The organism is Streptomyces sp. AM 2-1-1, from assembly GCF_029167645.1.
Classification (GTDB): domain Bacteria; phylum Actinomycetota; class Actinomycetes; order Streptomycetales; family Streptomycetaceae; genus Streptomyces.
Window position 1 is genome coordinate 5,176,756 of the sequence record NZ_CP119147.1, and the last position, 230,686, is coordinate 5,407,441.

192 protein-coding genes, 1 other RNA gene, 6 pseudogenes and 1 riboswitch (2 of these 200 running past the window's edge) are annotated in these 230,686 nt (G+C 72.6%); of the genes and pseudogenes, 92 read left to right on the forward strand and 107 right to left on the reverse strand.

The genetic code is table 11. The annotated features are described in order from the left end of the window. On the reverse strand, positions 1-198 hold the 5' portion of the coding sequence (locus PZB77_RS22620; RefSeq protein WP_275494446.1) for a hypothetical protein. The gene continues 3 nt to the left of window position 1, outside the view; the window shows 198 of its 201 coding nt (coding positions 1-198); its start codon is at positions 196-198; the stop codon falls past the left edge of the window. 101 nt (positions 199-299) lie between these two features. Between PZB77_RS22620 and PZB77_RS22625 the strand changes: the two genes are divergently transcribed. After that, entirely contained in the window at positions 300-1,466 is a 1,167-nt protein-coding gene (locus PZB77_RS22625) for a helix-turn-helix transcriptional regulator (RefSeq protein WP_275494447.1), read from the forward strand. Positions 1,467-1,475: 9 nt separating this feature from the next. Next, positions 1,476-1,922: a GNAT family N-acetyltransferase gene (locus PZB77_RS22630; RefSeq protein WP_275494448.1), complete on the forward strand. Its 447-nt coding sequence runs from the start codon at positions 1,476-1,478 to the stop codon at positions 1,920-1,922. Positions 1,923-2,653: 731 nt separating this feature from the next. Here PZB77_RS22630 and PZB77_RS22635 read toward each other — a convergent pair. Both PZB77_RS22635 and PZB77_RS22640 read right to left on the reverse strand, forming a co-directional pair. After that, entirely contained in the window at positions 2,654-3,310 is a 657-nt protein-coding gene (locus tag PZB77_RS22635; protein ID WP_275494449.1) for a very short patch repair endonuclease, read from the reverse strand. A 127-nt stretch (positions 3,311-3,437) separates the two neighbouring features. Then, positions 3,438-4,790, reverse strand: coding sequence for a DNA cytosine methyltransferase (locus PZB77_RS22640; RefSeq protein WP_275494450.1), 1,353 nt, complete (start codon positions 4,788-4,790; stop codon positions 3,438-3,440). Positions 4,791-4,911: 121 nt separating this feature from the next. Between PZB77_RS22640 and PZB77_RS22645 the strand changes: the two genes are divergently transcribed. Further along, complete coding sequence (locus PZB77_RS22645) at positions 4,912-5,763, forward strand: GIY-YIG nuclease family protein (protein WP_275494451.1); 852 nt, start codon at positions 4,912-4,914, stop codon at positions 5,761-5,763. Positions 5,764-6,499: 736 nt separating this feature from the next. On the opposite strand, the gene PZB77_RS22650 is transcribed toward PZB77_RS22645, so the two are convergent. Both PZB77_RS22650 and PZB77_RS22655 read right to left on the reverse strand, forming a co-directional pair. Beyond that, a complete protein-coding gene (locus PZB77_RS22650; RefSeq protein ID WP_275494452.1) occupies positions 6,500-6,721 on the reverse strand; it encodes a hypothetical protein in 222 nt (73 codons plus the stop codon). 129 nt (positions 6,722-6,850) lie between these two features. Beyond that, positions 6,851-8,035: a helix-turn-helix transcriptional regulator gene (locus PZB77_RS22655; protein ID WP_275494453.1), complete on the reverse strand. Its 1,185-nt coding sequence runs from the start codon at positions 8,033-8,035 to the stop codon at positions 6,851-6,853. Between the two features lie 132 nt (positions 8,036-8,167). Between PZB77_RS22655 and PZB77_RS22660 the strand changes: the two genes are divergently transcribed. Beyond that, positions 8,168-8,710: a flavoprotein gene (locus tag PZB77_RS22660; protein ID WP_275494454.1), complete on the forward strand. Its 543-nt coding sequence runs from the start codon at positions 8,168-8,170 to the stop codon at positions 8,708-8,710. Between the two features lie 9 nt (positions 8,711-8,719). Next, positions 8,720-8,899 carry a hypothetical protein gene (locus PZB77_RS22665; protein ID WP_275494455.1) on the forward strand — a complete coding sequence of 60 codons (180 nt, stop codon included), beginning with the start codon at positions 8,720-8,722 and terminating at the stop codon, positions 8,897-8,899. Between the two features lie 111 nt (positions 8,900-9,010). Here PZB77_RS22665 and PZB77_RS22670 read toward each other — a convergent pair. Then, a pseudogene (locus PZB77_RS22670) lies at positions 9,011-9,160 on the reverse strand (excalibur calcium-binding domain-containing protein); the annotation flags it as partial. A 297-nt stretch (positions 9,161-9,457) separates the two neighbouring features. Between PZB77_RS22670 and PZB77_RS22675 the strand changes: the two are divergent. Together PZB77_RS22675 and PZB77_RS22680 are read left to right on the forward strand one after the other, a co-directional pair. Continuing rightward, positions 9,458-9,673 (forward strand): hypothetical protein, encoded by a 216-nt coding sequence (locus PZB77_RS22675; protein ID WP_275494456.1) that lies wholly within the window; start codon positions 9,458-9,460, stop codon positions 9,671-9,673. A gap of 72 nt (positions 9,674-9,745) precedes the next feature. Next, positions 9,746-9,976, forward strand: coding sequence for a DUF2277 domain-containing protein (locus PZB77_RS22680; RefSeq protein WP_275494457.1), 231 nt, complete (start codon positions 9,746-9,748; stop codon positions 9,974-9,976). A gap of 55 nt (positions 9,977-10,031) precedes the next feature. Here PZB77_RS22680 and PZB77_RS22685 read toward each other — a convergent pair whose 3' ends face one another. From PZB77_RS22685 to PZB77_RS22705, 5 genes are all read right to left on the reverse strand, one after another. Beyond that, positions 10,032-10,724 carry a VTT domain-containing protein gene (locus PZB77_RS22685; protein WP_275494458.1) on the reverse strand — a complete coding sequence of 231 codons (693 nt, stop codon included), beginning with the start codon at positions 10,722-10,724 and terminating at the stop codon, positions 10,032-10,034. Positions 10,725-11,095: 371 nt separating this feature from the next. After that, positions 11,096-12,814 carry an alkaline phosphatase D family protein gene (locus PZB77_RS22690; protein WP_275494459.1) on the reverse strand — a complete coding sequence of 573 codons (1,719 nt, stop codon included), beginning with the start codon at positions 12,812-12,814 and terminating at the stop codon, positions 11,096-11,098. A 150-nt stretch (positions 12,815-12,964) separates the two neighbouring features. Beyond that, positions 12,965-13,609, reverse strand: a complete 645-nt coding sequence (locus PZB77_RS22695; RefSeq protein ID WP_275494460.1) for an HNH endonuclease family protein — start codon at positions 13,607-13,609, stop codon at positions 12,965-12,967. 318 nt (positions 13,610-13,927) lie between these two features. Beyond that, positions 13,928-14,593, reverse strand: a complete 666-nt coding sequence (locus PZB77_RS22700) for an HAD-IA family hydrolase (protein ID WP_275494461.1) — start codon at positions 14,591-14,593, stop codon at positions 13,928-13,930. Between the two features lie 266 nt (positions 14,594-14,859). Beyond that, positions 14,860-15,618, reverse strand: a complete 759-nt coding sequence (locus tag PZB77_RS22705; protein WP_275494462.1) for a peptidoglycan-binding domain-containing protein — start codon at positions 15,616-15,618, stop codon at positions 14,860-14,862. Between the two features lie 724 nt (positions 15,619-16,342). Between PZB77_RS22705 and PZB77_RS22710 the strand changes: the two genes are divergently transcribed. Continuing rightward, positions 16,343-18,418 carry an MFS transporter gene (locus PZB77_RS22710; protein WP_275494463.1) on the forward strand — a complete coding sequence of 692 codons (2,076 nt, stop codon included), beginning with the start codon at positions 16,343-16,345 and terminating at the stop codon, positions 18,416-18,418. Positions 18,419-18,439: 21 nt separating this feature from the next. Here the strand turns inward: PZB77_RS22710 and PZB77_RS22715 are convergent, their stop codons facing one another. Further along, positions 18,440-18,919 (reverse strand): GNAT family N-acetyltransferase, encoded by a 480-nt coding sequence (locus tag PZB77_RS22715; protein WP_275494464.1) that lies wholly within the window; start codon positions 18,917-18,919, stop codon positions 18,440-18,442. A 213-nt stretch (positions 18,920-19,132) separates the two neighbouring features. On the opposite strand from PZB77_RS22715, the gene PZB77_RS22720 reads away from it, so the two are divergent. Further along, positions 19,133-21,274, forward strand: a complete 2,142-nt coding sequence (locus PZB77_RS22720) for a bifunctional glycosyltransferase 87/phosphatase PAP2 family protein (RefSeq protein ID WP_275494465.1) — start codon at positions 19,133-19,135, stop codon at positions 21,272-21,274. Between the two features lie 116 nt (positions 21,275-21,390). Here PZB77_RS22720 and PZB77_RS22725 read toward each other — a convergent pair whose 3' ends face one another. The 7 genes from PZB77_RS22725 to PZB77_RS22755 all read right to left on the reverse strand — a co-directional run bounded on the left by PZB77_RS22725 (position 21,391) and on the right by PZB77_RS22755 (position 28,833). Next, on the reverse strand, positions 21,391-21,828 hold the full coding sequence (locus PZB77_RS22725; RefSeq protein ID WP_275494466.1) for a transglycosylase SLT domain-containing protein: 438 nt from the start codon (positions 21,826-21,828) through the stop codon (positions 21,391-21,393). A 270-nt stretch (positions 21,829-22,098) separates the two neighbouring features. After that, positions 22,099-23,010, reverse strand: coding sequence for an ECF transporter S component (locus PZB77_RS22730; protein WP_275494467.1), 912 nt, complete (start codon positions 23,008-23,010; stop codon positions 22,099-22,101). Beyond that, on the reverse strand, positions 23,007-24,779 hold the full coding sequence (locus tag PZB77_RS22735; protein WP_275494468.1) for an ABC transporter ATP-binding protein: 1,773 nt from the start codon (positions 24,777-24,779) through the stop codon (positions 23,007-23,009). Before PZB77_RS22735 ends, PZB77_RS22730 begins: the two co-directional genes overlap by 4 nt. Then, a complete protein-coding gene (locus PZB77_RS22740; RefSeq protein ID WP_275494469.1) occupies positions 24,776-25,912 on the reverse strand; it encodes a CbiQ family ECF transporter T component in 1,137 nt (378 codons plus the stop codon). The genes PZB77_RS22735 and PZB77_RS22740 overlap by 4 nt, the downstream gene beginning before the upstream one ends. After that, complete coding sequence (locus tag PZB77_RS22745; protein ID WP_275496171.1) at positions 25,909-26,577, reverse strand: SCO2322 family protein; 669 nt, start codon at positions 26,575-26,577, stop codon at positions 25,909-25,911. Before PZB77_RS22745 ends, PZB77_RS22740 begins: the two co-directional genes overlap by 4 nt. A gap of 65 nt (positions 26,578-26,642) precedes the next feature. Then, the gene (locus PZB77_RS22750) at positions 26,643-27,917 is read right to left on the reverse strand and encodes a prenyltransferase/squalene oxidase repeat-containing protein (RefSeq protein ID WP_275494470.1); all 1,275 of its coding nucleotides are present in this window, start codon (positions 27,915-27,917) and stop codon (positions 26,643-26,645) included. A gap of 310 nt (positions 27,918-28,227) precedes the next feature. Then, positions 28,228-28,833: a TetR family transcriptional regulator gene (locus PZB77_RS22755; RefSeq protein ID WP_275494471.1), complete on the reverse strand. Its 606-nt coding sequence runs from the start codon at positions 28,831-28,833 to the stop codon at positions 28,228-28,230. Positions 28,834-28,995: 162 nt separating this feature from the next. Between PZB77_RS22755 and PZB77_RS22760 the strand changes: the two genes are divergently transcribed. From PZB77_RS22760 to PZB77_RS22770, 3 genes are all read left to right on the forward strand, one after another. Then, positions 28,996-30,309: a glycosyltransferase family 4 protein gene (locus tag PZB77_RS22760; RefSeq protein WP_275494472.1), complete on the forward strand. Its 1,314-nt coding sequence runs from the start codon at positions 28,996-28,998 to the stop codon at positions 30,307-30,309. Between the two features lie 64 nt (positions 30,310-30,373). Continuing rightward, positions 30,374-31,105, forward strand: coding sequence for a class I SAM-dependent methyltransferase (locus PZB77_RS22765; RefSeq protein WP_275494473.1), 732 nt, complete (start codon positions 30,374-30,376; stop codon positions 31,103-31,105). After that, positions 31,102-32,175 carry a prenyltransferase gene (locus tag PZB77_RS22770; RefSeq protein WP_275494474.1) on the forward strand — a complete coding sequence of 358 codons (1,074 nt, stop codon included), beginning with the start codon at positions 31,102-31,104 and terminating at the stop codon, positions 32,173-32,175. Before PZB77_RS22765 ends, PZB77_RS22770 begins: the two co-directional genes overlap by 4 nt. Positions 32,176-32,249: 74 nt before the next feature. Here the strand turns inward: PZB77_RS22770 and PZB77_RS22775 are convergent, their stop codons facing one another. The 5 genes from PZB77_RS22775 to PZB77_RS22795 form a co-directional block, all read right to left on the reverse strand. After that, positions 32,250-32,543 (reverse strand): hypothetical protein, encoded by a 294-nt coding sequence (locus tag PZB77_RS22775; RefSeq protein WP_275494475.1) that lies wholly within the window; start codon positions 32,541-32,543, stop codon positions 32,250-32,252. A 241-nt stretch (positions 32,544-32,784) separates the two neighbouring features. Further along, complete coding sequence (locus PZB77_RS22780; RefSeq protein WP_275494476.1) at positions 32,785-33,645, reverse strand: DUF5336 domain-containing protein; 861 nt, start codon at positions 33,643-33,645, stop codon at positions 32,785-32,787. A 201-nt stretch (positions 33,646-33,846) separates the two neighbouring features. Next, a complete protein-coding gene (locus PZB77_RS22785; RefSeq protein WP_275494477.1) occupies positions 33,847-34,713 on the reverse strand; it encodes an N-acetylmuramoyl-L-alanine amidase in 867 nt (288 codons plus the stop codon). Positions 34,714-34,736: 23 nt separating this feature from the next. Further along, positions 34,737-35,324, reverse strand: coding sequence for a class I SAM-dependent methyltransferase (locus PZB77_RS22790; protein ID WP_275496172.1), 588 nt, complete (start codon positions 35,322-35,324; stop codon positions 34,737-34,739). Between the two features lie 200 nt (positions 35,325-35,524). Continuing rightward, positions 35,525-37,438 carry an MFS transporter gene (locus PZB77_RS22795; RefSeq protein WP_275494478.1) on the reverse strand — a complete coding sequence of 638 codons (1,914 nt, stop codon included), beginning with the start codon at positions 37,436-37,438 and terminating at the stop codon, positions 35,525-35,527. Between the two features lie 418 nt (positions 37,439-37,856). On the opposite strand from PZB77_RS22795, the gene PZB77_RS22800 reads away from it, so the two are divergent. Then, positions 37,857-39,308, forward strand: a complete 1,452-nt coding sequence (locus tag PZB77_RS22800; protein WP_275494479.1) for a DHA2 family efflux MFS transporter permease subunit — start codon at positions 37,857-37,859, stop codon at positions 39,306-39,308. Between the two features lie 21 nt (positions 39,309-39,329). On the opposite strand, the gene PZB77_RS22805 is transcribed toward PZB77_RS22800, so the two are convergent. The 6 genes from PZB77_RS22805 to PZB77_RS22830 form a co-directional block, all read right to left on the reverse strand. Then, positions 39,330-39,962, reverse strand: a complete 633-nt coding sequence (locus PZB77_RS22805; RefSeq protein WP_275496173.1) for a response regulator transcription factor — start codon at positions 39,960-39,962, stop codon at positions 39,330-39,332. A 94-nt stretch (positions 39,963-40,056) separates the two neighbouring features. Then, the gene (locus PZB77_RS22810) at positions 40,057-40,824 is read right to left on the reverse strand and encodes a DUF2071 domain-containing protein (RefSeq protein WP_275494480.1); all 768 of its coding nucleotides are present in this window, start codon (positions 40,822-40,824) and stop codon (positions 40,057-40,059) included. A 4-nt stretch (positions 40,825-40,828) separates the two neighbouring features. Then, on the reverse strand, positions 40,829-41,974 hold the full coding sequence (locus PZB77_RS22815; RefSeq protein ID WP_275494481.1) for a sensor histidine kinase: 1,146 nt from the start codon (positions 41,972-41,974) through the stop codon (positions 40,829-40,831). Positions 41,975-42,081: 107 nt separating this feature from the next. Next, complete coding sequence (locus tag PZB77_RS22820; RefSeq protein ID WP_275494482.1) at positions 42,082-42,816, reverse strand: ABC transporter permease; 735 nt, start codon at positions 42,814-42,816, stop codon at positions 42,082-42,084. Next, the gene (locus tag PZB77_RS22825) at positions 42,816-43,859 is read right to left on the reverse strand and encodes an ABC transporter ATP-binding protein (RefSeq protein WP_275494483.1); all 1,044 of its coding nucleotides are present in this window, start codon (positions 43,857-43,859) and stop codon (positions 42,816-42,818) included. The genes PZB77_RS22820 and PZB77_RS22825 overlap by 1 nt, the downstream gene beginning before the upstream one ends. 341 nt (positions 43,860-44,200) lie before the next feature. Continuing rightward, positions 44,201-45,382, reverse strand: a complete 1,182-nt coding sequence (locus PZB77_RS22830; RefSeq protein ID WP_275496174.1) for a hypothetical protein — start codon at positions 45,380-45,382, stop codon at positions 44,201-44,203. Positions 45,383-46,445: 1,063 nt separating this feature from the next. Here PZB77_RS22830 and PZB77_RS22835 point away from each other — a divergent pair. From PZB77_RS22835 to PZB77_RS22845, 3 genes are read left to right on the forward strand one after another with little or no spacing between them, the layout of a single operon-like run. Next, on the forward strand, positions 46,446-47,282 hold the full coding sequence (locus tag PZB77_RS22835; RefSeq protein ID WP_275494484.1) for a Nif3-like dinuclear metal center hexameric protein: 837 nt from the start codon (positions 46,446-46,448) through the stop codon (positions 47,280-47,282). Further along, positions 47,279-48,022, forward strand: coding sequence for a C4-type zinc ribbon domain-containing protein (locus PZB77_RS22840; RefSeq protein ID WP_275496175.1), 744 nt, complete (start codon positions 47,279-47,281; stop codon positions 48,020-48,022). Before PZB77_RS22835 ends, PZB77_RS22840 begins: the two co-directional genes overlap by 4 nt. Then, positions 48,022-49,332, forward strand: a complete 1,311-nt coding sequence (locus PZB77_RS22845; RefSeq protein ID WP_275494485.1) for a bifunctional RNase H/acid phosphatase — start codon at positions 48,022-48,024, stop codon at positions 49,330-49,332. The genes PZB77_RS22840 and PZB77_RS22845 overlap by 1 nt, the downstream gene beginning before the upstream one ends. 22 nt (positions 49,333-49,354) lie before the next feature. Here the strand turns inward: PZB77_RS22845 and eda are convergent, their stop codons facing one another. Both eda and yaaA read right to left on the reverse strand, forming a co-directional pair. Further along, positions 49,355-50,020: a bifunctional 4-hydroxy-2-oxoglutarate aldolase/2-dehydro-3-deoxy-phosphogluconate aldolase gene (gene eda, locus PZB77_RS22850; protein ID WP_275494486.1), complete on the reverse strand. Its 666-nt coding sequence runs from the start codon at positions 50,018-50,020 to the stop codon at positions 49,355-49,357. 129 nt (positions 50,021-50,149) lie between these two features. Continuing rightward, positions 50,150-50,950: a peroxide stress protein YaaA gene (gene yaaA, locus PZB77_RS22855; protein WP_275494487.1), complete on the reverse strand. Its 801-nt coding sequence runs from the start codon at positions 50,948-50,950 to the stop codon at positions 50,150-50,152. 198 nt (positions 50,951-51,148) lie between these two features. On the opposite strand from yaaA, the gene PZB77_RS22860 reads away from it, so the two are divergent. Together PZB77_RS22860 and rnpB are read left to right on the forward strand one after the other, a co-directional pair. Beyond that, entirely contained in the window at positions 51,149-51,676 is a 528-nt protein-coding gene (locus tag PZB77_RS22860; protein WP_275494488.1) for a TetR/AcrR family transcriptional regulator, read from the forward strand. A 114-nt stretch (positions 51,677-51,790) separates the two neighbouring features. Further along, positions 51,791-52,194: RNase P RNA component class A (gene rnpB / locus PZB77_RS22865), an RNA gene on the forward strand. Between the two features lie 448 nt (positions 52,195-52,642). On the opposite strand, the gene PZB77_RS22870 is transcribed toward rnpB, so the two are convergent. Continuing rightward, a complete protein-coding gene (locus tag PZB77_RS22870; RefSeq protein ID WP_275494489.1) occupies positions 52,643-55,000 on the reverse strand; it encodes a chitinase C-terminal domain-containing protein in 2,358 nt (785 codons plus the stop codon). Between the two features lie 717 nt (positions 55,001-55,717). Here PZB77_RS22870 and PZB77_RS22875 point away from each other — a divergent pair. Beyond that, entirely contained in the window at positions 55,718-56,722 is a 1,005-nt protein-coding gene (locus PZB77_RS22875; RefSeq protein WP_275494490.1) for a glycosyl hydrolase, read from the forward strand. A 46-nt stretch (positions 56,723-56,768) separates the two neighbouring features. On the opposite strand, the gene PZB77_RS22880 is transcribed toward PZB77_RS22875, so the two are convergent. The 6 genes from PZB77_RS22880 to PZB77_RS22905 all read right to left on the reverse strand — a co-directional run bounded on the left by PZB77_RS22880 (position 56,769) and on the right by PZB77_RS22905 (position 64,515). Continuing rightward, positions 56,769-57,446, reverse strand: a complete 678-nt coding sequence (locus PZB77_RS22880; protein WP_275494491.1) for an alpha/beta fold hydrolase — start codon at positions 57,444-57,446, stop codon at positions 56,769-56,771. Positions 57,447-57,652: 206 nt separating this feature from the next. Beyond that, the gene (locus PZB77_RS22885) at positions 57,653-58,711 is read right to left on the reverse strand and encodes a LacI family DNA-binding transcriptional regulator (RefSeq protein ID WP_275494492.1); all 1,059 of its coding nucleotides are present in this window, start codon (positions 58,709-58,711) and stop codon (positions 57,653-57,655) included. After that, positions 58,704-61,181, reverse strand: a complete 2,478-nt coding sequence (locus PZB77_RS22890) for a glycoside hydrolase family 2 protein (RefSeq protein WP_275494493.1) — start codon at positions 61,179-61,181, stop codon at positions 58,704-58,706. The genes PZB77_RS22885 and PZB77_RS22890 overlap by 8 nt, the downstream gene beginning before the upstream one ends. A 47-nt stretch (positions 61,182-61,228) precedes the next feature. Next, entirely contained in the window at positions 61,229-62,050 is an 822-nt protein-coding gene (locus PZB77_RS22895) for a carbohydrate ABC transporter permease (protein WP_275496176.1), read from the reverse strand. Between the two features lie 53 nt (positions 62,051-62,103). Continuing rightward, a complete protein-coding gene (locus PZB77_RS22900; RefSeq protein ID WP_275494494.1) occupies positions 62,104-63,069 on the reverse strand; it encodes a sugar ABC transporter permease in 966 nt (321 codons plus the stop codon). 132 nt (positions 63,070-63,201) lie between these two features. Beyond that, a complete protein-coding gene (locus PZB77_RS22905) occupies positions 63,202-64,515 on the reverse strand; it encodes an extracellular solute-binding protein (RefSeq protein ID WP_275494495.1) in 1,314 nt (437 codons plus the stop codon). Between the two features lie 313 nt (positions 64,516-64,828). On the opposite strand from PZB77_RS22905, the gene PZB77_RS22910 reads away from it, so the two are divergent. Then, positions 64,829-65,872 carry an ROK family protein gene (locus tag PZB77_RS22910; RefSeq protein WP_275494496.1) on the forward strand — a complete coding sequence of 348 codons (1,044 nt, stop codon included), beginning with the start codon at positions 64,829-64,831 and terminating at the stop codon, positions 65,870-65,872. Between the two features lie 155 nt (positions 65,873-66,027). On the opposite strand, the gene PZB77_RS22915 is transcribed toward PZB77_RS22910, so the two are convergent. After that, positions 66,028-66,981 carry a helix-turn-helix transcriptional regulator gene (locus PZB77_RS22915; protein ID WP_275494497.1) on the reverse strand — a complete coding sequence of 318 codons (954 nt, stop codon included), beginning with the start codon at positions 66,979-66,981 and terminating at the stop codon, positions 66,028-66,030. 308 nt (positions 66,982-67,289) lie between these two features. Between PZB77_RS22915 and PZB77_RS22920 the strand changes: the two genes are divergently transcribed. Beyond that, a complete protein-coding gene (locus PZB77_RS22920) occupies positions 67,290-67,676 on the forward strand; it encodes an STAS domain-containing protein (protein ID WP_275494498.1) in 387 nt (128 codons plus the stop codon). A 188-nt stretch (positions 67,677-67,864) separates the two neighbouring features. Here PZB77_RS22920 and PZB77_RS22925 read toward each other — a convergent pair whose 3' ends face one another. Together PZB77_RS22925 and PZB77_RS22930 are read right to left on the reverse strand one after the other, a co-directional pair. Further along, positions 67,865-68,272, reverse strand: coding sequence for an ATP-binding protein (locus PZB77_RS22925; protein ID WP_275494499.1), 408 nt, complete (start codon positions 68,270-68,272; stop codon positions 67,865-67,867). A 116-nt stretch (positions 68,273-68,388) separates the two neighbouring features. Next, positions 68,389-69,614: pseudogene (locus tag PZB77_RS22930) on the reverse strand (dihydrofolate reductase family protein). A gap of 489 nt (positions 69,615-70,103) precedes the next feature. Between PZB77_RS22930 and PZB77_RS22935 the strand changes: the two are divergent. Then, positions 70,104-70,463: a hypothetical protein gene (locus PZB77_RS22935; protein ID WP_275494500.1), complete on the forward strand. Its 360-nt coding sequence runs from the start codon at positions 70,104-70,106 to the stop codon at positions 70,461-70,463. A 54-nt stretch (positions 70,464-70,517) separates the two neighbouring features. On the opposite strand, the gene PZB77_RS22940 is transcribed toward PZB77_RS22935, so the two are convergent. After that, complete coding sequence (locus tag PZB77_RS22940; RefSeq protein WP_275496177.1) at positions 70,518-72,779, reverse strand: UvrD-helicase domain-containing protein; 2,262 nt, start codon at positions 72,777-72,779, stop codon at positions 70,518-70,520. A gap of 255 nt (positions 72,780-73,034) precedes the next feature. Between PZB77_RS22940 and PZB77_RS22945 the strand changes: the two genes are divergently transcribed. After that, positions 73,035-73,355 (forward strand): hypothetical protein, encoded by a 321-nt coding sequence (locus PZB77_RS22945; RefSeq protein WP_275494501.1) that lies wholly within the window; start codon positions 73,035-73,037, stop codon positions 73,353-73,355. Between the two features lie 9 nt (positions 73,356-73,364). Here the strand turns inward: PZB77_RS22945 and PZB77_RS22950 are convergent, their stop codons facing one another. Continuing rightward, the gene (locus tag PZB77_RS22950; protein ID WP_275494502.1) at positions 73,365-74,501 is read right to left on the reverse strand and encodes a TetR/AcrR family transcriptional regulator C-terminal domain-containing protein; all 1,137 of its coding nucleotides are present in this window, start codon (positions 74,499-74,501) and stop codon (positions 73,365-73,367) included. A 222-nt stretch (positions 74,502-74,723) separates the two neighbouring features. On the opposite strand from PZB77_RS22950, the gene PZB77_RS22955 reads away from it, so the two are divergent. Continuing rightward, a complete protein-coding gene (locus tag PZB77_RS22955; RefSeq protein WP_275494503.1) occupies positions 74,724-76,004 on the forward strand; it encodes an FAD-dependent monooxygenase in 1,281 nt (426 codons plus the stop codon). Here the strand turns inward: PZB77_RS22955 and PZB77_RS22960 are convergent. From PZB77_RS22960 to PZB77_RS22985, 6 genes are all read right to left on the reverse strand, one after another. Beyond that, on the reverse strand, positions 75,964-76,353 hold the full coding sequence (locus PZB77_RS22960) for a GntR family transcriptional regulator (protein WP_275494504.1): 390 nt from the start codon (positions 76,351-76,353) through the stop codon (positions 75,964-75,966). The genes PZB77_RS22955 and PZB77_RS22960 overlap by 41 nt on opposite strands. A 55-nt stretch (positions 76,354-76,408) precedes the next feature. Then, on the reverse strand, positions 76,409-77,383 hold the full coding sequence (locus PZB77_RS22965) for an ABC transporter permease (protein ID WP_275494505.1): 975 nt from the start codon (positions 77,381-77,383) through the stop codon (positions 76,409-76,411). Next, positions 77,380-78,324: an ABC transporter ATP-binding protein gene (locus tag PZB77_RS22970; RefSeq protein WP_275494506.1), complete on the reverse strand. Its 945-nt coding sequence runs from the start codon at positions 78,322-78,324 to the stop codon at positions 77,380-77,382. The genes PZB77_RS22965 and PZB77_RS22970 overlap by 4 nt, the downstream gene beginning before the upstream one ends. 245 nt (positions 78,325-78,569) lie before the next feature. After that, positions 78,570-79,487, reverse strand: coding sequence for a glycosyltransferase (locus tag PZB77_RS22975; RefSeq protein ID WP_327269722.1), 918 nt, complete (start codon positions 79,485-79,487; stop codon positions 78,570-78,572). A gap of 425 nt (positions 79,488-79,912) precedes the next feature. Then, positions 79,913-80,767, reverse strand: a complete 855-nt coding sequence (locus PZB77_RS22980; RefSeq protein ID WP_275494507.1) for a PhzF family phenazine biosynthesis isomerase — start codon at positions 80,765-80,767, stop codon at positions 79,913-79,915. A 64-nt stretch (positions 80,768-80,831) separates the two neighbouring features. Then, positions 80,832-82,031: a macrolide family glycosyltransferase gene (locus tag PZB77_RS22985; RefSeq protein WP_275494508.1), complete on the reverse strand. Its 1,200-nt coding sequence runs from the start codon at positions 82,029-82,031 to the stop codon at positions 80,832-80,834. A 250-nt stretch (positions 82,032-82,281) separates the two neighbouring features. Here PZB77_RS22985 and PZB77_RS22990 point away from each other — a divergent pair, with 250 nt between their 5' ends. Further along, the gene (locus PZB77_RS22990; RefSeq protein WP_275494509.1) at positions 82,282-83,949 is read left to right on the forward strand and encodes an alkaline phosphatase D family protein; all 1,668 of its coding nucleotides are present in this window, start codon (positions 82,282-82,284) and stop codon (positions 83,947-83,949) included. A gap of 21 nt (positions 83,950-83,970) precedes the next feature. Here PZB77_RS22990 and PZB77_RS22995 read toward each other — a convergent pair whose 3' ends face one another. Continuing rightward, positions 83,971-84,993: a Gfo/Idh/MocA family oxidoreductase gene (locus PZB77_RS22995; protein ID WP_275494510.1), complete on the reverse strand. Its 1,023-nt coding sequence runs from the start codon at positions 84,991-84,993 to the stop codon at positions 83,971-83,973. A gap of 81 nt (positions 84,994-85,074) precedes the next feature. Here PZB77_RS22995 and PZB77_RS23000 point away from each other — a divergent pair, with 81 nt between their 5' ends. Continuing rightward, complete coding sequence (locus PZB77_RS23000; protein WP_275494511.1) at positions 85,075-86,460, forward strand: multidrug effflux MFS transporter; 1,386 nt, start codon at positions 85,075-85,077, stop codon at positions 86,458-86,460. 72 nt (positions 86,461-86,532) lie between these two features. Here the strand turns inward: PZB77_RS23000 and PZB77_RS23005 are convergent, their stop codons facing one another. Next, the gene (locus PZB77_RS23005) at positions 86,533-87,888 is read right to left on the reverse strand and encodes a hypothetical protein (RefSeq protein WP_275494512.1); all 1,356 of its coding nucleotides are present in this window, start codon (positions 87,886-87,888) and stop codon (positions 86,533-86,535) included. A 196-nt stretch (positions 87,889-88,084) separates the two neighbouring features. Between PZB77_RS23005 and PZB77_RS23010 the strand changes: the two genes are divergently transcribed. After that, a complete protein-coding gene (locus PZB77_RS23010) occupies positions 88,085-89,080 on the forward strand; it encodes a small ribosomal subunit Rsm22 family protein (RefSeq protein WP_275494513.1) in 996 nt (331 codons plus the stop codon). A gap of 48 nt (positions 89,081-89,128) precedes the next feature. Here PZB77_RS23010 and ddaH read toward each other — a convergent pair whose 3' ends face one another. Further along, on the reverse strand, positions 89,129-89,947 hold the full coding sequence (gene ddaH / locus PZB77_RS23015) for a dimethylargininase (RefSeq protein ID WP_275494514.1): 819 nt from the start codon (positions 89,945-89,947) through the stop codon (positions 89,129-89,131). Between the two features lie 352 nt (positions 89,948-90,299). Here ddaH and PZB77_RS23020 point away from each other — a divergent pair, with 352 nt between their 5' ends. Next, the gene (locus PZB77_RS23020) at positions 90,300-91,046 is read left to right on the forward strand and encodes a bifunctional DNA primase/polymerase (protein WP_275494515.1); all 747 of its coding nucleotides are present in this window, start codon (positions 90,300-90,302) and stop codon (positions 91,044-91,046) included. A 78-nt stretch (positions 91,047-91,124) separates the two neighbouring features. On the opposite strand, the gene PZB77_RS23025 is transcribed toward PZB77_RS23020, so the two are convergent. Further along, on the reverse strand, positions 91,125-92,111 hold the full coding sequence (locus PZB77_RS23025) for a hypothetical protein (protein WP_275494516.1): 987 nt from the start codon (positions 92,109-92,111) through the stop codon (positions 91,125-91,127). A gap of 195 nt (positions 92,112-92,306) precedes the next feature. Here PZB77_RS23025 and PZB77_RS23030 point away from each other — a divergent pair, with 195 nt between their 5' ends. Continuing rightward, positions 92,307-92,978 (forward strand): PhzF family phenazine biosynthesis protein, encoded by a 672-nt coding sequence (locus PZB77_RS23030; RefSeq protein ID WP_275494517.1) that lies wholly within the window; start codon positions 92,307-92,309, stop codon positions 92,976-92,978. Between the two features lie 84 nt (positions 92,979-93,062). On the opposite strand, the gene PZB77_RS23035 is transcribed toward PZB77_RS23030, so the two are convergent. Together PZB77_RS23035 and map are read right to left on the reverse strand one after the other, a co-directional pair. Continuing rightward, on the reverse strand, positions 93,063-93,734 hold the full coding sequence (locus PZB77_RS23035; RefSeq protein ID WP_275494518.1) for a biliverdin-producing heme oxygenase: 672 nt from the start codon (positions 93,732-93,734) through the stop codon (positions 93,063-93,065). A 262-nt stretch (positions 93,735-93,996) separates the two neighbouring features. Further along, positions 93,997-94,854, reverse strand: a complete 858-nt coding sequence (gene map / locus PZB77_RS23040) for a type I methionyl aminopeptidase (protein ID WP_275494519.1) — start codon at positions 94,852-94,854, stop codon at positions 93,997-93,999. Between the two features lie 57 nt (positions 94,855-94,911). Between map and PZB77_RS23045 the strand changes: the two genes are divergently transcribed. Then, complete coding sequence (locus PZB77_RS23045; protein WP_266703680.1) at positions 94,912-95,136, forward strand: hypothetical protein; 225 nt, start codon at positions 94,912-94,914, stop codon at positions 95,134-95,136. An 80-nt stretch (positions 95,137-95,216) separates the two neighbouring features. On the opposite strand, the pseudogene PZB77_RS23050 reads toward PZB77_RS23045, so the two are convergent. Further along, positions 95,217-95,927: pseudogene (locus PZB77_RS23050) on the reverse strand (MFS transporter); the annotation flags it as partial. A 150-nt stretch (positions 95,928-96,077) separates the two neighbouring features. Further along, entirely contained in the window at positions 96,078-96,680 is a 603-nt protein-coding gene (locus PZB77_RS23055) for a hypothetical protein (protein WP_275494520.1), read from the reverse strand. Positions 96,681-96,816: 136 nt separating this feature from the next. Here PZB77_RS23055 and npdG point away from each other — a divergent pair, with 136 nt between their 5' ends. Next, complete coding sequence (npdG, locus tag PZB77_RS23060; RefSeq protein ID WP_275494521.1) at positions 96,817-97,527, forward strand: NADPH-dependent F420 reductase; 711 nt, start codon at positions 96,817-96,819, stop codon at positions 97,525-97,527. Between the two features lie 107 nt (positions 97,528-97,634). After that, positions 97,635-97,808 carry a hypothetical protein gene (locus tag PZB77_RS23065; protein WP_275494522.1) on the forward strand — a complete coding sequence of 58 codons (174 nt, stop codon included), beginning with the start codon at positions 97,635-97,637 and terminating at the stop codon, positions 97,806-97,808. A 79-nt stretch (positions 97,809-97,887) separates the two neighbouring features. Here the strand turns inward: PZB77_RS23065 and PZB77_RS23070 are convergent, their stop codons facing one another. After that, entirely contained in the window at positions 97,888-98,697 is an 810-nt protein-coding gene (locus PZB77_RS23070; protein WP_275494523.1) for a site-2 protease family protein, read from the reverse strand. A gap of 241 nt (positions 98,698-98,938) precedes the next feature. Here PZB77_RS23070 and PZB77_RS23075 point away from each other — a divergent pair, with 241 nt between their 5' ends. Then, a complete protein-coding gene (locus tag PZB77_RS23075) occupies positions 98,939-102,430 on the forward strand; it encodes a BTAD domain-containing putative transcriptional regulator (RefSeq protein ID WP_275494524.1) in 3,492 nt (1,163 codons plus the stop codon). A gap of 41 nt (positions 102,431-102,471) precedes the next feature. Here the strand turns inward: PZB77_RS23075 and PZB77_RS23080 are convergent, their stop codons facing one another. From PZB77_RS23080 to panB, 3 genes are all read right to left on the reverse strand, one after another. Continuing rightward, complete coding sequence (locus tag PZB77_RS23080) at positions 102,472-103,320, reverse strand: ABC transporter permease (RefSeq protein ID WP_275494525.1); 849 nt, start codon at positions 103,318-103,320, stop codon at positions 102,472-102,474. Beyond that, positions 103,317-104,327: an ATP-binding cassette domain-containing protein gene (locus PZB77_RS23085; protein WP_275494526.1), complete on the reverse strand. Its 1,011-nt coding sequence runs from the start codon at positions 104,325-104,327 to the stop codon at positions 103,317-103,319. Before PZB77_RS23085 ends, PZB77_RS23080 begins: the two co-directional genes overlap by 4 nt. A 177-nt stretch (positions 104,328-104,504) precedes the next feature. Then, entirely contained in the window at positions 104,505-105,395 is an 891-nt protein-coding gene (gene panB / locus PZB77_RS23090; RefSeq protein WP_275494527.1) for a 3-methyl-2-oxobutanoate hydroxymethyltransferase, read from the reverse strand. Positions 105,396-105,625: 230 nt separating this feature from the next. On the opposite strand from panB, the gene PZB77_RS23095 reads away from it, so the two are divergent. The 4 genes from PZB77_RS23095 (at position 105,626) to PZB77_RS23110 (ending at position 111,069) form a co-directional block, all read left to right on the forward strand. After that, the gene (locus PZB77_RS23095) at positions 105,626-107,248 is read left to right on the forward strand and encodes an MFS transporter (protein WP_275494528.1); all 1,623 of its coding nucleotides are present in this window, start codon (positions 105,626-105,628) and stop codon (positions 107,246-107,248) included. Between the two features lie 206 nt (positions 107,249-107,454). Continuing rightward, positions 107,455-108,177: a TetR/AcrR family transcriptional regulator gene (locus tag PZB77_RS23100; RefSeq protein ID WP_275494529.1), complete on the forward strand. Its 723-nt coding sequence runs from the start codon at positions 107,455-107,457 to the stop codon at positions 108,175-108,177. 279 nt (positions 108,178-108,456) lie between these two features. After that, the gene (locus PZB77_RS23105) at positions 108,457-109,482 is read left to right on the forward strand and encodes an endonuclease/exonuclease/phosphatase family protein (protein WP_275494530.1); all 1,026 of its coding nucleotides are present in this window, start codon (positions 108,457-108,459) and stop codon (positions 109,480-109,482) included. A 360-nt stretch (positions 109,483-109,842) separates the two neighbouring features. Beyond that, positions 109,843-111,069, forward strand: coding sequence for an MFS transporter (locus PZB77_RS23110; protein ID WP_275494531.1), 1,227 nt, complete (start codon positions 109,843-109,845; stop codon positions 111,067-111,069). Positions 111,070-111,228: 159 nt separating this feature from the next. On the opposite strand, the gene PZB77_RS23115 is transcribed toward PZB77_RS23110, so the two are convergent. The 4 genes from PZB77_RS23115 to PZB77_RS23130 form a co-directional block, all read right to left on the reverse strand. After that, on the reverse strand, positions 111,229-112,995 hold the full coding sequence (locus PZB77_RS23115) for an NAD+ synthase (RefSeq protein ID WP_275494532.1): 1,767 nt from the start codon (positions 112,993-112,995) through the stop codon (positions 111,229-111,231). A gap of 113 nt (positions 112,996-113,108) precedes the next feature. Then, positions 113,109-113,534, reverse strand: a complete 426-nt coding sequence (locus PZB77_RS23120) for a CBS domain-containing protein (RefSeq protein WP_275494533.1) — start codon at positions 113,532-113,534, stop codon at positions 113,109-113,111. 252 nt (positions 113,535-113,786) lie between these two features. Next, complete coding sequence (locus tag PZB77_RS23125) at positions 113,787-114,581, reverse strand: DUF305 domain-containing protein (protein ID WP_275494534.1); 795 nt, start codon at positions 114,579-114,581, stop codon at positions 113,787-113,789. Beyond that, complete coding sequence (locus PZB77_RS23130) at positions 114,578-115,279, reverse strand: DUF3105 domain-containing protein (protein ID WP_275494535.1); 702 nt, start codon at positions 115,277-115,279, stop codon at positions 114,578-114,580. Before PZB77_RS23130 ends, PZB77_RS23125 begins: the two co-directional genes overlap by 4 nt. Before the next feature lie 244 nt (positions 115,280-115,523). Between PZB77_RS23130 and glnA (PZB77_RS23135) the strand changes: the two genes are divergently transcribed. The 3 genes and pseudogenes from glnA (PZB77_RS23135) to PZB77_RS23145 all read left to right on the forward strand — a co-directional run bounded on the left by glnA (PZB77_RS23135) (position 115,524) and on the right by PZB77_RS23145 (position 118,268). Then, positions 115,524-116,885: a type I glutamate--ammonia ligase gene (glnA, locus tag PZB77_RS23135; protein WP_275494536.1), complete on the forward strand. Its 1,362-nt coding sequence runs from the start codon at positions 115,524-115,526 to the stop codon at positions 116,883-116,885. 199 nt (positions 116,886-117,084) lie between these two features. Next, a pseudogene (locus tag PZB77_RS23140) lies at positions 117,085-117,177 on the forward strand (IS5/IS1182 family transposase); the annotation flags it as partial. Positions 117,178-117,884: 707 nt separating this feature from the next. Further along, positions 117,885-118,268 carry a hypothetical protein gene (locus PZB77_RS23145; RefSeq protein WP_275494537.1) on the forward strand — a complete coding sequence of 128 codons (384 nt, stop codon included), beginning with the start codon at positions 117,885-117,887 and terminating at the stop codon, positions 118,266-118,268. A gap of 534 nt (positions 118,269-118,802) precedes the next feature. Here the strand turns inward: PZB77_RS23145 and PZB77_RS23150 are convergent. After that, the gene (locus PZB77_RS23150) at positions 118,803-119,447 is read right to left on the reverse strand and encodes a hypothetical protein (protein ID WP_275494538.1); all 645 of its coding nucleotides are present in this window, start codon (positions 119,445-119,447) and stop codon (positions 118,803-118,805) included. 272 nt (positions 119,448-119,719) lie between these two features. Here PZB77_RS23150 and PZB77_RS23155 point away from each other — a divergent pair, with 272 nt between their 5' ends. Further along, complete coding sequence (locus tag PZB77_RS23155) at positions 119,720-120,088, forward strand: YrdB family protein (protein ID WP_275494539.1); 369 nt, start codon at positions 119,720-119,722, stop codon at positions 120,086-120,088. A gap of 52 nt (positions 120,089-120,140) precedes the next feature. Here PZB77_RS23155 and PZB77_RS23160 read toward each other — a convergent pair whose 3' ends face one another. Further along, complete coding sequence (locus tag PZB77_RS23160) at positions 120,141-120,731, reverse strand: TetR family transcriptional regulator (protein ID WP_275494540.1); 591 nt, start codon at positions 120,729-120,731, stop codon at positions 120,141-120,143. 317 nt (positions 120,732-121,048) lie between these two features. On the opposite strand from PZB77_RS23160, the gene PZB77_RS23165 reads away from it, so the two are divergent. The 3 genes from PZB77_RS23165 to PZB77_RS23175 all read left to right on the forward strand — a co-directional run bounded on the left by PZB77_RS23165 (position 121,049) and on the right by PZB77_RS23175 (position 126,776). Continuing rightward, entirely contained in the window at positions 121,049-122,545 is a 1,497-nt protein-coding gene (locus PZB77_RS23165) for an MDR family MFS transporter (protein WP_275496179.1), read from the forward strand. A 256-nt stretch (positions 122,546-122,801) separates the two neighbouring features. Further along, complete coding sequence (locus PZB77_RS23170) at positions 122,802-123,632, forward strand: putative protein N(5)-glutamine methyltransferase (RefSeq protein WP_275494541.1); 831 nt, start codon at positions 122,802-122,804, stop codon at positions 123,630-123,632. 141 nt (positions 123,633-123,773) lie between these two features. Then, positions 123,774-126,776, forward strand: coding sequence for a bifunctional [glutamine synthetase] adenylyltransferase/[glutamine synthetase]-adenylyl-L-tyrosine phosphorylase (locus PZB77_RS23175; RefSeq protein WP_275494542.1), 3,003 nt, complete (start codon positions 123,774-123,776; stop codon positions 126,774-126,776). Positions 126,777-126,839: 63 nt separating this feature from the next. Here PZB77_RS23175 and PZB77_RS23180 read toward each other — a convergent pair whose 3' ends face one another. Further along, positions 126,840-127,853 carry a phosphatase PAP2 family protein gene (locus PZB77_RS23180; protein ID WP_275494543.1) on the reverse strand — a complete coding sequence of 338 codons (1,014 nt, stop codon included), beginning with the start codon at positions 127,851-127,853 and terminating at the stop codon, positions 126,840-126,842. 109 nt (positions 127,854-127,962) lie between these two features. After that, positions 127,963-128,985: a LacI family DNA-binding transcriptional regulator gene (locus tag PZB77_RS23185; RefSeq protein WP_275494544.1), complete on the reverse strand. Its 1,023-nt coding sequence runs from the start codon at positions 128,983-128,985 to the stop codon at positions 127,963-127,965. A 372-nt stretch (positions 128,986-129,357) separates the two neighbouring features. On the opposite strand from PZB77_RS23185, the gene PZB77_RS23190 reads away from it, so the two are divergent. From PZB77_RS23190 to PZB77_RS23230, 9 genes are all read left to right on the forward strand, one after another. Beyond that, positions 129,358-130,632: an extracellular solute-binding protein gene (locus tag PZB77_RS23190; protein ID WP_275494545.1), complete on the forward strand. Its 1,275-nt coding sequence runs from the start codon at positions 129,358-129,360 to the stop codon at positions 130,630-130,632. A gap of 19 nt (positions 130,633-130,651) precedes the next feature. Next, entirely contained in the window at positions 130,652-131,665 is a 1,014-nt protein-coding gene (locus PZB77_RS23195) for a sugar ABC transporter permease (protein WP_275494546.1), read from the forward strand. Further along, complete coding sequence (locus PZB77_RS23200; RefSeq protein ID WP_275496180.1) at positions 131,659-132,540, forward strand: carbohydrate ABC transporter permease; 882 nt, start codon at positions 131,659-131,661, stop codon at positions 132,538-132,540. Before PZB77_RS23195 ends, PZB77_RS23200 begins: the two co-directional genes overlap by 7 nt. A 122-nt stretch (positions 132,541-132,662) precedes the next feature. After that, a complete protein-coding gene (locus PZB77_RS23205; protein WP_275494547.1) occupies positions 132,663-134,339 on the forward strand; it encodes a glycoside hydrolase family 13 protein in 1,677 nt (558 codons plus the stop codon). Then, positions 134,324-135,391 (forward strand): LacI family DNA-binding transcriptional regulator, encoded by a 1,068-nt coding sequence (locus tag PZB77_RS23210; RefSeq protein ID WP_275494548.1) that lies wholly within the window; start codon positions 134,324-134,326, stop codon positions 135,389-135,391. Before PZB77_RS23205 ends, PZB77_RS23210 begins: the two co-directional genes overlap by 16 nt. Positions 135,392-135,883: 492 nt before the next feature. Further along, positions 135,884-137,623, forward strand: coding sequence for a carbohydrate-binding module family 20 domain-containing protein (locus tag PZB77_RS23215; protein ID WP_275494549.1), 1,740 nt, complete (start codon positions 135,884-135,886; stop codon positions 137,621-137,623). Between the two features lie 113 nt (positions 137,624-137,736). Further along, on the forward strand, positions 137,737-143,049 hold the full coding sequence (gene pulA, locus PZB77_RS23220; RefSeq protein ID WP_275494550.1) for a pullulanase-type alpha-1,6-glucosidase: 5,313 nt from the start codon (positions 137,737-137,739) through the stop codon (positions 143,047-143,049). Positions 143,050-143,249: 200 nt separating this feature from the next. Continuing rightward, positions 143,250-145,325 (forward strand): NB-ARC domain-containing protein, encoded by a 2,076-nt coding sequence (locus tag PZB77_RS23225; RefSeq protein WP_275494551.1) that lies wholly within the window; start codon positions 143,250-143,252, stop codon positions 145,323-145,325. A gap of 187 nt (positions 145,326-145,512) precedes the next feature. Beyond that, positions 145,513-145,863 (forward strand): 5-carboxymethyl-2-hydroxymuconate Delta-isomerase, encoded by a 351-nt coding sequence (locus PZB77_RS23230; RefSeq protein WP_275494552.1) that lies wholly within the window; start codon positions 145,513-145,515, stop codon positions 145,861-145,863. A gap of 27 nt (positions 145,864-145,890) precedes the next feature. Here the strand turns inward: PZB77_RS23230 and PZB77_RS23235 are convergent, their stop codons facing one another. From PZB77_RS23235 to PZB77_RS23245, 3 genes are read right to left on the reverse strand one after another with little or no spacing between them, the layout of a single operon-like run. Further along, positions 145,891-146,613 carry a TetR/AcrR family transcriptional regulator gene (locus PZB77_RS23235; RefSeq protein WP_275494553.1) on the reverse strand — a complete coding sequence of 241 codons (723 nt, stop codon included), beginning with the start codon at positions 146,611-146,613 and terminating at the stop codon, positions 145,891-145,893. 46 nt (positions 146,614-146,659) lie between these two features. Next, positions 146,660-147,754, reverse strand: a complete 1,095-nt coding sequence (locus tag PZB77_RS23240; RefSeq protein WP_275494554.1) for a PDR/VanB family oxidoreductase — start codon at positions 147,752-147,754, stop codon at positions 146,660-146,662. Positions 147,755-147,756: 2 nt separating this feature from the next. Next, on the reverse strand, positions 147,757-148,662 hold the full coding sequence (locus tag PZB77_RS23245; protein WP_275494555.1) for a metal-dependent hydrolase: 906 nt from the start codon (positions 148,660-148,662) through the stop codon (positions 147,757-147,759). A gap of 130 nt (positions 148,663-148,792) precedes the next feature. On the opposite strand from PZB77_RS23245, the gene PZB77_RS23250 reads away from it, so the two are divergent. Next, positions 148,793-149,161, forward strand: coding sequence for a DUF4180 domain-containing protein (locus PZB77_RS23250; RefSeq protein ID WP_275494556.1), 369 nt, complete (start codon positions 148,793-148,795; stop codon positions 149,159-149,161). A 32-nt stretch (positions 149,162-149,193) separates the two neighbouring features. On the opposite strand, the gene PZB77_RS23255 is transcribed toward PZB77_RS23250, so the two are convergent. The 4 genes from PZB77_RS23255 to glnII all read right to left on the reverse strand — a co-directional run bounded on the left by PZB77_RS23255 (position 149,194) and on the right by glnII (position 153,606). Then, the gene (locus PZB77_RS23255; RefSeq protein WP_275494557.1) at positions 149,194-149,856 is read right to left on the reverse strand and encodes a response regulator transcription factor; all 663 of its coding nucleotides are present in this window, start codon (positions 149,854-149,856) and stop codon (positions 149,194-149,196) included. Further along, positions 149,841-151,106, reverse strand: a complete 1,266-nt coding sequence (locus tag PZB77_RS23260; protein ID WP_275494558.1) for a sensor histidine kinase — start codon at positions 151,104-151,106, stop codon at positions 149,841-149,843. The genes PZB77_RS23255 and PZB77_RS23260 overlap by 16 nt, the downstream gene beginning before the upstream one ends. Before the next feature lie 226 nt (positions 151,107-151,332). Further along, a complete protein-coding gene (locus PZB77_RS23265; RefSeq protein WP_275494559.1) occupies positions 151,333-151,992 on the reverse strand; it encodes a winged helix-turn-helix domain-containing protein in 660 nt (219 codons plus the stop codon). Positions 151,993-152,586: 594 nt separating this feature from the next. Continuing rightward, the gene (gene glnII, locus PZB77_RS23270) at positions 152,587-153,606 is read right to left on the reverse strand and encodes a glutamine synthetase (RefSeq protein WP_275494560.1); all 1,020 of its coding nucleotides are present in this window, start codon (positions 153,604-153,606) and stop codon (positions 152,587-152,589) included. A 277-nt stretch (positions 153,607-153,883) separates the two neighbouring features. Between glnII and PZB77_RS23275 the strand changes: the two genes are divergently transcribed. Together PZB77_RS23275 and PZB77_RS23280 are read left to right on the forward strand one after the other, a co-directional pair. Further along, entirely contained in the window at positions 153,884-154,819 is a 936-nt protein-coding gene (locus PZB77_RS23275) for a Gfo/Idh/MocA family oxidoreductase (protein ID WP_275494561.1), read from the forward strand. A gap of 124 nt (positions 154,820-154,943) precedes the next feature. Beyond that, on the forward strand, positions 154,944-156,257 hold the full coding sequence (locus tag PZB77_RS23280; protein ID WP_275494562.1) for a hypothetical protein: 1,314 nt from the start codon (positions 154,944-154,946) through the stop codon (positions 156,255-156,257). 145 nt (positions 156,258-156,402) lie between these two features. Here PZB77_RS23280 and PZB77_RS23285 read toward each other — a convergent pair whose 3' ends face one another. Beyond that, positions 156,403-156,765 (reverse strand): ArsC/Spx/MgsR family protein, encoded by a 363-nt coding sequence (locus PZB77_RS23285; RefSeq protein WP_275494563.1) that lies wholly within the window; start codon positions 156,763-156,765, stop codon positions 156,403-156,405. A 132-nt stretch (positions 156,766-156,897) separates the two neighbouring features. Between PZB77_RS23285 and PZB77_RS23290 the strand changes: the two genes are divergently transcribed. Further along, the gene (locus PZB77_RS23290; protein ID WP_275494564.1) at positions 156,898-157,212 is read left to right on the forward strand and encodes a hypothetical protein; all 315 of its coding nucleotides are present in this window, start codon (positions 156,898-156,900) and stop codon (positions 157,210-157,212) included. A gap of 531 nt (positions 157,213-157,743) precedes the next feature. Here PZB77_RS23290 and glnA (PZB77_RS23295) read toward each other — a convergent pair. After that, positions 157,744-159,153, reverse strand: a complete 1,410-nt coding sequence (gene glnA, locus PZB77_RS23295) for a type I glutamate--ammonia ligase (protein ID WP_275494565.1) — start codon at positions 159,151-159,153, stop codon at positions 157,744-157,746. Positions 159,154-159,374: 221 nt separating this feature from the next. On the opposite strand from glnA (PZB77_RS23295), the gene PZB77_RS23300 reads away from it, so the two are divergent. Next, positions 159,375-159,842 (forward strand): RDD family protein, encoded by a 468-nt coding sequence (locus tag PZB77_RS23300; protein ID WP_275494566.1) that lies wholly within the window; start codon positions 159,375-159,377, stop codon positions 159,840-159,842. Between the two features lie 381 nt (positions 159,843-160,223). Here the strand turns inward: PZB77_RS23300 and PZB77_RS23305 are convergent, their stop codons facing one another. From PZB77_RS23305 to lipB, 4 genes are all read right to left on the reverse strand, one after another. Beyond that, on the reverse strand, positions 160,224-160,931 hold the full coding sequence (locus PZB77_RS23305) for a DUF4191 domain-containing protein (RefSeq protein WP_275494567.1): 708 nt from the start codon (positions 160,929-160,931) through the stop codon (positions 160,224-160,226). A 10-nt stretch (positions 160,932-160,941) separates the two neighbouring features. Beyond that, the gene (locus PZB77_RS23310) at positions 160,942-161,151 is read right to left on the reverse strand and encodes a hypothetical protein (RefSeq protein ID WP_275496181.1); all 210 of its coding nucleotides are present in this window, start codon (positions 161,149-161,151) and stop codon (positions 160,942-160,944) included. A gap of 265 nt (positions 161,152-161,416) precedes the next feature. After that, positions 161,417-162,397 (reverse strand): lipoyl synthase, encoded by a 981-nt coding sequence (lipA, locus tag PZB77_RS23315; RefSeq protein ID WP_275494568.1) that lies wholly within the window; start codon positions 162,395-162,397, stop codon positions 161,417-161,419. A 184-nt stretch (positions 162,398-162,581) separates the two neighbouring features. Next, positions 162,582-163,385 carry a lipoyl(octanoyl) transferase LipB gene (gene lipB, locus PZB77_RS23320; RefSeq protein WP_275494569.1) on the reverse strand — a complete coding sequence of 268 codons (804 nt, stop codon included), beginning with the start codon at positions 163,383-163,385 and terminating at the stop codon, positions 162,582-162,584. 268 nt (positions 163,386-163,653) lie between these two features. Between lipB and PZB77_RS23325 the strand changes: the two genes are divergently transcribed. Then, complete coding sequence (locus PZB77_RS23325; protein ID WP_275494570.1) at positions 163,654-165,372, forward strand: regulator; 1,719 nt, start codon at positions 163,654-163,656, stop codon at positions 165,370-165,372. A gap of 39 nt (positions 165,373-165,411) precedes the next feature. Here the strand turns inward: PZB77_RS23325 and PZB77_RS23330 are convergent, their stop codons facing one another. Both PZB77_RS23330 and PZB77_RS23335 read right to left on the reverse strand, forming a co-directional pair. Further along, positions 165,412-166,758 carry an NAD(P)/FAD-dependent oxidoreductase gene (locus PZB77_RS23330; protein ID WP_275494571.1) on the reverse strand — a complete coding sequence of 449 codons (1,347 nt, stop codon included), beginning with the start codon at positions 166,756-166,758 and terminating at the stop codon, positions 165,412-165,414. A 158-nt stretch (positions 166,759-166,916) separates the two neighbouring features. Further along, on the reverse strand, positions 166,917-167,816 hold the full coding sequence (locus PZB77_RS23335) for a TIGR01777 family oxidoreductase (protein ID WP_275494572.1): 900 nt from the start codon (positions 167,814-167,816) through the stop codon (positions 166,917-166,919). Positions 167,817-167,878: 62 nt separating this feature from the next. Between PZB77_RS23335 and PZB77_RS23340 the strand changes: the two genes are divergently transcribed. Then, positions 167,879-168,421, forward strand: coding sequence for a GNAT family N-acetyltransferase (locus PZB77_RS23340; protein ID WP_275494573.1), 543 nt, complete (start codon positions 167,879-167,881; stop codon positions 168,419-168,421). A gap of 27 nt (positions 168,422-168,448) precedes the next feature. Here the strand turns inward: PZB77_RS23340 and PZB77_RS23345 are convergent, their stop codons facing one another. The 7 genes and pseudogenes from PZB77_RS23345 to PZB77_RS23375 form a co-directional block, all read right to left on the reverse strand. Further along, the gene (locus PZB77_RS23345) at positions 168,449-169,039 is read right to left on the reverse strand and encodes a DUF4240 domain-containing protein (protein ID WP_343299908.1); all 591 of its coding nucleotides are present in this window, start codon (positions 169,037-169,039) and stop codon (positions 168,449-168,451) included. After that, positions 169,022-170,023: pseudogene (locus PZB77_RS23350) on the reverse strand (WYL domain-containing protein); the annotation flags it as partial. The pseudogene PZB77_RS23350 and the gene PZB77_RS23345, both read right to left, overlap by 18 nt. Positions 170,024-170,155: 132 nt before the next feature. Continuing rightward, complete coding sequence (gene aceE, locus PZB77_RS23355; RefSeq protein WP_275494574.1) at positions 170,156-172,837, reverse strand: pyruvate dehydrogenase (acetyl-transferring), homodimeric type; 2,682 nt, start codon at positions 172,835-172,837, stop codon at positions 170,156-170,158. Positions 172,838-173,169: 332 nt separating this feature from the next. After that, a complete protein-coding gene (locus tag PZB77_RS23360; protein WP_275494575.1) occupies positions 173,170-173,793 on the reverse strand; it encodes a GntR family transcriptional regulator in 624 nt (207 codons plus the stop codon). 146 nt (positions 173,794-173,939) lie between these two features. Next, complete coding sequence (sucB, locus tag PZB77_RS23365; protein ID WP_275494576.1) at positions 173,940-175,784, reverse strand: 2-oxoglutarate dehydrogenase, E2 component, dihydrolipoamide succinyltransferase; 1,845 nt, start codon at positions 175,782-175,784, stop codon at positions 173,940-173,942. A 56-nt stretch (positions 175,785-175,840) separates the two neighbouring features. Continuing rightward, a complete protein-coding gene (lpdA, locus tag PZB77_RS23370) occupies positions 175,841-177,229 on the reverse strand; it encodes a dihydrolipoyl dehydrogenase (RefSeq protein WP_275494577.1) in 1,389 nt (462 codons plus the stop codon). Positions 177,230-177,603: 374 nt separating this feature from the next. Next, a complete protein-coding gene (locus PZB77_RS23375; protein WP_275494578.1) occupies positions 177,604-179,145 on the reverse strand; it encodes a leucyl aminopeptidase in 1,542 nt (513 codons plus the stop codon). A gap of 345 nt (positions 179,146-179,490) precedes the next feature. On the opposite strand from PZB77_RS23375, the gene PZB77_RS23380 reads away from it, so the two are divergent. Further along, the gene (locus tag PZB77_RS23380; protein ID WP_275494579.1) at positions 179,491-180,354 is read left to right on the forward strand and encodes an endo alpha-1,4 polygalactosaminidase; all 864 of its coding nucleotides are present in this window, start codon (positions 179,491-179,493) and stop codon (positions 180,352-180,354) included. Positions 180,355-180,367: 13 nt separating this feature from the next. On the opposite strand, the gene PZB77_RS23385 is transcribed toward PZB77_RS23380, so the two are convergent. Further along, entirely contained in the window at positions 180,368-181,162 is a 795-nt protein-coding gene (locus PZB77_RS23385; protein WP_275494580.1) for an adenosylcobinamide-GDP ribazoletransferase, read from the reverse strand. An 89-nt stretch (positions 181,163-181,251) separates the two neighbouring features. Between PZB77_RS23385 and PZB77_RS23390 the strand changes: the two genes are divergently transcribed. Continuing rightward, the gene (locus PZB77_RS23390) at positions 181,252-182,013 is read left to right on the forward strand and encodes a hypothetical protein (RefSeq protein ID WP_275494581.1); all 762 of its coding nucleotides are present in this window, start codon (positions 181,252-181,254) and stop codon (positions 182,011-182,013) included. A gap of 7 nt (positions 182,014-182,020) precedes the next feature. Here PZB77_RS23390 and cobT read toward each other — a convergent pair whose 3' ends face one another. Then, positions 182,021-183,166, reverse strand: a complete 1,146-nt coding sequence (gene cobT / locus PZB77_RS23395; protein WP_275494582.1) for a nicotinate-nucleotide--dimethylbenzimidazole phosphoribosyltransferase — start codon at positions 183,164-183,166, stop codon at positions 182,021-182,023. 299 nt (positions 183,167-183,465) lie between these two features. On the opposite strand from cobT, the gene PZB77_RS23400 reads away from it, so the two are divergent. Further along, entirely contained in the window at positions 183,466-184,440 is a 975-nt protein-coding gene (locus PZB77_RS23400; RefSeq protein ID WP_275494583.1) for an SGNH/GDSL hydrolase family protein, read from the forward strand. A gap of 117 nt (positions 184,441-184,557) precedes the next feature. On the opposite strand, the gene PZB77_RS23405 is transcribed toward PZB77_RS23400, so the two are convergent. Beyond that, positions 184,558-185,760: a bifunctional adenosylcobinamide kinase/adenosylcobinamide-phosphate guanylyltransferase gene (locus PZB77_RS23405; protein ID WP_275494584.1), complete on the reverse strand. Its 1,203-nt coding sequence runs from the start codon at positions 185,758-185,760 to the stop codon at positions 184,558-184,560. A 210-nt stretch (positions 185,761-185,970) separates the two neighbouring features. Here PZB77_RS23405 and PZB77_RS23410 point away from each other — a divergent pair. Next, positions 185,971-186,171: pseudogene (locus PZB77_RS23410) on the forward strand (hypothetical protein); the annotation flags it as partial. A 212-nt stretch (positions 186,172-186,383) separates the two neighbouring features. Here PZB77_RS23410 and PZB77_RS23415 read toward each other — a convergent pair. The 3 genes from PZB77_RS23415 to PZB77_RS23425 form a co-directional block, all read right to left on the reverse strand. Continuing rightward, positions 186,384-187,472: a trypsin-like peptidase domain-containing protein gene (locus tag PZB77_RS23415; RefSeq protein ID WP_275494585.1), complete on the reverse strand. Its 1,089-nt coding sequence runs from the start codon at positions 187,470-187,472 to the stop codon at positions 186,384-186,386. Between the two features lie 99 nt (positions 187,473-187,571). Then, the gene (locus tag PZB77_RS23420) at positions 187,572-188,315 is read right to left on the reverse strand and encodes a methyltransferase domain-containing protein (protein ID WP_275496183.1); all 744 of its coding nucleotides are present in this window, start codon (positions 188,313-188,315) and stop codon (positions 187,572-187,574) included. Positions 188,316-188,374: 59 nt separating this feature from the next. Continuing rightward, complete coding sequence (locus PZB77_RS23425; protein ID WP_275494586.1) at positions 188,375-188,971, reverse strand: DUF3043 domain-containing protein; 597 nt, start codon at positions 188,969-188,971, stop codon at positions 188,375-188,377. 298 nt (positions 188,972-189,269) lie between these two features. Here PZB77_RS23425 and PZB77_RS23430 point away from each other — a divergent pair, with 298 nt between their 5' ends. The 5 genes from PZB77_RS23430 (at position 189,270) to PZB77_RS23450 (ending at position 195,814) form a co-directional block, all read left to right on the forward strand. Next, positions 189,270-190,055 (forward strand): PspA/IM30 family protein, encoded by a 786-nt coding sequence (locus tag PZB77_RS23430; RefSeq protein WP_275494587.1) that lies wholly within the window; start codon positions 189,270-189,272, stop codon positions 190,053-190,055. Positions 190,056-190,064: 9 nt separating this feature from the next. After that, complete coding sequence (locus tag PZB77_RS23435; RefSeq protein ID WP_275494588.1) at positions 190,065-190,343, forward strand: hypothetical protein; 279 nt, start codon at positions 190,065-190,067, stop codon at positions 190,341-190,343. A 153-nt stretch (positions 190,344-190,496) separates the two neighbouring features. Next, positions 190,497-191,750, forward strand: a complete 1,254-nt coding sequence (locus PZB77_RS23440) for a sensor histidine kinase (RefSeq protein WP_275494589.1) — start codon at positions 190,497-190,499, stop codon at positions 191,748-191,750. Further along, positions 191,747-192,433, forward strand: a complete 687-nt coding sequence (locus PZB77_RS23445; protein WP_275494590.1) for a response regulator transcription factor — start codon at positions 191,747-191,749, stop codon at positions 192,431-192,433. Before PZB77_RS23440 ends, PZB77_RS23445 begins: the two co-directional genes overlap by 4 nt. 207 nt (positions 192,434-192,640) lie before the next feature. Then, positions 192,641-195,814 (forward strand): efflux RND transporter permease subunit, encoded by a 3,174-nt coding sequence (locus PZB77_RS23450; protein WP_275494591.1) that lies wholly within the window; start codon positions 192,641-192,643, stop codon positions 195,812-195,814. Between the two features lie 75 nt (positions 195,815-195,889). Here the strand turns inward: PZB77_RS23450 and nadA are convergent, their stop codons facing one another. After that, positions 195,890-197,086, reverse strand: a complete 1,197-nt coding sequence (gene nadA, locus PZB77_RS23455; protein WP_275494592.1) for a quinolinate synthase NadA — start codon at positions 197,084-197,086, stop codon at positions 195,890-195,892. Between the two features lie 263 nt (positions 197,087-197,349). On the opposite strand from nadA, the gene PZB77_RS23460 reads away from it, so the two are divergent. Then, complete coding sequence (locus PZB77_RS23460; RefSeq protein WP_266703501.1) at positions 197,350-197,706, forward strand: iron-sulfur cluster assembly accessory protein; 357 nt, start codon at positions 197,350-197,352, stop codon at positions 197,704-197,706. Between the two features lie 284 nt (positions 197,707-197,990). On the opposite strand, the gene PZB77_RS23465 is transcribed toward PZB77_RS23460, so the two are convergent. Together PZB77_RS23465 and PZB77_RS23470 are read right to left on the reverse strand one after the other, a co-directional pair. Next, on the reverse strand, positions 197,991-199,385 hold the full coding sequence (locus PZB77_RS23465; RefSeq protein ID WP_275494594.1) for a hypothetical protein: 1,395 nt from the start codon (positions 199,383-199,385) through the stop codon (positions 197,991-197,993). 189 nt (positions 199,386-199,574) lie between these two features. Further along, the gene (locus tag PZB77_RS23470) at positions 199,575-199,772 is read right to left on the reverse strand and encodes a hypothetical protein (RefSeq protein ID WP_275494595.1); all 198 of its coding nucleotides are present in this window, start codon (positions 199,770-199,772) and stop codon (positions 199,575-199,577) included. Positions 199,773-199,929: 157 nt separating this feature from the next. Between PZB77_RS23470 and PZB77_RS23475 the strand changes: the two genes are divergently transcribed. Continuing rightward, positions 199,930-200,904, forward strand: a complete 975-nt coding sequence (locus tag PZB77_RS23475; RefSeq protein WP_275494596.1) for a carbohydrate kinase family protein — start codon at positions 199,930-199,932, stop codon at positions 200,902-200,904. Between the two features lie 54 nt (positions 200,905-200,958). Here the strand turns inward: PZB77_RS23475 and PZB77_RS23480 are convergent, their stop codons facing one another. Next, on the reverse strand, positions 200,959-202,350 hold the full coding sequence (locus PZB77_RS23480; RefSeq protein WP_275494597.1) for a cysteine desulfurase/sulfurtransferase TusA family protein: 1,392 nt from the start codon (positions 202,348-202,350) through the stop codon (positions 200,959-200,961). A 272-nt stretch (positions 202,351-202,622) separates the two neighbouring features. On the opposite strand from PZB77_RS23480, the gene coxB reads away from it, so the two are divergent. The 4 genes from coxB to PZB77_RS23500 all read left to right on the forward strand — a co-directional run bounded on the left by coxB (position 202,623) and on the right by PZB77_RS23500 (position 207,100). Continuing rightward, on the forward strand, positions 202,623-203,588 hold the full coding sequence (gene coxB / locus PZB77_RS23485) for a cytochrome c oxidase subunit II (protein WP_275494598.1): 966 nt from the start codon (positions 202,623-202,625) through the stop codon (positions 203,586-203,588). Further along, positions 203,585-205,321, forward strand: coding sequence for a cytochrome c oxidase subunit I (gene ctaD / locus PZB77_RS23490; protein ID WP_275494599.1), 1,737 nt, complete (start codon positions 203,585-203,587; stop codon positions 205,319-205,321). The genes coxB and ctaD overlap by 4 nt, the downstream gene beginning before the upstream one ends. After that, positions 205,318-205,716 carry a cytochrome c oxidase subunit 4 gene (locus tag PZB77_RS23495; protein ID WP_275494600.1) on the forward strand — a complete coding sequence of 133 codons (399 nt, stop codon included), beginning with the start codon at positions 205,318-205,320 and terminating at the stop codon, positions 205,714-205,716. Before ctaD ends, PZB77_RS23495 begins: the two co-directional genes overlap by 4 nt. Positions 205,717-205,834: 118 nt before the next feature. Beyond that, positions 205,835-207,100, forward strand: a complete 1,266-nt coding sequence (locus PZB77_RS23500) for an Ig-like domain-containing protein (RefSeq protein ID WP_275494601.1) — start codon at positions 205,835-205,837, stop codon at positions 207,098-207,100. Between the two features lie 57 nt (positions 207,101-207,157). Here the strand turns inward: PZB77_RS23500 and PZB77_RS23505 are convergent, their stop codons facing one another. Then, a complete protein-coding gene (locus PZB77_RS23505) occupies positions 207,158-207,568 on the reverse strand; it encodes a hypothetical protein (protein WP_275494602.1) in 411 nt (136 codons plus the stop codon). Positions 207,569-207,755: 187 nt separating this feature from the next. On the opposite strand from PZB77_RS23505, the gene PZB77_RS23510 reads away from it, so the two are divergent. The 6 genes from PZB77_RS23510 (at position 207,756) to PZB77_RS23535 (ending at position 214,875) form a co-directional block, all read left to right on the forward strand. Further along, complete coding sequence (locus PZB77_RS23510; RefSeq protein ID WP_275494603.1) at positions 207,756-208,376, forward strand: heme-copper oxidase subunit III; 621 nt, start codon at positions 207,756-207,758, stop codon at positions 208,374-208,376. A 57-nt stretch (positions 208,377-208,433) separates the two neighbouring features. Then, positions 208,434-209,243 (forward strand): c-type cytochrome, encoded by an 810-nt coding sequence (locus tag PZB77_RS23515; RefSeq protein ID WP_275494604.1) that lies wholly within the window; start codon positions 208,434-208,436, stop codon positions 209,241-209,243. Next, positions 209,240-210,295 carry a Rieske 2Fe-2S domain-containing protein gene (locus PZB77_RS23520; protein ID WP_275494605.1) on the forward strand — a complete coding sequence of 352 codons (1,056 nt, stop codon included), beginning with the start codon at positions 209,240-209,242 and terminating at the stop codon, positions 210,293-210,295. The genes PZB77_RS23515 and PZB77_RS23520 overlap by 4 nt, the downstream gene beginning before the upstream one ends. Beyond that, entirely contained in the window at positions 210,292-211,917 is a 1,626-nt protein-coding gene (locus tag PZB77_RS23525) for a cytochrome bc complex cytochrome b subunit (RefSeq protein ID WP_275494606.1), read from the forward strand. The genes PZB77_RS23520 and PZB77_RS23525 overlap by 4 nt, the downstream gene beginning before the upstream one ends. A gap of 122 nt (positions 211,918-212,039) precedes the next feature. Continuing rightward, on the forward strand, positions 212,040-213,104 hold the full coding sequence (trpD, locus tag PZB77_RS23530) for an anthranilate phosphoribosyltransferase (protein ID WP_275494607.1): 1,065 nt from the start codon (positions 212,040-212,042) through the stop codon (positions 213,102-213,104). Positions 213,105-213,183: 79 nt separating this feature from the next. Then, positions 213,184-213,301: riboswitch (SAM riboswitch) on the forward strand. A 173-nt stretch (positions 213,302-213,474) separates the two neighbouring features. Further along, positions 213,475-214,875 (forward strand): aminotransferase class V-fold PLP-dependent enzyme, encoded by a 1,401-nt coding sequence (locus PZB77_RS23535; RefSeq protein ID WP_275494608.1) that lies wholly within the window; start codon positions 213,475-213,477, stop codon positions 214,873-214,875. Between the two features lie 76 nt (positions 214,876-214,951). On the opposite strand, the gene PZB77_RS23540 is transcribed toward PZB77_RS23535, so the two are convergent. Both PZB77_RS23540 and PZB77_RS23545 read right to left on the reverse strand, forming a co-directional pair. Beyond that, positions 214,952-215,233, reverse strand: coding sequence for an Lrp/AsnC ligand binding domain-containing protein (locus tag PZB77_RS23540; protein ID WP_275494609.1), 282 nt, complete (start codon positions 215,231-215,233; stop codon positions 214,952-214,954). Beyond that, positions 215,230-215,982 carry a rhomboid family intramembrane serine protease gene (locus PZB77_RS23545; protein WP_275494610.1) on the reverse strand — a complete coding sequence of 251 codons (753 nt, stop codon included), beginning with the start codon at positions 215,980-215,982 and terminating at the stop codon, positions 215,230-215,232. The genes PZB77_RS23540 and PZB77_RS23545 overlap by 4 nt, the downstream gene beginning before the upstream one ends. Positions 215,983-216,170: 188 nt before the next feature. Here PZB77_RS23545 and PZB77_RS23550 point away from each other — a divergent pair, with 188 nt between their 5' ends. The 5 genes from PZB77_RS23550 to PZB77_RS23570 all read left to right on the forward strand — a co-directional run bounded on the left by PZB77_RS23550 (position 216,171) and on the right by PZB77_RS23570 (position 221,844). Continuing rightward, a complete protein-coding gene (locus PZB77_RS23550) occupies positions 216,171-216,413 on the forward strand; it encodes a hypothetical protein (protein ID WP_275494611.1) in 243 nt (80 codons plus the stop codon). Between the two features lie 36 nt (positions 216,414-216,449). Then, positions 216,450-217,811 (forward strand): NYN domain-containing protein, encoded by a 1,362-nt coding sequence (locus PZB77_RS23555; protein WP_275496184.1) that lies wholly within the window; start codon positions 216,450-216,452, stop codon positions 217,809-217,811. Between the two features lie 303 nt (positions 217,812-218,114). Next, the gene (locus PZB77_RS23560) at positions 218,115-219,140 is read left to right on the forward strand and encodes a C40 family peptidase (RefSeq protein ID WP_275494612.1); all 1,026 of its coding nucleotides are present in this window, start codon (positions 218,115-218,117) and stop codon (positions 219,138-219,140) included. Between the two features lie 257 nt (positions 219,141-219,397). Then, a complete protein-coding gene (locus PZB77_RS23565) occupies positions 219,398-220,459 on the forward strand; it encodes an NlpC/P60 family protein (RefSeq protein WP_275494613.1) in 1,062 nt (353 codons plus the stop codon). A gap of 104 nt (positions 220,460-220,563) precedes the next feature. After that, positions 220,564-221,844: a hypothetical protein gene (locus PZB77_RS23570; protein WP_275494614.1), complete on the forward strand. Its 1,281-nt coding sequence runs from the start codon at positions 220,564-220,566 to the stop codon at positions 221,842-221,844. Here the strand turns inward: PZB77_RS23570 and PZB77_RS23575 are convergent. Next, a complete protein-coding gene (locus tag PZB77_RS23575; RefSeq protein ID WP_275494615.1) occupies positions 221,820-223,061 on the reverse strand; it encodes a glycosyltransferase family 87 protein in 1,242 nt (413 codons plus the stop codon). The two genes, PZB77_RS23570 and PZB77_RS23575, sit on opposite strands and share 25 nt — an antisense overlap. A gap of 147 nt (positions 223,062-223,208) precedes the next feature. On the opposite strand from PZB77_RS23575, the gene PZB77_RS23580 reads away from it, so the two are divergent. Continuing rightward, the gene (locus PZB77_RS23580; RefSeq protein WP_275494616.1) at positions 223,209-224,351 is read left to right on the forward strand and encodes a glycosyltransferase family 4 protein; all 1,143 of its coding nucleotides are present in this window, start codon (positions 223,209-223,211) and stop codon (positions 224,349-224,351) included. 74 nt (positions 224,352-224,425) lie between these two features. On the opposite strand, the gene PZB77_RS23585 is transcribed toward PZB77_RS23580, so the two are convergent. Next, entirely contained in the window at positions 224,426-226,222 is a 1,797-nt protein-coding gene (locus PZB77_RS23585) for an AMP-dependent synthetase/ligase (RefSeq protein ID WP_275494617.1), read from the reverse strand. 276 nt (positions 226,223-226,498) lie between these two features. Between PZB77_RS23585 and PZB77_RS23590 the strand changes: the two genes are divergently transcribed. The 5 genes from PZB77_RS23590 to PZB77_RS23610 all read left to right on the forward strand — a co-directional run. Next, positions 226,499-227,314, forward strand: a complete 816-nt coding sequence (locus tag PZB77_RS23590; protein ID WP_275494618.1) for a metallophosphoesterase — start codon at positions 226,499-226,501, stop codon at positions 227,312-227,314. Positions 227,315-227,421: 107 nt separating this feature from the next. After that, positions 227,422-227,871: an SRPBCC family protein gene (locus PZB77_RS23595; protein WP_275494619.1), complete on the forward strand. Its 450-nt coding sequence runs from the start codon at positions 227,422-227,424 to the stop codon at positions 227,869-227,871. A gap of 4 nt (positions 227,872-227,875) precedes the next feature. Beyond that, positions 227,876-229,114, forward strand: coding sequence for an ArsA-related P-loop ATPase (locus tag PZB77_RS23600; RefSeq protein ID WP_275494620.1), 1,239 nt, complete (start codon positions 227,876-227,878; stop codon positions 229,112-229,114). Positions 229,115-229,215: 101 nt separating this feature from the next. Continuing rightward, the gene (locus PZB77_RS23605; protein WP_275494621.1) at positions 229,216-229,698 is read left to right on the forward strand and encodes a DUF5304 domain-containing protein; all 483 of its coding nucleotides are present in this window, start codon (positions 229,216-229,218) and stop codon (positions 229,696-229,698) included. 74 nt (positions 229,699-229,772) lie between these two features. Then, positions 229,773-230,686, forward strand: the 5' portion of a protein-coding gene (locus PZB77_RS23610) for an ROK family glucokinase (RefSeq protein WP_275494622.1). It continues 28 nt past the right edge of the window; only the first 914 of its 942 coding nucleotides appear in the window; its start codon is at positions 229,773-229,775; its stop codon lies beyond the right edge, outside the window.

The following is a 230,686-nucleotide window of genomic DNA, read 5'->3' on the forward strand; positions in this document are numbered from 1 at the left end:
TCGGGTTTGTCCTTCCCAACAGGTGAGGCAGCAGCGCGGGAACCAGGTGACGAGGGAGCCGCCGTACGCCGGGTCGGGTCGGGGCCCGAGGTCGTGAGCGTCGCCCGGTGTCAGCGGCGCCGCGCACCAGACACAGTCGGCTCCGCGCTGCTGCGGGTCGGAGAGCGTCTCGGGTTCGGGCGTCGGCTGCGTGCGCATACGAGTAGCGTTTCCGATGCGGACCGTGATGCCCAGAGATGCCGTGTCCGCCAGTGTCCGCAGCCGTGCGGACAGCGCGGACAGCGTGGGAGAGCATCCTGATGAGCGAGACCTTCGGCCAGGCGTTACGTCGACTCCGCGGCGCGCGGTCGATCCGGGACGTTGCCCAGCTCGCGTCCTGCGGCAAGTCGTACGTCTCGGACCTGGAGTTGGGGAAGCGCCGGCCGACACCGGACATCGCCCGCGCCCTCGATGACGTCCTCGACGCTGGTGGGGAGTTGGCCGCGCTGGCCGAGCAGCGGCCGGGCGCCGACCCGCTCGACCAGGCGGACGGGCTCCAGCGAGGCCTCGCGGAAGAGTTCGCCACCAGCGCGCTCACCGGGGAGGGCCTGGCCGAGGTCGAGTACACGGTGGCCCGACACGGTCGCGCAACCCGGTACCGGGCGGAGGCTGAGCTGCTGCCCGAGCTGCTCGCGGACTTCACAGACCTACGGCTCCGCCTGACCGGCCGCCAGTCCCCGCCGACGAGGAAGCGCCTGCTGATTGCCGTAGCCCAGATGTCCGGGCTGATGGCCCTGACGCTGTTGAAGGTGGGCGATGCACGGTCGCGGGCGTGGTGGCGGACGGGCCGGAGCGCGGCGGCTGCGGCTGAGGATCGGGCGACGTTGTCGTGGATCTACGCGCAGGAGGCATATCAGCTCTTCTACAGCCGGGACATACATGGCGCTGTCGAGCTGGCGTGCCGCGCGCAGCAGTTGGCCGGCGGCCTCCCGTGCGTCGGCCCGGCGCTTGCCGCCCCGCTGGAGGCCCGCGCGGCAGCTCTCCTCGCGCGGCCCGACGCCGCGGCGGACGCACTGCACCGCGCCGAGCACGGGTTGGAGCGGCTGCCCGAGACGGCCCGGACCGCCAGTGCCTTCGGGTACTCCGAGTCGCAGCTGCGATTCCACAGCGGGAACGCGTGGACCCACCTCGGCGTCGTCGAGCGCGCGCGTGAGGAGCACGCGCGCGCCTTGGAGCTGTACCCGGCGGCGGACCACATGGGCCGGGCGCTGATCGATCTCGACCTCGCCATGTGCCTGGCCATCGAGGGCGACGCCGCCGGGGCCGCGCGGAGAGCGACGACCACCGTGGTCGGCCTGCCGCCGTCGCACCGCTCCGCGCTGATCATCTACCGAGCCGCCGACGTCGCAGCTAGGGTGCCTGAGGCACGAGCGGTGTCAGAGGTGCGGGTGCTGCGCGAGATCCTGGCGCTGCCCCCTGGAAAGTAGGGACAGCGCATGGTGGAAATCAGCCCGGCAACGGACGCGGACACCGCGGCGATCTCCGCGATCCTCGGCGAGATCGAGGAGCACTACGGCGGCGACCCGGCCCCGGGTGATCCGGCACAGATCCGTGCCGCCCTCTTCGGCCCACGCCCGCACGCCACGGTGCTGCTCGCCCGGGCCGGCGGCGACGTCCTCGGGATGGCCAGCTACACATACCTCTGGCCGGCGGCCGGAGCGGACTCGTCGCTCTACCTGAAGGAACTGTTCGTGCGCGCGACGGCCCGGCGCCGCGGTGTGGCCCGCGCGCTTATGGATGCCCTTAAGGGGATCGCCGCCGAGACTGGGTGCTCGCGCGTCGAGTGGACGGCCGACGCGGACAACCCCGGTGCGCTCGCCCTGTACGAAGCGCTCGGCGTAGCCCAGCTCGCGGGGAAGGTCTTCTACCGGGTCAGCGTCTGAGGGGAATGCTCGGCTTCCCCACGGTCGTAGACCCGAGCGGGTGTCCATTTTTGCCATCGAATGCCGCCCGGCCACGCGTTTTCCGCACCTCACCCACGCTCGCATTCGCCGAGGTCGAGCGGGCGATCGTGGCAGCCGAGCGGCGGCAGACGCGCCGGAGTGCCTCCCCCCGCGCCTGCCGCGAAGGTGCCGCGTGCGCCCGCGCCGCCAGCCTGGGGCATCGCCCGGATTGGGCTCGGCGGCCCCGAATCGGTGCACTGCGGCGACTGCTGGGCCGAGGCGGCGAGATGCGCCCGCTCTCCCGGTAAGACACAGCTCGGGATACCGGCGTGCGAGGTATGCCGGCCAGAGCGGGTCCCCTTCCGGCGTCACTGACCCGTCCCGGTCGCCGCAGGTTTTTCGCGCCCCGCAGCTCGATGCCGGCTCCTCGAGGCGAGGAGCGCGATGCCGCAGGATCCTGTTACTTCTCGCGCATCTTCGCAGGACAGGAGTGCAGGTCCGACATGACGAATCGCCCCCGCCCGGCGCGAGGCCGTACGGGGGCGTGGTGGTCAGTCGCGGAGCAGATGTCGCCGGTTCGAAGCCGTCCGTGCCCACCAGCGCGAAGGCCCTCAACCGATCCTGGTTGAGGGCCTTCGGCATCCACTTCTGATATCAGCGGCCGCACCACCCTCACTCTGATTCGCCGCCAGTAGGCCCGAACCGCGCGAAATGTGAGGAGTGCGTACGGTTCAGCTACCGCTGGCCTGTCCTCTTCCGCGCAGACGCGACAGCGTCTTGCTCACCATTTCCGCAGCTACTGCTGGATCCTCGTGTTCCCACACTCTGATTACTGTCCAGTCGGCCGCACGCAAGAGCTCATTGGTGTGAGCGTCACGAGCTTGATTTTCTTCGATTTTCGCAGCCCAAGTCGCTGCGTTCGTCTTGGCCGGGCGCAGATGTAGGGGGCATCCATGCCAAAAGCAACCATCTACGAAGACCGCCAGCTTATCTCTGGGAAAAACCACGTCTGCCCGCCGACGTATGCCCTGGAGTGGGCTAGCATCCACGCGGTATCGCAGGCCTTTAGCATGGAGCAGGGAACGCAGGGCGAGTTCCGGCTTTGTATCCTTACTGCGATTCGCACGCATGACGGCGCGGACCTCGCGGGAGGATGCTCGGGACTCGGGGGGCAAGGGCTCCTCGGTGAGTAGGCCTCGGTCCCAGGCGCGTTGCCAGGCCACGCGTAGGTTTGCCTGGCGGGTGCTTCCAGATACTTCGCCCAGATAGATCTCAGGCGACTTGCCCGCGTCGGACCAACGGAGAACGGCGCGAATCCTTCTGGTTCTTTTGTAGAGTCTCAGCGATACCGAAGCCCTGGCAAATTGACCATCCCCCAAGGCGACCATGCGTCGGTGTCGGCCTCCGGCCGCCCGGTCTTGCTCGGTTACGGGTGAAACGCCCTTGAGGTGCTTGTATGCGCGCTCAGTGGGGAGTTTCTCATTCCAACCGCTGCAGTGCTTCTCCACTTTTCTATCAGTGTCCCGCGCTTTGAAGCCCGTCTGCGACGGCCTTCGCGAAAAATTCGCCGAGAGTCACAGGTACGGCGTTTCCCAATTGGCGCATTTTTTCCCCACGCGGCCCGGCGCCGTGCCACTCGTCCGGGAACGTCATCACGCGAGCTGTCTCACGCACCGTCATATACCGGTGCTTGTAGCGCCAACCGCCGGTCGCACCGGAGTCCGGTTCCCGTTCGTCAAGTAGCATCACCGACTCCCCGCCGGGTACGCCGTGAACTCCCGCCTTGACCGTCTTCGCGGGGCGATCGAGCTCGTTGGGCGTGTGCCCCTTGTAGATGCGAGCATCCGGCCAGCCGATGTGATCGGCAATGCCCAGGTGACTTGCTTGCTCAGTCTTACGATCGAGCTTTGTGAGGTCGACAGGAGGAAGAGCGGGCAGCGTTTCCCCGGTTCCGTGTCCCTGGATGGCATCGCGAAGTGTTCGCCAAGGGGCGCAGTCATCCTCCTCGATGACGGGCGGAAGGTTGGCTTGGACGCGCTCTCGAACGACATCCGGCACATACGAGTGGCGACGCCAGTATTCGCTGTCGTCGTCTTTCAACGACCGAAAGAGGGCGGCGGCGGAGTATTGAGGTGTATTGACGTATTTTTCGAAGGCGTCGACGTCGACGCCTAGATCCGCTCGGAATCCAATCAGTACGACCCTGTGACGAATTTGAGGGACGCCGTAGTTGGCTGCATTAACGGAAACTTGGACCACTCGATAACGCTGGTCGTCTCCATCGTTTTCCGGTCGTTGCTTGAGGAGGCGTTCGAGTTGGGCGTTGTGAATTTGCCACTCATCGCTGTCGTCTCGCTCAACGAATGGAAGTTGCAACTCTCGCTGGATGTACTGGAAGTATTCACGAAAGGACGGACGTAGCAAGCCACGTACATTTTCGCAGATGATGGCTTTGGGCTGCATCTCGCGTACGGCTTTGAACATGGCGGGGAACATGTTCCGTTTGTCCTCGTCCCCCTTGGCGACGCCTCCGGCACTGAACGGCTGACACGGCGGGCCCCCGGCGAGGACGTCCACCTGCCCACGAAGCGCGCTGAGGTCCAAGTCGCGCACATCACCCGCGTACAGCGGTGTCGGCTCGCCAGGAGCCGGAGCGGAGGGCTTCCTGTCCTCCGTGCGTACGACGCCGTCGACACCGAGCGTCCTCGTCGCACTGGCTTCGAGCGTCTCGCAAGCGCGAGGGTTGAACTCATTGAAGAGGAGCGGGCGAAAGCCGGCCTGGTGGACTGCCATGGCTAGACCGCCACCACCCGCGAACAGCTCGACGCTCGTGCGGCTACGTGTGACGTCTTTTCGCTGCTCAACCATAGCGGAAGCATACCGCGGAGGAGAAAATCTTGAAACGACTTTGCCTGAACCGGGGGGCTTGTGATCATGGAGGGGCGTACGGTTCGGCTGGTCAAGCGGCCGTATGAGAGGTGGGACACGGATGGCGCAGCAATCCAAGCCGGATGGCGGGGGTTCGCACCGCGCGGACTTCAGACTGAGCATTACACGGGCCTTGAAGGATCAACTCGCCCAGGCCCTGGAGGAACTGGATCCCGCCCCCCTCTCGGCGGGAGCCCTTGAGGAGCTTGAGCGCCGTGGGGGCATCTACCAACTGCATCACGGTGAGCGGTTCGTCTACGTGGGCAAGGCCGACAAGAACCTTCCGCAGCGCATAGGGAAGCACCTTCGGAAGATTTCCGGGCGGAGAAATATCTCCATTGGAGAGATGCGATTCGTCTGCTTGTATGTTGATGAGGATTTTCCCGCAGTGGCTCCAGAAAAGCTATTGATCGCGAAATATCGCGAACAAGGAGAAATTCCTTGGAACACTAATGGGTTCGGTAATAATGACCCCGGGCGTCGGCGGGACGACACCGTGATCAAGGTGAATCACTTTGATGTCAAGCATCCGATAGACCTGGATCGAATTATTCCTGGCGTGAAGACGGGCAACATGCCCCTGCGTCAATTGCTTGCGGATGTCAAGAAGTCGCTGCCATACAATTTCCGCTATGCGATCAAGGTTCTAGGCCCCATGGGCGACAGAGAAGTCAGCGTTCCAGACGTTGATCTCAGTGCTGGAGATCTCTTCTCTATCATCGGTGGCACCATTACCGATGAGTGGCAGATCGCAGTGTTGCACGGCTACGCGATCATGTATCCGGAAGGGCAGCGCGACTATCCCAGTGCTTGGCGGTATTATCGCAATGGTTCTGTTGTCGATGTTGAACCCGAAATCGACCTGGAACGGGCCGAGATCGTCGAAGAATTCGACACGGAGGACGAAAGTTAGATCTCGCAATTGGGTCTTCTGTCATCCGTGGTCAGCGCGGTGATCGGCCGATCGTAAGGGGGTGGAGCATGCCCCGCTGCCCAGGGCGCCCTCAGGCCGAGAGCGCTTCTCCGGCGCCGTGAGGTCGAACTCTCGCCCTCAGGGGAAATGCCGCGGTCGGCCGCCACAAACCCCTCCGTCGATCCGCCCGGCCTGCGCACCCCCTGCGCCCCACCAGTGAGCGGGCGCGCCTCTGCCGGGGCATGTGCGCCTGCCGTCGGGACAGTTGCCTCGGGCACCGTGGGAGACGCGGGGAGCCTGGTCGTGGCGCGGGGGAAGCGCGCCGGTGAGCGGGGCGACGGTGATCGCGGGGCGAGGGAGGGGTGGGACGGATGGCGCGGACCAGATGCGGGGCGCTGACGCAGCGCAGGACCCGATGCGCGAGAGAGGCGATGACGGGGACCTCGCGGTGTCATCTGCACCAGGGTGCCTGGTCGCCGTACGAAGTGGCGCGGCGTAAGCAGGCGGAGGCGAGGGCGGCGCTGCGGAGGCTGCGCAAGCAGGGATAGCGGGCCGTGCGAAGGGGGAGGGCCGGGGCGTGGGGGAACGTCCCGGCTCGCACGGGCCGTCTCGGCTGAATCGGCCGTCTAGGCCGTCTCGGTCGACTCGGCGGACGAAGCGGACGCGGCCGACCCGGTGGGCCCGGTGAAGGGCCCGGCGCCGCTGAAGGGGTCCCGCCCGGGGTGCGGGACGCTCTTCAGTGGCGGTCGCTGCTGCCCTCGCGTGTGGCGCAGGCGCGGGCGTCGGGGCAGGCGCGCGGGAACCACCAGTAGGGCGCGCCGAAGGCGGGTTGGTGGCGCTGCTCTCCGAGGTTGAGGGCGGTGCCCGTGGACAGGGGCGCCGCGCACCAGACGCACGACCAGCCCCGCTGCTGTTGTTCGGTCAGTTCGGATACTGGCGGCAGGTTCCTCACAGTCATGGCATCCCCGTGTCGTCATGGATCGTGTGGTCATGCATCAGGTGTCGTCAGCATGACGGGCGCCGGGGGACGGAACGCTCACAGATCCGTGAGCGCTCTCACACGGGCGGTGACGGGGACGTCGGCGGCTCAGAGGCCGATCCAGGTGGCCATGTGGCCGAGCGAGTCCGGGGTGCGGCGCGAGAGGTGCACCAGGCCTTTGATCGTCTCACGGGCCCCCGGATGGTAGCGGGTCTGCTCCGGAGCGGCGTGCCGGGCGTCGGCGAGGGAACCGAGCGCCGCCTCGGTGTGGCCGGTCTCCATCTCGCAGCGTGCCCGGTCGATGAGGAAGTGCGCCCGCCGCGAAGTGGCGAGGCCGGCCGGGAGCTTGATCCCCTGGGCCTGGGCCATGGCGTCGTCGTACTGACGCATCTCGATCGCCGCCGACATCCGGTGCATCGCCACGTTGGTCGGACCGAAGGAGAGCCAGTGGATCCGGGTCGCCTCACCCGTGTGTTCAGCACACCGGGTGGCTTCCGCGATGTGGGAGTCCACGAGCGTCTGCTGCTCCGCGCGGGCGGCGATGACCGAGGCGCCGAGGTGGAGTTGACCCCGTACGGCCACCGCCTCCCGGCTCTTCCCGGCGGCGGCCACGATCTCGTGGCCCGAGGTGATCAGCCGCTGCCCGATCCGGTACTCGCCCTCCCGGAAGTACACCAGCGCCCGCATGTACTGGCGGATCGCCGACAGGCACGGGTCGGAGGCCCGCCGGGCCGCCCAGTCCATCCGGTCCAGCGCCACGGCGGACAGGTCGTAGTAGCCGAGCTTCACGCTCACGTCGTGCGCCGTGCGGTACGTGGAGGCGAGGGCCCGCCACAGGTCGGAGGAGCCCGAACGCCAGGCGGCCGAGGTCAGTTCGGTGATGGTCGAGGGCAACGTACGGGCCGCGTTGCGCAGATGCGTGGCGCGCACCAGTACGCACAGGTGCTGGGCCGCCTCGATCAGCTGCTGGTGCGAGCGCTCCGGGACGGACTCGTCGGGGCCCAGGTCGTACAGGTCCAGTGCCTCGCGGATGGGCCTTATCAACTCGGTGAGCCGGTCCTGCTGGAGCTCGGTGACGTAGGGCTGGCCCGTCAGCACCGACACGTCGATCCGCAGCACCTGGGCCACCGCCGCCACGAAGTCGAGGTTCGCCGGTTTGGCACCGCACTCGACCTGGTTCAGCAGGCTGTACGAGTAGGGCAGTCGCGCTGCCAGTTGACGTTGGGTCAACCGGGCCAGCCTGCGCTGTTCCTTGATGCGGGTGCCGGTGTGCTCGCCGACCTGGCTGGGCATGCGTTCTCCGTTTCTGCGCGAGTCACCGGGAAGGTACCCGTGCCGACTGTGAGCGCGCGGGGCATCGGCGGCGATACCACTCGTTCCGGGGGCGGTTGCGTCCAGCGAGGAGTGCGGGGTGGTATGGCCTGCATGACGACTCTGTACGTGTTCTGTTCTGCTGCCCCCCCGGTGTTCGACGTATTACCCGTCGTGAAAGAGGCGCAGGCGCGTGGATGGGACGTCTGCCTGGGCCTCACTCCGACGGCCGCGCGGTGGCTCGCACCCCAACTGCCCGCACTGGAGGAGGCGACCGGATATCCGGTGCGATCCACATACAAGATGCCCGGAGATTCCGACGTGTGGCCTCCGGCGGATGTGATTCTCGTCGCGCCCGCCACGTTCAACACGCTCAACCAATGGGCGCTCGGCATCACTTCGAGCTTCGTCGTCGGGGTGGTCGCGGAGGGCACCGGCAAGGGCATACCGATGGTGACCATGCCCTGTGCAAACGCCGCCTACGTGCGGCATCCCCAGTTCGGACGCTCTCTGGAGACGCTGCGCGAGGCGGGCGTGACGGTGCTCTTCGGGCCCGGCGGATTCGAGCCCAACCCCCCCGGAGAGGGACGGCCCGAGGGCTTCCCGTGGGCCCGTGCGCTGGACGCCGTGGACTCGGTTGTCAGTTCGGCGCCGTAATCTGTACGCATGTCCACTTTTACTCCGGCGCCTGCTCCCGTGCGGTCACCTGACGCGGTGAACGCGGACATCCGCGCTCTGTGGCAGTGTTCGGGCGGAGGACTGTCGCCGGAGGCCGAAGAGACCTATCAGCGCCTGCTGGTCGAATGGGCGACCGCGGTGCACGTCGACATGGTGGAGGCGGCCTGACCGGCGGCGCCCCCGCCGTCCCGGTCCTGCCGCCTCCACGTCCGTCCCCCCTGCAAAGACCCCCGCGGACCGAGCGTCCGACCGAGGGATGTCCTCCCGGGCGGCCGTCACTCACCCGCAGGGCATCCGCAGGCCTCCCAGGAGTCCCCGGAGGTCACTCGCAGGCGACCCGTCGCCGTCGCGGTCCAGGTCGGAGCTGTACCCCGGCGCGCCCCGGTGGATCCGGGCGGCTTCGGCTGCGCGTACGGCGGAGCAGTTCGCACAGGTGGTCGTGGTGTTGTCGTCGGCCGCTGCGCGTACGGAGGGGACTCGGGGACGGGCGGCGGGAAGGACATCTGCGGAGTTCCCCGAGTGAGTGGAGGAGCCCGACCGTCACCAGGGGCGCCGAGGGGGCGGAGCCGTATCGTCCGGTGGTGGTGTACGCCTGGCCGCAGGGTGAACCGAGCGGTACGCAGCGTGCGGAAAGGGTGCCGCGCACCGTGCGACGGATGCGTGCGGTCGAGGCGCTCGCCCCGTTGCCGGGATGCGCCCGCGACGGGGGCGGGGCACCGTGGAGGCATGGCCGAACACCCGCCCGTGATCGTCTTTCCGCCGTCGTCGAACGGCGCGCGGAGAGTGACGGTGCACGGGCGGATCGTGGGTCTGGCCCACGGCCGGGGCGAGGTGGCCGCGCTGCTCCGGACCGCCGGACTCGTACCGGACGGGGAGGGAGCCGACCTCGACCAGCCCGACCTGATCGAGTGGCGCGGCGGCGACCTCGACACCTGGACGTGATCCTGCGGCGCCCGTGAGGTCCGCCGCCCGCGGGCCGGGGCCGATGTCAGTGGTGCGAGTCACACTGGAAGCATGTGCCGAAGCATCAAGACCCTGCGCCCGCCCGCCCTCCCCGAAGAGGCCTCCGAGGAGGACATGAGAGCCGCCGCCCTGCAGTTCGTGCGCAAGGTGTCCGGTTTCCGGGCTCCCGCCGCGCACAACCAGGAAGTGTTCGACCGAGCCGTGGAGGAGATCACGGCCGCCACGCAACGGCTCCTCGACGGACTGGAGGTGCGCGGCGCCGCCTCGGCCACGCACGGCTGAGCAAGGTGTACGAGCGAGGCGGGAGAAGAGGGCCCGCGAGGGGGGAGAGGAGGGCTCAGGGGGCCGGGGTGAGGGCGGCCGGAGCCGGCGTGGCCGAGGCGGCCGCTTCCGCGAGCGCCTGCTGCGCTGCCGCCGCCGGGCGGCGCATCACGATCGCCGCCAGACCACCCGCGACGAACAGGGCCAGGACGGAGACGGCCGTACCGAACCACGTCGCGCCCAGCCACTGGCCCCCGAAGTACCCCAGTCCGACGCTGTAGCCGGCCCAGGCGACCCCCGCCACGGCCGACCAGGGGAGGAACTCCTTGACCTTGCGGTGCGCCGCCCCCGCGCCGAGGGAGACCACGGAGCGGCCCGCCGGGGCGAACCGGGCGATCACGACGAGCGCGCCGCCACCCCGTGCGAGCGCCGCGCCGAGGCGTTCCTGGGCCGAGGTGAGGCGGCGGGAGCGGGCGATGGCGCGGTCCAGCCTCTCGCCGCCGCGCCACGCGAGGCGGTACGCGACGAGGTCGCCGAGGACCGAGGCGGCCGCCGCGCTCAGCGCGAGGAAGAGCAGGGAGGGCACCGCGTGGGTCGCCCCGCCCGGTGCGCCGGCGACCGTGGTCGAGCCGGCCGCGGCGGCGGTGGCCGCCGTGATGACGAGGACCCCGCTCGGGAGGATGGGGAGGAACACGTCCAGCAGCACCGAGAGGCCCACCACGAGGTAGACCCATGGGCTGCTCGTCAGTGCACCCACACTCTCCAGCACGTCCTACTCCCCGGTTCGTATCAACGCCGCGACGTCGCAGGGGAGCGGCAGGAGCGGCAGGGCCAGCTGTACAGCGTACGCCTGCGACTCACCTGTAGGCCGTCCGGGGAGGGCGGTGTTGTGCACCTCACGAGCGTCACCGGGGAGAGCCGGGGCAGAGCAGGGGCCGGGGAGGGGGCTCGGGGAGGTCGGAACCGGAGCGACGGCGATGCGCCCACCCGCGCCTCCGCGTGTCCGCGCACCCCCCACCTTCGCGTGTCCGCGCACCCTGCGGTTCCGCACCGGAGCCGCGGTCCCGGGCCCGCTCCCGCCCACGTCGGCCGCGGAGCCGGGCGGCGGGGAGAGGGTCCCGCCGGGAGGGAGGAGGATCGTCACTCCTCGCTCAGCGAGCGTTCCATGACGGTCTCCAGCCGGACTCCGCCCGGCGCATCGGGAGCCCTCCTCGCCTGCACCAGGTCCAGCCGTGCGTTCCGGCCCCGCAGGGTGAGCGTCATCAGCTGGTTCCCGAACCAGGGACCTCCCGTCTTCCGCCAGCGCACCGGGGACTCGGCCGAGCGCCCGTGGCGGGCCAGCAACGCGCCCAGCACCTTGCCGGCCCGGCTCCAGCCGAACCGGAAGCCCACCCTCATCAGGGTGGGGACCGAGTTGTGCACCGGCGAGCACGTGAGCTGGAACACCCGGGCCCGCGGATCGCCTCCCGCCCACCGGGGCTCGGCGACGTACGCGTGGTGGACGTCGCCGGAGAGCACGCAGACGGTCGCCGGGGCGTCCGGGCCGTCACCCGCCTCCCGCACCAGCTCCGTCAGCTCCCGGAACGAATCGGGGAACGCCGCCCAGTGCTCCAGGTCGGCCGCGCGGCGGAGCCACTCGCCGAAGCGGGCCCAGCGGCCGTCCGGTCCGCCCCGCACGCCCCGGCAGAGCGCCGCGTCCCACGCCTCCGCGTCATGGACCAGCGGCGGGAGCAGCCACGGCAGGGAGGTCCCGATCAGCAGGTGGTCGTACGAACCGGGGGCGTCCAGCACCGCCTCGCGCACCCAGCGCGCCTCCCCGGGGTCGAGCATCGCTCGTTCCTGCTCGCCGAGCACCCGGGCGGCACGGCTGTCCACCACGAGGACGCGCACCCGGCCGAAGTCCCGCCGGTAGCTCCAGCGCACCCCGGCGGGGTCCGCGTCGGCGGTGGCCGCGAACCGGCGCAGCACCTCGGTGCCGTCCGGGACGGAACGTATCCGCGCGTACAGGGGATCGGCCTCCAGTTCGGCGGGGGAGAGGTTGCCCAGGTGCTGGTAGACCCAGTACGACATCAGGCCGCTGACGATCCGCTCGTGCCACCAGGAGGTCGCCCGCATGTCCGTCTGCCACGACTCGCTGGTGTTCCAGTCGTCGATGACGTCGTGGTCGTCGAAGATCATGCAGCTCGGGACGGTGGAGAGCAGCCAGCGCACCTCGGGGTCCTGCCAGGACTCGTCGTAGAGGTGGGTGTACTCCTCGTAGTCGGCGACCTCCGCCCCGGGTGCCTCCCGCGGGTCACGCCGCTCGGCGATCAGCTGCCGGGTGGCCTCGGAGGTCTCGTCCGCGTAGATCTGGTCGCCGATGAGCAGCAGGACGTCCGGGCGTACGGCGTCGGGGTCGGCCGCCAGCCGGGCGGCGAGGGCGTCGAGCGCGTCCGGACCGACGGGGTCGTCGCCGGGCGGCCGGAGCGGTGAGCCGGGCGTGAAGGGACCTCCGCCGCCGGGCGGGGCCGCCCAGCGGCACGAGCCGAAGGCGACGCGCAGCGGGTCCCGCGAGCCCTCCTCGGCGGGGACCGGGGTGGTGATCGTGCTGGGCGGGAACGGGGAGTCGGCCGGCGGCCACACGCGGTCGTCGCCGATCAGCACCTCGTACGGGGTCGTCGTGCCCGGTGTCAGCCCGGAGACGACCACCAGGGCGTAGTGGTGGCCCGTGACGGCGAAGGTCGGCGCACTCCCGGACGCCCCGTCCTCGCAGCGCACCGTGACGGTGCACGGCCGCTGGGTCTCGACCCAGACCGTCGCGGTGGTCCCGGACGAGTGGTCCACGAACCGCAACAGCGGTCCCAGGCGCAGCCCGGCCATAGGTGCCCTCCTTCGCTCCGTGATCGACATTCCTCTCCGTACCGTACGGAACGAGGGCGCCGCAGGGAACGGCGACGCCGGCGCGGGAGGGCCGGCGTCAGGTGGAGCGGGCGGGTGCGGGCCGGCCCGGGTGCGGCCCGCACCCGGGGATCAGCAGCCGTTGAGGGTGGTCGTCAGCGCGGTCTTCTCGGCGGAGTCGATGGTCAGCTTGTAGTAGTACTTCACCTGCACCCAGGCCCGCACGTAGGTGCAGAGGTACGCGGTGCGGGAGGGCAGCCACGCGGCCGGGTCCTTGTCGCCCTTGGACTGGTTGACGTTGTCCGTCACGGCGATCAATTGAGGGCGCGTCAGGTCGTTGGCGAAAGCCTGGCGTTGGGCGGTCGTCCAGCCGCTGGCCCCCGAACGCCAGGCCTCCGCCAGCGGGACCATGTGGTCGATGTCCAGATCCGCGGCGGCGGTCCACGTCGCCCCGTCGTACTGCGAGTACCAACTGCCGCTCGTGGTCGCACAGCTGGAGTCCTGCAAGACGCCGGACCCGTCGCGCTTCAGGACGGTCTCACGGGTGTTGCAGGCGCCGGACTGGGTGATCCAGTGGGGGAACAGGTCGCGGCTGTAACCGCTCGTGGAACCGGCTGCGGCCACCGTCAGCTGGCCGAGGTAGGTACGGGCGGTGGCCGCGCTGACCGGGGTGGGCATCGCAGCCTGCGCGGCCGGCGCGGTGAGGAGTCCGGTGGTCGCGGCTAGGGCGGCGGAGGCGAGGACGACGGCTATGCGACGCGCGTAGAACTTCGACATGCGAACTCCCTGGATGTGGGGGGTGTCGGCCGGGTGACTGGAGGCGGAGCCCGGCCATCGTCGCGGTGCCAGATTGCTGGGGGATGGGCACCAGGTAACAGCGTGACGACATGAGCACGTCACATCAAGGGGTCGAACGGGGTGCTCTGACGTTCGATCAGGCACGCGTGGGGGTGAGCGGGCGGGGGAGTCGGTGCGGAGGGTCTCCGCGTGGGCCGCCCGGACACGCGAAAGCCCGCCGGGGCCATGGGCCTTCGGCGGGCTGACGGTGGGTCGGTGGTGGGCGGGTCCGCGGTGGGCGGGGCGGCGCCCGGTGGGTCAGTGGGCCTCGCGGATGTGCAGCTCCAACGAGCCGTCGGGCAGCGCCTCCACGCGGACCTGGGTCAGGTCGTCGACGTGGACGTCGGGGGAGAGGGCGGCCGCGCGCGGACCCACGCCCACGACCCGCATGCCGGCTGCCCGCCCGGCGGCGATCCCCGCTTCGGAGTCCTCGAACACGACGCAGTCGGCCGGGGCGAAACCGAGCTCGGCCGCGCCCTTGAGGAAGCCTTCCGGGTCCGGCTTGCTGGCGCCGACGCTCTCGGCGGTGACGCGGACCTCCGGCATCGGCAGTGCGGCCGCCGCCATCCTGGTTCCGGCGAGAGCCGCGTCCGCCGAGGTCACCAGGGCGTGCGGAAGGTCCGCGAGCGCGGCCATGAACGCGGGGGCGCCGCCGATCGGCACGACGCCGTCGGTGTCGGCGGTCTCCTCGGCCAGCATCACGCGGTTGTCCGCGTGGTTCTCCTCCATGGGGCGGTCCGGGAGGAGGATCGCCATCGTGGCGTACCCCTGCCGTCCGTGCACCACCCGGAGGGCCGCCACCGGGTCGAGCCCGTGCTCCACGGCCCAGCGGCGCCAGCACCGTTCGACGACCGCGTCGGAATTGACGAGGGTGCCGTCCATGTCGAGGAGGACAGCGTGGGCTGCGAGGACGGTGGCCGGCATGAGCGGACTCCAGGGCACGAGCGTGCGTAGGGGACGCGTGCGCCACGGGCGCGAAGGACGTGCGGCGCACGAAGAACAAGAGCAGCCTCGCCCGCCGGTCAGGGAATGCGGGCGAAGCCACTTTGTTTCATCACGATACAAAATCCCGCCCGAGAACGCCAATCTTCCGGACCGGGCGGACGCCGTATCCCGGAACGGCGGGCGCCCGGCCTCGCGCGGACGCCCCGGACCCGCCGTCCCCGCACGCGGCGCGGCCCGGGCGGCGGTCAGTGCCTGCTCTCCCCGGTCGTCTCCGCCTCCAGCGCACTGCGGGTCTGCGGCCCGTACACGCCCGAGGGGTCGCCCTGGATGCCGCGGAACGCCTGGTACGCCGACACGGCGAACTGGACCCGGTCGGTGTAGTTGGAGTCGGCCGGGCCGTAGAAGATCCGGACCTCCCGCAGGCGGGTCTGGAGCTCGGCCACCTCCGGGCCGTAGTCGCCGCGCTGCAGGGAGGCGACGGCCGGCGGCGCGGTCGTGGCGGGAGGAGCGACCGCGACCGGCGGGGCGGACGTCGGATTGCTCGGGGTGGGCGACTCGGGGGCGGCGGTCGCGGTGGCCGTCGCGGTCGCTTCTGCCGACGGGGACTCCGAGGCCGACGCCGAGGCGGAGGCGGACGGGGAAGCCGAGGTCGCGGAGGCGGAAGGCGCCGCCGAGGCGGACCCGGACACGGACGGGGCCACCGGGGCGTCCGTCGGTTCGGCGGTCGCGTCCGGAACGCTCGTCGTGGCCTCGGGCAGGCTCTCCTGCCGGGCGGCCTCGTCCCCGTCGAAGACGCCGCCGAGGACCGAGGCGGTCCCGACCATCGCGGCGACGGCCACCGCCACCCCCAACGCGACGAACGGGCGTCGCCGGCGGGGCTGCACGGGGTCGGCCCGTCGGGCCCCGGTCGCGGACCCGGCCCCGGCGCCGGTCGCGGCCCCGGTGAAGGACCCTGCTGCTCCGTTCGACCGCTCGGCGCCGGTCAGGGACGCCTCCGGAGGCATCGGACCGGCGTGACCCCCCGGGCCAGGACCGGGCGGTCCCGGGGGCACGGTGGGCAGCCGCATCGTCGCGTCGGCGGCGACCGGGTCTTCCGGGCCCTCGCCGCTCCGGGGTCCTCCCGCGCGCTCGGGTCCTTCCGGGCGCTCACCGCCACCCCGGCCCTCCGCGACGGGCGCTGCGGCAGCGGAGTCCGGAGCGCCGCCCTGTGAGGGAGCGACGCCCTGTGCGGGAGCGACGCCCTGTGCGGGAGCGCCGCCCTGTGCGGGAGCGACGCCCCCACCGGCTCCGGCCGTCCCGACGGCCCCGGCCCCACCCGTCCCGGGCGCGCCGGTCCCGGCGCCGCCCTCGGCCCTCGTTCCCCGCTCCCCCTCAGGCTCCCGGGCGTTCGGCAGCGTCACGTACGGCCTGATGCGCAGCGGGTCGAAGTCCTCGGCCGCCGCTATCGCGTCGGCCTTCCCGGCGCCGCGCCCCGCGGGGTCGTGGCCCCTCGTCGCCGGGCCTCCGGCGGCGCATCGGCACGCGGGCCCGGCGGCCGGCGCTCTGCCGTCGCGCGGGCCGCCGCAGTTCGGGCACGTCTGTCCCGTCATCGTGGGTCCCCTCCCCTTTGAAGTGCCTTGGATTATGCAGGTCGCCGCGCGCACGTTCGAAGCGGTGTCGCCGCTCGGCAGGCCATAAGCGGACAGAGAGGTAAGGATGGGGTGAATCCGGAGAGCCGAGGAGACGCGCATGGCCCAGCAGTCGAGTCCGCCGCTCGCACCCGGGGAAGGGCGGTCCACCCGGACGATCCTGGTGGCCATCGGCGCGCTGCTGCTCGGCATGCTGCTCGCCGCACTCGATCAGACGATCGTCTCCACGGCCCTCCCCACCATCGTCAGCGACCTAGGGGGCCTGGACCACCTCTCCTGGGTGGTCACCGCCTACATGCTGGCGGCGACGGCGGCCACTCCGCTCTGGGGCAAGCTCGGCGACCAGTACGGACGCAAGAGGCTCTTCCAGACCGCCATCGTCATCTTCCTGGTCGGCTCCGCCCTCTGCGGCATCGCCCAGAACATGCCGCAGCTCATCGGCTTCCGGGCTCTCCAGGGACTCGGCGGCGGCGGCCTGATGGTGCTCTCGATGGCCATCGTCGGCGACATCGTGCCACCCCGGGAGCGCGGCAAGTACCAGGGTCTCTTCGGGGCCGTCTTCGGCGTGACCAGCGTGCTCGGCCCGCTGCTGGGCGGCCTCTTCACCGAGCACCTGTCCTGGCGCTGGGTCTTCTACATCAACCTCCCGATCGGCGTCGTCGCGTTGGTCGTCATCGCCGCGGTGCTGCACATCCCGGTCAGGCGGACCAAGCACACCATCGACTACCTCGGCACGTTCCTCATCGCCGCCGTCGCGACCTGCCTGGTCCTGGTGGCCTCCCTGGGCGGTACGACCTGGGGCTGGGGCTCCGCGCAGATCATCGGGCTCGCCGTCCTCGCCGCGGTGCTGCTCGTCGCCTTCGTGACGGTCGAACGGCGGGCGGCCGAACCCGTGCTCCCGCTGAAGCTCTTCCGGATCCGGACCTTCAGCCTCGTCGCCCTCATCAGCTTCGTCATCGGCTTCGCGATGTTCGGGGCGATGACCTACCTGCCGACGTTCCTCCAGGTCGTGCAGGGTGTCACCCCGACCATGTCCGGGGTGCACATGCTGCCGATGGTGTTCGGGCTGCTGCTCACGTCGACCGGATCCGGGCAGATCGTCAGCCGTACCGGTCGCTGGAAGGTGTTCCCCCTCCTCGGGACGGCCATCACCGCGATCGGGCTGCTGCTCCTGCACCGGCTCGACGTCAACAGCTCGACCTGGGAGATGAGCGCCTACTTCTTCGTCTTCGGCGCCGGACTCGGGCTCGTGATGCAGGTCCTGGTGCTGGTCGTGCAGAACGCGGTGCCCTACGAGGACCTGGGCGTCGCCACCTCGGGGGCCACGTTCTTCCGGTCCATCGGCGCGTCCTTCGGGGTCGCGATCTTCGGCACCATCTTCACCAGTCTCCTCAACGACCGGCTGGCGGACGCGCTCAGCGGGCGGGCGCTGCCCCCCGGCGTCGACGCCGGGAAGCTGGCCGCCGACCCGCGCGCGATCGGACGGCTCCCCGCCGACCTGCGGTCCTCGGTCCTCGACGCGTACGCGACCTCGATCACCGACGTCTTCCTCTACGCGGCCCCGGTCGTGCTGATCGCCTTCGTCGTCGCGTGGTTCCTCCGGGAGGACAAGCTGCGCGGCTCGGTGACCGCGCCGGACTCCACCGAGACCCTGGCCTCCAACCCGGTCCAGCGCTCCTCCTACGACGAGTGCGCCCGGGCCCTCTCCGTCCTCGCCACCCGTGAGGGGCGGCGCGAGGTCTACGAGCGGATCACCGCGCGGGCCGGCTTCGACCTGCAGCCCGCCGCCAGCTGGCTGCTGCTGCGGATCAAGCGCCACGGGACGGTCGAGCCCGCACGGCTCGCGGACACCACCCCGCTGCCGCTGCGGATCATCACCGACGCCGCCCGCCAGCTGGAGGAACGCGGGCTCGCCCGCCGGGACGGTGTGCAGATGGTGCTGACCGAGCCGGGGGCGGAGGCGGTCGTACGGCTCTCCCGGGCCCGCGAGGACTCGCTCGCCGAGATGCTGGGCGACTGGTGGGGGCCGGAGCGTCCGACCGATCTCGTCGCCCTGGTCTCCGAGCTGACCGCCGAGGTCAGCGGCTCCAGCCGGGAGCGGCCGCACCTGCCCCAGGTGCCCCGGGACCACGCGGCCGAACCGCGCCACCCCCACCCCGGTCCGCCCGGTCCCTGACGGCCGCCGCCGTGCCCGGGGTCACAGCTCCTTGGCGAACCAGTGGTCGCGGTACGGGCCCTCGTTGAACGCCGGGACCTCCCGGAAGCCGTGCTTCGCGTACAGACCCCGCGCCTCCACCAGATCACTGCGGGTGTCGAGCCGGATCACCCGCATCCCGGCCTCGCGCGCCACACCCTCCGCCGCCGCCAGCAGCAGCGCACCCCCGCCGGTGCGGCGGAAGGCCGGGCGCACATAGACCCGGGTCAGCTCCGCGGTGGCCGTCGCCGGGTCGAGGAACACTCCGGCGCAGCTCGCGGCCGCCCCGTCGCAACGGCCCACCACCAGGTGGCCGGTGGGCGGGGCGAGCCGGTCGGCGCCGTCGTCGGTGAGCCCTTCGTCGATCTCCGCCCCGGTCGCCGGCCGCTTCCAGTAGCGGCCGGCGACCTCGCCGTAGTAGTCGCGCAGCAACTGTGCGGCGTCCGGCGTGTCGAATCGTTCGGGGGTCACGGTCCAGGTCATGCGCCCATCCGACCACCGGGCGGGGAGCGCGGGCAAACCCTTTCGGGGGAGGGATGAGCGAGCCACTGAGGCCGGTGGGGCGCCGGGGGCGCAGGTGGCGGGGCAGGCATTGTTTTGGGCAAAACGATGTGGCGGACAGGCGAAGTGGGGGTTGATGGAGTCTTCCTCGGGGGGCAATGCGAGGCTTCATGGGCACGACCCGTATCCACGGGAATGTGCGTGAAACGGTGGGAGGGTCGGCGCAGCGTGACACATGCGGAACAGAGCGTGCGCGGGAGCGTGGCGGCGGACGCTGGGACGAGGACCGGGACGACCCGGATCGTGCTCTGGCTGATCGTCGGCGTGCTCGCCGTGCGCCAGATGACGGTGGTACTGGGAAAGCCGCCGGGTGAACGGCTGACCGACCTGGAGACCTGGATCGGGGAGAACGGCGTCCTGCGGGTCAAGGGCTCGCTCTACGACACCGACCGCTTCACCGGAACACCGTTCGCGGGGCTCGTCCTGAAACCGCTCGGCACCTCGGCCCAGGAGGCCCTCGGAGTCGCCTGGACCACCGTCTCGCTGCTGCTCGTCGTCGTGGTCGGCATCGTCGCCGCGCGTGCGCTGCCCTCCCCGGTCGGGCGCCGCACCGCGCTCTTCGCCGCTCCCGCCGCGATCACCCTGCTCATGGTGTCGCTGCCGGTGCGCAACACGCTCCACCTCGGGCAGACCAGCATCCTGCCGGTGCTGCTCGTCCTCGTCGGCTGCCTCGCGGTCCGCGACCACCGGGCCCAGGGCGTCCTGGTCGGGATCGCGGCGGCGCTCCAGCCACCGGTCCTGCTCTTCGCGGTCCTGCTCTGGCTGACCGGACGCCGCCGCGCCGCGCTGACCGGCGGCGCCACCTTCGTCGCGCTCACCGCGGTCGCCTGGGCCGCCCTGCCGCACGACTCCTGGACGTACTGGGTCCACCACGTCGCGGGAGCCGGTCTCGGCGGGCCCCCGGACGGCCTGGCCAACCAGTCGCTCCGCGGCGCCCTGCTCCGCCTGGGCCTCGACGGACCGCTGGGGATCGTGGTCCTGCTGGTCCTCGCCGTCGCCGTCGCCGTCCTCGGCCTGCGCCGGGCCGCCCGGTACGCCCGCGACGGGCAACTGCTCCTCGCCGTCGCGGTGACCGGCTGCGTGGCCGTCGCCGTGGCGCCGACCGCCTGGGAGCACCAGCTGCTCTGGGTGCTGCTCGCGGTGGTGGGCCGGGTCGGGAAGCGGGCCTCGGACCGGCTGGTGTGGCCGTCCGTGGTGGTCCTCGCCCTCACGCTGCCCGGGACCATGCTGCTGCCGAACGTCGGGGCCGTCCTCCCGGTGCGCGACAACGTGCTGCTGCTCACCGCGCTCGGCGCGGCCTGCGTGGCCCCGTTCCTGCCCCGCACCTCGCCGTACTGGCTTGAGCCGGTTCCCACCGACTACGCGCGACCGGTGCCGGCGCGGTGGAGCCGGGTGCCGCTGCTGCCGTTCTGGCGCCGGGTGCTGACCCGCCCCAACCTGCTGCTGGAACTCCTGCTCATCCGGGTCGTCTACTCCGCGTACGCCAAGGTCCGCCTGGCCGCCACGGCGGGACGCCCCACCGCCGAGGAGCACGGCCGGCAGGTCCACTCGCTGGAGCGGTGGCTGCACATCGACGTCGAGCACTGGTTCAACCACCAGGTCGCCTCGATCGGCTGGATGCGGGACTTCTTCGACTACTACTACTCGACGTTCCACTTCATCATCCCGCTGACCATCCTCGGGGTGCTCTACGTGCGCCGCCCCGCGGACTACCGCTGGGCCCGCTCCACGATCGGCTTCGCGACCGTGCTGGCCCTGGTCGGCTTCTGGCTCTACCCGCTGGCCCCGCCCCGGCTCATGCCGGGCCTCGGGTTCATCGACACCGTGCACGGCGTCCAGGACTTCTCCCAACCCGACTACGGGACGCTCACCTCGGTCACCAACCAGTACGCGGCCATGCCGTCGCTCCACTTCGGCTGGTCGCTGTGGTGCGGGCTGATGATCATGATCCTCGCGCCGAAGGTCTGGATGAAGCCGCTGGGGCTGCTCCACCCGTTCTTCACCCTCTGCGCCATCGTGGGCACCGGCAACCACTGGATCCTCGACGCGGCCGGCGGCGCGCTCGTCGTCTCGCTCGGTTTCCTGCTGACCCACGTCCTGGCGGGCCCCCGCCGGCTGCTCGCCCCGGACCGGGACGGCCGGGCGGCGGACGGCAAGACCGTCGGCGACGGTGACGATCCGCCCCCGGTGGAGACACCCGTCCCGGCGCCCCGGCCCCTCGCGGGGAGTACGGGCGGCAACGGCGGTACGGCGGGCGCCGGCGCGGCCCGGGAGTGAGCCGCCGCACCCGGGGCGAGGGGCCCCGGGTGTCCGGACACGGCGAAGCCCGGGCCGGGACCTCGGTCAGAGGTCCCGGCCCGGGCTCCGTCACACGGGCTGGTGGGCCGGCCGGCTCAGTACCAGCTGTTGGCCTGCCAGAAGTCCCACGCGCCGCACGGGCTGCCGTAGCGCTCGTTCATGTAGTTCAGGCCCCACTTGATCTGGGTGGCCGGGTTGGTCTTCCAGTCGGAACCGGCGGAAGACATCTTGGAGGCGGGCAGGGCCTGGACCAGGCCGTACGCGCCGGAGGAGGCGTTGGTGGCGCTCGGGTTCCAGCCACTCTCGTGCGACACGATGTTGCTGAAGCACTGGAACTGGGCGCTGTCACCGATCATCTGCTGCGCCGTGGCCTGCGCACCGGACGCACCGGTCGTCGCGGCGGGCGTGGCGGCCGACGCCGTACCGGCGCCGATGGCCAGGCCACTGCCACCGAGGAGTACGGCGGCGCCGGCGAGGACGGTCTTGCGGCCTGCGATGCGGGGCTGGGCGAGGAAACGACGGGCGAACGACACGGAGAAACCTAACGTCGGGGGCAGGAGACGTCGCAGCCGGCTCTGTGGTGCGTGACCGGGGTGTCCCCACCGGGGCCCTGGTGACCGTAGGACGATCGACCGGGCCACCGAGGTGTTCGGCGACGAGCTCCATGGTTAGCCCTGCCGTCCGGCGGACGCAATGACCCCCCGACGGGCGCCGTACGGCCCCGGGTCGGACCTCGGGCCCAAGGTCCCGAACCGGGACGAAAGTCAGTCGTGGCAGGTCAGAGCCGCTGCGACGGGGGCGGTTCACTCACCGGTGTCACTACTATCCGGCTTGGGGGAGGACCAAGTACCTGTGGGGGTCCTCACTCCGCCGGGACCCTCGAATGTGACCTGGGCCTCGAAGGAGGCGCGCCGCGTCGCGCGGCGCAGCGCCCGCAGCAGCACCGGTCCCACGGTGAGCGTCAGCACCACGGTCAGGGCCGCCCGGCCCAGGTCCCAGCCGAGCGAGGTGGTCACGCAGTACGCCAGGAACCGCACCAGGTTCTCGTGCACCGGGTCGCCCGCCACGAAGGAGATCCCCGAGCCCAGGCCGGGCACGATCGTCCAGCCGTAGAGGTTCATCACCGTGCCGTAGAGCAGGGAGGCGAGCGCCCCGTACCCGGCGAGCAGGGCCGTCTCCGCCCGGCCGCGCAGCCGCTCCGGCGCCGGCAGGAGCCCCGCGCCCATGGTGAACCAGGCCATCGACAGCATCTGGAACGGCATCCACGGCCCCACCCCACCGGTGAGCAGCGCCGACGCGAACATGGTCACCGCGCCCAGTACGAAGCCGAAACCGGGCCCCAGCACCCGCCCGCTGAGCACCATCAGGAAGAACATCGGTTCCAGCCCGGCCGTCCCGGCGCCCAGCGGGCGCAGGGCGGCGCCGACCGCCGCGAGCACCCCGAGCATCGCGACCGCCTTCGCGTCCAGGCCGGCGTCCGCGATCGTCGCCACGGCCACCGCCACCAGCAGCGGCAGCAGCGCGCCGAAGAGCCAGGGGGCGTCCGCCGCGTGCGCGGTGCCGAACGCGGGCCCGGCGAGCAACGGCCACCCGAAGGCCGCCACCCCCACCGCGCCGACCAGCACCAGCGCCGCTACCGAACGCGGGCCCAGCCGGATGGGCCGGCTCCGCCGGATGTCCCGTTCGGGCCGCCCGGTCCGTGGATGGCCCGTCACAGGTCCGCCTCCAGGGCCGTGCGGACCTGGCTCACGGTCAGCCACTCCTGCGGGGCGAGGACCTTCGCCGTCTGCGGGGCGTACGCGGGGGAGGAGACCACCACCTGCCCGGTCGGGCCGTCCGCGACGACCTCCCCGCCGGCCAGGATCACCACCCGGTGCGCCAGCTCCGCCGCCAGCTCCACGTCGTGCGTGGCCAGCACGATCGCGTGGCCGTCGGCCGCCAGCTCGCGCAGCACGTCCACCAGCCGGGCCTTCGCCGCGTAGTCGAGCCCCCGGGTCGGCTCGTCCAGCAGGATGAGCGGCGGCCGGGCGGTCAGGACGAGGGCGAGTGCCAGGGTCAGCCGCTGGCCCTCGGAGAGGTCACGGGGATGGGTGGCGTCGGGCACACCCGGGAGCAGCCGGGAGACGATGGCCCGGCAGCTGCCCGCCGGGGCACCGGCGTCGGCGTCGGCCGCCGCGCACTCGGCGGCGACCGTCTCCGCGTACAGCAGATCGCGTGGCTCCTGCGGCACCAGCCCGACCCGGCGCACCATCGTGCGCGGGTCCGTGCGGGACGGTTCCAGTCCGCCCACCCGGACCCGTCCGGCGGTGGGCGGGACCATGCCCACGAGCGCGCCGAGCAGGGTCGACTTCCCGGCGCCGTTGCGGCCCATCAGGGCCACCGCCTCCCCGGCCCGCACCTCCAGGGTCACCGCGCGCAGCGCCTCCACCCGGCCGCGCCGCACACCGAGGGCCTCGACGTGCGCCAGAGGGCCGGCGGTGTCCGCGGCCCGCCCGGCCGGAACGGACGGAGCGGCCGGGCGGGCACGCCGGAGCCCGAGGAACCCGGAGCGCGGCGCGGGCGCCGGCGGAGGACTCCCCGAAGCACGCAGGTGTGCGCCGTCCACGCCGGGCGCGGGAGGCGTGCGACGCCCCGGACCCGCGGGCGGCGGGGCCGGCAGGGGCGACCGGGCGGCCAGCCGCTCCCGCAGCCCGCCCGCCCGTCGCCGTGCGTCCCGTACGGAGAGCGGCAGCGGGTCCCAGCCCGCCAGCAGCCCCAGTTCGGCGACGGGCGGCCGGACCGGCGAGACGGCCATGATCTCGGCCGGCATCCCCACGACCGGCGCGGCCCCCGGCGCGGGCAGCAGCACGACCCGGTCCGCGTACTGCACCACGCGCTCCAGCCGGTGCTCGGCCATCAGCACGGTCGTGCCCAGGTCGTGCACGAGTCGCTGGAGCACCGCGAGGACCTCCTCGGCCGCGGCCGGGTCCAGCGCGGAGGTCGGCTCGTCGAGCACCAGCACCTTCGGGTGCGGGGTCAGCACCGAACCGATCGCGACCCGCTGGCGCTGGCCCCCGGAGAGGGTGGCGATCGGCCGGTCCCGCAGCTCCGCCAGCCCCAGCAGATCCAGGGTCTCCTCCACCCGGCGGCGCATCACGTCCGGGGCGAGCCCCAACGACTCCATGCCGTAGGCGAGTTCGTCCTCGACGGTGTCGGTGACGAAGTGCGCGGACGGATCCTGGCCCACCGTCCCCACCAGATCGGCGAGTTCGCGCGGCTTGTGGGTGCGCGTGTCCCGCCCGTCGACCGTGACCCGGCCGCTCAGCGTCCCGCCGGTGAAGTGCGGCACGAGCCCCGGCACCGCGCCGAGCAGCGTCGACTTGCCGACCCCGGAAGGGCCGACGAGCAGCACCAGCTCGCCCTCCGGCACCGTCAGATCGACCCCCGACAGGGTGGGCCCGGCCGCGCCCTCGTACCGCAGGGAGACCTGCTCGAACCGGATCACGGACTCTCCTTCGGATACGGCGGTACGGGGGCGACGAACGCGGGCAGCAGCCCCACCAGGACCCCCGCCGCGGGCCACAGCGGCAGCACCGGCGGGGTGGGCGGTACGACACCGGGCCGCAGCGCCGCCGGGTCGACGGCGCCGGCCCGGACCATCGCGGCGGCCACCAGCACGCCCGAGCCGGCCACCAGCCACGCCCGCACCCCCCACCGGTCGGGCCGGTAGCGGGTGCGCACCGAACGCCGTCCGCCGAGGCGCAGCCCGGCCATCGCCGCGAGGAGCCCCGCCAGCAGCAGCGGCAGCCCGTAGAGGGCGCCCTCGGCGGCGAGCAGCCCGTACGTGCCGGCGCACACCCCCAACAGGCCGCCGAGGGTGAGGACGTTCGTGGTGCGCCGGACCCGGGCCGGCACGTGGGCGGTCCGCCCGTACCCGCGCGCGTCCATCGAGGCGGCCACCGCCACCGACCGCTCCAGCGCACCCTCCAGCACCGGCAGGCCGATCTGCGCGACCGCCCGGATCCCGCCGGTGGGACGGCCCCGCAGCCGCCGGGCGGTGCGCAGCCGCGCCACGTCTGCGACCATGTTCGGCGCGAACGTCATGGCGACGACGACCGCCACCCCGGCCTCGTAGAGCGCTCCGGGCAGCGACTTCAGCAACCGGGCGGGACTGGCGAGGGAGTTGGCGGCGCCGACACAGATCAGCAGGGCGGCCATCCGCGCCCCGTCGTACCACGCGAAGAGCATCTGCTCCCCGGTCACCCGGCCGCCGATCCGGACGCCCCGCGCCCAGCCGGGCAGCGGCACCTCCGGGAGGGTGAAGAGGGTGTGGGTGCCCGGGATCGAGGACCCGAGGAACGCCGAGAACAGCAGCCGCACCCCGACGACGAAGAGCCCCAGCTTGACGAAGGCCGCGTACGAACGGGCCCACGGCGCGTCCGTACGGCGGGCGGCGACCACGAAGCCCGCCACCCCCACGAGCAGCCCGAGAAGCAGCGGATTGGTGGTACGGGACGCGGCGGTCGCCAGCCCCAGCGCCCACAGCCACCACGCGCCGGCGGGCAGCGCGTTGCTCCGGTGCGCCCCGGGCGCGCGCAGACCGCGCACGCGCCCCACCGAGGCGGAGGTACGGCTCATCGCCGGCGGCGCGCCCGGAGGACACCCGCCGCGCCGAGGACCAGAACGGCACCGATGCCGGCGAGGACACCCACCGCGGGGCCACCGCCGTCACCGTCCGCCGGTGCGGCGGCGGAGGACGCCGGGGCGGTCGCGCTCCCGGACGCCGTGGCGGTGGACGCGGGCGGGGCGTCGCCCGCGTCGCCGGCGATCTGCTCGCCGCAACCGGACACCGGGTAACCCGAGATGGCGCAGAGCAGCGCGGCACTGTCGTACCGCAGCGGCTTGGCGACCGACGCCAGCGCGTCGGCGGTGCTCGCGTCCGGGGCGACCCGGGCACAGGCGGTGCGCGGCGCGGGCGGGCGCTCACCGGCGGGGGCGTCTGCCGCCGTTCCGGGGTCGATGACCAGCGCGACGCGCTTGCCGCCGTCCTTCACGGGGGTGTCCCCGCAGACGGCGGCGAAGTCGGGGGTCCGGCGCGGCCGGGCCGCGTCGCCGGAGTCCTCGCTCACCGAGAACCGGAAGCCCTGCACCGCCCCGTCCCCGGGCCGGACGAGCGAGGGCCCCTGGGTGGCGTACGTCCAGCGGGAACCGTCGCCCTCCCAGAACGACCAGTAGCGGTACCCGGCCGCCTGCGCGGTGCCCGCGGCGCAGAGCGACACGGCCGCCGCGAGCGCCGTCAGCAGGGCGAGGGCCGCCGCACGGCGGACGCCCGCCCCGCCCGGGTACCGGAGCCGGGCCCATCGCCCGGTCACCGGCCGGCGTCCTTGGCCTTGCGCCGGCTGCTGAGCAGGAAGCCGATGCCCGCACCGACGGCGAGGCCGACGCCCACCATCCACCACACGCCGACGCCGGAGCTGCCGGTGGAGGCGGCGGCGGGCTGCGCGCCGGTCGGGGTGGGGGAGGGGAGCGCGGTGGCGGCCGGCGCCGGGCCGGTCGCGTTGAGCCGGGCGACGAGGTCGGTGCCGCCGAAGTCGCGGGCGTCGGTGCCGGTGGCGTGCGCCGCGAGGATCAGCTGCGCGTACGCGGCCGGCCCGGACTGCTCCGCCCACGCTCCGGAGTTCTTCTCCAGCCAGGCCACGGCGGACGCGGCCTTGTCGCGGTGGCCGGAGGCGGCCAGCGCCACGACGGCGTCGGCGGTGTTGCCGAAGTCGGGCTGCGGCGTGGTGGTGTCGGAGCCCGGCATGGGCGCCTGGTCGAGGTGGCCGGAGCCGGCGAGCGCGGCGGTCAGCCAGTGCGCGCCGTTCTGCGCGGTCTGTTCGGCGGTGAGACCGGTGCCCGGGGTGCAGGCGGGGGCCGTGCCGGCGTTGGAGCTGCCGGCCGCCAGGCCCTTGCCCATGGTGCCGAGCACCGCGGCCGCCGTGGCGTCCGCGTTGGCGACGAGCGCGCCCTTCTTGTCCGGCTGGTAGGCGAACGCGCCACCGTCCTCGCCGCCGCACGGCAGCGCGAGGCCGCGCAGCAGGTCGTACGGGGTGTGCCCGGCCGGGGACGTCATGTCGGCCAGCTTCTTGCCGGCCCGCGCGAAGGCGCCGACGACCACAGCGGTCGAGTTCGCGTCGCTGGGGCTGCCGGCGGAGTATCCCCAGCCGCCGTCGTCGTTCTGCACCGACGCCAGCCAGTCGATGGCGTTCTCCACGGCCGGCTTCTCACCGGTCAGCTCGGCCAGTGCCTGCACGGCGGCGGCGGTGGCGTTGGTGTCCGCCGTCGTCGACGCGTCGCAGGGCTCGCGGACGTCGCGGTAGGAGGCGAAGGCACCGCTGTCGCACTGCTGGCGCCTCAGCCAGTCCACCGCCTCGACGGACGGGGTGACGTACTCGATCTTCTGGGCCAGGAAGGCCAGCGACTGCCGCCAGACGCCGTCGTACGTCGGGTCGGAGGTGCCGTAGAGCCCGGCGTGCGGGTCGGCGGGCACGGCGGCGGAGACGGACGGCGACGGACTCGGGGAGGCCGCCGTCGCCGCCGGGGCGGCGAACGCCAGGAGCACGGCGGTGGTCGCGAGCGCGGCTGCGCTGCGGCGTACGGTCATGACGGGCGAGGGCCTCTCCTGCGGGGGCCGGTCGCGGGCACGCGACCGTGCCGGACTCGGCTCCGTCCGTTGCGACGGATTGCGGGCCACCGGACCTCCCGGCGGCATCGGTCGTTCGCACCCGCGCACCGGATTCCGCCCGGTGGGCGGGCGGCTCGCGGACGGCGACGGCCCGGTGGGAACCGGAGCCGTGCGGGGAGCCGCGACCGGTTTCGCGCCGGCTTCCTCGTGAGGGCGAGATGAACGACGGGTTCACTCTACCGGGGGAGTGCGTGCCCCCTTCGAGGCCGGTCTCCCGCGGGGGCGGAGCTCACGGACCGGTGGCCGGGGGGTCGAGCAGCCGGCAGACCGTCTCGATGTCGGTCCGCACCTGCGCGGCCGGGGCACGGCCGGACAGCCAGCAGGTGAGGGTGGCGTGCCAGGTGTGCTCGACCACCCGTACCGCAGACGCCTGCCCGGCGTCCGGTTCCGGCCACCCGGCCGCGTCCAGGACGATCTCCGTCACCAGCAGTGAGACCGCGTCCACCTCGGTGCTCACACTGCGGTCCGCGGACGTCAGCGCCCGCAACATGGCGTCCGCGAGTTCCGGTTCGCGCCGCAGGGCCCCGAAGGCGCGCAGCAGGGTCGCGGCGGCCCGCTCACCGGCGGTCTCCCCGGCGGGCGGGCGGTCCGCCAGCGTGGTGCGCAGCAGCCGCAGCCGGTCGTGCAGGGTGGCGACCAGCAGGTGCGACTTGGACGGGAAGTAGCGGTAGAGCGTGCCGAGGGCGACGCCGGCGGCCTCCGCGACCTCGCGCATCTGCACGGCCTCGAAGCCGCCCCGCCCGGCCAGCTCGGCGGTGGCGTCGAGGATGCGGACGCGCCGGGCCCGCTGGCCCGGGGTGAGGGGGAGCGCGGGCGGCCGGGCGTCAGCGGTCATGAGTCCCCTCCGTGCCGTGGCGTGAATCACCTGGTCCGCTCGTCACACCGACGCTACCTGCCGGTAGATTCGATCCCTATTGGACGGGCCGGTCTGAAACTTGTTCCAGATTATCGGCAGCGGTTACGCTCCGGCGAAACGCAGTGACGAAGGGGGCCGGGAGTGACCGCCGAGGCCATGGAGACGGACCCCAGCGCGGGACACGACACCTCCGCGCGGGTGGACGAGCGCCCGTTGCGGATCGCCCTCCTCACGTACAAGGGCAACCCCTTCTGCGGGGGACAGGGCGTCTACGTGCGCCACCTCGGCCGCGAACTGGCCCGCCTGGGCCACAGCGTCGAAGTGATCGGCGCCCAGCCCTACCCGGTGCTCGACGAAGGCGTCCCGCTCACCGAACTGCCCAGCCTCGACCTCTACCGGCAGCCCGACCCGTTCCGGACGCCCGGGTGGGGCGAGTACCGCGACTGGGTCGACCTCGCCGAAGTCGCCACCATGTGGACCGGCGGCTTCCCCGAGCCCCTCACGTTCTCGCTGCGGGCCGGACGTCATCTGCGCTCCCGGCGCGGCGACTTCGACGTCGTCCACGACAACCAGACGCTGGGTTACGGGCTCCTCGGCGACCTCGGCGCCCCGCTCGTCACCACCATCCACCACCCCATCACCGTCGACCGCCGGCTCGACCTGGCCGCCGCCCCCACCCGGCTCCGCGCCCTCTCCGTACGCCGCTGGTACGGCTTCACCCGCATGCAGAAGCGGGTCGCCCGCCGGCTGCCCCACGTCCTCACCGTCTCCGGCTCCTCCCGCCAGGAGATCGTCGACGACCTCGGGGTGCGCCCCGACCGCGTCGACGTCGTCCACATCGGCGCCGACACCGACCTCTGGTCGCCCGACCCCTCGGTCCCCGAGGTGCCGGGACGGATCGTCACCACCTCCAGCGCCGACGTCCCCCTCAAGGGGCTCGTCCACCTCGTGGAGGCGCTCGGCAAGGTCCGGGCCGGCCACCCCGGCGCCCACCTCGTCGTCGTCGGCAGGCGCGCCGAGGACGGGCCCGTCGCCCGGGCCATCGAACGCCTCGGCCTGGCGGGCGCCGTCGAGTTCGTCAAGGGCATCAGCGACGCCGAACTCGTCGACCTGGTGCGCGGCGCCCAGGTCGCCTGCGTCCCCTCGCTCTACGAGGGCTTCTCGCTGCCCGCCGCCGAGGCTATGGCCACCGGCACCCCGCTCGTCGCCACCACCGGCGGCGCGATCCCCGAGGTCACCGGCCGCGACGGGGAGAGCTGCCTCGCCGTGCCGCCCGGCGACCCCGACGCCCTCGCGGGCGCCCTCACCCGGCTGCTCGACGACCCCGAGCTGCGGGCCCGGCTCGGCGCGGCCGGCCGCGCCCGGGTGCTGGCCCGCTTCACCTGGGCCAGAGCGGCGGCCGGCACCGCCGACCTCTACCGCCGGGCCATCGCCGCCCGAGGGGCGCGCACGTGACCTCGCCCCCCTCCACCGCCGACCGTGCCCCCGCCCGTACCACCGACCTCGAAGGCAGGCCCCCGTGCTGACCGTCGACTTCACCCGCTTCCCGCTCGCCGCCGGCGACCGTGTGCTCGATCTCGGCTGCGGCGCAGGCCGGCACGCCTTCGAGTGCTACCGGCGCGGTGCCCGGGTGGTGGCGCTGGACCAGAACGCCGAGGAGATCCGCGAGGTCGCCAGGTGGTTCGCCGCGATGGAGTCCGAAGGCGAGGCACCGGCCGGCGCCACCGCCACCGCCATGGAGGGCGACGCCCTCAACCTGCCCTTCCCCGACGCCTCGTTCGACGTCGTCATCATCTCCGAGGTGATGGAGCACATCCCCGACGACAAGGGCGTTCTCGCCGAGATGGTCCGCGTCCTCAAGCCGGGCGGCCGCATCGCGATCACCGTGCCCCGCTACGGCCCCGAGAAGGTCTGCTGGTCCCTCTCCGACGCGTACCACGAGGTCGAGGGCGGTCACATCCGGATCTACAAGGCCGACGAACTCCTCCGCAAGATCCGCGAAGCCGGCCTGAGGCCGTACGGCACCCACCACGCGCACGCCCTGCACGCGCCCTACTGGTGGCTCAAATGCGCCTTCGGCGTGGACAACGACAAGGCCCTGCCGGTCCGCGCCTACCACAAGCTGCTGGTGTGGGACATCATGAAGAAGCCCGCCGTGACCCGGGTCGCCGAGCACCTGCTCAACCCGGTCGTCGGAAAGAGCTTCGTGGCGTACGCGACGAAGCCGCACCTCCCGAAGGCAGACGTGTGACCCTCCCCGAGCAAACCGAACACCTCGTCCTGCCGGGCGTCATGACGGCGGGTCAGGCCACCGAGACCGTCGCCGCACTGCTCGCCGTACAGCGCGAGGACGGGGCGCTGCCCTGGTTCCGCGGCCACCACCTGGACCCCTGGGACCACACCGAGACCGCGATGGCGCTCGACGCGTCGGGGCAGCACGAAGCCGCCGAGCGGGCCTACGAGTGGCTGGCGCGCCACCAGAACGAGGACGGCTCCTGGTACGCCGCCTACCACGACGGCGACCCGCAGCGGCCCACCGACCTCGGCCTGGAGTCGAACTTCTGCGCCTACGTGGCGGTCGGCGTCTGGCACCACTACCTCGCCACCGGAGACGACGCGTTCGTCGACCGGATGTGGCCGATGGTCTTCGCGGCGGTCGAGTTCGTCCTCGGTCTCCAGCAGCCCGGCGGCCAGATCGGCTGGAAGCGCGAGGCCGACGGCACCCCCGTCACCGACGCGCTGCTGACCGGATCCTCCTCGGTCCACCACGCCCTGCGCTGCGCCCTCGCGCTCGCCGAGCGACGCGAAGAGCCCCAGCCGGACTGGGAACTGGCGACCGGCGCGCTCGCGCACGCCATCGTCGCGCACCCGGAACGCTTCCTGGACAAGGGCCGCTACTCCATGGACTGGTACTACCCGGTCCTCGGCGGCGCGGTCACCGGCGCGGCCGCGCAACAGCGCATCGACGAGCGCTGGGACGAGTTCGTCGTCCCGGGCCTCGGGGTGCGCTGCGTACTGCCCAACCCGTGGGTCACCGGCGGCGAGAGCTGCGAACTCGCCCTCGCACTCTGGGCGATGGGCGAGTCCGACCGGGCCCTGGAGATCCTCCAGTCCATCCAGCACCTGCGCGAACCCGGCGGCCTCTACTGGACCGGCTACGTCTTCGAGGGAGAACGCGCCTTCTGGCCCGAGGAACTGACCACCTGGACCGCCGGTTCGCTGCTGCTCGCGGTGGCCGCGCTCGGGGGGGACGAGGCGACCACCGCGGTCTTCGGGGGAGAACGTCTGCCGCGGGGCCTGGAGCCCGACTGCTGCTCCTGACCCCGGGCGACGGCCGTGCACACGCGTCGACCGCAGGGGATGCGCGGGGTCTTCCGGGGGTCGTGCGGGGTGGATCAGGTACGCCGGAGGCGGCCCGCCACCGCATGACCGACGAAGAGGTAGACGGCGGCGGCCAGCCCGTAACCGGCGACCACCCGCGCCCACGCCTCGTCGAAGGTGAACAGGTCGTACGACCAGCCGGCCAGCCATCGGGCGGAGTCCTGTACGAACTGCACCAGCTCGTTGCCCCTGTTGGCGTCGAGCAGGTACATCAGGATCCACAGAATGATGATGAAGGCCATGATGTCCGCGATGACGGCGATCGCGCGCCCCGCGGTGCTGCTTCCTGAGCCTCGTCTGTAGGACATGCACACCGGATTGCCGCTGCCTCCGGACTGAAACCCGTTGGCCCGAACCCGCTTTCGACCCCGCGCGCCCGGGCCGGCGCGGGCGCGGATGCCGCCGCCCGTCGCCCGTCCGGAGCGCGACCGTGTCCCGGTGAGGGCCGGAACCCCCGAACGCGCACGCCAGAAGGCCCCCGGGCCACCGCTGGAGGAGCGGTGGCCCGGGGGCCTTCCCGGTGTCACACGGCGTACGGGGCGGGCGGGATCAGCCGCGCTGGATGCCCGAGGTGTCCTGGAGGACGCCACGGCGGCCGTCCTGCGTCTGCGCGACCAGGCTCTGACCGCGCTGCTCGACCGCGAGGTACCAGGTACCGGGTGCCAGCTCGGCGATCTGGCCGGACGACCCGTCCTCACCGAAGAGCGGACGGGTCACCGGGACCGCGAACCAGAACGGTGTGAAGTCGCCGCCCGTGGAACCGCCGGCCTGCGGGGACTGCGGGGACTGCGGGGACTGCGGCGCCTGGGCGGCGTGCGGGGCCGACTGGCCCGGCTGAGCGCCGAACGGCTGGGACTGACTGGTCTGCGGGGTGCCCGGCTGCGCACCGAAGGGCTGCTGCTGACCCGGGTAGCCGTACCCCTGGCCCTGCGGCTGGGCGCCGTACGGCGACTGGCCGGCCCCGGCCGCGACCGGGCGGGGGCCCGACGACAGCGGAGCCTTGAGCGCGGGAACCAGCGGTCCGGCGACCGCCGCACCGGCGAGCACCAGGGTGGCCAGCAGGCCGAGGATCAGCCCGGCACCCGCGTCACCGGCGTCGATGGTCGTCCAGAACGCGGTCCACAGCGCGAAGACGGTCAGGGCGGCGCCGAACTGCCCGAGGTCGAGGCCGAGGATCTTGCGGCCCGGCGTCGAGCGGCTCACGATCAGCAGCGCCGCTCCGATGACGCCGGCCAGGAAGATGCTCATGAGAAGCGAGAGCGAATCCCAGGCGTTCGTGCTGTCGAAGCCCGAGCAGTCGACACCACGGGGGCAGTCGTAGCTGGAGAGGTCGAGGAAGGAGGCGATGAACAGCACGACCGCTGCTCCGATCACCACGCCGTCGCCTCTGGAGAGGGAGCGGATATTCACGTGAAGGTCCTTAGTCGGTCGTCTCGTCGGGACGGTCGTCGCTGCGCCCGGGGCCGTCCCGCGGGCGCGCCGAGAAGCCCGGGGCGGCTCCCCATCGTACGGATGAATCTATCGTCTGCCCGGGCGGGTTGGCCCCCGGCTTGCGGGACAGGGCGTCATCCCCCCGAATTCACCGCGGGGCCACCCCGTCCCGCCGCGGAACTACCGCTCCAGGAAGGCGGTGATGCCGTCGCTGATGCCCTCGGCGGCCCGCTGCCGCCAGTGCGCGTCCGTCAGCAGGGCGGCGTCCTTCGGATCGCGCATGTTGCCGCATTCGACGAACACCTTCGGCACCGTCGACATGTTGAGCCCGCCGAGGTCGTCGCGCACGTCCAACCCGGTACCGCCACCGATGTAGTTGGACGCCGCGCTTCCGGTGGACGCCACGAACTTCCCGGCGATACGGGTGCCGAGCTCGCGGGAGGGACCCACGATCCGCGAGGTGTCCGCCGCCCCGTCCCGTACGGGGGCGGGCAGGATCACGTGGAACCCCCGGTTGCCCTCGGCCGAACCGTCCGCGTGGACGGAGACCACCGCATCGGCCTTCGCCGCGTTGCCGATCCGGGCGCGCTCGTCCACGCAGGGGCCGTACGCGCGGTCGTCGTCGTAGGTGAGGACCACCTCGGCGCCCTCGGACTTCAGCAGGTCGCGCATCCGGTGGGCGACGTCCAGGGTGAACCGGGCCTCCGCGTAACCGGAGTCGGTGGACGTCCCCGTCGTGTCGCACTCCTTGTGGCCGGTGCCGATGTCCACCTGGCGCGCGATCTCGCGGGTGTGCTCGTGGTTGTGCGGGTTGTGACCGGGGTCGATCACCACCGTCCGGCCGGACAGCGGCCCCAAAGGCGCGGAAGCCGCCGGCGCGGTCGCGGACGGCGCCCCGGTCCCCGGCTGCGGCCGCGCCTTCACCTCCGTGCCGCCGCACCCGGTGAGGGGCAGCAGGCAGAGCACGGCGAGCGCGGCGGCGCGGACGGCCCGGCCGCCTGCCGGACGTGCGGCGGGCGGGACCGGGGGATCGCTTCGGTACGGCACGCGGGCGATGGTACCGACGGCTCTCAGATCCCCCGACCGGTGCGGCGCAGCACGCGCAGCGACTCGGTCGCGGAGATCTCGGCGAACGCGCCGCAGGAGAGCGCGCGCTGATGCACCCGGTACGGCGCCTGCCCGCCGTCCGCGGGATCGGGGAACACGTCGTGGATCACGAGCAGACCGCCCTCGGCGAGGTGCGGCGCCCAGCCCTCGTAGTCGCCGTTCGCGTGCTCGTCGGTGTGGCCGCCGTCGATGAAGACCAGGCCGAGCGCACCGCCCCAGACCGCCGCGACCTGCGGGGACCGCCCCACGAGGGCGACCACGTGGTCCTCCAGGCCCGCTGCGTGCAGGGTCCGGCGGAACGTCGGCAGCGTGTCCATCCGGCCCACCTCGGGATCGACCAGGGACGCGTCGTGGTACTCCCAGCCCGGCTGCTGCTCCTCGCTGCCCCGGTGGTGGTCGACGGTGAGCGCGGTCACCCCCGCGCTGCGGGCCGCGTCGGCGAGGAGGAGGGTGGAGCGTCCGCAGTAGCTGCCGACCTCCAGGAGGGGCAGCCCGAGCCGCGCGGCGTCGGCGGCGGCCGCGTACAGCGCCAGGCCCTCCCGTACCGGCATGAATCCCTTGGCCCGTTCGAAGGCGGCGAGCACCGCCTCGTCGGGACGGGCCCCGGGGTCGGCGACGGGGGCGGCGGACTCGGCGGCCACGGGTTCCTCCAGGTGGTACGGGTGTGTCGACGGCGGCCCCATCGTGCCGCACGCCCCCGCCGGGCCGCCCGGCGGGGGCGTGCGGCACGTGGTGCCGAGGGGTCGGCCGGTCAGACGCGGCGCTCCGGCACGGGTGCCTCCGGAGCCGTGCGGACCGCCCCGGCTCCCCGCGGAACCCCGGCGCGGTGCTGCCCGGGGGCGGCGGTCAGGACGAGGTCGGCCACCACGGGTCGTCCGTCCGCCGCACACACGGCGGGCCGGGCGCGGGGTGCGTACCCGGCGGCGGTCGCGACCAGCACGTGACCCGTTCCGGGGGCGGCGGCCAGTGCGTACCGCCCCTCGTCGTCGGCGACGGCGCGGCCGGCCTGCCGGCCCTGCCGGTCGACGAGGGTCACGGTGGCCCGGGCCACCGGTCCGCCCGCCCCGTCCAGCACCCGGCCCCGGAGATCGCCGGAACCGGCGACGGCCGGGGGCCCGCCGGCGGACGGCGCGGACGCCCCGCCGTGCAGGACGGCCTCGATCGCGACCAGCGCCTCGGCCTCCGCGAGCAGCGCCTCGCTCTCACTGTCGGCGACCAGCACCAGGCGCGGGGCCGGGCGCTGCGGGGGCAGGAACGCGGCCAGCACCAGACCGACCAGGACCGCCCCCGTCGCGATCACGAAGGACGTCCGGAACCCCTCCATCGAGGGAACCGCCACGCCACCCCTGTGCACGGAGGTGTTTGCCAGCACCATGCCGATCACGGCGCTCGACGCCGAGGTGCCGATCGACCGCATCAGCGTGTTGAGGCCGTTGGCGGCGCCGGTCTCGGAGGCGTCCACCGCCCCGATGATCAGCGCGGGCAGGGAGGAGTACGCCAGCCCGATGCCGGCGCCCAGCACCGCGGAGACCACCACGGTCTGCCAGGCCGCCTCCATCAGGAGCGTCCCGGCACCGTAGCCGACCGCGATGACCAGCAGGCCGATCATGAGGGAGACCTTCGGGCCGCGCCGGGCCGCTATCCGCGCGTACACCGGAGCGGTGAACATCATCGTCAGGCCCAGCGGCGCCATGCACAGCCCGGCGACCACCATGGACTGGCCGAGACCGTACCCGGTGGAGGTCGGCAGCTGGAGCAGCTGCGGGACGACCAGCGAGACGGCGTAGAACGAGATGCCCACCATGATCGAGACGAGGTTGGTCAGCAGCACCTCGCGCCGGGCGGTCGTCCGCAGGTCCACCAGGGGCGCGGCGACCCGGAGTTCGTACAGGCCCCACACCACCAGGATCAGCAGGGCACCGGCGATCAGACCGAGCGTGAGCGGCGCCGTCCATCCCCACTCGCTGCCCTTGGTGACGGGCAGCAGCAGGCAGACCAGCCCCAGGGAGAGACCTGCGGCACCCGCGTGGTCGAAGGTGCCGGGAGCGCGCAGCGGCGGCTCCGGCACCAGGAAGAACGTCAGCACCAGGGCGACCACACCGACCCCCGCCGAACCGAGGAAGAGCGCGTGCCAGTCGGCGTGCTGGGCGACCAGCGCCGCCCCGGGCATACCGAGCCCGCCGCCCACCCCGATCGAGGAACTCATCAGCGCCATCGACGAGCCGAGCTTCTCCGGAGGCAGCTCGTCCCGCATGATGCCGATCCCGAGCGGGATCGCACCCATGGCGAATCCCTGGAGCGCCCGGCCGACGATCATGACGACGAGGTCGTCGGTGAACGCGCAGACGAGCGAGCCGATCACCATCACGGTCAGGCTGGCGAGCAGCATCCGCCGCTTGCCGTGGAGATCGCCGAGCCGCCCCATGATCGGGGTGGACACGGCACCGGCGAGCAGGGTCGCCGTCATCACCCAGGTCGCGTTGGACTGGGCGGTGTGGAGGAGAGCCGGCAGATCCTTGATGACGGGTACGAGCAGGGTCTGCATCACCGCCACGGTGATGCCCGCGAAGGCCAGTACGGGGACGAGCGCTCCCCTGCGCTCCTTGGTCTCCTGGTGCGGACCGGGACTTCCCCCGGTGATCCGTTCGTTCGTCGTCCGTCGCATACGTGCGCCTTCCGGGCGGCATCGATCACCGGAGGGACCCCCCAAGTGCATGTATGCCGAACGTTTCTGGCGGAGGCGGTATTCCCGACCCGCGGGAGAAACTCCACTCAACGCCAGGGGCGGGGCGTCGGGGCGGCCCGGTGGCCGGACCCGATCCGGCCGACGGCTGCGGGCGCGCCGGGGGCGGTTGCTATCTTCGGCGGCCATGACCAGTGATTCCGCCGACGCGGCGGCTCCCGCGCAGGCCCCCGGGACCGCGCCGAGCGGCGAACGGCCCACCGTGTGCGGTGGCGTGAAGGACTCCGAACCCCTCCCCGTTTCCGCCCCCGCCGGTCCCGGAGCCGTAGGACCAAGGACCGACCCGGGTCCCGACCCCGCCCCGTGTACGCGCGGAGCGGCGCCGGGGACGATGGCGGGCATGGCAGACCTCTCTCTCGACGACGTTTCCTCCGAGACCCGCCCGGACACCCGCCGGCTGAGGCCCCGCACCTGGGCGGCGGTGGTCGCGGCCTGCACGGGGCAGTTCCTCGTCGTGCTCGACGTGTCGGTCGTCAATGTGGCGTTGCCGTCGATGCGGAGCGACCTCGGGCTGAGCGCCGCCGGACTCAGCTGGGTCCTCAACCTCTACTCGATCGCGTTCGCCGGCTTCATGCTGCTGGGCGGCCGGGCCGCCGACCTCTTCGGCCGCAAGCGGATGTTCCTCGTCGGTCTCGGGCTCTTCACCGCGGCCTCGCTCGCGGGCGGACTGGCCCAGGAGGGCTGGCAGTTGCTGGCCGCCCGCGCCGGGCAGGGGCTCGGTGCCGCCGTGCTCTCGCCGGCCACTCTCACGCTCCTGACCGCCGCACTCCCGGAGGGTCCGGCGCGCGTGCGCGCGATAGGCACCTGGATGGCGGTGGGCGCGGGCGGCGGAGCGGCCGGCGGACTGATCGGCGGGATCCTCACGGACCTGCTCTCCTGGCGCTGGGTCCTGCTGATCAACGTGCCCGTCGGCGCCCTGGTCCTGGGCGGCGCCGTGTTCCTGCTCGCCGAAGGCCGGGGCGGCCGACGTCGCCGGATCGACCTGCCGGGGGCGGTCCTCGTCACCGCGGGCCTCGCCGTCCTCGCCTACGGCATCGTGCAGACCGAAGCGGCCGGCTGGACGGCCCCCGAGACGCTGGTGCCCCTGCTCGGCGGAGTGGCCCTGCTCGGCGCATTCGTGCTGGTCGAGTCGCGTACGGCCGCCCCCCTGATGCCCCTGCGGGTGCTCGGCGTACGGGCCGTGGCCTCGGCCAACGCGGCGATGCTGCTGCTCGGCTCGGCGACCTTCTCGATGTGGTACTTCATGACCGTGTACACGCAGAACGTGCTCGGCTACACCCCTCTGCAGGCCGGGCTCGCCCTGCTGCCCACCTCCGTCGCGATCGTCCTCGGCTCGAAGCTCGCCCCACGCTTCATGGCGCGCACCGGTGCGAAGCCGATGGCCCTCACCGGCGTCCTCCTCACCGTCGCGGGCTTCGGCTGGCAGTCCACCCTGGGCGCGGACAGCACCTACGCGACCGGCATCCTGATGCCCGGCGTCCTGATGGCCTTCGGCATGGGCTTCGTCTCCACCCCGCTCGCTTCCCTCGCCACCTCGGGCGCCGCGCCCGGGGACGCCGGCCTGGTCTCCGGTCTCGTCAACACCTCCCGGACGATGGGCGGGGCACTCGGACTGGCGGTGCTCTCCACGGTCGCCGCCGCCCGGACCGGAGACTCGACCGCCCCGGCCGACCTCACCGCCGGGTACGCCCTCGCCTTCCGTACGGCCTCCGGGGTGCTCCTGGCGGCGGCCCTCCTGGTGCTCCTGTGGCTGCCCGGCGCGAAGGCGGGACGGGACGCCGGAGGGCGCTGAGCGGCCACCGGGAGAGTGCGGTCAGAGCCAGCCCTGCTGCCGGGCCGCCCGGGCCGCCTCCGTGCGGTTGCGGGTGCCGGTCTTGCCGATCGCGGAGGAGAGGTAGTTGCGGACGGTCGACTCCGACAGGTGCAACCGCCGCGCGATGTCCGCGACCGTCGCCCCGCCGGAGGCGGCGTTCAGGGCGTCCCGCTCGCGGCCGGTCAACGGGCTCGGACCCGCCCCCAGCGCCGCGGCCGCGAGCGCCGGATCGACCACGATCTCCCCGGCCAGCACCTTGCGGATCGCCCCGGCCAACTCCTCCACCGGCCCGTCCTTCACGAGGAAACCGGCGGCGCCCGCGTCCATCGCCCGGCGCAGATAACCCGGGCGGCCGAACGTCGTGAGGATCAGCACCCGGCAATCCGGCACCTGCTCGCGCAGATCGGCGGCGACGTCCAGACCGCTGCGCACCGGGAGTTCGATGTCGAGCAGCGCCACGTCGGGCCGGGAGGTGAGGGCGGCCGGCACGATCTCGTCGCCGGAGCCCACCTGGGCCACCACCTCGAAGTCCGGCTCCAGTCCCAGCAGCAGGGCGAGCGCGCCCCGCATCATGCCCTGGTCCTCGGCGAGCAGGACGCGGACGGACGGGGCGGGCCGGTGGTCCTGCGGCATCTCGGTCACGGGGACGAGGGTAGGGCCGCGCGGCGCGTACCGCCGCCGGTACGGCCTGCGGCTCGGGGCGCGGGGGCGCCCCGGCGCGCCGCGCTCAGGGCGTGGGGATGCCGCCCGGTGCGCGGGGCGGGAACCCGAACCGCACCGGGACCCCCGGCGAGTACAGCACGCTGACGGGTCCCCCGGCCGGCGCGGGGAGCCCCGCCGCCGCTATCAGGTCCTCACCGTGCCCGAGGAGCTCCGCGTGGTGCAGGGGCCAGCGCGGGTGGGTGTTCGGGAGGTAGCGGGAGCGGCCGAAGAAGGTGCTGTGCATGCCCCAGCGCGCGGTCAGGAAGTGTTGGAGCTCCGACGGCTCCTCGACCTGGCCGCCGACGCGCACGGTGATCCGGCTGGACGCGCCGGCCGGCCGGCCCCACCGCCGCCGGCTGGTGTAGGTCACCGTGTCGTGCTCCCGTCGGACGTCCATCTTCGACCACATGTACGGCAGGCCGAACGCGCCCCGTCCGACGGCGACGGGAAGCAGACGGGAGGCGTCGAGCGACCGGAAGACCACGCCGCGCCGGCCGTGGGCGTCCACCGAGTACAGGCGGACGTTGGTCTCCGGGAAGGAGCCGAGATACGGGATCCCCGGCAGGCCGAACCACCCCACGCGGTGCATCCGGAAGGCGACGAGCCCGACGTAGGTGGCGCCGTCCAGCGTGTCCGGCCGGGTGCCGGCGGGAAGCAGCGGGGCGACGAGGGCCGGCTCGACCGCCCAGTGGAGGAAGGTCAGGTCCAGCCAGGACTGGGTGAGCACGGGACGGTCCTCCGCGCGGGGCGGGTCGGCCGTTATCGGTTCGGGGTTCACGTACGGCAGCGCCATGGGTTCAGTCTCCCACCGGCGCACCCGCCGCCGGCTCACCGGGCAGCTCCGCGCGCACGACGAAGCCGCCGTCCGCCCCCGGGGCGGCCCGCAGCGAGCCGCCCGCGAGGGCGAGCCGTTCGGAGAGCCCCGCCAGGCCCGTACCCCCGTAGGCGTAGGAGGGCTCCGACCCGTCCGTTCCGGCGTCCCGGCCCGCCCCGTCGCCGGTCCTGTCCCTGCCGGGGCGCCCGGCGCCGGGGCCGTCGTCGCTCACCGTCAGGCGTACCCGCGCCTCTCCGGAGGTGACGGCGAGCACGCAGCGGGCCGCTCCGCTGTGGCGTACGGCATTGGTCACCGCCTCGCGCACCACCCAGCCCAGCAGCGCTTCGGCGCGCGGGGTCAGCGGCGGCCCCGTGCGGTGGACCTCCCCCTCGATGCCGGCGGCGGCCAACGCCGACAGCGCGCGGTCGAGCTCGCCGGAGAGGCTGCCCGCGCGGTAGCCCGTCACCGCCCCCCGCACCTCGGTGAGGGCCTGCCGGCCGACCGACTCGATGTCCGCGACCTGACCGAGCGCCGCGTCGAGGTCCAGGCGCGCCAGCCGGCGGGCCGCCTCCGACTTCACCACGATCACCGACAGGGTGTGCCCCAGCAGGTCGTGCAGGTCGCGCGAGAACCGCAGCCGCTCCCGCTCCACCGCACCGCGCGCCAACTCGGCCTGAGCGTCGCGGAGTTCCCGCACGGTCTCGGCGAGGGCGAAGAGCGCGGCCGTCACCGCGCCGGAGAGGAACGTGCCGTACCCGATCGTCCACGGGTCCGCGGCGTGGTCCCCGCGCCACAGCGCGACGCCCACCGCGCAGACCGCCAGCCCTCCCAGCCCGAGGGCGAGTCGCCGCCCGCGCAGGATCGTCCCGCACGCCAGGGAGAGCAGGGGGAAGAAGAGCAGCCAGGACCCGCCGTAGCCGATCGCCAGCCCGAAGGTGATCACCGCCATCGCACCGAGCAGCGCCATGGAGACGCGGTCCCGCCGTCCCGGAGCGGCGGACCTCCGGAACACCAGCTGGACGTAGCAGGAGTTGAACAGCAGGACACCCAGCGCCCCCACCCACGGATTAGGGGTCTCGCCCTTCCAGAGGTTGGAGAACGACCCGAGCCCCAGCAGCAGCCACGGCATGAGGGCGTACGGCCCCGGGATCCCGGCGCCGGGCCGCCTCCACCGGAGAAAGGTCCGTCGGGATGCCGGGGAGTGGCAGGGTTCCGGCGCCCGCTCGCCGGCCGCCTTCACAGGGTCCTCGCCGCACGCCGGTACGAGAGGACCGCGTAGCCGCCGAACAACGCCGTCCAGGCGGCGAGCGTGGCGAGGGAGGCGGGGTGCGGCGCCTGGCCGGCGACCGTCGTCCATCCCAGATCGGCGAAGCCGTGCGCGGGCGTGCGGGCGCCGACGCTCCGCATCCAACCGGGCAGGGCGTCCAGCGGGAACCACAGGCCGCCGGCCACCGCGAACCCGGTCATGCAGGCGACGTTGACCACGCCGGTGCCCTGCGGCGTGAGGCGGTAGCCGTTGCCGATGCCGAGCAGGGTGAACGGCAGCGTCCCCAGCCACAGCAGACCGGTCAGCGCCCCCCACTGCCACCAGTCCAGCCGGATCCCGTTCACCAGCGCCCCCGCCAGCAGCACCACGACGATCGCGGGCAGCACGGTCACCGAACCGCTCACCGCCCGCCCCACCACCACCCGCGACGGGGCGAGCGGTGTGATCCTCAACTGCCGCAGCCAGCCCAGGGACTTGTCGGCCGCGATCCCCGTCCCCACCGCCATCGACGAACCGAGCGCCCCGTACGCGGCCATGCCGGTCATCGAGTACGCCTTCCAGTCGTCCTCGCCCGCACCGCCGCCCGCGTCCCCGCCGATGTTGGTGAAGAGCAGGTACATCAGCACCGGCATCCCCGCCCCGAAGACCAGGAACGCGCCGTCGCGCAGGGTCCGGCGGACTTCCAGCATCACGTACGCGTACATCACCGGGTCTCCTTCGGCGCGGCGGCGGGACCCGCCGAGGTCAGAGCGAGGAACGCGTCCTCCAGCGTGGCCCGCGACACGAGCAGCCCGCGGACCGCCCCCATGCCGGCCAGGGCGACGACGGTGGCGTCCGGGTCCGAGGAGCGCAACAGGGCACGCTCTCCCCGGACTTCGACGTGGCAGACGCCCGGCAGGCGCCGCAGTCCGTCGGCCGTGGAGCCCGCCAGGTCGATTCCGACGAGGCCGCCGCCCGCCGCCCGCCGGATGCCGTCCCCGCTGTCGTCCGCGACGATCCGCCCCCGGTCGAGGACGACGATCCGGGCGGCGTTCCCGTCCGCCTCCTCCAGATGGTGCGTGGAGAAGAGCACGGTGTTGCCGCGCGCCGCGAAGGCCCGCATCGAGTCCCAGAACGCCCGGCGGGCCTCCACGTCCAGCGCGGCCGTCGGCTCGTCCAGCACGACCAGCCGGGGATTGCCCGCCAATGCGACCGCGAACCGCACCCGCTGGGTCTGCCCACCGGAGAGCTTGTCGACGCGGCGGTCCGCGAACTCCGCGGCCCCCGCCAGCCCGAGCACCTCACCGAGCGCCATCGGCGCGGGGTAGGTGGATGCCACGAAACCGACCAACTCCCTCACGGTCACCCGGGGAATCGGCCTGCCGTCCTGGAGCATCGCGCCCACCAGTCCCGCCCGCACCGCCTGCCCGGGCGCCCGGCCGAAGAGCTCCACCGACCCCTCGTCGGCGTCGTCGAGACCCAGCAGCAAGCCGATGGTCGTCGACTTCCCGGCGCCGTTGCGGCCCAGCAGGGCGACCGTCTCCCCGGGCCGGACCGTCAGGTCGACGCCGTCCACCGCCCGGACGGCCCCGCCCGACCGCCCGGCCGTCCGGAAGGACTTCGTCACCCCGGCGAACCGCACCGCCGGCGCGTCCGGACCCCCTCCGCCCGCCGCCACCCGCGCCCCGCTCTCCTCCGCGCCCGTCCCGGCGTCGGCGGCAGCCCCGACCCCGTCGGCGTGCCCGTCCGTCGCCCCCGTTGTTGTCATGGTCCCGACCCTACGGAGAGGGCCGGGGCCGGTGGCAGAGTCGTACGTACGGCTTCCGGCGGTACACATGTCCTGGTTGGCCCCGCCGCGCGGGCGGACGCCCCCGCGCGGCGGGGTAACCACGGCGGCCCCGTGTGCCGGGAGCCCCTCTCAGGGGGCGCACCCGGCGTGGCCCTGGGGGGAACGACGGCGGGGGCCGCCCCGGCCCATCGGCCCGGACGGCCCCCGCCTCGTCGTGGTCTCAGGACACCCCGGTGTCCCCGTGGGCAGCCGGCGGTGCGTAGGTGCGGACATGGTCACCCGCACATGCGAACGTGCCGGCTGCGTAGCCCCGCAGGATTTCAGCCAGACGCCGGGCCGCCGTGCAGGGGCGCCCGTCCCAGCGGAACCGGCCTCCACCCGAGAGGAGACGATCCGGCGGCGGACGGTTGCGTTCCGTCTTCTTCCCCCGTCCCTCGGGAACGCCACAGCCCGCCGTGCGCCTCGTCGGGAAGGTCCCTCGGAGCCTCCAATCGGGCCACTCCGCAGGGCGTGTCCGGTCGCGCGTACGGCAGGCTCAGCACGCCCTCACGGCTCCAGGAACCCGCCCCGGCCAGCCAGCCCGCCGGGGCGGCGAACTGGTGCAGCCGGCGGCCCGCTGGGCGCCAGATCCCGAGCCAACTGCCCGCCGCACCATCGATGCGCAGCGCCACCGCACAGCTCTCCGGCATCAGCATCTGCCCCGGCTGCACCGCGAACGGTGCGACGGACGTGACGGCTGCGGCGCCTGTGACCTCGGTGACGGAGGGATCAGCCGTACGCAAGCACTCCGGAAAGCGCACGGGCAGCGCGCTGCCCAGCACGCCCCAGCCCAGCCGGTCGTGCCCGGGGGCGTCGGACCGGAGCAGGAAGAGCCCGCTGTCCGGTTCGGCGATCAGCAGCCGGTCGTCGCTGTTCGGCGCGATCTGGAGCAACGGTGTCACCTCGCCGCCGCGTTGCAGGTCGACGGCGACCGTCTTCACCGGTCCACCGCCGGGCGGCCGCCGGTCGAGGGCCAGTACGCGGCCCGCGCGGTCGAGCCAGATCCCGCCGGAACAGAGCCCCGGCACATCGGCCACGTGCTCGGGCCCGAACGCGCCGCCCGCCACCAGCCAGACGGAGGTGGTGAAGATGCCGGGCGCCAAGGCGTACACGCGCACCCCGTCCGGAGCCGGTGCGATCAGCGTCATCCGCTCGCACTCCACGGCGCCGAGGGAGAGTTCGCCGGTCCCGGGGCCGGTCGGGTAGAGCAGCGAGAACGCGTGCCGGTCGGCGACCCGCCGCCGGATAAGCACCCGCCCGTCCGCGAGCGGCACCACCTGCGCGTCCGGCTCCTCCGGCTGGTCGAGCGGGAGCGGTACCGCGTACGGCTCCGGGCCGTCGAGCGTCCACCGCTCCGGGTACCAGCCACGCCCCTCCGCCCGGCTGCCGCCGAGCGTGAGGCGGGCCGCGTACGCGCCGTCCGCCGAGAGGGTCAGCGCGCCCGCCGCGTGCGGGGCCCGCACGCCGGGTGCCGCGGGGTGGAAGGCGGCCGGCGGCGGGATCCGGCGGGGAAGGGGAGCGGCCCCGGCCGCGGGAGCGTGCGCGGCGGGACGCAGCGCGGTGGGCCCGGTGGGGGACTCCCGGGCGGGTGGGACCGCCGACTCTCCCGGCGTAGACGCTCCGGTGGCCCCGGTGGCCCCGGTGGCATGGGCGGCTGCGGCGCTGCCGGCGGGCGCGGTGGTGCGCGGGGGCAGCGTGGTACCGCCGGTGGGGGTGCTCCCGGCCGTGGGCGCGGTCCCGCCGGTGGACGTGTGGAACGAGGCCGCCGCCGGGGAACCGACGACCGCCCCGACGAGCGGCACGAGCGTGGTCGCGTCGACGCCCCGGCCGACCGGGGTGCCCCCGGGTACGACGGTCCGCCCGGTGACGACGACCCGGATGGCCATCCCCGTCGCCGCCTGTGCGGGACGGACCCGCTCCCCGGCGGCGCCGGCCTCCTCGGCCGCTGACGCCCGGGGCCCGGGCAGGGCGCCGCCACCGCTCGGTGGGACGTACGGCGTGGCCGTCCTGCCGGGCTGCTCCGGCGCTCGTGTCTCCGGCGCGCCTTTCCGCAGCCCTCCACGTTTCTGCGGGGTCCCGGCGGTGGCGGGATCCTCGGGTTCTTCGGGGACGGGTTCCAGCTCCCTGGCCGGCCCGACGCCCCCTTCGGTCAGACCTTCTGCGACACAGGCAGTCATGGGTGTGTCACCTCCGGCGACCGAAGCTAGTTTTCGCGCTTTCCGCCGAACAACGCCACACCCGGCGCTTCACACATAAGGATGGTGTGGCCCGGATTCGAGGGTGGAAGGCCCGAGGGCTGTGCATCGGGACGCGACGGCGGCGCCCCGTCCGTTCCCCTCCGGCCCGGCGGGACCCCGGCGGGCCGCCCCGCATCCCTCTCCCTGCTCCTACCCGAGCGTCCCCGGACGGCTCCCGCCCGCCCGCCGATTCCGTTGCGACGTGACGGTGGGTGACCGGCACGGGCCGCTACGGCCGGGTACCCGCAGCCAGGACCGGTGGGGTGCCCGGGCCAGGTAGCCTTTCCCCGTGCCCCGTCTGTCTGAAGTCATCGCCGAGCTCGACGCCCTCTGGCCCCCCGAGCGGGCCGAGGGATGGGACGCGGTGGGCACGGTCTGCGGTGACCCCGACGCGGAGACCGCACGGGTCCTGTTCGCCGTCGACCCGGTGGGGAGCGTCGTCGACGAGGCGGTACGGCTCGGTGCGCAGCTCGTCGTCACCCACCACCCGCTCTACCTGCGGGGAACCACGACGGTCGCGGCCGACACCTTCAAGGGCCGGGTCGTGCACCGGCTCATCACGCACGGCATCGCCCTGCACGTCGCGCACACCAACGCCGACACCGCCGACCCCGGGGTGTCCGACGCCCTGGCCGGGGCGCTCGGCCTGCGTGTCACCGGCCCTCTCGTGCCCGATGCCTCCGATCCGGAAGGCCGTCGCGGCCTCGGCCGGATCTGCGAGCTGGACCACCCCGAGACGCTGGGCGACTTCGCGGCCCGCGCCGCCGCCCGGCTGCCCGCCACCGCGCAGGGCATCCGGCTGGCCGGCGACCCGGGGGCGACCGTGCGCACGGTCGCCGTCAGCGGCGGCTCCGGCGACAGCCTCTTCGACGCGGTGCGCGCGGCCGGCGTGGACGCCTTCCTCACCGCCGACCTGCGCCACCACCCGGCCTCCGAGGCCGTGCAGCACTCCCCGCTCGGCCTGGTCGACGCCGCGCACTGGGCCACCGAGTGGCCCTGGTGCGAGCAGGCGGCGGCACAGCTCGACGCGATTTCCGACCGCCACGGATGGGACCTGCGGGTCCACGTCTCGAAGCAGGTCACCGACCCCTGGACCACCCACCACTCTTCTGGAGCCCCCAACTGAACGCCGCGCCCGCCGACCAGATCCGACTCCTCGACGTCCAGGCCCTCGACGTACGCCTCGCGCAGATCGCGCACAAGCGGTCCTCGCTGCCGGAGCACGCCGAGATCGAGTCCCTCAACAACGACCTCACCCAGCTCCGCGACCTGCTGGTCGCCTCCCAGACCGAGGAGAGCGACACCAGCCGCGAGCAGACCAAGGCGGAGCAGGACGTCGACCAGGTGCGCCAGCGCTCCGTCCGCGACCAGCAGCGTCTCGACTCCGGCGCGGTCTCCTCGTCCAAGGACCTGGAGAACCTCCAGCGCGAGATCACCTCGCTCGCCAAGCGCCAGGGTGACCTGGAGGACGTCGTCCTGGAGATCATGGAGCGCCGCGAGGCCGCCCAGGAGCGGGTCGCCGAGCTGACCGACCGGGTCGCCGCCGTCCAGGCCAAGGTCGACGACGCCACCGAGCGCCGCGACACCGCGCTGGGTGAGCTCGACGCGCAGACCGAGACGGTCACCAAGGACCGCGCGGTCGTCGCCGAGGTCATCCCCGCCGACCTGCTGAAGCTCTACGACAAGCTCCGCACCCAGCAGGGCGGCGTCGGTGCCGCCCGGCTCTACCAGCGCCGCTGCGAGGGCTGCCGCCTGGAGCTGAACATCACCGAGGTCAACGACGTGAAGGCGGCGTCCCCCGACACCGTCCTGCGCTGCGAGAACTGCCACCGCATCCTGGTGCGCACCTCGGACTCGGGCCTGTAGTGAGCGCGACCCACCAGCTCGTCGTCGAAGCCGACGGAGGCTCCCGGGGCAACCCGGGACCGGCCGGCTACGGCGCCGTCGTCGTGGACCCGGCGACCGGCGAGACCCTCGCCGAGGCCGCCGCGTACATCGGCGTCGCGACGAACAACGTCGCCGAGTACCGGGGCCTGATCGCCGGCCTCCGGGCCGCCAAGGCGCTCTTCCCGGAGGCGGCGGACGGGGGTGTCCGGGTCCACGTGCGGATGGACTCGAAGCTGGTGGTCGAGCAGATGTCGGGCCGCTGGAAGATCAAGCACCCCGACATGAAGCCCCTCGCGGCGGAGGCGGCCGCCGTCTTCCCGCCCTCCGCCGTCACGTACGAGTGGATGCCCCGCGAGCGGAACAAGCACGCGGACCGGCTCGCCAACGAGGCGATGGACGCCGGCCGCCGGGGCGAGCAGTGGGAGCCCTCCGCCTCCACCGCCGCCCTGGACGCCCCGGCCCGCCCCGCCGACGCCCCTCCGGCCGAGGCGCGCGAGGTGGGCGACGCCTCCGCCGGCGCCGCCAGGGTCCGGGCCGCCCTGGCCGCCGCCCGTACCGGCGGTACGGGCGCCGAGTCCGCCGCCGGTACCGCTCCCCTTGCCTCCGGGCCGAGCGCCGCCCCGGCCGCCACGCCCCGGGTGGGCTGGGCCGCCGCGCCGGACATGGGCGCCCCCGCCACCTTCCTGCTGCTCCGGCACGGGGAAACCGTCCTCACCCCGGAGAAGCGGTTCTCCGGCAGCGGCGGCACCGATCCCGAGCTCTCCGCGACCGGCCGGGAACAGGCCGCCCGCGCCGCCGCGCACTTCGCGGTGGCCGGTACGGTCCAGGAGATCGTCAGCTCACCGCTGCGCCGCTGCCGCGAGACGGCCGGCGCGGTCGCGGACCGCCTCGGTCTCGACGTGACGATCGACGAAGGGCTGCGGGAGACGGACTTCGCCGCATGGGAAGGGCTCTCCTTCGCCGAGGTGCGCGAACGGTACGGCTCCGACCTGACGACCTGGCTCGGCGACCCCCGGGCGGCGCCCACGGGCGGCGGCGAGAGCTTCGTGGAGGTCGCGGACCGGGTGGCCGCCGCGCGCGACCGGCTGGCCGCCGCGTACGCGGGCCGCACCGTGCTGCTGGTCAGCCATGTGACGCCCATCAAGACACTGATCAGGCTGGCCCTGGGCGCCCCGCCGGAGTCCATGTTCCGGATGGAACTCGCCGCCGCCTCGCTCTGCGAGGTCGCGTACTACGGCGACGGCAACGCCTCCGTACGCCTCTTCAACGACACGTCCTACCTGCGGTAGCCGGCCCGGCGGGCGCTCGGGCTCAGCCGCGCAGGGCCGCCGCTCCGGCGGCCAGCCGCTCCACCCGCGCCCAGTCCTTCGCGGCTACGGCGTCCGCCGGGACCATCCAACTTCCGCCCACGCAGCCGACGTTGGGCAGGGCGAGGTAGCGCGGTGCGGAGGCGGCCGAGATGCCCCCGGTGGGGCAGAACCGCGCCTGTGGCAGCGGTGAGGCGAGTGCGGCGAGATGGGCCGTGCCGCCGGCCGCTTCCGCCGGGAAGAACTTCATGTCGGTGACCCCGCGTTCCAGCAGGGCGACCACCTCGGAGGCCGACGAGACGCCCGGCAGGAACGCCACCCCGGAAGCCCGCATCGCGGCCAGCAGGGTGTCCGTCCAGCCCGGGCTGACCAGGAACCGGGCCCCGGCGGCCACCGCGTCCGCCACGTTCGCCGCGGATATCACCGTGCCCGCGCCCACGACGGCCCGCGGCACCTCGCGGGCGACGGCCGCGATCGCGTCCAGTGCGGCGGGCGTCCGCAACGTCACCTCGATCGCCGGGAGGCCGCCCGCGACGAGCGCCCGGGCGAGCGGCACCGCGTCGGCGGCGTCCTCCACCACGACGACGGGGAGGACGGGGGCGAGATCGATCACGGACGCGACGGGCGGGGCGTCGGCGTGCACGGGGGAGGCGGGTGCGGGGGAGGTCATGGCGCCATCCTGCCGTCGGGCCGCACTCCCTGCAACGGTCGTTGCACATGCTGCAACGCCGCGCGTGGAATCTCCTCGGCCGATCTCCTCCAGGGGATGTCCCTCAGTGGCTCTCCGCCGGGATTCCCGTCAGTGGATCTCCGTGACCACGACGTCGAGCGACCACGGCCGACCCGCCCGCGCGGGCGCCTGCGCCTCCACCACGTAACCGAGGTCCCGCAACGCCTCCACGAGCCGCTCCGGGTCCGTCGGGGCCGTGCCCGCCCCCAACAGGTCGCGGACCATGCGTCCCTTCGTCGCCTTGTTGAAGTGGCTGACCACGGACCGCTTCTCGACCCCGCCCACCCACTGCGACTGGAGCACCCGCACGCTCGCCGTCCGCCCCGCGAGCTCCCCCTTGGGCTTCCATGCCGAGGCGTACGCGGAGGACCGCAGGTCCAGGACGAGGCCGTCCCCGGCGGTCTCCGGCAGCACCGCCTCCATCGCCGCCCGCCAGTGCGCCGCGAGGGAGCCGACGCCCGGCAGTCTGACCCCCATCGAGCAGCGGTACGACGGAATCCGGTCGCCCACCCGCACGGCGCCCCAGAGCCCGGAGAAGATCAGCAGCGACGCCGCGGCGCGCCGCCGGGCCGCCGCGTCCAGGGTGGCCAGGTCCAGCGCGTCGTAGAGGACCCCGGTGTAGATCTCGCCGGCCGGCCGGGTCGGAGCCGTACACAGCTCCGCGTTCTTGCCGATCTCCCCGCGCAGCCCTTCGGTGAGCCCGAGCACACCCCGCGCCTTCTCCTCGTCGGCCCGGCACAACTCCACCAGCTCGTCGAGGACCGCCGCCCGCGCCGCGGCGAGCCCCTGCAACGACAGGGACTCGGGCTTCAGGGGTGCTCCCCGCCCCGGGGCGGCCTTCCCCTCGGAGGGCGGCAACAGCACGAGCACAGCGGTTCTCCTTCGTACGGGGGAAGAGAACCAGGTTACGGCGCCGGGGCGGCCGCCGGCCGCCGCGTTCCGCTCGTCCTGCGCCGCCGGCCGAGCCCTTTTCGAGACGCCGGAGGAGCTCCTTTCAGCCAGCTCGGCCGGATCTCGTACGATCACGCGGTCGGCTCGGGACGCTCCGGGGCCAGGAAGGTGCTCCCCGTGACCGACCCCGGTACCCCCGCCACCGGTCGCCCCCGCCAGATCGTCGCCGCCGCCCGCGTCCTGCTGGAGGAGGAGGGCCCGGAGGCCCTCACCATGCGGCGGCTGGCCGAACGGGTGGGATTCCGGGCCTCCTCCCTGTACAAGTACTTCCCCGACAAGTCCTCCGTGGTGGCAGCTCTGGCGGCGGAGATGTACCGGGAGACGGCCGCCGTGCTGACCGCCGCCGAGGCATCGGCGCCCGGCTCGTTCCCGGTCCTCGCCACGGCCTACCGCACGTACGCGCTGGCCCACCCCCACCTCTATCTGCTCGCGACCGGCTGCCGCCCGGATCTCCCCGCCCTCGTACCGGACCGCCGGAAAGCCGCTGCCCCGCTCTACCGGGCCGTCGCCGGCGACGCCGACCGCGCCCGGGCCGCCTGGGCGTTCGCCCACGGCATGGTCGTCCTCGAACTGAACGGCCGTTTCCCGCCGGACGCGGACCTCGCCCGCGCGTGGACGGCCGGCATCACCGCCTTCAGCGGCTGACACCGGCCCCCCGCCGGGCCCGGGGCGCGGCGGGGACCCGCGTACGGCGGCCCGCGTACGGAACCGAGCCGCACGGCGGCCCGTCCGCGCCGGGTACGATGGCGGCACGGCAGACGAGCCGGGCGGACGGCCGCGTGGGGATCCTTCGGGATCTCCCCGAGGAACGTCCGGGCTCCACAGGGCAGGGTGGTGGCTAACGGCCACCCGAGGTGACTCGCGGGACAGTGCCACAGAAAACAGACCGCCCGGGACCCAGGTCCCGGGTAAGGGTGAAACGGTGGTGTAAGAGACCACCAGCGCCTGAGGTGACTCAGGCGGCTAGGTAAACCCCACCCGGAGCAAGGTCAGGAAGGACCGTCGCAAGACGGCCCTGCGCGAACGTTCGAGGGCGGCCCGCCCGAGTTCGCGGGTAGACCGCAGGAGGCCGGCAGCAATGCCGGTCCTAGATGGATGGCCGTCTCCCCGGCCGCCGCGAGGCGACCGGGTGACAGAACCCGGCGTACAGCCCGACTCGTCTGCCCCACATTCTCAGCTCGGCCACGGCAACCGCCTCCGACCAGCCTCTGGGGCCCTTGCTGACCAGTTCGGCCCGAGTCCCGCTTCAGCGCAGACATCCGGCCCGCTCCTCCGCCCCGGGGCGCAGCGCTGCCCTTCCTCTCCCGCCGCCGATGCCGTGACCGTGACTTCGACGCCTCGTTCCGTAGGTCGTGCCGGGACAACCGGGAACTGGTCCGCACCCTCGCACTCACTCCTCACCCTCGGCGTCGGCGTCCTCGACGACACGGCACGGCGCGGCACGACGCAGGGGATGTCGGACAGGCGTCGCGGTGTTCGCCGGAGTCCGCTCCGTTGGCGGCGTCGCCCGTGGACACGAGGGGCCCGGCCTGCGGGCGGACGCGGGAGGACCCGGTGGCTGCCGGGCCACCGGGTCCTCCCGTGCGTCGGGTCAAGCGGGCGGAGCGGGGGTCAGCACGCGCCCTGGTCCTTCCAGACGCCCCAGTCACCGGTGGTGCCGGGCTCCTCGTTCTGGGTCCACCAGCCGGCCTTCCAGTTGCGGCCCTTGTGCGAGACCACGTTGCCGCTGTTGTAGACCTGACCCGCGACGTACGCCGGGTTGGTGCAGGTGCTGCCCGGGGGCGTCGTCGGCGGGGTGGTCGGCGGGGTGGTGGGGGGAGTCGTCGGCGGAGTGGTGGGCGGGGTCGTGGTGCCCGGCTCCACCACCGTGGTGCCGCGCGCCAGGTCGCCGGCGAGGGCGTAGGTCGTGCCGGAGATGTTCACCGTCCAGTTGGAGGGCGTGGACACCGGCAGGTAGTAGTTGAACGCCAGGTCGACCGAGGCACCCGGGGCCAGCGTCTGCCATGCCGGGAGCTTCAGGGAGACCCGGTGGAAGTCGCCCTTCAACCCGCCGACGTTGCTGCCGGTGTGGTCGCTGCTGATCACCTTCGTGCCGAATCCGGACTGGTCCGACGCGTTGTTCGGAGCCGAGGTCGCGTAGTCGAACTGGAACTCGGTGCCGCCCGGCAGGGTGGTCCGGGTGTTGTTGGTGATCTTGATCTTCGGCGTGATCGGGTAGTTGGAGTCGCCGAGCTTGAACTCGGTGAACTCCGTGGTCACGTCCACGGCGCTCTTCGGCAGCGCGGTGTTGGACTTGGTCGCGCCGTACGGAGAGGCCGACTTGAACTTGTCGTACATCAGCGAGGTGAGCGTGTCGCCCATCTCGTACTGGCCCTTCGCGGCGTTCCAGGCGTAGTCGCCCGCCATCTCCCAGACCATCGTGCCGCCGATGCCGCGGTCCACGACGTAGTCGGCCTTGGCCGCCACCGACTGCTCGTCCTCGGTGGAGAGGAAGACCTTCTTCTGGGCGTTCCACAGCCACGGCGCGACCAGCTTGGCGTCGTACTTGCGGACGTAGGTGCCGGTCAGCGTGGTGTTCGCGGGGAAGCCGTACGTGGTGACGTAGTCGCCGACGATCCCCTTCTCCAGGTTCTTGGCGTGCCACATCGGGTTGGAACCGGCGGGGGACTCGACCCCGTTGGTGTCCTTGTCGTGCCACAGGTTGTCGATGCCCACGGCGCCGTCACCGCACTTGGTCAGTCCGGCGCCGGCCGGGCAGGTCGTCGCGGACGCCTTGCCCCACAGACCGTCGGTGCCGCCCTGCACGTTCTTGTGGCCTCGGGTGTAGTACGGCAGGCCGATGTTGATGCGGCCCGCCGGCATCGAGCCGCGGAAGTAGTGGTACGCCCAGTCGGTGTTGAGGTACCCGACGCCTCCGTACTGGGAGCTGCCGTAGACGTTCGCGGCCGCCAGCTCGGCGTCCTTGCCGTCGTCGAACAGCGAGGCGTTGGGGCCGACGTACTCGTTCCACGCCCCGTGCAGGTCGTAGGACATGATGTTGACGTAGTCCAGGTACTTCTGCATCTGGAACGTCTCCATGCCCCGCAGCAGGTAGCCGGACGAGGGAGCGGCGACGGTGAGCAGGTAGTGCTTGCCGTCGGCGGCGCCCGCGCGGTCGAGCTTCTCGCGCAGCGACTTCATCAATGCCGCGTAACCCTTGACCAGCCCGGCCCGGCGGGCGTTGGAGAGCTGCCAGTCGAGCGGGTTGCCCGCGTCCTTCATGGTGGTCGGGTACTCGTAGTCGATGTCGACGCCGTTGAACCCGTACGTGCGGATGAAGTCGACCGAGGAGTTCGCGAAGGTGTCGATGCCGGCCTGGTTGACCGAGCCGTCGGCGTTGGTGGCCATCGAGTAAAAGCCGCCGGAGGCGACCCGGTTGCCGTCGTCGCCGAAGTACCCGCCGGTCTCGGCCCAACCGCCCACCGAGATGAGGGTCTTCACGTTCGGGTACTTCTTCTTGAACTTCGTCAGCTGGTTGAAGTGGCCCTTGTAGGGGAGGGCCGGATCCATTTCGGCGCCCGCGACACCCGGCCAGGTCATGCCGGTGGCCGCGTTGTTCGCGTTGTTCGCACCCACGGAGATCTTGTTGTCCCCACCGACGTGGGCGAAGGCGTAGTTCAGGTGGGTGACCTTGGACCACGGGATATTGTTGGCGAGGTAGGCGGGGGTGCCGTCCTTGCCGGTGCGCCAACCGGTGAAGTAGCCGATGACGCGGCGCTGGTGGTCCGCGCCCATCTTCTCGCGGCCCTCGGAGTCGTAGACCGAGCAGTACGGGACGTCGACGCCGGCCGTCTTGTACAGCCCGTCGGGGCGACACGACTCGTTGTCGGCGGCGTGCGAGACGCCGGCCGAGAGACCACCGACCAGCAGTCCGGCGATGGTGGCGCCGGATGCCAGAAGGATCGCTCTCGTACGTGCGGGGGACGGCATGGTGCCTCCTGGGGAGGGGAGGATGTCAGGACACATCGTGGATCAACATGCGGAAGGGTGAAGCTGGTTGGCCCGCGACGTGCGCACATCCGACGGGCTGGCTCCCTGAGAAGATGAAGGGAACGTTAAGAGGACTAGACCAACCCGTCAATAGGTCTGGACCAAAGCGCAGTCGGACGTGGGTGTTCCGCGCCCGCCGCGCCCGGCCGACGCGACGGTGGCGCCCCACGACGGGACCGACCGGAGGGGTCCGGAGGGGTCCGGAGGGGAGGCGGGCGCGGCGGGCCGGCCACCGGTACGCCGCCGTCGGCGGTCCGTCCGCGTATCCAGCGGATGCGTCGCGAAGGGGGCCGTTCGTCCGGCCCCCACCCTTCGCCGCGATCCACCGCGAAGTCCCGTGTCGGCCGGCCGACCGAACTCCTGGCCCGGATACGGCTTCCGGAGTCGAGTCGCCTCGTGGTGGTGCCCGTCGCCGCGGGGCGCCGGCGGTGCCCCGCCGTGGTTGCGGGACCGGAATCGCCTCGGAGATCCCTTGCTGGGCGGGAAACGAAATCGCCCATGCCGGACAACGGGGCGGTCTCTCGGCGGCGTTCGCACAACGTTGAGTAAAGAATTCCGCCGACGGGTTGCGGAGCCCCGTCCGACCCATTGACGAGTATCGGCGCAGCGGCCATCTTGGCGACACGTATTCGGTTCGGCCGAGAGGGCTTGGATGCCATGAGAAGAATCCGGTACTACGTCACCTTCATAACCGCCGCCGCTGTCGCGGCCGCGATCTTCGTCTGGCCGTCGGCGGGTTCGGCACAAGCCTTTCCCGCGACGCCCAAGCAGAATGTGCTGACCTATCTCCGCTCCATTTCCGGAAATCACATCGTTTCCGGCCAGCACAACAAGGAGCCCGCCTCCGCGCCGGGGCAGTACACGCAACAGGTCAAGGACGTGACCGGGCAGTATCCCGGGCTGTGGGGCGGCGACCTGATGTTCAACGCGGCGGACGTGGCCAACCGGCAGCGTGTGGTCGACCAGGCGAAGACCGAGTGGGCCAACGGTTCGCTGGCCGCTCTGACCTGGCACGTCTGCCCGCCGACCGGCGGGAGTACCTGCGCGTTCGAAGGCGGCGTGAAGTCGACCGTCCCGGCCGCGCAGTTCTCGCAGATCGTCACCGACGGCAGTGCGCTGAACACCGCGTGGAAGCGGCGCCTCGACGAGGTCGTCCCCTACCTCCAGCAGTTGAAGAGCGCCGGCGTCCCGGTGCTCTTCCGGCCGCTCCACGAGATGAACGAATCCTGGAACTGGTGGGGCAATCGGCCCGGGGCGAACGGCAGTGCCCGCCTCTACCGGATCACCCACGACTACCTCGCCCGGACGAAAGGCCTGGACAATCTGATCTGGGTGTGGAACGTGCAGGACAATCCGGCGGGCGGGTGGAGCAATTACTACCCGGGGGATCAGTACGTCGACGTCGTCTCGCTGGACGTCTGGTACAAGAACTATCCCACTTCCGCCGATTACCAGCAGATGCGGAGCATCGCGGGGACGAAGCCCATGGCCCTTGCCGAGATGGGTAAGGTGCCGACCGCTTCGCTGCTGGACAACCAGCCGCAGTGGGCATGGTTCATGATGTGGTCGGAACAACTGCGGGGAAACAACACCAACGCGGAGATCCAGACGGCCTATTTCCTCCCCCGCGTGCTGAACCAGGGTGAGATCGCGCTGCCCTGACGGCTGTGCGCGAGCGGTGCGCGACAGGGCCGGCCGACGGCGCCGGTCACAGCCAGCCGCGCAACGCCCGGAGGAAGCCGGACGGATCGTCACGGTGGACGGTGTGCCCCGCACCGTCCACCGTGCGTACGTGCCAGCCACGACGGCTCAGCGTCGCGGCCTCCGTCGTCGGTATCCGCTCGCTGGGGTCGGCCAGCAGGACGAGCGAGGGGACCGCGGGGGTGTCCGGCAGGCCGGGCAGATGCCGCAGGGCGGTGACGGATGCCGGATCCCAGGTGGCCAGGGCCTGGTGTTCCATCGAGAGGTCCTCGTCGCGCCAGCGGGGGTGCAGGGCGCGCAACTCCTCCCGGGTGGCGTATTTCGCGGCGCGCAGCGCGTCCAGGTCCCGTCGGCGGGGCAGCCAGGCCGGGTCGCAGTGAACCGCACGGGCGCAGCGCAGTCCGGCCACGGCGAACAGCAGCGCGGCCGAGCCCAGCGAGTGGCCGACGGCCACGTCGGGTGCCCGGGGCAGGCTTTCCAGGAGGCTGTCAGCGAGTGAGGCGGGTGTGTACGTCCCGGCGGGCTCACTGGCGCCGTGTCCGGGCAGGTCCACGGCGACGACGCGGTAGCCGTGCTCCGCGATCGCCGGGGCCACCCGGCTCCAACTGCGCGAGTCCGTCATGATGCCGTGCACCAGTACGGCCGTGCGGGGCCCGTCGCCCCAGACCCGGGTCGCCGGCTTCACGATCGGACCGCGGAGTGATCGCCGCGCACGGCGGCCGGCAGCGGGGAGGATGTGGCCACAGAAGGCTCCGAGACGGGGGAAGGGCCCGCCGCCCCGGAGGTCGGGGGCGGCGGGCGGCGGGTCGTACCGGGCGGGTGGGGGAGCGGGCGGGCGGCGGGGTGACGCGGGTGCGGGCCGTGCGCCCGACCCGGCCGGACGGTCCCGTTTCAGTGGGCGGTGGCCCGCGGGGGCGCGCTGCTGCCGCGGGGCAGCAGCGCGGGCACCGCGGCGGGCCCGGACGTGGGGTTGCGGCGGTGGACGACGTCGAAGAGCCGACGGGTGACGTCGGCGCCGAAGCCGAAGACGTCGTGGCTCATCGCGGACAGGTTCGGACGGGTGAGCTGGCACAGCTGGGAGTCGTCCCAGGCGATCAGGCTCACGTCCGCCGGCACGCTCAGGCCCATCTCCGCGGCCACGGAGATGCCGGCGACGGCCATGATGTCGTTGTCGTAGATGATCGCGGTGGGCCGTTCCGAGGAGGCGAGCAGCGACCGGGTCGCCCGGGCGCCCTGCTCACCGGAGTAGTCGGTGGTGACGCTGCGGGCCGGATCCAGTCCCAGCTCCGCCGTGATCGTGTCCAGCGCGGTGGTACGGATCATGGTGTGGCCGAGCGCCGGGTGCCCGCCCACCCGTGCGATCCGCCGGTGCCCGAGGGCGGCGAGGTAGCGCACCGCCTCGTTCACCGCGGCCGCGTCGTCGGTCCACATCGAGGTGAAGCCACCGGTCAGGGACGGATGACCGACCGCGACCGCCGGCAGTCCGATCGCCGCCAGCTCGGTGATCCGCGGGTCGTTTCGCTGGATGTCGACCAGGATGGAACCGGCGATCCGGCGGGACCGCCACCACTGCCGGTGGACCGCGATCTCCTGGTCGGTGTCCCGCACGAGGTGCAGCAGCAGGGAGCACCCCTGCCCCTCCAGCACGGACTCGACTCCGGAGATGAACTCCATGTAGTACGGCTCCAGGCCGAGTTGGCGAGCGGGGCGGGCGATGACCAGACCGACGGTGTCCCCGCCGCCGGTCGCCGAACCGGAGAGCTTGATGGCGGCCTGGTTCGGGACCCAGCCCAGCTCCGCGACGGCCCCCATGATGCGCTCGCGGGTGGCCTCCGAGACGCCCGGACGGTTGTTGAACGCCAGGGAGACCGCTCCTCGGGACACACCGGCCCGGGCCGCCACGTCGGAGATCGTCACGCGCCCCGGCCGGCGGGCGTTCCCCTCACTCACGGGCGGCTTCCGCGTCGTTGACACAGAACAACGCGGCACGGGCGGTATCCGCGCTCGGCCTGGGCCAGCCGGTGACGCGCCACGTCGCGCTCTCCCCCGGCAGCAGCGTCACCCGTCCGCGGTCCGTGCGGGCGTCCCCGTCCAGCCGGTCGGCCTGGAGCAGCAGGTCCCGCACCAGCCCTGCCGCGGTGACGGTGACCAGCGCACCGCTCTCACCGTCCTCGCCCACCTCCACCTCGTACGAGGCGGAGGGGTAGGCGAAATCGCGGTCGGCGCAGCCGAAGTGCACCGCACGCAGGCCGTCCGCGTCGACCACCAAGAGCTCCTCGCCCACGTTGCCGAAGTGCGCGACCGATGCGGGGATCCGCTCCAGGGCCACGCTGCGCCCCGCGGCCTTCAGGGCGACCTCGGCGCGCGCGCGTACCGTCCCGTCCGCCCCGAGCCGACGGACCGTGGCCGTGGTCTCCCAGGTCGCCGCACTCTGGTTGCAGGCGGCGATCGTCAGCTCGCCCTCGCGGTCCTGGATCGTGAGCAGCCGGTCGGCGTAGAGGCGGCGCATCTCGAACCAGAGGGGCTTGAGCCGGCCGTCCCCGTCGATCGCCGCCCAGGAGGTGACCGGCCAGCAGTCGTTGAGCTGCCACAGCACCGTGCCCGCGCAGCGGGGCCAGTGGGAGCGCCAGTGCTCGACGCCCGCGGCCACGGCCCGTGCCTGGTTGAGCTGGGTGAGGTAGTGCCAGGTGTCGAAGTCGGCGGGCGCCCGGAAGTACGGGGCGAGTCCGCGGTTCAGCTTGCCGTTGCCGTCCTCGGCCTTCTGGTGGTGCAGCATGGCCGGTGAGTCGGCCGCCAACGGGCGTTCGGACAAAGCCCGTTCCAGGGTGGCGAGCGCCGGCGGCGCCTGCCAGCCGAACTCGGCGACGAAGCGCGGCACCGTGGTGAGGTACTCGCTGTAGTCGCGGCGGTTCCACACCTCCCAGGAGTGCGCGGTGCCGTGGCCGGGGTCGTTGGGCGTGTGGTCCCACGACCCGGACCACGGGCTGCCGGCCCAGTACGGGCGCGTCGGGTCCGTCTGCGCCACGACACGGGGCAGCAGACCCAGGTAGTAGCCCTCGCCCCAGGAATCGCCGGCCAGCGCCTGCTCCCACTCCCAGTCGGCGAAGCCCCACAGGTTCTCGTTGTTGCCGTTCCACAGGACCAACGACGGGTGGGGCATCAGCCGGGTCACGTTCTCCCGGGCCTCGGCCTCGATCTCGGAGCGCAGCGGCTGCTCCTCCGGGTAGGCCGCGCAGGCGAACAGGAAGTCCTGCCAGACCATGAGCCCGAGTTCGTCGCAGTGGTCGTAGAAGGCCCGGTCCTCGTAGATGCCGCCGCCCCAGACCCGCACCAGGTCCACGCCCGCTTCGGCGGCCTGGGTGAGGCGGTGGCGGTAGCGGTCGGTGGTGATCCGCGAAGGGAAGGCGTCGTCGGGAATCCAGTTCACCCCCCGGGCGAAGACCGGAGTGCCGTTGACGACCAGGGTGAAGGCGCTTCCGTGGGCGTCCGCCGACGTGTCGAGCCCGATCGTGCGGAAGCCGATGCGGCGCTCCCACGTGTCGAGGGCCTCGCCGCCGTCGGGTTCGCCGAGGACGACCGTGCACCCGTACAGCTTCTGGTCCCCGTAACCGCGCGGCCACCACAGCTCCGCGTCCGGGACGTGCACGGTCACCGTCGCGGTGTCCTCCCCGGGAGCGACGGTGACCTCCGCCGAGGCGTCACCGACGACGGCCACCAGCCGCAGGGGCCGGTGCTGTCCGGTCGCCGTGCGGTCGAGGTCGACGACGATCTCGGCGACGCCCGTGCCGTCCTCGGAGACGGTGATCCGCGGACGGACCTCGGCCAGCCGCGCCGTCGACCACTGCTCGATCCGCGCCTCGCGCCACACACCCGCCGTCACCAGGGTGGGGCCCCAGTCCCAGCCGAACGAACAAGCCATCTTGCGCACGTAGTTGAACGGTTCCGGGTAGGAGTTGGGGCGCTCTCCCAGCGCCGCCCGCACCGACTCCGCTTCGGTGTAGGCGGAGGTGAAGGCGACTTCGAGGGGTGCGGGTCCCTCCGCCAGCAACTCGGTGACGTCGAAGCGGTAGGACCGGTGCATGTTCCGGGTGCGGCCCAGCAGCCGGTCGCCGACGTGCACGGCGGCGACCGTGTCGAGGCCCTCGAAGACCAGGTCGGCCCGCTCGAAGGTGTCCGTCGCTCCCGGCAGGCGGGTCGCGTACGTCCAGTCCGCGCGGCCCACCCACGCCACCTCGTCCTCGTTGCGGTCGAGGTACGGGTCCACCAGCCATCCCGCCGCCATCAGGTCGGTGTGGACGCAGCCGGGCACCTGGGCCGGCAGGACGGCCCCGGCCAGCCCCGCGGGCACCTGCCCGGGCGTGTGGCGGTCGGTGTTCAGGCGCAGCGTCCAGCCCTGGGACAGGGGGGTGCTGGTCTTCATGCGGGACTCCTCGTGGGACGTGGTGCGGGGCGCGGCGGGCGGGCGGCTCATTTGGTGGAACCGGCCGCGAAGCCGCTGTAGATGAAGCGCTGCAGCGCCAGGAAGACGACCAGGGTCGGCACGATCACCAGGATCGCGCCGGCGGAGATGGTCTCCCAGTGCGCGCCGAAGGGACCCTTGAACCGGAACAGGGCGGTGGAGATGGTGCCGAGGCCGGGGTCGGGCATGTAGAGGAAGGGCACGTAGAAGTCGTTGTAGACGGCGATGCCCTTGACGATGACCACGGTGGCCATGGCCGGCCGCAGCATCGGAAAGATGATCTTCCAGTAGATGGTCCAGGAGTTGGCGCCGTCGATGCGCGCCGCCTCGTCCAGGGCGAGCGGGATGGACCGGATGAACTGCAGGAAGATGTAGATGGAGACGATGTCGGTCCCGGTGTAGAGCAGGATCGGCGCCCAGCGGGTGTTGAAGGCGCCCAGATCGTCGATCACCTGGAAGGTCGCGACCTGGGTGGTGACACCGGGAACCAGTGCGGCCAGGAGGAAGAGGCCCGTCACCAGCTTCTTCAGGCGGAAGTGGAAGCGGTCGATGGCGTACGCGGTCATCGAGCCGATCAGTACGGTCCCGGCGGTGGAGACCACGAGGATCAGGGCCGTGTTGCCGAACGCCCGCAGCATCGCGCCCTGTTCGAAGGCGGTGGCGTAGTTGGCGAAGTTGAACCAGTCGCCCGGCGGTGACAGGGGACCGTCGTTCGCCACCTCCGACTGCGTCTTGAGCGACGTCAGCAGGACGACGACGAGAGGGACGACGACCACGGCCGAGGCCAGCAGCAGGGAGAGGTACTTCAAGGCGACGGCGGTGCGGGACAGCGCGCCGCGGTCGGCGCGGACCGTACGCCGCGCGGGGACGGTGGTGTCGGTGGTCACGAGAGTTCCACCCTCTCCTCGGGGACCAGCCGGCGCTGGACCCAGGTGATCAGCAGGATCAGGACCAGCAGGAGGACGGCCGAGGCCGAGGCCAGACCGACCTTGTCGAACTGGAAGGCGAGCTTGACCGTCTGGATGACGAACGTCTCCGTGCCGTTGGCGCCGCCGGTCATGATGTACGGGATCTCGAAGACGGCCAGGGAGCCGGAGACGGCGAGAACGAAGCTCAGACTGATGACGGGCTTGATGCTGGGCGCGATGATGTGCCGGAACTGCTGCCAGCGGTTCGCCCCGTCCAGCTCGGCCGCCTCGTACAGATGCGGCGGGATCGACTGGATGGCGCCCAGGAAGAGCACCATGTTCAGCCCCGTGAAGCGCCACATCGACACTCCGGCCAGCGAGGGGTTGGCCAGGTCCGGGTCACCCAGCCACAGGTGCTCGCCGTCCACACCGGCCATGCCCAGCAGGGTGTCGAGCGTCCCGTCCGGCTGGAAGAAGTACAGGAACACGAATCCGACGGCCACCCCGTTGATCAGGTAGGGGAAGAACAGCAGGCCCTTGAAGAGGTTGCGGAAGCGGGTGTGGGAGCTGAGGACCGTCGCGAAGTACAGCGCGAGGGCGATCTGCACGAAGGAGGCGGCCAGGTAGAAGCCGCTGACCAGGAACACCTCGAACCGCGCGGGCTCGGTGACCAGGTCGGTGTAGTTCTCCACGCCCACGGACGAGGACGTGGGGCTGACACCGTCCCAGTCGGTGAAGCTGTAGCCGATCATGTCGGCCACGGGGAGGTAGGTGAACATCCCCAGCAGGGTCAGAGGAACGGCGAGGAAGAGCCAGGGGGTCAGCCCGGCGGTACGACGGCGCCTGCGGCTGCGGGGCCGGCCGGCGGAGGGCTCCGGGGGCGGAGCGCCGCGCCGTTCGTCGGCGTGCCCCACGGTGCGGGTCTTCTGGACAGCGGTCATCTCATGGTTCCTCTGGGTGGTTCCCGGTCGTTCCCGGTCAAAGGCGCTGAGCTACGGCGAGGCGACTCCCCGGTGGTCGCGGGTGGCCGGGACGGCCGCCTCGGTCGTGGTCCCCTCCGTGACGCGACGCGGTCAGCCGCCGACGCCCTGCCGGGCGTCGGCCCACTTTCCGTTCAGGTCGTCGAAGAAGCTCTCCATGTCCCCGTCCGCCGCACCGCGGGCGACGTCCACGAGCTTCTGCCGGTAGTCCTGCGCGGTGATGCCGATCTCGGACGCCTTGTCGATCGCGTTGACCCGCACGACGTCGTCCTGGTGCTGCGGGATGGTTTTGACATCGTTGTCGGAGAACGCCTTGAGCGTGGCGGGCAGCGGAGTGCCCTTCACCGAGGAGATGGATCCTTCGGCGGCGGAGTGCCCGGACTGGGTGATGTACCAGTCGATCCACGCCCGGGCGGCCGACTTCTTGTCGGAGTGGACGTTGACGGCGTACTGGTAATCGGGGCGCAGGACGGAGCAGAACTTCCCGTCCGTCTGCTGCGGGAAGGGCATGAACCCGATGTCGTCGGGGTTCTTGCCGGCCGCCTTCGCCGCGGCCTGCATCTGGGAGATCGCCCAGGAACCGAGCCACATCGAGGCGACCTCCCCGGTCCCTATCCGCGCTTTGGAGTCCTCCCAGTTGGTCGTGGTGGGATCGGCTTCGGCGAGCTTCTCGTCGACGATCGTGTAGAGGAGCTTGTCGATCGTGTAGAGGTCCGAACCCTGGCTCCACGGCTTGTCCGTCGCCGCCAGGGAGTCGTAGGAGTCGGCGTCGCACGTGGGGGAGCCGATGGCGTTGGTCCAGTTGGTGAGCGGCCAGCCGTCCTTGTAGTTCGTGTAGTACGGAGTGGCGCCGGTCCTCTCCTTGATCTTCTCGAGGTCGGCGACGAACTCCGCGGGCGTGGTCGGCCAGTCGTCGACGCCGGCCTTCGCCCAGACCGCCTTGTTGTAGACGAACCCGTTCGCCACGCCGATGTCCGCCAGGCCGTAGACCTGGTCGTCGACGGTGGCGTGGTCGGTGTAGTCGAACTTCGCCGACAGTTCGCCGGCCTTGCCGAGCGGGGCGAAGAAGGTGGGGTACTGCTTGACGGACAGGGAGTTGGGGATCAGCAGGACGTCACCGTAGTTGTCGGTGTTCATCCTGATCTTGGTCTCGCCCTCGTAGTCGGTCAGTCCTTCGAACGTGACCTTCACGCCCGGGTACACCTTGCGGAACTCCGCGGCGTACTTCTTCAACGTGCCGTCGGCCAGCTGATCCGTCCTGTTGGTCAGGACCGTGATCTCGCCGGACACCTTGGCAGGATCGCTCGGAAGTGCCGCGATGCCGCCACCTCCGCCGCCTCCCTGCCCACTACACGCAGTGGCCGTCGCCATGATCGCCGCCACGATTCCTACGCAACTTCTCCGCATCTCTGCCACCTCTCACCGCATGAAACGTCGATGCCGGAGCGGGGATCGCTGCGGCGACTCCCGGGCACTCGGCCTGATGAGCGCTCAACGTAGACGTAACTTCGCGGCAATGTCCATAGACCGGTTAAGGCGAATTTCGCTCGCCTGCAAGGCTCTGATCTGCTGCTTTACTAAATCCTGACTAAATCGAACGCGCCGGTGGAGAGGGTGCGGGGCGAATCCGTCCTCCTTGTGGACAACGTTGTCAGTCGCGTGGTCGGATGTGCCCGGTCCCGAGCGCATCCCCTCCACCACCTTCCGGAGATTGATCACCATGAGTAGTCAGCCGATCCTTGCCCCCGCTCCGGGTGGTGGCCTGACAGGAGCCCTGGACATAGGGGGGACCAAGATCGCCGGCGCACTGGTCGACCCGGGCGGTTCCCTCCGGTGCCGCGTGCGCCGTGCCGCCCCGGCACAGGGGTCCTCCCGCGCCCTTCTCGACGCCGTGTACGAGGTGGTGGACGTCCTGGCCGCCGACCCGCTGTGGGCGGACGTCCGCGCGCTGGGCATCGGCAGCGCCGGTCCGGTCGACCTGACGCACGGAACCGTCAGCCCCGTCAACATCCCCGCCTGGCGCGACTTCCCGCTCGCCGCGTCGGTCGCGGCACATCCCGCACTCGCCCACAGACCCGTCGTGCTGGCGGGCGACGCGGTGGCGATGGCGGCGGCGGAACACCGCCACGGCGCCGCCCGCGGTCATGACAAGGCGTTGTGTCTGGTGGTCTCCACGGGCGTGGGTGCCGGTCTGGTCCTCGACGGAACCGTCCACCACGGTCTCACCGGCAACGCCGGTCATCTCGGCCACATCAGCGTCGACTTCGACGGTGAACCCTGCCCGTGCGGCGCCATCGGCTGCCTGGAAGGCATCGCCAGCGGCACGGCCATCACCCGGCACGCACTCTCCCTCGGCTGGCGCCCGACCACGTCGGCGGTCACGTCGGCGGTCGCGACGGCGGCTCGCGCCGGCGACCCGGCCGCCGTGGCGGCGTTCGACCGGGCGGCACGCGCCCTGGCGGCCGGTATCGCCGCCACGGCCGCGCTGGTCGAGATCGACGTCGCGGTGGTCGGTGGCGGTGTGGCCCACTCCGGCGAGGTGCTCTTCTCCCCCCTCGGACATCACCTGCGGCGCTACGCGACGATGCCGTTCATGCGTCATCTGCGCGCGGTGCCGGCGGAGTTGGGATCCGACGCCGGTCTGGTCGGTGCGGCGGTCCTGGCCGGTGCACCGGAACCGGCGCACGTGGCCGGACCGGCCACCGTGACCGTGGGGCCGCGCACGTCCCCCCGGCGGCGCTCGGGCGAGGAGAACCAGGCCTGACACGGGGGAGGGGCGGCGGACGCCGGGGGCGCGGGGACGGGGCGCGAGACGGGGAGTGAGGGAAGCGGGGATCGGCCGCCCCGGGGAGGGGAGGACGCGCGCCGGTACGTCCGGCGGCTCCGGCCCCAGGACCCCACGGCCCCGGCGCGCCGGCCTCAGTCTTGCGCGCGGAGGGTGGTGGCGGGGGTCGTGCCGTACAGCCGGCGGTACGCGGCCGCGAAGCGGCCGACATGGGCGAAGCCCCAGCGGGCGGCGATGCGCGTCACGCTGGTCGTGCAGGGGTCGGCGGTTCTCAGATCCTGGTGCGCACGGGCGAGGCGCACGTGGCGCAGGTAGCCGAGGGGGCTCGTGTCGGTGTGACGGCTGAAGGCGTACTGCACGGCGCGCGGGGTGACGAACGCGGCGGCGGCGATGTCGGCCAGGCCGATGGGGCGGTGGGCGTTCTCCTCGATGAAGAGCTGTGCCCGGCGCAGGGTGTCGGTGTGGGCGTCACGGCTGTCGACACGCTCGCCCTCCTCCTGTTGCGCGGTACTGGGGAGCGCGGCCAGGGCGACGGCGGCCAGCAACTGGGTGGCCGAGGCGATGACGAGGGGCTCAGGGGCGGTGGACCCCGTCAGGACCTGGTCGCGGAGGAACGCCACCGTGCTGCCCAAGCGGCGGTTGGCGTCGGCGTCGCGTGCGCGCTGCCCGGTGAGCCGGACCGGTCCCGGGGCGGAGTGGGCGCCGGCGGCGGCCACCGTGTCGAGCACGGCCGGGTCGAACATGGTGATGGTGTAGCGCGCGGAGTGCAGCGCGCCGGTGTAAGGGCGGTCGGGAGGGGCGATGAGGAAGGTCTCCCCCGGGCCGTAGACGTCGTGACGGCCGTCGGTGGTGTCCACCATGGTGCCGCTGTGGACGCTGATCAAGCACACCTTGCCCAGGGCGTTGGCGGTGTAGGACATGGTGTAACCAAAGGCGAGGCGGTCGACGGTCAGCCCTGCCGCGGCGGTCCGCACGATGCGCGTCCGCGTGTTGTTGGGCCGGCCGCCGATACGCATCGGCGTATAGGCCCGTGACAGGAACTCCTCCGTCGACTCCAGGCTTCCGCTGTCGAAACACTCCGTCTGCATCTTCGCCCTTCCGTCCGCGCTACCGCGCGGCAGTCCCGCCCCAGCGTACGACGCCGCCGCACAGGCGATCACGGGCTGTGCGGGGAGACGCCGTCCCGGGCGGCCGGCGCTCGGTGGTGCGGATCCTCGGACAGTGGTGATCGCGGAAGGCCGGAAAACGAACCCCGGTAGCCTCCGCAGCGAAATACCGGTCGCGGAGGGCGGGCACCGATGTGTGTGCGCAGGGGGGAAGGGCATTCGCGGGGACAGGCGGTCCGCCTCCCGCAGCAGGGCCGACCGCGTCATCCACGTACCGAGAGAGGTCTGCAGTGCTCACAGCCCACACCGCCCGGCACAGCAGCGGGCGGGCCGAGGTCACGGCGTACCAGGACGCGCACAGCGGCCGGTGCGTGCTGTACGCACAGGGAGTGTTCGACGCGGTGACCACCGAGGTCCTGGGTCAGGCCCTGGCCCGGACGCGCGTCTCCCGCATCGAGGTCGACTGCTCCGCCGTCACCTTCGCGGACGTCGCCTTTCTGCGTGCACTGCTGAGCGGTGGCTCCTCCGGCGCACGGGTCGCGGTGACCGCACCCTCCTTGGCCGTGTGCCGCCTCCTCGAGGCGACGGGAAGCACCGGCCTCCTCCTCGCCACTCGGAATTCCCCCGCGGCACCGGCGACCCCTCCGGCGCGGACCTCGTGCGTGCAGGCCCGCTGAACGCCCCGCGGCCCCGCGGCATGCCGGTCAGGCCGCCGAGCCGCCGGACCGGTGATCCCCGTCCCTCTCCCGGAATGCCGTTCCGGTGGAGGACGTCCCCCAGGGGTGCCGGCACGGATGCGGCTCGACAGGGGGAGTCGGTGGGGTGGCGGTCACCGGGGCGAACCGGATGAACGATCACCGCTGTGCTACGCGAGGGGTACGACCACTTCGATGCGCTTTCCGGTGTCGGTCGGGATCACCGACACGTCCGTCGCCAGACGGCCCACCATGGACCAGCCGTAACCGCCCACGGTGTACTGGCCCGGGGCGCGCGAGGGAGCGACGGGGAGTTCGGTGCTCGCGTCCGCGACGGACAGCAGCAGCTCGTCGCCCCGGATCCGCGCGGAGAAGCCGGTGAGGCCCCCACCGTGCCGGAACGCGTTGGTCACCAGCTCCGAGGTGACCAGGAGGGCGTCGGCCCGGACGATCTCCTCCCGGCTCGCCCCGTCACCGGGGGCGAAGTGGGTGCGGAGCAGCTCATCGACATGCTCACGCGCGGCGGCCGCACTGATCGGGAGGGCGGCGCCGGTGACGAGAACGCTTGTAAGCTCCACGCTCACGCTGCCTCCCCTGCCTGTCTGCTTGCAACGTCTCGGTCGCACCTGCCCAACGATCCCAGGCTTACACAGTCGGCAGCCCTCCCATGACCAGGGGGTCACCGAGAAGTCGCTCACCCACCGGTCCTCCGCGCACCGCCACCCGGATCCGTCCGGAGCAGGTGGAGGTTGGGCGCCTGCGCCGCGTTCCGGTACTCGGGCAGTTCGACGACCGTGACGCCGGAGTCTTCGAGGAACCCGGTGCCGTCGGCGTCGGTGACGAAGGTGTCGGGCTCGCTCCAGGCGGTGACCACGCGGCGGAGGCCTGAGTCCCGGATGAGTCGGGCGCAGGGGCGGGGGCGGGACGCCCGCTGGGCACAGGGTTCCAGGGAGCTGTAGATCGTGGCGGTGGCGAGCCGGACGTCGTCCCCGGCGATCTTGGCGAGTGCGCCTTCCTCGGCGTGGTCGTGCGGGTCGTTCTCGCGGGAGTGGCCGCGGGCCAGCTCGGTTCCGTCGGCCGCGACGACGACCGCTCCCACGCTGAAAGCGGTCTCCGACGGCGGACAGAGAGCGGCCAACTCGCAGGCGAGAGCCAGCCAGTTCCGGTCGGCCGCGGTCGGCTCGCGGCCGGTGCCGGGGGCGCCGGCCGAGGGGGTGGTGCTCATCGGGGCTCCGTCGACGTGTCCTTGGGTGCGTACCTCAGGAGTACCACGTCACCGATCCGGCGGATCTCCAGGAGACGGAGGCGGGCGCCGGGGCCACCGGGGTAGTCCGCCGGCCCGAGCATGCGTACCGCGTCGGACTGGCCGACCAGGAGCGGGGCGAGGACGATCTGGAGCTCGTCGGCGAGCCCGGCGGCGAGGAGCTGTGTGTGGAGGGTGCCGCCGCCTTCGACCATGAGCCGCCCGACGCCGTACTCGTCGCCGAGGACGTCGAGCGCGGCCGGCCACACGGCGCCGGCGGGGATCCTCCGGACGGCGGCCAGACCGCCGAGGGCGGCACGGGCCTTCGCGGTGGCCTCGTCGCCGGCCGCCAGGACGAGCTTGTCGCCGCCGTGGTGCCAGAACTTCCAGCCGGGGTCGAGATCGCCCGTCCCCGTGACGGTGACCTTCAACGGGTACTCCGGCCGGCCGGCGGCTACCCGGGACGCCCTGCGCTCGGCCGAGTTGACGAGGAGGCGGGGGTCGTCGGAGCGGAGCGTGCCGGCTCCGACGAGGATGGCGTCGACCCCTGCCCGTACGGAGTCGACGCGCTCGAAGTCCTCCTCGTTGGAGAGCAGGAGCCGGTCCTCGCCCGGGCGGGTGTCGAGGTAGCCGTCGAGCGACACGGCCGCGGACAGCAGGACGTAAGGGCGGGACACACTCTCTCCCCGGGGGATGCGCGGGTGGACATCGGGCGGGACCGTCACCGGCCCCTTCGGTGGCCGGTGACGTCGGGACCCATACCTACATCTCTACCCCCGTCCCGCCATCCGGCGCCCCCCGACCCGGTGCGTTCGGTGACCGGCCGACGGGTGGCCTTCGGGAGGCCGAGAGGGCCCCGCAGGACCCCGTGACCATGAGGGAGTGGACGACGGAGGGCCGTCACGGGCGGCGACGCGGCACGAACAGCGCGCGTTGCGCGTCGGGATCACCCCGGACCCGGGGCCGGTGCTCCGAGACGGCGCTTCGGACGCGCCCGCGCACCCGGGCGGGAGAGCGACGGGCCGGCCGGAGTCTCCCGGGCCGAAGGAGCGGACGGTGCATCCGAGGGCGCGTCACGAGCGCCGCGCGCCGTCCGGCACGCCCTCGCGGTGGGTAAAGGGTGCATTGCGCTCCGCTCATGGGCGGCGGCCGCTACGGTGGTGCGCGTGGACGACCTCGACGCCGACGAAGCCGACAAATGGCCCCTCCCACCACCCTGGATGTGGGACTGCGGAGACTGCGTGACCCTGTACCGGCGGATGAGGGAAGCGCCCGAACTCGCTTCCGCCGCGCGGGAGGAGGTGGGCCCCGGCATCGACTGCGACCCCTTCGACCAGGTGATCACCACGCAGATCCGGCTCTCCCGGCACATCGCCGACGAGCACACGGCGCACGTGCCGGCCACGGTGGAGTCGTGCGGGCGCTGCGCCTCGGACGCGGTGTCCACGACGATGCCGCAGGCGCTCGTCCTGGAGCACCGGGCCAGGCACCTGGTGGTGCCGCCCAGCATCGTGGGAGGCATCTGAGCCGGGGGACGCCGAGGGCCGGCCCGGACCCTGGATCGGGCCCGCCCCGCCCCCTCAGCCCTCCGTCTCCGGCACCGCCGGACCGAACCCGATCAGCCCGAGCCGCTGGGTCGCACGGGTCAGCGCCACGTACAGGTCGTTGACCCCCCGGGGAGAGCCGGTCCTGATCCGTTCCGGCGCCACCACCACGACCGAGTCGAACTCCAGTCCCTTCGACTGCCGGGCGTCCAGGATCACCACCGGGGCCGCCAGGTCGGGTTCCGTTCCGTACGAGGCGGCCGGCAGGGCCTCGGCCAGCTCGGGGTGGAGTTCCGGCGGCGCGATCACGGCGACCTTCCCGTCGCCCCGGGCCTCCCGGGCGACGGCCTCGGCCGCCACACGCACCAGCTTCTCCGGCTCCACCGTCAGGGTCCACGGCCGTACACCGGTGGCACGCACCGACCTCGGCGGCTCGAAGGCCGGGTCGCTCTCCCGCCGGACCTCGGCGGCCGCCTCCATGATCTCCTTCGGCGTCCGGTAGTTGACGTCCAGACGGGTGTGCTGCCAGCGGTCGCCGACGTACGGGCCGAGGATCTCCGCCCAGGAGTCGGCCCCCGCCGCCGAACCGGTCTGCGCGGGATCACCGACCAGGGTCATGGAACGGGTGGGGCAGCGGCGCATCAGCAGCCGCCAGGCCATCGCGGAGAGTTCCTGCGCCTCGTCGACGATGATGTGCCCGAAGGCCCAGGTCCGGTCGGCGGCGGCGCGTTCGGCCGCGCTGCGGTGGTCCACCTCCCGCTGGCGTTCGGCGAAGCGTTCGGCGTCGATGATGTCGTGCACGGAGAGGATCTCGGCGTCGTCCTCGTCCTCGAAGTCGGTGGAGCGCGAGCCGGTGGACAGGTCGAGGACCCCCTGGGCGTACGCGATGTGGCGTCGGCGCTCCGCCTCCTCGGCCGCCCGCCGCGCGCTGTCGTCCTCGCCGAGCAGTTCGGCCGCCTCGTCGAGCAGCGGGATGTCCGCCGGGGTCCACTCCGTGCGGTCCGTCAGACCGGTGGGGTCGGTGCCCGCGCGGCGGATGGACTCCGCCTCCCCGGGCGGGAGATGACTGGGCGAGGCGAGGAACGCGGCGAGGAGCCGTTCGGGGGTGAGGCGGGGCCAGAGGCCGTCGATCGCCGCGCGCACCTCCGGGTTGTCGGCCACCTCCTCGCGGAGCTGCTCGACGTCGGAGGGATCGAGCAGGTTGGGGCCGCCGAGCGGGTCTTCCCCGATGCGGTCGGCCAGCTGCCGCGTCAGCGCGTCGACGATGCCGGAGGCGAAGGGGCGCCGGGCGAGGTTGTGCGGCAGCCCCGTGCCGCGGGCCTCCGTCCTGACGCGCAGGACCGTGTCGCGGTCGAGGAGCAGGGTGCCGTGGTCGTGGGCGATCGGGACGCTCCGGGCGGGCAGCGCCTGGCGGTCGGCGACCACCGCGCGCAGCACCTCGGCCATCCGGGCCGCGCCCTTCACGGCAGCGGCCCGCGGGGTGTCCGCCCCGGTGGCCCGTACCCCGGGGAAGAGCTCGTCCGGGGTGGCGAGCAGTACGCCGGTCTCGCCGAGGGAGGGCAGCACGTTGCCGATGTAACCCAGGAAGGCGGGGTTGGGGCCGACGATCAGCACCGCACGGCGGGCCAGTTGCTCGCGGTGGGCGTAGAGGAGGTACGCCGCGCGGTGCAGGGCGACCGCCGTCTTGCCGGTGCCGGGACCCCCTTCGACGACGAGGACCCCCCGGTGCGGGGCGCGGATGATGCGGTCCTGCTCGGCCTGGATGGTCCGCACGATGTCGGTCATGCGGCCGGTGCGGGTGGCGTTCACGGCGGCCAGCAGGACGGCGTCGCCGTTGGGGTCCTCGTAGCCGGTGCGGAGGGCGGGCGCGGTCTCGTCCAGGTCCAGGATCTCGTCGTGCAGGGCGGTGACCTCGCGGTCGCGCGTCGTCAGGTGTCTGCGGCGGCGGAGCCCCATCGGGGTGTGGCCCGTCGCGAGGTAGAACGGACGGGCCACCGGCGCGCGCCAGTCGATGAGCAGGGGCGTACGCGCCTCGTCCTCGTCGCGGATGCCGAGGCGGCCGATGTGGTGGTGCGCGCCGTCGCGGAGGTCGATGCGGCCGAAGCAGAGCCCGTCCTCCACGGCGTTCAGCGCGGCGAGGCGGTCCGACTGCTCGGCGACCGTGACGTCCCGCTCCAGCCGGGCCTGACGGCTGTGCACGGGCTGCCCCAGCGAACCCCGTACGGCCCCCTCGGCACGGTCCCGCAGGGCGTCGAGACGGTCGTGGAGCAGAGTGACGAATTCCTGCTCCCGGGCCATTTCCTCGCGTGACAAACTCACTCCAGAACGGGCAGTGCATGCCCTGTTGATTTCGTTCGTGATGCTTTCCACAAAGGTTTTGCCGGATGCTCTCGTCCAGGGTCGGGAAAGCACACCGGAGGAATCGCGGAATTGTTCAGTTTAAGCGGACGTGCGCCTCGGACGCCACTGCGGACCGGGGCTTCCCCGTGTGCGGAGGCGGGAGTCCGGGCGGACTCCGCACGGCGTCCGCCGGCCTCGGCGTAGCCTTCCGCCATGGACCCTTCCGCCGAGGCACCCACCGGTACGGCCGCCCCCGCCACGGCGGAACCGCACCCCGCCGTGCGACCCGCCGCGGACGGCCCGATGGCCGCCCCCGAGGTCACCTACACGGAGTGCCGCCGGTGCGGCACGCTCATCGCCGGCCTGGACGGGCGGTACGCCTGCGCCGGCTGCGGGTGGGTCAACGACCACTCGGAGGGCCACCGCGCGCTGCCGACCGCCGAGGACGACCCCGACTACCCGGGACCCGCCAGGACCGACGGCACACGGACCGCGGGGCGCGGGCGGCGCGGGGAGACCGCGGTCCGGCGCTGAGGCCCCCGGTCAGCGGGGAGGCGTTGTGTCGAGCAGGGTGGCGAAGCCGTCCAGGAGACGCTGCAGGCCGAACTCGAAGAGCGCGTCGAGATCGAAGTCGTACCCCGTCGACGTGACACGCTCCAACGTCGGGAACGCGCCGGCCGAGAAGGCCGCCCGGAGCTGCGACTCCTGGGTGTCCATCCATTCGTCGCTCGTCAGGCCGGTGAATTCCATGGCCGCGACTTCGGGCTCGATATTGATCGCCGTCCCCCGGATGTAGGTGAACAGGGTGACGTGGATCGTGAAGAGGAGCTGGTGGCCGAGACCGCGCCCGTCCAGCGACTGCAGCACGCACTCGGTGAACGGCATGGCCCCGGCGAGGAGCTGCGGCCTGGTGACGGACATCGCCGGTGCGAGCCACGGATGCCGGCGGAACGTCTCCCACAGCAGGCGGGAAGCGAGTTCCAGCCGCTCGCGCCACCCCGGCGGGGGGTCGGCCGGGAAACGCCATTCGGACCAGGCGGCGTCCATCATCCGCGTCAGCAGATCGTCCTTGTCGGTCACGTGCCGGTAGAGCGACATGGTCGCGGCCCCCAGCTCATGGGCCACCCGTCGCATCGAGACCGCGCCCAGCCCTTCGGCGTCGGCGACGGAGATCGCCGTCGCGATGATCTGCTCCCGTGCCAGCGCGACGGACGGCCCGACCGGAGCAGGAGCAGGCCCGGGAGCAGGAGCAGGAGCAGGAGCGGGGACGGGTACGGAAGCGGGGGCGAGAGCGGGCATCCGGGCGGGAGTCGGGGATGCCGAAGCCGGGGCTGCGAGGGCGGGAGGCGCTCCGTCCACCACCGCTCCGTCCACCACCGCTCCGCCCACCACCGCTCCGTCCACGGCCGCTGTGTCCACGACCACCGTGCCCACGCCGGAGACCGGCCGGACCAGCCCTTCGTGCCGCAGTTCGGCGATGACCTTGGTCGCGGTGGCCATGGCGACCCCCCACTGTCGCCCGATCTCCCGGGTGGAGGGGATGCGGTCGCCGGGGCGTAGCTCCCCCGCCTCGATCCGCTGCCTCAGGACCGCCGCGATCCGGCGGTACGGCGGTTCCTGCGCCCGCACCTCGTCCCCCCGCGATTGGTCCTCCCGCGATTGGTCCTCCCGCGCCGCCATGCGCTGCTCCTGCCGTCGCTCCGTCCGAACCCCCCGCACTAGTGCACGTGGGGGTCGCACTCTAGCGCCTGGCGCGCGGCGAAAGAGGTCCGCACTCCGGCGAGGTGGTGTGGAAGGTGGTGCCACGATGCCACCGTACTAGTGCGCAAGAGGGCGAACTGCCGTGGAAAAAGCGCGAGTAGTAGTGGTGAGGAGCGGTGCGTACGCTGTACATTCTTCTTCATGAGAGAAACCGGCAAGGAAGAGAAGGATGTACTCGTTTCCGGCGCGGGCATCGCCGGACCGGCCCTCGCGTACTGGCTACGCACGGCGGGATTCCGTGTCACCGTCGTCGAGCGCGCCCCGGGCCCGCGGCCCGGCGGGCAGACCGTCGACCTCCGGGGCGCGGGGCGCGAAGTGATCAGCCGCATGGGGCTGATGGAGCGGGCGCGGGCGGTCGCCGTCGACCAGCGCGGCCTCGCCCTGGTGGACGCCCGTGACAGGATCACCGCCCGGATGCCGACCGGCGCCTTCGACGGGGAGGGGATCGTCTCCGAGATCGAGATACTCCGGGGCGACCTGGCCGGTCTGCTGTACGGGGCGACCGCGCCCGGCACCGGGACGGAGTACCTCTTCGACGACACGATCACCGCGCTGGCGCAGGACGACGAGGGCGTGACGGTCACCTTCGAGAAGGCGGCCCGGCGCCACTTCTCCGTGGTGGTGGGCGCCGACGGGCCGCATTCGGTGGTCCGGTCGCTGGCCTTCGGTCCCGAGACCGACTTCGTCAGCCCGCTGAACTGCTGCACCGCGTGGTTCACGACCCGGGAGGAGTGGGACCTCGACGGCTGGTTCCGGATGTTCAACGCCCCCGGCGGCCTCGTCGCGTCGGCGCGCCCCGGCCGGCGGCCCGGTGAGATCAAGGCGGGGTTCAGCTTCCGCGCGGAGCCCTTCGTGTACGACCGCCACGACGTCCGGGCCCAACAGGAGCTGATCGCGCGCCGGTTCGAGGGGGCCGGGTGGGAAGTCCCGCGCCTGGTCGCGGCGATGCGCTCCTCGGAGGACTTCTTCTTCGACACCCTGGGACAGGTGCGTCTCGACAGCTGGTCGCGCGGGCGGACGGCGCTGCTCGGCGACGCCGGCCACTGCCCGTCCCCCCTCACCGGCATGGGGACGAGCCTCGCCCTCGTCGGCGCGTACGTGCTGGCGGGCGAGTTGGCCGCGCCCGGCGCCGGCCACCTCGACGCCTTCCGGAACTACGACCGGATCATGCGCCCCTACGTCACCCGGGCGCAGCAGCTGCCGCCCGGCGGAGTCTCCGGGTACGCGCCGTCCAGCGCCCTCGCCATCCGGCTGCGGGCCGCCTCCATGCGTTCCATGAACCGCTGGCCGATGCGGCAGGTGCTCGCCGCGCAGTTCGCCAAGGCGGGCGACATCGACCTGCCCGCGTACCCGCACCTTCCGGGGGCGACCGGCCCGGGGCTCAGCTCTCCCGCGGGTACGCCGTCTCGTACGCCGCGCTGAAGAGCGCCTTCACGTCGTGCCCCGACAGCCCTTCGGTGCGCGCCTGGACCAGCCACGCGTCCAGGGAGGTGCGGAGCGGCGAGTCGGGACCCGACTGCGGCCGGGCGAGGTTGCGGGTGACGAAGGTGCCCGCACCCTGGCGCACCTCGGCGAAACCGAGGCGCTCCAGCTCCCGGTACGCCTTGAGGGTCGTGTTGGGGTTGACCTTGGTGGCGGCGGCCACCTGGGCGGCCGTGGGCAGCTTGTCCCCCTCCTGGAGGGCGCCCATCCGCAGGGCCTGCTCGACCTGGTGGACGATCTGCAGGTAGGTGGCGATGCCGCTGCGCCGGTCGATGCGGAACACGACCACTGATCTTCACCTTCCGCTCGACTGAGGAGACTTTACGGACCGGGGGAGGGTGCCGTCACAGGGGGCGCCGCGCGACGCGCCACACGACGCACACCGTCAGCAGGGCCGTGGCGGCGAGCAGGATGCCGGCGCCGGTCCACTGCATGCCGGGCATCTGGTCGTAGGCGAGGTACTCGACGACGTTGTCGACGATGCCCTTCTCCTTGAGGCAGGCGTTCCGCGCGGCCTCGGTCGCCTCGGCGCAGGTGCCCCATCCGTAGAGCGTGCCGTCCGCGCCGCCGACCCAGTTGTCGAGCTGCTGGACGTCCTGGTAGCGGGCGGGGAACTCGCCGTTCAGCGGGTAGGTGAACCGGTGGCTGGTGCCCAGGCTGTTGCGGAACTCACCCCAGACGACGTTCGCGACGACGGAGAAGGCGAGCGTCACCACCATGGAGAGCATCACGCGGCGCAGCAGGGTTCCGATCGTGATGCCGGCCGCCGTGAGGAAGAGGCAGAACGCGGGCAGTACCGGGCCGGTGTTGTCGAAGACCGACGCGTCGAGCCAGGTGGCCGGGAAGACCGAGCGGTACGGCCGCCACCACCAGGTGTGGAGGAGCGAGAGCACGAGGCCGGTGGTGAGCGCGAGGCCGTACCCCAGCGACAGCTTGGCGATGAGCCAGCGGTGGCGCGGTACCGACTGGGTGGTGACGAGCTGGGCCGTGCCCTGCTCCTGGTCGGAGGCGATCAGCGGAGCGCCCACGAAGACGCCGAGGAGCACCGGCAGGGCGCCGAGGGCGAGTACGAGGTAGCTGTAGCGCTGCCCGAGCTGGAGCTGACTCGGCAGGTCCTTCCCGGGCCAGCCCGCCGCGTGCAGGGTGTCGGCCATCTCCCCGCGCAGGTAGAGGATCCCGGCCGCGCCGAGGGCCACCAGTGCGAGCACGCCGTACAGCGTCGACCGGTGCTGACGCACCACGAGCCAGGCCGTTCCGCGCAGCGGACCGCGCCGCACGGTCCCCGGCCCCGTGGCGGGGTCGGTCAGGGTGGTGGTCATGATGCGGTGATCCCTTCGGCGTCGGTGCGGGCGTCCGGGGCGAGGAGCGCGGGCGCGTCCGGTGAGCGGAGATGGGCCAGCAGCACCTCCTCCAGGCTCGGTTCACTGATCTGCCAGTCGCCGGTGAGGGGGCCTTCGGGACGTACGAGCGCCTGGAACTGGCGGCCCCGCACCCGGGACTCGATCACGGTGTGGCGGCTCAGCTCCGGGGGCAGGCCGCCGCCCACCGTCAGCCCGGTCACCAGGGAGTGGGCGGGGACGAGCACGTCGGTGTCTCCGGCCATCCGGAGCCGGCCCTCGGACACCACCACCAGGTGGTCGCACATGTCCTCCAGTTCGCCCAGCATGTGGGAGGACATCAGCACCGTGGTGCCGCGCTCGGCGACCTCCGCCATCAGCAGGGTGCTCATCTCGTCGCGGGCGAGCGGGTCGAGGTCCGACATCGGCTCGTCGAGCAGGAGCAGGCCGGGGCGCTTGCCGAAGGCGAGGGCGAAGGCGACCCGGGTGCGCTGGCCGCCGGAGAGCGTGCCGACGCGGGCGTCCAGCGGGACCCGGCCCGAGCGGACGATCCGCTCCGCCGCCGCCATGTCCCAGCCGGGATTGAGTTCGGCGCCCATCCGCAGTGTCTCGGCCACCGTGAACCGCTTGAAGAGCGGCTTGTCCTGGCCGAGGAAGGCGAATCGGGGCATGGCCGCCGCGTCGTCGACCGGGACGCCGAAGAGCTTCAACTCGCCCTCGGTGGGCTTGACCTGTCGGGACGCGAGGCCCAGCAGAGTGCTCTTTCCCGCGCCGTTGGGGCCGACGAGACCGCAGATCCGGCCGGCCGGGAGCCGGAAGGAGCAGTCACGCAGGGCCCAGCCGCGCCGGTAGCGCTTGCCCAGCCCGCGCGCCTCCAGCGCCCAGGGGGCGGTGGTCCCGCTCGGTGTGTTCGGGTGTTCCACGCCTCGCCTCAATTCCACTAGTCCATTAACTGAATCATGGTCTGTACGTCGAGGGAGTGTCAAGGCGCCTTTGCTCGGGCGGAGTTGCACGGGAGTCCGGAACGTCCGGAAAACGCCGATCGCCCGGAGCGCGAGGCGTCCGGGCGATCGGCCGGAACGAGGAGTTCCGGGGTGGTGCGGGGGATGTGGCCCGGGGCGGGTGCCGGGCCGGGTGGGGCGAGGGGGTACGGGGCCGGGTGGGGCGGTCAGACGAGGGGCGGCCGGCCGAGGCGGGTCATCCGCCACACCGTGCGCCAGCGCATCGGGGCGCGGGGGCCGCACGGGGTGCGCAGCCCTTCGACGAAGCCGCCCGCCCAGGCCTTCAGCCCCTTCACGGAACGGGTCCTGGCGAGCGTGAGCAGCGTCCATACGCCGAGGTAGAGCGGGATCAGCGGCGCGGGGAGGTTGCGGCGGGCCAGCCACACCCGGTTGCGGGCGGTCATCCGGTAGTAGACCGCGTGCCGGGCGGGCGAGGTCTTCGGGTGCTGGAGCAGCAGATCGGGCTCGTAGAGGATGTTCCAACCGCCGTCGAGCGCCCGCCAGGAGAGGTCCGTCTCCTCGTGGGTGAAGAAGAACTCGGCCGGCCAGTGGCCGGTGCCCGCCAGCATCTTCATGGAGAAGGCGTGCGCGCCGCCCAGGAAGGCGGTGACGAGCCCTCGCCGCATGGGGTCCGAGGCGCGCAGGCGCGGGACGTGACGGCGCTGCGTCTCGCCGTGCTCGTCGGCGATCCGGAAGCCGACGATGCCGAGGCCCGGATCGGCCGCGAACAGGTCCCGCACCGTGGAGAACACGTTCTTCTCGACCAGCAGGCCGTCGTCGTCCAGCTCGATCACCACGTCCACGTCGCCCAGCTCGGCGAGACGGGCGAGACCGACGTTCCGGCCGCCGGGGCAGCCGAGGTTCTCCTCGTTCTCGATGAGGGTCACCCCGCCCTCCAGGTCTTCCAGGCCGGGGAAGGTGGTGAGGTCGGGGAGCTTGGTGCCGTTGCCGATCACGACGAGCCGGGTGGGCCGGACGTCCTGCATGGCCACCGACGCGAGGAGGGCCTCCACCGCCTGCGGACGGTCACCCATGGTGACGATGGAGACACCGATGCGTGGTGCGAGGGCTGCGGATGCGGACAAGATCGGTACTCCCGTGCTCGGCTTGGGTTCCGCGAATCGTACGCCCCGGATTTCGGCTGCTCGACGCCGAACCGTCGTACGGAAGCCCACCGGTGTTCACCGAGCGCCGGGTGGGCCGGCCGGCGGCGTGCGGAGGGGAGGGCGCCCCACCGGACAGCATGGCCGCGGCCGCCGGGGAGTGCCGCGAGGCGGACCGGAACCGTCCCCCGTACGGACCCGCCGGAAGGGCGCCTCCCGCCTCCGCCCGCAAGGTGGCGGAGGCGTCCGGCCACCCCTTCACCTGCCTCACCCACACGTTCCGGGTCTGGACGACTCCGGCATGCGCGGCGACCTCGTCCTGGAGCGGGTGCCCGGGCCGGACGAGGCCGCCCGCTGATTCGCCCACGTCCCCGGCCCCGGCCCCGGCCCCGGGCCGCTGACCGGGGTCAGCCGATACGGGTCCCCGCGCCGCTCACCCGGACGCGCGCGTCGCCCCGGCGCAGCTCCACGGTGAGGGTGCCGGGCCGTCCCATGTCCGCGCCCTGGTGGAGCGTGAGCACCGCCTCGTCCGGAACGAGGCCCAGCTCCCGCGCGTACGCGCCGAAAGCGGCGGCGGCCGCCCCTGTCGCGGGGTCCTCCACCACCCCGCCCACCGGGAACGGGTCCCGGGCGTGGAACACCCGCTCCGACTCCCGCCACACCAGTTGCAGGGTCGTCAGATCCAGTCGCCGCATGAGGGACTCGAGCCGGGAGAAGTCGTAGTCCAGGTCCGCGAGGCGCTCGCGCGTCGCGGCGGCCAGCACCAGGTGGCGGGCTCCGGCGAACGCGATGCGGGGCGGCATCGCCGGGTCGAGATCGGCGGCCGGCCAGTCGAGCGCGGCCAGCGCCTCCGCAAGATCGGCCGGGGCGATCGGGGCCACGTGCGGCTCCACGCTGGTCAACGTGGCCCGCAGAACGCCCTCCTGCGACTCCACCGCGACCGGGACGGTGCCGGCCCGCGTCAGGAACACCAGGTCACCGGGGCCGTCGCGGTCCGCCAGCGCGAGCGCGGCGGCGACCGTCGCGTGCCCGCAGAACGGCACCTCGGCCTTCGGGCTGAAGTAGCGGACCGTGTAGCTCCGCCCGCCGGGCGCCTCCGTCAGGAAGGCGGACTCGCTGTAGCCGAGCCCGGCGGCGACGGCCAGCATTCCGGCGTCGTCGAACGCCGAGGCGTCCAGGACGACACCGGCGAGGTTGCCGCCGTCCGGGTCGGTGGAGAAAGCGGTGTAGTGGAGGATCTCGGCGAGTTCGTCGGCGCTCATACAGCGGCCCAACCGGTGGGTGGAAAGACGTATTCCCGCGCCCGCCCGGCAGGGCCGGCCCCGCTCAGCCCAGCATCTCCTCCACGAGGTCGGCGGCCCGTGCGGTGCCGCCCTCGGCCCGGGACTCCGCGCGCAGGTGCGCGGAGCGGCGGGCCACGTCGGGGTCGGCCAGGAGTTCGTCCAGGGCGGTCCGCAGCGTCGGTGCCGTGGCGTCCTCGGTGTCGATGGGGCGGGCCACCCCCAGCTCCACCAGGCGGTCGGCGTTCATGAACTGCTCGGCGCCCTGCGGCACGGCGATCATGGGAACGCCCGCTCGCAGCCCTTCGCCGCAGCCGCCCATCCCCGCGTGCGTGACGAAGGCGTCCGCCTGTTCGAGGATCGCCCGCTGGGGCACCCAGGAGTGCACCTCCACGTGGGGCGGGATATCGCCCAACTCCGCCACGTCGGTGTACTTCCCGATCTGGAGGACCAGGTGCAGGTCCGGCCGGCCGCCGAAGGCCGCCAGGCACCGCCGGTAGAACTCCGGCCGCCGGGTGTACGCCGACCCGAGGGAGACCAGCAGGACGCGCTCGGCACCGGCGGGGCGCGTCCAGCCGGCGTCCCCGTCCCCGCCCGGGCCGTCCCCGCTCTCCCGCACGGGGAGACAGGCGCCGACGAAGGTCACCGCACCGGTGTCGACCCGGTCGGCGTGCGGCTGCATCGCCCGGGGGATCAGGGCCAGCGCCCGGCCGGGGCGGCCGGAGAAGACGTCCATGTCGGTGGTGGTCGCCCCGCACTCCGCCAGCCACCGGGTGAACGCGGCCCGGTAGGCGTCGGCGCCCGGCAGCTTCCACAACTGCGCCGCGACCTCCTCCTCGTACCCCTCCCACGCCACCAGGGTCGGGGAGAGCTGCAGGACGGGGCGCCCCTGGGACTCGGCGAGCGCGCGGCCCGCGTAGGCGCCGATGTCGTACAGGTAGAGGTCGGCCGGATCGTCGTCGTAGACGGCGCGCAGTCGGGGGAGGGCCTGGACGGCGTCGTCCAGGAAGAGCTCCATCGCACCGATGGGGTCGTCCGGCCAGTTGTTCTCGGCGACGGGGAGCGTCGAGGCGCAGGGCACGAACTCGGCGCCGGTGGGAGCGATCAGTCCGGCGACGGCCGGGTCGTTGGCGTACGTCACCCGGTGGCCGCGGGAGACCAGTTCGCGGATGATCTCCAGGCTGGGCAGGACGTGGCTGACGGCGGGAATGCCGGTCATCGCGATGTGGGCACGGCGGGGGGACATCCAGGATCACGCCTTCCGGGGTCGGGGGATCTGCGGCCATCATGCGCCGCGCGGGTGCGGCGCGGCGCGATTCATGCCGAGAACACCGTCCGCTCATGTGCCCCGGCCCCGCACGCGGTGCTCATCGCCCCGCCATCGCGATGTTGTGCACCCGACAACCGGTGGACGCCGGTCCGCACTCCAATGCCAGGGGGTGCCCGGCGGGCCACGTCCGGACTCCCCTCACCACCCATCTGCCAGGGGAGAGACCATGACGCCAGCACCGACCCACGCGGACTCCGAACGCCCGTCCCACCCGGCCGAGTTCCGCGCGGCCGCGCGCCGGCTCGGTGAGGGCGTGGGCCGCCGGCGCTTCCTCACCACCACCGGCGCCGCCGCCGCCCTCGCCTTCGCCGTGAACCTGCCCACCGCCGGTACGGCGAGCGCCGCCGAGCTGGACCCCCGCAGGATCGCCGACGACCCCTTCACGCTCGGAGTGGCCTCCGGCGACCCGCTGCCCGACTCCCTGCTGCTCTGGACACGCCTCGCCCCGCGCCCCTACGAGACCGGTGGCGGGCTGCCCGCCGCCCGCGTCCGGGTCGGCTGGGAACTCGCCCACGACGAGCGCTTCCGCCGGGTGGTCCGGCGCGGAACCGTCACCGCCCACCCGGAGTTCGCGCACAGCGTCCGTACGGAGGTCCGCGGCCTGGAAGCCGGCCGCACCTTCTACTACCGCTTCCGCACCGGCGGTTGGACCAGCGAGACCGGCCGCACCCGCACCGCCCCCGACCCGCACGCCCGCAACCGCGCGGTCAGGCTCGCCGCCGTCTCCTGCCAGGCCTACCACGACGGGTACTTCACCGCCTACCGCCACCTCGCGGCCGAGGACGTCGACGCCGTCTTCCACCTCGGCGACTACCTCTACGAGTACGCCGTGACCCCCACCGGCGGCGCCCGCGCCTACACCGACCGGGTGCTCCCCGACCTCTTCGACCGGGAGACGCTGACCCTGGACGACTACCGGTCGCGGTACGCCCTCTACAAGTCCGACCCCGACCTGCGCGCCGCGCACGCCGCGCACCCCTTCGTCGTCACCTGGGACGACCACGAGACCGAGAACAACTACGCCGGCGACGTCCCCGAGAACAGCGTGCCCGCCGAGGAGTTCCTGCTCCGCCGGGCCGCCGCCTACCGCGCGTACTGGGAGAACCAGCCGCTGCGCGCCCCGCAGCGGCCCACCGGCCCCGACATGCGGCTCTACCGGCGGCTCCGGTTCGGGCGCCTGGCGCAGTTCGACATCCTGGACACCCGCCAGTACCGCAGCGACCAGGCGTACGGCGACGGGTGGAAGGTCCCCGGACCTGAGTCCGAGGACCCCGCCCGCACCCTGACCGGCGCCACCCAGGAGCGCTGGCTGATCGACGGCTGGCGCACCTCGCGCGCCACCTGGAACGTCGTGCCCCAGCAAGTCACCTTCGCCCAGCGGCGCGACGTGCCCACCGACGCCTACAAGCTCTCGATGGACTCCTGGGACGGCTATCCCGCCTCCCGGCAACGGGTGCTGGACGGCGCCGAGTCGGCGGGCGTCGAGAACCTGCTGGTCCTCACCGGTGACGTGCACGTCGCCTACGGCTTCGACCTGAAGAAGGACTTCGACGACCCCGCCTCCCGCACCGTCGGCACGGAGATCGTCACCACCTCGGTCACCAGCGGCAAGAACGGCTCGGTGAAGCCCGCCAACTGGAACAACCAGATGGCGGCCAACGGGCACCTGAAGTTCTACGACGGCCGGCGCGGGTACGCGCTGGTCTCCCTCGAAGGCGACCACGCCCGCGCCGACTTCCGTGCGGTCGACGCCGTCACCACGCCCGGCGCCCCCGTCCGGACAGCCGGTTCCTTCGTGACGGAGGCGGGAAACCCGGGCCTGACCCCGGCCTGATCACCTCCTGCCGGCAGTGGGTCAGGACGCGCCGCCGGTGGGCGGGTCGGAGGGATAGCGGACGCCGATGCGGGCCCGGACCGCGTCGAGCGTCCGCATCACCGCCAGCGATCCGTCCAGCGGCACCAGCGGGGACTCGGTCTCGCCCGCCCGCAGGGCGCGCATCACCTCGACGGCCTCGTACTGCATGCCGGAGAGGCCCTCGGGACCCGGGCCCGTGACGATCTTCTCCGGCGCCGGGTCCGCGGAGCCGGCCCGGTGCAGGAGGAGGTGGTCGGGGTGGAAGAAGTCGCGCGGGAGGTCGATGCGGCCCTTCGTGCCGACGACGGTCGCCGCCGTGGCGTGGTGGCCCACGATCGAGCAGGAGAGCAGCGCGGTCGCGCCCGAGTCCCAGCCCAGCAGTATCCCGGTGTTCAGGTCCACGCCCTCGGGGGAGAGCAGCGCGTCCGCCCGCACGCGGTCCGGCTCGCCCAGCAGCAGGTGCGCGAAGGACACCGGGTAGACCCCCAGGTCCAGCAGCGCGCCGCCGCCCAGCGCGGGGTCGCGCAGCCGGTGCTCGGGACCCACCTCGCCCGCGAACCCGAAGTCGGCCTGGACGGTGCGGATCTCACCGATCGCGCCCTCGCGCACCAGCTCCGTCATGCGGCGGACGACCGGGTTCAGGTACGTCCACATGGCCTCCATCAGGAAGAGCCCGCGCTCCCGGGCGAGCGCGACCAGCTCGGCGGCCTGCCCCGCGTCCAGCGTGAACGCCTTCTCGCAGAGCACGTGCTTCCCGGCACGCAGCGCCAGCGCGGCCGCCTCGTGGTGCGCGGAGTGCGGCGTGGCGACGTACACCACATCGACGTCCTCGTCCGCGACGAGTTCGGCCCAGCTCCCGTAGGCCCGCCCGATCCCGAACCGCTCCGCGAACGCGCGGGCCGACGTCCCGGTGCGCGACGCCACCGCGACCACCTCGGCGTCCGGCAGTCCCAGCAGGTCCTTGGTGAAGGTCGCGGCTATGCCACCCGTCGCCAATATGCCCCAACGCACAGTCCCACTCATGCTTCACCCTCGAAATCCGGTACGACCACCACACCTGAGCTGAGAGCATAGATGTGGATTTCAACGATGTGGAGACGAAGCATGCCGGACAACGGCGGAAGCCGGGCCCAGCGACAGCACGAGCACATACCTACGGCGGGAACCGGAGCAGTGATCACCGGGCCCGCCGTTCCCGATCCCGCGCCGGGCCCCGACGGCCCGGCGCTCCCGGGTCTCACCGGACTTCCCGGGACCCCCTCGGCGACCGCCGTCCGGCGGACCGCCCTCCTGGTGACCCTGGTGCTCGGCGGCCTCACCGCGCTGCCGGCCCTGTCCATGGACATGTACCTGCCGGCGCTGCCGGACGTCACCGACGCGCTGCACGCCCCGGCCGCCACCGTCCAGCTCACCCTGACCGCCTGCCTCCTCGGCATGGCCCTCGGCCAGATCGTCGTCGGACCGATGAGCGACCGGTGGGGCCGCCGCGGGCCGCTCCTGGCCGGCATGGTCGTCTACGTCGTCGCCACGGCGATCTGCGCCATCGCCCCCAACGCCGAGATGCTCATCGGCTTCCGCCTCCTCCAGGGGCTCGCGGGGTCGGCCGGCATCGTGATCTCCCGGGCGGTGGTGCGCGACCTCTACGACGGCCTCGACATGGCCCGGTTCTTCTCCACCCTGATGCTGATCTCGGGCGTCGCGCCGATCATCGCCCCGCTGATCGGCGGCCAGGTGCTGCGGATCACGGACTGGCGCGGCGTCTTCGTCGTCCTCACCGTGGTCGGCGTACTGCTCACCCTGGTCGTGTGGAAGAGCCTCCACGAGACGCTGCCGCCCGAGGAGCGCCACACCGGCGGTGTCGTCGAGGCCCTGCGCACCATGCGCGGCCTCTTCGCCGACCGGGTCTTCATCGGCTACACCTTCGCCGGCGGACTCGCCTTCGCGGCGCTCTTCGCCTACGTCAGCGCCTCGCCCTTCGTCATCCAGGAGATCTACGGCGCCTCGCCGCAGACCTTCAGCCTCCTCTTCGGCCTCAACTCGGTCGGCCTGATCATCGTCGGCCAGATCAACGGCAAGCTCCTGGTCGGCCGGGTCAGCCTCGACCGCGTGCTGTTCGTCGGTCTCTCGGTCGTCCTGCTCGCCGCCGTCGCGCTGCTGCTGATGACCGCCGGCGTCTTCGGCGACGTGGGGCTCGCCCCGGTCGCCGGCGCGCTGTTCGTCCTGATGTCCGCGATGAGCCTCGCGCTGCCCAACACCAACTCCCAGGCCCTGATGCGTTCCAAGCACGCGGCGGGCTCCGCCTCCGCGCTGCTCGGCACCACGTCGTTCCTCATCGGTGCCGTCGCCTCACCGCTCGTGGGCATCGCGGGGGAGGGGACGGCCGTCCCGATGGCCGTCGTCCAGACCGTGTGCGCCGCGTCGGCCATGGCCGTCTTCCTGCTGATGTGCCGCCCCTGGCAGCGGCAGGGCCGGGTCGCCGGCGGTCTGTAGACCCGGCCCCGGGCCCTGCGGGGACGGGCCCGGCGCGGGGATCCCGGCGCCGCGGCCGTCCCCGGCCGCAGGTCAGCCGGTGCGCGGATAACCGATCAGATGGGCCCGCTCCTCGCGGTCCGTCGTACGGAAGACGCCCACCCCGGTCGTCTCCGCCACCGGCAGCCGCACGTCACGGGCGAGCGGCTCGGCCGCCCCGTCGACGAAGTCCATCACCACCGGCACCCCGTTGCCGGCCAGCGCCTCCTCGCCGTCGCGGACGTTCCGGGCGCCGTAGGCGAGCCCGTCGTCGGTCACCGAGGCCAGCGTCACGTGGGCCGAGCCGTCCTCGTCCTCCAGGCAGTACCCCTTCCCGCGCACCAGGTCGAACGCGAGGTTCCCGGCGATCAGGTAGTCGCCCGACGGCGGGACGACCGCCTGGGGGAAGCGGCCCGGCCGTATGGCCGGCCGGTGGCACTCGACCGACACCAGCGCCTTGCCGTTCGCCGCGTCGTGCACCGTCCACAGCTCGTGGCTCGCCGCCCGGTCCGAGGACTTCGCCAACTGCCACTTCGCCAGCACCAGCCCCGCCACCACGGACGTCGGCACCCCGGAGGCCGGGTCGGTCCCCTTCGGCGCGACGTTCCGGCTGTACCAGCCGCCCGGCACCCAGAACTCCCGTGCCCCGCTCACCAGCAGCCCCTGCCCGGTCTGGCCGACCACCTCCGTCAGCGTGCGGCAGGAAGCGCAGCCCTTGGGGTACTTCAGCCCGGAGGCCGCGATCTTCGACGTCCCGCCGGTCACCGGGTCGACCAGAGCGGTGTTCGCCGCGTCGTCGGAGACCACGATGTCCGGGCCGCTCGCCGAGACCGACGGAGCGCCGCTCCACGGCAGCTCCACGTGGCGCCGGTCACCCCCGGCCGCCGCGTACACGTCGAGCGAGAGGAACGTCTCCGAGGGCGCGAGCCCGTCGCCCGCACTCCCGTACGACCAGGTGACGAAGAACTGCCGGTCCTCGCGGGAGACGGTCAGCAGCCGCGGATAGTGGTCCGGGTCCAGCGACTGGCGTGCCTCGCCCTGCCATCCCGGCTTCCCGGTGGCGGTGTCGAGGGTGCGCAGCCGGTAACGGCGGTCCGCCGAACGCTCCAGATACGCGAGGGTGCCCGTCGGCCAGGAGAACGCGATGTCCGGGGAGGCACCGACGATCTCCCACCCGCTCGCCGTCGAGTACTGCGGCGGTACGTCGAGCACGGTCCGCTTCGCGGACGCACCGGGGGCCGGCTCCGCGGCGGCCGGGGCGGAAGCCGCCCCGGAGGTCTCGCTCCCGCTCTTCCCCTCGCCCTCCCCGTCTCCGTCCGGGGAGCCCCCGCCGCAGGTCGCCAGCAGCAGGAGGAGCGCCAGGAAGACCACCCCGCCGACCAGAGTCAGCCGTACGATCCTCTGTCTCATGGGTCCCCCTGTGGTGCCGTCGCGGGTCTCGCGGCGGTCAGCGTAGCAACTGCCACGTGACCGAGCGGAGTTGAACCACCCCGCTGTCGCGCACCCGTTGCGGGGGGACCCCGCGCCGCGCCCGTCGGAGCGGTGCCGCGGTGAGCGGTGCCGAGCGCGGGCGCCCGGCCGCCCCGCGCGGCACTAGAATTCCTCGGTGAACGCCACCCTCCCCACCGCCGAAGCCCTGCGCGCGGCCCTCGCCGGCCTCGTCGACGGGCTGCCGCCCAAGCAGGCGACGCAGGCCGTCGACCGGCTGATCGCCAGCTACCGCGGCACGACCCCCACCGACGCGCCGGTGCTGCGGGACCGGGCGGACGTCGTCGCCTACGCCGCGTACCGGATGCCCGCGACCTTCGAGGCCGTACGGGCCGCCCTGGACGCGCTCCGCGAGGCCGCGCCGGAGTGGGAGCCCGCCACCCACACCGACGTCGGCGGCGGCACCGGTGCGGCGAGCTGGGCGGTCGCCGGGGCCTGGGACGGACCCGGGACCACCGTCCTGGACTGGGCCGAACCCGCCCTGGAACTCGGCCGCGAGCTGGCCGGGGCGGGCGGGCCCGCCGGGCTGCGGACCGCCCGGTGGCAGCGCGCCAGGATCGGCGAAGCCCTGGAGCTCGCCCCGACGGACCTGGTGACCGTCTCGTACGTCCTCAAGGAGCTGACCCCCGCGGCCCGTGACGGGCTGGTCGACGCGGCGGCGGGTGCCGCGCAGGCTGTCGTCGTCGTGGAACCCGGCACCCCGGACGGGTACGCCCGGGTGATCGAGGCGCGCGACCGGCTGATCGCCGCGGGGCTGACCGTGGCGGCCCCCTGTCCGCACAGCGCCGCCTGCCCCATCGAGCGGGGCACCGACTGGTGCCACTTCTCCGCCCGGGTCAGCCGCTCCTCCCTGCACCGGCAGGTCAAGGGAGGGACGCTGAGCCACGAGGACGAGAAGTTCAGTTACGTCGTGGCGACCCGCTTCCCCGTCGAGCCGGTGGCCGCCCGGGTGACCCGCCGTCCGCAGATCCGCAAGGGCCAGGTCCTGCTGGAACTCTGCACCCGGGACGAGGCGTTGCGGCGCGAGACGGTCACCAAGCGCCACGGAGCGCTCTACCGGGGCGCCCGGGACACCGACTGGGGCGACGCCTGGCCGCCGGCCGGGGAGGGGTGACCCCCGGCGGGACCGTCACGGGTGGGCCGCCGCCCCGCGGGGCGGTGATCACGCCCCCCGCAGCTCCTGGGTGCAGCACTTCACGCTGCCACCGCCCTTGAGCAGCTCGCTCAGATCCATCGGGACCGGCTCGAAGCCCCGGTCCCGGAGGGGACCGAACAATCCCGTGGCGCCCTGCGGCAGCAGGACGTGCAGACCGTCCCCGACCGCGTTCAGGCCGAGCGCGGCGGCGTCCGGTTCCCCGGCGATCAGCGCGTCGGGGAAGAGCCGCGCCAGCACGGACCGGCTGCCCGGGGAGAACGCGTCGGGGTAGTACATGATCTCGTCGGCCGCGTCGTCGAGCACGCAGAGCGCCGTGTCCAGGTGGTAGTAGCGCGGGTCCACCAGATGCAGGCCGATCACCGGCCGGCCGAAGAACTCCTGCGCCTCGTCGTGCGCCAGTGGGCTGGACCGGAATCCGGTCCCGGCCAGCACGAAGGAGGCGGTGACCGCGAAGTCGCCCTCGCCCTCGTTCACGTGCGCCGGTTCGTGGAACTCCCCATAGCCGTGCGACCGGAACCACTCCCGGTGGGCCGCGGCCTCGGCGTGCCTCTCCCGGTGCGCGAACATCGCGCCGAGCACCCGCCCGTCGATCACCGTCGCGCCGTTGGCGGCGAAGACCATGTCCGGCAGGCCGGGCAGCGGCGTCAGCTCCTCCACCGTGTGGCCGAGGGAGCGGTAGCGGTCCCGCAGGTCCTCCCACTGGGTCCGCGCCAGCCGGAGGTCGACGGGCTTGGACGGGTCCATCCACGGGTTGATGGAGTAGGTGACCCGGAAGTGCGTGGGGGCGCACATCAGATAGCGACGAGGGGTGGCGTCACGTGGCACGGGGGCTCCTCACGAACGGCAGCCTCGGCTGCGGCACGGTGGGGTGCGCGCGGTCTGCGCGTGAGCCCATGGTGCGCCGCCCGGGCCGGGATGCGCAGTGCTCCGATCGGGTGACCCCCCCCGGCGCCGGCGGGGGTGGTGCCGGGCGGCCCGGGACGGGCCGCCCTGGGGCCCGACCTCCACGCGAGCGCGCCGGGCCGGGCCGATGGGAGAATATGTCCGCGAATGCCGCATTATCCAGCGTGATGTCCCTCACTCGGGGCGGTGGTGTCCCGTCAAGCTGGTGGACTCTGGCCACCCGGAGAGCAGGATGGTGGGACCATGGACGGGTAACGCTGAGGTGAGGGGATAGATGGGCGCCGATTCCGGCCGTACGCGCGGCACCGAGGGCAAGATTTCCCAGTGGCTGCGGCGACGACCCAAGCAGCAGCAGGCCGACGCGGACGCATGGGCGAGGCTGGGCATGCTGCTGGCCGTCGCCGAGGCGGGGATGCCGATCTCGCCCGCCGCCCACCCGCTCGGATTCCGATGTTCGTGCGAGCGCGTCGGATGCCCCACCCCCGCCCGCCACCCGGTGTCGTTCGCCTGGCAGACGCAGTCGACCACCGACGCCGCCCAGATCGAACGCTGGGCCGAGGGACAGCCACTGGCGAACTTCATCACCGCCACCGGCATGATCCACGACGTGCTGGACGTTCCGCTCTCCGCCGGCGTCAAATCCCTGGCCCGGCTGACCGAACGCGGCATCGACGTCGGACCCGTCGCCCGCTCCGGCGACGACCGGATGCTCTTCTTCACCGCCACCCGCGGCACCCCCGAGGACGAGGACGAGTGGTGGCCCTGCGAACTCGACTCGCACCCCGAGACCATGGACGAACACCCCGGTCTGCGCTGGCACTGCCGCGGCAGCTATGTGCTGCTCCCGCCCGCCCGTCTCCCCGGTGACCTCGACGTGCGCTGGGAGCGCGGCCCCGAGCACCCGCTGCCGGACCCGCTGACCCTGCTGGAGGCGCTGACCGACGCCTGCGCCGCGTACGTCGACAGCGACGAGGCGACCGGCCTGGACCCGGCCGCGGTGGCCTGGCCCCTCGGCCGCTGATCCGCCGGCCACCGTTCCCGGGCGCCGGCCGCCGGACGCCGCGCCCCCTACGGCGGGCCTCCGTTCAGCGCGCCGGTCTCACTCGCCGGTCGCCGCGACCAGCCCCGGCAGCCGGTTGAGTACGGTCACCTTCCCGCCCCCGGCGGCGCCCGCCGCGGGCACGTACACCAGCTGGCTGGAGACGCGCTCCTTGGTGAGGGTGCTCTTCACCTCGCCCGAGAGCAGCGCCTTCGTGTCCCTGTTCACCTCGGGCTTCAGGCCCTGGGCGGCCGTCTGGCGCTCGAAGTGCTTGCTGCTGAAGAAGACCAGCGCCCCGCCGTCCTTCGTCGCCAGCCCGAACGGGCGGAACGCGCCGTCGAGCGGGCGGTCCACGTACTGGTAGGAGAACCCCGGCTTCTTCGCTCCGGCCCGGGCCGCCCGCCAGCCCGAGGTGGTCCCGCCCGCCGCGAACACGTCCGGCGCGCCGGTGGAGAGATAACCGGTGTACGAGGAGCTCAACTCGTCCGGCGCCACGACCAGTTCACCGGCCACGCTCTCGGCCGGCTTCGCCAGCCCGTCCGCGTCCCGCGCGAACTCCGGTACCCGCGAGGGCGCCACGACCCCCAGATAGGGGACCTTCCACGGGGCGTCGGGGCCGGTCCGCTCGAAGACCAGCAGCCAGCGGGTGTCCCCGTCGCCGCCGTCCTCGTCCCGGTTGGAGTCGGCGTCGGCGAAGAAGTAGCGGGGCCAGCCCGCCTTCCTGGGTATGACGTAGTGCGCGTCCGAGAGCTCCAGCGGATCGTGTCCCTCGCCACCCGGCTCGGTGTACGTGGCGCGGGCCTTCAGCCCCGCCTGGTTGATCGCGCCGAGCGCCCCGGTGACCCGTCCGGCGTCCAGGGCCGGATCGAGCGCCGTGTCCGCCGCGTTGTACGCCGTGAGGAAGTCCTCGAGCGCCCGGGCCGCCTCGGACTCCGTCGCCGCGGGCACCCGCTCCAGCTCCCCGTGCACCGTCACGCAGCCGCTCGCCGTCACGCCCAGTACCGTCGCCACCGCGAGCCCCGCCGCCGACCGACCCAGCCTTCTCATCCGTTGCCTTCTGCGCCTTCTGATCCGTCGTCCGCACTGACCGTTGGAACCCTACCGGGGCGAAGCCCGGTGCGCGGGTGGGGAGTCGAGATACCTCCGGGCACGGCGATCCCACGTCATCGGCCGGCCCGTCCGCCCTGACGACCAGGAACCGACCGGTGACACCGCGTCCCGAACAGATGCTTGAATGCCGGTATGAGTGAATTCGACGTACCCGACGGCATCGACGTCCTGCGGGTGTTCTGCGCCCCCGACGGCCGCCACGGGAACGCCCTCGGGGTCGTACGGGACGGGTGCGACTACCCCGACGAGACGGCGCGGCAGGCGCTCGCCGCCGAACTCGGTTTCAGTGAGACGGTGTTCGTGGACGACCCGGAGCGCGGACGGGTGGACATCCACACCCCCGGGCTCCGGCTGCCGTTCGCCGGGCATCCGCTGGTCGGCAGCGCCTGGCTCCTCGATCTGGAGGTCCTGGAGCTGGAAGTGGGAGAGGTGTTCGCCCGCCAGGACGGCGAGTTCACCTGGATCACCGCCCGCCCGGAGTGGGCGCCGCCCCGGGAGCTGGTGCGCTACGACTCCGCCGCCGAGGTCGAGGCGCTGACCGGACCCCCGCCGGGGGAGGGGTGGCTGTACGTGTGGGCCTGGGAGGACGAGGCGGCGGGGCGCGTACGGGCGCGCGGGTTCCCGCGCCGCGACGACGGCATCGTGGAGGACGAGGCGACCGGAGCCGCCGCCCTGCTGCTCACCGCGCTGCTCGGCCGGGCCCTCAACATCATCCAGGGACGCGGCTCCCAGATCCTCACCGCCCCCGCCCCGGACGGCACGGTGGAGCTCGGCGGCCGGGTCGTGCTGGCCCACCGGGGCTGAACCCCCCGACCGCGACGGGTCCGGCAGGTGGCAACCGCCCCACCGGGTCCGCGCGGTCGCACGTCCGTGTGCGCGCGGTCGCCGTCACGCGCCGAGCGGGAAGACCTCGCCCAGCTCGCGGAAGACGGCCGTGTTGAGCGCGAAGGCGCGCTTGCACTCGTCCACGACGCGCCGCTTCTCCAGGTCGTCGGCGTCGACCGCGTCCAGCAGCGTGCGGTAACTCCGCTTGAAGGCCGCCGGGTTGGCTATCTCCTCGAAGACGTAGAACCGCACCCCGTCGCCCTTGTGCGCGAAACCCCAGGCCTTCTCGGCCCGGTCGCGGATGATCTGCCCGCCGGAAAGGTCCCCGAGGTAGCGGGTGTAGTGGTGCGCGACGTAACCGGCGGGCCAGTCGCGCGCGCAGGCGGCGACCCGCTCGGCGTACGCGGCGGTGGCCGGCAGCGGCTCCAGGCCCTCGCGCCACTCGGGGCCCCGCAGGTGCGCCAGATCGCGCTCCAGTGCGGTGAGCCGCATCAGCGGCGCCTGTATGAAGGGTCCCGCGACCGGATCGTGGCGCAGCCGCTCGGCGCCCTCCTCCAGCGCGCGGTACACGAACCACAGCTGCTCGGTGTAACGGGTGTACGCGTCCACGCCGAGGCGCCCGCCGAGCATGTCGCCCATGAAGGCCGAGGTCTCCGCCTCCGCGTGCTGCTCGTGCGAGGCGGTGCGGATGACCGTGGAGAACGGGGGGACGGGGGTGACGGTGCCGACGGACATGTCCAAGGCGGGCCTCCGGGGGCCGAGGGAGCGGGAGGAGCGGGAGGGGCGGATGGGCGCGTACACCGGCGCACGCACTCGCGCCGCACCGAGCGCTCCCCCGATCCTCTTGCTGAGCCCTGCCTCCGTCAACATCGTCCCGACGGGCTGTCGGCAAACGGACGGGCCAGGCCCCGACCGGGGGCTCGCACGCTTCTCGCGTGCGGCCCCGGCACACGGCGGCCAGGGGGCCGACCGCGCGGGACGGCGGCCCTCGAAGGCCCTACGGCAGGGTGAGGATGTCGGCCCCGGTCTCCGTCACCACGAGGGTGTGCTCGAACTGGGCCGTCCGCTTGCGGTCCTTGGTCAGGACGGTCCAGCCGTCGTCCCACATGTCGTACTCGTGGGTGCCCAGGGTCAGCATCGGCTCGATGGTGAACGTCATCCCCGGCTTCATCACGGTGGTGGCGTGCGGGCTGTCGTAGTGCGGCACGATCAGGCCGGAGTGGAACGAGGTGTTGATGCCGTGCCCGGTGAAGTCCCGCACCACGCCGTAGCCGAAGCGCTTGGCGTAGGACTCGATGACCCGGCCGATCACGTTGATCTGGCGACCGGGGCGCACCGCCTTGATGGCCCGGACCAGCGACTCCCGGGTCCGCTCCACCAGCAGCCGGGACTCCTCGTCCACGTCGCCGCAGAGGTAGGTGGCGTTGTTGTCGCCGTGCACACCGTTGAGGTACGCCGTCACGTCCAGGTTCACGATGTCGCCGTCGCGCAGCACCGTCGAGTCCGGGATGCCGTGGCAGATGACCTCGTTGACGGAGGTGCACAGGGACTTGGGGTAGCCGCGGTAGCCGAGCGTCGAGGGGTACGCGCCGTGATCCACCATGAACTCGTGGGCCACCCGGTCCAGTTCGTCGGTGGTGACGCCCGGGGCGATGTGCTTGGCGGCCTCTTCCATCGCCTGCGCGGCGATCCGGCCCGCGATCCGCATCCGCTCGACGGTGTCGGAGTCCTGGATCTCCGGACCGGTGTACGGCGTCGGGCCCGGCTTCCCCACGTACTCGGGGCGCCGGATATTTCCGGGTACGGAACGGACGGGGGAGATCTCCCCGGGGGCGAGCAGCGACTGACCAGACATGTCAGCGAGTCTAACCAGCGACCCTGGGGCAAGCTGGCACAGAGGAAAGGAGTCCCGATGGCCCTGTTCAAGAAGCGCACGGTCGGCAAACCGGGCGAGTGGTACTACTGCCTGGAGCACAAGAAGGTGGAAGAGGGCCCCGAATGCCCGGCGAAGGACCGCTTCGGTCCGTACGCCTCCCGCGAGGCGGCGCAGCACGCCATGGACACCGCGCAGGAGCGGAACCTGGAGTGGGACACCGACCCCAAGTGGCACGACCGCAACCGGCCCCCGGCCTCCTGACTCCGCGCCCCGGCGGATCCGTCCCAGCGCCGTCCGCCCGCCGGGACGGGACCGCGCGGCCGGTCCGCCCGCCCGGGCCGTCACGCCGCCGGAACCCCCGGGGCGGTCGGCGCGCCCGGGGCGGTGGGGCCGGTGGTCCGGCCCGCGGCCTCCCGGCGCCGTACGGCGTCCTCGTCGGTCCCGGAGTCGTACGCGAGCAGTTTCGGGAGCGCCGCCGCCAGCAGCGCCACCGAGGCGACGCAGGCGGCACCGCCGGTCCAGATCGCCGACCGGGTACCGGTCCAGCCCGCCATCGCGCCGGCCCGGACCTGGCCGAGCTGGGGGCCGACGCTGTAGGAGAGCACCTCGATACCGGCCAGCCGGCCCCGCAGTTCCTCCGGAATGGTCTGGTTCCAGATCGCTGACCGGCCGAGTCCGCTCAGCATGTCGCCCGCGCCCGCCACGCCCAGGCAGACCAGCACCGGCCCGACGCTCTCGAAGAGCCCCGCGCCCACGATGGCGAGTCCCCAGGCGCCGGCCCCGAACACCACCAAGAGCCCGTGTCGCCGCACCCGGGAAACCCACCCGCTGGTCAGACCCAGCAGCAGCGAGCCCACCGACCCGGCCGCATACATCAGGCCCAGCGACCAGGGGGCGTCCAACTCGTCCGCGAGGAACGGGAAGACCGTGTTCGGGAAGGCGAAGAACATCGCCGCGAGGTCGATCGCGTACGTCCCCAGCAGCACCGGCCGGCTCCATGCGTACGCCGCGCCCCGGGCGATCTGGCGCAGTGACGGTTTCTCCGCGTCACGGGGGCGAGATCGGGGAGGGCGGCCGCGAGGAGGCGGAGGGCGCGGGAAGCGCGGCGGGGGAGCGGGTCGGTCACGGGGGGTCATGCTCCGCGTGCCCGCCTCTCCGGCGCAACCCGATTCCGGCCCCGTCCCGCAGCGGGTCGGGGCACGCTACCAGCGGGCGGGCGGCGGCGCGGTGAGCCGGTCGGCCAGCCGGGAGAGCCGGTCCCGGAAGGAGCGGCGCCCCCGCACGGACGGGCCGGCCGTCTCCCCGGCCGCCGCGCTCACCAGGTGCTGCACGGTGTCCAGGTCCACGTCGTCCTCCTCGGTCACCACCAGCGCCTCGTGGCCGAGTCCTCGCACCTCGGGATCGCCGCCGCCCAGCGTCAGGACGGTCGCGCCGGAGCGCCGGGCGTCCCACACCCGCTCCATCAGCCCGCCGTCCGGCCGCTCCGGCGCGACCAGCAGGAGCGTCTCTCCCCGTCCGGCCGCCTCGATCCGGCCGAGTCCCACCGCCAGGTGGGCCGGATCGGACGGCCGTACCCGGTGGCGCACCAGCGTGGGGCTCAACTCGGCCAGCCCCGACCACGCCGCCTCGTCGACCAGGTGCGCGGCCAGGTGCCAGGGCTCGTACGTCTCGGTCCCGACCAGCAGCAGCCCGCCGCCCTGCGGAACGACGGACGAACGCAGCGCCCCGGCGAACCGGCGGGCCGCGCCCGGCCACTCGGTCCCCGCGAGCACCTCACGCAACAGCGCCACGCGCACGGCATCCATGGCCCGGCATCATGGCGCAGCCCGCGGCTGTCCCGCAGGCGGACGCGGAAGGTGCACCCGTACGGGCGGTCCTCGCGGAGCACGCCGGGACGGGGCGTACGGCGGCCGGCGGAAGGTCCCCAGTAGGGTCGGCGCCATGACTACCCACGACAGTGCCGGTGCGCCAAAGGCACCCGCGAAGGACCCCTGGGACCTGCCCGACGTCTCCGGACTCTCCGTCGGCGTGCTCGGCGGCACCGGGCCGCAGGGCCGTGGACTCGCCTACCGCCTCGCCCGTGCCGGGCAGCGCGTGACCATCGGTTCCCGGGACGCCGCCCGCGCGGCCGGGGCCGCCGCCGAACTCGGACTCGGCATCGAGGGCGCGGACAACGCCGCCTGTGCGCTCCGCAGTGACGTCGTGATCGTCGCCGTGCCGTGGGAGGGCCACGCCAAGACGCTGGAATCGTTGCGCGCGGAGCTCGCCGGGAAGCTCGTGATCGACTGCGTCAACCCGCTCGGCTTCGACAAGAAGGGCGCCTACGCCCTCAAGCCGGAGGAGGGCAGCGCCGCCGAACAGGCCGCCGCCCTGCTGCCCGACTCCCGCGTCACCGCCGCCTTCCACCACCTCTCGGCGGTGCTGCTCCAGGACCCCGCCATCGACGAGATCGACACCGACGTGATGGTGCTGGGCGAGGCCCGCGCCGACACCGACATCGTGCAGGCACTCGCCGGCCGGATCGCGGGCATGCGCGGCGTCTTCGCCGGACGGCTGCGCAACGCCCACCAGGTCGAGTCCCTCGTGGCCAACCTGATCTCGGTCAACCGCCGGTACAAGGCACACGCGGGGCTGCGCGCCACCGACGTGTGATCCCTGCCGGACGCCCCGTGGCACGGGGCCGACCCGGGGCGGAACGGAACGGGGCATGAGGGACACTGGACGGGAACCGCGCACCACCCCGGACAGGAGCCGCCCCCATGCCCCGCATCGCCCTCTTCTCCCTCGCCGTCTGCGTCCTCGCCGTCGTCGCGGCCGTGGTCTCCTTCGCGCAGGGCAGCCTGCTGGGCATCCTCTGGGTGCTGGTGGCGGGTCTCTCCTCCAACATGACGTGGTTCTACCTGCGCCGGCACCGCCGGACCGCCGGCCGCTGACCCCGGCCGGCGCGCGCTTCCCGGACCCGCGGTCCGCGCGCCCGCCCCGCGCGAGGTCCGGTCGCCACGACCCGGACGCCTACGACGGGGGCAGGCAGACGGGGTTGCCCTCGCCGGAGAGTGCCCGCCAGAAGCGGTAGGCGTCCTGCCCGCAGTACGTCTCGAACTCACTCACCCCGAGCCCCCGCAGCAGCGCGTCCACCGCGTCGAAGAACGCGGCGTTCACCCCCGGTACCCAGAGCAGCCCGAAGACCGCGATCAGTCCGAACGGCGCGAACGGCTCCACCTGGCGCCGGACGTCGTACGAGAGCCACGGCTCGATCACCCCGTACCCGTCCAGCCCCGGCACCGGCACGAAGTTGAGGATCGCGGCCGTGACCTGGAGCATCGCCAGGAACGCCAGCGCGTACCGGAACACCCACGGCACCCCGTCGAGCGCGCCCAGCCAGAACGGCGCCGTGCAGACGACGGCGAACAGGACGTTGGTCAGCGGCCCGGCCGCCGAGATCAGACTGTGCTTCCAGCGGCCCCGGATACGGCCCCGCTCGATGTAGACGGCCCCACCGGGCAGCCCGATGCCCCCCATGATCACGAAGATCACCGGCAGCACGATGCTGAGCAGTGCGTGGGTGTACTTCAGCGGGTTGAGCGTCAGGTACCCCTTCGCCCCGATCGAGATGTCCCCGCTGTGCAGCGCCGTGCGGGCGTGCGCGTACTCGTGGAGGCAGAGCGAGACGACCCAGGCCCCCGTGACGAACAGGAAGACGGCGAACTCCGCCCGGTCGGCGAAGCCCGTCCACACCGCCCAGCCGGCGACGGCCGTGACGGCGACGATCCCGAGGAAGATCGGGCTGATGCGCCGGTCGTGGCGGCTGATCGCGGTGGTCATGCGAGGAGAGTAGCGCCGCGCCGGACGGTCACTCAGGCGGTGTGCGGTGGAACGTGACCGGGGCCACCGCCCCCGTACGCGGAGGGGGAGGCGCCGGCCCCGTCGGTGACCCGGCCGCCTTCCCGGGCGGTCGCACGGTGGGTGCTCGCCGCGTCGCGGAACGTCGTCCTCGCCCGTACGAGCTATCGGAATATATCGGGTGGCTGTGCGAGCGCCGATCCCCTTCACGGACAATGGCCCCGTGCGCTACTGCATCCTCGGTACGACCCAGGCAATCCGCGACGACGGCACGGCCGTCGCCCTCGGCGGGGCGCGCCTGCGCGCCCTGCTCACCGTCCTCGCCCTGAACCCCGGCCGGGCGGTCACGGTGGCGGCCCTCGTGGACGAGGTGTGGGGCGGTGATCCGCCCGCCGACGCGCCGGGGGCCGTCCAGGCGCTGGTGGGGCGGCTGCGCCGGGCGATCGGCCGGGACGCCGTCGCCTCCGCGGAGAACGGCTACCGCCTCGCCGCCGAACCCGACGCGGTCGACCTGCACCGGTTCGAGCGGCTGACGGGGGAGGGCGGCCGGGCCCTGGAGGCCGGCGACGGAGAGAAGGCGCTCGACGTCCTCGACGCGGCCCTCGCCCTGTGGCGCGGTCCGGCCTTCGCCGACCTGCCCGACCGCACCGCCGCCGCCGCGCGCTGGGAGGCCCGGCGGCTCGCCGCCCGCCGCGCCCGGGGCAGCGCCTTCCTCGCCGTCGGCCGCGCCGACGAGGCGCTGCCCGAACTGGTCGCGCTCTGCGCCGACCACCCGCTCGACGAACCGCTCCAGGCGCTGCGCATCCGCGCCCTGCGCGACGCGGGCCGCACCGCCCAGGCCCTCGCGGCGTACGAGGAGGTGCGCACCCTGATCGCCGCTCGGCTGGGAACCGACCCCGGAGCGGAACTGCGCACGCTCCACGCGCAGTTGCTGCGCCACGACAGTGCCGCGCCGACCCGCCCGACCCCGGAGGGCGCCCGGCCCGGCCGTACCGGAGAGCGGGCCGCGACCCCGCCCCGCCCGTTCGGCCCCGACGTCCGGACGCCCGCGAGCGAAGTCCCGGAGGCCGGCAGCGCCCTCGCCCCTCCCACCCGGCCGGTGGCGGGCACTCCCGCCCGGCCGGCACCCGGCAACCTCCGGGCCCGGCTCACCAGCTTCGTGGGCCGGGAGGCGGACATCGCGGTGCTGCGCGAGGACCTGGGACGTTCCCGGCTGGTGACGCTCCTCGGCCCCGGGGGCGCCGGCAAGACCCGGCTCTCGCAGGAAGCCGCCGACACCGCCGCCGACGCGTGGCCGGACGGCGTCTGGATGGCCGAACTCGCCCCCGTCGACGCCCCCGAGGGCGTGGTCGAAGCCGTGCTCTCCGCCCTCGACGCCCGGGAGACCGTGCTGCGCGGCGCCGGCGCCGAGGAGATGCGCGTCGCCGAAGGAGGCGGCGCGACCCCCCTCGTACGCCTCACCGAACACTGCGCGCACCGCCGGCTGCTGCTGCTCCTCGACAACTGCGAACACGTCGTCGGTGCCGCCGCCGCCCTCGCCGACCACCTCCTCGCCCACTGCCCCGGACTCACCGTCCTCGCGACGAGCCGCGAACCCCTGGGCGTACCGGGCGAGTTCGTGCGGCCGGTCGAACCGCTGCCCGACCCCATGGCGCTGCGCCTCTTCGACGAGCGGGGCAACGCCGCCCGTCCCGGGTTCCGCAGCGACGCCGATCCGGCGACGGCGGCGGCCGCGGCCGAGATCTGCCGCCGGCTCGACGGCCTGCCCCTCGCCATCGAACTCGCCGCCGCACGGCTGCGGATGCTCGGCCCCCGGCAGATCGCCGACCGGCTCGACGACCGCTTCCGGCTGCTCTCCAGCGGCAGCCGCACCCTGTTGCCGCGCCAGCAGACGCTCCGGGCCGTCGTCGACTGGTCCTGGGATCTGCTGGACGGCGCCGAACGCGCCGTGCTGCGCCGGATGTCGGTCTTCGCCGGCGGCTGCTCCCTCGCCGCTGCCGAACACGTCTGCTCCCTGCGGGCGGGCGACACCGGCGGCGCCCGGACGGCGGGCGGCGCGCAGGAGGACGCGGTGGACGTCCGCGACGTCGCCGTGCTGCTCGGCTCCCTCGTCGACAAGTCCCTCGTGGTCGCCGAGGAGGCGGGGGACGGCGAGATGCGCTACCGGCTGCTGGAGACCGTGGGCGAGTACGCCGGCGAGCGCCTGGACGAAGCCGGCGAGCGGGCCGCCACGGACCGCAGTCACCTGGTGCACTACCGCGAGCTCGCGCGCACCCGGAGCGCGGGGCTGCGCGGCGCCGGGCAGCCGGTCGCACTGGAACTGTTCCGCCGCGAGTACGAGAACCTGCGCACCGCCTTCCGGCACGCGGTGGCGCTGGAGGACGAGCAGGAGTGCCTCTGCCTCGTCCTGTCGCTCGCCTGGTACTGGATGCTGCGCGACCTGCGGGACGAGGCCCGCCAGTGGGCGGACCTGGCGGCGGCGCTCGGCCCCGACCCGTTCGCCGCGCCCGGCGAGCGCGCTCCCTCCCTGCACGAGCGGTGCACCGACAGGCCGCCGCCGATGGTGCCCGAACAGCTCCAGGAGGCGCGGCGCGGGGTGCGGCTCATCCAACTGGCCAACATGGACCACGAGATGGACCTGTGGATGACCACGGAGTCCATGGAGCGGCTGCGGATCATCGCCCGCACCTACCGGGCCGGCCAGCCGCAGACCTGCCGCTCGCCCGGATCGCTCTGGATCTTCGCCGTCCTCCTCACCGGGGAGGCCGAGGACCTGCGCGCGATGGCCGACGAGATCGTGCGCGCCTGCCGGGTCCACGGCTACGAGTGGGAGCTCGGGTCCGCGCTCCAGACGCGGGCCAACCTGCTCGCCAACCGGGCGGAGTCGGCACCGGAAGCGCGGGCGGACGCGGACGAGAGCCTGGAGATCTTCATCCGCCTCGAAGACGCCTGGGGCGCGGCCGAGGCGCTCGCCTCGCGCGGAGAGGCCAACGAGCAGGCGGGCGAGTACCGGGCCGCCGCCGAGGACTACCTCGCCGCCGTGGAGTACGCGAAGCAGCTCGGCGCCAAGTCCCAGGTCGCCGTCCTGCACGCCCGGTACGCGAACGTCCTCAGCGAGACCGGACGGACCGAGGAGGCGGAGGCCATCCTCCGGGAGATCCTCACCCTGGGCCGCACCCCCGGACACGAGGCGGTGCCGTTCGCCCGGATGCACCTGGGCATGCTCCTCGGCCGCACCGGTCGCGTCGCCGAGGCGCGGGAGCAACTGGACCTGCTGTCCGCGGAGTTCCATTCACAGACGCTGGCCATCTTCGAGGGTTTCGTGCTGGGCGTGCGCGCGTGGCTGGACAACCTCGAAGGGGAGTACGCCCGAGCCCTGGGCACCGCGCTGCGGGCGGTGGAGCGGGCGAAGGACCGGCTGGCGCAGATGGTCGCGCCCCAGATGGTCTGCGTCTACCTCACCACCGTCGCCTGGGCGCTGGCCGGGCTGGGCGGCGAGGAGCGGGGCCGGGCCGCGGCGCTGCTGCTCGGCGCGCGGACGGCGTCGATCTCCCCGCTGGACGTGCCCACCGCGGTGGAGCGGCAGAGTCTGGAGCGGGCCGAGGCGATGGCGCGCGCGGTGATCGGGGACGCGGCCTTCGAGGCGGCGTACGCCGAGGGCGGTGGCCTCGGTGTGGAGGAGGCCACCGCCCTGGCGGACGCGTACAACACCTGAGCCCTGCCGCGCCGGACCGGCGGGTCGCCGCGGGCGCGGCGTCAGCTCGCCTTGCGGAACTTGGCGACGGCCAGCGGCGCCATCACGACGGTGATGAGGCCGGCCCAGGCGAGGGTCACCCAGACCGAGTGGGCGATCGGACCGCCCATCATCAGACCGCGCGCCGCGTCGGCGAGGTTCGACAGCGGGTTGTACTCGGTGAACGTCTGGAGCCAGCCCGGCATCGTCTGGGTCGGCGCGAAGATGGAGGAGCCGAACTGCAGGGGCATCAGCACCAGCATTCCCGTCGCCTGGACCGCCTGGGCCGTCTTCATGGCCAGCCCGAGCAGGATGAAGATCCACATGATGGCGGCACCGAACACCGCCGAGAGCGCCACGGCTTCGAGCAGACCGAGGAACGAGGTCTGGATCTCCATGCCGAGCGCGAAGCCCATCACCAGCAGGATGACGGTGGCGACCATCATCCGCCCCAGCTCCACCACGATCTTCGCGATGAGCACCGAGGACCGGGCGATCGGCATCGTGCGGAAGCGGTCCATGACGCCCTTGCGGAAGTCGTCGTTGACACCGGTGCCGACGGCGGAGGCGATGTTCATCCCCATCATCGCCATCAGGCCGGGGATCAGGTAGTTGAGGTACTCCTCCCGCCCGCCGCCGAGCGAGCCGCCGACGGAGCCGCCGAAGACGTACGTGAAGAGCAGCGTGAAGATGACCGGCATCAGGAGCGCGTCGAACATCGACTCGGGGTCTTTTTTGATCTGGAGGAGGTTGCGCCGGGTCAGCGCCCCGATGTGGCGCAGGTTGGCGCGCAGCCCGATCTTCCCCTCGTCGTTCCCGTGCGGGACCGGGGCGCGGTCGGTGGAGGGCTTGGTCAGTGTGGTCGTACTCATGCGGCGACCTCCTCGTCGGTCGGAGCGGCGGCGGACGCGGTCTTGTCGCCGGTGATGGCGAGGAAGACCTCGTCCAGGCTGGGCAGGGCGGTGGCGACGTGCGCGAGCGGGAAGCCGCGGGTCCCCAACAGGCCTATGGCGGCAGTCAGTTGCTCGTCGCTCAGGATCGGTACGTAGAGCAGTCCTTCGTCCGGCACCGCCTGTGCGCCGGAGATCCCGTCGAGGCCCGTCTCGTGCAGCGCGTGCGCCATCGCGGCCAGGTCGGCCGGGTCGGACGGGCGGATCTGGAGGGTGCGGCCGCCGACCTTCGCCTTCAGCTCGTCGACCCCGCCGCGCGCGATGATGCGGCCCTGGTCGATCACCGTCAGCTCACTGGCGAGCTGCTCGGCCTCCTCCATGTACTGGGTGGTGAGCAGCACGGTCGACCCCTCGGCGACCATCCGCTGCACCTCGTCCCAGACCTCGTTGCGGGTACGGGGGTCGAGCCCCGTCGTCGGCTCGTCCAGGTAGAGGACGGCGGGGCGGCCGATCATGGAGGCGGCGAGGTCGAGCCGGCGCCGCATGCCGCCGGAGTAGTCCATCGCGGGGCGGCGGGCCGCCTCGGTGAGCGAGAAACGCTCCAGGAGCTCGTCGGAGCGGCTGCGGGCCTCCTTGCGGGACAGGTCCAGCAGCCGGCCGATCATGTAGAGGTTCTCCCAGCCGGAGAGCTTCTCGTCCACCGAGGCGTACTGCCCGGTCAGCCCGATGGTGCGGCGCAGCTGCCGGGGCTGCGTGACCACGTCGTAACCGGCCACGGTCGCGTGGCCCGCGTCGGGCACGACGAGCGTGGAGAGGCAGCGTACGAGCGTCGTCTTGCCGGCGCCGTTGGGGCCGAGCACACCGAGCACGGTGCCCTCGCGCACGTCGAGGTCGACGCCGTCGAGCGCCTTGGTGGTGCCGTAGTGCTTCACCAGCCCCCGTACTTCGATGGCGGTTCCACGCCCGGGGTTCATGTCGTTTCGCGTCATGTCCACCATGGGACCAGAGGCGGCCGACAGCTCACCGATATATCGCCGACAGATGTGCGTCAGCCCGCCGATGGGGGATGTCGGCGGGCTGACGGTGGTGCCGGAGATGGCTGTGTGACCGGTGCGGCGGGCGGACCCGCGCGACCGGGCGGCGGGGGCGGCGCCCGCCCCGCGCCGTCAGTGGAAGGTGTGCTCCGGCGCCGGGAACGTGCCGCCGACGACCTCGTCCGCGAACTCCTTCGCCGCGTCACCCATGACCTGGCGCAGGTTGGCGTACTGCTTGGTGAAGCGCGGCACCTTGCCGCCGGTCAGCCCCACCATGTCGGTGTAGACGAGCACCTGGGCGTCCGTACCGGCGCCGGCGCCGATCCCGACGGTCGGGATGTGCAGGGTCCGGGTGACCTCGGCTGCCAGCTCGGCGGGGACCAGCTCCAGGACGACCGCGAACGCCCCCGCGTCCTGCACGGCCTTGGCGTCGCGCAGCAGCTGGTGCGCGGACTCCTCGCCGCGTCCCTGCACCCGGTAGCCCATCGCGTTGACCGACTGCGGGGTGAGGCCGATGTGGGCCATGACCGGGATGCCGGACTCGACCAGCAGCCGGATCTGCTCGTGGCTGCGTTCGCCGCCCTCCAGCTTCACGGCGCCGACCCCCGCCTCCTTGACCAGCCGGGTGGCGCTGCGGAGCGCCTGGACGGGACCCTCCTGGTACGAGCCGAAGGGCAGGTCGCCGACGACGAGGGCGCGCTTGGTGCCCCGTACGACGGCGGCCGACAGCAGGGTGATCTCGTCCATCGTGACGGGCACGGTGGTCTCGTAGCCGAGGTGGCAGTTGCCCATCGAGTCGCCGACGAGCAGGACTGGGATGCCGGCCTCGTCGAAGACGGACGCGGTCATCGCGTCGTAGGCGGTCAGCATGGGCCACTTCTCGCCGCGCGCGGTGGCGGCGGCGATGTCGTGGACGGTGATGCGGCGGGTGCTCTTGCCCCCGTACAGCGACTTGGCGCTGTCGGCGGGGGAGGGCCCGGCGGTGGTGCGGGCAGGCGGGTTCTGCGCAGCGTTGAGCGACATGGCCAACGGCTCCTTCGTCATCTCGAGGCACCCTGACGGCGTCCCCGGATCCCTCCCATGGTGGCATCCCCCGGCGGTGCGCGGGAAGTGGGCCCCCGGTCGCTTCTTCCCGGATCGTCCCCGGAAGCCAGTCGGAAGCCAGTCGGAAGCCAGTCGGAAGCCAGTCGGGAAGGGTAAAGACTTTACAATACGAGACGGTCTCGTATCGAAAAGCCGCTAGGCTCCTCGTCATGTCCATACCGTCCGGCGCTCCTGCCGCCGTGTCCCGTGTCCCGGAGGCGGTCCACCGCCGCCGCTGGGCCATTCTCGCCGTGCTCATGTTCAGCCTGCTCATCGTGGTGCTGGACAACTCGATCCTGAACGTCGCCGTCAAGACGATCGCCAGTCCCGCGCCGGACGGCATCGGCGCCACCCAGAGCGAGCTGGAGTGGGCGATCAACTCCTACACGCTCGTCTTCGCCGGCCTGCTCTTCACCGCGGGCCTGCTCGGCGACCGGCTCGGCCGCAAGCGGGTGCTGCTCTTCGGCATCTCCGTCTTCGTGGTGGGCTCGGCGCTCGCCGCCTTCTCCGACTCGCCCGGCCAGCTCATCTCCTGGCGTGCGGTGATGGGTCTCGGCGCCGCCTTCGTGATGCCGGCCACCCTCGCCATCCTGATGAACGTCTTCGAGCCCGACGAGCAGCCCCGCGCCATCGGCATCTGGGCCGGCGGCGTCGGCCTGGGCATCGCCATCGGCCCGATCACCGGCGGACTCCTGCTGGAGCACTTCTGGTGGGGCTCGATCTTCCTCGTCAACGTGCCCGTGGGTCTCGTCGCGCTGGTCGCGATGGTGGTCCTCGTCCCCGACTCGCGCGACCCGAAGCCCGGCCGGCTCGACCCGGTGGGCGTGGGCCTCTCCGTCGTGGGCCTGGTGCTGCTCGTCTACGGCATCATCCGGGGCGGCGAACTCGCCGACTTCACCGACCTCACCGTGCTCGCCCCGGTCCTCGGCGGCGTGGTCGCCCTGACCGTCTTCGTCCTGTACGAGAAGCGCACCGCGCACCCCGCGCTCGACGTCTCGCACTTCAAGAAGCCGGCGTTCTCCGCGGCCGTCGCCGCCATCGCGCTGGTCTTCTTCGCGCTGATGGGCGTCACCTTCTTCTCCGCCTTCTACCTGCAGAGCGTGCGCGGCTACACCGCGCTCCAGTCCGGACTGCTGGTGCTGCCGCTCGCCGCCGCGCAGATGATCTTCTCGCCGCGCGCCCGGATCGTCGTCCACCGCTTCGGCGTCCGCGCGGTCTGCACCGCGGGCATGGTCCTGGTCGCCGCCGGGCTCGCCGCCTTCGCCGCCTTCGACGCCGGTACGCCCGTCTGGGTGCTCTGCGTGGTCTTCTTCGTCCAGGGCACCGGGATGGCGCACATCATGCCGCCGGTCACCGTCGCCATCATGCAGGCGCTGCCCCGCGAGAAGGCGGGCGCGGGCTCCGCCGTCAACAACACCTTCCGCCAGGTCGGCGGGGCGCTCGGCATCGCGGTGCTCGGCTCGGTGCTCTCCACCGTGTACCGGGGCGACATCGAGGGACACCTCTCCGCCGTGCCGCCCGGCGCCCGGGACGTCGCGGGCGAGTCGATCGAGGCCACGCTCGGCGTCGCCGCGAAGCTCGGCCCGGCCGGCAAGCCGCTCGCCGCGGCGGCCTCGGACTCCTTCATCGTGGCCATGCACGTCGCCGCGCTCGGCTCCGCCGCCATCGCGCTGGCCGGCGCCGTGGTCGTCGCGCTCTTCCTGCCCGGCAGGTCCTCCGCCGCTCCGGGCCCCGCGGCACCCGTGGAGCGCGGCTCCGCCCCCGTCCCGGCCGCGCCGGGCCGCAACGGCTGATCCCGCAACCGCGCCGGCCCCGACGACCCACCGACCCGACGACCGACCGTCCCGACGACCGACCGTCCCGACGACCGACCGTCCCGACACCGCCCGGACCCGGGAGGCCCCGGCCCCGGGTCCGCGGCCCGGGCCGGCGGGAGGACGGAGCTCCGGTCGGCGAGAATCGTCACGGCGGTCGTACGGGCGAGGAGAGGCGGAATCAGGTGCGGCATCAGGAAGGGGACCACGGCCCGGTGCGGGACCCGGACCAAGGGCCCGAACGGGCTCCGGGGCGGGAGCCCGGGCACACGCGGACGCCCGAGCACGACCGGGGCCCCGGCCGTCCTCGCAGCGCCGCCGCCGAACGGGCCATCCTCGACGCCGTCATCGCCCTCCTGGAGGCCGGCGAACCCCTCTCCGGCCTCTCCATCGAACGCATCGCCCGCACCGCCAAGGTCGGCAAGGCGACCATCTACCGCCGCTGGAGCGGCAAGGAGGAACTCTTCCTCGACGTCCTGCGGGACATGGAACCGCCGGACCCCGTCGTCTCCGGCACCGCCGGGCTCGCCGACCTGCGCCTGCTCATGGAGTCCCAGCGCACCCGGGGACTGGCCCAGCGCTCGTCGGTCCTGCTGCACAACGTGTTCGCGCAGATGAAGAGCCACCCCCGGCTCTGGGCCGAGTACCAGGAGACCGTCATCGCGCCCCGTCGGACCGCGATGGCCGAGGCCGTCCGCCGCGCCGTCGAGGCGGGCGAACTGCGGGCCGACATCGACGTGGAGCTGATGGACGACCTGTTCGTCGGCGCCATGCTCGTGCGCACCCTGCACCGCCGCGACGCGCCGCTGCCGGAGGACCTCGTCGACCGGGTCATGGCCGCCCTGATGCAGGGCCTGGCGCCGGCCTCCTCCACCGCGGACCCGAACGGTCCCGCCCGCGACCGCTGACCCCGGCCCCGCCGCGCTGCCGCCGGCTCTTCCCGCACCGTCTTCGCCGTCGTCCGCGCACTGCCCCGGGCCCCGGGGCGAGCGGGGCGCGCCGGAGCGGGACGGCCGGAAATGAGGGGTCGGTCACAAGGCCGGACGACCGGGTACAAAGCGGAACCCCTGATCCCGTTCCTGTCGTCCTCTTCTCCGTGCCGCCGTCGCGGGCGGAGGGAAAAGGGCCGCCGATCCCCTAGGGTCGGGGACGCGGTGACATGCAGGGCAACGCAGTGAGGAAGCGCGATGGTGCAGGCGTACGGAGCGGACACCGGCAACGACAACGCGGAGCCGCCGCGCGCCGGCTCCCGCTTCCGGAGCGGACTGGCCCGCCTGAAGGCGGACCGGGGCATCTGGCGGCGCGGCATCGTGCTCGCGCTCTGCTCGGTCCTGATGACGCTGGTGATGGCCTTCCACGCCGACATCCCCAACCGGCTGGGCAACCTCGGCAGCCTCACCGAGACCTTCCTGCCGTGGATCGGGGTCTTCCTCCCCGTCCTGCTCCTCCTCGGCCTCCTGCGGCGCTCCGCGACGGCTCTCGTCGCCCTGCTGCTGCCCCTGGCGGTCTGGCTCAATCTCTTCGGCGGCCTGCTGCTCGACGACAAGTCGGGCCCCGGCGGCAACCTCACCGTCGCCACCCACAACGTGAACGCCGACAACCCCGACCCCGCCGGCACCGCCGAGCAGGTCGCCGGCTCCGGCGCCGACGTGGTCGCCCTCCAGGAACTGCCGAGCGGCCAGGTCGCCGCGTACGAGAAGGCGCTCGACGCGCCCTACCCGTACCACTCGGTGCAGGGCACCGTCGGCCTCTGGAGCAAGTACCCGCTCAGCGCCACCCGCCCCGTCGACATCAAGATGGGCTGGGTCCGGGCGATGCGCTCCACCGTCACCGCCCCCGGCGGCAAGATCGCCGTCTACGTGGCCCACCTGCCGTCCGTCCGGGTGAAACTCCACGCCGGCTTCACCGCCAACCAGCGCGACAACAGCGCCGACGCTCTCGGCGAGGCCATCTCGAACGAGCCGCTGAAGCGGGTCGTGCTCCTCGGCGACCTCAACGGCACCATGAACGACCGCGCCCTGAAGGCGGTCACCTCCCAGATGCGCTCCACCCAGGGCGCCGCCGGTGACGGATTCGGATTCAGCTGGCCCGCCGCGTTCCCGATGGCGCGGATCGACCAGATCATGGTCAGGGGGGTCGAGCCGACGTCCTCGTGGACGCTCGCCGCGACCGACAGCGACCACCTGCCGATCGCCGCCCGGGTCGAACTCTGACGCGGCGGGCCGCCCGCGCACGCACGCGTCGGTGGCCCGGGCCGGACCCAGGATGTCGGCGGGGCGGGCCGCCCGCGCCCGTCCCGCGGACGCGCCGGCCCCACTCCGCCGCAACGACCCGTTCACCTCCAGGAACGGATCGTCTGCCACACTTTGTCGAGGCTGCTGAACCGAGCATGCCCGGCAGAGCCGCCGGAGCGTCGCCGGCCGGCCCCCCGACGCCCTCCCGACACCCACCCCACCCCGCCCGGTCCGTGCGCCCGTCCGCGCGGCCGGCCGCTCCGTCACGTCCCCGCCCGGTCACCCCGTCCGTCCGGGGGGACAGTGGCGCGCGCACTCCTCCCGAAAGGTTCCTTTCCCATGCCTCTGGCCTTGCTCGCCCTGGCGGTGAGTGCCTTCGGCATAGGCACCACCGAGTTCGTGATGATGGGGCTGCTGCCCAACGTCGCGGACGACCTGGGTACGTCGGTGCCCACCGCCGGCTACCTCGTCTCCGCCTACGCGATCGGCGTCGTCCTCGGTGCCCCGCTCCTCACCGCGCTCGGCTCCCGCATCCCGCGCAAGCGGATGCTCCTGCTGCTCATGACGCTCTTCATCCTCGGCAACGCCGCCTCGGCGTTCGCCCCCGGCTTCGGCTGGCTCGTCGCGGGGCGCCTGATCGCGGGGCTGCCGCACGGCGCGTTCTTCGGCGTCGGCGCGGTCGTCGCCGCCCGGCTGGTCCCGGAGGGCCGGCAGGCGCGCGCCGTGGCCACGATGTTCCTGGGCCTGACGGTGGCCAACGTCGTCGGCGTACCGGCGGCCACCCTGCTCGGCCAGCACCTCGGCTGGCGGGCGACGTTCCTCGTGGTGGCGGTGATCGGACTGGTCGCCCTGGTCGCCCTGGCCCGGCTGATCCCGCGGATCCCGGTCGCCGAACACCAGGACGTACGCCACGAACTGCGCGCGCTGCGCAACCGCCAGGTGATCCTCGGCCTGCTCACCGCCGTCTTCGGCTTCGCGGGCGTCTTCGCCGTCTACTCGTACCTCTCGTCGATGACCACCGAGGCGATGGGCTTCGGGGAGTCCTCGGTCACCCTGGTGCTCGCCCTGTTCGGCATCGGCATGACCCTCGGCGCGCTCGCCGCCGGACCGCTCACCGACCGTGCGCTGCGGCCGACGCTCTTCGGCGCGCTGGCGGCGCTCACCGTCGTGCTGCTGGTCTTCCCGCTCACCGTGCACGTGAAGTGGCTGGCCCTGGTGATGGTGGTCCTGCTCGGAGCGGTCGGCTTCATGACAACGACCCCGCTCCAGATGCTGGTGATGCGCAAGGCGAAGGACGCCCCCACACTGGCCTCCGCCTCCAACCACTCCGCCTTCAACCTCGCCAACGCGGGCGGCGCCTGGCTCGGCGGCGCGGCCATCTCGGCCGGCTGGGGCTGGACGTCGCCCGCCCTGGTCGGCGCGGTGCTCGCCGTCGCCGGGCTCGGTATCGCGGTCACCGCGACCCTCCTGGACCGCGACGGCACCGAGCCGTCGCGCGTCGTCGCGGGCGGGCCGGAAGCGCCCGCGAGCAGCCGGGAGACCGTGCACAGCGCACCGGGCGAGTGAGCCGGGGGTGAGTGAGCGCGGGGAGCCGGCCATGGGTGAGTGAGCACCGTGGAGCGGTCCCCGCACCCGGACGCGGGACGGGCCGGACCACGTGAGCGACGTGCTCCGGCCCGTTCTCGTCACACGGGCACGGCACGCACCCGGTTCACGTACCCGCCCTCACTCGTGTTCGCCGCTCGCCTCGCGCCAGCGGTTGGTGACGGGCAGCCGCCGGTCCTTGCCGAAGCCCTTGGGCGAGATCTTCGTACCCGGCGGGTACTGCCGCCGCTTGTACTCGGCGGCGTCGACCAGCCGCAGCGTCCGCACCACCAGCTCCTCGTCGAAGCCCGCCGCGACGATCGCGTCCCGGCCCTGGTCCCGGTCGACGTAGAGTTCCAGGATCCGGTCCAGCACGTCGTAGTCGGGCAGCGAGTCGGTGTCCACCTGGCCCGGCCGCAGCTCGGCGCTGGGCGGCTTGGTGATCGACGCCTCCGGGATCGGCGGGGTCTGCCCGCGCTTCTCGGCAACCCGGTTGCGCCACCTCGCCAGCCGGAAGACCGACGTCTTGTAGACGTCCTTGATCGGTCCGTACGCCCCGACCGAATCCCCGTAGAGCGTCGAATACCCCACCGCCAGCTCGGACTTGTTGCCCGGCGCGAGCACGATCTGCCCCTCCTGGTTGGAGATCGCCATCAGCACCGTGCCGCGCAGACGCGACTGGAGGTTCTCCTCCGCGAGTCCGGTCAGCTCCAGCGACTCCATGTACGCGTCGAACATCGGGCCGATCGGTACGGTGCGGTAGTCCAGCCCCGTACGCCGCGCCAGCTCGGCCGCGTCGTCCCGGGAGTGGTCCGAGGAGTACTTCGACGGCATCGAGACGCCGTACACGTGCGCGGGGCCCAGCGCGTCGCAGGCGATGGCCGCCACGAGCGCCGAGTCGATGCCGCCGGAGAGCCCGATCAGCACGCTGCTGAAACCATTCTTCAGGGTGTACGCGCGCAACCCCACGACCAGCGCGGAGTACAGCTCCTCGTCGTCGTCGAGCCGTTCGGCGTACCCGCCGGCCAGCTCGGGCGGGTACGCCGGCAGCGGCTCCCCGGAGAGGACGACGTGGTCGATGCGGAGCCCGTCGCCGACCTCGCCGGACGGCGGTTCGGCCGAAGCGGCCGGCAGGTCGAGATCGAGGATCACGCTGCCCTCCGCGAACTGCGGCGCACGGGCGATCACCTCGCCCTCCGCGTCCACCACGAGCGAGTCGCCGTCGAAGACCAGCTCGTCCTGGCCGCCGGTCATCGCCAGGTACGCGGTGGTGCAACCGGCCTCCCGGGCCCGCCGGCGGACCAGTGCGAGACGGGTGTCGTCCTTGTCCCGCTCGTAGGGGGAGGCGTTGACCGACAGCAACAGCCCGGCCCCCGCGGCGCGTGCGGCCGGCACACGACCGCCGTCCTGCCAGAGGTCCTCGCAGATGGCGAGCGCCACGTCGACGCCGTGCACCCGCAGGACCGGCATCGAGTCGCCCGGCACGAAGTACCGGAACTCGTCGAACACCCCGTAGTTGGGCAGGTGGTGCTTGGCGAAGTTGAGCGCGATCCGCCCCCCGTGCAGCACCGCCGCCGCGTTGCGCGGCGAACCGGCGGGCTGCCCGTAGCGCGGCGCCGCATGCTCGGACCGGTCCAAGTAACCCACGAGGACCGGCAGTCCGCCGAATCCCTCCGCGTCGAGCCGGGCGGCGAGCGCGCGCAGCGCGGCGCGCGAGGCCTCGACGAAGGACGAACGCAGGGCCAAGTCCTCCACGGGATAGCCGGTCAGCGCCATCTCCGGGAACGCCACCAGGTGAGCGCCCTGCCCGGCGGCGTGCCGGGTCCAGCGGACGATCGCCTCCGCGTTGCCGGAGAGGTCACCGACCGTCGAGTCGATCTGACTGAGTGCGAGGCGTAGTTGAGGCACACCCCCAGTCTAATCGTCTTTCTGACGCGATGTCGGGGAGCCCGGTCGTCCCGGGGCCGCGGAGGGCAGCGGGCCGGGCGGCCGCCCGTACGGCTGGAGCGGTTCGGCGCCGGTCAGCCGCCCGCGTACACCCGGGCCGCCCAGTCGCCGATCTGTTCGTCGCTGAGGTGCTTGGCCAGGTCCGCCTCGCTGATCATGCCGACCAGCTTCCTGTTCTCGATCACCGGCAGACGGCGGATGCGGTGCACCTGCATCTCCTCCAGCACCTCCTCCACCCCGGCCCCGGCGTCGATCCAGCGCGGGGTGCCGTGGCAGAGGTCACCGGCCGTCACCTTCGAGGGGTCGTGGCCGCTCGCCACACAGCCGACGACGATGTCGCGGTCGGTGATGATCCCGACCATCCGGTCCTCCGCCCCCTCAGCGGAGACGGGCAGTGCTCCCACACCGTGGTCGCGCATCATCTGGGCGGCGCGGTCCAGCGTCTCGTGCGCCGGAATCCAGTCGGCGCCGGGATGCATGATGTCCTTCGCCGTGGTCATGGGGTACCTCCTGCGTGCCGATCCGTGCCTGAGCACGGCCCCCGTACCACCCCGAGTCCGTCGATCCACCCTCCATCGTCCTCGCGGTCCCGCGCCACCGCCGACCGATATCACCCATACGAGTGACGCCGGTCAGGTGGCGCGGCCGCGGAAGAGGACCGGGCCGAGGAGTACCCGGCCCTCTTCCGCGGCGTCCCGGGCGCGCGGGTGCCCGTGCGTCGGTGCACGCGTGCCGGCGCACGGGCGCGGGCACTACGCGCGGGGCCGGGCTCCCCGTTCGGCCAGCAGGTCCGCCATCAGGTCCAGCTCGGCCCGCTGGGCGTCCACCATGCCCTGCGCGAGCCGCCGCTCGGCCGGGACCGCGCACCGCTCCGCACACCTGCGCGCCATCGCGATGCCGCCCCGGTGGTGGTCGGTCATCAGCTGGAGGTACAGCACCTCCGCGGCCCGACCCCGCGTGCCGCCGAGCCGCTTCAGCTCGGCGTCGGTGGCCATGCCGGTCATCGAGGTGCCGGCCTCGGGATGCGCGGCGCCCTTCCCCACGGGATCCGTACCGTCCATGCCGTCCATGCCCGGCATGTCGTGCGGGGTGGGCGGGTGGCCCGACCCCGCGGCCGGTGTCGCCGCGTCCTCGGGCCCCATCCACGCCATCGGCACGCCGGCGACAGGGACCTTCGGCAGCCCCCACAGGTCGAGCCAGCCCAGCAGCATCCCGCGCTGGTTGGACTGGGTGTGCGCGATGTCGTACGCGAGCCGGCGCACGTCCTCGTCGCGCGTACCGTCCCGCACCAGGAAGGACATCTCCACCGCCTGCTGGTGGTGGACGGCCATGTCCTGCGCGAACCCGGCGTCCGCCGAATCCACCGCCGGGAGCCCCTGCCCCCGACCCACCCCCTGCCCGAAGCCCTGGCGCGGCGCGGGCTCCGGCGTACCGTCCTGCCACCCGGTGACGACGGCAGCCGTACCGCCGCCGACCAGCGCCGCGAGCACCAGGACACCGGCCGCCACCCAGCGGGGGCGCGTGGGCCGCCCCGTACCGCCGGTCATCGGGGAGCCGCCCGACCGCCGGTGCAGGGAGCACCCGGCTCCGGGGTCTGGAGGCCCTGGACGTACGCGGCGAGGAACCTGCCCACCCGTTCGTCGCCCGGGTCGTCCACCGTGAGCTGTTTCCCCCAGGCGCTGAGGGTGATGGTGCCGGACTGGCCGGGATAGGGGCTGAGCAGCGTGAACGGCGTACTCCGCACCCGGGTGGCGAGCGCGCGCACCGCCTCGGGGGAGGCGCCGGCGCCGTAAGTGATCCACACCGCGCCGTGTTCCAGGGAGTGGACGGCGTTCCCGTCGGCGAGGGGCGTTTTGTATACGTCGCCGTCGCAGTCCATCCACGTCGGATGGTGGTTCCCGCCCACCGGAGGCGTCATCGGATAGCGCACGTCGCCGGTCACGTGCTTGCGGGTGAGCCGGGCCGCGTCCCACGACTTCTCACCCTCGACCGGCGGTACCGGGACCGCGCCGGCCGGCCGTCCGGGTTCCGCCCCGCCCGGCTTGAAGTCGTCGGCCGCCGCGCCCATGAGGGCGGTCCCCGGCGCCGGTCCCTCCAGCACCCGGGAGCCGCCGAACCCCGCCAGACCTGCGACGACGGCCACGCTCACCGCTATGGCCGCGAGCCTGCCGCGCGCCGCCCGGCGCCGCCGGGGGAGCGGGGCCGAGGGCGTCGGGACCTGAGGAGGCAGCGGGGGAAGGCTCATGGCGTCGTGTCCTTCTGGGAAGGGCCGGGAGAGACGGGAAGTGGTCAAAAGGACCTCTGTACGAGGGGCGGTTGCGCGTGCGACCGCGCCCCAGCACATCGGGGCCGCCGATCGTAGTGGGTGGCCACGTGCTCTCTCTCACACCGTGTGCGTAATCTGGGTGAAATCCCAGGTCGTGATACTGGAGTGACTCCCCTATCCCGGGCGGTGGTGCACGGACCGTCTGAACTGCAAGGATGTGGCTATGGACAAGCAGCAGGAATTCGTCCTCAGGACTCTTGAGGAACGTGACATCCGGTTCGTACGACTGTGGTTCACCGATGTCCTCGGGTTCCTCAAGTCCGTCGCCGTGGCCCCCGCCGAGCTGGAGCAGGCCTTCGACGAGGGCATCGGCTTCGACGGCTCGGCCATCGAGGGCTTCGCCCGGGTGTACGAGTCGGACATGATCGCCAAGCCGGACCCGGGCACCTTCCAGATCCTGCCCTGGCGCGCGGAGGCCCCCGGCACCGCCCGCATGTTCTGCGACATCCTGATGCCCGACGGATCTCCGTCCTTCGCGGACCCCCGCTTCGTCCTCAAGCGCATCCTCGCCAAGACGTCCGACCTCGGGTTCACCTTCTACACCCACCCCGAGATCGAGTTCTTCCTGCTGAAGGACAAGCCGGTCGACGGCACCCGGCCCACTCCGGCCGACAGCTCCGGCTACTTCGACCACACTCCGCAGAACGTCGGCATGGACTTCCGCCGCCAGGCGATCACCATGCTCGAATCGATGGGCATCTCCGTCGAGTTCAGCCACCACGAGGGCGCCCCCGGCCAGCAGGAGATCGACCTGCGGTACGCCGACGCGCTCTCCACGGCCGACAACATCATGACGTTCCGCCTCGTCATGAAGCAGGTCGCGCTGGAGCAGGGCGTGCAGGCCACCTTCATGCCGAAGCCGTTCTCGGAGTACCCGGGTTCGGGCATGCACACCCACCTCTCCCTCTTCGAGGGCGACCGCAACGCCTTCTACGAGTCCGGCGCCGAGTACCAGCTCTCCAAGGTCGGCCGCTCCTTCATCGCCGGCCTGCTCCGCCACGCGGCGGAGATTTCTGCCGTCACCAACCAGTGGGTCAACTCCTACAAGCGCATCTGGGGCGGCTCCGCCCGCAGCGCCGGCGCCGGCGGCGAGGCCCCCTCGTACATCTGCTGGGGCCACAACAACCGCTCCGCGCTCATCCGGGTCCCCATGTACAAGCCCGGCAAGAACGGCTCCGCACGCGTCGAGGTCCGCTCCATCGACTCCGGCGCCAACCCCTACCTCACCTACGCGGTCCTGCTCGCGGCGGGCCTCAAGGGCATCGAGGAGGGATACGAACTCCCGGCCGGCGCCGACGACGACGTCTGGGCCCTCTCCGACTCCGAGCGCCGCGCGATGGGCATCGAGCCCCTCCCGCAGAACCTCGGCGAGGCCATCTCCCTGATGGAGAAGAGCGAACTCGTCGCGGAGACCCTCGGCGAGCACGTCTTCGACTTCTTCCTCCGCAACAAGAAGCGCGAGTGGGAGGAGTACCGCAGCGAGGTCACGGCCTTCGAGCTGAAGAACCTGCTGCCGGTGCTGTAAGGACTGGTAGAGCGCTGGTGGAGCGCTTGTACGTACGTGGCTTCGGGCCGACGGTGCCGCACCGTCGGCCCGAAGTCGTTTCACCGGCCGGAGGGCCGTCTGTGGGCCGTCCGGTGCGGGACGGTCCGGGTGACCCTGGACGAAGAATGTCGGGGGGGCGACCGCAAGGCCGTCCCTCAAGTGATCTCGCTCTGCGACGATCTCGCCCGCGTCAGGTGTGATTACCGCTTCCGAGCCGCTCTGGACAGCCCCGTTCACCGGGTTGAGCCCGCGCGTCTACGGCACATTGCTGCCCGCCGCTGACGGGAATTCCGCGCCAGTCCCGGACCGAGGTCATCGATCCCCCGCTCCGCAACCGACTTCGACCCGCCGAACAGTCAGGCCGGTTGCCTCATCGTGAGGTTCGTCCGCCGATATGCGGTAACCGTCCGACGTCGCCAGGGCCCAGCCGTCATCGCCCGCAGCCGGGCGCGGGGCGGGTGGCTGCGACTGCTGCTCGGCGTTGATGGACCGACTGGAGGGCCGGTCGCGCGAGTGGCCGTGACGTGCCTGGTAGTCCCCGACGGAGGGATCCAGCCGTACGGGGGCGCGATGCTGCCAACTCCGAGGCATCGGGATGACCACGCGGTCAATGCCCGCTACACAGGAGTCCGGGTGCGGGGACGCGGGAGGGGGCCTGGTGTCCACGATCGACCTCAGTGCCGTTGGTGGTCATCATCAGTGCGGATGCGCCGTCGCGTGTCCGCGCTCGCCTCCCGGCCGGCTCGACAACCTCTCCATGGCGGCGGCTGTTCACGGCGCACAGCACGATCGGGGCTCCGGGGAGCGTTCCGCCGACACGTGCGCCGGTCCTCCTCGACGCCTCTTGTCCCGCCGCACGTTCCGGCGAAGAGTTCGCCCACCCGTCCGACGATCCACAGCACTTCACGCGACACCAACCAGATGGGGAGTCATCCGTTGTCAGTCGTCAAGAGGACGCTCACGTCATTCGTCGCCGTCATGTCGATGAGCCTGGGAGGGATGGCGGTCGCGCAGCCGGCCCAGGCCAACGCCCAAGGATGTGCCGTCACGATCACCGTCGATGCCAGCCAGGCGCAGGTGGACAACTGCGTGGGCAACGGGAGAGGCGCCTGGTTCTGGCTCTACAACAGTGGCGCCAACAGGGTCTACAGTTCGCAGCTCTACGTATGGACCAGCTATGACGCACCGCCGAACAACAACACCGGCCAACTCGCGCTGACGGTGGATGCCAACCAGGCCTTGTCGGCCCAATTCGGGGTCGAGGCAGACAAAGTCAGATGGATTCAGATCTGCGAGTGGTGGTGGTACGGCTACTTTCCGCCGATCCCCGCATACACGTGCTCAAGCTATTTCCCCGTGTGACAACGGCTGAGAAGCGCGAGGGGGAAGAGGACCGCAGCGAGGTCGCCGCCTTCGCGCCGAAGGACCTGCTGGCGGTGGTGTGAAAGCTGGTCGGGAAGCGTAGAGCTCTGGTTCGTGGCTTCGGGCCGACGGTGCGACACCGTCGGCCCGAAGTCGTTTCACCGGCCCGGGGCTTCTGCGGGCCGTCCGGTGCGGTCGGGGGCGGGTGAGCTGCCGCATATGTGGTGCCCCGGGCATCCCGGATGCGCACGTCACTGACCGGGGTGGAGAGGTCCGGCGTGAGCCCGGATTCTGAGTGAAACGCGACTTCACACTATCCCCATACAATCCTTCCATCTTCCTCTAACCTGACCTCCGTGATGAGTTCACGTCACCAGCCGGTGCGCTGCGCGCCGGGTGTGAGGACGCGGACCACGCGGCAGTGACGGAGAACGAGAACCAGGGGGGTGGCATGTCGCTGAGGTATGCGCCGAGGTCGTCAGGATCCAACGGTGCCCAGGGCATGAGGGGCGACAGGAAGAAGGGCCGCCGGGTTTACGGGCGCCTGGCGGTCGGGCTGGTGGCTCTCGCCATGGGAGTCGCGGGGTGCTCGGACGGGGACCAGGAGACTGCTTCGGCCACGGTGAGTACGCTCCCCTCGGCCTCGGAGTCTCCGTCGGCTTCCGTGTCCCCGTCCCCGTCGGCCACCCCCACCACGGCCTCGCCGTCACCTTCCGCGACCCCCACGGAGAAACCGGTCGTCAAGGCGACGGTGGGAAGGTACGGCGGGTGGAACCTCCGGAAGGCGGTGGCCGACGCCCGTGCCCACCACGTCGCATCGGTGACGTACGCGGACGCGAGCGAGCTGCGACGCTCCGTCGTGCACACCTCCAACTGGAAGGTGTGCACGCAGACTCCGTCCCCCGGCCGGTACGACACGTCCGTCAGGGTCGTGTTCCGGATCGTGGGGGTGGCCGAGTCGTGCGCGAACCCGCCCCGCGTCTCCTCGGGGAGCACGTCCGCCGGCGGAGAAAGTACGTCCACCAGCGGCGGGTCGTCCTCGTCCGGTGGCAGCAGCGGAAGCAGTAGCAGCAGCGGCGGCAGCAGTTCCGGTGGGGGCACGTCGACCAGCAGCAGCGGTGGTTCGGGTGGGAGTACGTCGACGAGCGGCGGTACCACCACGACCGGTTCGTGCAGCATCCGGTCCAACGCCGGCAACTGCTACCACGCCGGACAGTTCTGCCGGAACGCCGACGTGGGGGCGACGACCACCGACGAGGCCGGTCGCGCGATCACGTGCGGTTTCTCGGCCGGCCGGAACCGCTGGCACTACTGAGTGCCGCCCGGGGGTGTGGCATGCTGCGGGGCGCGCCCCCGACCGCGGTAGGTCCAGGCGCTTCTGAGGGTGGCGGGAGTCCTGCGCGAAGCCGCCTTGCCGACCGTCGCCCCGTCCCCAGCCGGAAGGACCCCGCATGAGGCTCCCCGCCCCCCTGCGCGCGATCAACGAGGTGCTGGCGTTCCTGGTCGAGATCGTGGCGCTGGTCGCGTTCGCCCGGTGGGGGTGGCGCAGCGCGGAGAACACGGCGCTGCGGCTCCTCCTCGCCGTGGCCCTTCCGGGGGTCGCGGCGGTCGTGTGGGGGCTGTACGCCTCGCCCAAGGCGCGGTTCACCCTGCCGGTCGCGGGCGTGGTGGGCGTCAAGGTGCTGGTCTTCGCCTGTGCGGTGGCGGCCCTGTACGACCTCGACGGCTCCGGCTCCGCCCTGTCGTACGTCATCGTGGTGGCGGCCAACACGGCTCTGCTGACCATGGACCGGCGCGCCCGCGCCCGCGGGAACGCCTGACCGGCAGAGCCGCCCGTCCCGGGGGCCCACTCGGCGGGAGCCGCCGGCCCGCTCACACGAAGCCGCGCCCCATCTCCTCCATGACCTCGGCGATCAGTTCGGACGCCTCGCGGTCCGGGTCCTCCTCGATCCAGGTGCGCATCGCGATCCGCAGGGAGGCGAGGAAGCCCGCCGCCAGGACCAGCGGCCGGACCGGCCGGCCGCAGGGTCCGGGGCGCTCGGCGACGGCGTCGGCGAGGTCGCGTTCCATCCCCGCATGATTGGCCAACTGGCGTGCCAGCAGCGAGGGATGGCGCAGGGCGAGCCGGGTGCGGACGGCCCACTCGCGGTCCAGCGGCGCGACTTGGGCGGCGAACTCGAGCATCGCCTCGCGCAGGGCGGTCCAGGCGGGCTCGTCGGCGGGGCGTTCGCGTACCAGGCGGACGAGGGACCTGATCTGCCGCTCCTCCCCGTAGAGGAGGGCGTCCTCCTTGTTGGTGAAGTAGTTGGAGAAGGTCCTGCGCGAGATGCCTGCCGCGTCCGCGACCGCCTCCACCGTGACGTGGTCGAAGCCGTGCTCGACGGTCAGCCGCAGGGTCGCCTCGTGCACCGCCTGCCGGGTGGCTTCCTTCTTGCGTTCCCGCAGTCCCACAGAATTCTCCATCCGGCCATTCTCCCTTGGCCGTTGATCATTGCGCATACGGCAAAATTGCCCGTGCTGCATGTATGGTGAAGTGTTCCTGTCATCTTTCGGACCGGCCGTATCCGCGCGTGGGCGTACGCGTCTCCCGGGCCCCCGACATGCCGCGCCTCCCGCCACCCGCGCCCCGTGCGCGCCGCCGGCCCGGTGTGCGCCGCACGGGGCCGGGCTCGACGCGCGTACGGCCCCTCCTCGGCCCGGTCGTACCCGTCCGACCCCTACGAACCCTCCGGAGGTTGCGCGTGAGCGCAGAAACGGCCACGCCGACCGAGGCCGTGCCGATGACGCACCGCGAGGTGCTGCGGGCGCTGAGCGGCCTGCTCCTCGTGCTCTTCGCCGCCCTGACCAGCAGCACCGTCGTCTCGGTGGCACTGCCGCAGATCATCGGCGCGCTCAACGGCACGCAGTCCCAGTACACGTGGGTGGTCACCGCCACCCTGCTGGCCTCCACGGCCTCCACCCCGATCTGGGGGAAGCTCGCCGACCTGTTCAGCAAGAAACTGCTGCTGCAGACGGCGATCTGCCTCTTCGTCATCTCCTCCGTCGCCTGCGGATTCGCCCAGTCCACCGGCCAGTTGATCGCCTTCCGGGTCATCCAGGGCCTGGGCATGGGCGCGGTGCAGGTGCTGGTCCAGGTGATCATCGGCGCGATGATCAGCCCCAAGGAGCGCGGCCGGTACAACGGTTACCTCGGCGGGGTCATGGCCGTCGCCACCGTGGGCGGCCCGCTGCTCGGCGGCTTCATCGCGGACACCTCCTGGCTCGGCTGGCGCTGGTGCTTCTTCGTCGCCGTACCGTTCACGCTGATCGCCTTCGTGATGCTCGCCCGCACCCTGCACCTGGTGGAGACCCGCCGTCCGGACGTCAAGGTCGACTACCTCGGGGCCTCCCTGATCGCCGCCGGCGTCAGCCTCCTGCTCCTCTGGGTCACCTTCGTCGGCGACGACTTCGACTGGATCTCCTGGCCGTCCGGCGCGATGGTCGTCGGCAGCCTGCTGATCCTCGGCGCGGCCGTCCTCGTCGAGGCGCGGGTCGAGGAACCCGTCGTACCGCTGCACGTCGTCCGGCGCCGGGACCCCGCGCTCGCCATCGTCGCGAGCCTCTCGGTCGGAATGGCCATGTTCGGCGGGGCCGTCTTCCTCGGTCAGTACTTCCAGATCGGCCGCGGTTACTCGCCGATCGAGTCCGGACTGCTCACCATCCCGCTGATGTTCGGCGTGCTGCTCTCCTCCACCCTCTCGGGCCGCCTCGTCTCGCGGACCGGCAAGGTCAAGCCGTTCATCCTCGCCGGAGTCGTGCTGCTCACCCTCGGCTTCCTCGCACTCTCGACGATCGACCACACGACCGATCTGGTCATCGTCGGAGCCGGCATGTTCGCGGTCGGCGCCGGTGTCGGCATGTCGATGCAGAACCTCGTCCTGGTCCTCCAGAACACCGTCCCGCTGCGGGAACTGGGCGCGGCCAGCGGCGCCATCACCTTCTTCCGGTCGCTCGGCGGCACCATGGGCGTCTCCGTGCTCGGTGCGGTGCTCGCCGCCCGGGTGGCCACGGAGATCACCGCCGGGCTGAAGAGGCTCGAGGTCGACCCGGCCGCCTCCTCCGGCGGCTCCACGCTCAACCTGAAGGCGATGCCGCCCGAGATCCAGGAAGTGGTCCGCGCCGCGTACGGCGACGCGACCGGCCACATCTTCCTCATCGCCGCGTGCATCGCGCTGGTCGGCGTCGTGGCCGCCGCGTTCCTCTCACCGACGAAGCTCCGTGACAGCGTGGACCTCTGACGGCCCGTGTCCAGGAGCCGCCCGTGCCCGCACCGCGCCGCGGTGCGGGCACGGGCGTACCCGGTCCCGGCGGGCCTGGGGTAGTGTGACCGACCGTCCCCGCACCACGGGGACCGTCCCCGCCGCGGGGACCCGGACCGAGGAGGTGAGCCCCATTACCGCTGCGTCAGGCCGGGTGCTCCCCCTGTACGGTCGCGACGTCCACCGGACGTGAGCGGACGCGGAGCGCCCCATCGGCTCCCGAAAGGCTCCGCCCATGTCGGTACTTCCTCCGTCGCTCTCCCGCTCCGCCCTCGTCACCACCCTCCGCTCCGCCGGCTGCGTCTTCGCCGAGGACGAAGCGGAGTTGATCCTCGCCACCGCCTCCTCCCCGGCCGAGGCCGCCGCCATGGTCCGGCGCCGCAGCGACGGGCTTCCCCTCGAACACGTGCTGGGCTGGGCTCGGTTCCACGGTCTGAGGATCGCCGTCGACCCCGGGGTCTTCGTCCCCCGCCGCCGCAGCGAACTCCTCGTCGACCAGGCCGCCGCCGTTCTCGCGGAAGCCGCCGTTCTCGCGGGAGCCGCCGGGGACACCCCCGCGCGCACCCCCGTTGTCGTCGACCTCTGCTGCGGCTCCGGCGCCCTCGGTGCCGCCCTCGTCCCACTCCTCGGGAAGGCCGAACTGCACGCCTGCGACGTGGAACCGGCGGCCGTACGGTGCGCCCGGCGCAACCTCGACGGCCTGGGCCGGGTCCACGAGGGCGACCTCTTCACCCCGCTCCCCGCCCACCTGCGCGGCCGGATCGACGTCCTCCTCGCCAACGTGCCGTACGTCCCGACCGGCGACGTCGCGCTGCTGCCCTCCGAGGCGCGCGACCACGAACCGCGCGTCGCCCTCGACGGGGGCGACGACGGGCTGGACGTGATGCGCCGGGTGGTCGCCGACGCCCCCCGGTGGCTCGCCCCCGGCGGCAGCCTCCTCATGGAGAGCAGTGAACGCCAGGCTGACCGTGCCCTCGCCACCCTCCGCGCCGGCGGCCTCGACGCCCGGCGGGCGGACTCCGACGAGCTGGGCGCCACCGTCGTCGTCGGTACCCGGCCGGGGTGACGGGACGGTGAGGGAACCGGGGCGGTCCCGGGGCAGTACGGGCCGCCCCGGGTGCCCGTACGGACGAACACCACGTCACGGGGCTACGCTCGAAGCCCCACCACACACGCCACACACGGGGAACGGGCAGGAGAGCACGGGATGACGACGGTGCCGGCACCGGGACGCAGGAGCAGCACGTTCAGCAGACTGCTGCGCCACGGCTTCACGGACCCTTCGGGTGCGGAGCGGCTGCTGCAACTGCCCGCGCTCTCGGGAGTACGGTCCGACCCGGTCCTGGTGGAGGCGCTCGGCGCCTGCGCCGATCCGGACCTGGCGCTGCGCAGCCTCGTGCGGATCGTGGAGGCGCAGAAGGAGGACGAGCAGCGGCTGCTGCTCGACACCCTGGTGACCGCGAAACCGCTCCGGGACCGGCTGCTGGGCGTCCTCGGCGCCTCCGAGGCGCTCGGCGACCACCTGGCCCGCCACCCCGACGACTGGAAAGAGCTGGTCACCTACGAGGCGGCGGACCTGCACCCGGGGGTCCCCGAGTTCGAGCGCTGCCTCGCCGGGGCCACCGACCCCGACGCGCTGCGCGTGGGCTACCGCCGCTGCCTGCTGGCCATAGCGGCCCGGGACGTCTGCGGCACCACCGACCTGGCCCAGACCGCCGCCGAACTGGCCGACCTCGCCACGGCCACCCTGCGGGCGGCGCTCGCCATCGCCCGTACCGCCGCCCCCGAGGACGCGGCGATCTGCCGGCTCGCCGTCATCGCGATGGGCAAGTGCGGCGGCCACGAGCTGAACTACGTCTCCGACGTCGACGTCATCTTCGTCGGCGAGGCCATGGAGGCCGCCGCGGAGAACGAGACGGCGGCCATGCGGGCCGCCGGGCGCCTGGCCTCGCACATGATGCGGATCTGCTCCGACACCACCGTCGAGGGCACCATCTGGCCCGTCGACGCCAACCTCCGGCCCGAGGGCCGCAACGGCCCGCTGGTGCGCACCCTCACCTCCCACCTCGCCTACTACCAGCGCTGGGCCAAGACCTGGGAGTTCCAGGCGCTGCTCAAGGCGCGCCCGGTGGCCGGCGACCCGGAGCTCGGCGCCGCCTACGTGGACGCCGTCGCCCCGCTGGTCTGGCACGCCGCCGACCGGGAGAACTTCGTCCCGGACGTACAGAAGATGCGCCGCCGGGTCGTCGACAACATCCCCGCCGACCGGGTCGACCGGGAGCTGAAGCTCGGCCCCGGCGGACTGCGCGACGTCGAGTTCGCCGTCCAGCTGCTCCAGCTGGTGCACGGCCGCAGCGACGCCTCCCTGCACAGCGGCACCACCCTGGAGGCGCTGCGGGCACTCGCCGAGGGCGGTTACGTGGGGCGCGCGGACGCCGCCCAGCTCGACGACGCCTACCGCTTCCTGCGGAGCATGGAGCACCGCATCCAGCTCTACCGGCTGCGCCGCACCCACCTCGTCCCCGAGGGCGAGGCCGACCTGCGGCGGCTCGGCCGTTCGATGGGGCTGCGCACCGACCCGGTGGCCGAACTGAACCGGGCGTGGAGGCGGCACGCCACCGTCGTCCGCAAGCTGCACGAGAAGCTCTTCTACCGGCCGCTGCTGGACGCCGTCGCGCAACTCGCGCCGGGGGAGAGCCGGCTCTCCGCCAAGGCGGCGGGCACCCGGCTCGAAGCCCTCGGCTACGCCGACCCCGCCGCCGCCCTGCGGCACCTGGAGGCCCTGTCGTCCGGCGTCTCCCGCAAGGCGGCGATCCAGCGGACGCTGCTGCCGGTGCTGCTCGGCTGGTTCGCCGACTCCGCCGACCCGGACGCCGGGCTGCTCGGCTTCCGCCAGGTCTCCGACGCGCTCGGCCGCACCCCCTGGTACCTGCGGCTGCTGCGCGACGAGGGCGCGGCGGCCGAGAACCTCGCGCGGGTGCTCTCCGCCGGGCGCCTCGCCCCGGACCTGCTGATGCGGGCGCCGGAGGCGGTCGCCATCCTCGGCGACCCGGGGGGCCTCGCCCCGCGCAGCAGGGAGCACCTGGACCAGGAGGTACTGGCCGCCGTCGGCCGGGCGCCCGACGCGGAGTCCGCCGTCGCCGTGGTGCGCGGGGTGCGCCGGCGCGAACTCTTCCGCACCACCGCGGCGGACCTCATCGGCTCGTACGGCACCGAGGAGAACCCCGCCGAGCCCGACCACGGGGCCCTCGTCGACCGGATCGGCTCCGCCGTCACCGACCTCACCGCGGCGACCCTGGGCGGCGCCCTGCGCGCCGCCGTCCGCGACCGGTGGGGCGACACCCTGCCGACCCGGTTCGCGGTCATCGGCATGGGCCGCTTCGGGGGACACGAGCTCGGTTACGGCTCCGACGCCGACGTGCTCTTCGTGCACGCCCCGCGCGAGGGGGTGAGCGACGAGGAGGCCGCCCGCGCCGCCAACGCGGTCATAGGCGAGATGCGCAGGCTCCTCCAGCTGCCCACCGCCGACCCGCCGCTGCTGATCGACGCCGACCTGCGGCCCGAGGGCAAGAGCGGCCCGATGGTCCGCTCCCTCAAGTCCTACGAGGCGTACTACCGGCGCTGGTCGCTCGTCTGGGAGAGCCAGGCCCTGCTGCGCGCCGAGCCGCTGGCGGGCGACGACGACCTCGGGCGGGCCTTCCTCGACGTGATCGACCCGTTCCGCTACCCGGCGGAGGGGCTCGGAGACGACGCCGTGCGCGAGATCCGCCGGCTCAAGGCCCGGATGGAGTCCGAACGCCTGCCGCGCGGCGCCGACCCCACCCTCCACCTCAAGCTCGGGCGGGGCGGCCTCAGCGACGTGGAGTGGACGGTACAGCTGATGCAGATGCAGCACGGCTGGGCAGAGCCGGGTCTGCGGACCACCCGGACCCGCGAGGCCCTCGCCGCCGCCTGCGCGGCCGGACTGATCCCGGCCGAGGACGCCGACATCCTCGACGAGGCGTGGGTACTGGCCACCCGGGTGCGCAACGCCGTGATGCTGGTCCGCGGACGGGCCGGCGACACCTTCCCGTCCGCCCCCCGCGAACTCGCCGCCGTCGGCCGCTACCTCGGCTACGAACCCGGTCACGCCGGCACGATGCTCGACGACTACCGGCGCATCACCCGCCGGGCGCGCGCCGTGGTGGACGAACGGTTCTACGGAGCGTGAGCGCGGGCGCACGGGCGGGGGGACGCGGGCCGGCCCCGACGCTGCCCGGGGCGCCCGGGAACCTCAGCGCCGCCCCGGCACACCCGGGGTCTCCGTCACCGCTTCCCGCGTGACCCCCGCACCGGCCCCACCGGCGGCCGGTGCGGCGCGCTCGGCCCGCTCCGCCGCGACCGCGCCCCGGCGCGAGGCGAGCCCGACGAGCCGGGTCCGCAGAGGGGTCCTCGGGGGCTCCACCCGTCGCGGCAGGCGGTGGGGGAGCGTGCCGTAGACGACGTACGCGACGGCGAAACCGAAGCCCAGGCAGACCATGCCGCCCACCGCGTCCAGCCAGAAGTGGTTGGCCGTCGCCACGATCACCACGAGAGTGGCGCACGGGTAGAGCAGCCCCAGCACGCGCACCCACGGGACCGAGGCGATCGCGAAGATCGTCAGCCCGCACCAGAGCGACCAGCCGATGTGCATCGACGGCATCGCCGCGTACTGGTTCGACATGTTCTTGAGGTTGCCCGAGGCCATCGAACCCCAGGTGTGGTGCACCAGCACCGTGTCGACGAAGTGGCCGCCCGCCATCAGCCGGGGTGGCGCCAGCGGGACCAGGTAGTAGCCGAGCAGGGCGACGCCCGTGGTCGCGAAGAGGACCAGTCTGGTCGCCGCGTAACGGCCGGGATGGCGGCGGAACAGCCAGACCAGCACCGCGATGGTGACGACGAAGTGCAGCGTCGCGTAGTAGTAGTTCATCGACACGATGAGCCATGTCACCGAGTTCACCGCGTGGTTGACGCTGTGTTCGAAGTTCGCCCCGAGGGCGCTCTCGAACGACCAGACCCGGTCGGCGTTGCGCAGCGCGGCCGAGCGCTGTTCCGGGACGGCGTTGCGGACCAGCGAGTAGACCCAGTAACTGACGCCGATCAGAAGGACCTCGAACCACAGGCGTGGCCGACGCGGCGACCGTGTCCTCCGCGGTCGCGCCGTCGGGCCTCTCCTGCCGCTGTCGCCCGTGCTGTCCGTCTTGTCCTTGTTGGGTGACGGACAGGCCACCGACGGGCCTTCCTGTGTACTCACCTGAGAATCACCCATGGGCACAGAGTCTGCCAGATACGTCCCCCACCGCCCGATCATCCTCCGGTCGGGTTCGGGACGCACGTCCTGCACCTCAAGGAGGAGGGTGGGACCATCGTGGGACGGATCAGGACGGGCCGGGGCCCGCGGCGGTCGACCCGCGGACCACCAGTTCCGGCATGAAGACGAACTCGCTGTGCGGGGCGGGCGTACCGCCGATCTCCTCCAGCAGCGTCCGCACGGCGGCCTGTCCCATGGCCGTCACCGGCTGCCGGATGGTGGTGAGCGGCGGATCGGTGAACGCTATGAGCGGCGAATCGTCGTAGCCGACCACCGAGAGGTCACGCGGCACCTGCCGGGACAGTCGGCGGGCGGCGCGGATCGCGCCCAGCGCCATCATGTCGCTCGCGCAGACCACCGCCGTGCACCCGCGCTCCATCAGCGCCGTGGCCGCCGCCTGGCCGCCCTCCAAGGTGTACAGGGAGTGCTGGACCAGCTCCTCCACCCGCTCCTCGCTCAGGCCGAGCTGCTCCCGCATCGTCGCGTGGAAGCCCTCGATCTTGCGGAGCACCGGGACGAAGCGCTTCGGACCGACCGCGAGACCGATCCGGGTGTGGCCGAGCGACACCAGGTGGGTCACCGCCAGCCGCATCGCCGCGCGGTCGTCCGGCGAGATGAACGGCGCCTGGACCTTCGAGGAGAAGCCGTTGACCAGGACGTACGGCACGCCCTGCGCCCGCAGCTGGTCGTAGCGCCCCATGTCGGCCGAGGTGTCGGCGTGCAGCCCGGAGACGAAGATGATGCCGGAGACGCCCCGGTCGACGAGCATCTCGGTGAGCTCGTCCTCGGTGGAGCCGCCGGGGGTCTGGGTCGCCAGTACGGGCGTGTACCCCTGGCGGGTCAGCGCCTGGCCGATCACCTGGGCCAGCGCCGGGAAGATCGGGTTCTCCAGTTCGGGCGTGATCAGGCCGACCAGTCCGGCGCTGCGCCGGCGCAGCCGGACGGGACGTTCGTACCCGAGGACGTCGAGTGCCGCGAGGACGGATTCGCGGGTGGCCGCCGCTACTCCGGGTTTGCCGTTCAGGACCCGGCTGACCGTCGCTTCGCTGACCCCCGCCTGAGTTGCGATATCGGCAAGCCGTGCGGTCATGACAGGGGACTGTACCGGGCGCCTTCCTTATTTCCCACAGCGCCCGGGATTCGGCCGTCCGCCCGGTCGCCGGCCCCGCACGCGCGGTCTGTCCACGGCCGCCGCGGCAACATCTTGCAAGACCTTGCGGCCCTTCCTCCACGCCTTGCGGTCGGACGATCACATCAACCCGATCCCGTGTATGGCCTGCTGTGGCAGGGGTATGCACTCCGCGTCAAGCATCACGACGGCAACCTTGAGGACACGCGCATGTAACGATCGACCGGCCTTGCAGAAAAGTTCCGCAAACTCTTTCGGACTTCTTTCATCCTTGTTACGTTCCTCGTCGACCCGGCGCCGCGACGGAGCGGTACGGCAGTTGAAGGAGTTCACATGCGACGTGGCATAACGGCCACCGCCCTGGTCGCGGCCCTGGCGCTCGCGGCGACCGCCTGCGGGAGCGACGACGAGTCCGGCAGCAGCGGCAAGAGCTCGGGCGAGCTCTCCGGCACGGTCACCTGGTGGGACACCTCCAGCGTCGGCAGTGAGGACAAGGTCTTCAAGAAGATCGCCGAGGGCTTCGAGAAGCTGCACCCCAAGGTCGACGTCAAGTACGTCAACGTGCCCTTCGGTGACGCGCAGAACAAGTTCAAGAACGCGGCCCAGGCCGGCGCCGGCGCCCCCGACGTGATCCGCTCCGAGGTCGCCTGGACCCCCGACTTCGCGAACCTCGGCTACCTCGCCCCGCTCGACGGAACCCCGGCCCTCAAGGACCAGGACGACTTCCTCAAGCAGGCCGTCGCCTCGACCCGGTACAACGACAAGACGTACGCGGTGCCCCAGGTCATCGACTCCATGGGCGTCTTCTACAACAAGGCGATGTTCGCCAAGGCCGGTGTCGAGGTCCCGACCACGATCGCCGAGCTGAAGACCGCCTCCGCCGCCATCAAGAAGAAGACCGGCAAGACCGGCCTCTACCTCCGTGGCGACGACGCGTACTACTTCCTCTCCTTCCTGTACGGCGAGGGCGGCGACCTGGTCGACGCCGACAGCAAGACCGTCAAGATCGACAGCCCCGAGGCTGTCAAGGCGTTCAAGGTCGTCAAGGACCTGGTCGACTCCGGTGCCGCGAAGACGGACGCCACGGACGGCTGGGAGAACATGATGCAGTCGTTCAAGAGCGGCGACGTCGCGATGATGATCAACGGCCCGTGGGCCGTCGCCGACACCCTGACCGGCGACCAGTTCAAGGACGCGTCCAACCTCGGCATCGCTAGCGTCCCGGCCGGCTCCGCCGGCCAGGGCGCCCCGCAGGGCGGTCACAACCTCGCGGTGTACGCGGGCTCGAAGAACCTCGACGCCTCCTACGCCTTCGTCGACTACATGACCTCGGTCGACGCCCAGGCCACGGCCGCCGGTGAGCTGAACCTGCTCCCGACCCGCACCTCGGCGTACGCCCGCAAGGAAGCCGTCGACAGCGAGATCGTGAACTTCTTCAAGCCGGTCGTCGAGACCTCGGTCGAGCGTCCGTGGATCCCCGAGGGCGGCAGCCTCTTCGCCCCGCTGGTCACCCAGTACACCGAGGTCCTCACCGGCCAGACCACGCCGGAGAAGGCCGCCGCGGACAGCGGTGACGCCTACCGCAAGCTCCTCAAGGGCTGGAAGTAACAGGAAGGTTGGCCGACTGATGGCTGTCCACACCAGCCAGTCGGTGGCAAAGGCCGCGGGCGACGACGTCGCCCGCGGCCGGAGCCGCGCTACTGGTACCCCGACACCGGGCAAGCTCCGGCGTTCCCTGTCCACGCACTGGTACGCCTGGGTCATGGTGGCCCCGGTGGTGCTCGTCATCGGCGTGATCATCGGCTACCCGCTGGTCCGCGGCGTCTGGCTGTCGCTGACCGATGCCAACGAGCGCAACGTGGCGCGTTCCATCGGCGTCAACGAGATCCCCGCGACCTACGAGTTCATCGGCCTGGACAACTACAAGGACGCGCTCACCGGCGGCGAGTTCCTCTCCACGCTCGGCTGGACGCTGGTGTGGACGATCGCCTGCGTGAGCATCACGTTCTGCCTCGGCATGGCGCTCGCCAACATCCTGAACCGGCGCATCGTCGGCCGCTCCGCCTACCGCATGGCGCTGATCCTGCCCTGGGCGGTGCCCGGCTTCGTCTCCGTCTTCGCCTGGCGCTTCCTCTACAACGAGGACCGCGGCATCCTCAACGCGATGCTCGGCGGCATCGGCGTCGACGGCGTCCCGTGGCTGAACGACCCCACCTGGGCGAAGTTCTCCGTGATCGCCGTCAACGTCTGGCTCGGCGTCCCCTTCATGATGGTCGCCCTCCTCGGCGGCCTGCAGTCCATCCCCGCCGAGCAGTACGAAGCGGCCGAGATGGACGGCGCCACCGCCTGGCAGCGCTTCCGGCACATCACCGTCCCCGGGCTCGCCCCGGTCTCCACCACCGTGGTGCTGCTCTCCACCATCTGGACCTTCAACATGTTCCCGGTGATCTTCCTGCTCACCCGCGGCGGACCCGGCGAATCGACCCAGATCCTCGTCACCCAGGCGTACAAGTTCTCCTTCGAGATCAGCCCGCGCGACTACGCGCAGTCCTCCACGTGGGGCGTGCTGATCCTCGTCCTCCTCATGCTCTTCGCCGCGGTCTACCGGCGAGTGCTCCGCAAGCAGGGAGATGTCTGGTGACCGCCCTCACCCCCACCCACGGCCGCCGGGCCGCGCGCCGACCGCGGCTGCGCGGGCAGCGCTCGCCGCTCGCCTCCGCGGCGCTGCACGTCACGCTGATCATCACCTCGGTGATCGCGGTGTTCCCGGTGCTCTGGGTCCTGCTGACCTCGCTGAAGCCGGCCAAGTACGCGACGACGACGGACTTCTTCAAGGAGACGACGTTCGTCAACTACACCAACCTGATCAAGGACACCGAGTTCGTCACCTGGTTCGGCAACTCGGTGCTCGTCGCGGGCCTCTCCACCGTGCTCGGCGTCTTCGTCTCCGCCACCACCGGCTACGCGGTCAGCCGCTTCCGCTTCCCCGGCAAGCGCGGACTGATGTGGACCCTGCTCATCACGCAGATGTTCCCGGTCGCCGTCCTGATCGTGCCGATCTACAACATCATGGCGAGCCTCGGCCTGCTCAACCAGCCCGCCGGCCTGGTCATCACCTACCTCACCATCTCGGTGCCGTTCTGCGCCTGGATGATGAAGGGCTTCTTCGACACCATCCCGCGCGAGATCGACGAGTCCGGACAGGTCGACGGCCTCACCCCGTTCGGCACGTTCTGGAAGCTCATCCTGCCGCTGGCCAAGCCGGGTCTCGCGGTCACGGCGTTCTACTCCTTCATCACCGCCTGGGGCGAGGTCGCGTACGCCTCCGCGTTCATGGTCGGTGACGAGAACCTCACGCTCGCCGGCGGACTGCAGAAGTTCGTCAACCAGTACGGAGCCCAGTGGGGCCCCATGACCGCCGCGTCGGTCCTCATCGCCATCCCGGCCGCCCTGGTCTTCCTGTTCGCGCAGAAGCACCTGGTCACCGGTATGTCGGCCGGAGCGGTCAAGGGCTGACCCGGGCTCCTCGCACCGGCAGTGCCCAGCCCCCCGCACGCGTCACCGCATTCGTCACGGCGGCGCCGGCCCCCCCGACCGGGACTCCGGCGCCGCTCCCCACCAGACACCCCAGGGACGACATGACCCAGCACCTCGCTGCCCCCTCCACCGGCACGTCCGAAGACGCCCCGGACAACCGCACCGGCTGGTGGCAGGATGCGGTGATCTACCAGGTCTACCCACGGAGCTTCGCCGACGGCAACGGCGACGGCATGGGCGACCTCGCGGGCGTCACCGCGCGCCTCCCGTACCTGCGGGACCTCGGTGTCGACGCCGTCTGGCTGAGCCCCTTCTACGCCTCCCCCCAGGCCGACGCCGGTTACGACGTCGCCGACTACCGGGCCATCGACCCGATGTTCGGCTCGCTCCTCGACGCCGACTCCCTCATCCGCGAGGCCCACGCCCTGGACCTCCGGGTCATCGTCGACCTGGTCCCCAACCACTCCTCCGACCAGCACGAGTGGTTCAAGCGCGCACTGGCCGAGGGCCCCGGCTCCGCCCTGCGCGAGCGCTACCACTTCCGTCCCGGCAAGGGCGAGAACGGCGAACTCCCGCCCAACGACTGGGAGTCCATCTTCGGTGGCCCGGCGTGGACCCGGACCGTGAACCCGGACGGCACGCCCGGCGAGTGGTACCTCCACCTCTTCGCGCCCGAGCAGCCCGACTTCAACTGGGAGCACCCGGCCGTTGCCGACGAGTTCCGCTCGATCCTGCGCTTCTGGCTCGACATGGGTGTCGACGGCTTCCGCGTCGACGTCGCGCACGGCCTGGTCAAGGCCGCGGGCCTGCCCGACCTCGGCTCGCACGACCAGCTCAAGCTGCTCGGCAACGACGTCATGCCGTTCTTCGACCAGGACGGCGTGCACGCCATCTACCGCAGCTGGCGCACCATCCTCGACGAGTACCCGGGCCAGCGCATCGCGGTCGCCGAGGCGTGGACGCCGACCGTCGAGCGCACCGCCAACTACGTGCGCCCCGACGAGATGCACCAGGCCTTCAACTTCCAGTACCTGTCGACCGACTGGGACGCCACCGCGCTGCGCACCGTCATCGACTCCTCGCTCGCCGCGATGCGTCCGGTCGGCGCCCCCACCACCTGGGTGCTCTCCAACCACGACGTCACCCGGCACGCCACCCGCTTCGCCAACGAGCCGGGTCTGGGCACCCAGATCCGTACCGCCGGCGACCGCGCGATGGGGCTGCGCCGCGCCCGTGCCGCGTCCCTGCTGATGCTGGCGCTGCCCGGCTCCGCCTACGTCTACCAGGGCGAGGAGCTCGGCCTGCCCGACGTCACCGACCTGCCCGACGAGGCGCGCCAGGACCCGTCGTTCTTCCGCGCCGAGGGCCAGGACGGCTTCCGCGACGGCTGCCGCGTCCCGATCCCGTGGACCCGCGGCGGCAGCAGCTACGGCTTCGGCGACGGCGGCAGCTGGCTCCCGCAGCCGGAGGGATGGGGCGAGCTCTCCATCGAGGCGCAGACCGGCGTGGAGGGCTCCACCCTGGAGCTGTACCGCACCGCCATCGCCGCCCGCCACGACCTGCCGGGCCTCGGCGCGGGTACGGACGTCCAGTGGCTGGACGGCCCCGAGGGCGTCCTCGCCTTCGCCCGTCCCGGGTTCGTCTGCACCGTCAACACGACCGGCGCCCCGGTGCGGATCCCCGCGCCCGGCACGGTGCTCCTCTCCAGCGGCCCGGTCACCGTCGAGGGCGCCACGGCCGAGATCCCCGCGGACACCACGGTGTGGTGGACGGTGTGACCGTCCCCGCACCCCGGACGGGCTCGGCGCTGCGGCTGTCCGACATCGCCGGGCAGGCCTCGGTCAGCGAGGCCACCGTCAGCCGGGTGCTCAACGGCAAGCCGGGCGTCGCCGACAGCACCCGGCAGCGGGTGCTGGCGGCGCTGGACATCCTCGGCTACGAACGTCCCGTGCGGCTGCGGCAACGCAGCGCCGGGCTGATCGGGTTGGTGACACCTGAACTCGTCAACCCGATCTTCCCGGCCTTCGCACAGTCGGTCGAGCAGGTCCTGGCCGGGCACGGGTACACCCCGGTGCTCTGCACCCAGCTGCCGGGCGGCGCCACCGAGGACGAGCTGGTCGAACAGCTCGTCGAGCGGGGCGTCGGCGGCATCGTCTTCCTGTCCGGGCTGCACGCCGACCTGTCGGCCGACCCGACGCGGTACGCCGAACTCACCGAGCGCGGCGTCCCGTTCGTCCTGATCAACGGCTACAACGAGCGCATCAGCGCCCCGTTCGTCTCGCCGGACGACGCCGCCGCCGTGCGGATGGCCGTCGGGCACCTCGCCGAGCTGGGCCACCGCCGGATCGGGCTGGCGATCGGCCCGCGGCGTTACGTGCCCTCCCGCCGCAAGCGGGACGGATTCCTGGACGTGGCCGTACAGACGCTCGGCATGACCCGCGACGAGGCCGAACTCCTGGTCTGCTCGACCCTCTTCGGCGTGGAGGGCGGCCAGGTGGCCGCCGGCTCCCTCCTCGACCAGGGATGTACGGGCATCGTCTGCGGCAGCGACCTGATGGCGCTGGGCGTCGTCCGCGCGGCCCGGGGCAGAGGCCTGGAGGTCCCCACCGACGTCTCCGTGGTCGGGTTCGACGACTCGCAGCTGATCGCCTTCACCGACCCGCCGCTGACCACCGTGCGCCAGCCGGTCCAGGCGATGGCCGCCGCCGCGGTGGGGGCGCTGCTGGAGGAGATCGCCGGAAGTCCCGTGCAGCGCACGGAGTACGTCTTCCAGCCGGAGCTGGTCGTACGCGGTTCGACCGCGGCGCTCCGGACGGTACGGGGGGAGTGACCGGGAGACCGGACGGGGGAGTGGACGGGCGGCACGCGGCCGGAGGGGGGTCGCGTGCCGCACGCGTACCCGGGGGTGTGCCCCGCACGCGACGCGTGAGCGCGGAGGAGAGGCACCGGGGGTCGGCCCAGGATTGGGCCGGCGGGGAAGCTGACTCCCGGTGCCTCCCATCGGCGTGACCGGCCCGGCCGGCCGGCGCGTGGGGATCCACGCCGGAGCGCGGGCCCCCGGCCGACCGGACCGGAGTCACGAAGAACGTAACAGGCCCGCAATATCTTGCGTAAGGCCTTGCAGGCAGAAAAACGCGGCGTTTCGCAGATGTGAGCGGGTCATGTCCAAAGTATTGACCCGGGCCTGACGGGCTCGTACGGTCTGCACCGCAGCGGGGTTTCCACTCTTGCTGCAAGAACATTCAATGAGCTTCAGGGCACGGCGCGTTGTCACGTGAGGCTGAACGGTCACCCGCGTTTCCCCCACAGCAGGAGGAAAGACATGGCACGCAGACCGCTGTCCGCCGCTCTCGCCCTCGCGGCCGGAGTCGCCGCGCTGGTCGTCCCCGCAGGCGTCGGAGCCGGCACCGCCCAGGCCGCCGCCCCCGGCACCAAGGACGTCACCGCCGTCCTGTTCGAGTGGAAGTTCGCCTCCGTGGCCCAGGCGTGCACCAGCACCCTCGGCCCGGCCGGCTACGGCTTCGTCCAGGTCTCCCCGCCCATGGAGCACATCCAGGGCGGCCAGTGGTGGACCTCCTACCAGCCGGTGAGCTACAAGATCGCCGGACGGCTCGGCGACCGCACCGCCTTCGCGAACATGGTCACCGCCTGCCACAACGCGGGCGTGAAGGTCGTCGCCGACACCGTCATCAACCACATGTCGGCGGGGTCGGGCACCGGCACCGGCGGGTCCTCGTACAGCAAGTACGACTACCCGGGCCTCTACTCGGTCAACGACATGAACGACTGCCAGGCGCAGATCAGCAACTACGGCAACCGCGCCAACGTGCAGAACTGCGAACTGGTGGGCCTCGCCGACCTGGACACCGGCGAGGAGTACGTACGCGGCAGGATCGCCGGGTACCTGAACGACCTCCTGTCGCTGGGCGTCGACGGCTTCCGGATCGACGCGGCCAAGCACATGCCGGCCGCCGACCTCTCGAACATCAAGTCCCGGCTGAGCAATCCGGGCGTGTACTGGAAGCAGGAGGCCATCTACGGCGCGGGCGAGGCCGTCCAGCCCTCCGAGTACACCGGCACCGGCGACGTCCAGGAGTTCCGCTACGCCCGGGGCCTCAAGCAGACGTTCCTCAACGAGAACCTCGCCAACCTCAAGAACTACGGCGAGGGCTGGGGGTTCATGGGGTCGGGCCAGTCGGCGGTCTTCGTCGACAACCACGACACCGAGCGCGGCGGGGACACCCTGAACTACAAGTCGGGCGCCTCCTACACGCTCGCGAGCGTCTTCATGCTCGCCTACCCGTACGGCTCCCCGGACGTCCACTCCGGCTACGAGTTCAGCAACAACGACGCCGGCCCGCCCAACGGCGGCCAGGTGAACGCCTGTTACGCCGACGGCTGGAAGTGCCAGCACGCCTGGCCGCAGATATCCTCCATGGTCGCCTTCCGCAACAACGCCCGCGGAGAGGCCGTCACCAACTGGTGGGACAACGGTGCCGACCAGATCGCCTTCGGGCGCGGCGCAAAGGCGTACGTGGCGATCAACCACGAGTCCTCGGCGCTGACCCGGACCTTCCAGACCGGGCTGCCCGCCGGCGCCTACTGCGACGTGCAGACCGGCAACGCCGTGACCGTCAACTCCTCCGGGCAGTTCACCGCCACCCTCGGCGCCGACACCGCCCTCGCCCTGCACGTGGGCGCCCGCACCTGCACCGGTACGGGCACCGACCCCGGTACGGGCACCGACCCCGGTACGGGCACCACCACCTCCGGTGCGTCCTTCGGGGTCAACGCCACCACCACGCCGGGCCAGAACATCTACGTCACCGGCGACCAGGCCGCCCTCGGCAACTGGAACCCGGGCAGCGCCCTGAAGCTCGACCCGGCCACGTACCCCGTCTGGAAGCTCGACGTGGCGCTGCCCGCCGGCACCTCCTTCGCGTACAAGTACATCCGCAAGGACGCCGCCGGGAACGTCACCTGGGAGAGCGGCGCCAACCGCACCGCCACCGTGCCCGCCACCGGAAAGATCTCGCTGAACAGCGACGTCTGGCGCAGCTGACCCACCAGGGACGGGCCGGGAGGGCGTTCGACGCCTCCCGGCCCGTCCCTTTACCGCGCCGCCCCCGCCGGGCCGGCCGCACCACCCCACCCACCGTCCGAGGAGAAGCCTCCGTGTCCCGAACCACCCTCCGCCGGGGAGCCGTCGCCGCACTGTGCGCCGCGCTGCTCCCCGTCGTACCGGCGGCATCCGCGTCCGCCGCGACCAGACCACCGTCCCCGCCCTCGGACGCGTCCCTCGCCAAGGAGCCGTCCCGCCAGGACCTCACCCGCGAGCAGTTCTACTTCGTCATGCCCGACCGGTTCGCCAACGGCGACACCTCCAACGACAGGGGCGGCCTGACCGGCTCCCGGACGGAGACCGGGTACGACCCCACGGACAAGGGCTTCTACCAGGGCGGCGACCTCAAGGGGCTGACCAGCCGGCTCGACTACGTCAAGGGCCTCGGCACCACCGCGATCTGGCTCGCGCCGATCTTCAAGAACCGCCCCGTGCAGGGCACCGGCGCCGACGCGTCGGCGGGGTACCACGGCTACTGGATCACCGACTTCACCCAGGTCGACCCCCACTTCGGCACCAACACCGACCTGGAGAAGCTGATCGACAAGGCCCACGGCAAGGGCATGAAGGTCTTCTTCGACGTCATCACCAACCACACCGCCGACACGGTCGACTACGCCGAGAAGAAGTACGGCTACCAGCCCAAGGGCGCCCACCCCTACCTCGACACCGAGGGCCGGCCCTTCGACGACGCCGACGGCATGGCGAAGGTGGACGCGGACTCCTTCCCGTACACCCCGGTCACCACCGGTGGCAAGGTCCCCTCCTGGCTCAACGACCCGACGATGTACCACAACCGGGGCGACTCCACCTACGCCGGCGAGTCCACCGAGTACGGCGACTTCTCCGGCCTCGACGACCTGTGGACCGAGCGCCCCGAGGTCGTCACCGGCATGGAGAAGATCTACGAGAAGTGGGTCCGCGACTTCGACATCGACGGGTTCCGCATCGACACCGTCAAACACGTCGACCTGGACTTCTGGACCCAGTGGGCGACCGCCCTCGACACCTACGCCGCGCGCCACGGCCGCGACGACTTCTTCATGTTCGGCGAGGTCTACTCCGCCGACACCGCCATCACCTCGCCGTACGTGACCCGGGGCCGGCTGGACGCGACGCTGGACTTCCCCTTCCAGGAAGCCGCCCGCCAGTACGCCTCCCAGGGCGCCCCCGCCTCGAAGCTCGCCGCGCTCTACGCCGACGACTACCGGTACACCACCGACAAGGCGAACGCCTACGAGCAGGTCACCTTCCTCGGCAACCACGACATGGGCCGCATCGGGACCTTCCTGAAGCAGGACAACCCGAACGCCTCCGACGCCGAACTGCTCCAGCGCGACAAGCTCGCCAACGAGCTGATGTTCCTCGGCCGCGGCAACCCCGTCGTCTACTCCGGCGACGAGCAGGGCTACACCGGCGCCGGCGGAGACAAGGACGCCCGCCAGCCGCTCTTCGCCACGAAGATCGCCGACTACCTCGACGACGACCAGCTCGGCACCGGCCGCGCCCACGCCTCGGACGCGTACGACACCACCCACCCGCTGTACACGTCGATCGCGGCGCTCTCCCGGCTCACCAAGGCCCACCCCGCCCTCCAGGACGGCGTCCAGACCGAGCGCTACGCCGAAGGCCAGGTCTACGCCTACTCCCGCATCGACGCCAAGCGGAGCAACGAGTACCTCGTCGCCGTCAACAACGGCACCGAGGCCCGCACCGTCGAACTCACCACCGAATCAGCCCGGATGAACTTCCGTACCGTCTACGGCGGTTCCGCCACCGTGCGCAGCGGCCCGGACAAGAAGGTCACGCTCACCGTGCCCGCCCTGTCCAGTGTGGTGCTCCGCGCCGACCGGGCGCTCGCCGCCCCCGCCACCGCGCCGGCCGTCACCCTGAAGGCCCCGGCGGCCGGTGCGACCGGCACCGTCGAGATCACCGCAGACGTCACCGGCGGACAGCTCGACCGCGTGGTGTTCGCCGCCCAGACCGGCAACGGGAAGTGGCGCACCCTCGGCACCGCCGACCACGCCCCGTACAAGGTCACCCAGGTCGTCGACGCCTCCGTCGCCGCCGGCACCCCGCTGCGGTACAAGGCCGTCGTCGTGGACCGGACCGGCCGCACCGCCGGCGCCCTCGCCGCCACCACCGCCGGCCAGGCACCGCCCCCCGCCAAGCCGGTGGCCGTCGAGCGCGACTACGCCGTGGTGCACTACCGGCGCCCGGACGGCGACTACGACGGCTGGCAGCTGAAGTCGGGCGACTCCGCGGCCGGGTTCACCGGCCGTGACGCGTACGGCGCGTTCGCCTGGCTGAAGCTGGCCGAGGGCGTCTCCTCCGTGCCGTACACCATCGAGAAGGACGGCACCGCGGACGGCCCGCAGCGCACCGTGGACCTCGCCACCACCGGCCAGGTCTGGGTCGCCCAGGGCGACGACGGCCAGGCCGGCGAGGTCCCCGACGGCGCCGGACCCTCCACGGACACCAGCAAGGCGGTCCTGCACTACCACCGCGAGGACGGGAAGTACGACGGCTGGGGCCTGCACACCTGGACCGGGGCCAGGAACCCGACCGACTGGGCCAAGCCGCTCCAGCCGGTGAAGACGGACACCTACGGGGTCACCTTCGAGGTCCCGCTCGCCGACGGCGCCACCTCGCTCAGCTACATCCTCCACAAGGGCGACGAGAAGGACCTCCCGAGCGACCAGTCCCTCGACTTCGCCGGCAAGGGCCACGAGGTGTGGATGCTCGGCGGTACCGCCGACTACCTCCTCCCGGCCGCCGCCGGTGTCCCCGCCCCCGACCTGACCAGGGCCGAGGCGCAGTGGATCGATGCCGACACCGTCGTCTGGAAGGTCAACGCCACCGCCGCCACCAGCCAGCAACTCGTCTACGCCCCGGACGGCGGGATCTCCGTCGTCGACGGCGCCCTCTCGGACGAGGGACAGTGGCTCCGGCTCGGCGCGACCTCGCTGACCGACGCGCAGCGGGCGAGGTTCCCGCACCTGACGGAGTACCCCGCCTTCCGGGTCGACGTCCGTGACCGCGACCGGATCCGCGAAGCCCTGCGCGGCCAGCTGATCGCCACCCAGCGCGCCGCCAACGGCGCCCTCCTCGCCGCCACCGGCGTCCAGACCGCCGGGGTGCTCGACTCCCTGTACGGGGCCAAGGCCACCGGCGCCGCCCTCGGGCCCGTCTTCAGCAAGGGCACGCCGACGCTCTCCGTCTGGGCCCCCACCGCCCGTACCGTCCAGCTCGAACTCGACGGCAGGACCGTCCCCATGCGCCGCGACGACACCACCGGTGTCTGGTCGGTCGAGGGAACGAAGTCCTGGAACGGCAAGCCCTACCGCTACCTGGTGAAGGTCTGGGCGCCCACCGTCCAGAAGCTCGTCACCAACAAGGTCACCGACCCCTACTCCACCGCGCTGACCACCGACTCCGCCCGCAGCCTCGTCGTCGACCTCACCGACCCGAAGCTCGCCCCCGCCGGCTGGTCCACCCAGAAGAAGCCGGCCGCCGTCCCGCTGAGCGCGGCGCAGATCCAGGAGCTCCAGATCCGCGACTTCTCCGTCGCGGACCCCACCTCGAAGCACCCCGGCGAGTACCTCGCCTTCACCGACACCGGCTCCGACGGCATGAAGCACCTCAAGGAGCTCGCCGCGTCCGGCACCTCCTACGTGCACCTGCTGCCCGCCTTCGACATCGGCACGATCTCCGAGAAGAAGTCCGACCAGCAGCAGCCCGCCTGCGACCTCACGGTCTACGCCCCCGACTCCGAGGAGCAGCAGGCCTGCGTGGCGGCCACCGCCGCCAGGGACGGCTTCAACTGGGGCTACGACCCGCTGCACTACACCGTCCCGGAGGGCTCCTACGCCTCCGACCCCGACGGAACCAAGCGCACCGTCGAGTTCCGGAAGATGGTCCAGGGCCTCAACGACGCCGGTCTGCGGACCGTCATGGACGTCGTCTACAACCACACCGTCGCCTCCGGCCAGGACGACAAGTCCGTCCTCGACCGGATCGTGCCCGGCTACTACCAGCGGCTCATGGACGACGGCTCCGTCGCCACCTCCAGCTGCTGCGCCAACACCGCGCCCGAGAACGCCATGATGGGCAAGCTCGTCGTGGACTCGATCGTCACCTGGGCCAGGCAGTACAAGGTCGACGGCTTCCGCTTCGACCTGATGGGCCACCACCCCAAGGCGAACATCCTCGCCGTGCGCAAGGCCCTCGACGGGCTGACTCCCGCCAAGGACGGCGTCGACGGGAAGAAGATCATCCTCTACGGCGAGGGCTGGAACTTCGGCGAGATCGCCGACGACGCCCGCTTCGTCCAGGCCACCCAGAAGAACATGGCCGGAACCGGCATCGCCACCTTCTCCGACCGCGCCCGCGACGCCGTGCGCGGCGGCGGCCCCTTCGACACCGACCCCGGCGTCCAGGGCTTCGCCTCCGGCCTCTACACCGACCCCAACGGCTCCACCGCCAACGGCACCGAGGCGGAGCAGAGGGCCCGCCTCCTGCACTACCAGGACCTGATCAAGGTCGGTCTCACCGGCAGCCTCGCCGACTACACCTTCACCGACACCTCCGGGGCGAAGGTCACCGGCGCCGGCGTCGACTACAACGGCGCCCCCGCCGGATACGCGGCCGCCCCCGGTGACGCCCTCGCCTACTCCGACGCCCACGACAACGAGAGCCTCTACGACGCCCTCGCCTTCAAGCTCCCCCCGGACACCCCGGCCGCGGACCGGGCCAGGATGCAGGTCCTCGCCATGGGCGTCTCCACCCTCTCCCAGGGGCCCTCGCTCTCCCAGGCCGGCACCGACCTGCTGCGCTCCAAGTCCCTGGACCGCAACTCCTTCGACAGCGGCGACTGGTACAACGCCATCCACTGGAACTGCCAGGACGGCAACGGTTTCGGCCGCGGCCTGCCCCCGGCCGCGGACAACAAGGACAAGTGGCCCTACGCCGCACCCCTGTTGACCAACCCCACCCTGACGCCCGGCTGCGCGCGGATCACCGGCACGTCCGCCGCCTACCAGGACCTGCTGACGATCCGGAGTACCGAGAAGGCGTTCGCCCTCACCTCCGCCGCCCAGGTCCGTTCCACCCTCGCCTTCCCGCTCTCCGGCAAGGACGAGACCCCCGGCGTGATCACCATGACCCTCGGTGACCTGGTCGTCGTCTTCAACGCCACCCCGTCCACCACCACCCAGACGGTGGACGCGGCAGCGGGCAGGACGTACGTACTGCACCCGGTGCAGGCGGCGGGCGCGGACCCCACCGTCAAGGGATCGCGCTACCGGGCGGAATCCGGCAGCTTCACCGTCCCCGGACGGACCGTCGCCGTGTTTTCCCTCCGCTGACACCGACGGGCTACGGTGTGACCGCACGCGTCGGCGACGGAGCCGCGGCGGGCCGCCACCGAGCACCGTGACGGAGCCGCACCCGGCCGGTCACGGCACCGCCTCCCGCGGGGGAGGGGTGCCGGGGCCGGCCGGTCCGGCCGGGTGGGGACACTTCCGGCCCGCCGGCGCACCAGGCCCGAGCACGCCGGACGGTGATGATGAAGATCGTGGGAAACCTGCCCGAGGAGACGAGCAGCTTCATCGGCCGCCGCATCGAACTCCTGCGTCTCGAAAGCGCCCTGACGCCGTATTACCTCGTCGGCCGCCGGCTCACCCCGCACCGGATGACGACCCTCGTCGGCCCGGGCGGCGTCGGCAAGTCCCGGCTCGCCGCCCGCGCGGCCCACCTCGTCGGCCACCGCTACCAGGACGGCGTCCGATGGGCCGACCTCTCCCCGCTCTACGACGACGACCTGCTGCTGCCCACCGTCTCCGACGCCGTCGGCCTCGCCGACCACGCGCTGCGGATGCCCGTCGACGCCCTCTGCGAATGGCTCGCGGACAAGAACATGCTGCTCGTCCTCGACTCCTGCGAACACCTGCGCGCCCCCACCGCCCACCTTCTGGGCGAGCTCCTCACCATCGCCCCCGGGCTGACCGTCGTGGCCACCAGCAGGCAGCCCCTCGGCGTCCGCGGCGAGAACCTCGTCGACGTCCGCCCCCTGCCGTACGACGGCCACAGCGACGCCCTCACCCTCCTGCGCGACCGGGTCCGCGCGGCCGCCCCCGGCATCACCTTCCGGCGCCCGGCCGACACCGAGGCCGCCGAAGAGATCTGCCGCCGCCTCGAAGGCCTCCCGCTCGCCCTCGAACTCGCCGCTGCCTCCGCCGGACGCCACACCCTGCGCGCGATCGCCGACCGCCTCGGCTCCCGCCTCGACGTCCTCGCCGACGACTCCCCGCGCCCTCTCCGCCACCGGGCCCTCATCACCACGATCGGCTGGAGCCACGAACTCTGCACCCCGCTGGAACGCCTGCTGTGGGCCCGGCTCACCCCGCTGCGCGGCGACTTCGACGAAGAGGCCGCCCGGGAGGTCTGCGCCGGCGGCCCGCTCACCCCCGACGGGGTGACCCGGGCGCTGCGCGGACTCGTCACCAAGTCCGTCGTCAAACGCGACGGCGAACGCCACCGCATGCTCGACACCCTGCGCGAGTACGGCCGCATGTGGCTCACCGAACTCGGTGAGGAGGAGGTCGCCGCCGCCACCCGGCGGCACGCCGCCCGCTTCCTGCGCCTCGCCCGCCGCGCCCACGCCGGATGGGCCGGACGCGACCAGGTCGCCTGGTACCACAAGGTCTCCGACAGCCACCTCGACCTCTGCGCCGCCCTCGACCACCTGCTGGTCCACGACATCCGCGCCGCCCAGGAGATGGCTGGCCGCATCGGGTTCTTCTGGAGCTGCTGCGGCCACCTGACGGCGGCCCGGAGCTACGCCCAGCGCGCCCTGGGCGGCGGCCCCCTCGACGGCCCCGACCGCACCCGGCTGCTCTGGGTGCTGGGCGTCGCCGCCCTTCTCCAGGGCGACTTCGGGGTCGCGACGCGGATCGGCGCGGAGTGCACGGCCTACGCGGAGGAGGACGGGGACGACGAGGGCATCCTCAACTCGACCTACCTCGCCGGGCTCACCCACCTCATGAAGAGCGAGCCGCAGACCGCCCTGGAGGCCGCCGGACGCGCGCTGCGTCTGACCGACGCCCGCCCGGTCGAGTCGGCGTACCGCCTGCGCTGCCACCTCATCACCGTCTTCTCGCTCAGCGGCCTCGGCCGGCTCAACGAGGCCGCGGAGGCCGCCGCCGTGCTCCGGGCCGCCTGCGAGGAGCACGACGAGCACTGGACCCGCTCGTACGCCGACTACCAACTCGCCCTCATCGCACTGCTCCAGGGCCGCCCCGAGGTCTCGGCCGCGCACGCCCGCACCATGCTCCAGGGCAAGCACCGCCTGCGCGACAGCTTCGGCATCGCCCTCGGCCTCGACATCCTCGCGTCCGCCATCGCCGCCCAGGGCCAGGGAGCGCGGGCCGCGCGGGTCTACGGCACCGGGCAGGTGTACTGGCGGATGGTGGGGCACCCGCAGCGCGGCACCCCCGACGTCACCCCGGTGCGCGAGACCTGCGAACGGCAGGCCCGCGCGGCCGTCGGTGACCTCGCCTACCAGCGAGCCTTCGAGAGCGGCCGCACCGACGGCGCCGAGGCGGGGCTCGCGGCGGCACTCTGGGACGAGTCCCGGATCTGAACCGGTCGGTGCGCGGGAGCGGACACGGCGCCCCCGGTGACGCGGCACCGGCGCCGACGCGCCACGCGCTGCCCGCCGCGGGCGCCCGCCGGAGGGAGCACGCGGTGAGACGTGCTTGTGCCGGCCCCGGCGCACCGGCAAGGGTGGACCACGACAACGCCCGCCCCATCCGCTACGGGAGCGACAGATGCCTCACATCACCATCGACTACTCCGCCGACCTCGACGACGCCTTCGACCGGCGCGGCTTCGCCGCCGAGCTGCACCCGCTGGTCGCCCGCACGATCAGCACCTCGGCCGCGGCCTGCAAGACGAGGCTCCGCCGGGTCGGGGAGACGCTGGTGGGCGAGGAGGCCGCGGACACCCCGCTCGTCCACATCACCGTCGCCCTCATGCCCGGCCGCACCCCGGAGGTCCGGGCGCTGCTCACCGAGTCCGTGCTGGCCCTGCTGGCCGAGCACCTCAAGCCGGCCGACGGGATCCGCGTCGAGACATCGGTCGAGACCCGCGAGATCGACCCGTCGTACCGCAAGAGCTGAGCCGGTGCCCCTCCGCGCGGCCGCCCCTCACGGCTGCCGCTGCGGGGGCACCGCTCCGGGGCCGGCCGTCAACAGCGCCAGCCGGTCGAGCAGTGCACCGAACGGGCCGTCCGGCGGCTCCTGTTCGAAGACCCGCAGCACGACGTCCGCCAGCTCCTGGTCGTACGCGGCGCTCACCGCCGCCAGCGCCGCGAAGTCGTGCACCAGCTGGAGTTCCAGCTCGGCCCGGGGGACGCGCTTGCCGTCCAGCCAGAGCAGCGCCGTCGCCTCGGCGAGCGACACCCACGTGCGTACCACCAACTCCAGCCGGGCGGAGGGGACCCGCACCTGGAGATGGGTGAGTATCTGCTCGTACGCGGCCTGCCGCACCCCGTCGATCATGGCGTTCGTAGTGGACGAACCGGCTGCGGGACCGCCCCGCATCAGCGCGGAGAAGCCGGGTCCGTGGTCCTCCACGAAGTCGAAGAACCGTCCCATCACCCTCAACAGGCGGGTCCCCAGCGGACCTTCGTGCGGCTCCAGGAAGCGGTCCGCGAGTTCGTCGGCGGCCCGCCGCAGCGCCGCCTCGTAGAGGCTCTGCTTGCCGGGGAAGTAGTGGTAGACCAGCGGGCGGGAGATGCCGGCGGCGGCGGCGATCTCGTCGATCGACACCTCGTCGGGGGACCGGCTGCTGAACAGCTCCAGTGCGACGCCGATCAACTGCTGCTTGCGCTCGTCGACACCCATTCTGCGCCGCACCCCGGTGGTCATGCGGACAGCCTAACCGGGGTGCGGCCGGCGGCGGGCCGGGCCCGGTCTACAGGTCGAGGACCAGCCGCCCGCCCCGGCACCGGGAGACGCAGATCAGCATCGAGTCGGCGCGCTCCGCGTCCGTCAGCAACTCGTCGCGGTGGTCGATCTCGCCCTCCAGCACCCGCTGTTGGCAGGTGCCGCAGAAGCCCTGCTCGCAGGAGTACGAGACGTGCGGCAGCTCCTCGCGCACCGCCGCCAGCACCGACTGCCCGGCGGCCACGGAGACGGTCCGCCCCGTACGCCGCAACTCCACCTCGAAGGCGCCGGAGCCCGGGCCGTGGGCAGCGGTGGCCGCGGGCGCGAACCGTTCCAGGTGCAGGGCGCACCCGGCGGGCATCGCCGCGGCGACCGCGTCCGCCAGCGGCCCGGGACCGCACACGTAGACGGCCGTCCCGGGTGCGAGCGCCGAGAGTGCGGCCGCGACGTCCGGGTGACCACAGGTGTCCTGCGGGACGACCGTCACCCGGTCCCCGTCGGCGCCGAGCTTCTCGACCTCGTCGAGGAAGGGCATCGTCGCGCGCGACCGTCCCCCGTACAGCAGCCGCCAGGGGACCCCCGAGGCGGCGACCGCCCGCACCATGGGCAGCAACGGGGTGATCCCGATACCGCCCGCGACGAAGAGGTAGCCCTCGGCCTCGACCAGCGGGAAGCGGTTGCGCGGCCCCGCGACACCGACCTCGTCGCCCTCGTGCAGCCGGGCGTGCACCTCCCGCGAGCCGCCCCGCCCGTCCTCGTCCAGCCGGACCGCCACCGTGTACGTGCCCGGGTCCGCGGGATCGCCGCAGAGGCTGTACTGCCGGACCGGGCCCGACGGCAGCACCAGGTCGAGATGGGCGCCCGGCTCCCACGGAGGGAGCCCGGGCCCCTCCAGCCGGAGCTGGACCACCCCCTCGGCCGGTGTGGTCCGCTCGGTGACCAGCAGCCGCCGGGTGGTGGTGGCACCGTGTCCCGTCCGCCCGGAGGTGGGTTCTGGCAGGGCGGGCAGCGGCCAGAGCGGGGAGGCGGCGACGCGCGTGCGCAGCGCCCGCCGCGCGAGCAGGGCGGCACCGGCGCCGGCGATCAGCAGCGCGGTGCGCGGACGGAGCGGGGGCAGGGCCATGGTCAGTGGTCTCCCGTCGTACGGGCCTCGGCGGCGAGCGCCGCGGGCGAGCGGGCGAGGTAGTCGACGGCCTGGGCGGTGCTGCCGCTGCGCGAGGGGTGGTAACGCCGGCTCAGGTAGTCGGGGACGGACCGCAGGACATCGCGGGCCGGAGGCAGCGTGCCCCGCCTGCCGCAGGCGTGGTACGCCCGGAGCGACGCCCGTCCGCCGGACGGGCCGGGGTCGTTCGCCACGAAGAAGCGGACCCCGCGCTGCCAGAGGAAGACCAGGGCGGCGAAGGCGGTGGCCCAGGTGCGCACCCGGCGCCGGTAGCCGCCGTCCACGTGCAGGAACACCTCGAAGGCGACCGACCGGTGCTCGACCTCCTCGGCGCCGTGCCACCGCAGCATGTCCAGCATGGTCGGATCGGCGCCGCGCCGGTCGAGGGCGTCGGCGTTGAGGATCCAGTCGCCGAGGAAGGCCGTGTAGTGCTCGATCGCCGCTATCGTCGCCACCCGTTCCTTCAGCCACCATTCCCGGGCCCGCCCGGGCGGCAGGGTCCGGTCGCCGAGCAGCTTCTCGAAGAACCAGTCCACCTGCGCGGTGTACGGAGTCGGGTCCAGGCCCAGCTTCCTCAGGTGCGGCAGGACGTCGTCGTGCGCCTGCGCGTGCACGGCCTCCTGGCCGATGAACCCGATGACGTCCCGGCGGAGCCGCTCGTCGCGGATGTACGGCAGCACCTGCCGGTACACGTGGACGAACCAGCGTTCGCCGGCCGGGAGCAGCAGATGGAGCACGTTGATCGTGTGGGCGGCGAAGGGGTCGCCGGGCACCCAGTGCAGCGGGGTGCGCTCCCAGTCGAACGAGACGTTGCGGGGCCGCAGGGCCGTCCGCTCCGAAGTGACCGCTGCCGGCTGCTTGTTGGACATGGCGTCAATGTACTGACGGGTACGGCGCGGGAACAGGGGCGTGCGCGACCTTCCTCGGCGGCGACGGCGACGGCGACGGCGACGGCGAAAGGCCGGGAGCGCCGCCCCGGGCTGTCATAGGCTGACCGGCATGTCCACCCTGGAGAAGATCCACGACGTCCCCGTGTTCCTCTGCGCCCCCGAGGGGCCGGCCGTCGAGGGCGAACGGGAGGCGCTGGACCTGATCGGCGACGCCGGCTACCAGGGGGCCCGCTGGGTCGTCGTCCCCGTCGAGCGGTTCGGTGAGGACTTCTTCCGGCTGCGCACCCGGGTCGCCGGCCACATCGTCCAGAAGTTCGCCCAGTACGGCATGGGTCTGGTGGTGCTCGGCGACATCTCCCGCCACACCGAGGGCAGTTCGGCGCTCACCGACTTCGTGCGGGAGAGCAACGCCGGCCGTCAGCTCTGGTTCCTGTCCGACCGGGAGCAGTTGGCCGAGCGGCTGCGGGAGACCGCCTGAGGGCCGTCCCGCCAGGAACGGCGGGGCAGCCCTCAGCCCTGCGCCCGGTCACCCCGGTCCAGATAGGCGAGCACCGCGAGGACCCGGCGGTTGTCGTCGTCGGAGGGAGCCAGTCCCAGCTTCCCGAAGATGTTCGAGGTGTGCTTGGCGATCGCCCGTTCGGTGACCACCAGCTGGGCCGCGATCGCCGCGTTCGTGCGGCCCTGCGCCATCAGCTCCATGACCTCCCGCTCGCGCGGCGTCAGTCCGCCCATCGGCTCGTCCCGGGAGCGCCGCGACAGCAGTTGCCGGATCACCTGGGGGTCCATCGCCGTGCCCCCGGCCGCGACCCGGCGTACCGCGTCCACGAACTGGTCCGCGTCGAAGACCCGGTCCTTCAGCAGGTAGCCGATGCCGTCGTTCCCGTCCGCCAGCAACTCCCGTGCGTACAACTGCTCCACGTGCTGGGAGAGGACGAGCACCGGAAGCCCCGGGCGCTCCCTGCGGGCGGCCAGGGCGCACTGGAGCCCCTCGTCGGTGAGGGAGGGCGGCAGCCGGACGTCGACGACCGCGACGTCCGGCCGCTCCTCGGCGAAGGCCCGGGTCAGCTCGGGGCCCGTCTCCACGGCGGCCACGACCTCGAAGTCGTACGCCTCCAGCAGCCGCACCAGCCCGTCGCGGAGGAGGAAGAGGTCTTCGGCTAGGACAACGCGCAAGGGATCTCCAGGGACACCAGGGTGGGGCCGCCGACGGGGCTGCTGACGGCCAGGACGCCGTCGAATGTACCGAGCCGCCGTTCGATCCCGCTCAGCCCCGACCCGCCGCCGGTCACCGCCCCGCCCCGCCCGTTGTCCGTCACCGCGACCCGGAGCATCCCGTCCGCGTGGTGGAGGTCTATCCAGACGCGGTCCGCACCCGAGTGCTTCACCGCGTTGGTCAGCGCCTCGCTCACCGCGAAGTACGCGGCCGACTCCACCGGCGCGTCCGGCCGCCCCGCCAGATCCACCGCCACCTCGGACTCCAGGGGGAGCCGCAGGGCCAGGGCCTTCAGCGCGTCCCCGAGCCCCCGCTCGGCGAGCACCGGCGGATGGATGCCCCGGACCAGGTCGCGCAGTTCGGTGAGGGCCTCCGCCGAGGAGGTACGGGCCGCCACCAGCATCCGCTTCGCCTGCTCCGGGTCCTTCTCGATCAGCGCCTCGATCGTCCCGAGGCTCATCCCCATGGCGACGAGCCGGGCCTGCGCCCCGTCGTGCAGGTCCCGTTCGATGCGGCGAAGTTCCGAGGCGGCCGAGTCGACGGCCTCGTGCCTGGTCTCGGTCAGCCGGTCGATCCGCTTCGCCAGGTCCGCCGGGGTGGGCGAGAGCACCGCGCGGGCCAGCGTGAAGTGCAGCCGCAGCAACGGCTTGCCCACCCACAGCCCGAGGTGGAAGACGGCCACCCCCAGGGCGAGCGCGGCGAAGGCGGTGGCCCGGCTGTCCACGGGCACGAAGCCGTACCAGTACGGCTCGTCCCGGAAGACGTGCCACAGGCCCGCCGCCAGGACGGCGCCCTCCACCCACCAAACCATCAGAGCCGCCGGGAGGATCGCCAGCACGAAGCCCGCGGACATGTCGGTGAAGAGCCACTGCACGTCCCGCCGGGTGGCCGGATCCCTCAGCATCAGGACCGTGCGCTCCACCTGCCCGGTGAAACCGGTGCGCAGATCCGCGGGAAGGGGCCGGTACGGGACCGGAATCCGCACGTCGTACCAGGTCCTCGCGAGGAGCCTGCGCCGGTTCGCGTGCCGGCGTACCCGCTCCAGGACGTACGGAGTGGTGAGGAAGCCCACCCCCAGCAGGACGAAGGCGACGGAGAGCACGGTCGCGACGAAGAGGACCAGTGATCCGCCCAGCCCCGCCACCGCCAGCACCAGCCCGCGTCCCGCGGCCGTCGTCGCTTCCCTGAACCGGCTGATCGTTCTGCCCATCGCCCCGTGCCCTCCTCGTCCCGCTCCCGTCGGCCGGTCCGTCGCGCAGTGCGCCCGGCCGTCCCGTACGGGAGCAAGTCTCGCCCGGTGGGGCGGCCGCGGGGCAGCCGGTACGCCCCCGTGCCGGGGGTGTACCTGGCACCACCACCCCGGCCGTGACGCCGCAGGGCCCCGCACCCCGCGGTTCGCCACCGCGGGGCCGGGGCCCGATCGCCCGACGGCGCGGTCAGGGCGCGTACTTGTAGCCGACCCGCCGGACCGTCTGGATCGAATGGCGGTGCTGGGCGCCGAGCTTGCGGCGCAGCCGGGCGACGTGGACGTCGACGGTGCGGCCGTCGCCGACGTGACCGTAACCCCAGACCGTCGTCACCAACTGGTCGCGGGTGTGGACCCGGTGCGGGTGGGCGACCAGGTGGGCGAGGAGTTCGAACTCCAGGTAGGTGAGGTCGAGCGCCACTCCGTCCACGGTCGCGATGCGCCGGGTGGAGTCGATGAGCACCGGACCGTCCGGCGCGTGCGCGGCGGGAGCCTCGCGCACCACGGCCTGCGGAGCGAGCACCCCCTGCGGGAGCGGTCCCGCCGCGAAGGGGTGCGCCTCGGTGAACGCACCGGTGAGAGCGGTCTGCTGGTCGGCCGGCACGAGGACGAGGTAGCCGATCATCGGCGGACGTCCGGGGAGGGTGGGCAGGGAGTGCTGCGGTGCGGGAAGCCAGGTGGCTCCCGGCGGCAGCAGGTCGGCCATGTCGGTCAGCCGGACGACGTCGTCACGGTCGACGGCACGCAGCCGGCGGTTGGGGGAGGAGGTGCGGGCGGTGGTGGTGGCCGCAGCGGGGGCCGCCGATGCCGCGGTGGCGGCGGAGGCGGAGAAGGTACGGGCGTTCGCCATGAGGGTCAGCTCTTTCGCGCGAGGAGTCGTCGAGGGACGTACGTCGTGCGCGCGGGCCGAAGACCGGGTGAGCGGCTTTAGAGGGCCTGCGCGTTCCTCGCGCGGCAACACACCCGGTCGAAGTCGTGGTGCTGACGGGAAGGCCAGAACGGCTCAAGGTCGCTGCGACCCGATGCGGTGTACTGGAAGCCGGCCATGGGCCCATTGAAGCAGAGAATGCGGCGCAGCAGCAGACTCCTCTCACCCGTCGATACGGACCCCTCGCGTTACCCGCCTCACACCCCGCCCTCCGGCGGCGCTCCCACCCGGCCCGAGCAGGGGTCGAGGTCCGCTCGGCCCGCCCGTCCCTTCCGCCGGTCCGGCACCCGCCGCACCACCAGGAAGCGGTTCCCGCGGCCACCGGTCCCGCGCGCCGGGGCGTCAACTCCCCGGCCGTGGGGGGCTGCACGTCGCCGGCCCCTCCGTCCTCACCCTGGTCTCCGGCATGCCGCCACACTGCCACCCACCACCGACGAGGGCGCCCCACCACCGACGAGGGCGCCCGCCGGAGAACCGGCGGACGCCCTCGTCGTGCGTACGGGAAGGTGCGGGGGATCAGCCCTGGTCGGCCTTCTCCAGCGCGGTGCAGCAGGTGTCCACGATGAGCCGCGTGACGACGTAGGGGTCGACGTTGGCGTTCGGGCGACGGTCCTCGATGTAGCCCTTCTGGTCCTGCTCGACCTGCCACGGGATGCGGACCGAGGCGCCGCGGTTGGAGACGCCGTAGCTGTACTCGTTCCACGGGGCGGTCTCGTGCAGACCCGTCAGGCGCTCGTCGATGCCGGCGCCGTAGTTCTTGACGTGGTCGAGCGGCTTCGAGCCCTCGCCCAGCGACTCGCAGGCGGTGATGATCGGCTCGTAGCCCTCACGCATCGCCCGGGTGGAGAAGTTGGTGTGCGCGCCGGCGCCGTTCCAGTCGCCCTTGACCGGCTTCGGGTCGAGGGTCGCGGAGACGTTGAAGTCCTCGGCGGTGCGGTAGAGCAGCCAGCGGGCGATCCACAGCTGGTCGGAGACCTCCAGCGGCGCCAGCGGGCCGACCTGGAACTCCCACTGACCGGGCATGACCTCGGCGTTGATGCCGGAGATGCCGAGACCGGCGGCGAGGCAGTTCTCGAGGTGCTTCTCGACGATGTCGCGGCCGAAGATCTCGTCCGCGCCCACACCGCAGTAGTAGCCGCCCTGCGCGGCCGGGAAGCCGCCCTCGGGGAAGCCGAGCGGACGGTGGCCCGCGAAGAAGGTGTACTCCTGCTCGATGCCGAAGATCGGCTCCTGGCCGGCGAAGCGCTCGGCCACCGGACGCAGCGCGGCACGGGTGTTGCTCTCGTGCGGCGTCATGTCGATGTTGAAGACCTCGCACAGGACGAGTACGTCGTCGCCGCCGCGGATCGGGTCCGGACAGGTGAAGACCGGCTTCAGAACCCGGTCGGAGGCGTGGCCCTCGGCCTGGTTGGTGCTCGAACCGTCGAAGCCCCAGATGGGCAGCTCCGCGCCGTCGGCCATGATCCTCGTCTTCGAACGGAGCTTGGCGGTCGGCTCGGTGCCGTCTATCCAGATGTACTCAGCCTTGAACGTCACGGAAGCCATCCTTTGCGGGTGCAGCGCGGTCTATGCGGGCAGCTTCGCAAGACGCGATTTCCCGTCCGTTGCCCGTATGTGAACCCCGTGTTACCGACGTTTTCCGCGCGTGAAGCGGGTCACGGCGACGGACCGCCCCGCCCCCGCGCGTCCTCGGCCGTGCGGGGACGAGTCGGCGGCGGCCACCCCGCGCCGCACCGCGCGACCGGCCCCGGGGGACCGTCGTATACGGGCGCGCTCCCCGGACTCCCGCACCCCGCCCCGCACACTGGTACGCATGACGACTTCCGCGAACCCCCTGCGCATCGGACTGCTCGGCACCGGCCCGTGGGCCCGCAAGACCCACGCTCCCGCCCTCGCGGCCCATCCCGGCGTCGAGCTCAGCGGTGTCTGGGGCCGCCGCCCCGAAGCGGCGACCGCCCTCGCCGACGCCCACCGAGCGCCCGCCTTCGCCGGCGACGACGGTCTGGACGCGCTGCTCGCCGCGAGCGACGCCGTCGCCGTCGCGCTGCCGCCGGACGTACAGGCACCGATCGCGGCCCGGGCGGCCGCCGCCGGCTGCCACCTGCTGCTGGACAAGCCGGTCGCCACCACGGCGGCGGGCGCGCACGAGGTCGCCGAGGCCGCCGCCCGGGCCCAGGTCGCCTCCATCGTCTTCTGCACCCTGCGCTTCGCCCCCGCGACTGCCGCCTGGATCGCCGAACAGGCCGCCCTGGAGGGCTGGTTCACCGCGCGCGCGCAGTGGCTCGGCGCACTCTGGGCCCCCGGCGCCACGAACGAGTACGCGGCCTCCCCGTGGCGCCGCGACAAGGGCGGCCTCTGGGACGTCGGCCCGCACGTCCTCTCCGTACTCCTGCCGGTGCTCGGCGACGTCACGGAACTGACCGCGGTCCGGGGGCCGTCCGACACCGTCCACCTGGTGCTCCGCCACACATCCGGCGCCTCCAGCACCGCCACCCTCGGCCTCGCCGCCCCGCTCGGCGCGGTCGGCACCGATCTTGAACTCCGGGGCGAACACGGCGTCGTCACCCTGCCCCGGTGGGGCGGCGCCCTGGACGCCTTCACCGGCGCCGTGGACGCGCTGACGGAGGCCGTACGCACCGGGGAGCCGCACCCCTGTGACGTACGGTTCGGCGTGCGCCTGACCGAACTGCTGGCCCGGGCCGAGGCGCAGCTCGGTCCGGCCGAGCCGGGGGTCCCCGCCCGCGCGTGAACCGCGCGCCGGCGTCCGGCCCGGATCCCGTACAACCGTCCGGGGGCCGGACACGTCTTTCAGACATCAACCGGGTGTGCACGGGCCGCGAGGGACGCGCCCCGCGCACCCCTGCGGAGGGGCGATGGGATCCGAAGGCGGAAGACGAGCACGGGGGCTGATCCTCTGCCTCGCGGCGGTGGCCTGGATGTCGGCGGGACCGGCCGTCGCGGACGAGGGGGACGGCGGGAGCGCGCCGGCCACGCGGGCGGACGGGACCCCGCTGCTGCGGTTCGCCCGGCCGTCTCCCGTCACCGGCGTCCGGCCGGGGGACACCGTGCCGCTGGAGATCCTGGTGAAGAACGCCGGCGACGGACCGGCGGACCGCGTGACGCTCTACATCAACGGATCGAGCGGCACGGCGTTCGCGGAGAAGTACTCCAACTGCGTCCAGCGCGAGACTCCCGCGCAGGACGAAGGCCCGGCGCAGGTCGAAGCGGTCTGCGCCATCGAACAGGTACTGGAACCCGGAGTCGTCTACGCCCCCGAGGTACCGGTCGCCCTGACGTTGCGGCCGCGCGCGCTGTACGACTGGTACATCCTGAACATCGACGCGGAGACGCCGGCCTTCCCCGGCGGCTCGCCCGGCAACCCCGGTGAGGAACTGCGGCTCGTCGCCCAGGAGACGCCGCCCGCCGGGGCCGAGTACGTCGATTCGTTCCCCTTCTCCCCCCTCACGGCGGAGAACACCGCCGACTTCTCCCTCACCGGGGCGGAGGTCACGGGGAAGAAGGGCGACACCGTCACCGCGGCGGTGACCTTCGCCAACCACGGTCCGGCCTGGGTCGACAACGACGCCGGATCACCCATCGGGGTCTACGACGTCGGCGTGCCGCCGGGCACCACGGTCACCGGCGCACCCGAGTTCTGCACCCCCGTCGGCCCGGACGGGAAGCCGGCCGAGAAGGCCGGCGCCGAGACCTACCGGTGCACCACCCCGTACGACTACGTGGACGAGGACACCACCCTGGTCCGCGAGTTCCGGCTGCGCGTCGACGACGTCGTCCCGAACGCCACCGGCACGGTCGGGTTCGTCCCGGGCGAGAACCGGTCGGGCACGCTCCCGTTCGACCCCGATCCGGAGAACGACACCGCGACGATCGTGGTCAACCCGACCGAGGGTTCCCCCGGCGGCTCCACCGGAGGAAGCGGGGGCACCACCACCGGGGGCGCCGGGACCGGGACGTCCGGCACCACCACCGGGGGATCCGGCAGCGGCTCGGCGGCGGGCGGTTCCACCGCCCCCGAACTCGCCGCGAGCGGGGCGGGCGGCGCCGTGTACCTCGGCACGGCCGCCGGCCTGACCGTGACCGGCGGCCTCGCCCTCGCCCTGGCCCGCGGGTCCCGGCGGCCCGGCCGCCGGAGGACCGCCGCCCACAGCGGCCCGGAAGGACGCTGAGCAACGTCCGGACCGTCCCGGTCCGTCGGCCGACGACATCGGCCGACGGACCGGGCAAGGCGGTCCGGAGCCAACGGACTTCCGACTTCGGGCATCGGACTTCGAGGCGCCGGGCTTCCCCGCCGCACCGGCCCTGCGACGGGCGTCAGCGGCGCCCCAGCGCGTCCCGTACCGCCTCCTCCGTACGCGCCACCACGGCGGTACCGTCCTCGGCGGTGATGATCGGCCGCTGGATCAGGACCGGTTCGGCACAGAGCGCCGCGATCCAGCGTTCGCGCGCGCCCGCGTCCCGGGACCAGGCATCCATCCCCAGCTCCTTCGCGACCGCCTCCCCGGTCCGGGTGATGTCCCACGGCTCCAGTCCGAGCCGGTCCAGCACCCCCCGGATCTCGTCCGGCGCCGGCACCTCCTCCAGGTACCGGCGCACGGTGTACGACGCACCCTCGGCATCCAGCAGCGAGACGGCGCTCCGGCACTTCGAGCACTGCGGGTTGATCCAGATCTCCATGGGGTCCAGGGTACGGCGGGGGAGGGCGGGACGGACGGCTGAAATCCCCTCTGGCCAGGGGCGATTGTCAGTGGGAGGCGGTAAAATGGAGGTAGTTCGTGAGGGTTCCACCACCGCGCCAGGAGGTAGCCGATGGCCGTCGCCACAGCCACGACCCAGCCGCTCGACCCGACGCTCCACGCCCCGTTCCGACCGATGCTCCCGCCCACCGGGTCCCGGCCCAAGAGGGCGCTCCCGGCCGGCCGGCCCCGTGAGTGGTACATCGCCCACAACCGCCGGCTCAAGGCGATGCGGCTGACGATCGCCCTGCTCGACGCCGGTGTCTACCAGCCCGCCAGCGCCAGCAACCACCGCATCCGCCGCGCCGCCGAGCGACTCGGCATCCACCCGCCGTCCGACCTCACCTGCCGCATGGTCCGCACCCTGATCCGCTACGGCAGCCGCTGAGCGGGGCCGGACGACTCCGGCCCCGCGGAACCCGCACGAAGCCCGCGCCCGCGCCCCGGTCCCCGGGGGGCCGGGGCGCGGGCCCGTCGTACGACGGCGCGTTGGGTGCGTCGAGTGCGAGCCGCGCTCCGGCCGCCCGCCCCCGACGCGTGGGAGGACACCTGCGGAGCCGGCAACCCCGACCCTGTCACACGGGGGCGACACGCACCCCGGCGACGGCTCCCCTGCGGGAACGGGAACGAACCGCCGTCGGGTCGGCCCGCACCGCCTGCCTCATACTTCCGGCCCGCGCATCGCCCACGACGTGTACGAGGCGGAGACGACCGGCGACCCCGACCGCGTGCGCGGCGGCGACGGTGGCGAGGCCGTCTGCGGCGGCTACGGCCGCGTCCGCCCGGTCATCGGCCCGTACCGACCCTCGCACCGGCGGCGTCGCCGCGCTCCGGAAAGCCGCGAGGGCCGCCACCCCGACCAGGGGTGACGGCCCTCGCGCTCCGACCCGACTGCCACCGGACGACCCGGCGGTGTCTCCTAGAGGTCGAAGTAGAGCTCGAACTCGTGCGGGTGCGGGCGCAGCTGGATCGGGGCGATCTCGTGCGTGCGCTTGTAGTCGATCCAGGTCTCGATCAGGTCGGTCGTGAAGACGCCGCCCGCCTGGAGGTACTCGTTGTCCTGCTCCAGCGCCTCGAGGACGGCCGGGAGCGAGGTCGGGACCTGCTGGACGTTGGCGTGCTCCTCGGGAGCCAGCTCGTACAGGTCCTTGTCGATCGGCTCCGCCGGCTCGATCTTGTTCTTGACGCCGTCGAGGCCCGCCATCAGCAGCGCCGCGAACGCCAGGTACGGGTTCGAGGACGGGTCCGGGGCGCGGAACTCGACGCGCTTGGCCTTCGGGTTCGAGCCGGTGATCGGGATGCGCATCGCGGCGGAGCGGTTGCGCTGCGAGTACACCATGTTGACCGGGGCCTCGAAGCCGGGGACCAGGCGGTGGTACGAGTTCACCGTCGGGTTGGTGAAGGCCAGCAGCGACGGGGCGTGCTTGAGGATGCCGCCGATGTAGTAGCGGGCCATGTCCGACAGGCCGGCGTAACCCTGCTCGTCGTAGAAGAGCGGCACGCCGCCCTGCCACAGCGACTGGTGCACGTGCATGCCCGAGCCGTTGTCACCGAAGATCGGCTTCGGCATGAAGGTCGCGGTCTTGCCGTTGCGCCAGGCGACGTTCTTCACGATGTACTTGAAGAGCATCAGGTCGTCGGCCGCGGCGAGCAGCGTGTTGAACTTGTAGTTGATCTCGGCCTGGCCGGCGGTGCCGACCTCGTGGTGCTGGCGCTCGACCTGCAGGCCGTTCTTGTCCAGCTCCAGGGAGATCTCGGCACGCAGGTCGGCGAAGTGGTCGACCGGCGGGGTCGGGAAGTAGCCGCCCTTGTAGCGGACCTTGTACCCGCGGTTGTTCTCCACCGCGCCGGTGTTCCAGGCGCCGGCCTCGGAGTCGATGTGGTAGAAGCTCTCGTTCGCCGACGTCTGGAAGCGGACGTTGTCGAAGACGTAGAACTCCGCCTCGGGACCGAAGTAGGCGGTGTCGGCGAAGCCGGTGGAGGCGAGGTACGCCTCGGCCTTCTTGGCCACGTTCCGCGGGTCACGGCTGTACTGCTCGCCGGTGATCGGGTCGTGGATGAAGAAGTTGATGTTGACCGTCTTGTCGCGGCGGAAAGGGTCCACCCGGGCGGTCGACAGGTCGGCGCGGAGCGCCATGTCGGACTCGTGGATGGCCTGGAAGCCGCGGATCGACGAACCGTCGAAGGCGAGTTCCTCGGCCGGGTCGAAGCTCGCTGCCGGGATGGTGAAGTGCTGCATCACACCGGGCAGGTCGCAGAAGCGGACGTCGATGAACTTCACGTCGTTGTCCGCGACGTACTTCTGCACTTCGTCGGCGTTCTGGAACATCCAACTCCTCCTACTCCCGGCCCGGGAGGCGCGGGGTTGAACTTCGTGTGTGTCGCCAGTGCGGTGGCGCACGTTGAGGGCGACCTTAGGCAGACGGGATTTCCCCAGCATGACCCATTTGTTTCGCCCAAGTTAACCGGGCGCGCGGTGGGGGGCACCCCAACGCCTCATCCCGTGCCCCGGGCACCACGGAGCAAACCAGGTCGCAGTACCGTGGTCGGGTGGACAACAGGCAAGCAATCGGATCGTGGCTGTCCGGCCCCCAGGCGGCCGCCGAGGAGATGGGCGTCGACTTCGGCTATCGGGGCAAGCGCCTCGGGCTGCCCGAATTCGGCCCGGGGTCCGTGGCCCCGCTCGGCCGCCGGTTCGGCGCGCTCTTCATCGACTGGGCCCTCTGCATGCTGATCGCATACGGGCTCCTCGCTCCTGGTGACCGACTGGCCGCCGGGAACTGGGCGTTGCTCGTCTTCCTCATCATGAGCCTCTGCACCGTGGGCACCCTCGGCTTCACCCCCGGCAAGCGGATCGCCGGACTGCGGGTCGTCTCCGAGGGCGGCGGTCCCGCCGGTCCGGTGCGCGTCCTCGTGCGGAGCGTGCTGCTGGTCCTGGTGATCCCGGCCCTCGTCTGGGACCGCGACGGACGCGGCCTCCACGACCGGCTCTCCCGCTCCGTCCAGGTACGCCGCTGACCCCGCGGCCCGGCCGGCGGGCGCCCGGTTCCACCCGGTCCGTCCGGGTGCTCCGGCGACGGGTGCCGGGTGCGGGGAGACCGGTGGCGTACAGCCCCGGAACGGCGCCCGTGGCGTTCCGCCATCCGGACAACTCCATCCGCACGGTGACGCCGTTGTCCACCATGCGGACCGAATGGCGCGCCGAGAGCCGCAGGAGCGCGACAGCTGCCCGACGAGCCGTTCCCGGCGCTCCCCACGCAACGAGGGGCGGCCCCGACCGTCCCGGTCGGGGCCGCCCCTCTGGTGTGAGCGCGGAAGTGCGCGAAGCGGTGTGCCGCAGCGCGCAGTGAGAACGCGAGAAGGTCAGGAGAGTGCGAGCGCGTGCGGTGCCCGCACGGGTCAGCGCATCTTTCCGCCGCGCGGCATCCGCATGCCCTTGGGCATCGGACCCTTCGGCAGCGGCATGTTGCTCATCAGGTCGCCCATCGCCCGCAGCCGGTCGTTGGCTGCCGTGACCTGCGGTCCGCTGAGGACGCGCGGGTACTTCAGCATCGTGACGCGCACCTTCTTCAGCGGGACCTGGCCCTCGCCGTCGCCCACGATGATGTCGTGCACCGGGACGTCGACGACGATGCGTGCCATCCGCCGCTTCTCGGCCGCCAGCAGGCTCTTCACCCGGTTCGGGTTGCCCTCGGCGACCAGCACGATGCCGGCCTTGCCGACCGCGCGGTGGACGACGTCCTGGCTGCGGTTCATCGCGACCGCCGGAGTGGTGGTCCAGCCGCGGCCGACGCGGTCGAGCACCGCTGCCGCCGCTCCGGGCTGGCCCTCCATCTGGCCGAAGGCCGCCGCCTCCGCACGCCGTCCGAAGACGACGAGTGCCGCGATGAGGGCCAGTACGAAGCCCAGGATGCCCAGGTAGACCGGGTGACCGATCGCGAAACCGATCGCGAGGAGGACGCCGAAGACGACGATCCACAGCCCCGCGAGCACGAGCCCGATCTTGGGGTCCGACCGCCGGGTCATCTTGTAGGTCAGGGCGATCTGCTTGAGCCGCCCCGCGTTCTCGGCGCTGTCCGCGCCTTCAGTGTTTGCCTTCCTCGCCATGTACAGGAGTTTACGTGGCCGAGGAACGGTGCTCGGCCACGGCCTCCAGTACGTGCTGGGCCTCGACCCGGTCCCTGGCGCGGCGGCGGTCCTCCAGGACCGCGGTCCAGGCGTTGCGGCGGGCGGTGCGCTGGCCGCCGCTCAGCAGCAGCGACTCCACGGCCCGCAGGGCGTGGGTGACGGTGGGAAGGGTGTGGGCACGTACCGGCGCGGCCTGCATCGTGGTGTTCCCTCTCGGGGCGAATCCGCGCACGGCGCGGAACGGGGTGCGGGAAACGGCGGCCGCGGTGCGTTCGGCCGATGCCGCCGGTGGAACCAGGGTCACTTCTCGGTGTTACCAGTGCGTGACCGGTCGGTCAAACACCAATGAATCCTCGATACCGGCTGCCCGCACGCGGAGGCGGCCCATACGCGTCCCTCACCTGCGGGAGCGTACGGGCCGCCTCGTGCGAGCGGTTACCGCCGGTAATGCGCTGTGCTCGGATTCACACGGCGGTAGGGGCCGCGACGGCTCCGGAGGCGGCCGCGTCGCGGGCCGCCATCGCCTGCTGGAAGAGGCGTCCGGCGCGGTACGAGGAGCGCACCAGCGGACCCGACATCACGCCGGAGTAGCCGATCGCGTCGGCCTCGTCCTTCAGCTCGACGAACTCCTGCGGCTTCACCCAGCGCTCGACGGGGTGGTGCCGCACCGAGGGCCGCAGGTACTGCGTGATCGTGATCAGCTCGCACCCGGCCTCGTGCAGGTCGCGGAGGGCCTCGCTGACCTCCTCACGGGTCTCGCCCATGCCGAGGATCAGGTTCGACTTGGTCACCAGTCCGGCCTCGCGGGCCCGCGTGATGACCTCCAGCGAACGCTCGTACCGGAAGCCCGGCCGGATGCGCTTGAAGATGCGCGGGACCGTCTCGACGTTGTGCGCCAGGACCTCGGGGCGCGAGGAGAAGACCTCGGCCAGCGCGGCGGGCTCGGCGTTGAAGTCGGGGATCAGCAGTTCGACCTTGGTGCGGCCGGCCTCGCGCCCGTCCGTCAGCGCGTGGATCTGGCGGACGGTCTCCGCGTACAGCCACGCGCCGCCGTCCTCCAGGTCGTCGCGGGCGACGCCGGTGATCGTGGCGTAGTTCAGGTCCATCGTGACGACGGACTCGCCGACCCGGCGGGGCTCGTCGAGGTCGAGCGCCTGCGGCTTGCCCGTGTCGATCTGGCAGAAGTCACACCGCCGGGTGCACTGGTCACCGCCGATGAGGAAGGTCGCCTCGCGGTCCTCCCAGCACTCGAAGATGTTGGGACAGCCCGCCTCCTGGCAGACCGTGTGCAGCCCCTCGCTCTTCACGAGCTTCTGCAGCTGGTTGTACTCGGGGCCCATCTTCGCCCGGGTTTTGATCCACTCGGGCTTGCGCTCGATGGGGGTCTGGCTGTTCCGGACCTCCAGGCGCAGCATCTTGCGCCCGTCGGGTGCGACAGCGGACACTCCGGCACTCCCCTTAGCTTTCACTGCATTGGATTCTTCGGCGAACACCAGGGTACGCCCGTCATTCGCACGGCCCTACGTCCGGCCAACCCCCAGCCGACGAGGGCTATTCCCCCGAACGGCCGGCACCCGGGCCCGTGCGGGCCCCTGGACGGCCGTGCGGGGCGCGTGGTGCCGCCGCCGGTCAGGAGCTCGCGGCGGCGGAGGCCACCTCGCGGGGCGCGAGCTCGGCGTTCTCCATCACGTCCCGGAGGTGCTTCTCGACGACCGGGAGCACCTGCGCGATCGTGAGGTCTCGCCCCAGCTCGTACGCGAGCGAGGTGACGCCCGCGTCGCGGATGCCGCACGGCACGATCCGGTCGAAGGAGGTGGCGTCGGGGTTCACGTTCAGGGCGAAGCCGTGCATGGTGACGCCCTTGGCGACCCGGATGCCGATCGCCGCCAGCTTGCGGTCCTCGCGGCGCTGCCCGGCGTTCGAGGGGGCGTACTCGGGGCCGTTGAGCCGGGCGTCGAACTCCTCGTCCGTCAGCCGCGGGTCGAAGTCGAGCGACAGACCGCCGATCGACGGCCGCTGCTCGACCGGGTCGCCCAGCACCCAGACCCCACTGCGCCCCTCGACCCGGCTGGTCGCCACGCCGAAGTCGGCGGCGGTGCGGATCAGGGCGTCCTCCAGCCTGCGCACGTGCGCCACGACGTCGACCGGGCGCGGCAGCTTCTGGATCGGGTAGCCGACGAGCTGGCCCGGACCGTGCCAGGTGATCTTGCCGCCGCGGTCCACGTCGATGACGGGAGTGCCGTCCAGGGGCCGTTCGCTGTCGGTGGTGCGCCGCCCCGCGGTGTAGACGGAGGGGTGCTCCAGCAGCAGGCAGGTGTCGGGGACGGTGTCCTCGAACCGTGCGGCGTGCACCTCCCGCTGCTTCTGCCAGGCCTCCCGGTAGTCGACGGCCTCCGCGCCGAACCCCAGCCGGACGAATCGCAGCTCGCTCACGGCGATGCCTCCCTACTCGTGGTGACGCATGCGCCGGAAGGGTCCCTTCCGCCGTCGTCACCGTGCACTGGTCGCGCCCGAATCACTGTACGACCGCGGGGGAGCGGGTGGTCCAGCAGGTCGTGCCGTCAGCGCGACCCGCACTCCTCACACGATCGGATGAACATGGAACGAAGGTCGCCGCGGGCGTTGCGGCGGCGGCTAAATTCGCGCCGTTCCCCAAGGGCTGCCACGCCCGGCCCAGGCAAGGCAGGAGACCGCACCGCAGATGTCGGAACGACCCCCCCAGCGCACCCCCCACCCCCCGAACCGCAGGCTCGCCGCCCTCATCGCGGAGGCGGGGTTCTCCCACGCGGGCCTGGCCCGACGGGTGGACCACCTGGGGCTGGAGCACGGCCTCGACCTGCGGTACGACAAGACGTCGGTGACCCGGTGGCTGCGTGGCCAGCAGCCGCGCGGCACCACGCCCGCCCTGATCGCCGAGGTCTTCACCCGGCGTCTCGGCCGCCGGCTCACCGCGCAGGACCTCGGGCTCGACGCGTGCGCCCCCGTCTACGCGGGCCTGGAGTTCGCCGCCACCCCCGCCGAGGCCGTCGACATCGTCAGCGGACTCTGGCGCAAGGACTCGGGCAACCAGGCGGACCTGCGCAAGATCGCCTTCACCCCGGCCGGGCTCGTGGTGCCGAGCCGGGACTGGCTGATCGGTCAGGCCGACGAGTCCGTCTCCCGGGGCGACCTCCCGGCAGCGTCCGGAAGGGCTGCCCAAGACACCGGAGCGCCGGGACCGGGCGGCGCCGGCGGACGATCCGGGCACCCCGGTGCCTCCCCGGCCGCCGGGGTGCCCGGTGAGGTACGGACGGGCGGCCGGACGGGCCCCGCGCCCGGACCGGCGGGCCTCGCACCGCCCCCGGCCGGAGGGCACGGCCCCGGCGCGGGAAGCGCCCGGATCGGAGCCCAGCGCCCCGCCCCCGGTCACGGCCCGGCCGGCGCCGGGAGCGCGGGGCACGGTGCCGCACCCGTGGGATCCCCCCGCCCCGGCCACCCCGCGGTGCCCCGGCAGCGGCAGACCGAGCGGGCCCCCGGTCAGCGCGTCGGGAACGGCGACGTGGCGGCCCTGCGGTCGGTCGGCGAACTCTTCCGCTCGCTCGACCACGCCTACGGGGGCGGTCACGCCCGCCAGGCCCTGGTCCGCTACCTCGAACACGAGACCGAGCCCATGCTCCGGGGCAGCTACAGCGAGGCCACCGGACGGCGGCTCTTCGCGGCGGCGGCCGACCTGACGCGGCTGGCGGGCTGGACCTCGTACGACATCGCCGCGCACGGGCTGGCGCAGCGGTACTTCGTCCAGGCGCTGCGGCTCGCCCAGGCCGCCGGGGACCGGGCGTACGGCAGCTACGTACTCATCACCATGAGCCGCCAGGCGGTCTACCTCGGGCACGGGCGCGAGGCCGTCCAGCTGGCGCGGGTGGCGCAGCAGGGCGTCGGTGCCGCCGCGCCCCCCGTCGTCCAGGCGCTGCTGCACGCGGTGGAGGCACGTGGGCACGGCGTGCTCGGGGACGCGCGGGCGTGCGCCGTCTCGCTGGCGCGCGCGGAGCGCGCCCTGGAGACCGCCCGTGCCGGGGACGAGGCCCCGCCCTGGGCCCGCACCTTCGACGAGGCGCAGCTCGCCGACGAGTTCGCGCACTGCCACCGGGACCTCCAGCAGTACCGGGCCGCCGCCCTGCACGCCGAGCGCTCGCTCCAGCTGCGCGCGCCCGCGTACGCCCGGAGCAGGCTCTTCAGCCAGGTCGTCCTGGCCTCGGCCCGGCTCGGGCTCGGCGAGCTCGACCAGGCCTGCCTGCTGGGCGCCGAGGCGGCCCGGCGGGCGGGCGAGATGCGCTCGGTCCGGGCGACGGAGTACGTACGCGAGTTCGAGCGGAAGCTGGAGCCCTACCGCGACGCGGCGGCGGTGCGCGGGTACCGCGAACAGGTCGCGGCCTTCGGCTGAGGGCCGCGACCCGCCACCGTCCGGACCGGGGAGCCGCCCTCAGGCGGCGGCCCCCGGCACCGTCGCGCCCGGCTCCGGGGCGTACCCCGGACCCGCCCCGAGGTCGGCCAGGATCGCGGAGGCCGCCCGCCGGCCCGAGTGGAGGGCGCCCCGCACGGTGCTGGTGTCCCGGTGGTCGCCGCAGACGTACAGCCCGGCGAGCACCCGCACCGGGCGGCTCGGATCGTGCGGAGGGGCCATCACCGGGACCGCCTCGGCGGTGTGGTGAGTGGCCAGCAGCTCCCAGTCGTCCGTGGGCATCCCGTACAGCGCCGCCAGATGGGCGCGCACCGCGCGGTCCAGCCCGGGCGGCGGGGTGCCGAGCACCGCGCTGGTGATCAGCGCGCGGCCCCGCGGCGCGCGGGTGGGATCGATCTCGCTCATCACCGCCGAGTACGCGACCGGACCGGACCCGCCCGCCTCCAGCACCAGCGAGGCGCCGGTCCGCGGGGCGGTGGGAGCCGTGTGGTGGAGCACCGTGACCGGATGGAAGTCGGGCACCCGCAGACCGGGCAGCAGCTCCGCCGCGGCCCCCGCACCGGTGGCCACCAGCAGTGAACGGCAGCTCAGTTCCCCGTGCTCCTCGGTGCGCACCGACGTGGTGTCGGCCGCCGTCACCTGGACGCCCGTGCGCACGGTGCCCGGCGGCAGGGTGGACGCCAGCAGCTCCGGCAGTGCCGCCGAACCGCCCTCCGGGACGCGGAGCCGGCCGCGCGCCCAGTCCCGCAGGACCAGCTCCGCGATCCGGCTCGACGCGCGCAGTTCCGGATCGCTGAGCAGGGCGGCGAGCAGTGGGCGCAGGAAGCCGTCGACGGTCCGGGCGGGCAGCCCGCGGGCCACCAGAGCCGCCAGCCCCGCCTGGGCCGTCCGGTCCGGTCTGGCCATGATGCGGGCGGTGGAGGTCCCGGCCAGCCGGGCCAGCGCCGCGCCGAGCCTGGCCCGGTCGAGGGCCTCGCCGACCGCACCGCCCCGCGCGGACGGCGCCGCCCCGGCGGCACTCGAACGGGAGCGCACGGGCTTGAAGGCGCCCCTGGTACTTCGTATGTCACCGGCGCGATAGTGGCGTCCGGCATTGTGGACCACGACCGCCGGCGCGAACTCGCGGAGCACCAGGGCCGTCTGACCCGGTAGCTCCCCGAGTTCTTCCGGCACGCTGCCGAGCAGCGGACCGAGACGGTCGAGCCGGAACCCGTCCACCTCGTCCGTGGCGAGCCTGCCGCCGATGCGCGGTGTTGCTTCCAGGACGCTGACACTCACCCCCGCCCGTACGAGGTGGTGAGCGGCTGACAGGCCGGCCGTGCCGGCTCCGATGATGACCACGTCCGCGTGGTGTGGCGTGCTGAGCACATGCCCTCCCCGGGTCGGTGCGAGCGCTGGGAGGCTCATGCCCCCAACCCGCTCGCGGAATGCCCGGCTTCGTCAAGAAGGTGAGGACGATGGCCGGTACCCGGACCGCGGGGCCGGTGCCGGGCGGCGGCGCACGGGGCGCGGGAGGAGCCCGTACCTCAGCGCAGGGCGGCCCTGACGGCGCTCTCGACGGACGGGAAGGCGAAGGTGAAACCCGAGTCCAGCAGCTTGCGCGGCACCACCCGCTGACTGCCCAGCACGTCCTCCGCGAAGTCGCCCAGCGCGAGGCGGAGGGCCGGGGCGGGGGCCGTGAAGAGGGTGGGCCGGCGCAGCACCCGGCCCATCGCCGCCGTCACCTCGGCGTTGGTGACGGGCTCGGGCGCGGTCAGGTTCACCGGCCCCGACAGGTCGTCCGTGTCGAGCAGATGACGCAGGGCGGCGACCTGGTCGTGCAGGGAGATGAAGCTCCAGTACTGGCGGCCGTTGCCGAGCCGTCCGCCCAGCCCCGCCTTGAAGAGCGGGAAGAGCTTGCCCCAGGCACCGCCCTCCGCGGAGACGACCAGCCCGGTGCGCACGTGCACCGTCCGGACGCCGGCCTCCTCGGCGGGGGCCGTCGCGGCCTCCCACTCCTCGCAGACCGAGGGCAGGAAACCCTCGCCGGGCGGGGCGCTCTCGTCCACCGCGCGGTCACCGGTGTCACCGTAGTAGCCGATCGCGGAGCCTGCCAGGAGCACCTTCGGCGGGGTGTCCAGGGAGGCGAGGGCCTCCGCGACCGCGGCGGTACCCAGCACCCGGCTGTCCCGGATCTCCTTCTTGTACGCCTCGGTCCAGCGGTGATCGCCGACCCCCGCGCCCGCCAGGTGCACCACCGCGTCGCAGCCCACCAGTCCGGCCACGTCCACGTAACCGCGGCGCGGGTCCCACGAGACCTCGTCACCCGTCTTCGCGGGCCGGCGCACCAGTCGGCACACCTCGTGCCCGTCGGCCCGGAGCGAGCGCACCAGCGCCGCTCCGATGAGTCCGGTCGATCCGGTGACGGCGATACGCGAGCGCTCCATGGGGCTCATCCTGCCCCATGGGGCCGTCCGGACACGGCACCCCGCATGGCACAGTGGCGCCCATGTCTGCGCTCCGCCTCCACTCCGTACGCCCCGCGCTCCCCTCCGACGAGACCGCGCTCGCGGAACTCGACCGGGAGACCTGGTCCACCCTGCACGCCGTGACGCCCCGTCCGCAGCCGCCGTACCCGCCCTTCTTCGACGCACGACACTCGCCCCGCGACGTCCTCGTGGCGGAGACGGTGCCGGCGGCGTCCCCGCAGGAAGGGCCGTCGGGAGCGGCCCCCACCGTCGCCGGATACCTCCGCCTGGTCGCCCCGACCCCGCTCGCCTGCAACCAGCACGTCCGCCAGATACAGGGGCTCGCCGTCGCAGCCCGGGCGCGCGGGCTCGGCGTCGCACGGGCGCTGCTGCGCGCCTCGTTCGCCGAGGCGCGGCGCCAGGGCGCCAACCGGATCACCCTGCGCGTCCTCGGCCACAACGCGCCGGCCCGCGCGCTCTACGCCTCCGAGGAGTTCACCGTGGAGGGCGTGCTGCCGGGCGAGTTCTTCCTGAACGGGAGGTACGTCGACGACGTGCTCATGGGGCGCTCGCTCGCGCCCTGAGCGAGCCGGTGACGCGGGCGGCGGCCCTCAGCGGCCGCCGAACCGCTCCCAGAGCGCGGGGAAGCGCGCCGCCAGGACCTCGTCGTCGTCGACCGGGAAGGGTTCACCCGCCGGTTCGCGGGTCTGCGGCGGCAGTCCCAGGTCCGGCGAGACGACACCGGTGAGCTGCTCGTACGCCTCGTCGGCCGCGAAACCCAACTCCTCGCCGTCCCCGTCGTCCTCGTCGTCGAAGTCGTCGAGGAGCCCGGCGAGGTCGTCCGGGTCGTGCAGCGCGCCCTCGAACACCTCCCGGCCCCGGCCGATCAGCCAGCACCGGAAGTCGTCGAAGGCGTCCTCCCCCGCGCCGCCGAGCAGCAGGGCGGCGGCGCCCCACAGGTCCCAGCGGTACGCGCGGTGGTAGCGGGCCTCGAAGTGCCGGGCGAAGTCGAGCACGGTCTCCGGATCCAGCCGTACCAACCGCTCCACGAGCAGCTCGGCGTGCTCCTCGGGGTCACCCCCGGCGGCCTCGCGGGTGCTGTCGATGAGCTCCCAGAACTCCGTCTCGTCCATCACGGGTACAGCATCGGCTGCCGCGGTGGCCGACGCACGCGCAGCCCTCCGACGGTAGAGGCCGCGCATCTGTTCGGCCGCGGCGCGGAAGCGGGTACGCAGGGCTCGCGGAGCCAGCACCTCCACCTCCGCGCCCAGGGCCAGCAGCTGTTCGTACGCCACCTCCGGCGACTCCACCGGCAGGGTGAGCGTGCGCCACCCCTCGCCGTCCGGAGGGCCGGCGGCGGTGAGCGCCTCCTCGGCGGCGGCCCGGTCCACCAGGTGCGGGAGCCGCCGGACCCCCGCACCGGAGACCCGTACGGTCACCTCCGCGCGGAGCAGGGAACGGGCGAAGCGGGCGGCGTGCTCCGCCCAGAACCCCGCGAGGTCGAACGAGGGGTCCCGCCGAAACCGCTCCCCGTCCGGGTCGACCGAGACGAACCGGTCGACCCGGTACACCCGGTACGCCCGCGAGCCGGCAGGCCCGTCCCCGGCCGGCTCCCCGGGGTCCGCCACGCGCGCGCAGAGGTACCAGACACCCGCCTTCAGCACGAGCCCGTACGGCTGGAGGATCCGGTCCACCTCGTCGCCGCCCCGCCGGTGGCGGACCCGGACCGGGAGGTCGTCACGGACGGCCCCCGCGAGGGCGGGCAGCAGGGCGGGGGCGACCGGCTCGTGGAACCAGCCCGGGGCGTCCAGGTGGAAGCGCCGGGCCACCGTGTCGGGGGTGTCCCGCAGGGCGGGCGTCAGGGCGGCGGCCACCTTGAGGCGGGCGGCCGAGGCGGCGTCCTGGAGTCCGAGGTCGCGCAGGGCGGTGGGCAGACCCGAGAGGAAGAGCGCCTCGGCCTCGCCCCGGGCGAGGCCGGTGAGACGGGTGCGGTACCCGTCGACGAGGTGGTAGCCGCCCGTCCGGCCGCGCTCCGCGTACACCGGGACACCCGCCTCGGAGAGCGCGGCCGCGTCCCGGACGACGGTCCGCTCCGAGACCTCCAGTTCCGCCGCCAGTTCGGCGGCGGTCATCCCCGGGCGGGACTGGAGGAGCAGCACCATGGTGATCAGTCGGGCGGCGCGCATGGGCCCATTCTCGCCGACGACGCGGAGGTGCCCCGTACGCCGGATCACGCCGGATCCCCCCGCAGAACGGTGTGGCCCCTCCGGAGAACCGGAGGGGCCACACCGTTCAGGGCCGGGAATCAGGCGTACGGATCAGATTCCGTAGCGCTCCCGGGCCTCCTTGACCGAGGAGGCCGGGACCTCGCCGCGCTTGGCGAGCTGGGCCAGGGCCGCGACGACGACCGACTGCGCGTCGACACCGAAGTGGCGGCGGGCGGCGTCACGGGTGTCGGAGAGGCCGAAGCCGTCCGTGCCGAGCGAGGACCAGTCCTGCTCCACCCACTGGCTGATCTGGTCCGGAACCTGCCGCATCCAGTCGCTGACCGCGAGCACCGGGCCGGGGGCACCGGCGAGCGCCTGCGTGACGTACGGCACCCGCTCCTCGCCCCGGAGCAGGGCCGCATCGGCGTCGAGCGCGTCGCGGCGCAGCTCGCCCCACGAGGTGGCGGACCACACGTCGGCGGTGACGCCCCAGTCGGCGGCCAGCAGTTCCTGGGCCTGGAGGGCCCAGTGGATGGCGGTGCCGGAGGCGAGCAGCTGCAGGCGCGGCGCGTCGGCCTTGGCCGGCGTGCCCTCCTTGAAGCGGTAGAGGCCCTTGATGATGCCCTCCTCGACGCCTTCCGGCATCGCGGGCTGGGGCTTCGGCTCGTTGTAGACCGTCAGGTAGTAGAAGACGTTGGAGTCCTCGCCGACGACGGGCTCGCCGTACATCCGGCGCAGACCCTCCTTGACGATCACCGCGATCTCGTACGCGAAGGCCGGGTCGTAGTTGAGCGACGCCGGGTTCGTGGCCGCGATCAGGTGCGAGTGGCCGTCCGCGTGCTGGAGACCCTCACCCGTCAGGGTCGTACGGCCGGCCGTGGCGCCCACGATGAAGCCCTTGCCGAGCTGGTCGGCGAGCTGCCACATCTGGTCGCCGGTCCGCTGCCAGCCGAACATCGAGTAGAAGATGTAGAACGGGATCATCGTCTCGCCGTGCGTCGCGTACGACGTGGACGCGGCGATGAAGTCCGCCATCGAACCGGCCTCGGTGATCCCCTCGTTGAGGATCTGGCCGTCCTTGGCTTCCTTGTAGTACATCAGCTGGTCGCGGTCGACCGGCTCGTACGTCTGGCCCAGCGGCGAGTAGATGCCGGCCGACGGGAAGAGCGATTCCATGCCGAAGGTGCGGGCCTCGTCGGGGACGATCGGCACCCAGCGCTTGCCGGTCTCCTTGTCCCGCATCAGGTCCTTGGCGAGCCGGACGAAGGCCATGGTGGTGGCCATCTCCTGCTTGCCGGAACCCTTCTTCAGCGCGGCGAACGCGCGCTCACCGGGCTGCGGCAGGGCTGCGGCGTGCACCCGGCGGGCGGGGGCGGGGCCACCGAGCGCCGCACGGCGCTCCTGGAGGTAGCGGACCTCGGGGGAGTCGGCGCCGGGGTGGCCGTAGGGCACCACACCGCTCTCGAAGGCGCTGTCCGGGATCGGGAGGCCGAGCAGCTCGCGCATGTCCTTGAACTCGTCCAGGGACAGCTTCTTCATCTGGTGGTTGGCGTTCTTGGACTCGAAGCCCTTGCCGAGCGTGAAGCCCTTCACCGTCTGGGCGAGGATCACGGTCGGGCCGCCCTGGTGCTCCAGGGCCGCCTTGTACGCCGCGTAGACCTTGCGGGCCTCGTGGCCGCCGCGCGAGGTGTAGAAACACTCGGCGATCTTCGCGTCGGTGAGCAGCTTCGCCAGCTCGGCGAGCGCGGGCTCGGCGCCGAAGAAGTGCTCACGGATGTAGGCGACGTCACGGGTGGCGTACGTCTGGAACTGCGCGTCCGGGACCTCGCGGAGGCGGCGGACCAGCGCACCGGTGGTGTCGAGCTGGAACAGCTCGTCCCACGCGTTGCCCCAGAGCGTCTTGACGACGTTCCAGCCCGCCCCGCGGAAGGCGCCTTCCAGCTCCTGGACCACGCGGAAGTTCGCGCGGACCGGGCCGTCGAGGCGCTGCAGGTTGCAGTTGATGACGAAGGTCAGGTTGTCGAGACCTTCACGGGCGGCGAGCGCCAGGGCGGCCGTCGACTCGGGCTCGTCCATCTCGCCGTCGCCCAGGAAGGCCCAGACGTGGCTGTTCGACGTGTCCTTGATGTTGCGGTTGGCCAGGTAGCGGTTGAAGCGCGCCTGGTAGATCGCCGACAGCGGGCCGAGGCCCATCGACACGGTGGGGAACTCCCACAGCCAGGGCAGCCGCCGCGGGTGCGGGTAGGACGGCAGGCCCTCGCCGCCCGCCTCCTGACGGAAGTGGTCGAGCTGCTGCTCGCTGAGGCGGCCGTCGAGGAAGGCGCGGGCGTAGATGCCGGGGGAGGCGTGGCCCTGGATGTAGAGCTGGTCGCCGGAGCCGTCCCCCTCCTTGCCGCGGAAGAAGTGGTTGAAGCCCGTCTCGTACAGCCAGGCCGCCGAGGCGAACGTGGCGATGTGGCCGCCGACGCCGTACTTCGCGCCGCGCGTCACCATGGCCGCCGCGTTCCAGCGGTTCCACGCAGTGATGCGGGACTCCATCTCCAAGTCGCCGTCGAACTCGGGCTCGGCGGCGGTCGGGATGGAGTTGACGTAGTCGGTCTCCAGCAGCTTGGGCAGCGCGAGACCGGCGCCCTCGGCGTGCTCGAGCGAACGCCTCATCAGGTACGCGGCGCGATGCGGCCCCGCGGCCTTGGTCACGGCGTCCAGAGAGGCCGCCCATTCGGCGGTCTCTTCGGGGTCGCGGTCCGGGAACTGGTCGAGTTCGCTCGGACGCTTTCCTACGGGGTCGGTCATGATCGCCGCCTTCCGGAGTGGGAGGGGGTGGAGAAGTCCCTGGCTGGCAGGACAGGGCGACGGGCCGGGTAGGCCCGCGGAGAACTGTAAATCCCTGATCGATGATCGATCAAAGGGTTGAGGGTAAAACTTCTCGATATGGAGAAAAATGGCATGGGGTGCCGCCGAACGGGGCACGGAGTGACGGGATCAAGAGGGTGAAAACGGTCACCGAATGCTCGAACGAGCGAAGCCGGTTACCGATGGGAAATCCGGCGGCAACGGTGACGTGAGAAAGAAGGGCCACCCGCCGGGTCGGCGCACCCCGCCCGAGGCGGGTAGGAGCGCGGCCCTCAGGCGCGCGGCGCGCAGCCCAGCACGTGCGCCTTGACCAGCGGGCCGATCTGCGGGTCCTGCCGCGTGAACGCGTCGATGAGCGCCTCGTGCTCCTCCGCGTACGACTTCTGGACCGTGCCCAGCCACCGGATCGACAGGGCCGTGAACACCTCGATGCCCAGCCCTTCCCAGGTGTGCAGCAGCACGGCGTTGCCGGCCGCCCGCACCAGCTCCCGGTGGAAGCCCACCGTGTGCCGCACCTGCGCCTCTCCGTCGGCCGCCCGGTCTGCCTCGTAGAGGGCCGTCACGTGCGGCTGGAGGGCCGAGCAGTCGCTGCCGAGGGCGGTGGCCGCCAGCTCCGCCGCGATCTGCTCCAGACCGGCGCGCACCGGATAGCTCTCCTCCAGGTCCGCGGCGGTGAGGTTGCGGACCCGGACGCCCTTGTTGGGCGCCGACTCGATCAGCCGCAGCGTCTCCAGCTCGCGCAGCGCCTCGCGCACCGGCGTCTGACTGACCTCCAGCTCGGTGGCGATCCGCCGCTCCACGATGCGCTCACCCGGCTTCCAGCGCCCGCTGACGATCCCGTCCACGATGTGCTCGCGGATCTGTTCGCGCAGCGAGTGGACGACGGGCGGGGTCATGAGGTGCTCCTTCGGGCGAACCGGTGCCGACTGCGACCGGCCACGGCCGCCGAGCGCCGTGGTGTCTAGACAATACGGCGGCGCCCCCGCCCGGGAGGTGGTCCGGACGGGGGCGCCGCTGGTGAGGCTCGTTACAGCAGGATCGTTCAGAGGCCGAGCTCGACCTCGAACTCACCGGCCTCCAGGATCGCCTTGACCGAGGTCAGGTAACGGGCGGCGTCCGCGCCGTCCACCAGACGGTGGTCGTAGGAGAGCGAGAGGTACGTCATGTCACGGATGCCGATGACGGTGCCCTCGGCGGTCTCGATGACGGCCGGACGCTTCACCGTGGCACCGATGCCCAGGATGGCGGCCTGGTTCGGCGGCACGATGACGGTGTCGAAGAGCGCACCGCGCGAGCCGGTGTTGCTGATGGTGAAGGTGGCACCCGACATGTCGTCCGGGGTGAGGCCGCCACCGCGGGCCTTGCCGGCCAGCTCGGCGGTCTTCTTCGAGATGCCGGCGATGTTCAGGTCGCCCGCACCCTTGATGACCGGGGTCATCAGACCCTTCTCGGCGTCCACGGCGATGCCGATGTTCTCCGAGTCGAAGTACGTGATGGTGCCTTCGCCCTCGTTGATCCGGGCGTTGACGACCGGGTGGGCCTTCAGCGCCTGGGCCGCCGCCTTCACGAAGAACGGCATCGGGGAGAGCTTGACGCCCTCGCGGGCGGCGAACGCGGCCTTCGCCTGGTTGCGCAGCTTCATCAGCTTGGTGATGTCGACCTCGATGACCGAGGTCAGCTGGGCCTGCGAGTGCAGCGCCTTCATCATGTTCTCGCCGATGACCTTGCGCATGCGGGTCATCTTGACGGTCTGACCGCGCAGCGGCGAGGCCTCCAGCTTCGGAGCCTGGGAAGCGGCCGGAGCGGCGGCGGGAGCCGGAGCCGCAGCGGCGGCCTTGGCGGCCTCCGCGGCGGCGATGACGTCCTGCTTGCGGATTCGGCCACCGACGCCGGTGCCCTTCACCGCGCCCAGGTCGACGCTGTTCTCCGTAGCGAGCTTGCGGACCAGCGGCGTGACGTACGCGCCCTCGTCACCGGAGGCCGCGGCCGGGGTGACCGGAGCCGGAGCGGCGGGAGCCGGAGCGGGGGCGGCGGGAGCCTGCGCGGCGGGGGCCGGAGCGGCAGCGGGAGCCGGGGCGGCCGGGGCCGGAGCAGGGGCGGCCGGGGCAGGGGCGGCCGGCGCCGGGGCCGGAGCAGGGGCAGCCGGGGCCGGAGCGGCCTGGGCCGGAGCCGGGGCAGCGGGGGCCGGAGCGGCGGCCGGAGCCGCGCCCTTGGCACCGATGACGGCGAGCTTGGCGCCGACCTCGGCGGTCTCGTCCTCGGCGACGACGATCTCCAGCAGCACGCCGGAGACCGGGGCCGGGATCTCGGTGTCGACCTTGTCCGTGGAGACCTCGAGCAGGGGCTCGTCCTCCGTGACCTCCTCGCCGACCTCCTTCAGCCAGCGGGTGACGGTGCCCTCGGTGACGCTCTCGCCGAGCGCCGGGAGGGTCACGTCGGTGCCCTCGGCGGAGGTCGCGCCGGCGGTGTCCTCGGCGGTCGGGGCCGGGGCGGGAGCCTCGGTCTCGGTCGACGGGGCGGTGGGCGCCTCGGTGGCGGGCTCGGCGGCCGGAGCCTCGGCCTCGGCCGGAGCCTCGGCCTCGGCCGGGGCAGCGGCCTCGGCCGGGGCGGAGGCCTCGGCCGGGGCGGAGGCCTCGGCCGGGGCGCCGGAGCCGTCGTCGATGACGGCCAGCTCGGCGCCGACCTCGACGGTCTCGTCCTCGGCGACCTTGATGGAGGCCAGGACGCCGGAGACGGGGGAGGGGATCTCGGTGTCGACCTTGTCGGTCGAGACCTCCAGCAACGGCTCGTCAGCCTCGACGCGCTCGCCCTCGGCCTTCAGCCAACGGGTGACAGTGCCCTCGGTGACGCTCTCGCCGAGAGCCGGAAGGGTTACGGAAACCGACATGGTTTCGGTTGCTCCTTACGAATTGCGGAAGTGGTCGGTCGTCGCCCGGGACTGGATCAGTCGTGGGAGTGGAGCGGCTTGCCGGCCAGCGCGAGGTGGGCTTCGCCCATGGCCTCGTTCTGGGTCGGGTGGGCGTGGATGAGCTGCGCGACCTCGGCCGGCAGCGCCTCCCAGTTGTAGATCAGCTGCGCCTCGCCGACCTGCTCGCCCATGCGGTCACCGACCATGTGGACGCCGACCACGGCACCGTCCTTGACCTGGACGAGCTTGATCTCGCCCGCGGTCTTCAGGATCTTGCTCTTGCCGTTGCCCGCGAGGTTGTACTTGAGGGCCACGACCTTGTCCGCGCCGTAGATCTCCTTGGCCTTGGCCTCGGAGATGCCGACCGAGGCGACCTCGGGGTGGCAGTACGTCACCTTCGGCACACCGTCGTAGTCGATCGGCACCGTCTTCAGGCCGGCCAGCCGCTCCGCGACGAGGATGCCCTCGGCGAAACCGACGTGCGCCAGCTGGAGGGTCGGGGCGAGGTCGCCCACGGCCGAGATCGTCGGAACATTGGTCTGCATGTACTCGTCGACGAGGACGTAGCCGCGGTCCATCGCGACGCCGGCCTCCTCGTACCCGAGGCCCTGCGAGACCGGGCCGCGGCCGATCGCGACCAGCAGCACCTCCGCCTCGAAGGTCTTGCCGTCGGCGAGGGTCACGCGGACGCCGTCCTGCGTGTACTCGGCCTTGTCGAAGAAGGTGCCGAGGTTGAACTTGATGCCGCGCTTGCGGAACGCGCGCTCCAGAAGCTTCGAGCTGTTCTCGTCCTCGACCGGGACCAGGTGCTTCAGGCCCTCGACGATGGTCACGTCGGTGCCGAAGGACTTCCACGCCGAGGCGAACTCGACGCCGATGACGCCGCCGCCGAGCACGATGGCCGACTTCGGGACACGGTCCAGCTTCAGCGCGTGGTCCGAGGAGATGATCCGGTTGCCGTCGATCTCCAGGCCGGGCAGCGAGCGCGGCACGGAGCCGGTCGCCAGCACGACGTGACGGCCCTGCACGCGCTCGCCGTTCACGTCCACCGAGGTCGGGGACGACAGGCGGCCCTCACCCTCGATGTAGTGCACCTTGCGCGAGGCGATGAGACCCTGCAGGCCCTTGTACAGGCCCGAGATCACCTCGTCCTTGTACTTGTGGACGGCCTCGATGTCGATGCCCTCGAAGGTGGCCTTGACACCGAACTGCTCGGCTTCGCGTGCCTGGTCGGCGATCTCGCCGGCGTGCAGCAGTGCCTTGGTCGGGATGCAGCCGTTGTGCAGGCAGGTACCGCCGACCTTGCCCTTCTCGATCAGAGCGACGTCCAGGCCCAGCTGCGCTCCGCGCAGGGCCGCGGCGTAACCGCCACTGCCACCGCCGAGGATCACTAGGTCGAAAACGGTGCTGGCGTCGTTCGCCACGTCACGTCCTCCATGCATGTGCGCCGTACGCCGGGCCCCGTGGGGTGTGACCGGCCGGTCGGCTGGTGTTCGGCCGCTTGAGTCGTTCGGCCCTGTGGTGGGGGCCCTGTCCTGCCGAGAACCCATCTTCGCACTTGTTGACCGCCGACGGGACGCGGGGCCCGATCCGGACGGGGCGCCGCGCGGCCGGTCGCGGTCAGCCCCCGCGTGGAAACGGATGGATTCGGCGGTGTTCGCCGGGTGCGAAACCTCGCTGACCGGCGCCTGCCCCGGTTCGTACGGCGCACACGATGCGTACGGCCCCGGACAACCGCCCGGGGCCGTACGACTTGGTCACAGAGGACCGCCCGGTCCCGCAGGACCGGCGACGGGGGTCAGCCCAGGTCGCCCGCGGCGGTGCGCTCCGCGAGCCGGACCAGGGTGCGGACCGAGGAGCCGGTGCCGCCCTTGGGGGTGTAGCCGTACGGCGCGCCCTCGTGGAAGGCCGGACCCGCGATGTCCAGGTGCGCCCAGGCGATGCCCTCGCCGACGAACTCCTTCAGGAACAGGCCGGCCACCAGGCCGCCGCCCATCCGCTCACCCATGTTGGCGATGTCGGCGGTCGAGGAGTCCATGCCCTTGCGCAGGTCGGACGGGAGCGGCATGGGCCAGGACGCCTCGCCGACCTCCTCGGCGATCTCGTGGATCGACGTGCGGAAGGCGTCGTCGTTGGCCATGATGCCGAACGTGCGGTTGCCGAGCGCCAGCACCATGGCGCCGGTCAGGGTCGCCACGTCGACGATCGCGTCGGGGGCCTCCTCGGAGGCGCGGGTCAGCGCGTCGGCGAGGACGAGCCGGCCCTCCGCGTCCGTGTTGAGGACCTCCACGGTCTTGCCGCTGTACATGTGGAGTACGTCACCGGGGCGGGTGGCGTTGCCCGACGGCATGTTCTCCGCGAGCGCCAGCCAGCCGGTGACGTTGACGCGCAGGCCGAGGCGGGACGCGGCGACGACGGTGGCGAAGACGGCGGCGGCGCCGCTCATGTCGCACTTCATCGTCTCGTTGTGCCCGGCCGGCTTGAGCGAGATGCCGCCCGAGTCGTAGGTGATGCCCTTGCCCACCAGGGCCAGGGTCTTCTCCGCCTTGGGGTGCGTGTAGGCGAGCTTCACCAGGCGGGGGCCGCGGGCGGCGCCCTGGCCGACGCCGAGGAGGCCGCCGTAGCCGCCCTTGACGAGCGCCTTCTCGTCGAGCACCTGGACCTTGATGCCGTGCTCCTTGCCCGCGGCGGCGGCCACGGCGGCGAAGGACTCGGGGTAGAGGTCGTTCGGAGGGGTGTTGATCAGGTCGCGGGCCCGGTTGATCTCCTCGGCCACGGCGACGGCGCGCTCGGCGGCGGCCTTGAAGGCCTTGTCGCGCGGCTTGGTGCCGAGCAGGGCGACCTCGGCGAGCGGCAGCTTCGCCGCGTTGTCCCGGGCCGCCTGGGGGGCGAGCTTGTTCAGGCCGCCCTGGTAGGCGGTGAAGGCGTACGCGCCGAGCAGCGCGCCCTCGGCGACGGCGGCGGCGTCCTCGACGGTCGCGGCCGGCAGGGCGAACCCGGCCTTCTTCGCGCCGGTCAGGGCACGGGCCGCGACACCGGCGGCCCGGCGCAGGGTCTCGGAGTCGTAGGCGTCGTCCGAGTCCGGGACCGTGCCGAGGCCGACCGCCACGACGACGGGGGCCTTGAGGCCGCCCGCGGCGGGGACCTTGGTGAGTTCGCCCTCGGCACCGCTGGCGCCCAGGGTCTCCAGGACAGCCGCGAGCTTTCCGCCGAACGCCTTGTCCACGGCTTCGGCGCCCGGTGCGAGCACCGGTCCCTTGGAGCCCTTGGCGAGGCCGACGACGAGTGCGTCGGCGCGCAGCGTCGCCGCACCGGAGGTGCTGAGAGTGAGAGCAGTCACGGTGGTGAATTCTCGCTTCCGTTGAGTTGCTGGATCGGTCGAGGGGTGGGCCGACCGTGCCCGGCGCATCGTAGACGCCCCCGCGACGCACCGGGAACGAGCCTACGCGCGCTGTTTCCGGGCGATCACGGCGGCGTTCACCTCGGAACGTGCCCGGCGCCGGGCACGCCCGCGAGGGACGCGAACGGGCCGGGAGCATAGGCTCGTTGGCGCACGGCCGCACCGAAGCGCGTCCGGCACGGACGGGGACGGGGTCGGGGAACGGTGGACGGGACGGATACGGGGACGCGTACGGGAACGGGTCGGGGGACGGCGTCCGGCGCGGCGAAGAGAGCCGGACGGCCGATGGCGGTCGCCCTCCTGATGGTGGCGCTGCTGCTCTCCGGCTGCACCTCGAAGGCCCCCCGGGAGGCCCCGGCGGGCCGGCCCGCCGCCGCTGCCCCGACGGCCCCGGCGACTGACTCGCCGGCCGAGGCCTCCCCGACGGACCCGGCCGCCCCGCGCTGGCGGCCCCGGCCGGGTCTGGACTGGCAGTGGCAGCTCTCCGGGCGGCTCGACACCACCGTGGACGTCCCGGTGTACGACATCGACGGCTTCGACCACGGCGCCGCCGCGGTCGCCGCGCTGCACGACCGGGGCCGCAAGGTCGTCTGCTACCTCTCCACCGGCGCCCACGAGGAGTTCCGCCCGGACGCCGGTTCCTTCCCCGCGGCCGTGCTGGGCAAGGGCAACGGCTGGGAGGGCGAGCGCTGGCTCGACATCCGGCGCACCGACGTCCTGGAGCCGCTGATGGAGGCCCGGATCGCGATGTGCGCGGAGAAGGGGTTCGATGCCGTGGAGCCGGACAACATGGACGGCTACCGCAACGACACCGGGTTCCCGCTCACCGCCGCCGACCAGTTGGCCTACAACCGGCTGATCGCCCGCCTCGCCCACCGCCGCGGCCTCGCGGTCGGACTCAAGAACGACCTGGACCAGATCCCGGCGCTCGAACCGGACTTCGACTTCGCGGTCAACGAGCAGTGCGCCCAGTACGACGAGTGCGAGGAACTGCTCCCGTTCACCGAGGCGGACAAGGCCGTCTTCCACGTCGAGTACGAAGTGCCGGCCGCCGCCTTCTGCGCCCGCTCCCGCGAACTCGGGCTCAGCTCGCTGGAGAAGAGGTACGCACTGGGCTCCTGGCGGAAGAGCTGCGCGTCCGGGTCCTGAGCCGGGCCCCGCGTCAGCCGACCGCCAGCACCACCAGGGCCGCCGTCGCCGCCGTCTCCTCCACCGCCCCGAACACGTCCCCCGTCACCCCGCCGAACCGCCGCACGCAGTGCCGCAGCAGCACCTCGGCCGCGCCGAGCGCGAGCAGCGCGGCCAGCGCGGCGTGCGCGGCCCCGCCCGCCCAGCCAGGCCCCTCCGTCCCGCCCGCCCCGGCCGCGGCGCAGGCCACGAGCGCGGCCACCGCGACCAGGACCGCCCCGCGCACCGGGACGGTGCCGGCCACCACCGCGCCCAGCCCTTCGGGACGGGCCGCCGGCACGCCCCGGCGCGACGCCGACGTCAGCGCGAGCCGGGCGGCGACGGCGGCCACCACCGTGCCCGCCGCGCCCTCGGTCCAGCCCCGGCCGTACAGCCCGTACCCCGCGGCGACCTGTGTCAGCAGCACGAGGACCAGGGTGACCACGCCGAACGGCCCGACGTCGGACTGTTTCATGATCCGCAGCGCGTCCCCGGCCGGCTTGGCGCTGCCGAGCCCGTCCGCCGTGTCCGCGAGGCCGTCCAGATGCAGGCCCCGGGTGAGCACGGCCGGTACGGCGGCGGAGGCGACGGCCGCGAGCAGCGGGCCCGAGCCGAGCAGCAGTGCCACCGAACCGAGCCCCGCCGCGAGCAGCCCCACCACGACCCCGGCGAGCGGCGCGCAGAGCATGCCCGCACGGGCGGCGTCACGGTCCCAGCGGGTGACGCGTACGGGGAGCGCGGTGAGGGTGCCGAAGGCGAAGCGGAGGCCGTGGCTGTTCAGGGAGGTCACCGCGAGCACGTTAGCCCGTGCGCAACGCCGGTCGATCGGACAAGATGTGACGAATATGCATCAAAGGTGACCGACTGGGAGAGGGTGGCATGGGTCACTGGTGGCACAGCAACATCACCGAACCGGGAAAGCTGCCGCTGCTCCTCGCGCTGGCCGCGTTCGTGCTGACCTTCGCCGTCACCCGCACCATCACCCGCATGATCCGGGCCGGGAAGGGACCGTTCCGCAACATCACCCCGGGCGGGGTCCACGTGCACCACGTCGTCCCCGGGGTGGTCCTCTCCGTCCTCGGCGGCTTCGGCGCGGTCGCCAGCGGTCAGCACGGCGTCACCGCCCTGGTCTTCGCGGTGATCTTCGGGATCGGGGCCGGCCTGGTTCTGGACGAGTTCGCGCTGATCCTGCACCTGGACGACGTCTACTGGACGGAGCAGGGCCGTCAGAGCGTGGAGATGGTCGTGCTGACGACCTCGCTCGTGCTGCTGGTCCTCGGCGGCTTCTCCCCGTTCGGGGTGGACGAACTGACGGACGAACAGGAGAACGGCCGGCTCGGCCTCGTCCTGACCATGGTCGTCAACTTCCTCTTCGTGCTGATCGCGCTCTTCAAGGGCAAGGCGCGGATGGCGGTCGTCGGTGCCCTGGTCCCCTTCGTGGCGGTGATCGGCGCCCTCCGCCTGGCCCGCCCCGGCTCACCGTGGGCCAAGCGGTTCTACGGCCGGCGCCACCGGGCCCGCGCCCGCGCGGTGCTCCGCGCCTACCACCACGACGTGCGCTGGGCCGGGCCCCGCCGCAGGTTCCAGGACCTGATCGGCGGCGCCCCGGACCGCGTGCCGCTGCCCGGTCCGAAGCCCTGACCCGGTCTCAGACGGCCGGACCGGCGGCCCCGTCCCGCTCCCCGGCCGGGCCCCCGTCGGCGTGCTCGCCGTGGGGCTGTCCCCCGTCGGTGTGTTCACCGTCGGCCGGCTTCTCCGGCTCGCGCTCCGGCAGCTCGGCGGCGAACGCGGCGGCGGCCCGCACCAGCGGGAGGGCGAGCAGCGCGCCCGTGCCCTCGCCGACCGTCACCCCGTGGTCGAGCAGCGGCGTCAGCGCCATCCGGTCCAGCGCCTTCGCCTGCGCGGGCTCGCCGCTCGCGTGCCCGGCCAGCCACCAGTCCGGCGCCCGGAACGCGGCCCGCTGCGCCACCAGGGCGCATGCCGCCGAGACCACGCCGTCCAGCACCACCGGCAGCCGGCGCACGGCGCACTGGAGCAGGAAGCCCGTCATCGCGGCGAGGTCCGCGCCGCCCACCGTCGCCAGCAGCTCCACCTGGTCGCCGAGGACCGGGCGGGCCCGGCGCAGCGCGTCCCGGATCGCCGCGCACTTGCGCATCCACGCCAGGTCGTCGATCCCCGCGCCGCCGCGTCCGGTCACCACCGACGCGTCGGTGCCGCAGAGCGCGGCGATGAGGGTGGCGGCCGCCGTCGTCCCGCCCACGCTGATGTCGCCCAGGACCACCAGATCCGTACCGGAGTCGGCCTCCTCGTCGGCGATCCGGATGCCCAGCCGGACGGCCTCGGCCGCCTCCTCGGCGGTGAGGGCGTCCTCGATGTCGATCCGCCCGGTGCCACGTCGCACCCGGCTCCGTACGACGGACTCCGGCAGCAGCTCCGGATCGCAGTCCAGTCCGGCGTCGACGATCCGTACCGGCACCGAGAACCGCCGGGCCAGCACCGCCAGCGGGCTCGAACCGTCCAGGGTGGCGCGGACCAGCTCGTACGCGCTCCCCGCGGGCCGCCCGGAGACGCCGAGCTCCGCCACCCGGTGGTCGCCGGCGAAGAGCACCACGCGGGGCTGGTCCACCGGCCGGACCGGCACGGTCTGCTGCGCGGCGGACAGCCACTCGCCCAGTTCGTCGAGCCGGCCGAGCGCGCCGGGCGGGACGGTCAGCCGCGCCCGGCGGTCCTCCGCGTCGCGGCGGACGCCGCCGTCGGGGCGCTCGATCAGGTCGGAGAAGTCGTCCAGGTTCACGGAGGTCTGCCTCGCGGGTCGTCGCATCGGGGCCGGAGCCCGCGGGCGGGCTCCTCGGAACAGTATCCGGACAGTATCCGGTGCACCCTTCCCCCGACCGTCCCGGAGGGCCGCTCCGTCCCGGTGACCGGGGCCGTGCGGTCCGCCGCCGGACGGGGAGGGCCGGGCGGGACCAATCGCGCCCCGCCTCTGGCCGCGTGGGATTACCGGGCGGTATACAAGCTCCGTCGTGTCGTGCGGCGCCCGCGGCCGGTCTCGGCTCCGCGTGGCGGCGTCCAGGTCTACCGGGAGGAACGCACATGGCGGACAAGGGAGTTGCGGTGGCGCGGCGTCGCGCGGTGGCCGTGGGGGCGGTGCTCGGGAGCTGCGCGCTGCTCGTGGCCTCGGTGGCACCGGCGGCGGCGCACGGCACCGGCACCGATGCGGCGCACGGGACGACGGCGGGGCACGGGACGACGGCGGGGCACGGTAGGGGCGGCGGACACGGGGGCCACGGCCCGGGTCGGGCGCACCGGCCGCGCTACGTCGCGCTCGGGGACTCGTACACGTCGGGGCCGGCCATCCCTCCGCAGGTCGACGCCGGCTGCGCCCGCTCCGGCGCCAACTACCCCTCCCTGGTCGCACGGCGGAAGAACGCCTCCGCCTTCGAGGACGTGAGCTGCGGCGGGGCGACGACGGAGCAGATGTGGACGGCGCAGGGCGCCAACGCCCCGCAGCTGCGGGCGCTGAAGCGCGACACCGACCTCGTGACGCTCCAGATCGGCGGGAACGACATCGGCTTCGGATCGATCATCGCGACCTGCGCGGGCCTGGGCGCCCAGGCACCGGCGGGTGATCCGTGCCGGAGCCACTACACCTCCTCGGGGACGGACCGGCTGACCGTCGCCATCGCGCGGACCGCCCCCAAGATCGACCGCGTGCTGCGGGCCGTGCACGCGAGGTCACCGCACGCCCGGGTCCTGGTCGTCGGCTACCCCGACCTGCTCCCCGACGACGGCAGCGGCTGCTTCCCGGCGGTGCCCTTCGCGGCCGGGGACTTCCCCTACCTGCGGGACACCGAGAAGCGGCTCAACGCGATGCTCCGCCGGGCGGCCGTCCGCAACCACGCCGAGTACGTCGACACCTACGGCCCCACGCTCGGCCACGACATGTGCAAGGCGCCCGAGGACCGCTGGATCGAGCCGCTCGTGCCGGCCTCGCCCGCGGCCCCCGCCCACCCGAACGCCAAGGGCGAGCAGGCGATGGCGAACGCCGTGCTCGACCGGCTGAGGTAGGTCCGGCGCGGGGCCGTCGAACGCCTCCCGGCGTCCACCGGCCCTGCCCCGCCCGGCCCGGCACCCGTGCCGGGCCGGCACGGCACGGCACGGGCCGACGGGGGAGCAGGCGGTCCCTCAGCCGCGCAGCACGAGCGGCAGTCCCGCCACGACCAGCAGCACCGTCTCGCACTCCGCCGCGAACGCCGCGTTCAGCCGCCCCAGTTCGTCGCGGAACCGGCGCCCCGCCGCGGTCGCCGGCACCACCCCCGAACCGACCTCGTTCGTCACCGCCACCACGGTCCGCCCGGTCTCCCGCACGGCGGCGACCAGATCCGTGACCCGCGCCCGCAGTGCCTTCTCCCCGCCGTCCGCCCAGCGCGCGTCGTCCCAGGCCTCCACCCGGTCCATCGCGTCGGTCAGCCAGAGCGAGAGGCAGTCGATCAGCAGGGGCGGCCCGTCCGCCCGCAGCAGCTCCGCCACCTCGCAGGTCTCCTCGGTGCGCCAGGCGGACGGTCTGCGCTCACGGTGCAGTCCGACCCGGGCGGCCCACTCGGCGTCCCCGTCCCGCCGGCCGCCCGTCGCCACGTACACCACGCCGGGGAAGGTCTCCAGCCGCAGCTCCGCCTCCACCGACTTGCCCGACCGGGCGCCCCCGGTCACCAGGGTCCGCCGGGGCGGCGCGACCGGAGGGCGGTACTCCCCGGTCACCAGCGTCGTCCCGTCGGGCACCGCCCGGGCGCCGGCCGCCGCGAGCCGGCGGTCCAGTTCGGCCCCCCACGGCGCGTCGTGGTCCAGGTGGACGGCGACGACCTCGGTGACCGGCCCGACCGCGCCCACCGCCCGCAGCCGCGCCAGCGCGTCCGGCCGCCCCACCACGTCGCCGACGACCAGGTCGTACGGCTCCGGGAACGGCTCGGCGAGCCCGGCCGGGGCGGCGCCCTGGGGCAGGTACAGCAGCCGCTCGCCGTCCGGGGAGATCACCTCGTACCCGGTGCCCGGCGCGTCCATCGGCACCGCCCGGACCCGGTGGCCGCTGATCAGCGTCAACACCTGTCCGTCCGGCACCCGGCCCGCCCGGGGGAGCCCCGGGGGCAGTTCGACGGGGGGTCCGTTCTGCGGGTGGGTCAGCAGCACCTGGCGCACCCCGCCCAGCGAGTGCCCGGCGCGGGCGGCGGCGAGCGCCGCGCCCGGGGTGAGGTCGAGCAGCACGGCGTCGTCGACGAGCAGGGCCGTCGTGGCCCGCGCACCGCCGCCGCGGGCGGTCGCGCACGCGGCGCAGGGGCAGTCGGGCCGGGGCAGTCCGCCGGGGGCTCCGGTGCCGAGGAGAGTCAGTTCCACACCCTGATCCTGCCGCGTGCGCGCCGGGCGTGCGCGCCCGGCCGTCCCTCCGTCGCCCACCGCGCGCCCGCGCCGGTCCGGTACCAGCCGCTCCGGGCGACTGCCCGAGCCGGGTTCCGGACACCCCGGCGGCAATCTTCCGGACGATCACATCGGTAACGCCCGCCGAGGCCCTAGGCTCGGGGCAGCAACAGGACCCAGGAGGCTGACATGGCGTGGACGTGGCGGTTCGAGAAGTCCGACGGTACGGAGACGGAGCCGGCGGTGCAGCCGGAGGAGTTCACCACCCAGGGTGACGCGGAATCCTGGATCGGTGAGTTCTGGAAGGAGCTCCTGGACGGTGGGGCGGACGGGGTGACGCTCTTCGACGACTCCACGAAGATCTACGGCCCGATGAGCCTCCACGCGGAGACGGAGTCCCGGCCCGCGCCCGAGGCCGAGCCGGAGCCCGAGCCGGAGGCCGAGCCCGACGCCGGTCACCGGGCCGCTCCGGAAACGGCGCCGGTCTCCGCGCCGGAACCACCGCCGGCCTCCGCGCCGGAAGCCGGGACCGCGTGACGTGACGCCCCGGGCGGGGGCGGGGGAGCGGATCGTTCCGCGCCCCCGCCCGCTCCCGGACGGGGTCAGATCTCGCCGAGGGTGACCTCGGCCGTCCGCGTGCCACCGCCGCGGGTGTAGGTCACCCGGACCTTGTCCCCGGGCTGCTCGGCGGCGAGCGCCTCGGCGAGCGAGGTGATCGTGGTGACCTCGGTGTCACCGATCCCGGTGACGATGTCGCCGACCCGCATCCCCCCGTCGTACGCGGCCCCGTCCCGCTCCACGCTCACCAGCGCCACGCCGGCCGGCTGGTAGTCGTCGTCGACGACCGTGCGGCCGGTGACGTCGAGCGCGGCCCGCCCCGAGGCGGTGACCTCGCCGTGGTCGATGATCTGGTCCGCGATGGTCTTCACCGTCGAGACCGGGATGGCGAACCCGATGCCGGGAGCCGCGCTGTTGCCGAGGGCGGGGTCGGTCGCCGCGAGCGTGGGGATGCCGATGACCTCGCTGTTCAGATTGACCAGCGCGCCCCCGCTGTTGCCCGGGTTGATCGCCGCCGAGGTCTGCACCATGTTGGCGAGGGTCGCCCCCGTGCCGCCGCCGGACGAGGGCTCACTGACGGTCCGGCCGAGCGCCGAGACGATGCCCTGGGTGACGCTGCTGGAGAGGCCGAGCGGTGAGCCCATCGCCAGCACGATCTGCCCCACCTCGACCTTCTCCGAATCGCCGAACTTCGCCGCCCGCAGCCCCTCCGGCGCGTCGCCGAGGCGGATCACCGCCAGGTCCTGCTCCGGGTAGGACGAGACCAGCGAGGCGTCGAGCACCTTCTCGCCGGTGGCGACACTGACCTTGAAGGACGTCTCCTCACCGACGACGTGCGCGTTGGTCACGATGGTGCCGTCGGTGTCGTAGACGATGCCGGAGCCCAGACCGTCGGCGGTCTGGATCTGGACCACCGACGGCAGCACGTCGTTGATCACCCGCTGGTAGTCGGATTCCAGCTGGGCCACGGCGCGGGAGGCCGAGTCGGCCCGGGCGGCCGACGTGGAGGACTCGGGGGCGGCCGGCCCCGAGTCCGGGCCCGAACAGCCGCTCGCCAGGGCGAGGGCGCAGAGACCCGCGACCAGGGGCAGCGGCGATCGGCGTGCGCGGTGGCGGAAGTGGGATGCGTCCATGGCCGGAGTATCCCGTTCGTCCCTTTCGGGCGGCGGGTGGTGCTGGGCCGAACGGACCCGGACAGGACCGGATGCCCGCCTCACCGGCGGGGGAGGCCGTCAGGTCCGTTCGCCGCGTACGCCGCAGAGGTGGAGGAGCGCGGCGACCCGCCGGTAGGGGTCGGTCCGCCCGGCCCGCTCCTCGGCGGCGAACATCTGCTCCAGCGCGGCCGCGTCGGGCAGCGGGGCGTCGCCGGGCGCGTTGTCGGTGAAGACCCGCACCCCGTACCAGGCGTGCAGCGGCGCCGCGATCCCCGCCAGGGTGGCGGTCAGCGCGTCGAGCCGGTCGGCCCGCACCCGCAGGCCCAGCCGGTTGGTGTAGCAGGCGGTGTCGAAGGCGGCGTGCGCCGAGCCGAAGTCACCGGCCGCGGCGGGGCGCATCGCCAGCGCGTCGCCGTTCCGTACGAGGAGCGAGAGGAGACCGCCGGGTGCCAGCACCCGGGCCAGCCCCGCCAGCAGGGCGTCCGGCTCCTCGACGTACATCAGTACGCCGTGGCAGAGCACCATGTCGAAGCTGCCCGGGAGGAAGTGGACCCCCGTCTCGGAGCCGTCCCCTTCGATCAGCTGTACGCGCTCGCGGATGCCCTCGGGCTCGTGCTCCAGCGCCTCGCGGGCCGACGCCAGCATCGCCGGGTCGGAGTCCAGGCCGGTCACCGAGTGGCCGGCCCGCGCCAGACGCAGCGCCTGGGTGCCCTGGCCCAGCCCGACGTCGAGGACGCGCAGCCGCCGGCCCACCGGGAAGCGGGCCGCTATCTGCTCGTCCAGCTGCCGGGCCACGAGCTCTTGGCGGACGACGTTGCGCAGTCCGCCGAGCCCCGCGAGCCAGGTCGCGGAGCCGTCGGCGAAGCCGGAAGCCTCTGCGGTCAGGGTCGCTCTCCTCGCTTGACCTGCGGCTTCGGCAGCCGCATCCGACGCATCTGGAGGGTGCGCATCAGGCCGTACGCGACGGCGCCGCGCTGCGGGGTGTCCGGGAAGCGCGTCCGCAGCTGCTTGCGCAGCCGGACCGCGATACCGATGGAGTCCAGCACGATCAGCACGATCACACCCAGCCACAGCAGCAGCGAGATGTTCTGGAGGTTCCGGACCTGGATCACGCTGAGGACCAGGATGACCACGGCCATCGGCAGGAACCACTCGGCGACGCAGAAGCGCGAGTCCACGAAGTCGCGGACGAAGCGCCGCACCGGGCCCTTGTCGCGGACCGGGAGGTAGCGCTCGTCGCCGGAGGCGAGGGCCTCGCGCTGCTTGGCCATGTCGACCCGGCGTGCCTCGCGCTGGCGCTTCACCGCCTCCTTGCGGTCGACGGGCGTCGTCGAGGCGCGACGGCGCTGCGTCTGCGCGTCGGTGCGCTTCGGCGTGGGGCGACCCTTGGGAGCCTGCGGGTCGCGGGACTGGGTGGAGAGGTCCGCCGTCACCTTGCCGGTGGGGGCCTTCTCTTGACTGGAGCGGCTACGGAACACAAAACCCAAGGGTACGGGGTCCGGCGGGCGGGCATACGGAGAGGGCGGGAACGATCCGGCAACGGCCCGCGTCCCCAACGGTGTCCCACCGGGGCAACACGGACGTCCGCCCCGGTGGACCCGCACCCCCGCACTCCTCCTCGGGCGGGAGCGGCCGAGGAGCGCAGTCGTCCTTGGGGAGGACCACATCGGGCTCCGAACAGTGCGGTAATGGAGACGGGGCCCGTACTGTGGGTTCTGTCGGAGTGATGGAGCTCAGTCGTCAAGAAGGGGGCGCGCGCAGCCCATGAGCGGTGTCATGAAGCGTATGGGAATGATCTTCCGCGCGAAGGCGAACAAGGCCCTTGACCGGGCCGAGGATCCGCGCGAGACCCTCGACTACTCGTACCAGAAACAGCTGGAACTGCTGCAGAAGGTGCGCCGCGGAGTCGCCGACGTGGCGACCTCGCGCAAACGCCTGGAACTCCAGCTGAACCAGTTGCAGGGCCAGTCGTCCAAGCTGGAGGACCAGGGCCGCAAGGCGCTCGCGCTCGGCCGGGAGGACTTGGCCCGCGAGGCGCTCTCCCGCCGCGCCGCGCTCCAGCAGCAGGTCACGGACCTGGAGACCCAGCACCGGACGCTGCAGGGCGAGGAGGAGAAGCTCACCCTCGCGGCGCAGCGGCTCCAGGCCAAGGTCGACGCCTTCCGCACCAAGAAGGAGACGATCAAGGCCACCTACACCGCCGCGCAGGCGCAGACCCGCATCGGCGAGGCGTTCTCCGGCATCTCCGAGGAGATGGGCGACGTCGGCCTGGCCATCCAGCGGGCCGAGGACAAGACGCAGCAGCTGCAGGCCCGGGCCGGCGCGATCGACGAACTGCTCGCCTCCGGCGCCCTGGACGACCCCAGCGGCACCGCCAAGGACGACATCGCCGCCGAGCTGGACCGCCTCTCCGGTGGTACGGATGTGGAGCTGGAGCTCCAGCGGATGAAGGCCGAACTGGCCGGCGGCACCTCGTCGGGCCAGCAGGCCATCGAGGGCGGCGTCCAGGACACCGCGCCCGGCTCCCAGCAGCAGTCTCCGAACCGGTACGACAAGAGCTGAGGGAACGACATGATCGTACGGATCATGGGGGAGGGCCAGGTCGCACTGGCCGACAGCGAACTCGCCGGGCTGAACGCGCTCGACGACGAACTGCTCGCCGAGATGGAGCGCGGCGACGGCCCGGGGTTCCGCACCACGCTGCACGCCCTGCTCGCCAGGGTGCGCGAGCTGGGTTCGCCGCTGCCCGACGACTCCCTGGAACCGTCCGAACTGATCCTGCCGTCCCCGGACGCCACCCTCGAAGAGGTCCGCGCCATGCTCCACGACGACGGTCTGATCCCCGGCTGACGCACCGCACTCCGCCCCCGCCCGCCCGGTGCCACCGGGCGGGCGGCGGTGCGCCGGGCGGACGCCGTCCGGGGGCGTGCGCCCGGGGCGTACCGGTGTGCGCGATCCGCCGGCCGGCCGCGCCGCTCCCCGCACGCCGTACCGTTGCCCGACGTGACCACCCTCGGAACCGGACTCGCGCGCGCCCGCCGCTGGCTGCGGAACCACCCGCTCGCCTTCGACACGGGGCTCGCCCTCGCCGTCCTCGGGACCATGCTCGCCGCGTCCTTCGCCGACTCCGGTCCCGGCCACCACGGGCCCTCGTTCGGCTCCCGCACCCCGGCCCCGTCGAGCGTCGTCCTGATGCTGCTCGGCGCTGCCGCGCTGGTCCCGCGCAGGCGCCGGGCCCTGCAGGTGCTCGCCTTCACCTGCTGCCTGTCGGTCGTGGAGTTCGTGGTGGTGGACCCGCCCGGGCCGGTGGTGATGAGCGCCGTCGTCGCCCTCTACACCGTCGCCTCCCGCACCGACCGGCCCACCACCTGGCGGGTCGGACTGGTCGCCGGCGCCGCGCTCACCGCCGCCGCGATGATCTTCGGTGCGGCCCCCTGGTACAGCCAGATCAACCTCGGCGTCGTCGCCTGGACCGGCCTCGCCGGAGCGGCCGGGGACGCCGTGCGCAGCCGCCGGGCCTTCATCGACGCGATCCGGGAACGCGCCGAGCGCGCCGAGCGCACCCGCGACGAGGAGGCCCGCCGCCGCGTCGCGGAGGAGCGCCTGCGCATCGCCCGCGACCTGCACGACGTCGTCGCCCACCACATCGCCCTGGTCAACGTCCAGGCCGGGGTCGCCGCCCATGTCATGGACAAGCGACCCGACCAGGCCAAGGAAGCGCTCGCGCACGTACGGAACGCCAGCCGCTCCGCCCTCGACGAGCTCCGCGCCACCGTCGGTCTGCTGCGCCAGTCCGGCGACCCCGCGGCCCCCACCGAACCCGCACCCGGCCTCGCCGTCCTCGGCGAACTCGTCGAGACCTTCCGCAACGCCGGCCTCCCGGTCGAGGTGGCCTGCCCCGAACAGGCCGCCCCGCTGCCCGCCGCCGTCGACCTGGCCGCCTACCGCGTCGTCCAGGAGGCCCTCACCAATGTCCGCAAGCACGCGGGGTCCGGCACGAAGGCCGAGGTCAGCGTCGTCCGGGTCGGCGCCACCGCCGAGGTGACCGTGCTCGACGACGGGCGCGGCACCCCCGCGATCCCGGCCCAGGGCGGCCCCGGCGGTGGCCACGGGCTCCTCGGCATGCGCGAGCGCGTCACCGCGCTCGGCGGCACCCTCACGGCGGGACCCCGCTACGGCGGCGGATTCAGGGTGCATGCGATCCTCCCGGTGGACGTCCGCCCGGGAGGTCCGGACCGGACGGGGGATCTCGCGTGAGCGTGATCAGGGTGCTGCTCGCCGACGACCAGGCGCTGCTGCGCAGCGCGTTCCGGGTGCTGGTCGACTCGGAAGCGGACATGCGGGTCGTCGGCGAGGCGGCCGACGGCGCCCAGGCGGTGGAACTCGCCCGCACCACCCGCCCCGACGTGGTCCTGATGGACATCCGGATGCCCGGCACCGACGGCCTCGCCGCGACCCGCCTGATCGGCGCGGACCCGGCGCTCGCGGGCGTACGGGTCGTCATGCTGACCACCTTCGAGGTCGACGAGTACGTCGTGCGGTCGCTGCGGGCCGGGGCCTCCGGCTTCCTCGGCAAGGGTGCGGAGCCGGAGGAACTCCTCCAGGCGATACGGGTCGCCGCGGCCGGCGAGGCGCTGCTCTCCCCGGCCGCCACCAAAGGGCTGATCGCCACCTTCCTCGCGACCGCGGGCGACCCGGACGGCCCGCTGGACGCCGCCCGCGCCGAGCGGCTGGACGCGCTCACCGTCCGCGAACGCGAGGTGCTCGTCCAGGTCGCCGCCGGACACTCCAACGACGAGATCGCCGAACGCCTCCTCGTCAGTCCGCTGACCGTCAAAACCCACGTGAACCGCGCCATGGCGAAGCTCGGTGCCCGCGACCGCGCCCAACTGGTCGTCATCGCCTACGAGTCGGGGCTGGTGCGCCCGCGCAGCTCCTGACCCGGACCCCGGGGCCCGCGGAGTGGGAAACGGTCCGGGAGGAGGCGGGCGTACTCCACCTGCGGTACACGGCGGTCGGGAAAGCACCCCGGTGGGCCGACGTCACGGCGCGGCGGATCAGGGATCGTACGAGTGGGGCAGGTGTGTCCGCTCGCGTCCACGTGCCCGCCCCATCTCCGCGTACGCCACAGAAGAGAGACCCCACCCATGTCCTGGCTGTCAAGGTTCAGCCTCGCGCAACGGGCCCTGATCGGGCTGATCTCCATCGTCGCCCTCGTCTTCGGCGCGATAGCGATCCCGCAGCTCAAGCAGCAGCTGCTGCCGACCATCGAGCTGCCGATGGTGTCGGTCCTGGCGCCGTACCAGGGGGCCTCCCCCGACGTGGTCGAGAAGCAGGTGGTCGAGCCGCTCGAGAACGCCATCAAGGCGGTCGACGGCATCGAGGGCATCACCTCGACCTCCGCCGAGGGCAACGCCGTCGTCATGGCCACCTTCGACTTCGGGGACGAGGGCACCAAGCAGCTCGTCGCCGACATCCAGCAGGCGGTGAACCGGGCGCGCAACCAGCTCCCGGAGGGCGTCGACCCGCAGGTCATCGCCGGTTCCACCGACGACATCCCGACCGTGGTCCTCGCCGTCACCTCGGACAAGGACCAGCAGGCGCTCGCCGACCAGCTGGACCACACCGTGGTGCCCGCGCTGGAGGACATCGAGGGCGTCGGCCAGGTCGCGGTCAGCGGCGTCCAGGAACTGCAGGTCTCCGTCGTCCCCGACGACCGCAAGCTCGCGAAGGCCGGTCTCTCCGCGGCCTCGCTCCCCCCTGCGCTCCAGGCGGCGGGCGGCACCATGGCGGCCGGCTCCTTCTCCGAGTCCGGCATGAGCCGCACCATCCAGGTCGGCGGCGGCTTCACCTCGCTGCAGCAGATCGAGGACGTGCGGATCGTCCCCGCCGCACCCGGCAAGCCCGGCAAGCCGGTCCGCCTCGGCGACGTCGCCACCGTGAAGCAGGAGGAGGCCACCCCGGTCTCCATCACCCGCACCAACGGCAAGCCGAGCCTCGCCGTGATGGCGACGATGGACCAGGACGGCAGCGCCGTCGCCATCTCCGACGCGGTCGAGAAGAAGCTGCCCGACCTGCGCGAGGACCTGGGCGCCGGGGCCGAGCTGACGGTCGTCTCCGACCAGGGCCCGGCGGTCTCCGACGCGATCTCCGGCCTGACCACCGAAGGCGCGCTCGGCCTGCTCTTCGCCGTCGTGGTGATCCTGGTCTTCCTGGCGTCGATCCGCTCGACGCTCGTCACCGCGGTCTCCATCCCGCTCTCCGTGGTCCTGGCGCTCATCGTGCTGTGGACACGTGACCTCTCGCTCAACATGCTCACCCTCGGGGCGCTGACCATCGCGATCGGCCGGGTCGTCGACGACTCGATCGTCGTCCTGGAGAACATCAAGCGGCACCTCGGGTACGGCGAGGAGCGCCAGTCGGCGATCATCGCCGCGGTGAAGGAGGTGGCCGGAGCGGTCACCGCCTCCACCCTCACCACCGTCGCCGTCTTCCTGCCGATCGGTCTCGTCGGCGGCATGGTCGGCCAGCTCTTCGGCTCGTTCTCGCTCACCGTCACGGCCGCGCTGCTGGCCTCGCTGCTGGTCTCGCTGACCGTGGTGCCGGTCCTCTCCTTCTGGTTCCTGCGGGCCCCGAAGGGCGCCGAGGACGACCCGGACGCGGCCCGCCGCAAGGCCGAGGAGAAGGAGGCCGCGAGCCGGCTCCAGCGCTCCTACGTCCCGGTGCTGCGCTTCGCCACCCGGCGCCGTGTCACCAGCGTCGTCATCGCCCTGGTGATCCTGCTCGGCACGTTCGGTATGGCCCCCCTGCTGAAGACGACCCTCTTCGAGGAGGGCGAGCAGGAAGTCCTCTCCCTGACCCAGAAGCTGGATCCGGGCACCAGCCTGGAAGCGGCCGACGCGGCCGCCCGCAAGGTCGAGCAGGTGATCGTCGCCGACAAGGGCGTCAAGGAGTACCAGGTCACCGTCGGGTCCTCCGGCTTCCTGGCCGCCTTCGGCGGGAGCACGGGCGCCAACCAGGCCTCGTACCAGATCACCCTGAAGGACGCGGGCGACTTCGACGCCGCCCAGAAGCGGATCGAGGGCTCGCTGGCGAAGCTGGACGGCATCGGCCGGACCAGCATCGCGGCGGGCGGCGGTTTCGGCAGCCAGGACCTGAGCGTCACGGTCAAGGCCGCCGACCCGGACGTGCTGAAGAAGGCGTCCGAGGCGGTGCGCACCACGGTCGAGAAGCTGGACGGCGTCACCGACGTCGAGAGCAACCTCGCCCAGAGCGTGAAGCGCATCTCGGTCCGCGCCAACGACAGGGCGGCCGCGGCCGGCTTCGACCAGACCACGCTCGGCGCCGCCGTCGCCGGAGCGGTCGGCGGTACGAAGTCGGGCACGGCGATGCTCGACGACACCGAGCGCGACGTCGTCGTGAAGTCCGCGACACCGGCCACCACCATGGCGCAGCTCGAAGAGGTGCGGCTCGGCGCGGTGAAGCTCGGCCGGATCGCCGACGTCGAGCTGGTTCCCGGCCCGGTCTCCGTGACCCGGATCGACGGACAGCGTGCCGCCACCATCACGGCGCGGCCCACCGACGACGACACCGGTGCGGTCAGCAGGGAGCTGACGAAGAAGCTCGACGCGCTGGAGCTCCCCGAGGGCGCCACCGCCACCATCGGCGGTGTCAGCGCGGACCAGGACGACGCGAACGCCAAGCTCTTCCTCGCCATGCTGGCGGCCGTCGCGATCGTCTTCATGCTGCTGGTCGCGACCTTCCGTTCGCTGGTCCAGCCGCTGATCCTGCTGGTCTCGATCCCGTTCGCGGCCACCGGCGCGATCGGTCTGCTGCTGATCACCGGCACCCCGATGGGTGTTCCGGCGATGATCGGCATGCTGATGCTCATCGGCATCGTGGTCACCAACGCGATCGTGCTGATCGACCTGATCAACCAGTACCGGTCCCAGGGCATGGGCGTCGTCGAGGCGGTCGTCGAGGGCGGCCGTCACCGGCTCCGCCCGATCCTGATGACCGCGCTGGCGACGATCTTCGCGCTGCTGCCGATGGCGCTCGGCGTCACGGGCGACGGCGGGTTCATCTCCCAGCCGCTGGCCCTCGTGGTGATCGGCGGTCTCCTCACCTCCACCCTGCTGACGCTCCTGCTGGTGCCGACGCTCTACACCATGGTGGAGCTGCGCAAGGAGCGCCGGGCCGCGAAGAAGGCGGCCAAGCGCGCGGCGAAGGGCGAGGTTCCGCCCCGGACCGGCTCCGGCTCCACCACCGGCACGGACTCCGGCGCGGACGGCTCCCGCGAGGCGGCGCACTCCGGCGTCTGACCCCGCGCCCGTACGGAAGAAGGGCCCGGCCCCCGCTCGCGAGCGGGGGCCGGGCCCTTCTTCCGTACGGGCGCCCTACGGCAGCGCGAGCATCCGCTCCAGCGCGAGCTTGGCGTACTTCTCCGTCTCCGGGTCGACCTCGATCCGGTTGACGAGCTTGCCCTCGGCCAGCGACTCCAGCGTCCAGACCAGGTGGGGCAGGTCGATCCGGTTCATCGTCGAGCAGAAGCAGACCGTCTTGTCGAGGAAGACGATCTCCTTGTCCTCGGCCGCGAAACGGTTCGCCAGGCGCCGCACCAGGTTCAGCTCCGTACCGATGGCCCACTTGGATCCGGCCGGGGCCGCCTCCAGGGCCTTGATGATGTACTCGGTCGAGCCGACCTGGTCCGCGGCGGCGACGACCTCGTGCTTGCACTCCGGGTGGACCAGGACGTTGACGCCGGGGATGCGCGCGCGGACGTCCTCGACGGACTCCACCGAGAAGCGCCCGTGCACCGAGCAGTGCCCGCGCCACAGGATCATCTTCGCGTCGCGCAGCTGCTGGACCGTCAGGCCACCGTTCGGCTTGTGCGGGTTGTAGAGGACGCAGTCCTCCAGCGACATCCCCATGTCCCGTACGGCCGTGTTGCGGCCCAGGTGCTGGTCGGGGAGGAAGAGGACCTTGTCACCCTTCTCGAAGGCCCATTCCAGGGCGCGTTCGGCGTTGGACGAGGTGCAGATCGTGCCGCCGTGGCGGCCGGTGAACGCCTTGATGTCGGCGGAGGAGTTCATGTACGAGACGGGGACGACCCGGTCGGCCACGCCCGCCTCGGTCAGCACGTCCCAGCACTCGGCGACCTGCTCGGCGGTGGCCATGTCGGCCATCGAGCAGCCGGCCGCGAGGTCCGGCAGCACGACCTTCTGGTCGTCGCCGGTCAGGATGTCGGCGGACTCGGCCATGAAGTGCACGCCGCAGAAGACGATGTACTCGGCCTCCGGGCGGGCGGCGGCGTCACGGGCCAGCTTGAAGGAGTCGCCGGTGACGTCCGCGAACTGGATGACCTCGTCACGCTGGTAGTGGTGGCCGAGGACGAAGACCTTGTCCCCGAGCTTCTCCTTGGCCGCGCGGGCGCGCTCCACGAGGTCCGGGTCGGACGGGGAGGGCAGGTCGCCCGGACACTCCACACCGCGCTCGCTCCTCGGGTCGGCCTCGCGGCCCAGCAGGAGCAGGGCCAGGGGCGACGGCTGCACATCGAGTTCCACAGGGGGGTGGGCCGTGGTCACGTCACGCACCCTTTCTTGTCATTGATGAGCGCGGCGGGACCGGCCGGTGGAGCCGGTGGTCAGCGCCGGGAGTCTTTTCGTCTATTTGACGTTATCTATGATAACCGGATCGTGCCGGTTTGACGACGCCGTTACCGTCGATGTGACGCATACCCTCGCCGCCACCGTGTGCGAGCATGAAAAGGAACAGACGGACGCGGGCGCGGAATGAATCCGGGCGCGCGACGGTTGCACCGTCGGCAAGCAGTCCGTACAACCCGGGAGAGAAGCAGATGTCCGTATCGGACGAGACCACCACCGTGAGCGACGGCATCCTCCTGTCCGACGCCGCCGCAGCCAAGGTCAAGGGCCTGCTGGACCAGGAGGGCCGCGACGACCTCGCACTGCGCGTCGCCGTACAGCCCGGCGGGTGCTCCGGCCTGCGCTACCAGCTCTTCTTCGACGAGCGCTCCCTCGACGGCGACGTCGTCAAGGACTTCGACGGTGTCAAGGTCGTCACCGACCGGATGAGCGCCCCGTACCTCGGCGGCGCCTCCATCGACTTCGTCGACACCATCGAGAAGCAGGGCTTCACGATCGACAACCCCAACGCCACCGGCTCCTGCGCCTGCGGCGACTCCTTCAGCTGAGCCGCGTCCGACCCCTCGCGCCGGGTCGGTGTCCGGTGCGGTGCACCGCACGGCGGAGGACCGCCCGTGTACGGGATGTGCACGGGCGGTCCGACGACGCCGCGAGGTGCCGTGCCGGACACCGAACGCCCGGCGGGAATGGTCGTCGCACGGCCTGAGGAGACCCCGCCCGCCCGGTCCCGGACCGGCGGCGGAGCACGAGCGTACGGCGGCGGCCCCGGAATGACCTCCGGGGCCGCCGCCGTCGTACGTCCGCGTCCTCGGACGCCGGCCCTCCCGGCCCTTCAGAGCCTGGGCACCGTCCGGCCCGAGGCCGCGTCGACGACCGTCCTCGCCTCCAGCGGCGCGTCCAGCGTCACCGTGTCCCTGAGCTCCTTGGCGAGGGCGACGCACGGCCGGCCGTCGTCCTTCCCGGACTCCGTGACGGTGATCCGCACCTGCCCCGCGCTCTCCTCGGCGCTCGCCGCGTACGTCGAGCACACCCCGCCCCAGAACGTGACGCGCAGCGTCCGCCCGTCCGCCGTGTACGAGGTGACCCCGCCGCCACCGGAAGCTTTCGGTTCCGGTGACCGCGCCAGGTACGCCGGGTCCACCGCGATCCGGGCGACCGTGGAGACCTCGCCGCCCGCCTCCGGACGCACGGTGAGGAGCCAGGACGGCACGAGGGCCTGGCCCCCGTCCGCGTACTGCGCCGAGAGCCCGAAGACCGCGTCCTCCACCGTCATCGCCACCGGCCGGCCGGCCGACGGGACGCACGCCGGGCCGCCCGCCTCCGGCCCGCCCGCCGGGTCCCCCAGCGGCTCCGGCGTCGCGCAGCCCGCCGGGTCCGGCGCGGCGGCCGCTCCGTCCGCGTTCAGCGACCGAACCGCCTCGGCCGCCGTCACCACCGGGTAGGCGGCGCCCCCGGCGGGCAGCGACAGCCGGCCCGAAGCGCCGGTCACCGTCCCGTCCGGCCTCACCTGGACCCCGGTCGACCAGCCGTACGTCGGCAGCCCGCCCACCACCGGGTCGGCGTTCACCACCCGTACGGCGCCCATCAGCTGGTCCGTGCCGAGCGTGGCGCCGCCGAGGCCCGCCGCGTCGAGCACCGGCCGGGCCGCCGCCTTCGCCTCCTCGGGACCCACCGGGCCCGCCTCCCCGGGACCGTCCGCGCACACCGAGCCGGACGGGCAGGGGGAGAGGACGCCCGTGCCGCGCGCGTAGCTCCAGGTCCCGGGCGCGCTCCTGGCGACCCGGAGGTACGGCTCGGCGCCGCCCTCGGCGGACCCCATCAGCCAGAACGCGCCCTCGGCGCGCGGGGCGCCCCGCATCCCGAGCGCTCGCGCCAGCCGGGACACCTGGGAGGACGTCACCGCGCCGTCCGCCCGGTGCACGGAGGCCGTCGCCGGCCCCCGGGGAAGGGCGCCGGGCGCGCGGTAGACCACGCCGGTGGGCGCCGGCTCGCCGGGTGCGATGCCCGCTGCGGGGGCACCGGCCGAACCGGAGACGTCCAGCGGCGCCGGCGAAGGGGTGCGCCCCGACGCCGAGGAAGCGGCCCCGGAGCCGCCGTCGTCCGCCGTGGCCGCCCACCACATCCCTCCGCCGCCGGCCAGGACCACCGCGGCCACCGCGGCACCGATCAGGGCCGAGGGCCGCCGCCGGGGGACGGTCATGTCGTCGTCGGATCGCTCGTCGCTCACCGGATCACTCCTTCGCCGTCACTGCCTGGGCGGGCGGTCCGCCCCGCCCCCACGGAGGGGACGGAGCTGTGACGGTGCGCGGCGGCGATCGGTTCCCCTCCCCGGCGGTCGAACCCCTTTCCGGGCGCGGGAGCCGGTGGCCGCGTGACCCGACGTCCGGAGCGCGTGGGCGGGATCCGGCCGGTCCGGTCAGTCCCCGTACTCCTCGGTCGCCCCGATCAGCCGGGCGGAGGCGGCGGGCACCGTGACTCCGTGAATCCGGGACGGCGTGACCCGTGGCGTGGCAGTCTTCGGCGGAACCACCCAGTGCGGAGCCATCCGCACGCAGTCACCCCGCAGATCGGCCAGGCTGGTCTCGGTCTCGGACACGACGCTGTGTGTGGGCATGTCCGCACCGTACGCACCGATCCCCTCGGGGAGAAAGACCTACTATCGGGTAGTTTCGGCCCATGGGTGCGTGGCGGGTCAGCGGGTAGCGTGAGGTGTCACGCCGTCCCGGAGCGCGCCCACGCGTCCTCCCGCCCCCACACAGGAGCAGCCTCCCGTGCGTATCGCAGTCACCGGCTCCATCGCCACCGACCACCTCATGACCTTCCCCGGCCGTTTCGCCGACCAGCTCGTCGCGGACCAGCTCCACACGGTCTCGCTCTCCTTCCTGGTCGACGCACTGGACGTGCGCCGGGGCGGGGTCGCCGCCAACATCTGCTTCGGCATGGGACTGCTCGGCACCGCCCCGGTCCTGGTGGGTGCCGCCGGATCCGACTTCGACGAGTACCGCGCCTGGCTCGACCGGCACGGCGTGGACACCGGCTCCGTCCGCATCTCCGAGGTGCTGCACACCGCTCGCTTCGTCTGCACCACGGACGCCGACCACAACCAGATCGGCTCCTTCTACACCGGCGCCATGAGCGAAGCCCGTCTCATCGAGCTGCAGAGCGTCGCCGAGCGGCTCGGCGGCCTCGACCTCGTCTCCATCGGTGCCGACGACCCGGAGGCGATGCTCCGCCACACGGAGGAGTGCCGCACCCGGGGCATCCCCTTCGCCGCCGACTTCTCGCAGCAGATCGCCCGGATGAACGGCGACGAGATCCGCATACTGCTGGACGGCGCCACCTACCTCTTCTCCAACGAGTACGAGAAGGGCCTCATCGAGTCGAAGACCGGCTGGAGCGACGAGGAGATCCTGGCCAAGGTCGGCCACCGGATCACCACCCTCGGCGCACGCGGGGTGCGCATCGAGCGCACCGGCGAACCGGTCATCGAGGTCGGCTGCCCCGACGAGGAGACGAAGGCCGACCCGACCGGCGTCGGCGACGCCTTCCGGGCCGGCTTCCTCTCCGGCCTCGCCTGGGGCGTCGGCCTGGAGCGCGCCGCCCAGGTCGGCTGCATGCTCGCCACCCTGGTCATCGAGACGGTCGGCACGCAGGAGTACACCCTGCGCCGCTCCCGCTTCATGGACCGCTTCACCAAGGCGTACGGCCACGACGCCGCCGACGAGGTCCGCGTCCACCTCTCCTGATCCTCGGCGGAGCCTCCCGTACGGTCCCGTCGTCCGGGCCGTACGGGAGTGTTCTCAGCCCAGCCGGCGGACCACGTAGGCCGCACCCCGCTCCGCCGGCTCCTCGCCCACGTACTCCTGCTCCCGCATCTCGCACCAGGCCGGGATGTCCAGCCGGGCCGCCTCGTCGTCGGAGAGCACGGTCACCGTGCCGCCCACCGGTACGTCCCCGATCACCTTGGCGAGCTCGATCACCGGGATCGGACACCGCCGCCCCAGCGCGTCCACGACCAGGGACCCGGCCGCCCCGCCGGCGGGAGAGGACACACCGGGGGCCGCCGGCACCCCCAGTCGCTCCCGCACCTCCGCGACCACGCCGGGCAGCACGTCGAGGAAGCGCTCCACGTCCCCGGCGGGGGTGCCCGCCGGCAGGGAGACCCGCACGTTCCCCTCCGAGAGCACCCCCATCGCCTTCAGCACATGGCTCGGCGTCAGCGTGCTGCTGGTGCAGGACGAGCCGGAGGACACGGAGAACCCGGCGCGGTCCAGCTCGTGCAGCAGGGACTCCCCGTCGACGTAGAGACAGGAGAAGGTGACCAGGTGCGGCAGCCGCCGCACCGGATCGCCCACCACCTCCACGTCCGGCACCCCGGCCGCCACCCGGGCACGCACCAGGTCCACCAGGGCCCGCAGCCGCGCCGCTTCCGCCTCCGCCCCGGCGCGCACCGCGCGCAGCGAGGCGGCGGCGGCCACGATGGCCGGAAGGTTCTCGAAGCCGGCGGAGCGCCCCGACTCCCGCTCGTCCGCCGGGCCGCCGGGTGCGAAGCGGACGCCCTTGCGGACCGCGAGCAGTCCGACGCCCGCCGGCCCGCCCCACTTGTGGGCGCTCGCCGTCAGCAGCGACCAGCCGTCCGCCACCGGCCCCCACCCCAGCGACTGCGCCGCGTCCACCAGCAGGGGGACCCCCGCCTCACGGCAGAGCGCGGCGACGGCCGCCACCGGCTGCTCGGTGCCCACCTCGTGGTTGGCGGACTGGAGGCAGGCGAGGGCGGTGTCCGCGCGCAGGGCGGCGCCGAAGACCGCCGGATCCACCGCTCCGGTCCGCTCCACCGGTACACCGGCGAACGACCCGCCGGCCGCCTCGTGCGCGGCCGCCGCGTGCAGCACCGACGAGTGCTCGACGGCCGAGGCCACCAGATGACGGCCGACACGCCGACGGCCCGAAAGAGCTCCGGCAATTCCCGCGTGCACCGCGGCCGTCCCCGAAGGGGTGAAGACGAGCTCGTCCGGGCGGCATCCGACCGCCTCCGCCGCCGTCCCGCGAGCGGCGTCCAGCAGCATCCGGGCCCGCCGCCCCTCCCGGTAGAGCCGCGCGGGATCGGCCCAGCCCTCGTCCAGCGAGGCCAGCAGGGCCTGACGGGCGACGGGATGCAGGGGCGCGGAGGAGGCGGCGTCGAAGTAGGGCACCCGGCCACGCTAGCCCGCGAGCGGGCCGCCGCAGGTGGCGGCCGTCGGCGAACGGAGGAGAGGGAACGTCAGAACGCGCCCGGAAGCCGGGATTCCACCCCTTCGGGGAGTAGGACGGCGCGTTGGGCACCCTCCCCGCGCGACCCCAAATAGCGTCCAGTAGGGTTTGGTCCGCATAAACATCCAAACCCCTGCCCGCGACAGGGCGGCGACCGACCAGAGACATACGGGCGCGCCGACCGTAGCGGGCGAGACTCTCGGGAAGGCGCTACGTGAGTCCCAACGGCTCCGACCGCTCGTCGCGGCGCCCGATGCGGCGGAAGCTGCCGCAGGTGCTGACTGCGGGCCTGGTCCTGGCGACGGCCTCCGGTTGTTCGTACAACTGGCAGGATTTCCCTCGCCTTGGTATGCCTACCCCGGTGACCGAAGAGGCCCCTCGGATCCTCTCCCTCTGGCAGGGCTCGTGGGCGGCAGCGCTCGCCACGGGTGCCCTGGTCTGGGGGCTGATCCTCTGGAGTGCCTTCTTCCACCGGCGTAGCCGGACCAAGGTCGAGGTTCCTCCGCAGACCAGGTACAACATGCCCATCGAGGCGCTGTACACAGTGGTCCCCCTCATCATCGTCTCGGTGCTCTTCTACTTCACCGCCCGCGACGAGTCGAAGCTCCTCTCCCTCTCCACCAAGCCCGTCCACAACGTCAACGTGGTCGGCTACCAGTGGAGCTGGGCCTTCAACTACGTCGAGGACGTGGACGGCTCGCCGACCACCACCAAGACGCCGGCGGAGCTCTCGGCGATCCCCAACCGCTACCTCGCGGACTTCCCGAAGGGCGCCGGCGGCGTCTACGACGCGGGAGTCCCGGGCACGCGCAACCCCCAGACGGGCAACCCGGGGCCGACCCTGTGGCTGCCGAAGGGGGAGAAGGTCCGCTTCATCCTCACTTCGCGTGACGTCATCCACTCCTTCTGGGTGGTGCCGTTCCTCATGAAGCAGGACGTCATCCCGGGCCACACCAACGCGTTCGAGGTCACTCCGAACAAGGAGGGGACCTTCAAGGGCAAGTGCGCCGAGCTCTGCGGCGTCGACCACTCCCGGATGCTCTTCAACGTCAAGGTCGTCTCTCCCGAGCGTTACCAGCAGCACCTCAAGGAGCTGGCGGAGAAGGGGCAGACGGGCTACGTGCCGGCAGGCATCGAGCAGACTGACCCGGCCAGGAATGCGGAGACGAACACACTGTGAGCATCCTCAACGAACCTCAGGGTGCCGCGGCAGCAGACGACTCGTACGAGGACGAGCTGCCGATAAGGCGCAAGCAGCCGGGAAACGTCGTCATCAAGTGGCTGACCACCACTGACCACAAGACGATCGGCACGCTCTACCTGGTCACGTCGTTCGCGTTCTTCTGCATCGGTGGCCTGATGGCGCTCTTCATGCGCGCCGAGCTGGCTCGTCCGGGTACGCAGATCATGTCGAACGAGCAGTTCAACCAGGCGTTCACGATGCACGGCACGATCATGCTGCTGATGTTCGCGACGCCGCTGTTCGCCGGCTTCACCAACTGGATCATGCCGCTGCAGATCGGCGCGCCCGACGTGGCGTTCCCGCGGCTGAACATGTTCGCCTACTGGCTGTACCTCTTCGGTTCGCTCATCGCGGTCGGTGGCTTCCTCACCCCGCAGGGCGCCGCGGACTTCGGCTGGTTCGCCTACTCCCCGCTGTCGGACGCCGTCCGCTCGCCGGGTGTCGGCGCCGACATGTGGATCATGGGTCTGGCCTTCTCCGGTTTCGGCACGATCCTCGGCGCCGTCAACTTCATCACGACGATCATCTGCATGCGCGCGCCCGGCATGACGATGTTCCGGATGCCGATCTTCGTGTGGAACGTCCTGCTGACCGCCGTTCTGGTCCTGCTGGCCTTCCCGGTCCTCGCCGCCGCGCTCTTCGCACTGGAGGCGGACCGAAAATTCGGGGCCCACGTGTTCGACGCCGCCAACGGCGGCGCACTGCTCTGGCAACACCTCTTCTGGTTCTTCGGACACCCCGAGGTGTACATCATCGCGCTGCCGTTCTTCGGCATCATCAGCGAGATCATCCCCGTCTTCAGCCGCAAGCCGATCTTCGGCTACGTCGGCCTGATCGCGGCCACCATCGCCATCGCGGGCCTCTCCGTGACGGTGTGGGCGCACCACATGTACGTGACGGGCGGCGTGCTCCTGCCGTTCTTCTCCTTCATGACGTTCCTCATCGCGGTACCGACCGGGGTGAAGTTTTTCAACTGGCTCGGCACGATGTGGAAGGGCTCGCTCTCCTTCGAGACGCCGATGCTCTGGTCGATCGGCTTCCTGATCACCTTCCTCTTCGGTGGTCTGACCGGTGTCCTGCTGGCCTCGCCGCCGCTGGACTTCCACGTCTCGGACTCGTACTTCGTCGTCGCGCACTTCCACTACGTCGTCTTCGGCACCGTGGTGTTCGCGATGTTCGCCGGATTCCACTTCTGGTGGCCGAAGTTCACCGGCAAGATGCTGGACGAGCGGCTCGGCAAGATCACCTTCTGGACGCTGTTCGTGGGCTTCCACGGCACGTTCCTGGTGCAGCACTGGCTCGGTGCCGAGGGCATGCCGCGTCGTTACGCGGACTACCTCGCGGCCGACGGCTTCACCGCGCTGAACACGATCTCGACGATCTCCTCGTTCCTGCTCGGCCTGTCGATCCTGCCGTTCTTCTACAACGTGTGGAAGACCGCCAAGTACGGCAAGAAGATCGAGGTCGACGACCCGTGGGGCTACGGCCGTTCGCTCGAGTGGGCGACGTCCTGCCCGCCCCCGCGCCACAACTTCATCACCCTGCCGCGGATCCGTTCCGAATCCCCGGCGTTCGACCTGCACCACCCGGAGATCTCCGCGCTGCAGCAGCTCGGTCACCACTCCGAGGACGACAAGGTGCTCGCCGGCGGTAAGGAGGCAGGCAAGTGAAGATCCAGGGCAAGCTGTTCATCTGGCTGAGCGTCTTCGTCCTCATCATGGCCGTCGTGTACGGCCTGTGGTCGAAGGAGCCGGTCGGTACCACCGCGCTCGTCCTGGCCTTCGGGCTGTCCCTCATGATCGGCTTCTACCTGGCCTTCACGGCCAACAGGGTCGACCAGATGGCTCAGGACGACAAGGAAGCCGATGTGGCCGACGAGGCCGGCGACGTGGGGTTCTTCTCCCCGCACAGCTGGCAGCCGCTCTCGCTGGCGATCGGCGGCGCGCTGCTCTTCATGAGCGTCGCGTTCGGCTGGTGGCTGGCGTACTTCTCGGCCCCGATGCTGGCCATCGGCCTCTTCGGCTGGGTCTTCGAGTACTACCGCGGTGAGAACCGCACCCAGTGACACGGCGTTACCCATAGCACCTCGCGAGGGGCCCGGACTGCTCGACACGAGCGGTCCGGGCCCCTCGTTTGCAGTCCTTGAACGCGCTGGATCGGATGAATCTTCTTAGCGTGTGTGCATGAACGACACGCCGCGCATCCGCTCCGTAGTGAGTTGCACCCTGCTGGTCGTGACCCTGGTCGCCGGTGCGACCGCCTGTGGGGACTCCGAGGGCCACCCGCTCTCGGCCAAGCCGTTCGACGCGGCCGACCAGGTCTCCTTCAACGGCCATGCCCCGAACGGGAAGGCCGACCCCGACAAGCCCCTGGAAGTCACCGTCAAGGGTGACGAGGGACGCATCACCGACGTGACGGCCGCCGACAGCACGGGCCGCCGGCTGGCCGGCGAACTCGCCGCCGACGGGAAACGCTGGCACTCCACCGCCCCGCTCGCCGCCGGCGCGCGGTACGAGGTGAGGGTCACCACGGAGGACGGGGACGGCGCCCCCGGCAGCCGTACGCTCTCCTTCGGGACGACCTCCCCGAAGAAGCTCCTCAACGTCTCCTTCGGCCCGCGGACGGGCACGTACGGGGTCGGACAGCCCATCACGGCGGAACTCAGCGCTCCGGTCACCGACAGGGCCTCCAGGGCCGCCGTCGAGCGCGCCCTCAAGGTCCGCTCCACCCCCTCGGTGACCGGCTCCTGGTACTGGGTCGACGACAAGATCCTGCACTACCGGCCGCAGGAGTACTGGCCCGCCGGCGCGACCGTCGACGTGAGCAGCAACTTCAAGGGCATCAGGGTGACCAGCGCCCTCTACGGGGCCGAGGTCCAGCCGCTCCGGCTCACCATCGGCGACCGCATCGAGGCCCTCACCGACGCCTCCACGCACGAGATGACGGTGCTCCGCAACGGAGAAGTGATCAACACCATTCCGGTCACCACCGGGAAGCCCGGCTTCTCCACCCGCAACGGCGTCAAGGTCGTCCTCGGGAAGGAGCCGTTCGTCCGGATGCGCGGCGAGACCGTCGGCATCGCGGAGGGCTCCTCGGAGTCCTACGACCTGCCGGTCTACTGGGCCACGCGGGTGACCTGGAGCGGCGAGTACGTGCACGCCGCCCCGTGGTCCGTCGGGTCCCAGGGCAGCGCCAACGTCAGCCACGGCTGCACCGGGATGAGCACGGACAACGCCGAATGGTTCTTCGACACCGTCCGCGAGGGAGACGTCGTCAAGGTCGTCGGCAGCGAGGGGGAGACCATGACCCCCTTCGACAACGGCTTCGGTGACTGGAACGTCTCGTGGGAGGCGTGGCAGAAGGGCAGCGCCCTGCACGGCGCCACGCCCGGAGCCGGCGCGCACCCCCCGGTGTCCGAGCTGGCGGCGCGCCTGCGCCCCCAGGTCTGACCCCGGGACGTGCGCCGCTCCCGGCGACGACCGTACGGACGGACCGCGCGGGCGGCCTCAGGAGGCCTTGGCCACCGACCGGAGCCGCTCGCGCAGCAGGGCCGCCAGCGCGTCCGCGAACTCGACCGGGTCGACCGGCAGGGTCACGGCGGCGTCCGCGCGGCTCCACGTGGCCAGCCAGGCGTCCTGCGGGCGCCCGATGAGCAGCAGGACCGGCGGGCAGTGGAACACCTCGTCCTTGATCTGCCGGCACACCCCCATGCCCCCCACCGGCGCCGTCTCGCCGTCCAGTACGCAGACGTCGACACCGCCCGCGTCCAGCGCGGTCAGCACCGCGGGGAGCGTCGCGCACTCCAGGAAGCGCACCTCGGGCACGTCCGCCGCGGGCCTGCGCCCGGTGGCGAGCTTCACCTGCTCGCGGACGTTGGCATCGTCGCTGTAGACCAGGACCGTGGCGGTCGCCTGCATTGTTCCTCCGTGACAGCTGTGTCGTCGGGGCTCTCGGGGCATGAACCGATGCGCGGATCGTACTCCCGCCGACAGCCCGTCAGCACCGCTCATGACATGGATTCACTGGGCCGTTCGGGGAGGACACACCCCTCTGACACACCGAACGGCACCCCCGGGAGTGAGGGCGGGATAAGCGACCGACATAATGTCGGTCGTGGCGACAGCAACGACAGTAGAAACCGGGCACGCGCACCCGACGGTCAATCGGCCGAACCTCACCAGCGTCGGAACCATCATCTGGCTGAGTTCCGAGCTGATGTTCTTCGCGGCCCTCTTCGCGATGTACTTCACCCTGCGATCGGTGATGGGACCGGATCACTGGAAGGAGATGTCCGATCATCTGAACTTCCCGTTCTCCGCGACGAACACCACGATCCTGGTGCTCTCCTCCCTGACCTGCCAGCTCGGTGTCTTCGCCGCGGAGCGGGGCGACGTGAAGAAGCTCCGGACGTGGTTCATCATCACGTTCGTCATGGGTGCGATCTTCATCGGCGGCCAGGTCGTCGAGTACACCGAGCTGGTCAAGAAGGACGGGCTCTCCCTGTCCTCCGACCCGTACGGCTCGGTGTTCTACCTGACCACCGGCTTCCACGGCATGCACGTGACAGGCGGCCTCATCGCCTTCCTGTTCGTTCTCGGCAGAACGTACGCAGCCAAGAGGTTCACCCACGAACAGGCGACCGCAGCCATCGTCGTGTCCTACTACTGGCACTTCGTCGATGTCGTGTGGATCGGCCTCTTCGCGACGATCTACATGATCAAGTAATCGGGCGCTCGCTCCCACCCACCATCGACGCAGAAGATCCTGACACCGGGGTAATCCGTGAAAAAGCTCTCCGCACGACGACGCCATCCACTGGCGGCCGTCGTCGTACTACTCCTCGCGCTGGCGGCTACCGGGGGGCTGTACGCCGCGTTTGCGCCTGCGGGCAAGGCGCAGGCAGACGAATCCGTCCAGTCCCTCCCCATTGAGGAGGGCAAGAAGCTCTACACCGTCGGCTGCGCCAGCTGCCACGGAACCAGTGGTCAGGGCAGCACCGACGGGCCCTCGCTGGTCGGCGTCGGCTCCGCCGCCGTCGACTTCCAGGTCGGCACCGGCCGGATGCCCGCGCAGCAGCCGGGTGCCCAGATCCCGGCGAAGAGGGTCGTCTACTCGCAGGGGGAGATCGACCAGCTCGCGGCGTACGTCGCGTCGCTCGGCGCCGGTCCGATCACGCCGACCGAGAAGCAGGTCAGCCCCGAGGGGGCGGACATCGCCAAGGGTGGCGACCTGTTCCGCACCAACTGTGCCCAGTGCCACAACTTCACGGGTGAGGGCGGCGCGCTGACGGACGGCAAGTACGCGCCGAACCTGGAAGGCGTGAGCCCGAAGCACATCTACGAGGCCATGCAGACCGGCCCGCAGAGCATGCCCTCCTTCCCCGACACGACGATGCCCGAGCAGCAGAAGCAGGACATCATCGCGTACGTCAAGACCGTGAACGGTGACGACTCCGCGAGCCCGGGCGGCCTGTCGCTCGGTGGCCTCGGACCGGTCAGCGAAGGCCTGTTCGCATGGATCTTCGGACTGGGTCTCCTGATCGCCGTCGCCGTCTGGGTCGCGGCCCACACCGCTAAGGCCAAGAAGTCATGAGTAGCCAAGAAGAGAATCCAGAGAAGAGCCTGCTCACCGAGCAGGACACCGCGCACGGCGCGGTAGTGGGTGCGGGCGACCCGTTCGCCGACCCGGGGCTGCCGGCCCACAAGCCGCGCATCCAGGACATCGACGAACGTGCCGCGAACCGCTCCGAGCGAGTCGTCGCGTACCTGTTCATCCTGTCCATGCTGGCGACGGTCGCGTTCATCGCGTCCTACGTCATCTTCCCGGTCGACAAGATCGTCTACATCTGGCCGTTCGGGCACGTGAGCGCGCTCAACTTCTCCCTGGGTCTCACCCTGGGCGTGGCGCTCTTCGCCATCGGCGCGGGCGCCGTCCACTGGGCGCGCACCCTGATGTCCGACGTCGAGTCGGCTGCCGAGCGTCACCCGATCGAGGCGGCGCCCGAGGTCAAGGCGCAGGTCCTCGCCGACTTCAAGGCCGGCGCCGAGGAGTCCGTGATCGGCCGTCGCAAGCTGATCCGCACCACGATGTTCGGCGCGCTGGCCCTGGTGCCGCTCGCCGGTGTGGTGCTGCTGCGCGACCTCGGTCCGCTGCCGGAGAAGAAGCTCCGCTCGACCCTGTGGGCCAAGGGCAAGAAGCTCATCAACATGAACACGATGGAGCCTCTGCGTCCCGAGGACATCGCCGTCGGTTCGCTGACCTTCGCCATGCCCGAGGGCCTGGAGGAGGACGCGGAGGACTTCCAGGCGCAGATCGCCAAGGCGGCCCTGATGATCATCCGCATCGAGCCGGACGACATCAAGGACAAGCGCGAGCGCGAGTGGGCGCACGAGGGCATCGTCGCCTTCTCCAAGATCTGTACCCACGTCGGCTGCCCGATCAGCCTGTACGAGCAGCAGACGCACCACGTGCTCTGCCCGTGCCACCAGTCCACCTTCGACCTCTCCGACGGCGCCCGCGTCATCTTCGGTCCGGCCGGGCACGCGCTTCCGCAGCTGCGGATCGGCGTGAGCAGCGAGGGCGACCTCGAAGCCCTCGGTGACTTCGAAGAGCCCGTCGGTCCTGCCTTCTGGGAGCGCGGATGAGTACTACGACACAGACCACGCGCAAGGCGCCCGCCGGTGAGCGGGTCGCCGACTGGGCGGACGGCCGGCTGGGCATCTACGGCCTGGCCAAGGCCAACATGCGCAAGATCTTCCCGGACCACTGGTCCTTCATGCTGGGCGAGGTCGCGCTCTACAGCTTCATCATCATCATCCTCACGGGTGTGTATCTGACGCTGTTCTTCCACCCGAGCATGAACGAAGTCGTGTACCACGGCTCGTACGAGCCCCTGCAGGGCATCCGGATGTCCGAGGCGTACGCCTCGACGGTGAACATCAGCTTCGACGTCCGCGGTGGTCTGCTCGTGCGGCAGATCCACCACTGGGCCGCGCTGATCTTCCTGGCCGCGATGTTCGTGCACATGATGCGCGTGTTCTTCACGGGCGCGTTCCGCAAGCCGCGCGAGATCAACTGGCTCTTCGGCTTCCTGCTGTTCGTGCTGGGCATGTTCACCGGCTTCACCGGCTACTCGCTCCCGGACGACCTGCTCTCCGGTACGGGTGTCCGCTTCATGCAGGGCGCGGTCCTGTCCGTGCCGCTCGTCGGCACGTACCTCGCGTACTTCCTGTTCGGCGGGAACTTCCCCGGCGGCGACTTCGTGGCCCGGTTCTACTCGGTGCACATCCTGCTGCTCCCGGGCATCATGATGGGCCTGCTGGTGGCCCACCTGATCCTGGTCTTCTACCACAAGCACACGCAGTTCGCGGGCCCCGGCCGTACGAACAAGAACGTCGTGGGCATGCCGCTGCTGCCGGTCTACATGGCCAAGGCCGGAGGGTTCTTCTTCCTGGTCTTCGGCATCATCTCGGTCGTCGCGGCCATCGCCTCGATCAACCCGATCTGGGCCATCGGGCCGTACCGGCCGGACCAGGTGTCCACCGGCGCGCAGCCCGACTGGTACATGGGCTTCTCCGAGGGCCTGATCCGTGTCATGCCCGGCTGGGAGATCAACCTCTGGGGTCACACGCTCGTCCTGGGCGTCTTCATCCCGCTGGTCATCTTCCCGCTGGTGCTGGCGGCGATCGCGGTCTACCCGTTCCTCGAGTCCTGGGTCACCGGCGACAAGCGTGAGCACCACATCCTGGACCGGCCGCGCAACGCGCCGACCCGCACCGCCTTCGGTGTCGCCTGGCTCAGCTGGTACTTCGTGCTGCTCGTCGGTGGTGGCAACGACCTGTGGGCGACCCACTTCCACCTGTCGATCAACGCCATCACCTGGTTCGTCCGGGTCGGCTTCTTCGTGGTGCCGGTCCTCGTGTTCATCGCCACCAAGCGGATCTGCCTCGGCCTCCAGCGCCGCGACCACGACAAGGTGCTGCACGGACGCGAGTCCGGGCTCATCAAGCGCCTGCCGCACGGCGAGTTCGTCGAGGTCCACGAGCCGCTCGGCCAGGGCCAGCTGCACACCCTCACCGCGCACGACCAGTACCAGCCGCTCGAGATCGGCCCGACGGTCGACGAGAACGGTGTCGAGCGCAAGCCCTCGGCCCTGACGAAGCTGCGCGCCAAGCTCAGCAAGGGCTACTACGGCGAGCACAACCAGATCGCCAAGCCCACCGCCGAGGAGTACAAGGAGATCACCAGCGGCCACGGTCACCACTGATCGCCTCAACTGATCGCCACAGCAGGAGCCCCGTCCATTCGCCGGACGGGGCTCTTCGCCGTCACCGCGCCCCGATAGGGTGGAAGGACACCCTTTCCGGCTGTGGATTCTTGGAGCGGACCATGAACGTGGCGACCCCGAACGGCGGCGACGGCGCGGCGGACCGTTCCTGGTCCGGCGTGCTGACTCCCCTCCTGCGCGGCGAGGACCTCGGGGCGGACGACACCGCATGGGCCATGGACCGGATCATGAGCGGGGACGCCACCGACGCGCAGATCGCCGGCTTCGCCGTCGCGCTGCGCGCCAAGGGCGAGACGGTCGCCGAGGTCGGCGGCCTGGTCCGCGCGATGTACGCGCACGCCCGCACCATCGAGGTGCCCGGCCCTTCGGTCGACATCGTCGGCACCGGCGGCGACCTCGCGAAGACCGTCAACATCTCCACCATGTCCGCGATCGTGATCGCCGGCACGGGTGCCAAGGTCGTCAAGCACGGCAACCGGTCCGCCTCCTCGGCGAGCGGCGCGTCGGACGTCCTGGAGAAGCTCGGCGTCAACCTGGAGCTGACCCCGCAGCGGGTCGCCGAGGTGGCGGCCGAGGCGGGCATCACCTTCTGCTTCGCGGTGAAGTTCCACCCGGCGCTGCGGTACGCGGCCAAGGCCCGCAGGGAACTGGGCACCCAGACCACCTTCAACATCCTCGGCCCGCTCACCAACCCGGCCCACGTCCGCGCCCAGGCCGTCGGGGTCGCCGACCTCCGGATGGCCCCCATCGTGGCCGGCGTCCTCGCCGAGCGCGGCAACTCCGCCCTCGTCTTCCGCGGCGACGACGGGCTCGACGAACTGACGACCACGGCGACCTCCCGGGTCTGGGTGGTCCGCGACGGCGAGGTCCGCGAAGAGGGCTTCGACCCGCGCCACGTGGGGCTGGAGCTGGTGCCGGTCGAGGCGCTGCGCGGCGGCGACCCCTCGTACAACGCCGACGTCGCCCGCCGGGTGCTGGACGGTGAGAAGGGCGCCGTGCGCGACGCCGTCCTGCTGAACTCGGCAGCCGCGCTGGTGGCGCTGGAACCGGGCGGGGGCACGCTCACCGAACAGATCGGCGCCAAGATGGCCGCCGCGGCCGAGTCCGTCGACTCCGGCTCCGCGCACCGCGCACTGGAGCGCTGGGTGGCGGCGAGCAACGCCTGACCCGTGTGGACGCGGGGGCACCGTCCGTATCGCGGACCATGCCCTTGCGTCCACCGGCACGTGTGGCAAGATGCTGGCAGGTCATGAGTGACAGCGACTACGGCCCCGGCCCGCTGTCCGGCAACCCTCCGTCCGTGGCGGGGTGCCCCGGGTGAAGACCAGGCCGTAGGCAGCGAGGTCTGCGGCAAGCGCGGGCCCCTCGGCATCCTTGAATGCCAGCCTCCGGGGTCCTGGTCCCCAGGGAGCCTCTTGTGAGCAAGCGAATGCGATAGGGCACACCGCCCTTCTCCGCACCCTTCCATCTCTTCGCACCGTGCTGCCGCGTACCCGCCGGCACGGTGGATTCGCCTGCGTCCTCCGGGAGTTCGCCATGTCCTCTTCTTCTGCTGCCCTCGACACCGCCGGTCCCGCCGCCGCACCGGAAGCGGAGAGCGCCCCGCTGCCGGTGCTCGGCAAGGACGTCACCGTCCCCCTCGTCACCGGCGGCGAAGTCACCTACGCGGCCCTGGACTACGCGGCCAGCGCCCCCGCCCTCCAGCGGGTCTGGGACGACGTCGCGGCCTACGCGCCGTACTACGGCAGCGTGCACCGCGGCGCCGGTTACCTCTCGCAGCTCTCCACCGACCTCTTCGAGAACAGCCGCGTCACCGTCGCCGAGTTCCTCGGCTGCCGCGCCGACGACCAGGTGATCTTCACCCGCTCCACCACCGACTCCCTCAACCTGCTCGCCTCGGTACTCCCGGCCGGCTGCCAGGTGTTCGTCTACGAGACCGAGCACCACGCTTCGCTGCTTCCCTGGCGCGACTCCCGCGTCACCTACCTCAACGCGCCGCGCACCCCGCGGCAGGCCGTCGAGACCCTGGAGCGCGCGCTCGCCGACCGCGACCCCCACGGCCCGGCCCTCGTCTGCGTCACCGGCGCCTCCAACGTCACCGGCGAGCTGTGGCCGGTCAGGGAACTGGCCGCCGCCGCCCACGCGCACGGTGCCCGCATCGTGGTGGACGCCGCCCAGCTCGCCCCGCACCACCCGGTGGACATCGCGGAACTGGACGTCGACTGGGTCGCCTTCTCCGGCCACAAGCTCTACGCCCCCTTCGGCTCCGGCGTCCTCGCCGGCCGCGCCGACTGGCTCCAGGACTCCGAGCCCTACCTGGCCGGCGGCGGCGCGTCGAAGAAGGTCGCCCGGCGCGCCGACGGCGGCGTGGACGTCGAGTGGCACACCACCGCCGCCCGCCACGAGGCCGGTTCGCCCAACGTCATCGGCGTCTACTCCATCGCCTCCGCCTGCAAGGCCCTGACCGAGGCCGGCTTCGACAAGCTGGTCGCCCGGGAGCAGCGGCTCGTCGCCCGGGTCCGCGCGGGCCTCGCCGAGGTGCCGGAGGTCAAGGTGCTCTCGCTCTTCGGCGAGGACGCCCCGCGCGTCGGCGTCATCTCCTTCGTGGTGGAGGGCTGGAACAGCTCGCACTTCGCCGCCGCGCTCTCCGCCGAGTACGGCATCGGCGTCCGCGACGGCCTGTTCTGCGCCCACCCCCTGGTCCGCACGCTGCTCGGCAGCGACCCGCAGGACCCGGGCGAGTGCGGTGCGCCGGAGGCCGAGCCGGGCGAGCGCTCCCTGAACGCCATCCGCGTCAGCTTCGGCGCCGGTACGCCGGACGAGCACGTGGACCGCTTCGTGCGGGCGGTCGGCGAGCTGGTGAGCGAGGGCGCCCAGTGGAAGTACCGCACCGAGGGCGGTCGTTGCGTCCCGGACCGGGGCGCCGCGCAGATCTGACGGGACCACCGGCAGCACTTCGGGCGGGTACGGGCGGCTGCCCGTACCCGCCCGAAGTGCTGGGCGCGCGAGGTGGTTACGCGTCCAGGCCGATGGCGAAGGCCGCTTCCAGGTCGTGCTGCGAGTACGTACGGAAGGCCACGTGCGTGTCGGTGCCCTCCACGCCCGGGATCTTGCTGATCCGGCCGGGGATGACCTCGGCGAGGTCGTCGTGGCGGGCCACCCGGACCATGGCGATCAGGTCGTACGTACCGGTGACCGAGAAGACCTCGCTGACACTGTCCAGCGCCGCGACGGACTCCGCGATCTCCGGAATCCGGTCGACGCTGGTTCTGATGAGCACGATCGCGGTGATCACGGCTGGCTTTCTCCCTCGGTGGCCGTGGCTGGAGTCTTCACTTTAGCCCCACGCCGGCGGACACCCCCGGCCAGGACGAACCCGGCGCCGAAGCCCGCCACGTGCGCCAGATAGGCGACGCCGGGACCGCTCCCCGCGCTCCGGGCCGCGAGCCACTGGAGGACGAACCAGAAGAGCAGCACGATCCACGCCGGGAAGCGCAGCGGCAGGAAGAGGAGGAACGGGAAGAGGCTGGTGACCCGGGTCCGGGGGAAGAGGCGGAGGAAGGCCCCGAGGACCGCGGAGATCGCGCCCGAGGCTCCCACCAGCGTCTGTTCGGACCCGGAGTACGCCGCCGCGTAGACCACCAGGGTCAGCGAGCCGCAGCCCGCGTAGAAGAGGGCGAAGGCCAGGTGCCCCATCCGCTCCTCGGCCATCGCGCCGAACACGTGCAGGAAGAGCATGTTGCCCAGCAGGTGCAGCCAGCCGCCGTGCACGAAGAGGGCGGTGAACGGGGTGACCCACGCGCGGGCCGGACCGTTCCACAGGTCCGCCGGGATCACCCCCCACCGCTCGAAGTAGCCGGCTCGGGCGGCGAGGGCCGCGTCGGCGGTGCCGTGCACGGGACCGAAGCCGGAGAGCGGGCTGGCGAGGAAGACCAGGCAGCACACCGCGATGAGGCCGTACGTGACCGGTGCGCCGCCCGCCGCGGCCGGTGCACGCAGCCTCCTCACCGCCCTCCGCAGCCCCCTGTCCCGTACGTCGGTCATGTACGGAGCATGACGTACCGGGACGGAACCCACCGGCCCGCCTCGCCGTGCCGCGGGCCCGGGAGGAGGCCTTAGGGTTGCCCCAGGACACCGCAGTTCGACGGCGCACCGCGAGATCCTTGAGGCAGGACAGGACGGCGCTCGGTCCGGGACGGCCCGAGGCCCGACGACGGAAGAGGACGGCAACGATGACGACGGTTCCCCAGCCGACCGACGCGACCCGCTGGCGCTGCACGCTCTGCGGGAATCTCACGCGTTTCGACGTGACGAGGTCGTCGAAGGTGGTGGAGTACATCCACCTCGACCTGGCCGGTGACGCCAGTGTCGAGGAGCGGGAGGTCGTCAGTGAGACGATCGAATCGGTGCGCTGCCGTTGGTGCAACGCGGTGGATCAGATCGAACTGGTGGACAGGCCAGGTGCCGGCTCCTGACGGAGTCGCACCACAGACACGATGGGGTGACGGATGGTGGAGCAGCCGACCAGCGGCGCTGATCCGGCCGATGGGGCCGACGGCGCCGTCGAGGCGCTCGACCGCCCGCTGCCCGAAGGCGTGCGACGGCGGGTCGTCGCCCTGGTCGCGGAGGCCTTCGGCGGTCTGACCGTCGGCGAGCTGCCCGCGCAGTTGCGGCAGTACGCCCGCTTCACCCCCACCCGGCGCGCCAAGTTCGCCGGGAACGCCATGGCCGCCGCCCTGGAGGGAGACGCCCGCTTCCGCGGGCGCATCGGGGAGCGGATCGCGGCGGCCCAGCCGGAACTGGCCCGCGCCCTGGAGGCCGGTGCGCCGCCGGCCGCCGCTGACCCGGTGGACGTCGCCGCCGCCGCGTACGTGCTGCGCCCGGTCGGCTGGGTCAAGCTGGTGCAGGCCGCGGGCGAGGAGGTCCAGCGGGCGAGCGCCGAGCGCGCCGACGACGAGACCCGGCGCGAGACGGAGCGACTGCGCGAGGAGCTGGCCCAGGCACGCGGCCAGACGAAGGCGGACGCCGAGCGGCTGCGCGCCGAACTCGACGCCGCCCGCAAGGAGTCCGAGTCGCTCCACCGCAAACTGCGCAGCGCCCTCAGTGAGGTCAAGCGCCACGAGGCCGCGCTGCGCAGGTCCGCGGCCGAGGCGGACGCCGTACGCGCGGAGGCGGCGGCCCAGGTCTCCCAGGCCGAGAGCGAGAGCCGCCGGCTCAAGACGCGGCTGGCGGAGGCCGAGACGGCCGTGGAGACGGGCCGCCGGGCCGCCCGCGAGGGCCGTTCGGTGGAGGACATGCGGCTGCGGCTGCTGCTGGACACCGTGCTCGACGCCGCCGCGGGCCTGCGCCGCGAACTCGCCCTGCCTCCCGCCACGTCCCGTCCGGCGGACGGGGTGGACGCGGTCGAGCCGGGCCGGATGTCGCCCAAGGACATCGCGGCGAGGGCGTTGTCGGAGACCGATCCGGCGCTGCTCGACCAGTTGCTGGCCCTGCCGCAGGCGCATCTGATCATCGACGGCTACAACGTCACGAAGACCGGCTATCCGCAGATGCCGCTGGAGAAGCAGCGGTTGCGGCTGCTCGGCGGTCTGTCGATGCTGGCGGCCCAGACGGGCGCGGAGATGACCTGTGTGTTCGACGGGGCGGAACTGGCGGTGCCGGTGCTGCTCGCGCCGCCTCGCGGGGTCCGGGTGCTCTTCAGCAAGGCGGGGGTGACCGCCGACGAGCTGATCCGCCAACTGGCCCGCGCCGAACCGCCGGGACGCCCCGTCGTGGTGGTCTCCACCGACCGCGAGGTGGCGGACGGAGTGGCCAAGGCCGGGGCGCGGCCGGTCGCGTCCGCCTTGCTCCTGAAGCGGCTTTCGCGCGTTTAGTGCCCGAAGGGCGCTGTGGCGGGTCGTGCGGCTTTTGGGGAAACGTACCGTCAAATCCTGGCTACACGCCGTGCGTCGAGGCGAAGAAGTGGCGAGTGTGACGAAGTTTTTCCTGCGAGGATTTGAACTGATCACGAGATGGTCACTAGGGTCAGGCCTCGAACCTTCGCACGGTTGATCACTCACACGGGGTGGCGGCGAAGGAACCGCCGAGTCCGTGATGTGCGCGGAACGGGGTCGTGCCGGGTGTTCTGTGCCCTGCGGTCCTGGTAGGCGGCTCTGAGGAAGAAGGAGCTCGCCTTCGTGGCGTCCCACCGTCGACCCAAGCAGCCGAGCCGCACCCGCGTGACCGTGCTCACCGCCACCGCCGCAGCCGCCGTGGCGCTCTCCGCCCAGGCGGCCCACGCCGACCCCCAGCCGACCAAGGCCGAGGTCAAGGCGAAGGTCGACAAGCTCTACCACGAGGCCGAGGCCGCCACCGAGAAGTACAACGGGGCCAAGGAGCAGCAGGAGAAGCTGAAGAAGGAGGTCGACGCCCTCCAGGACAAGGTCGCGCGTGAGCAGGCCGACCTCAACACCCTCCGCGGCGAACTCGGTTCGATCGCCACCGCGCAGTACCGCTCCGGCGGCATCGACCCCTCCGTGCAGCTCTTCTTCTCGTCGGACCCCGACGACTTCCTCGACCAGGCCTCGGCGCTGGACAGCCTGACGGCCAAGCAGGCCGAATCGCTGGAGAAGATCCAGGCCAAGCAGCGCACCCTCGCCCAGGAGCGCGAGGAGGCCCAGGCCAAGCTCTCCGAGCTCGCCGAGGTCCGCGACGCCCTCGGCGCCAACAAGAAGAAGTTCCAGAAGAAGCTCTCCGACGCGCAGGCCCTGCTGAACACCCTCACCGCCGCCGAGCGCCAGAAGATGGCCGATGAGGACGCGCGCGCCAGCCGCGACGCCGGCAGCCGCGTCGACCTCGGCAGCGAGGTGCCCGCCTCCGCCCTCGGCGCCGCGGCCCTCGCCAACGCCGCCACCCAGATCGGCAAGCCGTACGTCTCCGGCGGCACGGGCCCGAACTCCTTCGACTGCTCCGGTCTGACGCAGTGGGCCTACGCCCAGGCCGGTGTGGCGATCACCCGCACCACCTACACCCAGATCAACCAGGGCACCCAGATCGGCCGCAGCCAGCTCAAGCCCGGCGACCTGGTCTTCTTCAACAGCACCTCCCACGTGGCCCTGTACGCCGGCAACAACCAGGTGCTGCACGCCCCTAAGCCCGGCGCCTTCGTGCGCTACGAGTCGATGAACACCATCGGCAGCTTCCAGGTCGGCGTCCGCATCTGACGTCTGCCCCGCCAGGCCCGCCCGACGCCCGAACGGGCGAATCGGCACAACCCCGCACGACGCCCCGCCCCGACGGAGACCGAGGTCACCGCCGGGGCGGAGCCTTTTTCGCCGGTCGCGTGTCCGGGTGGGTCCTTGGACGCCGTGTGACCGTCCGACTACTGTCTGTCTGCTGTGCGGCTCCCGTCCCTCGTCCCGCCCCTCCCGGGTGGCAGGGAGCCGGCGCGTACGCGTGCAGCGGAAGGGAGTACGGCCCCGTGGTGTCCCATCGCCGTCCCACACAGTCCGGCCTCGACCGGGGCGTCCGTGCCGCGGTCCTGACGGCAGCCGCCGCGAGTGCCGCCGCCGGCCTCACCGGGGCGCCCGCGAGCGCGGAACCGCCGCACGACCGGGACGCCACCCGGGCCCGCGTCGACCGGCTCTACGAGGAGGCGGAGCGGGCCACCGAACGGTTCAACCGGGCGGGCGAGGAGACCGACCGGCTCCGCGAGAAGGCCGGCCGTGCCCAGGAGGCGGCCGCCCGGACCCGGGAGACCCTCAACCGGATGCGCGGGGGCCTCGGCGCCCTCGCCGGGGCGCAGTACCGCGCGGGCACCCTCGACCCCTCCCTGGCGCTGCTCTTCTCCTCGGACCCGGACACCTTCCTCGACCGGGCCGCCACCCTCGACCGGCTCGGCGCCCGCCAGTCGCTCGCCCTCGACAAACTCCTGCGCGCGCGCCAGAAGATGGCGCAGATCCACGCCGAGGCCACCGGCGCCCTGCGGGACCTGGAACGCGGCCGGGCCGCCGTCGCCCGGCACAAGCGCGCCGTCGAGTCCAAGCTCGCGGAGGCCCGCCGCCTGCTGGCCACCCTCCCGCCCGGGGAGCGCGCCGCCCACGACGGCCGCTCCGACCGCTCCGGCCGGCTGCCCGGCCCCGGCGGCACCGACGGCATCGACGCCCTCCGGGCGGCCGCGGGCGGTCTGGGGGGCTCCGCGAGGGCGCTCACCGCACTGGCCGCCGCCCAGCAGGCGCTGGGCCGACCGTACGTCTGGGGAGCCAGCGGCCCCGGCAGCTTCGACTGCTCCGGGCTCATGCAGTGGGCCTACGCCCGCGCGGGCGTCAGCCTGCCCCGCACCTCCCAGGCCCAGCGGTACGCGGGCCGCACGGTGCCCCTCTCCCAGGCGCTCCCCGGCGACCTCGTCGCCTACCGGGCGGACGCCAGCCACATCGGCATGTACGCCGGGAACGGCCAGGTCATCCACGCCCCCTATCCCGGCGCCGCGGTCCGTTACGACCCCGTCGGCATGATGCCCGTCTCCTCGGTCACCCGGGTCTGACCGTACGATCGGCGCCCCCTGTCCCGGCGCCGCGGTCCGTTGCGACCCCCGTCGGCATGATGCCCGTCTCCTCGGTCACCCGGTCTGACCGTACGATCGGCCCGATGGCAGAAGAGGCGCGAACCCGGCGAGACGTGCGGCGGGGCCGCCCCCGCACCCGGCGTGCGGCGGGCGCCCCGCTCGCCGCGCTGCTCCTTGCCGGGATGCTGCTCGCCGGAGGCTGCGCGGCACCCGAGCGCTTGGCGGACTCCGCCGCCGCCCGGCAGATCACCGCCGTTCTCGACCGGCGGGCCGCCGCCGTGCTGCACCACGACACCGCGGCCTACCTCGCCGTGGTGGACCCCGGAGCCGCCGCGCTGCGCACCGCCCAGCGCGCGGAGCTGGCCGGCCTGGCGGACGTACCGCTGCGGTCCTGGACCTACACCGTGGGGTCGGTGACCGCGCGGGGGGACCGGGCCACCGCCGACGTCGAGCTGGGGTACCGCCTGGTGGGCTTCGACACCGCCCCCGCGACCGCCCGCCGCACCCTGGAGTTCGCCCGGGACGGCGCCGGCGGCTCCTGGCGGCTCACGGCCGACCGGCCGGCCGAGGGGGCCGCCGTCCCGCTCTGGGACCAGGGCACCGTGGTCGCGGTGCGCGGCACCCACAGCCTCGTGCTCGGGGTCGGCCGCCCGGCCGGGGAACTGCGCGAGATCGCGGAGACCGCCGACCTCGCGGTCCCGGCGGCCTCCGCCGCCTGGCCGGACCGGTGGACGGCGCGGGTGGTCTACCTCGTACCGGCCTCCACCGGGGACATGGCGGAACTGCTCGCCTCGCCCGGCGGCAGCTACCGGGGGATAGCGGCCGTCACCACCGGCGCGGTCACCGGCGCGGAGGGGGAGCCGGCCCTCGCCGACCGGGTCATCGTCAACCCCGAGGCGTACGCCTCCCTCGGCACCTTCGGCCGCCGGGTCGTCCTCACCCACGAGACCACCCACGTGGCGACCCGCACCGCCACCACGGCGGCCACCCCGCTCTGGCTCTCCGAGGGGTTCGCCGACTGGGCCGCGTACCGGGAGGAGGGCCGTACGGCCGGGGAGATCGCTCCCGAGCTCGCCGCCGCCGTCCGCGCCCGGGAGCTGCCCGCCGCGCTCCCCGGCGACGACGACTTCGCCTTCGACCGGGACGCGGACGCGCTGGCACGGGCGTACGAGGGCGGCTGGCTCGCCTGCGCGCTCGTCGCCGAGGAGTGGGGCGAGGACGCGCTCACCGACCTCTACCGGGCGGTCGGGGCGCACGACGGGCGCGAGGGGGCGGTGGAGTCGGCGATGGAGAAGGTCCTCGGCGTCGGCGAGCGGGAGTTCACCACCCGCTGGCGGGGCTACCTCGCCGACCGGCTCGGCTGAACCGCCCCGACGGCTACCGGTGCCGTGCCGGACTTGCCCGGGGCCGGAGCCGTCGCACGCCACAGCCGCACCGCCGCGATCCCCGTCGCGGCGACCAGCAGCCCGTTCCGTACGAGGAGCAGGGCCACCCCCGTGTCGTCGCTCGCCACCACGTGCGCGAAGCCGAGCGGGAACTCACCGAAGGTCACCGGGCAGGCCAGTACCACCAGGCACGCCGGCCGGCCCATCCGGCTGCCCGGAAAGACCAGGCAGACCGCCGCCAGCCCGACCAGCCACACCAGGTACTGCGGGCTGATCACCCGGCTCGTCGTCGTGAAGAGCAGCACCGCCGTGAACGCCGCGTCCGCCGCCGTGTGCGCGGCGAAGGTCCGCGCCCGCAGCCGCCACACCAGCAGCCAGCCGAAGGCCGCCACGCTCAGCCAGAGCGCCAGCGAGGACACCAGGGCCACCCGCGGGCCGAGGAACTCCATCGAGCCGTACGTCAGCTCGATCCACCCCGGCCAGCCGGACCGCCGGGCCAGATGGAGCGCCAGCCCGCCCAGCGACTCGATCTCGGTACCCCGGTCGCGCTGGTGGGTGAGGAACGCGAAGGCCCCCGGCATCAGGAGCCAGAACCCCGCGGCCAGCGTCCCCGCCGTCACCGCGGCCGCCGACCACGCGCGCCGCGTCGCCCGCCCGGGGGCGGTCCCCAGCAGCACCAGCACCGGCCACACCTTCAGCAGCGCCCCGAACGCCGCCAGCGCCCCCAGTACCCTCGGCCGGCGCACCCCGGCCAGCAGCGCCGCCACCGCGACGGCCGTCACCATCAGGTCGTACCGGGCACAGACGGTGGGGCCCAGCAGCGGTACGCCCGCCACCCAGACCCAGGCGCCCGCGAGCCGCCCTCCGGGCCGGGTGCCCGCCCGCACCAGCAGCCGCAGCACCACGGCGTCGCAGACCGCCACCAGGAGGAAGAAGGCCGTCGCGTACTCCAGGAACGGCAGCAGCGCGGGGGAGAGGACGGGCAGGGCGGCCGCCGGCGGGTACTGCCAGGTGACGTCGCCGACGGGGAAGGAACCGGTGCGCAGCGCCCCGTACCAGCCCCGGTAGATGACCGAGACGTCCACGGTGACGTCGGGCCCGGGGACAGTGACCACCTTGAGCACGCAGAGCAGCAGCGCCGCCCTGGTCAGCGTCCAGACCACGAGGAGCCCCCGCGTCCCGGCCCGTCCCGTCATGGCGCTCCCGCCCCTCGTGCCCACGTCCCGCCCCGGCCATGATGCCGGGCGCGGCCGCGCCCGGGGCTCAGGCGCGGCCGGTCGTCCGGGGCCCTCGGTGACCTGGGGTGGTCCGTCGCGCACGGGCGTCCGTTACTGTCGGCGGCGATGGACAAGACCTTGATCGTGACCAACGACTTCCCGCCCCGCCCCGGCGGCATCCAGGCCTTCCTGCACAACATGGCGCTACGGCTGGACCCCGGACAGCTCGTCGTCTACGCCTCCACCTGGAAGCGGAGCGAGGAGGGCGCACGGGCCACCGCCGACTTCGACGCCGCACAGCCCTTCACCGTCGTCCGCGACCGCACGACGATGCTGCTGCCCACCCCCCGGGTCACCCGGCGCGCGGCCGGACTGCTGCGGGAACACGACTGCTCCTCCGTCTGGTTCGGCGCCGCGGCCCCGCTCGGACTGATGGCACCGGCGCTGCGCCGGGCCGGGGCCCGCCGGATCGTCGCCACCACCCACGGCCACGAGGCCGGCTGGGCCCAGCTCCCCGCCTCCCGCCCGCTCCTGCGCCGCATCGGGGAGGGCACCGACACGCTCACGTACCTGGGGGAGTACACCCGCTCCCGGATCGCCGCGGCCCTCACCGCCGAGGCGGCCGGCCGCATGGTCCAACTCCCGCCCGGCGTCGACGAGAAGACCTTCCACCCGGCGTCCGGCGGCGACCGGGTCAGGGCCCGGCTGGGGCTCACCGACCGGCCCGTCGTGGTCTGCGTCTCCCGGCTGGTGCCGCGCAAGGGCCAGGACACCCTGATCCTCGCGATGCCCGCGATCCTGGCCCGCCACCCGGACACCGTGCTGCTGATCGTCGGCGGCGGGCCGTACGCCGAGGACCTGGAGCGGCTCGCCGCCGAGACCGGGGTGCGCGACTCGGTCCGCTTCACCGGCGCGGTGCCCTGGGAGGAACTCCCCGCGCACTACGGCGCCGGCGACGTCTTCGCCATGCCCTGCCGGACGCGGCGCGGCGGGCTCGACGTGGAGGGCCTCGGCATCGTCTACCTGGAGGCGTCCGCGACCGGGCTGCCGGTCGTCGCGGGCGACTCCGGCGGGGCGCCCGACGCGGTCCTGGACGGCGAGACCGGCTGGGTGGTGCGCGGCGGCGACGCCGAGGACACCGCCGACCGGATCGCCACCCTGCTCGGCGACCCGGAACTGCGCCGCCGGATGGGGGAGCGGGGGCGGGCGTGGGTCGAGGAGAAATGGCGCTGGGACCTGCTCGCCGAGAAGCTCCGCACCCTGCTCTGACCTCCCGGACGTCGGAAGAGGCCCGCACACGTCACACGACGCGTGCGGGCCTCTTCCGTCGTCCGGACGTGGTGTCAGCCGCCGTAGATCGACTCGATCTCGTGGGCGAAGTCCTTGGCGACGACGTTCCGCTTCAGCTTCAGCGAGGGGGTGATGTGCCCGGCCTCCTCGGTGAGCTGCGCGTCCAGGATGCGGAACTTCCGTACCGACTCGGCCTTGGAGACCGCCGCGTTGCCGTCGTCCACCGCCCGCTGGACCTCCGCGAGCAGTTCGGCGTCCTCGCGCAGCGACGCCGCCGTCGAACCGGAGGGCCTGCCGTGCTCACCGGCCCAGCGGCCGAGGAACTCCTCGTCGAGGGTGATCAGCGCGCCGACGAACGGCCGTCCGTCGCCGACCACCATGCACTCGGCGACCAGGGCGTGGGCGCGGATGCGGTCCTCGATCACGGCGGGGGCGACGTTCTTGCCGCCCGCCGTCACGATGATCTCCTTCTTGCGGCCGGTGATCGCGAGGTACCCGTCCTCGTCCAGGGTGCCGATGTCCCCGGTGTGGAACCAGCCGTCGGCCAGCGCCTCGGCGGTCGCCGCCTCGTTCCCCCAGTAACCGCCGAACAGGTGCTCGCCGTGGAGCAGCACCTCGCCGTCGTCGGCGATCCGCACCACGGAGCCGGGCAGCGGCTGGCCGACCGTACCGATCTTCGGCCGGTCCCACGGGTTGAAGGCGGTGGCCGCGCAGCTCTCGGTGAGGCCGTAGCCCTCCAGGACGGTGAAGCCGATGCCCCGGTAGAAGTGGCCGAGCCGCTCGCCGAGCGGGGCGCCGCCGGAGATCGCGTACTCCCCGCGTCCGCCCAGCACCGCGCGGAGCTTGCCGTAGACCAGCTTGTCGAAGATCCGGTGCCGCAGCCGCAGACCGAAGGAGGGACCCTTCGGGGTGCTCAGCGCCTGGCTGTAGGCGATGGCCGTGGAGGCGGCGCGGTCGAAGACGGCGCCCTTGCCGTCGCCCTGCGCCTTGGCGCGGGCCGCGTTGTAGACCTTCTCGAAGACGCGCGGCACCCCGAGGATCAGCGTCGGCCGGAACGCCGCCAGCTCGTCGGTGAGGTTCTTGATGTCCGGTACGCAGCCGAGCTTGATCGGCGCCATCACGGCCGCCACCTCCACGAGCCGGCCGAAGACGTGCGCGGCGGGGAGGAAGAGCAGCACCGAGCACTCGCCGGTACGGAAGAGGGGCTTCAGCCGCTCCACCACGTTGCCGCACTCCGCGAAGAAGCTGCGGTGGGTGAGCACGCACCCCTTGGGGCGGCCGGTGGTCCCGGAGGTGTAGACGATGGTCGCGGGATCGTCGGCCTTCGCCGCGGTCGTCCGCTCGTCCACGGTCTCCTCCGCGACCTCGGCGCCGCCGGCGTTCAGCTCCTCGACCGCGCCCCGGTCGATCTGCCAGACCCGCTCCAGCTCCGGCAGCCCCCCGCGGACCGAGGCGACCGAGGCGGCGTGCGCGTCGCTCTCCACGATCACCGCGACGGCGCCCGAGTCGCCGAGGATCCACTGGATCTGCTCGGGTGAGCTGGTCTCGTACACCGGTACGGTCACGGCGCCGGCGGTCCAGATCGCGAAGTCGAGGAGGACCCACTCGAAGCGGGTGCGCGACATCAGGGCGACCCGGTCGCCCGGCCGGACGCCGGAGGCGACGAGTCCCTTGGCGGCGGCTCTGACCTCGGCGAGGAACTGCACCGCGGTCACGTCGGTCCACACGCCGGCCACCTTGCGGCTCATCACCGGGGTGGCGGGATGCTGAGCGGCGTTGCGGCGGATGAGATCCGTCAGGTTGCCGTCCGTCGGGACCTCGTACAGGGCCGGAAGGCTGAACTCGCGCAAGACTGCTGCTCCTCATCGGGCTCCGGTGCCACGGCTCTGTGTGACGCACCGGAAACGGTCCACGATTGGCAGGTGCTCCGTGGGGTGAGCACGACTGGACTGCCCGGACGTTACCCACCGGTATTGGTCCCCGGATAGAGGAGCCGGACAGATGTCTTATGCATCACATACAGAGGTCGTCGTTCCGCGAACCCTAGTCCACCCCCTTCGCGACTCGGAAGTAACCGCAGGTCCGACGCCCTGTTCAGGCCGCGGGCCCGTGGCTAGGGTGGCCGCATGCGTCCAGGAGGAGAGCTGGCGGCGGGCGACCCCGCGGCCACCCGCCGCGGCACCCGTGTGCACGTCGTCAGCGACGTGCACGGCAACACCGAGGCACTGGCCCGCGCGGGCGACGGCGCGGACGCCCTGATCTGCCTCGGCGACCTGGTGCTCTTCCTCGACTACGCCGACCACGCGCGCGGCATCTTCCCCGACCTGTTCGGCGTGGAGAACGCCGACCGCATCGTGGAGCTGCGCACCGCCCGCCGCTACGACGAGGCCCGCGCCTTCGGCCGCGAGCTGTGGGCCGGCATGGACCGGAACGCGGCGATCCTCGGCGCCGTCCGCAAGCAGTACGCCGAGATGTTCGCCGTCCTGCCCACCCCGACGTACGCCACCTACGGCAACGTGGACGTCCCCGACCTCTGGCCCGAGTACGCCGGACCCGGCACCACCGTCCTGGACGGCCGGCGCGTCGAGATCGGCGGACGGACCTTCGGGTTCGTCGGCGGCGGGCTCAGGACCCCGATGAACACCCCGTTCGAGATCAGCGACGAGGAGTACGCCGCCAAGGTGGAGGCGGTCGGCGAGGTCGACGTCCTGTGCACCCACATCCCGCCCGAGGTGCCGGAACTCGTCTACGACACCGTCGCCCGCCGCTTCGAACGCGGCAGCCGCGCCCTGCTGGACGCGATCCTCCGCACCCGCCCCCGGTACGCCCTCTTCGGCCACGTCCACCAGCCCCTGGCCCGCCGCATGCGGATCGGCGCCACCGAATGCGTCAACGTCGGCCACTTCGCCTCCACCGGCCGTCCCTGGGCGCTCGAGTGGTGAAGCGGGCCCGACGGGGCACGCAAAGGACGCTCGCGCGCACGCGATAGCCTGCACCCGGCAGGCTCCTGCCACGAACGGACCGGCACAGCGCATGGAGGGCCACGGCGATGGCTGAACACACCAGCTCGAGCATCACGATCGAGGCGGCACCGGCCGACGTGATGAGCGTGATCGCCGACTTCGCCCGCTACCCGGAGTGGACCGGCGAGGTGAAGGAGACCGAGGTGCTGGCCACCGACGACCGGGGCCGCGCCGAACGGGTCCGGCTCGTCCTGGACGCCGGCGCCATCAAGGACGACCACGTCCTCGCCTACACCTGGAAGGGCGACGACGAGGTCAGCTGGAGCCTGGTCAAGTCGCAGATGCTCCGCTCCCTCGACGGCACCTACGCGCTGGCGCCGCTCGGCGGCGGCGAGCGCACCGAGGTCACCTACCGCCTCGCGGTGGACGTCAAGATCCCCCTCCTCGGCATGATCAAGCGCAAGGCGGAGAAGGTCATCATCGACCGCGCGCTCGCCGGCCTGAAGAAGCGCGTCGAGTCCGCCCACCAGGGCTGACCCGGTGCGCACGGTCCTGGTCACCGGGCCCGGCGGAGCCGGCACCACCACGGTCGCGGCCGCCACCGCACGGGCCTCGGCCCGGGCCGGCCGCCGCACCCTCCTGGTCTCCCGCGACCCTCTCCCCGGCGGCCTCGGCTTCCCGGACGACCCGGGGCCGGTGGCCGTGCCCGGCGAGGAGCTCCTGGACCACGCGCGGACCGACTCCGCTGCCCACTTCCGCACCGAATTCCTCGCCCTCCAGGAACGCGCCTCCGCCGCCTTCGACCTCCTCGGCGCGGGCCGCATGGACGCCGAGGAACTCACCGAACTCCCCGGCAGCGCCGAACTCGCCCTCCTGCACACCCTGCACCGGGCAGCGGCCGGCGACTGGTCCGAGGCCGGGTACGACACCCTCGTCGTCGACCTGCCGCCCCTCCCCGAGGCCCTCGCCCTGCTCGCCCTACCCGGCCGGCTGCGCCGCTACCTGCGCCGGCTGCTGCCCCCGGAGCGCCAGGCCGCCCGCGCGCTCCGCCCCGTACTCGCCCAGCTCGCCGGGGTCCCGATGCCGGCGCAGTGGCTGTACGCGGCCGCCGCCCGCAAGGACGCCGAACTCGCCGAGGCCGAGGCGCTGATCGACGACCGCTCCACCACGCTGCGGCTGGTCGCCGAACCCGGCCCCGCCGCCGAGGAGGCCCTGCGCGCCGCGCGCACCGGCTTCGCGCTGCACGGCCTGCGCACCGATCTGCTCGTCGCCAACCGGATCCTGCCGCGCCACAGCCCCGACCCGTGGTTCGCCTCGCTCGCCGCCCAGCAGGAGAAGACCCTCGCCCGCTGGCACGAGGACCTGGGGACGCGGACCGCCGCCGGCGCGGACCCGGGCGAGGCGCTGCACGAGGCCCCGCACCTGGGCCGCGACCCCCGGAGCCCGGGCGATCTGGACCTGCTCGGTGTCCCCGCTCCCGACGACCGTCCGGCCGGCCGCGCCGACGACCCCTGGTGGACCGAACCCTCCCCGGACCCCGGCCCGGACGGCGGCCCCGAGGGGTTCGTCTGGTGCCTGCCACTGCCCGGAGCGGTCAAATCGGGTCTCCGGCTCGTCCGCCGGGGCGACGAGATCCTCCTCGCCGTCGGACCGTACCGGCGCAGCATCCGCCTGGACTCCGCGCTCCGCCGGTGCAGCGTCTCCGGGGCCGCTCTGCGCGAGGGCGTGCTGCGGGTCCGGTTCACCCCCGACGCGGAGCTCTGGCCGCGCACCCCGTGACCGGGGCGCGGGTTCCGCCGCGACGGCCGCGCACGCCCTGAACGGACGACCTCCGTTCGGGTACCGTCGGTAGTACGTCATCCGCGTCGCAGGAGCCAGCCATGAGTGAATCCACCGATCGTCCCGCCGACGGCGACGCCTGGGCCGACGCCTGCGCCGAGGATCTCGACGCCGAGAAGGCCCGCCGCCGCGCCACCTACGGACCGCCGCCCGCCTCCGCCGCCGAAGAGCTGCGCAAGCTCGCCGACGCGGTGGCCGGGAAGCTCGGCGCGCTCTCCTCCCCGCTGCTCGGCACCGCCGCCCAGGGCGCGGTGCGCCAGGTCGTCCAGCAGGCCAGGAGCGCGGTCGAGCCGGTCATCGAGCGCAATCCGGAGATCTTCGACCACCTCGCCGCCGCCGGCAACGAGCTGCTGGCCGCCTACCGTTCGGCGGTCGAGGGCCAGGAGGGCCGCTGGACGCGGACCACCGAGGGCGCCGGGGGCGGAGCACCCCGCCCCGGCCGGACGCCCGCAGAGGCCGCCGACGACCCGTCCGACCCCCGCGACGAGGGCCCCTCGGCGAGCGAACACATCGACCTGGACTGAACCCTGGCCGAAAATTCCGGCCGCCTTCTCGGGTACGGTTGACCCAGCGGGGCTCGACCGGAACTGAGGGATTCATGGGACTCACCATCGGCGTCGATATCGGCGGCACGAAGATCGCGGCTGGAGTGGTCGACGAAGAGGGCCAGATCCTCTCGATGTTCAAAGTACCGACCCCGCCGACGGCCTCGGGCATCGTCGACGCCATCTGCTCGGCCGTGGCCGGTGCGAGCGAGGGACACACCGTCGAGGCGGTCGGTATCGGTGCGGCCGGATACGTCGACGACAAGCGCGCGACCGTGCTCTTCGCCCCGAACATCGACTGGCGCCACGAGCCGCTCAAGGACGAGGTCGAACAGCGCGTCGGCCTCCCCGTCGTCGTCGAGAACGACGCCAACGCCGCTGCCTGGGGCGAGTACCGCTTCGGTGCGGGCAAGGGCCACGACGACGTCATCTGCATCACGCTCGGCACCGGTCTCGGTGGCGGCATCATCATCGGCAACAAGTTGCGGCGCGGACGCTTCGGCGTAGCGGCGGAATTCGGCCACATCCGGGTCGTCCCCGACGGCCTGCTCTGCGGCTGCGGCAGCCAGGGCTGCTGGGAGCAGTACGCCTCCGGCCGCGCCCTGGTGCGGTACGCCAAGCAGCGTGCCAACGCGACCCCCGAGAACGCCGCCGTGCTGCTGTCGCTCGGCGACGGCACGGTCGAGGGCATCGAGGGCAAGCACATCAGCGAGGCCGCCCGTCAGGGCGACGCGGTGGCCATCGACTCGTTCCGCGAGCTGGCCCGCTGGGCCGGCGCGGGCCTCGCCGACCTGGCCTCCCTCTTCGACCCGTCCGCCTTCATCGTCGGCGGCGGCGTCTCCGACGAGGGCGAGCTGGTCCTGGACCCGATCCGCAAGTCGTTCCGCCGCTGGCTGATCGGCGGCGAATGGCGCCCGCACGCCCAGGTCCTCGCCGCGCAACTCGGCGGCAAGGCCGGACTGGTCGG

Bases quoted from the DNA above. Each gene is read 5' to 3' on its own strand.
- PZB77_RS23335 (WP_275494572.1), bottom strand. From the start codon at position 167,816: ATGGAGCGCTCGCGTATCGCCGTCACCGGATCGACCGGACTCATCGGA.
- PZB77_RS22660 (WP_275494454.1), top strand. From the start codon at position 8,168: ATGACGACTCTGTACGTGTTCTGTTCTGCTGCCCCCCCGGTGTTCGAC.
- glnA (WP_275494536.1), top strand. From the start codon at position 115,524: ATGGACAAGCAGCAGGAATTCGTCCTCAGGACTCTTGAGGAACGTGAC.
- PZB77_RS22665 (WP_275494455.1), top strand. From the start codon at position 8,720: ATGTCCACTTTTACTCCGGCGCCTGCTCCCGTGCGGTCACCTGACGCG.
- PZB77_RS23240 (WP_275494554.1), bottom strand. From the start codon at position 147,754: ATGGCCCTGCCCCCGCTCCGTCCGCGCACCGCGCTGCTGATCGCCGGC.
- PZB77_RS22795 (WP_275494478.1), bottom strand. From the start codon at position 37,438: ATGCGACGGACGACGAACGAACGGATCACCGGGGGAAGTCCCGGTCCG.
- PZB77_RS22815 (WP_275494481.1), bottom strand. From the start codon at position 41,974: ATGCCGTGGCTGCTGCTGGGGCTCGGGTCGTTCTCCAACCTCTGGAAG.
- PZB77_RS23390 (WP_275494581.1), top strand. From the start codon at position 181,252: ATGGGTCACTGGTGGCACAGCAACATCACCGAACCGGGAAAGCTGCCG.
- PZB77_RS23520 (WP_275494605.1), top strand. From the start codon at position 209,240: ATGAGTAGCCAAGAAGAGAATCCAGAGAAGAGCCTGCTCACCGAGCAG.
- PZB77_RS23250 (WP_275494556.1), top strand. From the start codon at position 148,793: ATGTCCACCCTGGAGAAGATCCACGACGTCCCCGTGTTCCTCTGCGCC.
- PZB77_RS23070 (WP_275494523.1), bottom strand. From the start codon at position 98,697: ATGACCACCGCGATCAGCCGCCACGACCGGCGCATCAGCCCGATCTTC.
- PZB77_RS23130 (WP_275494535.1), bottom strand. From the start codon at position 115,279: ATGAGCCTTCCCCCGCTGCCTCCTCAGGTCCCGACGCCCTCGGCCCCG.
- PZB77_RS22690 (WP_275494459.1), bottom strand. From the start codon at position 12,814: ATGGCCGGGCTGCGCCTGGGACCGCTGTTGCGGTTCGTGGACCACTCG.
- PZB77_RS23155 (WP_275494539.1), top strand. From the start codon at position 119,720: ATGAGGCTCCCCGCCCCCCTGCGCGCGATCAACGAGGTGCTGGCGTTC.
- aceE (WP_275494574.1), bottom strand. From the start codon at position 172,837: ATGACCGACCCCGTAGGAAAGCGTCCGAGCGAACTCGACCAGTTCCCG.
- PZB77_RS23605 (WP_275494621.1), top strand. From the start codon at position 229,216: ATGAGTGAATCCACCGATCGTCCCGCCGACGGCGACGCCTGGGCCGAC.
- PZB77_RS22800 (WP_275494479.1), top strand. From the start codon at position 37,857: ATGGCAGACCTCTCTCTCGACGACGTTTCCTCCGAGACCCGCCCGGAC.
- PZB77_RS22700 (WP_275494461.1), bottom strand. From the start codon at position 14,593: ATGCCGGCCACCGTCCTCGCAGCCCACGCTGTCCTCCTCGACATGGAC.
- PZB77_RS23000 (WP_275494511.1), top strand. From the start codon at position 85,075: ATGCCGGACAACGGCGGAAGCCGGGCCCAGCGACAGCACGAGCACATA.
- PZB77_RS23430 (WP_275494587.1), top strand. From the start codon at position 189,270: ATGAAGCGTATGGGAATGATCTTCCGCGCGAAGGCGAACAAGGCCCTT.
- PZB77_RS22810 (WP_275494480.1), bottom strand. From the start codon at position 40,824: ATGGCGCTGCCGTACGTGAACCCCGAACCGATAACGGCCGACCCGCCC.
- PZB77_RS22635 (WP_275494449.1), bottom strand. From the start codon at position 3,310: ATGGTCGCCTTGGGGGATGGTCAATTTGCCAGGGCTTCGGTATCGCTG.
- PZB77_RS23470 (WP_275494595.1), bottom strand. From the start codon at position 199,772: ATGCCCACACACAGCGTCGTGTCCGAGACCGAGACCAGCCTGGCCGAT.
- PZB77_RS23165 (WP_275496179.1), top strand. From the start codon at position 121,049: ATGACGCACCGCGAGGTGCTGCGGGCGCTGAGCGGCCTGCTCCTCGTG.
- PZB77_RS22650 (WP_275494452.1), bottom strand. From the start codon at position 6,721: ATGACTGTGAGGAACCTGCCGCCAGTATCCGAACTGACCGAACAACAG.
- PZB77_RS22950 (WP_275494502.1), bottom strand. From the start codon at position 74,501: ATGGCGGCGCGGGAGGACCAATCGCGGGAGGACCAATCGCGGGGGGAC.
- PZB77_RS22995 (WP_275494510.1), bottom strand. From the start codon at position 84,993: ATGAGTGGGACTGTGCGTTGGGGCATATTGGCGACGGGTGGCATAGCC.
- PZB77_RS22740 (WP_275494469.1), bottom strand. From the start codon at position 25,912: ATGAGCCGTACCTCCGCCTCGGTGGGGCGCGTGCGCGGTCTGCGCGCG.
- PZB77_RS23205 (WP_275494547.1), top strand. From the start codon at position 132,663: ATGACCCAGCACCTCGCTGCCCCCTCCACCGGCACGTCCGAAGACGCC.
- PZB77_RS23580 (WP_275494616.1), top strand. From the start codon at position 223,209: ATGGACAAGACCTTGATCGTGACCAACGACTTCCCGCCCCGCCCCGGC.
- PZB77_RS23265 (WP_275494559.1), bottom strand. From the start codon at position 151,992: ATGGCGAACGCCCGTACCTTCTCCGCCTCCGCCGCCACCGCGGCATCG.
- PZB77_RS22985 (WP_275494508.1), bottom strand. From the start codon at position 82,031: ATGTCCCCCCGCCGTGCCCACATCGCGATGACCGGCATTCCCGCCGTC.
- PZB77_RS23525 (WP_275494606.1), top strand. From the start codon at position 210,292: ATGAGTACTACGACACAGACCACGCGCAAGGCGCCCGCCGGTGAGCGG.
- PZB77_RS23085 (WP_275494526.1), bottom strand. From the start codon at position 104,327: ATGACGCGAAACGACATGAACCCCGGGCGTGGAACCGCCATCGAAGTA.
- PZB77_RS22990 (WP_275494509.1), top strand. From the start codon at position 82,282: ATGACGCCAGCACCGACCCACGCGGACTCCGAACGCCCGTCCCACCCG.
- PZB77_RS23150 (WP_275494538.1), bottom strand. From the start codon at position 119,447: ATGCTGCACGAACCGGTCGTGGTGGTACCGCCGCTCGTCGACGTACTC.
- PZB77_RS22695 (WP_275494460.1), bottom strand. From the start codon at position 13,609: ATGTCGAAGTTCTACGCGCGTCGCATAGCCGTCGTCCTCGCCTCCGCC.
- PZB77_RS22755 (WP_275494471.1), bottom strand. From the start codon at position 28,833: ATGACCGCTGACGCCCGGCCGCCCGCGCTCCCCCTCACCCCGGGCCAG.
- PZB77_RS22900 (WP_275494494.1), bottom strand. From the start codon at position 63,069: ATGACCGCTGTCCAGAAGACCCGCACCGTGGGGCACGCCGACGAACGG.
- PZB77_RS22790 (WP_275496172.1), bottom strand. From the start codon at position 35,324: ATGCCGGTACGGGAGGGCCTGGCGCTGTACGCGGCCGCCGCCGACGCC.
- PZB77_RS23225 (WP_275494551.1), top strand. From the start codon at position 143,250: ATGAAGATCGTGGGAAACCTGCCCGAGGAGACGAGCAGCTTCATCGGC.
- PZB77_RS23035 (WP_275494518.1), bottom strand. From the start codon at position 93,734: ATGTCCGTCGGCACCGTCACCCCCGTCCCCCCGTTCTCCACGGTCATC.
- PZB77_RS23450 (WP_275494591.1), top strand. From the start codon at position 192,641: ATGTCCTGGCTGTCAAGGTTCAGCCTCGCGCAACGGGCCCTGATCGGG.
- PZB77_RS22625 (WP_275494447.1), top strand. From the start codon at position 300: ATGAGCGAGACCTTCGGCCAGGCGTTACGTCGACTCCGCGGCGCGCGG.
- PZB77_RS22710 (WP_275494463.1), top strand. From the start codon at position 16,343: ATGGCCCAGCAGTCGAGTCCGCCGCTCGCACCCGGGGAAGGGCGGTCC.
- glnA (WP_275494565.1), bottom strand. From the start codon at position 159,153: ATGTTCCAGAACGCCGACGAAGTGCAGAAGTACGTCGCGGACAACGAC.
- PZB77_RS23215 (WP_275494549.1), top strand. From the start codon at position 135,884: ATGGCACGCAGACCGCTGTCCGCCGCTCTCGCCCTCGCGGCCGGAGTC.
- PZB77_RS23160 (WP_275494540.1), bottom strand. From the start codon at position 120,731: ATGGAGAATTCTGTGGGACTGCGGGAACGCAAGAAGGAAGCCACCCGG.
- PZB77_RS23505 (WP_275494602.1), bottom strand. From the start codon at position 207,568: ATGCAGGCGACCGCCACGGTCCTGGTCTACAGCGACGATGCCAACGTC.
- PZB77_RS23190 (WP_275494545.1), top strand. From the start codon at position 129,358: ATGCGACGTGGCATAACGGCCACCGCCCTGGTCGCGGCCCTGGCGCTC.
- PZB77_RS22955 (WP_275494503.1), top strand. From the start codon at position 74,724: ATGAGAGAAACCGGCAAGGAAGAGAAGGATGTACTCGTTTCCGGCGCG.
- PZB77_RS23055 (WP_275494520.1), bottom strand. From the start codon at position 96,680: ATGGATGCCGTGCGCGTGGCGCTGTTGCGTGAGGTGCTCGCGGGGACC.
- PZB77_RS23095 (WP_275494528.1), top strand. From the start codon at position 105,626: ATGTCCATACCGTCCGGCGCTCCTGCCGCCGTGTCCCGTGTCCCGGAG.
- PZB77_RS23310 (WP_275496181.1), bottom strand. From the start codon at position 161,151: ATGCAGGCCGCGCCGGTACGTGCCCACACCCTTCCCACCGTCACCCAC.
- PZB77_RS23340 (WP_275494573.1), top strand. From the start codon at position 167,879: ATGTCTGCGCTCCGCCTCCACTCCGTACGCCCCGCGCTCCCCTCCGAC.
- map (WP_275494519.1), bottom strand. From the start codon at position 94,854: ATGTCTGGTCAGTCGCTGCTCGCCCCCGGGGAGATCTCCCCCGTCCGT.
- PZB77_RS23590 (WP_275494618.1), top strand. From the start codon at position 226,499: ATGCGTCCAGGAGGAGAGCTGGCGGCGGGCGACCCCGCGGCCACCCGC.
- PZB77_RS22705 (WP_275494462.1), bottom strand. From the start codon at position 15,618: ATGCCTCCGGAGGCGTCCCTGACCGGCGCCGAGCGGTCGAACGGAGCA.
- PZB77_RS23020 (WP_275494515.1), top strand. From the start codon at position 90,300: ATGGGCGCCGATTCCGGCCGTACGCGCGGCACCGAGGGCAAGATTTCC.
- PZB77_RS22750 (WP_275494470.1), bottom strand. From the start codon at position 27,917: ATGACCGTACGCCGCAGCGCAGCCGCGCTCGCGACCACCGCCGTGCTC.
- PZB77_RS23290 (WP_275494564.1), top strand. From the start codon at position 156,898: ATGGCCGTCGCCACAGCCACGACCCAGCCGCTCGACCCGACGCTCCAC.
- PZB77_RS23510 (WP_275494603.1), top strand. From the start codon at position 207,756: ATGTCGGTCGTGGCGACAGCAACGACAGTAGAAACCGGGCACGCGCAC.
- PZB77_RS23110 (WP_275494531.1), top strand. From the start codon at position 109,843: ATGCCTCTGGCCTTGCTCGCCCTGGCGGTGAGTGCCTTCGGCATAGGC.
- PZB77_RS22805 (WP_275496173.1), bottom strand. From the start codon at position 39,962: ATGCCGCAGGACCACCGGCCCGCCCCGTCCGTCCGCGTCCTGCTCGCC.
- PZB77_RS22940 (WP_275496177.1), bottom strand. From the start codon at position 72,779: ATGGCCCGGGAGCAGGAATTCGTCACTCTGCTCCACGACCGTCTCGAC.
- PZB77_RS22945 (WP_275494501.1), top strand. From the start codon at position 73,035: ATGGACCCTTCCGCCGAGGCACCCACCGGTACGGCCGCCCCCGCCACG.
- PZB77_RS23595 (WP_275494619.1), top strand. From the start codon at position 227,422: ATGGCTGAACACACCAGCTCGAGCATCACGATCGAGGCGGCACCGGCC.
- PZB77_RS23415 (WP_275494585.1), bottom strand. From the start codon at position 187,472: ATGGACGCATCCCACTTCCGCCACCGCGCACGCCGATCGCCGCTGCCC.
- PZB77_RS23180 (WP_275494543.1), bottom strand. From the start codon at position 127,853: ATGGGTGATTCTCAGGTGAGTACACAGGAAGGCCCGTCGGTGGCCTGT.
- PZB77_RS22910 (WP_275494496.1), top strand. From the start codon at position 64,829: ATGAGTAGTCAGCCGATCCTTGCCCCCGCTCCGGGTGGTGGCCTGACA.
- PZB77_RS23065 (WP_275494522.1), top strand. From the start codon at position 97,635: ATGCCCCGCATCGCCCTCTTCTCCCTCGCCGTCTGCGTCCTCGCCGTC.
- PZB77_RS23030 (WP_275494517.1), top strand. From the start codon at position 92,307: ATGAGTGAATTCGACGTACCCGACGGCATCGACGTCCTGCGGGTGTTC.
- PZB77_RS23380 (WP_275494579.1), top strand. From the start codon at position 179,491: ATGGCGGTCGCCCTCCTGATGGTGGCGCTGCTGCTCTCCGGCTGCACC.
- PZB77_RS22655 (WP_275494453.1), bottom strand. From the start codon at position 8,035: ATGCCCAGCCAGGTCGGCGAGCACACCGGCACCCGCATCAAGGAACAG.
- PZB77_RS23360 (WP_275494575.1), bottom strand. From the start codon at position 173,793: ATGACCCCGCCCGTCGTCCACTCGCTGCGCGAACAGATCCGCGAGCAC.
- PZB77_RS22915 (WP_275494497.1), bottom strand. From the start codon at position 66,981: ATGCAGACGGAGTGTTTCGACAGCGGAAGCCTGGAGTCGACGGAGGAG.
- PZB77_RS23235 (WP_275494553.1), bottom strand. From the start codon at position 146,613: ATGACCACCGGGGTGCGGCGCAGAATGGGTGTCGACGAGCGCAAGCAG.
- PZB77_RS23045 (WP_266703680.1), top strand. From the start codon at position 94,912: ATGGCCCTGTTCAAGAAGCGCACGGTCGGCAAACCGGGCGAGTGGTAC.
- PZB77_RS22715 (WP_275494464.1), bottom strand. From the start codon at position 18,919: ATGACCTGGACCGTGACCCCCGAACGATTCGACACGCCGGACGCCGCA.
- PZB77_RS22965 (WP_275494505.1), bottom strand. From the start codon at position 77,383: ATGACCACCACCCTGACCGACCCCGCCACGGGGCCGGGGACCGTGCGG.
- PZB77_RS22775 (WP_275494475.1), bottom strand. From the start codon at position 32,543: ATGTCCTACAGACGAGGCTCAGGAAGCAGCACCGCGGGGCGCGCGATC.
- PZB77_RS23105 (WP_275494530.1), top strand. From the start codon at position 108,457: ATGGTGCAGGCGTACGGAGCGGACACCGGCAACGACAACGCGGAGCCG.
- sucB (WP_275494576.1), bottom strand. From the start codon at position 175,784: ATGTCGGTTTCCGTAACCCTTCCGGCTCTCGGCGAGAGCGTCACCGAG.
- PZB77_RS22720 (WP_275494465.1), top strand. From the start codon at position 19,133: ATGTGCGTGAAACGGTGGGAGGGTCGGCGCAGCGTGACACATGCGGAA.
- PZB77_RS23145 (WP_275494537.1), top strand. From the start codon at position 117,885: ATGTCGATGAGCCTGGGAGGGATGGCGGTCGCGCAGCCGGCCCAGGCC.
- PZB77_RS22890 (WP_275494493.1), bottom strand. From the start codon at position 61,181: ATGAAGACCAGCACCCCCCTGTCCCAGGGCTGGACGCTGCGCCTGAAC.
- PZB77_RS22680 (WP_275494457.1), top strand. From the start codon at position 9,746: ATGTGCCGAAGCATCAAGACCCTGCGCCCGCCCGCCCTCCCCGAAGAG.
- PZB77_RS22905 (WP_275494495.1), bottom strand. From the start codon at position 64,515: ATGCGGAGAAGTTGCGTAGGAATCGTGGCGGCGATCATGGCGACGGCC.
- PZB77_RS23120 (WP_275494533.1), bottom strand. From the start codon at position 113,534: ATGACCACGGCGAAGGACATCATGCATCCCGGCGCCGACTGGATTCCG.
- PZB77_RS22675 (WP_275494456.1), top strand. From the start codon at position 9,458: ATGGCCGAACACCCGCCCGTGATCGTCTTTCCGCCGTCGTCGAACGGC.
- npdG (WP_275494521.1), top strand. From the start codon at position 96,817: ATGACTACCCACGACAGTGCCGGTGCGCCAAAGGCACCCGCGAAGGAC.
- PZB77_RS23230 (WP_275494552.1), top strand. From the start codon at position 145,513: ATGCCTCACATCACCATCGACTACTCCGCCGACCTCGACGACGCCTTC.
- PZB77_RS23545 (WP_275494610.1), bottom strand. From the start codon at position 215,982: ATGACCGACGTACGGGACAGGGGGCTGCGGAGGGCGGTGAGGAGGCTG.
- PZB77_RS23400 (WP_275494583.1), top strand. From the start codon at position 183,466: ATGGCGGACAAGGGAGTTGCGGTGGCGCGGCGTCGCGCGGTGGCCGTG.
- PZB77_RS23500 (WP_275494601.1), top strand. From the start codon at position 205,835: ATGAACGACACGCCGCGCATCCGCTCCGTAGTGAGTTGCACCCTGCTG.
- trpD (WP_275494607.1), top strand. From the start codon at position 212,040: ATGAACGTGGCGACCCCGAACGGCGGCGACGGCGCGGCGGACCGTTCC.
- PZB77_RS23570 (WP_275494614.1), top strand. From the start codon at position 220,564: ATGGCAGAAGAGGCGCGAACCCGGCGAGACGTGCGGCGGGGCCGCCCC.
- PZB77_RS23175 (WP_275494542.1), top strand. From the start codon at position 123,774: ATGACGACGGTGCCGGCACCGGGACGCAGGAGCAGCACGTTCAGCAGA.
- PZB77_RS23305 (WP_275494567.1), bottom strand. From the start codon at position 160,931: ATGGCGAGGAAGGCAAACACTGAAGGCGCGGACAGCGCCGAGAACGCG.
- PZB77_RS22630 (WP_275494448.1), top strand. From the start codon at position 1,476: ATGGTGGAAATCAGCCCGGCAACGGACGCGGACACCGCGGCGATCTCC.
- PZB77_RS23260 (WP_275494558.1), bottom strand. From the start codon at position 151,106: ATGGGCAGAACGATCAGCCGGTTCAGGGAAGCGACGACGGCCGCGGGA.
- PZB77_RS23285 (WP_275494563.1), bottom strand. From the start codon at position 156,765: ATGGAGATCTGGATCAACCCGCAGTGCTCGAAGTGCCGGAGCGCCGTC.
- PZB77_RS23005 (WP_275494512.1), bottom strand. From the start codon at position 87,888: ATGAGACAGAGGATCGTACGGCTGACTCTGGTCGGCGGGGTGGTCTTC.
- PZB77_RS22640 (WP_275494450.1), bottom strand. From the start codon at position 4,790: ATGGTTGAGCAGCGAAAAGACGTCACACGTAGCCGCACGAGCGTCGAG.
- panB (WP_275494527.1), bottom strand. From the start codon at position 105,395: ATGTCGCTCAACGCTGCGCAGAACCCGCCTGCCCGCACCACCGCCGGG.
- PZB77_RS23080 (WP_275494525.1), bottom strand. From the start codon at position 103,320: ATGAGTACGACCACACTGACCAAGCCCTCCACCGACCGCGCCCCGGTC.
- PZB77_RS22825 (WP_275494483.1), bottom strand. From the start codon at position 43,859: ATGACAACAACGGGGGCGACGGACGGGCACGCCGACGGGGTCGGGGCT.
- PZB77_RS23280 (WP_275494562.1), top strand. From the start codon at position 154,944: ATGGGATCCGAAGGCGGAAGACGAGCACGGGGGCTGATCCTCTGCCTC.
- PZB77_RS22875 (WP_275494490.1), top strand. From the start codon at position 55,718: ATGAGAAGAATCCGGTACTACGTCACCTTCATAACCGCCGCCGCTGTC.
- eda (WP_275494486.1), bottom strand. From the start codon at position 50,020: ATGACCTCCCCCGCACCCGCCTCCCCCGTGCACGCCGACGCCCCGCCC.
- PZB77_RS23170 (WP_275494541.1), top strand. From the start codon at position 122,802: ATGTCGGTACTTCCTCCGTCGCTCTCCCGCTCCGCCCTCGTCACCACC.
- PZB77_RS22820 (WP_275494482.1), bottom strand. From the start codon at position 42,816: ATGTACGCGTACGTGATGCTGGAAGTCCGCCGGACCCTGCGCGACGGC.
- PZB77_RS23275 (WP_275494561.1), top strand. From the start codon at position 153,884: ATGACGACTTCCGCGAACCCCCTGCGCATCGGACTGCTCGGCACCGGC.
- PZB77_RS23195 (WP_275494546.1), top strand. From the start codon at position 130,652: ATGGCTGTCCACACCAGCCAGTCGGTGGCAAAGGCCGCGGGCGACGAC.
- PZB77_RS23185 (WP_275494544.1), bottom strand. From the start codon at position 128,985: ATGACCGCACGGCTTGCCGATATCGCAACTCAGGCGGGGGTCAGCGAA.
- PZB77_RS23345 (WP_343299908.1), bottom strand. From the start codon at position 169,039: ATGCGCGGCCTCTACCGTCGGAGGGCTGCGCGTGCGTCGGCCACCGCG.
- PZB77_RS22870 (WP_275494489.1), bottom strand. From the start codon at position 55,000: ATGCCGTCCCCCGCACGTACGAGAGCGATCCTTCTGGCATCCGGCGCC.
- PZB77_RS23575 (WP_275494615.1), bottom strand. From the start codon at position 223,061: ATGACGGGACGGGCCGGGACGCGGGGGCTCCTCGTGGTCTGGACGCTG.
- PZB77_RS23535 (WP_275494608.1), top strand. From the start codon at position 213,475: ATGTCCTCTTCTTCTGCTGCCCTCGACACCGCCGGTCCCGCCGCCGCA.
- PZB77_RS23460 (WP_266703501.1), top strand. From the start codon at position 197,350: ATGTCCGTATCGGACGAGACCACCACCGTGAGCGACGGCATCCTCCTG.
- PZB77_RS22645 (WP_275494451.1), top strand. From the start codon at position 4,912: ATGGCGCAGCAATCCAAGCCGGATGGCGGGGGTTCGCACCGCGCGGAC.
- PZB77_RS23125 (WP_275494534.1), bottom strand. From the start codon at position 114,581: ATGACCGGCGGTACGGGGCGGCCCACGCGCCCCCGCTGGGTGGCGGCC.
- PZB77_RS23435 (WP_275494588.1), top strand. From the start codon at position 190,065: ATGATCGTACGGATCATGGGGGAGGGCCAGGTCGCACTGGCCGACAGC.
- PZB77_RS23325 (WP_275494570.1), top strand. From the start codon at position 163,654: ATGTCGGAACGACCCCCCCAGCGCACCCCCCACCCCCCGAACCGCAGG.
- PZB77_RS23025 (WP_275494516.1), bottom strand. From the start codon at position 92,111: ATGAGAAGGCTGGGTCGGTCGGCGGCGGGGCTCGCGGTGGCGACGGTA.
- PZB77_RS23245 (WP_275494555.1), bottom strand. From the start codon at position 148,662: ATGTCCAACAAGCAGCCGGCAGCGGTCACTTCGGAGCGGACGGCCCTG.
- PZB77_RS22980 (WP_275494507.1), bottom strand. From the start codon at position 80,767: ATGAGCGCCGACGAACTCGCCGAGATCCTCCACTACACCGCTTTCTCC.
- PZB77_RS23550 (WP_275494611.1), top strand. From the start codon at position 216,171: ATGACGACGGTTCCCCAGCCGACCGACGCGACCCGCTGGCGCTGCACG.